The organism is Nonomuraea sp. SYSU D8015 (assembly GCF_008065375.1).
GTDB lineage: Bacteria > Actinomycetota > Actinomycetes > Streptosporangiales > Streptosporangiaceae > Nonomuraea.
Window position 1 is genome coordinate 56,784 of record NZ_VJYI01000010.1, and the last position, 225,466, is coordinate 282,249.

A 225,466-nucleotide genomic window follows, 5' to 3' on the forward strand; every position below is an offset into this window, starting at 1 on the left:
CGGCGGAGGCGATCGGCCTGTCCTGACCATGCTCATCTCGATGATCGTGAGCCATTAACATGGGCCAGGTGCGGCGTCCGACGATGACTGACGTGGCCCGCGAGGTCGGTGTCACGGCGAAGACCGTCTCGCGGGTGCTCAACGACGACGGCCCGGTCGCCGTCGAGACGCGCGAGCGGGTCATGGCGGCCGTCAGGAAGCTGGGCTACCAGCCCAACCTGATGGCGCGCAACATGCGGGTCGGCGCGCGGGACGCCGCGATCGGCCTGGTCATCCCCGAGATGGGCAACCCGTTCTTCGGCATGGTCGCGGGCGGCATCGAGAGCGTCGTCCGCGCCCGCGGCCTCACCCTCATCGTCGGCTCGTCCAGCGAGACGGCCGACCTGGAGCAGTCGCTGATCGCGACGTTCCTGGCCCGCAGGGTGAGCGCTCTCATGGTGGTCCCGTCGGCCACCAGCGACCACCGCCACCTGCGCAGCGAACGCGTGGCGGGCCTGCCGATCGTCTTCCTCGACCGCCCCGCCGTCGGCCTGACCGCCGACTGCGTGGTCAGCGCCAACCGGGAGGGCGCCCGCGCCGGGGTCGCCCACCTCATCGGGCACGGCCACCGCAGGATCGGCTTCATCGGCGACGTGCCCGCCGCCCTCTACACCCGCCGCGAACGCTTCCAGGGCTACCGCGACGCCCTCGACCATGCGGGCCTCTCCTTCGACCGCGCTTTAGTCGAGACCGGCCACGACCAGGAGGCCGCCGAGGCCGCCGCCCTCCGCCTCCTGTCCCTCCCCGACCCCCCGACCGCCCTGTTCGCGGCCAACAACCTGGCCTCGATGGGCGCGGTGCTGGCCCTGTCACACGCCGGCCGCCGAGACGTGGCCCTGGTCGGCTTCGACGACGTCCCCCTGGCCGAATGCCTCGACCCGCCGCTGACGGTCGTGGCGCAGGACCCCGTGGGGGTGGGGGTGGCGGCGGCCGAGCAGGTCCTGGCCCGGCTGGACGGTGACCGCTCGAAGGCCCGCCGATCGGTGGTCCCCACCCGCCTGATCATCCGGGGCTCCGGCGAGTTGCCGGCGCCCCGGTAGGCCGCCCTGGGCGGAGTGTCCGTCCCCGGGGGCGCTCCTCTCTCCTGATGATCAGGTCCGCCGCGACGCGGGATCTGCGTACTTCGACACGTTGCGGAACTGCCGTACGCCGTGGAAGCGAACAGCTGCGTGAAAGCCCCACGGACCTTACCCAGGACTCGGCGCTCGGGCGCCGGGCGCCGGTCCGCGGGGATCACGTCAAGCATCGAGGAGCACCACTGTGACCATGTCGAGCAGAACCCGCGCGCGCCGAGCCATCCGTCTGTCCCTGCTCGCGGCCGCGTCGGCGGCGACTCCATCAGGGTCGACACCCCGCTGAAGGGGCACGTCTTCGGCGGCAACGGCGCCGACGCCTACTTCGCCGGAACCGCCGCCGGGCCCACCGAGATCTCCTACAACGGCGGCAACGGAAGCGACTACGTCGTCTACTCCGAGAGCACGCAGCCGGTGCGCGTCAGTCTGGACGATTCGGAGCCGGGCGGCGGCCCCGACGGCCGTCTCGCCTTCGGGGATCGGGACGACATCCGCTCCGATGTGGAGAACATCACCGGCAGCGACTTCGACGACAATCTCGCGGGAAGCGAGGTCGCCAACCTCATCGAGGGGGGCCTTGGGAAGGACCAGATGTTCGGCTTCGGAGGAGCCGACACCCTCCGTGCCAAGGAAGGCGCGAAGGACGGCGTGATCGCCTGTGGCACCGGCACCGACGCGGCCATCGTCGACTCGGTCGACCCCACGACGTTGAGCTGCGAGAACGTGACCAAGTAACCCTCAGCTCATCCTTCCCCGAGCCGGGCCGAGACTCTCGGTCCGGCTCTCGCATGGTCAACGGCGATTCCTGGGACGAAGCGGGTCCTGCGAGGCGGCGGGAGCCGCGTGACAGCGCAGTGACAGAGCCGTTGTCCAGTCTCGACACGGATCAAGGGAGAGGCACCGATGTCGACATCTCACTTACACGAAGACGACCAGACCCTGCGCCTGCGGTTCCAGGCGGGCGACGACACGGCCTTGCGGCAGGTGTGGGAGCGGTACGGCGGGGCGCTGTTCGCGACCGCCTTGAATCTGCTGGGCGATCCCGGCCTGGCCGAGGAGGCGGTCCAGGACGCCCTCGTACGCATGTGGCGCAGCGCGGGGAACTTCGACGCCTCGCGCGAGCTGGCGCCATGGCTGTACCAGATCGTGCGCCGCTGCGCGGTGGACGTGCACAGGCGGCACAACAGGCGCCCGGCGACGGCGCCGCTGCCCGAGCTGCCCATCGAGGCGGAGCCGGCGGACGACCGGCTGTGGCTGGTCCGTGCCGCCGTACGGGAGCTCGAGCCCGCGCAGCGGGAGGTCGTCGAGCTGATGTACTTCCAGGGACTGGGCCACCAGGCCGTCGCCGACCGGCTGGGCATCCCCGTCGGCACGGTCAAGTCACGCGCGTCCCGAGCGTGCCGGCGGCTGGCCGATCAGCTGACCTGAGCCGGAGATCGCGTCGAGTGCCTTGAACCTCCGGCCGATCTGTGGTTGCGTGATCCGGTTTTCTGATACCGGAGGTAACGCTCATGCCGCACTACAGCAGGCTCTGCACGATCGTGATCGACGTCCCCGAGGCGGCCCACGACAGGGAACTCGACTTCTGGCAGGGCGCCATCGGACGGCAGCTGACCAGGAACGAGCGCTTTCCCGAATACCACGGCGTGGCGCTCGTGGACCAGACCATCAGCCTCATGGTGCAACGCCTCGGGGAGGGGCCGAGCCGGGTCCATCTCGACATCCACACCGACGACCTCGAGGCGGAGGTCGCGCGGCTGGAACGCCTTGGCGCCAGGCGCGTCCAGCAGGCGCACAGGTGGTGGATCATGGAAGACCCGGCGGGCCTGCCCTTCTGCGTCCTCCCCGACGCCCCCGGCACCCTGAACGACGACAACGCCCAGCGCTGGGACGATTAGCCGGTCGCACATGGACCTGCCGCCCGTGTCAGACTCCGAGGTATGACCCACGCTCATCTTCATGACGAAGACCCGGCGTGTGAGGTGGCCCACAGCGAGGCTCCGGCCGCGGAAAGCGGCCGGACGCTGGTCGCCGTCTTCGCCTCGCCGGTGGCCGGCTTCCTGCTGAGGTTCGGCGCCGAGCTCGGCTTCCGCCCGATCCTGCTCGAGCCCGATCCCGCGCGCCGCCTGGAGGGTTTCGCGGCGGAGACCGAGATCGGCGGCTACGTCGACGCCACGGCCGATGTGGTGCTCACCGACCATCATCGCGAGGAGATCGGGCCCATCCTGCGCGACCTGCTCAAGTCCCCGGCCCGGTGGATCGGCATCATGGGCAGCGCCCGCCACACCGCGCCGCACGTGCGGGCGCTGACCGACCTCGGCGTGCCGCCGGAGGAGGTCGCCCGCGTGCACCGGCCCATCGGGCTCAACATCGGCTCGCGCACCCCTCCCGAGATCGCCGTCGCCACCCTGGCCGGCCTGCTCGCCGACCGGAACGCCCGCCCCGGCGGCTTCGCCTTCTGACCCGCCGGGGCGTTCGGTGACGGTCGTCAAGCTCCTCCTCGTACCGGTCGGCGACCTGAGAGCGCGTTAGTACCGGACGGTGATGCCGCCGGTGATGGCGTCGACCGTGACCGTGCCGCCGTACGGAATGACCAGCTGGGGGTCGGTGTGCCCGATGTCGACGTTCAAGACGAGCGGGATATCCGGGTTGTACTCGGCGAAAGCCCTCAGCACGGCATCCCGCTGGGCGGTCACATACTCGGCTTTCCGATCCGGAGGGAGCGGGTTGTCCAGCGACCAGGCCTTGGGCCGCCCGATGATCGCGGCGCCGAACCGCTGAAGCAGGCCGCGTTCCCCCATGCACATCAGCACCCGATACACATAGGTGGCGTCGGGGAGTGCTTCGGAGGTCTCCAGGAACAGCACGCAGCCGTCGTAGGCGGAGGGGGCCTGGATGTGGGTGCCGACGCGCAGGTTCCAGTCGACGATCTCCAGACAGCCGCCCCAGGACGGGCCGGTCACGGTGCGGCGCGGGCCGTGCCACTGCCACCCCTCGCCGGGAAGCAGGTCCGGCTCGCTCTCCAGGAACGCCGGGTTGTTCCAGTCTCGGTCGACGTCCGTGTAGAGCTCGGCGGGGCGCAGGTCGTACGCGTCATGGGTGAACAGGGCGGCCCGCACCGCCGCGGCGGCCTGCGGGTTCATCCGGCCGCCACGGCCGAAGACCGTCATGATCGTGCCGCCGTAGTACGACACGACGCCGAGATTCCACAGGTAGTTGCACAGGTTGGTGTTGTCGCTGATGCCGAAGAACGGCTTGGGATCGGCGCGGAGGACGTCCGCGTCGAGGTGACGCAGCACCTTGATCTGGTCCTCGCCGCCGATGGAGGTGAGGACGGCTCTGATCTCCGGATCGGCGAACGCGGCGTTGACGTCGGCGGCCCGCGCGGCCGGCGACGACCCCAGCTCACGGGTGGTCGGGTATTCGACCGGGACGAGCCCGAAGTCCTCCCGGAGGCGGGTGAGGCCCAGCTCGTACGGCCCAGGGAAGATCGCGGGCAGCGCGGCGCCCGGCGACAGGATCGCCACCTTCTCGCCGGGCTTCGGCTTGTCAGGGTACGCCGGCATGCGGAGCAAGCTACCGGTGGCCGCTGTCGGCGGCCACGCCTTTTCGCGCCGAGGCGGACGTGGGTGGATGCCGGCCCTTCCTCCGGGAACGCCATGCGGGCATGAGAGGAGGCCCGCCGCTCACCGCAGGCCGGCGAACAGGTCGTCCTCGTGGGCGGGGGCGTCGACCTTGCACAGCACCCGCTCGAACGCCTCGTGCGAGAACGCCTGCTGCTGCGCCTCCTCCGGCATGCGCAGCAGGAAGATGCTGTCGCCCTGGCTCTGGTGGGCCTTGAGGGCCTTGAGCTTGCGCTCGGTGTAGGGGGCGACGTCGACGACGCTCGTGACGCGCTCGTCGGGGGTGCCGAAGTCGTCGGAGGGCTCGAAGTCGCCGAGGTCGACCCCGTGCTCGCGCATCAGCTCGAACATCTGCTTGATCGCGGCCCGGGGGATGGCCGTGTAGTAGAACTTGTCCGGAATGCCGGTCGACTCGACCGCCGCCGCCGTGATGCGGTGAGCCTGGACGTGGTCAGGGTGGCCGTAACCGCCGCCGCCCGTCTCGTCGTACGTCACCACGACCTGCGGGCGGTAGTGCTCCATCAACGCGGCCAGCTTGCCTGCGGCCACCTCGACGGGCACGTTGGCGAACGCGTCAGGGTGGCTGTTCGCCTCCCAGCCCTCCATGCCCGAGTCGCGGTAGCCGAGCAGCTCCAGGTGGTCGAGGCCCAGGTGGGCGACCGACTCGCGCAGCTCGGCGAGCCGGCGCTCGGCCACGGCCGCGTCGTCGTGACCCGGCTCGCCCGGCTTGGCGCCGCCTTCGCCGTCACCCTGCTCGCCGTTGGTGCAGGTGACCAGGACGGTGCGGATGCCCTCCTCGGTGTAGCGGGCCAGGATGCCTCCGGTGCTCAGGCACTCGTCGTCGGGGTGGGCGTGCACGACCATGAGGGTGAGTTGCCGATCCATGTGCCGAGACATTACCCGCCACCACCGACAGCCCCGCCCCGCCCCGGCGCGGCAGCCGGCTCACGGGGCCCGCCCCGGCGCGGCAGCCGGCTCACCGGGCCCGCCCCGACGGCGCAGCCGGCTCACCGGGATCGGAGTCGCGCGACGTCGGGGCCGGGTCGTCGGCGTGAGCCCGCGTGATCCCCGCCAATCGATCGGGTGGTCGCGCTGAGACTCGGGGATCATCTTCGGGGTGTCTCCGGCGCTTCCCGTATCTGACGGGGCTGGTGGGCGCGGGCATGTCGGCCCTGCCGATGGCGGTGCGACAGGGCCGGTGGCGGCCTCGAGCAGCGGGTGGCCGGCGCGGTCATGAGCCGGGGATGCCCGCGTCGTGCAGGAGATCGGTGACGGTGGCGGCGCGCAGCATGTTCGGGTGCAGGTGCCGCGCCCGATGCTCGGGGATGCCGCCGGCCAGGGCGGCGTCGGCGAGCGCCCCCTTGAGCCAGTCCTGGTCCAGCGGGCGGCCGTCGGGCCGCCTGATCAGCGGCTCGCCGGCCGGGCGGCTGGCGCACAGCAGGCGGAGCAGCGGGCGGACCAGAGGCGGGACGCGGAAGGCGGCCACGTCGTCGCGCCCGCGGTAGAGGGTCACGACGACGGGCTGGCTGCCGGTCCCGTCGGGCACGCCGTGGACGTTCTGCCGGGTCAGGCCCGCCAGCGCGTCCGCGGAGGCGCCGGTGGATTCCAGCAGCGCGACCGCGGTGGCCTCGGCCGTCCGGCCGTCGGCGGCCAGGCGGGCGACGCCCTGGCGCAGCAGCCGTCGTTCTTCCCGGGTGAGCGTCCGCGCGGCGTCGGCGCGGCGGACCCTGACCCCCCGCGGGCCCGGGACGGGGTTGTGCCGCACCACGCCGCATTGCCAGGCGAAGGCGTAGAAGGACAGCAGGGCCGAGCGCTTGCGCGCCACCGTCTTGTCCGCCAGGGGCCTGGCGGGGGTGCGGGGGAGTGCGCCGATGCGGGCGGCCTCGCAGTAGGCGTCCAGGTGGGATCCGGTGACGGCGAGCAGCTCCAGCGCGGGCTCCTTGCTCCGCAGCCAGCGCAGGAACGACGCGAGGACCTGCAGCCCGACCTGCCGCGTGGCCGCGGACGGCTTGCCGTGCAGCCAGGCGGCCACCGTGCGCCAGGTCAGCGGGTCCAGCGCGTCCAGCAGGTCGACGTCGGCCCCGGTCACCTCGCCCCCGTCACGCGGCCGGCGTCGCGGCCGCAGCCCGGCCAGCTGCCCGACGCTGGTCACGCCGCGAGGAGGCGGCGGAACCTGCCCGGCGCTGCTCACGCCGGCGGCCGACGGCGGAGCCTGCCCGGCGCCGCTGCCATGCCCGGCCGGGGTCCCCTGTCCCGCCGCGCTCACCGGCCCGGCCCCGGTCGATTCCCCGGTCGCGGCCACGCGCCCTGCCCAGCTCACGGCCCCGCTGGACGTGGACGACGGTAAACGGCGGGCGCCGGCCATGTCCGCGGCATCACCGGTGTCCGCCGTGCTCGGGACAGCCGCCGGCGGGGCATGGCCGGTGCCCGTCGGCTCTGTGACAGGCGGTGCGTCCTGACCGAGGGCGGGCAGGTCCTCTGGGGGAAGGGCGCCGGTGTGGAGGGGGTCGGGGGTCGGGTCGGTGCGGTCCCCTTGGTGCATGGTCAGCATGCGATCGGGGTCGTGCCCGCGCGCGTGGCCCCGAGGCGACCGCACGCGCCGATCCGGATGCGCGCTCCTGGGCCGGGCATGAGATTGGCGCGGAAGGAGCTCGTCGGCACGACAATCGCGGGGGTGACCGTCGCGAGGGCATGAACACCGCGACGGCCGGAGCCTGACAGACCGATCATGATTTCGATCTTCTCACGGAACGCGCCTCGCCCGTTACCCCCAGATGCAGGACCACCCCGGGATCAGGCATCGCGTACGAGCTCACCGGCCCGAACCCGGGCGGCGGCCGCGGCGGCCCGGTCGCCGAGCGCGTCGGCCAGCGCCGCCTGCTTGAGCCAGTTGTACGGGCTGCACGGCCGCACGCTGACCCGCTCGCTCACCAGCACCCGCGCCACGTCCCCCGCCCCTGCCCGCAACGCCGCCTCCAGCAGCGTCTTCTGCACGGCGTCCCGCTGCGCGTGGCTGCCGCCGAACTCGTTGACCCGGTGCCGGATCGGATAGAGCAGATCCACCACGGACGCGTAGTCGCCCCGTCCGAACGCCACGATCGCCCGGCACACCGGCAGCCCGACCCGCAGCGTCATGTCGCGGTTGGTCACGCGGGGATGCGGCTCCAGCACGTACGCCTCCCGCGAAGCGATCAGCTTCTCCGCGTCCCCGATCCGCCCCGCGCCCACGTACGACATGACCGCGTGCATGTCGTTGAACGCGTAGAACGGCTCGGCCACCCGCACCGGCCACGCGTCGGCCAGCGCCCGCCACCGCTCGTCGAGCTCCGGCCGGCCGGAGCCCTCCAGGTGGAGCCGCCAGAGCAGGGCTGCCGCGTCGAGCAGCTCCATGCACGACTGCCCGCCGGCCAGCACCGAGTCGTAGACCGCCAGCACCCGCGCCAGGTCCCCCGCCTCCAGCGCGTACAGGCAGTAGTGCCACCAGGTGTGGACGTTGAAGAACGTCCCGGTGGACCAGTCGGGCGTCCGCGCGTCGAGGTAACGGAGGCCGTCGCCGAAGCGCCCCTGCATCTCGTACGTGTGCACCACTGCGTGGATGCCCCACACGTCGCGCGCGTTGAGCTCGACCGCCCGCAGCCCGATGTCCTCGGACCGGTCGTAGTGCCCGGCCTCCTCCAGCCCGAAGGCGTACATGCCGAGCACGTGCCCGAAATGCGGGTCGTCCTCGCGCCAGGCGTTGAGCGCACCCCCGATCCGGTCGCGCAGCGAGCGGGCGTCGCCGGTGAAGAAGTCGATCTGGTGCCCGGCGGCCAGCGCGAGCGCGTCGCGCGGATGCGCCACCGAGATCTCGCCCAGCAGCGCCCCGCACGTCAGGAAGTCGCCGTCGAGCAGGGCCTGCACGGCCGCCACGTGCGCGCGCTCTCGCGGCAGCAGCGACGACTCGTCGATCCTGCGGCGGAAGGCGCCGAACCGGGCCCGCGCCGTCCGCGCGTCCTCCACCTCGGTGGTCAGCAGCCCGAGGTACGCCGCCAGGACGTTGCCCATCGGGAAGTCGGGCGACTCGGCCAGCGCCGCGCCGGCCTCGGCCTCGACCTCGGCACGGAAGTGCAGCAACTCGTCGATCGCACGGTCGTAGTGTCGTGCCGCGGCGGCGCTCGCCCCGCTCATCGCCAGGCCGTGCTGGTCGGTGGTCACCGATCCACTCTAGCCAGCGCGCGTAAAGGGCCGTTTTCCGGGCACTGCGGAGTTCCGGACCTCTGGAGGAGCTGTGAGCACTGCGGAACGGGCGGGACGCGAGATCAAGGGCGCCGCGCGGCAGGCGGCACGCAGCCGGGCACTGGACGCGGCCACACGCGTCGGCCTGGCGTGCCGCGGCGTGCTGTACGCGCTGATCGGTGCGGTGGCGGTGCAGATCGGTCTCGGCGACGGTTCGCAGGAGGCCGACAAGGCGGGCGCGATCGCCACGGTCGCGGCGCTGCCGTTCGGCGCCGTGCTCCTGTGGGTCATGACGGCCGGGTTCGTGGCGCTGGCGCTGTGGCAGGCGTCGGAGGCCGTGTTCGGCGGCGGGAAGGCCATCGAGCGGGTGGAGGCGGTGGCGCGGGCGGCGGTGTACGTCCTCGTCGTCGCCACCCTGCTCAGCATGCTGACGTCGGGGAAGTCGCCCTCGGACGACGAGAAGTCGCGGGACCTGACCGGCACGCTGCTCGGCCTGCCGGGCGGGCCGGTGATCGTGGGCGCGATCGGGCTCGGGCTGATCGCGCTCGGCGTCTACTGGGTGCGCCAGGGCATCACGAAGGGTTTCAGGGAAGAGCTCGACCGCGGGCGCATGTCCCCGCGCGCCCGTACCGTGATGGACCGCCTCGGGACCGGCGGGTACGTCGCCCGGGGCGCGATCGCCGCGCTGGCCGGGGTCCTCGTGGGCCAGGCGGCGATCACATACGACCCGGACCGGGCGGGCGGCATCGACGCGACGCTCAGGCGCTTCGCCGACACGCCCGCCGGGCCGTGGCTGCTCGTGGTGGTGGCGCTGGGGCTGCTGCTGTTCGCCGTCTACTGCTTCGGCGAATCCCGCTGGCGCCGAACCTGACGGCTACAGGGACTGCCTGGCCACCACGGCCCGGCCCATGCCCGGATCGTCGCAGAAGGCGCCGTCGATGCCCAGCTCGACGAGCTTGGACAGCCAGCCCATCACGTCGCCGGTCGCCCGCGCGTACACGGGGCTGGCCGGGTTGCCCAGCCGGTAGTCGGCCGGGAGCTGGGAGTTCTCGTTGCGGATCGTCCAGACGTGCACGTCGAGCCCCTTGCGGTGGGCGTCGGTGACGATCGTCGTGGCCGGCAGCGTCTTGCCGGCGGCGTCCACGGGCACGACGCGCCGCGTGTCCACGCCGATGCCGTCGGCGTACTTGGCCACCTCGCGCAGCCCCTCCGGCTTGACCATGTCGTCGTAGGTGCGGGGGTCGCCGGCGGCCACCCAGTCGTACGGGGCGCCGGTGGCCGTGATCAGCTGGATCAGCGGCAGCCGCGTCTTGCCGCTCAGCTCGCGCAGGTTCGCGGTCTCGAAGGACTGGATGTACGCCTTGCGCACCCGGTGCCGGTTCAGCACCTCCAGCAGCGGCTCCTCCAGCGACAGGCCGATGGAGTCGAAGTAGGTGGGGTGCTTGGTCTCCGGGTAGACGCCGACGCCGTGCTTGAGCGCGAGCTGCACGACCTCCTCGAACGTCGGGATCTCCGCGAGACCGTCGAACGCCGTGTTGTCCGGCCGCAGGTCGGGCACGCGTTCCTTGGCGCGCAGCGTCTTCAGCTCGGCCAGCGTGAAGTCCTCGGTGAACCAGCCGGTGACCGGCCGGCCGTCGATGGTCTTGGTGGTGCGCCGGTCGGCGAACTCCGGCCGCGCGGCCACGTCGGTGGTGCCGGAGATCTCGTTCTCGTGCCTGGCCACCAGCACGCGGTCCTTGGTGGAGACGAGATCGGGCTCGATGTAGTCGGCGCCCATCGCGATGGCCGCCTCGTACGCCAGGAGGGTGTGCTCGGGCCGGTGAGCGCTGGCGCCCCGGTGCCCGATCACGATCGGGGCTCTGCCGCGGCGGTCCGCCGTGGCGGGTGGTGTCTGGATCAGCACGACGGCGAACGTACCCCCGGCGAGGACGCCGGCGAGCATGCTCGCGATCAACCTGCGCATCGTCATGCGCGCACCGTAGTCCGGCGAGGTGGACCGTGAGTTACGTCTGAGCACACGGTGAAAGGCGCGTTCACGATGCAGGATGGGGTGAAGAGCGATTCAACGGGCGAGTGGCGCTGCTGACGGGTGCGTCGGGCGGCATCGGCCGGGCGCTCGGGGTGGAAGCGGTGGCGCTGCCCGGGGACCTGGCCGCCCAGGCCGACCCAGCGGCGAGCGGATGATGTCCGGGCGCACGGGGGCGGGCGGGTTGAGCCGGTGGCGGTGCGACGCATTCCACCGCGTCGCACCGCCACCGCCACCGGTCGTCCCAGGGGCGTCAGCCGCCGTTGGAGAGGGTGAAGCCCTGCTCGGTGCCGAAGGTGGTGATCCGGTCCTGCCAGGTCTTCAGCGCGGCGGCCAGGTCCCCGCCGCCGTCGATGGCCTGGCCCACCGTGTCCTTGAAGATGCTGTTGGCGTACACCTGGAACGGCAGGTACTGCCAGCCGGGCGCGACCGCGGCCGAGGCGTCGCTCAGGACCTGGTTTATCTTCTGCCCGCCGAAGAACTCCACCGACGCGTCACGGAAGGCCGGGTCGTCGAGCAGCACCTTGGTGGCGGGGAACAGCCCGGCCTCCTCGTTCAGCGACTTGACGGCCTCCGGGTCGGAGTTGAGCCATTCGGCGAAGGCGACGGCGGCCGGGATGTTCTTGCTCTGCGGGATGACCGCCACCGAGGAGCCGCCGTTCTCGGCGTTCATCGGCTTGGCCGCGTCGTACTGCGGCATCGGGGCGACCGCCCACTTGCCCTTCGTCTTGGGGATGGAGTTCATGATGCCGTTCGGGGCCCAGGCGCCGGTCATCCAGACCGCGTACTTGCCGGCGTCCATGGCCTTCCACCACTCGTCCGTCCAGCCGGGCTGCGGATCGACCAGCTTCTCGGAGAGCAGCGTGTTGAAGGTGCCGACCCACTGCTTGACCCCGGGGTCGGAGTCGAGCGTGACGCTGACGTTGCTGTCTCCGGAGGTCTTGAACGGCTTGCCGCCCGCCTGCCAGATCAGGCTGTCCACGCCGCCGGCGTCACCGGGGTCGATGGAGGTGATGAAGTTGTCCGGGTTGTCGGCCTTGATCTTCTTGGCCGCCTCGGTGAACTCCGCCCAGGTCTTCGGCGGCTCGAGCTTGAGCTTGTCGAAGATGTCCTTGCGGTAGAACATCGCCATCGGGCCGGTGTCCTGCGGGATGCCGTAGACGCCGCCGTTGACGGCGACCTGGTTCCACGCCGAGGCGGCGAACTTGTCCTTCAGCGCGGCGGCGCCGTACTCGGACAGGTTGACGACCTGCTTGGAGAGCGCGAACTGCGGCAGGGCGAAGTATTCGATCTGCGCCACGTCGGGCGCGCCGGAGCCGGCCTTGATCGCGGTCTGCAGCTTGGTGTACTGGTCGGCGGACTGTCCCGCGTTCACGACGTTGATCTTGATGTTCGGGTATTTCGCCTGGAAGCGGGCGACGGTCTTCTCGATGCCCGTGACCCACGTCCAGAACGTCAGCTCGGCCGGCTTGCTCAGCGCGTCCTGCACCGCCGCCGACTTGCTCGGCTCGGCGGAGGCGGCGGGGGCGGAGGTGGCGCCCCCTCCGGACCCGCCGCCGCACGCGGCGAGTGCCAGGGACAGTGCCGCGGCGACGCCGGCGGTCATGGCACCGCGCCGCGATGGAAGTGATTTCATGGCGTTTCCTTATTCATAGTCACTGCTTGACGCTTCCGGTGGCGAGGCCGGACTGCCAGAACCGCTGGAGCACCAGGAAGGCGATGATCAACGGCACGATCGAGAGCAGGCTGCCGGTGAGGATGAGCGAGTAGGTGGCGTCACCGGCGCCGGAGGTGCCGCTGTTGGCCTGAGCGTTCCACTGGTTGAGCCCGACGGTGAGCGGGAACCAGTCGGGCGTGTTGAGCACGATCAGCGGCAGGAAATAGTTGTTCCACGTCGCGACCAGCGAGAAGAGCAGGACCGTGACGAAACCCGGGGCCAGCAGCCGCAGCGCGATGGTCCGGAAGATCCGGAACTCGCCCGCGCCGTCGATGCGGGCCGACTCCAGGATCGAGTCGGGCACGGCGTCGGCCGCGTAGACGCGCATGAGATAGAGCCCGAACGGGCTGCACAGCGACGGGATGAGCACCGCCCACGGCGTGTCGACGATGCCGATCTGGCTGAACAGCAGGTACGTCGGCACCGCGAGAGCCGTGCCGGGGATGGAGATCGCGCCGAGCACCACCGCGAACAGCAGCTTGCGGCCCGGGAAGTCGTATTTGGCCAGGGCGTAGCCGCCGATGGTGGCCAGCAGGGCGGCCCCGCCCGCGCCCACCACGGAGTAGAGCACGGTGTTGCCGAACCAGCGGACGAAGATGCCGTTGTTGTAGCTCAGGGTCTCGCCGATGTTGGCGAACAGGTGGAAGTCCCCGCCGAACCAGAGCCCGAAGGTCGAGAACAGGTCGCCGCTGGTCTTGCTGGCGTTGGCCAGGAGCCAGAACAGCGGCAGGACCGCGTACGCGAACATCACCAGCATGATCACGGTGAGGGTGGGGCTCTTGCCCCTGCGCCTGACCTGGGGGGATCGGTGCGCGGGCCGGCGGCGTGCGGCGGCGCCCGCCTCGGCGACGGCCGTCACAGCGTCTTCTCCCTTCTCGCCGTGATGATCTGCACGACGTACGCCACCACGACTGTGACCAGGCCGAGGACCACGGCGACGGCGGCGGAGTAGTTGATCTGCTGGCCGTTGAAGGCCAGGTTGTAGGCGTACATGTTGGGCGTGTAGCTCGTCGTGATCACCGCGGGTGCGATCTTCTGGAGGATGTTCGGCTCGTTGAAGAGCTGGAAGCTGCCGATGACCGAGAAGACCGTGGCCACGATCAGCGCGGGGCGCAGGGCGGGCAGCTTGATGCTCCAGGCGATGCGGATGGCGCCCGCGCCGTCCATCTCTGCGGCCTCGTAGAGCTCTTCCGGGATGGCCCGCAGCGCGGCGTACAGGATGATCATGTTGTAGCCGACGTACTCCCAGGTCACCATGTTGGCGATGGAGGTGAGCATCCAGGAGTGCGACAGAGGGTCGGGGGCCGTGACGCCGAGGGCGTCGCCGATCTGTCCGACCAGGCCGAACTGGTCGCCGTACATGTAGCCCCACATGAGGGCGGCCACCACGGCCGGCACCGCGTACGGCATGAAGATCGTGATGCGGAACAGCGACGGCCAGCGCAGCCTGCCGCTGTCGATCGCGAGCGCGCACCCGAGGGCGAGCAGCAGCATGATCGGCACCTGCACGACCAGGAAGAGCGCGACGCGGGCCAGGCCGGCGCCGAACAGCGCGTCGCCGATGGCGCGGGTGTAGTTGGCCAGGCCGGCGAAGACCGTGCCGCCGATCATGCGCTCCTGGAAGAAGCTGAGATAGATCGCGTACGCCAGCGGCGCGACCACCGCGACCAGGAAGACCACGAAGAACGGCAGGAAGAAGGCGTAGCCGGCGACGCGCAGGCGCAGGAACGGCCGGGCGAGACCGGCACGCGCGGGTGCGGTCATCCCGTGCTCCTGCGCCGTGTTCGCGCTGCCATGGGGACTGGCACTGGAACTCTCCTTGTCGGGGCATCGGCGGCCGATGAACCGCACTGCGACCTGCGCGGCCGTGTCCTGCTCGATGCGGCGGCCGGCTCGATCGCCTTTGATCGCGTGTTTACGTAAACATGATGAAGGTGTCTCGTAGTCTTGTCCTGTCCGGGAAATCCTGTCAATAGGTAACCCACGGTTAACCTGAATGTCCGTTTTATTACTGTCTGTCGTGTCTCATTCCCGCTGGTGACGTGTCCGTTGACGGGAAGGGTGTGTTTACGTAAACATCGTGCGAGAGTTTGCACCGACGGCAGACCATCGGACGATCAGAGGTGACAGTGGACGGGGCGACCCAGGGAACGGCGGCGGGCCGGCGCGCGCGCAGACGGCCGTCCATGGCCGACGTCGCCGCGATGGCCGGCGTCTCCAGCCAGACGGTCTCCCGGGTGGCCAACAACCGCAGCAACGTGGAGGAGGAGACCCGCCAGCGCGTCCTGTCCGCCATGCGGGTCCTCGGCTACCGACCCAACACCGCCGCGCGCGCCCTGGTCACCGGCCAGTTCCGCACCCTGGGCCTGATCAGCTTCGGACTCGGCAGCTTCGGCAACGCCCGCACCGTCGACGCCGTCACGAAGACGGCGCAGCGGGCGGGCTACACCGTCAACATGATCGCCGTCGAGTCCCAGACCGAGCGGGCCGTGCACGAGGCGTTCGACCAGCTCACCATGCAGGCGGTGGACGGCATCGTGATCGTCGAGGCGCAGATCCTCGACACGCCCGCGCTCCGCCTGCCGCCGGGCGTGCCGGTCGTGATGGCCGACGGAGACGCCAGCCACCGCCACCCCATGGTCGACACCGACCAGTCCCTCGGCGCCCGGCTCGTCACCCGTCACCTGCTCGACCTCGGCCACGAGACGGTCTGGCACGTCGCCGGCCCCGAAGACTCCTATGCCGCGCGCCGCCGGGCCGAGGCGTGGCACGCGACGCTCAAGGAGGCGGGCGCCCCGGTGCCCCAGGTGCTGTTCGGCGACTGGAGCGCGGCGAGCGGATACGCCGCCGGCCGCGTCCTGGCCCAGCGCCCCGGCGTGACGGCCGTCTTCGCCGCCAACGACCAGATGGCCCTCGGGGTGATGCGCGCGATGATCCAGGCGGGACGCCGGATCCCCGAGGACGTCAGCATCGCCGGCTTCGACGACCTCGACGAGTCGGCCTACCTCTCCCCGCCGCTCACCACCGTCCGCCAGGACTTCGACGTGGTGGCCGAGCGCATCGTGTCCCTCATGATCGGCCAGATCGAGACCGGCGCCGCCCCGTCGGCCACCACGTACGTCGCCCCTGAGCTGATCGTGAGAGAGAGCACCGGCGCGCCGCCCTCGGGCTGAGCCGCCGGCCCCCTCACCAGCGGCGCCGTCCGCCGATCCGACCCGCTCCACTCCACCACGCCCGCACCGCAGAAGGGAGGAGCGGCGGCCTCCCCCGTCGAGGCCGCCGCGCCGACACATGAACGCCGCACCTGACGAAGTCACGCCGGACTCCGGCATCGCCGGCGCCCTCCCCCCGGGCGAGCGGTTCTGGCGCCGGCTCGGCGGCGTGGCCTTCGGCGGCGACTACAACCCCGAGCAGTGGCCGGCCGAGACCAGGGCGGAGGACCTCCGCCTCATGGCCGAGGCCCGGGTCAACCTCGTCACCGTCGGCGTGTTCGCCTGGGCCCGGGTGGAGCCCGCGCGCGGGGCGTACGACTTCTCCTTCTTCGACCGGGTCCTGGACGACCTGCACGCGCACGGCATCACCGCCGACCTCGCCACCATGACGGCCTCGCCGCCGCCGTGGCTCGTCCACGAGCATCCCGAGATCCTGCCCGTCACCGCCGACGGGACCGTGCTCGGCCCGGGCGGCCGGCAGCACTTCTGCCCCTCCAGCCCGGTCTACCGGGAGCGCGCCGGGCTGCTGGCCGAGCGGCTGGCCACGCACTACCGCGGTCACCCGGCGCTCGGGCTGTGGCACGTCGGCAACGAGTACGGCTGCCACATCGCCGCCTGCTACTGCGCGGAGTCGGCGGCCGGCTTCCGCCGCTGGCTGCGGGAGCGGTACGGCGACGACGTCGAGGCGCTGAACGACGCCTGGTCGACGGACTTCTGGTCGCAGCGGTTCGCGTCGTTCGACCACGTCCAGCCGCCCCGCGCGGCCCCGACGTACCCCAATCCGGCCCAGCAGCTCGACTACATGCGCTTCAGCAGCGAGGCGCTGCGCGAGTGCTTCGAGCTGGAGGCGGGCATCCTGCGGCGGATCACCCCGGAGGTGCCGATCACCACGAACTTCCTGGGCGGCCTGAAGTCCGTGGACGTCTTCGACTGGGCGCCGAGGCTCGACGTCGTGGCGGTCGACTCCTATCCCGACCCCCTCGACGAGCGCCCGCATCTGGCTCCCGGCCTGGTGTACGACACGATGCGCGGCGCCGGGGGCGGCGCTCCGTGGATCCTCATGGAGCAGGCGCCGAGCGCGGTGAACTGGCGCGCCAGGAACGCGATCAAGCAGCCGGGCCAGATGCGGCTGTGGAGCTGGCAGGCGGTCGCGCACGGCGCCGACGCGGTCCTGTTCTTCCAGTGGCGGCAGTCACGGGGCGGTGCCGAGAAGTTCCACTCGGGCATGGTGCCGCACGCGGGGGCCGACAGCAGGGTCTACCGCGAGATCGCGGCGCTCGGCCAGGAGCTGGCGTCGGTGCCCGGCCTGCTCGGCACCCGCGTCCGCAACGACGTGGCGATCCTGCTCGACTGGAACAGCTGGTGGGCGCTGGAGCTCGACTCCCACCCCTCTGACGGCGTGCGCCAGCAGGAGCGCCTGCTCGAGCACTACACGCCCCTGTTCGACCTCGGCGTGGGCGTGGACGTGGTGCCGCCCTCCGCCGACCTGACCGGCTACGCCCTCGTCGTCGTGCCGAACCTGTACCTCCTGCCGAGCCGGGACGCGGCGCGCCTCTCGGCCTACGTCCAGGGCGGCGGCGCGCTGGTCGTCTCCTTCTTCAGCGGGATCGTCGACGAGCACGACCGGGTGCACCTGGGCGGATACCCCGCCCCGCTCCGCGAGGTCCTCGGGGTGCGGGTGGAGGAGTTCTGCCCGGCGGCCGAGCACGAGACGTTCCCCGTCCGGGGCTGCGAGGCGCTCGCGGACCACGAGGGGGTCGCCGGCCTGTGGCGGGAGGACCTGCGGCTCACCGGCGCCCGGCCCGAGCTCGTCTTCGACGCCCCGGGCTGGGCCGGCCGCCCGGTGGCGACCAGGCACGAGTACGGCGCGGGGACGGCCCGCTACCTCTCGGCCCGCCTCGACGAGGCCACCATGCGGGCGATCCTCGGCCGGGCGGCCGCCGAAGCGGGGGTGAAGCCCGTGGTCGAGGGACTGCCGTCCGGGGTGCAGGCGAGCGTCCGCGCCGGGGACGGCCGCCGCTTCCTCATCCTGCTGAACCACACCGGCGACAAGCACGACGTCGCCCTGACGGGCGAGTGGGCGGACGGCCTCGCCGGGCTCGACGAGCCCGTCGGGACGGTCACCCTTCCGCCGCTGGGCGTCGCCGTCCTCCGGGCCACCGGCTGACGGGCCGTTCGTCGACAAGATCTGACCGCTCGTCGTAAAGATCGGACCAGTCCGAAATACTGCATACCGTATGTGGTACCCGTGGGGCGTGGCAGGTTTCCTCAGTCGCTCCCGTACCGTCGCCGATCCCACCTGGAGCCGCTGGCTCGTGCCGCCCGCGGCGCTCTCCGTGCACCTGGCCATCGGGCAGGCGTACGCGTGGAGCGTGTTCAAGCCCCCACTCGAGTCCGCGCTCCAGCTCTCCGGCACGCAGAGCGCGCTGCCCTTCCAGCTCGGCATCGTCATGCTCGGCCTGTCGGCGGCCTTCGGCGGCACGCTCGTCGAGCGCAACGGGCCGCGGTGGGCGATGTTCGTGTCGATGTCCTGTTTCTCGTCCGGCTTCCTGCTGTCCGCGTTGGGCGTGGCCACGCGACAGTACTGGCTGGTCGTCCTCGGCTACGGGGTCGTGGGCGGGATCGGGCTCGGCATCGGCTACATCTCACCCGTCTCCACGCTGATCAAATGGTTCCCCGACCGGCCGGGCATGGCCACCGGGATCGCGATCATGGGGTTCGGCGGGGGAGCCCTCATCGCCTCGCCCTGGTCGGCGCAGATGCTCGACTCCTTCGGCGCCACCACCGGCGGCATCGCCACGACGTTCCTCGTGCACGGCGTGGTCTACGCCGTCTTCATGTCGATGGGCGTGCTGCTCGTACGGGTGCCGCCGGACGGCTGGAGGCCCAAGGGCTGGACGCCGCCCGCGGTCGCGAGCCGGGCGCTGATCACCACGGCCGACGTCTCGGCCCGCAACGCCATCCGCACCCCCCAGTTCTACTGTCTCTGGGTGGTGCTGTGCTGCAACGTCACCGCGGGCATCGGCATCCTGGAGAAGGCCGCGCCCATGATCATCGACTTCTTCGCGGGCACGCCGACGGCGGTCGCCGCCGGGGCGGCGGCCGGCTTCGTGGCCCTGCTGTCGCTGGCCAACATGGCGGGCCGGATCGTCTGGTCGTCCACCTCCGACCTGATCGGGCGCAAGAACATGTACCGCGTCTACCTCGGCGTCGGGGCGCTGCTGTACCTGGCGATCGCGCTGGCCGGCGCCGCGTCGAAGCCGCTGTTCATCGTGTGCGCGCTCGGCATCCTGTCCTTCTACGGCGGCGGCTTCGCGACCATCCCGGCGTACCTGAAGGACCTCTTCGGCACCTACCAGGTCGGCGCCATCCATGGCCGCCTGCTCACGGCCTGGTCGACGGCGGGCGTGCTGGGCCCGCTCATCGTCAACGCGATCGCCGACGCGCAGAAGGCGGCGGGCAACAGCGGGCCCGCCCTCTACACCACGTCGTTGTACATCATGATCGGGCTGCTCGCGGTGGGCTTCCTCGCCAACGAGCTGGTCCGCCCGGTGCACGACAGGTACCACGAGCGGTCCGCGACGGGCCTGGTGACGGAGAAGGAGCAGACGGTATGAGATCGCGCACCGGCCTGATGGCGCTGGCGTGGGCGTGGGTGGGGCTGCCGTTCGCGTACGGCGTGTACGGCCTGCTCATGAAGCTCACCCAGCTGTTCGCCGGCTGACCGCTCAGCCCTTCTCGACGCCCTCGTTGGCGCCCCGCACGAAGAAGCGCTGGAACACCACGAACACCACCGCCACCGGGATCGTGGCCAGCAGCGCCGCGCCCAGCTTGAGCGGGTACTGCGTGCCCTTGCCCAGAGACCCGCTCACCAGGTCGGCCAGCCCGCGCGGCAGCGTGAACAGCTCGGGGCTCTGCACCGCGACCAGGGTGTGCGGGAACTCGTTCCAGGAGCCCTGGAACGAGATGATGGTGAGCGTGATCAGCGCGGGCCGGGCCATCGGCAGCACCACCGACCAGAACGTGCGGAACACCCCGGCCCCGTCCACCCGGGCGGCCTCCTCCACGGTGGGCGGGATCGACTCGAAGAACTGCTTCATGATGAAGACGCCGGCGGCGTCCGCGATCACGGGCAGGATGAGCGCGGTGTAGCTGTCGTACATGCCGAGCTGGTTCAGCACCAGGAACTTCGGGATGAACAACACCACGCCCGGCACCGCCATGATCGCCACGATCGCCGAGAACAGCGCCCGCCGCCCGCCGAAGCGCAGCCGGGCCAGCGCGTACCCGGCCATGGAGTCCAGCAGCACCCGCCCGGCGGTGACCGCCAGCGTCACCAGCACCGAGTTGCCCAGCCACAGCGGCAGATCGGTGCCGGCGAACACCCGCTCGTAGCCGGCCAGGGACACCGGGTCCGGGACGGGGGACAGGGGGTGGGCCGCGGCGTCCGGCTCGGTCTTGAAGGACGTCGCGATCTGGATGACGAACGGATAGAGGAAGACGAGCGCGAAGAAGACCAGGACGAAGTAGCCGGCGAAGGTGGAGGCCAGCGTGCGCGGCCCGCGGTTCATGATCGCCTCTCTCTCAGGACCCACCGCTGGACCAGCGTCAGCGCCACGATGATGGCGAACAGCACGAACGAGATCGCGGTCCCGGTCCCGTACTCGAAGCCGCCGAACGCGGTCTCGTACGACAGGTACGCCGGCGTGAGCGTGGTCTTGGCGGGATTGCCCTGGCTCATCACGTAGATCTGGTCGAACACCTGCCAGGTCGCGATCAGCCCCAGCGTCACCACCAGGAACAGCGTGGGCCTCAGCAGCGGCAGCGTCACGTGCCGGAACACGCCCCACCGCCCGGCCCCGTCCAGCATGGCGGCCTCCTCCAGCGACACGGGGATGTCCTGCAGGGCGGCCAGGAACATGAGCATGAACGTCCCGGACGTGGTCCACACGACGAGCATGATGATCGTCGTCATGGCCATGCTCGGGCCGGACAGCCACTCCCACCACGACAGCCCGAACGGCCCGCCGGTCGTCAGCGCCTGCGGCGGCGCCGCGGGATCGACCAGCCCGGCCGCACCCAGCAGCAGGTGGAGCACGCCCCGCGAGTCGGCGAACCACTGCGGCCCGTCCACGCCCAGCAGCGCCAGCAGCCCGTTGACCGCCCCGGAGTTGGCGAACACGAACAGGAAGACGACGCTGATCGCGACCGAGCTGGTCACCGACGGGAAGAAGAAGGCCGCGCGGAAGAACGTCTTGCCCCTCAGCAGCCGGGCGTTGACGATCAGCGCCAGGCCGAGCGCCAGCACGGTCTGGGCCGGCACCACGATGGCCACGTAGTAGACGTTGTTGCGCACGCTCGTCATGAAGTCCTGCCGGGCCAGCCCCTCCTCGGTGAACAGGCGGCTGTAGTTGTCCAGGCCCACGAACGGGACGCCGGAGCGGAACGGGCTGCCCTGCCCGTTCCAGTCGGTCAGGCTCACCCACATCGCCATGAGGATCGGCGCCAGCATGAACAGGCCCAGGACGATCACGACCGGGGCCACGAAGAGCCAGCCCGCGAGGTTCTCCCGCGCGGCGCCGGGCCGGCGCGGCCTCATGACGTGCCGAGCGCGGCCTGGGTGTTCTTCTGCACCCGCTGCAGCAGCGTCTTGGGTGCGACGGAGGTCAGCTGCTGCAGCCCGGTGTCGAAGTCGGCCAGGACGCTGTCCATCTTGGGCGCGTTGACCGGCCCCTGCGCGTAGGCGGCGCCGTCGACGAACGGCGCGTCGGCGGGGAACTCGGCGGTGTACGCGCTCTTGGCCGACTGCCGCGAGGGCATGACGCCGAACGCCCTGGCGAAGGCCATCTGCTGGTCGGCCTTGGTCATCGCCTCGACGAACGAGATGGCCTGCTGCTTGTACGGGCTCTTGGCCGAGATGCCCCAGCACGTCGTGAACGACAGGGTGCCCTTGCCCTCAGGCCCGGCGGGCAGCTCGTGGACGGTGTACTTCACGTCCGGGAAGTCCGCCTTGAGCGCCCCCTTGATCCAGTTGCCCTCGATGGTCATCGCGGCCTTGCCCTTGCCGAAGGCCTCGCCGCCCCAGCCCGCGTCGAGCTGGCTGGGGTAGCGGGCCAGCCGGTCGGCCAGCAGCGTGCGCACGTACTCGAGGGCCTGGAGGTTCTGCGGGCTGTCGGCGGTGGCCCGCTTGCCGTCCGGGCTGGTGAGCCAGCCGCCGGCCTGGACCATGAACGCGCCGATGCGGTCGCGCGTGTCACCGAGCGCCAGCGGGGTGATCCCCGCGGCCTGCAGCTTCTCGCCCACCGAGGTGAGCTGCTCCCACGTGGTGGGCACGTCGGCGGCGGTCAGCCCGGCCTTGGACCACAGGTCCTGGTTGACGATCAGGGCGAGCGTGGAGAAGTCTTTGGGGGCGCAGTAGAAGGTCCCGTTGTAGGTGAACGCGGCCCGCAGGGTGGGGTAGAAGTCGTCCGGTCGGCTGATCTTGCCGGCGTACGGCTCGAGCGCGCCGACGCTGGCGTAGTCGGCGAAGCGGACGGCGTCCACATAGAAAACGTCCGGCGGGTCGTCGCCGGCGAAGGCCTGGCCGAGCTGCTGCTGCAGGTCCTGGGCAGGCGTCACGGTGGCCGTGGCGCCGGCCGCGGCGGCCCAGGCCTGGGCGGCCTGCTTGACGGCGGCGGTCTCGGCCTCGCCCGAGGAGCCGATGAGGATGTCCAGGCCGGCGGGTCCCGAGGTCTGCTGGGCGGTCTGACCGGGGGCGTCGTCGAAGCCGCGGCCGCAGGCGGCGGTCAGGAGCAGGCAGGCGCAGGCGACGCTGCAGAGCGCCGCGGTCCGGCGGGTTCTTGGCATCATCGGGACTCCTGTTCTCGCGTGGGGGTCAGGGGGTCACGCCGACCGCCTGAGGGTCAGGGAGGGCTCCAGCAGGACGTGCTCGACCGGCGGGCCGGCGCTTCCCAGGGCGCGGGTGAGGAGGGCGACGCAGGCGGCCGCGGCCTCGCCGAGCGGCTGGCGCACGCTGGTCAGGCCGACCGCCCTGGCCACCGGCGTGTCGTCGAAGCCGATCACCGCGACCGGCCGCCGGCCAGGGGAGACGGCGCCCGGCATGCCGGACGCCGTCTCGGGCCCGGTCTGGGGCGTGGTCTCGGGCCCGGTCTGGGGCGTGGTCTCGGGTCCGGTCTGCGGCGTCGTCTCGGACGCCGTCGTGGGGAGTGGCGTCCCTGGGGCCGGCCGGCCGGTGAGGTGTCCCGTCTCGGAGGCGAGCGCGTCGGCGACGTTCAGGGCGCCGAGCGCGAGGGAGTCGCTCGCGCACACCAGCGCCGTCACCTCGCCGCCGGCCGCCAGCAGGTCGCGGGCCGCCCGCGCCCCGGACTCGACGCCGTCCTCGACCGCCCGGCTCAGGCCGTCGGCGGGCAGGCCGTGCTCCGCGAGCGTGCGCGCCCAGCCTGCCCGCCGGTCGTCGCCCACGCCGGAGCCGGGCGGCCAGCCGAGGAAGCCGATGCGCCGGTGCCCGGCGGCCAGCAGGTGGCGGGTGGCGGCCGCGGTGCCCGCGGCGCCGTCCACGTCCACCCACGAATGGCGGGCGCCCGGCAGGTCGCTCCACGGCCGGCCGAAGGCCACGAACGGCAGCCGCCGCTCCAGCAGCCACGAGGTGCGGAGGTCGTCGTGGTGGGTGGCCGTCAGCACGAACGCGTCCGGCTCGTACGAGCCGAGCAGGTCCTCGAAGGTGGCGATCTCGGAGCGGTCGTCGGCGGCGGTGTAGAGCAGGATCCGGTAGCCGGCCCGGGCCGCCGACTCGGTCAGGCCGTGCAGGAACGTGTCGAGCACCGAGCCGCTGATGCCGTCGCCGCCGGGGTCGATGCGGATGGCGATCAGGCGGGAGCGGCCGGTGCGCATCTGGCGGGCGGCCTGGTTGGCGCGGTAACCCAGCCGCTGGATGACCTCCAGGACGTGGCGGCGGGTCTCCTCGCGGACGACCTGCGGGCTGTTGAGCGTGTTCGACACCGTCTGCCGGGACACGCCCGCCGCCCGCGCCACGTCCATGATCGTCACCTTTTCCGCCATGGCGCGCCTTTCGGGGGGTTGAACGTTCAAAGTGCTGTGAGGCATGATTTGATCGTTCAAAATGGCCGAATGTAACGAAATCTGCACCGCTGACACGCTTCTGTCAAGAGGGGGAGTCGTCGTGCTCCAGCCGCTGCTGCACGATCTTGTCAGTACGGTCCTGGCGCCCGCCAGCGCACTCAGCGGATCCGACGGACAGATCCGCCAGACCGGCGTGCAAGGGCTCTTCCGGGCCGACCGCCGGGTGTTGTCGCTGGCCCGGCTCCTGGTGGACGGGAGGGAGCCGGAGGCCGTCGGGCACGCGGCGGCCGGGACCGGGCGGGCCAGGTTCGTGTCGCTGGCCCGCTGGCTCGGCGACCGCACGGCCGATCCCACGGTGCGGCTGGACCGGGTGCGTGAGCTCACGCCGTACGGGATGGAGGAGCACGTGGAGATCATCTCCACGGCCGCCGAGCCCGTCACGGCCACCGTCACCGTTGAGCTGGCCTGCGACTTCGCCGCCATCGAGACGGTCAAGTCGGGCGCCGCGGCCCTCTCCGCCTGGTCCGGCGCCGCACCCTTCCCCGCCGGGTCCGCCTCCGCACCCTTCTCCGCCGGGTCCGCCTCCGCCGCCCCCGCCGTCTCCTCTGTGTCCGGCGACGGGCGGCTGACGTGGCGCTCGGAGGGCACCCGCGGCACCGTCGTCGTCACCGTCACGGGCCGGGGCGCGAAGGCTAAGGCATCGTCCCCCGCGGCCCTGCTGAGCTGGGAGATCACGCTGCCGCCGCGCGGTCGCACCACCCTGAGCTGGAGCCTGTCCGTCCACGACCCCGCCGCCGTCGTCGTGCCCGCCGCCGGGCCGCCCGAGTGGAGCGTGCCGCGGGTCGCCGCGGACGACCGGCGCATCGTCCGGCTGCTCGACCAGGCGCTGGCGGACCTGTGCTCCCTGCGCCTGGCCGAGCCGGGCGCGCCCGGCGACACCTTCCTCGGCGCGGGCGTGCCCTGGTTCCTGACGTTGTTCGGCAGGGACAGCATCTGGGCGGCCCGGATGCTGCTCCCGCTCGGCACCCGGCTCGCCGCGGGCACCCTGCGCGTGCTGGCCCGCCGCCAGGGGGAGCGGCTCGACCCGCTGACGGGCGAGGCCCCCGGCAAGATCATGCACGAGCTCCGGCGGGAGGAGTTCCCGTTAGGGGAGGACGACCGGCGGCTGCCCGCCGCCTACTACGGCACCATCGACGCCACGCCGCTGTGGATCAGCCTCCTCCACGACGCCTGGCGCTGGGGCATGCCGCCGGCAGAGGTCGAGGCGCTGCTGCCGCACCTGGAGGCCGCGCTGGGCTGGCTCGCCGACCATGCCGACCCCGATCGCGACGGCTTCATCGAGTACGTCGACACCAGCGGTCACGGCCTGGCGAACCAGGGCTGGAAGGACTCCGGCGACTCGGTGCGCTTCCACGACGGCGGCCAGGCCGAGCCCCCCATCGCGCTGGCCGAGGTGCAGGGCTACGCCTGCCGTGCCGCCCTCGACGGGGCCGCCCTCCTGGACGCCTTCGGCCGCCCCGGCGCCGCCAGGTGGCGCGAATACGCCGACGCCCTGGCAGGCCGCTTCCGCGCGGCCTTCTGGGTGGAGGGCGCCCACGGCCGGTTCCCCGCCCTCGCCCTGGACCGGGACAAGCGACCGGTGGACTCCCTCACCAGCAACATCGGCCACCTCCTCGGCACCGGGCTGCTGTCCAGGGAGGAGTCGGCCCAGGTCGCGGACCTGCTGGCGGGGCCCGGCATGGCGGAGGGCTTCGGGCTGCGCACCATGTCCTCGGCGGACCGCGGCTTCGGCCCGCTGTCGTATCACTGCGGGTCGATCTGGCCGCACGACACGGCCATCGTGATCGCCGCCCTGGCCCGCGAGGGCTTCGACGCGCAGGCCGCGGCGCTGGCCGAGGGGCTGCTCGCCGCAGCCGAGTCCTTCGGCTATCGGCTGCCCGAACTGTACGGGGGCGACGCCCGCGACCTGGTGGGCCGCCCCGTCGCGTACCCGGCCGCCTGCCACCCCCAGGCCTGGTCGGCCGCCGCGGCGCTCACCATCGCCCACGCGGCGCTCGGGCTGTACCCGGATGTGCCGTCGGGCCGCGCCGTCCTACGTCCGCTGGCCGGCGCCGCGCTGGGAGCCCTGACGGTCAGCGGGCTCCGGGTGGCCGGCCATGAGGTGGAGGTGAGCGTCGCCCATGACGCAACGGCCACCGTCACGGGCCTCCCCACCGGCCTGCGCCTCGAACGTCTCGGCACGCCGAGCCACGTGTGACCGGTGGCAGCCGGTGGCAGGGGGCTCATCACCCGATCATCGGCTCGGCAGTCGAGGGCTGGGCGTGGCCGTGCGACATCGGACGATGCCCTACAGGGTGTGGGCGAAGCATCCCGAGGCGCGGCCGATGGTGACGGTGATGCGGACGTGCCCGTCGGCCGGCAGCAGGATCGAGCCGGGGTAGATGGTGTCCCCCGAAGGGGTGCCGTCGTCGTTGAGCACGGTGGAGGTCGCCGCCGCATCGCGGACGTAATAGGCGACGGTGCGCGATTCGACGTGCTCGACCCGGATCAGCGCGTCCGCCCGCTCCTTGCCGGAATCCCGCGCGACCCACAGTTTGGCCACACCGCCGTGTTGTTCGCGCATGGCGGCGCCGAACGGGCCGGCCCGCACGCCGCCCGCCGAGGCGCCTTTGTCGCCGGCCTTGTCGGCGTCGATGCACGGCACGCCGCCGGGCGGGGTCGCGGGCGGTGAGGCCGGAGCCGTCCAGCCCACGATGCTCGGCGTCTGTTCCACCTCCGCCTGACCCGCCGAACACGCCGTTTGGCCCGCTGATAGGAGGAGTAACGCCGAGAACGAAAAAATTGTGGATCTCCTCATTGATCAAAGTATCGCCGCGATTTACGATCACGTCCATGGACCTCGCCGATTTAGCGGGTGCGGGCTGCGGCCTTCTCGCCGCTCTTTTCGTCGCCAGCGGTGTTCCCAAAATCAGACGGCCGTTCGGGCTCGCGCTCGCGCTGGTGCGCTTCGGCGTCGTCGGACGCGTACGGCCCGGCCTGGGCCGGCTCCTCGGCGTCCTGGAGGTCGCGGCCGGCCTCGCCGTGGCGGTGAGCCCGGTCCTGCTCCCGGCCGCGACCTGCGCCCTTGTGCTCCTCGTGGCCTTCACCGCGGTGGTCGTACGGTCGCTCCTGGCCGGGCAGAGCGTGGAGTGCGCCTGCTTCGGCACGGGGGAGACGACCTCCTGGGCGACCGTGGCGAGGAACCTCGTCCTGATCGGCGTCGCGGCGTTCGTCGCCGCGGCGCCCGTGGCACCCACCATCGATCAGCGCATTTCAGGACTGCTCATCGGCACGGTGGTCACCTGCGGATATCTGCTCATTTCCACAATGGCCGTGCTCAAGCCTTTCAGCGTCCGGCTCGACGGATGAATGAGGTGTCATGGGCTACACCGCGTTATTAGTCGTGTCCTCCGTCTGGTTACTTCTTCTCACTCTCGGACTTCTGGTCGTACGCCGTGAACTGTCGATTCTCCAGGACCGCGTGGCGGTGAGCGGAGCCGCGCCGGCCGACGGGCTCGCCGTGGGCGCGCTCGCCCCGCAGTTCCCCGGCATGAGGCCGGACGACGTGGTCCTGTTCTTCTTCGGCGACTGCGAGCCCTGCCACGAGGTGGCGACGGAGGTGGCGCGGTCGGCCGACCCGGGCGGGTTCGCCTGCGTGGTCAGCGACGGCACCATGGCCGGGTCGTCGGCCGGTTTCCGGCGGATCCTGCCGCAGGACGCGCGCGTGCTCACGGGGGACGAGGCCGGCGCCGTGCGAGAGCGGTACAAAGTACACTCCGGTCCCTTCGGCGTGGCGGTCTCCGGCGGCCTGGTGGTGGCCAAGGGCGTCTTGCGGTACGCCGACGACCTGGAGCACCTTCATCGTTCCGCCTACGGCGCGGCCCCGGCCGGCAGGTGAAGGAGACACCGATGGGCGGCGTCCTGACCAGCCCCCGGATCCGGCCGGCGCTGGCGGTGCCTGTCGCCGCGCTCGGTGTGCTCGCCGGCCATCTCGCGGGCTTGCAACCCTGGGCGCTGCTCGTCATGGCCGCGCTCATCGTGGGGATCGCGCAGCAGACCCTCCCTTGAGGCCCCAACGTGATCATCATGATCACGCGCGCCCGCGTGTCCGGGTGCTTCGGTTCCTCCATGGTGGCCGGCGCCGTCCTGATGCTGTCGGCCCTGGCGGGGGCGGCGCTCACCGGGGCCTTCGCCGGCCTTCTCGGCGCGGCCGTGGAGCCCTCGACGCGTGCTCTGCTCGCGGCGGCGGCGGTGTCGGCCGTCATCGTGGGAGCGGCGCTCAGGCCGGTCCCGTGGCAGCTGGACCGCGAGACCGATCCCCGCTGGCTCGGGTACGACGACTGGCGCACCGCCGCGTACAACGGCTTCGCGCTCGGCCTCGGTTTCACCACGCGCATCGGTTTCTGGCTCTGGTACGTGGTCCCGCTGGCCGCCTTCGTCGCCGCCGACCCCGTCGTGGGAGCGGCCGGTCACGCCGTCTTCGCGCTGACCCGGGTGGGCCTGTCCGTGCTGCTCACCTCGGCGGACGTCTACATCGCCGGCGGCATCACGCGAGCCCGCACGATGGCCGACCCGCTGGCGCTCGCCGCGCTCGGCGCCCTGTACCCCGTTCTCGCGCCGTTGTTGTAATCAACAGAGAGGAAGCAGCAATGAGGGAGGAAACCACCAGACGCGGGTTGTTCGCCGGAGTCCTGCGGGACAAGGCGGGCAACGCGCCGCTGCCCCCGTCCGACGCCCCCCTTGGCGTCCTGGTCGGCGGTTCGGGCCAGAACGTGACCGTGCGCCGCTACGGCGGACCGGCCGGCCTCACGGCCGCCGCGCCCGTCGCCGCCAAGGCGGAGGAACTGCCCTACGGTTGGACGCTCAGGCCCGGCGACCTCGTCGTGATCGACGAATCCACCCCCGGTGCGCCCGTCGCGGTGACCCTGCACCGCAACGTCCACGGGACGGTGACGGAGGTCACCCCCGACCGCATCACGGTGAACGGCCAGGTCTGCCTGCTCGACCCGCGGACGCTGCACTACGAGGGCACGGCGGGCGAGCCGTCCGCCAAGCCGCTGGCCCAGCCGCTGAAAGCCGGGGACACCGTCGTCCTGGAGTGCTTCGACAACCGCGTGGACGGCACCCTGACCGTTCACTTCATGCGGCGGATCAGGCAGGCCGCCTGATGGAACGCGTCCTCGCCGTCGTGCTGGTGGTGGCGTGCGTCGTCCTCACCGTGGCCTTCCTGGCCTGCCTGCGGGGCATCGCGGAGCTTCGCCTGCGCCTCACCGGGCGCGGCATGGACCCCAGCGCCCAGCTGATCATCGGCAGGAAGCTGCCGGACAGCGTGGTCCGGCTGATCCCCGACGCGACGCGGGACACGCTGGTGCTGTTCATGTCCGGCACCTGCGGCACCTGTCACGGCCTCGCGGCCGATCTCGACGGATTCGCGGATCGCCCGCTGGTGGCGATCGTCACCGGCGACTCCGCCCCCGAGCTGCTCGCGATGCTCCCGCCGCACGTCAAGGCCGTCGACGGCGAACAGGCCAAGGCCGTCGACGCCGACCTGCCCATGCCGATGTGGCCCGCCGCCGTCCTGCAGCGGGACGGCTTCATGATCGCCTACGCGCTCGGCGGCGACGCCGACAGCGCGGCGGACCTCGAAGTGCTGTGGGAACAGCGCGTGGACGTACCAGAGGGGATGACAGCATGATCGTCGAGCACGTGAAGAAGACGCGGCTGACGCGGAACAGGTTCCTCGCCGTCGCGGGCGCGACCCTCGTCGGGGCGGCCACCCACGCGTGGTTCCCCGGACGAGCCGAGGCGGCGCCGGACGGCTGCTACGGCAATCCCGGCTGCAGCTGCTGCTCGGCCACGAGTTGCTGCGGCAGCGGCTGCTCCAGGCGCTACGCCTGCGGCGGCAAGCAGTGCTGGACGACGTGCGCCTACTTGGGGAGCACGCTGTACCGGTTCGACTGCTGCGACTACTACAAGAACGGCACCGCGTGCATCTGCCGGGTGAACCACCGGCCCTGCACCTGAGCGACGTCACGGTGCGGCGGGCCCCGGGCCGCCGCACCATGATCTATCCCGGGACCCTCAGCGTGCGGGCGACCTCGAACAGCAAGGGCTCGCAGCCGGGGCGGCAGACCAGCTGCAGGCCGACGGGCAGGCCGTCCACCGTTCCCGCCGGCACGGTCAGGGCGGGCAGGGCGAGGACGTTCCATGGGCTGGTCAGCGCCAGCAGCGCGGCACGCACGGCGGCGGGTTTCCCGTCGATCTCCGTCTCCCGCTGACCGAGTGGCGGGGCGACGATCGGCACGGTCGGCAGCGCCAGCACGTCATGGCCGTCGGACACCACTCCCACGGCCTCGGCCAGCTCCGCGCGGGCCTCCACGGCGCGAACGTAGCGCCAGCCGGGCGTCTCGGCGGCGGCCCGCAACCGGTCCAGCACCTCGGGGTCGAACAGCTCGGGGGCCTCCTCGAGGCGGCCGGCGTGCACGGCCGCCGCCTCACAACTCTGGATCGTCGTGTACGTCTCCCGCAGCGCCTCGCCTGCGCCCGCGGGCAGCCGCACCTCCTCCAGCGCCCCCGCCACCGCCCGCACCGCCCGTACGACCCTCGGGTCGCAGGGGAAGAGGCCACCGGGATCGAGCCAGGCCACCCGGACCCGCCCGGAGTCGCCGGGACCGTGGGGGTGAGGCCGGTGCTCCTCATCGGCCCGGCCCGGCTCACGCGGCCAGGCGGGCCCGGCGCCACCGTGGCCGACCGGCTCGGTGGGGGCGGTGCCGCCCGGGGGGACCGCCCATGCGGCGTCGCCTGTACGGCCGCCGGGCCGAGCAGGCCGCGCCGGGGCGTCTCGTCCGCTTGGGCCGGTCAGGCAGTGGTAGGCGGTGAGGCAGTCCGCCGGGCCGGCCGCCAGGACGCCGACGTGGTCGAACGTGCGCGACAGCGGGAACACGCCGTCCGCCGGGATCGCGCCGTACGCGGGCTTGAAGCCCGCCACCCCGCACAAAGCGGCCGGGATGCGGACGGAGCCGCCGGTGTCGGTGCCGAGCGCGAGCGGGACCAGGCCCGCCGCCACGGCCGCCGCGCTCCCGCCGCTGGACCCGCCCGACATGCGCGAAGGATCCCACGGGTTGCGGGCGGGGCCGGTGGCGGAGCGGTCGCCCGTGGGGCCGTAGGCGAACTCGTGCGTCGTGGTCGTCCCCACGATGACGGCCCCGGCCCGGCGGAGCCGCGCCACGCACTCCGCGTCAGCGGAGGGGACGTGCCCGGCGAAATGCCGCGAGCCCATGGTCACCGGCAGCCCGGCGACCATGATCAGGTCTTTCACCGCGACCGGCACACCGTGCAACGGCCCCCGGTCCGTCCCGCCGGCCAGCTCCTCTCCGGCCCGCTGCGCCGCGTCGAGCGCCCCCTCGGCGTCCACGGTGACGAACGCGTTCAGCCGGGGGTTGAGCGCGGCGATCGCGTCGAGGGCCAGCCGGGTGAGCTCGGCCGACGTGGTCCGCCCCTGGCGGAGGTCGGCGGCGAGGCCGGCGAGGGTACGGCCGGTGAAGGGACCGGGGGAGCGCGTCATGGGATCATTGTCCACGCGCCGCGCCCAGCCGGTGGGCCAGCCGGTCCAGGGCCAGGTTGATGAGGATGAAGATGGCCGCGATGAGGATCGCCGCCGGGATGACGTTGGAGAAGTTGGCCGCGATGCCGTTCAGCCCCCGGTCCACCAGCTCGTCGTAGCCGACGATGAGGCCGAGCGCCGAGTCCTTCAGCAAGACGATGAACTGGCTGACCAGCGCGGGCAGCATCGCCCGCAGCGCCTGCGGCAGCAGTACCAGCCGCATCACCTGGTTCTTGCGCATGCCCATCGCGTACGCCGCCTCACGCTGCCCCTTGGGCAGGCTCCGCACCCCGGCCCGGACGATCTCCGCGATCACGGAGCCGTTGTAGAGCGTGAGCCCGAAGACGACCGCGGCGAACGCCGAGACGTGGAACCCCGTGAGCACGTACGCGCCGAAGAAGGCGAAGAAGATCAGCAGCAGCAGCGGCACGGACCTGAAGAACTCCACGACCATGGCCGCGGGTACCCGGATCCACCGGTGGTCCGACATGCGGGCGGTGGCGAACACCAGCCCGAACAGCCCGGCGAGCACCACCCCCGCCACCGCCGCGCCCAGCGTTCCCGCGAGGCCGGGCAGGATGAACGTGGCCCACACGTCGCCCCGCAGCAGCGGCGTCCACTTCTCCGCCGCCCACTGCTCCTTCTCGTCGAAGCGCACGTACACCACGTACGCCAGGGCCAGCAGCACGAGTGCGACGGCCGCCGCCAGCACCCGGTTGCGGCGCACACCGCGCGGCCCCGGCGCCTCGTACAGGTTCGCGTAGCTCATCGCGCCACCGCCATCCGCCGTGACAGCCAGCCGAAGACCAGCCCCATCGGCAGGCACAGCAGCACGAATCCGGCGGCGAAGCCCAGGAAGATCTCGATGACCTGGTCGCCGTACGTCTCGATCATCTCCCGCATCCGCACGGACGCCTCGCTCACGCCCACCACCAGCGCGATCGTGGTGTTCTTGGTGAGCGCGATGAGGATGCTGCCCAGCGGCGCCACGACCGCGCGGAACGCCTGCGGCAACGTGATCAGCCGCAGCGTCTTGACGAACCCCAGCCCCAGCGACCGCGCCGCCTCCGCCTGGCCGACCGGCACCGTGTTGAGCCCCGAGCGCAGCGCCTCGCAGACGAAGGCCGAGGTGTAGGCGGTCAGGCCGATGACGGCCAGCCAGAAGTTGTTGGTCGCGATGTCGTCCGACAGCTCCACGCCCAGGTTGGCGCCGACGCCGAGGCCGGTGAACAGCAGCACGAGCGTGAGCGGAGTGTTGCGGGCCACCGACACGTAGACGCCCGCGGCCCCGCGCAGGGAGGCCAGCGGGGCGACCCGCATGGCGGTCAGCAGCGTCCCCAGGACGAGGGAGCCGAGCGCGCTGACCGCCGTCAGCCGCACCGTCATCCAGAACGCGGCCAGGACGGTGTCGCGTTCGAAGAGCAACGCCTCCATGGATCAGTACCGCTCCAGCTGCGGGGCCTGCGGCAGGGCGAAGCCGGAGGCGCCGACGCTGGCCTGCAGCGCCTTGGTCCAGCTGCCGTCGGAGAACATCTTCTGCAGCGCGTCGTTGACCGCCTTGCGGCCCGCCGTGTCGTCCTTCCTCAGCCCGATGCCGTACTTCTCGGTGCTGAACGGCTTGCCGACCACTTTCAGCTTGCCCGCGTGCTGCGCGGCGTAGCCGGCCAGGATGACGTTGTCGGTGGTGAGGGCGTCGAGCTGGCCGCCGAGCACCCGGTCCACGCACGCCGAGTACGTCCGCTCCTCCTGCAACTGCACCTCCTTGGCGTACTCCGACTTGACCTTCTGCGCCGGGGTCGAGCCGGCGACGGAGCACAGCTTCTTGCCGTTGAGCGCCTCGGGCCCGGTCAGCGCGCTCTCGTCCGCCCGGACGAGGAGGTCCTGCCCGGCCACGAAGTACGGCCCGGCGAACGACACCTTCTGCTTGCGCGCGTCGGTGATCGAGTACGTCGCCACGACCATGTCCACCTGGCCCTGCTCCAGGAACGCCTCCCGGTTGGCCGACACGGTCTCCTTGAACGTGATGTTCGCCGGCTCGACGCCCAGCTCCTTGGCCACGTACCGGGCGACCTCGATGTCGAAGCCGGCGAACGCGCCGTCGGGCGTGCGCAGCCCGAGCCCCGGCTGGTCCGCCTTCACCCCGATGACCAGCTTCTTGTCGTTCTTGGCCTTGTCCACGATGGAGGCGTACGTCTCCTGCCCGCCGCCGCACGCGGTGGCCAGGACCAGAACGGCGAACAACGCATAACGGGATTTCATGGCAGCGCTCCTTCAGTGAGTGAGGATCTTGGCGAGGAAGGACTGGGCGCGCTCGGTGCTCGGCGCGCCGAAGAAGCCGTCAGGGCTGTCCTGTTCGACGATCTCGCCGTCGGCCATGAAGACCACCCGGTCGGCGGCCCGCCGGGCGAAGCCCATCTCATGGGTGACGACGACCATCGTCATGCCGTCCCGGGCGAGCCCGGTCATCACCTCGAGCACCTCGTTGACCATCTCCGGGTCGAGCGCCGAGGTGGGCTCGTCGAACAGGATCACCTTCGGCTCCATGGCCAGCGCGCGGGCGATCGCCACCCGCTGCTGCTGCCCGCCGGACAGCTGGGCGGGGTACTTTTCCGCCTGCGCGCCGATGCCGACCCGGTCCAGCAGCTCGCGGGCCTTGGCCACGGCGGCGCCCTTCGGCCGCTTCAGCACGTGGACCTGCCCCAGGACGACGTTGTCCAGGACGGTCTTGTGCGCGAAGAGGTTGAAGGACTGGAAGACCATGCCGACCTCGGCCCGCAGCCGGGCCAGTGCCCGGCCCTCGGCGGGCAGCGGCGTGCCGTCCACGCTGATCGTGCCGGAGTCGATGGTCTCCAGCCGGTTGATCGCGCGGCACAGGGTCGACTTGCCCGCCCCGGAGGGGCCGATGATCACGACGACCTCGCCCCGCCGGACCCTCAGGTTCACGTCCCTCAGCACATGGTGATCGCCGTAGCGCTTGTTGACCTGGTCCAGGACGATCAGGTCCGCCTGGGTCATGCGTCACGCTCCTCGTCTCGGTCAGCGTTGGCGTAACCGTAAGGAGGTGCATGATCCGTGAAAGGACTTGTGTGCTTTCTGCTCAGAAATCGAGAGGTTTGATCAGCTATGGGCGGGCTTGGGCGGCTCGGACGTCGTTCCCGTTCAAGCCAATGGTGTCCCGGTAGGCGCGGTCCCACTCGCCGTCACGCAGCCAGCGCGCGATCAACCCGTTGAGGTAGTCACGGAAGACCGTGTCCCCCTTGCGGATCCCCATTCCGTACGGCTCCCGCCCGAACGGCTCGCCGACCAGCCGCAACGCCTTCGCCTCCGGATGCTGGGCCTGCAGGCCGAGCAGGATGGTGTCGTCGGTGCTGATCGCGTCCACCCGCCCGCGCAGCAGCGCCGGCACGCACACGCTGTAGGCGTCCACGACCTCCAGGTCGACGCCGGCCACCTCTTTGCTCAGCCGGTCGACGGAGGTGGACCCCTTGGCCGTGCACACGGTCTTGCCGCCGAGGTCCCTCACGCCGGTGATGCGGGTGTCGGCGGCCCTGACCAGCAGGTCCTGCCCGGCGTAGTAGTAGGGGTCCGTGAACGTCACCTGCTGGGCGCGCGCCGGGGTGATCGAGTACGTCGCGATGACGAGGTCCACGACCTGCTGGGCGATGAAGTTCTCCCGCTCGCGTGAGACGGTCTCCACGAAGCGGATGTTGCGCTCGCTGCCGGTCAGGTCTCTCGCCACCAGCCGCGCGATCTCGGCGTCGAACCCCGTGATCCGCCCGCCGCGGTCCTTGTAGCCGAACAACGGCTGGTCGAACTTGATGCCCACGACCAGCACCCCACGGTCCCTGATGCGGTCCATGGTCGAGCCCTCGGGGAACGGCTCGGACTCGCCGCAGCCCGCGCTCACCAGGCACAGCAGCGCGGCGAGCAGGACCCTCAGCCTGTTCACCGCGCCCGGTACCGGTGCTGCGGGCGGCCGGTCCTCCCGTACTGGAGATGGGCCTCGATCAGGCCCCGTTCGGCCAGATGCTCCAGGTAGCGGCGGGCGGTGGCGCGGCTGACGCCGATCACCGGGGCCAGCTCGTGCGCCGACATGTCCTCCTCGGACGCCGACAGCGCGTCGAGCACCTTCTGCTCGGTCGCCGCGGAGATGTTCTTCGGCCTGGCGCCCTGGCCGAGGTGGAGCAGACCGAAGATCCGGTCGATCTCCTTCTGCTCGGCGAAGCGGCCGCCCGACTCCAGCTCCCGCGCCGTGGTCGCGTACCGCAGCAGCGCCTGCTCCAGCGTCCCTGCGCGGGTCGGCTTGACCAGGTAGTTGACGGCGCCGCGCTGGATGGCCGCGTGGAGCGTCGCCGATTCCTTGCGCCCGGAGATCACGATGATGTCGGCCGGCGGCTGGTCGGGCCGGCGCAGCCGGGTCGCCACCTCCAGACCGGGAAGATCCGGCAGATGCAGGTCGAGCAGGATGAGCCGGGGCGCGAACTTCCTGGCGGCCGCCAGCGCCGCGTGCCCGCTGTGCGCGATCCCCACCACTCTGAACCCGAGCACCCGGTTCACCTGTGCGTGCAGGGCGGCCGTCACGACCGGGTCGTCGTCCACGATGAGAACGGTGATGTCCCTGGACTCAGGCACCGCGCCCTCCTCGCTTCATTTGACAGAGGTTCATGCAGCTTAGGTGGCTTATGTCAAATAAGATCGACTTTAGCGCATTCTGCTCACCGGGAACCTCCCGTCCGCGCGTGATGCCTCCTAGTCTGTACCCGGGTGACGGGTCTGAGCGACAGGGAGACGGACGCCGGTGAGATGGCTGCTCGCGGTGACGGCCCTGTGGGTTCTGCTCGGGCTGCTGCCTCTGGCGCTGCTGACCTCCTCCAGCATCTCCCTGGCCGAGGGGGCGATGCAGGACGAGGTCGTCGACCGGGTCAAGACCACCGCGTCGGTGAGCCAGGTCGTGGTGCAGCAGCAGATGGACTCGCTCAAGCAGCTCGTCACCGCGTTCGCGCCGCGCGTGCGCGACTCGGTCGCGCACCCCACGCCCGAGGCCCTGCGCGACCACCTCGGTGAGCTGAAGCGGATGCGCGACGGCATCAGCGGGGTCATGCTGGTCTCGCCGGAAGGCGACATGCTCGTCGCCGAGCCACGCAGCGCGCTGCCCCCGGACATCCGCAACACCGACTGGTTCGACGCGGTCCGCGACGGGCGGCAGACCCACGTCTCCCAGGCCTACACCCCCACGATGCAGGACGTCTCCAGGGCCGTCGCCGTGGCCGCGCCGATCCCGAGCGCCGACGGCACGCGCATGCTCGGCATCCTCACCGTCGTCTACAGCCTGGACGCCATCCAGAAGTTCGCCCAGGAGGCCGCCGACGCCCAGGACATCCAGCTACTGATCACCGACCAGGCCGGCGTGCTCGTCGCCGACCCCAGCAGGAAGCTGTACGCCCTCACCTCGCTGCGCGAGGACCCGCGCGTGGACGCGGCGCTCGCCGGCCGCACCTGGAGCGGCTCCTTCCGCGGCATCGACGGCAACGTCGTGTCGGCGTCGGAGCCCATCCGCGGCATCGGCTGGACGGTCACCGCCGAGGTCTCCGCCGCCGAGGCCCTCGCCTCCGCCGAGAAACTCCGCGGCAACGTGCTGACCATCGCCGCCCTGCTCGCCGTGCTCATCCTCGCCGGCCTGGGCATACAGATCCACACCACGCGCGGCCGCCGCCGGGCGCAGGCCACCCTGGCCACCTACGCCGACGAGCTGGCCGCCGCCAGGGACGAGGCCGTCAACGCCTCCAGCGCCAAGTCCGAGTTCCTGGCCAAGATCAGCCACGAGATCCGCACCCCGATCGCCGGCGTGCTCGGCATGAACTCCCTGCTCATGGGCACCCGGCTGGACGACGAGCAGCGCCACTACGCCACCACCGCCCAGGAGTCGGCCCAGAACGTGCTGCGCCTGCTCGACGACTTCCTCGACCTGTCCAGGATCGAGGCGGGCCACCTGCAGGTCGAGGACACCCCGTTCGACCTGCCCCGGCTCTGCGACGAGGTGGTGGCGCCGCTCGCGCCGCTCGCCTACGCGCAGGGCCTCTGGCTCACGCTGCGGCTCGACGAGCACGTGCCCCGGCAGGTGTCGGGCGATCCGGCGCGGCTGCGGCAGATCCTCACGAACCTGGTCGGCAACGCGCTGAAGTTCACCGTCCAGGGCGGCGTCGACCTGCACGTCGCCCTCGACGAGGGGGCGGCGGGCGACTCGCGGGTGACGCTCAGGTTCGCCGTCTCCGACACCGGCATCGGCGTCGGCCCCGACGACCGGGAGCGGGTCTTCGGCGTCTTCCGGCAGGTCGACTCGCCGATCACGCGCCGGACCGGCGGCAGCGGCCTGGGCCTGGCCATCGCCAGGCAGCTCACCGAGCTCATGGGCGGGGACATCGGGCTCGACAGCGTCGAGGGGGTGGGCAGCCGGTTCTGGGTCCGGCTGCCGGTCGACGTCCTGACGTGGTCCGAGCCGGGGGCCGGGGCACTGGAGGGGCGGCGCGCGCTCGTCGCCGACCCGCGTCCCGAGGACCTGGCGCTGGCCGGGCGGTTCCTGTCCGACGCGGGGCTCGCCGTGGAGGAGACCAGGGACGCCCGGTCCGCGCTGGCCCGGCTGCGCGACGCCGCGGCGGGCGGCGACCCGTACGAGCTGGCGGTCGTCGCCCTCGACCTCGGCTCCGAGCAGCTCGGCCCGGAGGAGCCCGCCCACGACGGCCAGGCCGTGTCGCTGGCGCACGCGATACTCAGCGATCCGCTGCTCCAGGCCACCAGCGTCGTCGTGGTCGTCACGCCCGGGCGGGCGCGCTTCGCCTGGCCGGGCGCCGCCGGCGACCGCGCCGTGCAGTCGATCACCCGGCCGCTGAGCCGCCGGCGCCTGCTCGCGGCCGTCGAGAACGCGCTCGGCACCGGCGAGAGCCCTGGGGAGCCGCGCGAGGGCGCGGCGGACGCCGCGGGCGCGTCCGGGGGAGCACGGATCCTGGTCGCCGAGGACGACGAGGTCAGCCGCCAGGTGGCGATGCTCGTCCTGCGGCAGGCCGGGCACGAGGTCGACACCGTCGACGACGGCGAGCAGGCCGTGCGCGCCGTGCTGGACGGCTGCTACGACCTGGTGTTCATGGACTGCCAGCTGCCCGTGCTCGACGGCCTGGCCGCGACCGCCGAGATCAGGAGCCGCGAGGAGACGCACACCCCGATCATCGCCATGACGGCCGCCGCGATGCCGGACGACCGGATCAGGTGCCTGTCGGCGGGCATGGACGACCACCTGGCCAAGCCGGTGGACTGGCCGCGGGTGCTCGCCCGGATCCCCGAGTGGGCGGCGTACGCCGACCTCCCGCCCGAGCTGGCGGGCCTGTCGCCGGAGGCTGTCGCGGACGTCGCGCAGGCGTACCTGGCGACCGCCCGGCGGACGTTCGAGGACCTGCGCCGGGCGGCGCGGGAGGGGGACCTGCCGGAGGTGGCCGCTCTCGCGCACCGGCTCAAGGGCAGCTGCGCCACTGTGGGCGCGGGCCGTGAGGCCGAGCTGTGCCGGGACATCGAGGATCTGGCGCGTGCGGGGGCCGTGGATCAGGAACTCGTCGAGGAACTGGACGAGTTGCTCAAGGTCACCCCGGCATGGATGAACAACTGATAACGGCTGACGGTCAGTCGACGACGACGTCCAGGAAGATCGGTTTCTTGGCGGCGAGCAGCTCGTGCCCGTCCGCGTTCGTCATCTTCCAATAGATTTTGCAGCGGCCGGGGGAGTCGGCGGCGCGGACGCGTACCGAGATGTCGACGGACTCGCCCGGCCGGGCCTGGGAGATGCGCACCCGATCGGGGGCCCGGCACGGGGTGTCGTTGAGGCGGGTGAGATAGCGCCCCTCCCACAGGACGGTGCCGGTGTTCCTGATCCGCCAGGTCTTGGTGAACTCCGTGCCCCTCTCCACCACCGTGCCGTCCGGGAAGGTGACGTCCCCCTCGAACGCGGAGTCGTCGCGCGGGGAGACGGCCTGCGGCGGGGCGCTGGGCTGCTCCTTCTCCGAGAGCAGCGGGGCGAGCCAGGCGAAGAGGGCGGCGGCGACGCCGGCCGAGCCGATCGCGACGGCCGCGATCATGGTCGGTTTCATGGCAGGGGATCGGGGCTCTGGTCGCGCCGCCACGGGGGCCTCGGTCTCGGGGGTCTGGGTCTCGGTGTGCACGGTGCCCGCCGCCTGCTCCCAGCGGGCCCGCCACTCGCGCCTGGCCTCCTCGGCGTCCTGGCCCAGCCGGTCGACCGCGAGGACCCGGACGAACTCCCAGGTCGTCTCCCAGGTGGGCAGCACCTGTCCGCGCGCGGCGGCCGCCAGGGACGACTTCGAGGCCGCCGCGCCCAGGCGGGACGACATCTCCGCGAACGACGGATCGCCCGCCTCCGCCTTGAGCTCCCACAGCCGGTACGCGAGCGCCTCCACGGGGCCGGCGGCCGGATCAGGCCGGACCGGCCGTCGCCCGGGCCGTGCCCCACGCTCCGTCCACCGCTGGCCGGGCTCCTGCCGGGGGCCTGACGCCTCCGGTAATTCCGGCATCGTCACCTCCCCTGTCCGGCGCCGTCACCCGGCTGTGCCGACGACTCGGCACAGCCGGGTGTTGCATCTGAGAGGGGATAAGATTACCGGAATTGTCCAGATAATTCCGAAATTCGCGGTCTACCTGGACGCTGCCGTCACTCGCCGGCGCACGCCCGGAACCCGTACTCGGCTGCGAAGGACCGCAGCGCCTTCTCGTTCTCGTCCGGTTCCAGGGACAGGTCCACCGCCTGCTTCGCCTCGGCGTCCCGGCCCCCGCGCAGGGCGGCCTCCGCGTGTCCGCTGAGTTCGCGCAGGCTCGCGGCCAGCGCCCTGGCGGGCGCGTGGAACATCTCCCGCACCCGCGCGGCGTCGTCGCGGGGCGGCGCGATCGCCTCGATGGCGGCGACGGTCCCGGTCAGCGTCTCGGCCGCGCGGCGCAGCTCGTCCACCTCCTCGCGGAGGTTCGCGGGCGGCTCCTCGTGGAGATCCGACCGCCGGGTCGCCTGCTCGCACACGGCGTCCACGGCGGCGATGTACCGCCTCTTGACGTCCGCGTACGGCTCCTGCTCCGCCACCGAGACCGCCGCCCACAGGACGAGGGCCAGAACCGTCACGACGGCGCCGACGATCAGGCTCCACGTCGGAACGGCTCTCTTCTTCGGGGTCAACACCGGATCCGGCGCTCCTCCGACCGCTTGTACAGGGTGGCCGTCTTGCTGCCGCGCAGGACGGAGTAAAGATGCACCTTCGTCTGGTTGCGGTAGAGCTGGCTGCCGCCCGAGCACTTCCACGTGGCGGTCGTCGTCACCGTGAACGCCTCCCGCCCCTTCTTCTCCTCGTCGGTGGCCTTCGTCCGCCAGAAGCCGAGCCCGCGGTACTGCTGCAGGCTCGTCTTGACCACGGACTGGCGGCCCCACTCGCCCTTCTCGCAGTGGACCTGCCGGCTGGTCGTGATGTACCTGCCGGTCCGGTACGGGGTCTTGATGCGATGCCAGCCCTTGCAGCGGTCGTGGTAGCCGATCCGCAGCTTCGACTTCGCCGACCAGCCCGGCGCCAGAGCGGCCGAAGCCGCGCCGTCCGCGGTCTCGGCGCTCGCCGCGGACCCCGCCATGAGCTGGGTCGCGGTCAGCCCGACGACGAGAACCGCGCCTGCGATCCCTTTTCGTCCGATCACCGGATCTCCTTTCCAAGAAATCCTCTGTGCTTTCCGACTCGGGAATCCCCGATGAATCGCGCACGGCCGTTCAGTGCTTTATCCGCACACCGGCGCCGGGGAACGGCACAACTGTGACCGCCGCTGCCGGGAATCGGCAAGCGATCTGCCCCGTCCAACCGTCCAGACAATGTCCAGAGCGATCAGGACAACCAAAACCGCAGGTCAGGTCAGCATGAGCAATCGCAGCAAGGGGAGCAGCCGGAGCAGTCTCCGCAATCCAGATGGCCCCGGCAATTGCAGCGCTCGTCGCCCGGGCGGCCGGCTCGCCTGCTCCATCTCGGCCGCCGATTTTCTGATCCAGCCGGGATTCTCATAGGAGGCGGTGAATGCCCGGTGGCAGCGTATCGTCTGACGAACCGCCGCGATGTCGGACGGCACAGCAGGGACCGGTATTTCTGCGCGGTCACCCGCCCGCCCCGCGGGCTACGGTTCCGGCAGCAGGCCGGAGGTGTCCCCCGTTCGCCTCCGGCCTGAACCACTTCCGGTTTCCCGCCATAGAGGTCGGCGGCCCGCCCCCATGGCGGGCCGGGCCGCCGCTGCCTAGCGTGGGCCGACGTGATCAGTTTGAAGGGCTTGAGCAAGCGGTACGGCGACCGGCTGGTCGTCGACGACCTGTCGCTGGAGCTGAAGCCGGGCACGGTGACCGGCTTCCTCGGGCCGAACGGGGCGGGCAAATCAACGACGATGCGGCTTGTCCTGGGGCTCGACCACCCGACGTCGGGCACGGCGCTGATCGGTGGCGTGCCGTACCACGAGATCAGGAACCCGCTGCGCACGGTGGGCGCGCTGCTCGACGCGCGGGCCCTGCACCCCGGCCGCAGCGGGTACGCGCACCTGGTGGCGCTCGCGCGCAGCAACGGCATCCCCCGGCGGCGCGTGACCGAGGTGCTGGAGACCGTCGGCCTGGCGGGCGCGGCCCGCAAGCGCGCCGGGACGCTGTCGCTGGGCATGAGCCAGCGGCTCGGCATCGCGGCGGCCCTGCTGGGGGATCCCGAGGTGCTGATGTTCGACGAACCCGTCAACGGCCTGGACCCTGACGGGGTGCGGTGGGTGCGGGGCCTCATGAGGTCGCTGGCCGGAGAGGGCCGCACCGTGTTCGTCTCCAGCCACCTCATGAGCGAGATGCAGCTGACCGCCGACCACCTGGTGGCGATCGGGAAGGGGCGGCTCATCATGGACGCGCCGCTGGCGGAGGTCATCGCCGGGAGCTCGCTGACGGCCGTGGTCGTGCGTACCCCGCACGCCAGGGAGCTGGCCGTGCGGCTGCGCGCCGCCGGCGCCGAGGTGACGCGCTCCGGCGAGAACGAGCTGGTCGCCACCGGAACGCCCATCGAGCGGGTGGGCGACCTGGCCCACGAGGCCGGGATCAGGCTCCACGAGCTGCGCACCCGGGAGGCGTCGCTGGAGCAGGCGTATCAGGAGCTGACCGAGCAGAGCGTCGAGTACGGCGCGGGAAGGGCGGGGGCGTGAGCACGTTGTGGCAGGCGGCCGGGGCCGAATGGGCGAAGCTGTGGTCGGTGCGGTCCACGTGGTGGTGCCTGGCCGCCGCAGCGGGCCTGATGGTGCTCGCCGCCGTGACGCTGGGCGGCGCGACCGCGACGGAGGCCCTGCGCGGGGAGGGCCCGGCCGTGCCGGTCGTGGCGAGCGAGCCGGTGGTCTCGGCCACGTCGTTCGCCCAGTTCGCGCTGGTGGCGGCGGCGATGCTGGCGATCACCGCCGAGTACGCCTCCGGCTCCATCCGCGTCACGCTGCAGGCCGTCCCCGTCCGCGGCGTGATGCTGGCGGCGAAGGCGCTGGTGGTGGCACCGGTGATGGCGGCGGCGGGCGTGCTGTCGGGCGCGGTGGCGACGGCGGCGGTCTACCTGCTGCTGTCGCTGGACGCCTTCCGCGGGCTCGTCGTGCTGCCGATCGGGGAAGTCGTGCCCGATCTGCTGGGCGTGGGCGGGTTCTTCGCGTTCGTGTCGGTGATGACCCTGGGGGTGGGCGCCGCCGTCCGCAGTGCGGCAGGGACGCTGACGGTGGTGTTCATGCTGCTCCTGGGGCTGCCGCTGATGATGCTGATGACCGGCAGCCAGGTGGCGCTGGACGCGTCGCTGCGCATGCCGACGTTCGCCGGGCTGGCCTTCATGGGCAGCACCGACAACATGACCGGCGGGCCGATGCCGTACTCGGCGGGGGAGGGCCTGGCCTGGCTGGCCGCCTGGACGGCGGCGGCGCTGGCAGCGGGCCACGCCGTGCTGCGCCGCCGCGACGCCTAGACTCGGCCCGTGTCAGTCGACCAGGCGTCCGTGTCCGAACACGGCCGGCGGATCGCGCGGGCCCTGACCGGCGTCCTCCTGGGCATGGCGCTCGCCGCCGCCGAGCTGGCCTTCCTCTGCGTGGCGTGGCCCGCGTCCCTGCTCCCCGCGGCGCGCCCGGCCGTCGCCCGCGGCCTGGCCCGGCTCACGGCCGCGGAACGCGCCCGGCTCTCCCGATGGCTCGGCCACGAGACGGGCGGCGGCGCGGGCGGGCACGCCTTCCTCGCCGCCCGCGCCGCGCTCGGCCTGCTCGGCGGCTACGTGTGCGCGGCCGCCCTGTTCCTCACCGGCCTGCTGCTGCTCGGCGGGCTGTGGGACCTGACCTGGGGCGACCAGGAGCCGGTGCCCGTGGACCTGCCCGGAGTCAAGATCGTCACCTCCAGCGGCGTGCTCGGCCTGACCGGCGGCCTGGTGCTGCTGGCGGTGACCGTCCTGCTGTTCCTGGCCGTCGGGTCGCTCGAACGGCGGCTGGCCGCCCGCTTCCTCGGCCCCGACCGCCAGGAGCGGCTGCGCAGGCGCGTCGCCGAGCTGACCGCCACCCGCTCCGGCATCGTCAAGGCCGTGGACGACGAGCGCCGCAGGATCGAACGCGACCTGCACGACGGCGTCCAGCAGCGCGGCGTGGCCCTGGCCATGCTGCTCGGCCGCGCCCGGCACACCCGCGACCAGGACAGGACCGCCGAACTCGTCGCCCAGGCGTACACCGAGTCGCGCCGCCTCCTCGACGAGCTGCGCAGCGTGGCCTGGCGGATCTACCCGACGGCACTCGACGAGCTGGGGCTGCGCGCCGCGCTGGCCGGCGTCGCCGAGCGGGCGGGCGTGCCGGTCACCGTCCATTTCGGGCTCGCCGAACGGCCCGTCTCCGAGGTCGAGACCGCGCTCTACTTCGTGGCCCGCGAGGCCATCACCAACGCCGTCAAGCACGCCGGGGCACGTGACATCCTGGTCGTGTTGAGCGAGGACGAGCGGACGGTGAGCGTGGCGATCTCCGACGGCGGCAAGGGCGGCGCCGACCCCGCGGGCGGCGGCCTGTCCGGGCTGGCCAGGCGCGTGCTGGCGCTGGACGGCGAGCTCACCGTGGACAGCCCGCCCGGCGGCCCCACCAAGATCGTTGCCCGGCTGCCGAAGGCGGCCCCGTGCGGGTGATCCTGGCCGACGACTCCGTCCTGCTGAGGGAAGGGCTGACGCGACTGCTCGACGACGCCGGGCACGAGGTCGTCGCCGCCGTCGGAGACGCCCCCGCCCTTCTCGACGCCGTCGAACGGCACCGCCCCGACGTCGCCGTCATCGACGTGCGCATGCCGCCCACCCACAAGGACGAGGGGCTGCGGGCCGCGCTGGAGATCCGAGCACGCCGCCCGGAGGTCGGCGTGCTCGTCCTGTCGCAGTACGTCGAGCAGCACTACGCGGCCAGGCTGCTGGCCGGCCCCACCGAGGGCCTCGGCTACCTGCTCAAGGACCGGGTCTCGGAGGTGGCCGAGTTCCTGGAGTCCCTCGACCGGGTGCGCGCGGGCGGCACGGCGCTGGACCCCGAGGTCGTCCGCCAGCTCCTCGCCCGCACCACCCACACCGACCCGCTGACGAGGCTGAGCCCGCGCGAGGCGGAGGTGCTGCGCCACCTCGCCCAGGGCCTGACCAACGCCGCCGTCGCCGAGCGCCTGCACGTCTCGCTGAGCACGATCGAGAAGCACGTCAACGCCGTCATGGACAAGCTCGACCTGCCCCGCGACCCCGGCTACAGCCGCCGCGTGCTGGCCATCCTGCGCTACCTCGAGAGCTGAGCGGGCAGCCCGAACGCCTCGAAGACCTCCGGCGACTGGAACACGACGTTCCGCGCGATCCCCGTCCGCCTCACCTCCAGCACCGGTCCACCGCGCGCGAGCCCTTCAGCGGACCGGCGAACGCCGCAGCCATGTGGTCGCGCACGGCCGCCTTCCCGCGGCGGAACGTGCCGGGCATCACCACGGTCGCGTCGTCCAGGTAGAGCTCGGCGAACGCGTCGGCGTCGCCCGCGTCCCAGGCCTCGTAGACCTTCCGCAGGACGTCCTGGACAGCGCTGGTGTCGATGGTCATTTTCAGCTTTTCCTCCGTGCCGAGTTCGATCGGTCGGAGGGATATACCGGCCGGCCGCCGCCGGCTCATCGCTCCCGCGCGAAAAAGTGTCGAATGCCGCGGGTCCCCGATCGTCTCCCCTATAAAGAGGCTGAAGGGGAAGGAGCAAGGCGACATGAAGTACGTGCTGATGTTCGTCGACACCGAGGAATACGCCAAGGAGCTGGCCGCCATGACCGACGAGGAGCGGGCGGAGGCCGTGCGCCAGGTGGAGCGGTGGTTCGCCGACCACGCCGGCAAGGTGAGCATGGGCGGCAGCAAGCTCCAGCCCGGTCACACCGCCACCACCGTCAGGCTCCAGCGCGGCGCCGAGCCCGTGATCACCGACGGGCCTTTCGTCGAGGGGAAGGAGGTGGTCAGCGGGTTCTGCGAGATCGAGGTCGAGGACCTCGACGAGGCGCTGCGCATGGTCCGCACCTGGCCGGCCTGCCCCACCGTCGAGATCCGCCCCGTCCAGGACATGCACGCCGGACGATGACGGACGAAGTCCCGCGCCGGGCGGCGCACGACCGGGCGGCGCACGACCGCGCGGCGCGCGAGGAAGTGGCGCGCGCCGTGCGAGAGCACGCGGGCCGGCTGGCCGCCTCGCTGGTGTCGCTGCTCGGCGACTTCTCCGCCGCCGAGGACCTGGTGCAGGACGCGGTGGAGACGGCGCTGGTGCGCTGGCCGGTCGACGGCGTGCCGGAGCGGCCCGAGGCGTGGCTGTACACCGTGGCCCGCCGCCGCGGCCTGGACCTGCTGCGACGCGAGTCCAACTACCGCGACAAGCTCGCCCTCCTGCGTCAGCCGGAGCCCGGCGAGCCGGACGACCGGCTCAGGCTGGTCTTCACCTGCTGCCACCCCGCACTGACGCGCCAGGCGCAGGTCGCCCTCACCCTGCGCGTGGTGTGCGGGCTGACGACCGCGCAGATCGCGGCCGCGTTCCTGACCCAGGAGAGCACGGTGGCGCAGCGCATCACCCGCGCCAAGAAGAAGATCGCAAGTGCGGGCATCCCGTACCGGGTGCCCTCGGGCGAGGAGATGTCCGGCCGGCTGCGCGAGGTGCTGACCGTCATCTACCTGCTGTTCAACGAGGGCTACCTGTCCAGCACGCTGGATCGGGCGCAAGCCCGCGATCTGGTGGACGACGCCGAGTGGCTGGCCTCGCTGCTGACCGGGCTCATGCCCGACGAGCCCGAGGCGGCCGGGCTGCTGGCGCTGATCCGGCTGCACCGCGCCCGCGGCGCGGCCAGGTTCGGCCCCGACGGCCGGCTCGTGCTGCTGGCCGACCAGGACCGTTCGCTGTGGGACCGCGCCGCCATCGACCAGGCGATCCAGCTCCTCACCCGGACCGCGCGCCGGCACCGCAGCCCCGGCCCGTACCAGCTGCAGGCCGCCATCGCGGCCTGCCACGCCGAGGCCCAGCGGTGGGAGGACACCGACTGGCCGCAGATCGCCGTGCTGTACGACATGCTGCTGCACCTCGCCCCGTCACCGGTAGCCCGGCTCAACAGGGCCATCGCCGTGCGGTACGTGGACGGCGCCGAGGCCGCGCTGGCCGCGTTGAAGGACCTCGGCGACACCCTCGACCACTACCCGCTCTACCACGCCACCCGCGCCGAGCTGCTGCGCGACCTCGGCCGCCGGCAGGAGGCCAGGGAGTCCGACGAGCGCGCCCTCGCCCTGACCGCCAACCCGGCCCAGCAGGCGCTGCTGGAAGAGCGGATCAGCTGGGCCTAGAACGCCATGCGGGCCAGCCAGTGCTCCAGCAGCGCCCGGTCACCGGTCACCTCCACCCGCTCGTCGTCGAGGGGGAGGCGGCGCGAGCAGACCAGCATGAGATCCGCCACCTCGCCCGACACGACCGCGTCGGCCTCCACCGGCCCGCGCTCGTAACGCAGCCCGCCGGGCGTCCTGACGACCACCCAGCCCGCCATGTCAGGGGGCCGCACCCCGAGCCGCTCGCCCCGGCCGCGTAGCCCGGCGAGATCGGGCTTGAGCGTCTCCGCGCCGGGCGCGGTCAGCATGTCCATGCCCTCGGTGACCACGTCGGCCGCGAGGTCGCCGGCGATCTCGAACGCCGTGCCCGTCGTGACCGCCGCGTCGTAGGAGTGGATGGCCGTGTCGGCCATCATCCGGCGCACCCAAAACCGCGCCGGCGCGGGCCCCAGGAACGTCCACCGCTCGGTGTCCGCCCCGGTCTCCCGGAGCGCGCCGATCAGGTCCTCGGCGCTCTCGCGCAGCCACTCCTCCCACCCGGCCGGTGCCCCCGGCTCGGCCTCCCACGGGTCGGGCACCGGCGGGATCTCGCCCTTGCGCAGGATGCCGGCCGCGTACGCGTACGCCTGCCCGATGTGCCCCACGAGCACCCGCAGCGGCCATTCCGGGCACGTCGGCACCACAGCCGCCGGGTCCCCTCCCGCGACCGCGCGGGCGAATCCCGCGGTCACCTCCCGCAGCCCTTCCTCCAGCCGCCCGTCGTCCAGCGTCACCGCCATGAAGATCTCCTTTCGAAGGTCACGCGGGTACCGTAGGAACTCCAGTCAGGTGGAGGTTCAAGTGCCTTTACTCCATGACACGCTCGGAATCGGGGACCTGTCCCGGCTGACCGGGGTGCCGGTGCGGACGATCCGGTTCTACTGCGACGAGGGGCTCCTCGACTCGGTACGCAGCACCGGCGGCCACCGCAGGTTCGACCGGGCGGCCGTGGACCGGCTCGGGCTGGTCAGGCGGCTGCGGGGGCTCGGGCTCGGGCTGACCTCCGTCCGGCGCGTGCTCGACGGGGAGCGGTCCGTGGGCGAGGTCGTCGCGGCCGAGCGGGCGGCGCTCGACGTCCAGCTGGCGGACCTGGCCTGGCGGCGGGCGGCGCTGCGGGCGGTCGAGGAGGCGGGGCCGGCCGAGCGGGCGGCCCGTCTGGAGCTGCTGGCCGCCGCGGACTCCGGGCCCGCCGCCCGCGACGCGGTGATCGACTTCTGGCGGCGGGCGATGCTGGCGCCGATCTCCGAGGGCATGTTCGCCGCGTTCGTGGCCATGGCCGTGCCCGAGCCGCCGGTCGACCCGACGCCGCCGCAGGTGGTCGCCTACGCCGAGCTGGCCGCCCTGGCCGGCGACCGGTCGCTGACCCGCCGCCTGCTGGAGCGGGCCCGCGTCAACGTCGAGCTGATCTCCGACGAGGACGCGCTCATGACCGGGGTCGGCGAGGCGTGCACGCTGGCCGAGCCCCTGGTGCTGGCAGGCGCGCCGCCCCGCGGGGGCCCCGAGCTGGACCGGTACGTCGCGGCGCATGCCGGCGTGCGCGGCGGCCGCGACACCCCGGAGTTCCGCCGGCGGCTGCTGGCGGACGTGGCCGCCGACCGCGAGCCGTGGATGCGCCGCTACTGGCGGCTGGTGACGGAGATCAGCGGCGAGGCGGTCACGCTCGGCTCCACCCATTTGTGGCTGACCGATTCACTGGAGCACTCCGTCAGGACTGACCGCTTGTAACATGCGACGCCATCGGACGAAACAAAGATTTCCTAAATTCCGGTCATGGCGGACATCTTCGATTCATATGTCATGGCCGGAGCGTGGGACGAGATGTTCGAGCGGCCGGGCGTCCCCCGCCGCCAGTACCAGGCGCTGTTCGCGGCACTCCAGCCGCTCGGCGCCCACGAGCTGCGGACCAGGGCCGAGCAGCTCGCCAGGATGTTCACCGATCGCGGGGTCACCTTCGACTACGCGGGCGTCGAGCGGCCCTTCCCGCTCGACCTGATCCCGCGGGTCATCGACGCCGCCGAGTGGGACCTCGTGACGCGGGGCGTGCGGCAACGCATCCGCGCCCTGGAGGCGTTCCTCGACGACGTGTACAGCGCACGCCAGGTGTTCCACGACGGCGTGGTCCCCTGGCGGCTCCTGCACTCCAGCCCCCACTACCACCGGGTGGCCCACGGCTGGCGCCCGCCCAACGGCGTGCGCGTCCACGTCGGCGGCACGGACCTCATCCGCGACGAGGACGGCGTGCTGCACGTGCTGGAGGACAACGTCCGCACCCCCAGCGGGGTCAGCTACGTGCTGGAGAACCGGCTCGCCATGACCCGCACCCTCCCCACGCTGTTCTCGGAGCAGTACGTGCGCCCGGTCGAGGAGTACCCCGCCAGGCTCCTGGCCGCCCTCCGCGGCGCCGCCCCGGCGGGGGTCGCCGACCCCACCGTGGTCCTGCTCACGCCCGGCGTCTACAACGCCGCCTACTTCGAGCACGCGCTGCTGGCCCGCCTCATGGGCGTGGAGCTGGTCGAGGGCCGTGACCTGGTCTGCGAGAACAACCGCCTCTACATGATCACCACGTACGGCCGCCGCCCCGTCCACGTCGTCTACCGCCGCGTCGACGACGACTTCCTCGACCCCCTGCACTTCCGCGGCGACTCCGTGCTCGGCTGTCCGGGGATCGTGAACGCCGCCCGTGCCGGCAACGTCACGATCGCCAACGGCGTGGGCAACGGTGTCGCCGACGACAAGCTCGTCTACACGTACGTGCCCGACCTGATCGACTACTACCTGGGGGAGGCACCGCTGCTGCCCAACGTGGAGACCTACCGGCTGGACGATCCCGACATATGCGACCACGTGCTCGCCGCCGCCGCCGAGCTGGTGCTGAAACCGGTGGACGGCGCGGGCGGCAAGGGCATCGTGATCGGGCCCGTCGCCACGCCGGAGCAGCTGGCCGCCGTACGGGAGGCCGTACGCGAGGACCCGCGCGGCTGGATCGCCCAGCGGCCGGTGCTGCTGTCCACCTCGCCCACCCTGGTCGGCGAGCGGCCCGCGCCGCGCCACATCGACCTGCGGCCCTTCGCCGTCAACGACGGCGACGACGTGTGGCTGCTGCCCGGCGGGCTGACCCGCGTCGCGCTGCCGGAGGGTGAGCTGGTGGTCAACTCCAGCAGGGGAGGCGGCTCCAAGGACACCTGGGTGCTGGGCGAGCCCGGCGCCCCCGCGTCCATTTCCGCGGCCGCTGCCGCCGTGCCCGCCACGGCGGGCGCCGCCCAGTGGAGCCCCAGCAGGACCGCGGCCTGGGAAGGAGAGCAATGACCCGCCCGCTGCTCAGCCGCATCGCCGAGACGCTCTACTGGATCGGCAGGTACGTCGAACGCGCCGACGACACCGCCCGGCTCCTCGACGTGTCCGTGCACCGCATGCTCGACGAGCCGGAGACCTCCGGCTCCCTCTATGCCGTGCTCGGCCTGAGCCCGGCCGCCCCCGCCAGCCCTCAGGCCGTGATCCGGCGGCTGGCCTACGACGTGGACGAGCCCGCCTCCATCGCCTCCTCCATCACGTCCGCCAGGGACAGCGCGCGCGGCGTGCGCGAGGTGCTGTCCAGCGAGGTGTGGGAATGCCTCAACGTCACCTGGCACCACCTGTCCGGCCTGGAGTCGCGGCCCCCGCACGCGTACCTGGCGTTCGTCCGCGAGCGCGCCGCCCTGTTCTTCGGCCTCGCCGACGCCACCATGAGCAGGGACGACTGCTGGCGCTTCATCGTGCTCGGCCGCAGCCTGGAACGCGTCGACATGACCACCCGGCTGCTCGCCGTCCACCTGGCCGGCGACCGGCGGCTGCTGCTGCAGGCCAGCGGGGCCGACGAGTCGTTCACCAGGACACACGGCGCCAGGGACGGCGAGGTGCTGGAGTTCCTGCTGCTCGACCGGCTCTTCCCGCGCTCGGTCGTCTACTCGCTGCTGACAGCGGAGAAGTGCCTGCGGGCCCTGGCGCCCGACACGACCAGGGCCGGGGTGGCCGACGAGGCGCAGGCCGCGATCGGGCGGGTGCGCGCCGGTCTGGAGTACGCCGACCTGAACGAGCTCCGCGACCGGCTGCCGGAGCTGCTCGGCGCGCTTCAGGAGGCGTGCGCGGCCGCCGGAGAGGCGATCACGAAGCGGTTCTTCCAGCGCAGGGAGGCGATGGCATGGGTTGGCGCGTGAAGGTCTCCCACGTGACGCACGTGGAATACGACGGGGAGGCGCACTCCTCCTACAACGAGGTCAGGATGACGCCCGCGCACAACGTGCTGTCCAGCCGCGTCACGGTGACCCCGTCCGTGCCGGTCTACCAGTACGAGGACTACTGGGGGACCACGGTGAAGGCGTTCGACGTGATGGAGCCGCACGCGTCCCTGACCGTCGAGTCCGTCAGCAGCGTCGAGACCAGCGGGCCGCGCCGGCCCAGGACGGGCGTCCACGACCCGGACCCGTCGATGGAGGAGCTGCTGCGGCGCACCCCGATGACGGCCGTGAACGCCGAGCTGGAGGAGCTGGCCAGGATGCAGGCGCTCGGCCGCGACCCGCACGAGACGGCCGAGGCGATCTGCGAGCTGGTGGCGGCGCGGGTGGAGTACATGCCGGGCTCGACCGGCGTGCAGACCTCCGCCCAGGAGGCGTGGGACCTGGGGAAGGGCGTCTGCCAGGACATGGCGCACCTGACCGCGGGGCTGCTGCGGGCCGCCGGGATGCCCGCCCGCTACGTCTCCGGCTACCTGCATCCGCGGCCGAGCGCCGAGATCGGCGAGCCCGTCGTGGGGCAGAGCCACGCGTGGGTGGAGTACTGGGCGGGGGAGTGGCTGCCGCTCGACCCGACCAACCGGACGTACGTGGGGGAGGCGCACGTGGTGGTGGCCCGCGGCCGGGACTATGCGGACGTTCCACCGCTCAAGGGCATCTACCAGGGACCGCCCGGCAGCCGCCAGGAGATCACGGTGACCGTCACCCGCCTGGGCCCGGCCTCGCTCCACACCATGCCCGGCTAGCACCCGTCACACGCGCAGAACGGTGACATGGCGGCCGGAGGGTGTAGTCGCCTGCTCGAAGCCACCTCGTTCCTTCCAGGGCGCGGCCTCTGGGCGCCGGTCGAAGATCACCAGCACGCCGGTGGGGAGGCTGAGCCGGTCCAGGTAGCGGTCGAGCTGGGTGAGGCCGTCGGGCAGGGGGTCGGCCTCACCCGCCCGCCAGACCTTCAGCTCCATCGCCTCCCGCTGCATCAGCCGTTCGCCTTCCGGGCCGGTGTAGGGCCAGCGGACCAGCACGTCCAGGCGCTTGGTGCCCGCGGCGTACTCCCGATCGAGGTAGCCTCCGCCGTTCACCAGCCGGTGCAGGAAGGCCATGAGGATGATCTGGCAGGCGGCCTCGTGGTAGCCCTCCTGCCGGATGAGCACCTCGCCGTGCTCGCGCCAGAACACGACGAACTCATCCAGCAGCCGCCCCAGGGCGAAACGGCCGTCCGGCAGCACGAAGCTACGCGGATCGGCCATCACGTAGTTTTCCGTCGGGTCTCCCAGCACCCGCAGGATGATCTCCCGATAGATCGGGTTCGCCACCTCCAGCGGGGGTTTCTCCTTGACCAGACCCAGATCGCAGACGTAGGACAGGTCGTCGGAGAAGGTGGGGTCGGCGTCGGGGAGCGACCCGGCCACCACGGGCTCCATCACCCGCTTGACCCGCGGCTCGTGCAGCCGCCTCACCAGCGTGTCCAGATGGGTGGCGCGCGCCCGGATCAACCGTTCCTTGGCCTCATCTACCTGCCCGGCGGTGATGGTGCCGGTCACCTTCATCCACGTGGTGATCTCTAGGGCGAGGGCGTTGACCAGCCATGGTTGTCCCTGCGTCAGCTCGAAGACCCGATCCACCGCGTCCTCGGCGAACTCCTGGCCGGTCGCCTGTGTGTGCTGGTCGTACAGCTCGGCGATCTGGTCGGCGGTGAAGTCGCCCAGGCGCAGTGACTTGGCGATGATGTTGAACGGGCTGGCCGGGTTGGACCGACCGGGGTCGCCGCCGGAGGCGGTCTTGTAGTCACGCAGGTCGCGCAAGCCGCACAGGACCACGGAGGTGGGGAACGGTTGGCCCCCCGGCCGCGCGTTGTGGCCGTCGCGGAGCTGGCTGAGGATGCTGATCATGCTGGTGCCCTGCAGGGCGTCGATCTCGTCGAGGAACAGCACCACCCGGCGCGGGCAACGGTGGCACCACTCGCTCAGTGCCGCACCGAACCGGGTGCCCGGGGGTGACTGCGGCCAGGGATCCGGTGGCAGCAGTTCGTCCGGCCATCCCGACCACTCGGTGGCCTGCCGGATGGACTTCAGCAGAATCGACTCCGCGGCGGCGTAGTCGTCACCGGCCGCCTTGGCACGCTCGCAGGAGAACAGCAGGGCGACAATGTCTCCCTCGGCGGTGAGCTCGGAGGCCAGGGTGCGCAGCGCGGTCGTCTTCCCGGTCTGGCGGGGCGCGTGCAGCACGAAGTAACGGTCCATGTCGATGAGCTCTCGCGCCTCCGGGAGCCGCGGCGTGGGGGGCAGCATGTAGTGGCGCCGCGGGTCGCAGGGTCCGGTGGTGTTGAAGTACTTCGCTCCGGGTGGCCGCATGGTCACATTCTGCCACCGCCTGCTGTGTCGAGGTCAGCTCATCGGAAGAGAACCTCAAAGTGATGAATCATAGGCTCGAGACACGGCCGGGTTGCGGGTGAGGAGCACGGCGAGCGCCGCCAGGAGGAGCCAGGCCGAGGTGAGGGCGATCAGCCAGGGCCAGCCCGCGTGGCCGTACACGACGGTGCCTGCCGTGCCGCCGGCGCCGCTGCCCAGGTAGTAGCAGAGGGTGTAGAGCCCGGCGGCCCGGCCGCGGGCCCGCGGGGACGCCTGGGCGGCGACCCAGGCGTTGGCGATCGCGTGGGCCGCGAAGAACCCCGCGGTCAGCACGGCGAAGCCGAGCGCGATCACGGGCAGCGAGGCGTGCAGGGTGAGCGCCGCGCCCGCCGTCGTGACGAGCAGCGACGTGACCAGGGCCCCCGTACGGCCCAGGCGCGCCGTCAGCCGGCCGGCGGCGGAGGAGGAGACGGTGCCCGTGGCGTAGGAGAGGAAGACCAGAGAGGCGGCGGCCGGGGCCAGCGAGAGGGGAGGCGCGGCCAGGCGGAACCCCGCGGCGTTGTAGAGCGCGACGAACGCCCCCATGGCGAGCGCGGCGACTGCACAGGGCACCAGCATCCCCACCCCGTGCCCGCCCGATGCGCCGCCCCCGGCCCGTCTGGTCCGCGCCGGGTCTCCGTCCGGGGCCAGATCTCCGTCCGGAGGCTGGGAGGGCGGGCGGCCGGGGTGCGCGCCTCCCGAGCGGGGCAGAGTCAGGGCGGCGAAGAGGGCGCATGCGAGAGCGACCGCGGCCACCACCGCCAGGGAGCCGTGCCAGCCCAGGGGGCCGGCGGCGAAGCCGGTGCCGAGGCGGCCGAGCATGCCGCCGACCGAGTTGCCCGCGATCATCGCGCCCACCGCTCCGGCCAGACGCCCGGCCCCCACCTGATCGGCCAGATACGCTGCCGCCACCCCGGCGAACCCGGCGATCGCCACTCCCTGCACCGCCCGCATGACGAGCAGCGCCGGGAAGGACGGCGCCAGCGGCAGCAGCAGCCCGATCACCGCCGAGACCGGCACCGACCAGATGATCATCCGCCGCCGTCCCACCGCCTCGGCCAGCGCGGCCACCGGCAGCACCGCCACCGCGAGCGCGGACGTGGCCACTCCGATGGCCAGCGACGCGCTCCCCGGATCCAGCCGGTACGCGGCCGCCAGCTGCGGCAGCACCGGCTGAGGCGCGTACAACAGCGCGAACGACGACAGCCCGGCCGCCGCCACGGCCGCGCTCACCCGCCGGGTGCCGGTCGCCTCGGGAGCCTGCTGAGCTTGGATGACCACCCACCCAACGCTAAGCAAGGCTAATAAATGCGTCCAATGCAGATATAGCCGACAATTAATACTGTGACGTATGAATCGGACGAGCAGCTGGCCGCCCGCCTCGCCCCCGCCCTGGCACTCCTGGCCGCCGTCGGGGAGACCGGCCACGTGACGCGCGCCGCCGAGCTCCTCGGCATTCCCCAGCCCACCGCCAGCCGCCGCCTCGCCGCCCTCTCCGACCTGGTCGGCGCCCCGCTGCTGCTGCCGTCCGGCCGCGGCGTCCGCCTGACCAGGGCGGGCCGCACGCTGGCCGCCGCCTCCGCCCGCGCGCTGAGCACGGTCGCCGGCGCCGCCCGCGAGGTGCGCGAGGAGATCGATCCGGCCAGCGGCCGCGTCGTCCTCGGCTTCCTGCACCTGCTCGGCCGCACGCTCGTCCCGTCGCTCATCCGCGCCTTCCGTGAGCGCAACCCGCACGTCCGCTTCAGCCTCGCGCAGGGGTCGCGCCAGGACATGCTCCGGGCGCTGCGCGAGGGTGAGATCGACCTGGTGTTCGTGGCTCCCATGCCGCTGGACGACCCTGACCTGGACGGCCGGCCGCTGGCCGAGCAGGAGTTGGTGCTGTCCGTGCCGTCGTCCCACCGCCTGGCGGGGCGCGGGCGGGTGCGGGCCGGAGAGCTGGCGGGGGAGGGGCTGGTGACGATGGAGCACGGGTACGGACTGCGCCAGATCACCGACGAGTTGTGCGCGGCGGCCGGGTTCGAGCCGCGGATCGCGTTCGAGGGCCAGGAGTCGGAGACGGTGCGGGGGCTCGTGGCCGCCGGACTCGGGGTCGCGATCCTGCCCCGTTCGGAGTCCGGACCCGGCTCGGCCGTCGTGGAGATCCCGCTGTCGCCACCGGTGTTCCGGACGATCGGCGTGAGCTGGCTCGCGGGGGAGCGGCTGACGCCGGCGGCGCGGGCGTTCCGCGACCATGTGTGCTCGGAGACCGTGGATCTCGGACCCGGATTCCGCCCGCCGTCCGGGCAACCCGGGGTCGCGGTCGATGCGTCGTTACCGATGGTCCGCAGAAAGCCTCGACCTCCGGCTTTCAGGCCGGGGATGAATGCGGTCCCCGGCATGGGATGACCCGGCGGAGCAGGGACAGGCCGGAGCGCGTAGCGCGCACTCAAGGTGAGCGAACACGCCCGTCCCGAGCGGCATGCCGGGGTGGACCGAGGGGTGGCCACCGCTGCGGTCACCAGTGATGGGGAGTTCTTCGACCGCCGTCACGCCGGTGAAAGCAGCGTGTCGTCGATGGCGCCGCCGGCCGAGACCGATGGCGATGCAGGCGGTACGGGGTTCCTCACGGCGGGCGAGGCAAGACGGTACCTGCGGCTCCAACGTCGGCTCGCCCGATCGAAGAAGGGGTCGAACCGGCGTCGGCGGGTCGTTCGGGCGATGGGTGATCTGATGCGGCGGGCGCGGTGGCGGCGGGCGGACTTCAACGCCCAGGCCGCGCACCGGCTCACCCGCGACTATGCGATCGTGACGCTGGAGAGGCTGAACGTCCGGGCGATGACCGCCTGCGTCGCGCCGAGACCCGACCCCGGCGCGCCGGGGGCCTACCTGCCCAACGGGCGCGCGGCCAAAGCCGGGCTGAACCGATCGATCTTGGATAAGGGCTGGTACGGGCTGGAGGCCGCGCTGCGGTCCAAGGCCCGCTACACCGGCACCGACATCCGGGTCGTTGATCCCGCGTACACGTCACAAACCTGGTTCCAACCCGGCCTGCGGGGCGGTGGACGCGAAGAGCCGCGAGAGCCAAAGCGGCCTTCCGGTGCACCTCCTGCAGGCATGTCGAGCACGCTGATGTGAACGCTGCCAAGAACATCAGGACGAGAGGTCAGGCGGCCGGGCTGGTCGTGTCAGGGCGTGGAGACCCCATCGGGTCGGTGAAGCGTCAAGCACCCCGTACCACAGTTCCCGGCGCGGGTGACGCGCCGCGAACTGCCGCGTGAGCGGCACGGGAATCCCCCGACTTCACTTCAGGCCGGGGAGCAAGTCAACGTCGGCAAGCTCTGACGGCCGGCTATCAGAGCCGGCTCCCAGGAAGGGCATATCTACGAGGGCCCGCCCGTGGCGGAGGTGGCCGAGCTGGTGGTGAAGAGCCCCAGCGGGAAGGTCTCCTTGGAGCAGATCTGCACGGGTGAGGGCGCCTCGCGGATATGGTTCACCTACAAGATCGGCGGCGTGGAAACCCATGTGACCGGCCTCTGCGACGTTTGGGAGAAGGGCCCGTACCAGTTGGGGCCGACTGTGCTCGCCGTCCCAAGGGCAAGCCGGTGCGAATCAGCGGCAGACTGGCCACGTGGGGCGAGTCCACGAACCGCCGGGTCCGCTGGAAGGCGGCCGTGTACATAAGGTAGATCACGTGACGGGACGCGCCGCGATCGAGGGCAGGCTGGTGGACGCCGACGTGCGCTTCGCGCTGGAGGCCCGCTACGGGCACTTCACGGCCATGCAGATCAGAGACCGGCGCGTCCGCGGGCTGGAGCTGCACTTCGAACGGCTGGAGAGCGCCAACCTGGAGCTGTTCGGACTCGCCCTCGACCGGGAGATCGTGCTGGACTCGATCCGGACGGTCCTCGGCGACGACGCGCGGGACGCGAGCGTGCGCGTGTACGTCGTCGAGGCCGGCCGGCGGCCGCGCGTCATGGCGACGTCCGCGCCCCCGTTCCACCTGTCCGGCCGCCCTCAGAGCGTCAAACCGGTCGTCTTCCAGCGGTTCCTGCCGCACATCAAGAAGGCGGCCGGGTTCGCGCAGGCGCACCTCATCCGGCAGGTCGCCCGCGAGGGCTTCGACGAGGCGCTGCTGACCACCGGCGACGGCCTGATCAGCGAGGGCGCGATCACGAACCTGGGCGGCTTCGCGGGCGGCGGGCTCGTCTGGCCGGACGCGCCGATGCTGCACGGGATCACGATGAGGCTGCTGGAGGGGATGGACGTGCCGCAGGAGCGGCGCCCGCTGAAGGTCTCCGCCCTGCCGGACCTCGACCAGGTCTTCCTGTGCAACTCGCGCGGCGTGGTGCCGGTGGGCCGGGTGGGCGACGTCGAGCTCCGGCAGGATCGCGAGCTGATGGCGAGCGTGATCGGGTTCTACGACCGGGTGGCGTGGGATCCGCTGGATTGATCCGGTGATCGCGGGTGTTGCACACGTACGTGACCGCCTACTCGATCCTCGACCGCTCCCTCGTCCGCCAGGGCTCCGACCCGGCCGCCGCGCTGCGTGACACCGTGCGGTTCGCGCGGCAGGCGGAGGAGCTGGGATACCACCGGTTCTGGGTGTCGGAGCACCACAGCGTGCCCGGGGTGGCGGGGTCGGCGCCGACGGTGCTGGCGGCGGCCGTGGCCGCGGCGACCGAGGAGATCCGGGTGGGCACGGGCGGCGTGATGCTGCCCAATCACCGGCCGCTGGTGGTGGCCGAGCAGTTCGGCGTGCTGGAGTCGCTGTATCCCGGCCGCGTCGACATGGGCCTGGGGCGCTCTGTGGGTTTCACGGGAGGCATCCGCAGGGCGCTCGGGCACGGCAAGGAGGACGCGGACGGGTTCGGTGACGCGCTCGGCGAGTTGCTCGGCTATTTCACCGGCACGCAGACCGCCCACCCCGGGGTGCACGCGCTGCCTGCCGAGGGGCTCCGGCCCCAGGTGTTCGTGCTGGCCATGGGGTCGGGCGCGGACCTGGCGGCGGCACACGGGCTGCCGATGGTGATCGGAGCCGGGCCCCGGATGGTGGACGCCGTGGCCCGCTACCGGGCCGGGTTCCGGGCGTCGGCGTGGGCGGCGGAGCCGTACGTGGTGGTCGCGGCGGACGTCGCGATCGGCGGGACGGCCGAGGAGGCGGCGCTGCTGCAGCTGCCGGAGGCGTGGTCCATGGCCAGGTCGCGGACCGGCGGGGCGTTCCCGCCGCTGGTCCCCGCGGAGGAGGTCCTGGCCCTGGAGATGAGCCCGCGCGAGCGCGCCCACCTGGAGGAGTCGCTCAAGGGACGGATCCACGGGACCGAGCGGGAGGTCGCGGTCGCCCTGGACTCGCTGGTCGAGGCCAGCGGCGCCGACGAGGTGCTCGTCACGATGAACACCTACGACCTCGACCGGCGCCTCGACTCCTACCGGCGGCTGGCGGGCATCGTACGGGCGCGCTAGGCGCGGTGCTTGCCCAGCAGGTCGGCGGCGAGCTGCCGGACCACCACGCGCTGGATCTTGCCGGTGGCCGTCTTCGGCAACTCGTCCACGACCAGCACCTCGCGCGGGCGCTTGAAGGCGGCCAGGCCGTCGCGGCAGAAGGCGACGAGCTCGGCGGCGTCGACCGTGCGGCCCGGGGCGGGCACCACGCAGGCGACCGGCTTCTCCAGCCCGGCGGCGTCGATGTGGGCCACCACGGCGCACTCGCCCACCGACGCGTGCTCCAGGAGCCTGGCCTCGACCTCCATGGGCGACACCCAGATGCCGCCCGCCTTGATCATGTCGTTGGAGCGGCCCAGGCACCGGTAGAAGCCGTCCTCGTCGCGGACATAGGTGTCGCCGGTCCGCAGCCACTCGCCCTGGAACACCTGGCGGGTGGTGGCGGTACGGCACCAGTAGCCGGTGGCGATCGAGTCGCCGCGGACGTACAGGTGGCCGGGCTGACCGTCCGCTGCCGGGTTGCCGGCGTCGTCGAGCAGCCTGGCCTCGTACCCGGGCACGACCGTGCCGGAGCTGCCCGGCCGGACCTGTCCCGGCCGGTTGGAGATGAAGATGTGCAGGGCCTCGGTGGAGCCGAGGCCGTCGATGATGTCCACGCCGAACCGCTCGGTGAAGCGCCGGTAGATCTCGGCGGGCAAGGCCTCCCCCGCCGACACGGCGAGCCGTACGGACGCGAACGCGTCGGCGGGGGCGTCGGCGGCGAGCAGGGCCGCGAAGAAGGTGGGCCCGGCGAAGAACAGCGTCGGCCGCTCCTCCATCACCCGCGCGATCACGCCGGCGGGTGTCGGCCTGGCCGGGTCGAGGATCGCCGTCGCGCCCGCGGCCAGCGGGAAGAACATCGAGTTGCCGATGCCGTAGGCGAAGAACAGGCGGGCCACGGAGAGGCAGCGGTCGTCGGGCCGGACGCCGAGCACCTGGCGGCCGTAGGTCTCGTAGACGTCGCGGATCGCGCCGTGCCGGTGCATGGCGGCCTTCGGTGCGCCGGTGGTGCCGGAGGTGTAGAGCCAGAGAGCGGGGGAGTCCCGCCAGCTGTCGTACGCGGGCGCGGCCGCCCCTCCGGCGGCCCGTCCGGCGGCCAGGACGTCGGACCAGAGCCGGGCAGGCGCCTCGGCGCCTTCGGTGAGGATCAGCATGGTGACCTCGGGAGAGTTCCGCACCGCCTCGCGCACGGCGGGCGCGAACTCGGGTGTGGCCACCGCCACCCGTGCCCGCGAGTCCCGGAACAGCGTCGTCAGCTCGGCGGCGTTGTACATCGTCGAGACCGGCACGGCCACCGCGCCCATCCGCATGACCGCCAGAATGGTGATCACGGTCTCGGGGCGGTCCGACATCACGAGCAGCACCCGCTCCTCGGGCCGGACGCCCAGCTCCCGCAGCGCGGCGGCCAGCTCGGCGACGCGGGCGGCGAGCTCGGCGTACGTGAGGGCGCCCGCGGGGCCCGTCACCGCCAACCGATCGCCGCGGCCGGCCTCGACCTGGCGGTCCACGAGAAAGACGCTGGCGTTGAACGACTCGGGCATCATGGCCGTCCCCATCCCCAGGCGGACATTCGTCGGCGCATCCTCCACACAGCACCGATCTGCCGTCAACCGTCTGTAGCGTGAAAAATGGACGCGATCAGCTGCGGTGTGACGAAACGGAGAAGCTCCGGCTCATACCGTACACGTGCGTTCTGAAGCGGTACAGGCTCGTGCGGCCGGCCCTGGGCGCAGGCGTCGAGCCCTATGCGGTACGTGAGAAGTAGACGAGCATCGCGTTGCCGCCGAGCACCAGGCCGAGCGTGTCGTCGTCGAGGCCCAGGGCGGCCACGGCCCGGGCGTTGCGCGCCACGCCGGGCACGCCGGGCCAGTCGGTGGCGAAGATGAACTTGCGGGCCAGCCGCCGCAGGTCGAACCGCTGGTAGTAGTCGGGGAGCCGGGACGGCGGGAGGCCGGACAGCTCGATCCAGACGTTGTCGTGCATGAGCGCCAGGAAGGCGGCCTGGTCGTACCACCAGCCCCGGCCGCCGTGCGCGAGCACCAGCGTCAGGTCGGGGAAGTCGCGCAGCACCGGGTCGAGCAGCTCGGGCGCGGCCATGGAGTTCATCGAGCCGGGGAAGGTGCTGGTGCCGCAGTGCACGACCACCGGCACGTCCCGTTCGACGCACGCCTGGTACGCCGGATACAGCATCGGGTCGGCCGCCGAGAAGCCGCCGTGCACGGGGTGCAGCTTGAGCCCCACCGCGCCCAGGTCCACCTGCCTGTGCACCTCGGCGGCGACGGGATAGTGCAGGTGCGGGTTGACGTTGCCCAGGAACGCGAACCGGTCCGGGTTGTGCTTGACGATCGGCAGCAGATCCTCGACCGGCTGGATCCCGGTGGCCTTGGGGCTGTACTCGCACAGCAGGATCGCCCGGTCCACGCCCTCGGCCTCCAGCAGCTCGTCGAACGCCGCCGGGACGATCACCCCGTCGTCGTCGAACGCCGAGCGCCACCCGGGAGCGCCGTACTGCTCCGCCCAGCGCTTCCAGGCGGGCTTGAGCGTGGACAGCCGGGCCGGGTGCAGGTGGGCGTCGATGAGCAGTCGTCCGTCGAGCATGCCCCGACTGTATACAATCCGCTAGCGGATCATCAATGATCTGTAGACCAATCGTGCTCCGCGAACGGGACTCCTGCCACGATCTTCGCGATCGCCGCCTTCGGATAATCGACCATGTCGTCGGGCAGGGCGTCCATGGGCCACCAGGCGATCTCCGAGCACTTGTGCGGCTCGGCGTTGCACGGCTCCCCGATCCACTTCCCGGTGGTGAAGAAGAGGCCGACCCGTTCGGGGGCGCGGTGCATGACGTGGACGAACGTCAGGTCGGCCGGGTCGACCGTCACCCCGACCTCCTCGGCCGCCTCCCGCACCGCGGCGGCGGTGGCCGCCTCACCCTCCTCCAGGTGTCCCGACGGCAAGTGCCACAGGCCGTCGCCGTAGCCGGTGCCGGCGCGGCGGGCGAGGAGGATCTCGGCGCCGCGTACGAGCATGACGTGCACGTCCACGATCGCCCGGAAGCGGTCGCCCCGGGCAGCGGCCGGGGCCTCGCGGTGGCCGCCCGGGGCGGCGGCCGCGGCCTCGCGGCGGTCGCCCGGCGTCATAAGGCGATCGGCCGGCGCCGGGCGGCGGTCGAGGGACTGGATCCACTTGACGGCCACCGCGGCCACCTGGACCAGCTCGGCGCGCAACCGGTCCCGATCGGCCTCCGCGAACGCCTCCAGCACCTCCTCGGCCAGGATGTGCCGCCAGGTCAGCGTGCCGTCCCCGGCCGCCGTCTCCGTCTCCTGCCTGGCCCGGCCGGAGTCGGCCGCCGTACGCCCGCCGCCGGTGCCGTCGGGGAGCTCCTGCATGCCCCACATCTCGTCCTGCGCCGCCCGCTCGGCCGCCACGTCGCCGAGCACCCTCGCCAGCGAGCCCGGCACGCCCGCGTCCCCGTCCTGTGTCATGGACCCAGTCTTGCGTCAGGGGTGGGCCGGACGCACATGAGCCGCGCGTCAGGCGGCTCCCGCCCGTACGACCGTGAACGGCGCCAGCTCGCCCAGCCCGCGCACCGACAGCCGGTTGACCTCGCGCAGCCGGAAGGCCCGGTCGCCCTCCAGCTCCTCCGCCATCGCCGGATCGGCCAGGATCGTGCCGGGCAGCGCCAGCGCGGTGAGCCGGCTGGCCAGGTTGACGGTCGTGCCGAACACGTCGCCCATCCGCCAGATCACCGGCCCGGACGCCAGTCCCACCCGCAACTCCGGCATGCCCTTCACGCGGGTGTGCATCTCGACCAGGCGCAGCGCGATCTCGGCCGCCACGTGCGACTTGTCGGCCACGAACAGCACCGAGTCGCCCAGGGTCTTGACCACCCGGCCGCCGGTGGAGGTGACGATGTCGGCCGAGCGGCCCTCGAACCTGTCGACCAGGGTGGCCAGCTCGCTCCCCGTGATCTGCCGGCTCAGCCGGGTGAAGGCGACCAGGTCGGCGAAGCCGACGGCCAGGCGCACCGAGCTCATGTCCTGCTCGGCGATGCGGCCCGCGGCGGCGGCGAGCTGCCGCCGCCAGGCGTAGACCAGCAGCTTCTCCAGGTCGGGCACCACCCGCTCGGCCCGCCGGCGCCAGGCCCGCGGCCGGTCGGCCAGCGGGACGCCCGCCTGGTCCAGCACCTCCACGCCCAGCTCGGCCTGCGACTCGGCCAGCCGGGCCGTGGCCGCGCCCAGGGAGCGGGCCATCAGCAGCACGTGCTCCTCGTCGTAGACGCCGGAGCTCACCATGCCGAGCAGCGTCTTCAGCGCCTCGACGTCGGAGTCGGTGAACTCGACCGCGTCGTCGGCGACGTTCGCGAACCCGAGAGCACGCCAGAAACGCCGCGCGCGGTAGACCGGCACACCCGCCATCTCGGCGACCTGGTGGCTGGTATAGCGGCGCGGCTCGCGCAGAAAGGCCTCAGCCAGCCCGTCCCCATCAACGCGCGCCACGTGGGAAAACATAACACTCTGTGGGACAAATCACTCCAGCGGCTTGGCGTGCATCTCAGGGGCCGCCGATGTCCCCGTAGTCCAGCAGGGCCCGCAACGCGACCCGTTCCTCCGCGGGGATGTAGTCCGCGTAGTAGTCGTACATGGACTGGCGTGACAGGCGGGCCGCCAGAGGGCCGTCGCCGGCGCGGACCGCGGCCAGGACCTCCTCGTGATGGCCGATGCTCCGCCGCATCAGCGCCTCCCCGTCGGGAGCGGAGGCGATCTTGCCGGCGATCAGGTCCACCACGATCGAACGGACCACGTCGGTGCAGATCTGGATGAGCTTGTTGCCGCTGGCCCGCGCCACCGCGTCGTGGAACGCGACATCGGCGGCGCCGAAGGCCTCGCTGTCGGCCTCCTTCATGCGCTCCACGGCCGCCGCCATCTCGGCCAGCTGCTCCTCGGTGCGCAGCCGCGCGGCGAGGAGGATGGCCGCCGAGTCGAGCACCATCCTGAACTGCACCAGCTCGCCGAGCGACAGCTCCGACACGCGGGCGAGCGTGGTCATCGACTTGTGCAGCGCGGCAGGGGAGAACGGCAGCACCTCCGCGCCGTTCGGGTCGCCGGGCCGCGACCGCACCAGGCCGCGGGCCTGCAGCACGCGCAACGCCTCCCGCACGGTCGACCGGCTGACCGAGAACTGCACCATGAGCTCCCGCTCGCTCGGCAGCCGCTCGCCCGGGGACAGGGCCCCGCTCTCGATCGCCCCCTCGACCTGCTCGACGACGCGCTCATAGGCGCGCACGGCACGCACCGGTTCGAACCGTGGACCACTCACTGCACGCCCCCTTGACCAGAACCGCCGCCGGCTGGCAATGTGCGTAGCCTACTGGTCCGACCAGTGCACTAGCCAGGAGGCTGCAAGACATGAGGCGCATCGGGATCTGGATCGCCATGGGCGGTCTCCTGCTGAGCACGGCCGCCTGCGGCGGCGACTCCGGCGGCGGCACCTCGACCCCGGCCGCCCAATCCCTGTCCGTCGGGTTCGTGGCCGAGCCCGCGAACCTGGACTTCACCTCCACCGAGGGCGCCGCCATCCCGCAGGCGCTGCTCGTCAACGTCTACGAGGGCCTGGTCAAGCTCGACCAGGACGGCAAGATCATGCCGCTCCTCGCCGAGAAGTGGGAGGTCTCCGGCGACCGGAAGACCTACACGTTCACGCTGCGCAAGAACGTGAAGTTCAGCAGCGGCGCGCCGTTCACGGCCGACGACGTGGTGTTCTCGCTCGACCGGGTCAAGACGGACTGGAAGTTGAAGATCAAGTCGCAGCTCGACGTGGTGGACAAGGTGGAGAAGAAGGACGACTCCACCGCCGTCGTCACGCTCAAGCGGCCCAGCAACGGCTTCCTCTATTCGATGGCCACCAGGCTCGGCGCCATGTTCAGCCGCACCGGCGTCGCCGACCTGGCCAACAAGCCGGTCGGCACCGGCCCGTACGTGCTGGGCTCGTGGCGGCGCGGCGACTCCATCCAGCTCAACGCCAACCCCTCCTACTGGGGTGCGAAGCCGTCGCTGTCGTCGATCACGCTGAAGTACTTCAAGGACGCCACGGCCATGAACAACGCGCTGCTGACCGGCGGCATCGACGTCATCTCCAGCGTCCAGGCGCCCGAGTCGCTGCAGCAGTTCGCCGACCCCAACCGCTTCGAGACGATCGAGGGCACCACGAACGGCGAGGTGGTGCTGTCGATGAACAACGCCCGCCCGCCGTTCAACGACAAGAAGGCGCGCCAGGCCGTGCGCCACGCCATCGACCACAAGGCGCTGCTGGACACCGCCTGGGCCGGGCGCGGCCAGTTGATCGGCTCGATGGTCCCGCCGACCGACCCGTGGTACGAGGACCGCACGGGCGACTACCCGTACGACCCGGCCAAGGCCAAGGAGCTGCTCGGCGGCAACACGCTCACCGTCAAGATGCGCATCCCCAACCTGCCGTACGCGGTCAACAGCGCGCAGGTCGTCAAGTCGCAGCTGGCCCAGGTGGGCATCAACGCCGAGATCGAGCCCCTGGAGTTCCCGGCCCGCTGGCTGGACGTGGTGTTCAAGCAGGGCGACTACGACATGTCCATCATCAACCACGTCGAACCCCGCGACATGGGCATATTCGCTGACAAGTCGTACTACTTCCACTACGACAACCCCGAGTTCGGCAAGCTGCTCGCCTCCGCCGACGAGGGCACCGAGCAGCAGCAGACCGACGACCTCAAGAAGGCCGCCAAGCTGCTGTCCGACGACGCCGCGGCCGACTGGCTCTTCCTCTTCCCCAACCTGATCGTGGCGAAGAAGGGCGTCACCGGGCTGCCGAAGAACGCCATCGCGGAGTCCTTCGACTTCACCGCGCTCGCCAAGCAGTGACGCTCTACCTCGTCAAACGGCTGGCGGTGCTGCTCGCGAGCATCGCCGTGGCCGGTGTGGTGGTGTTCGCGTTCATGGCCCTGCTGCCCGGCGACCCGGCCGAGATCGCGCTCGGCGTCAACGCCACCCCGGACGCGGTCGCCCAGCTGCGCCGCCAGTTCGGCACCGACCGGCCGGCCGTCGTGCAGTTCTTCGACTGGTTCGGCGGGCTGGTGCAGGGCGACTTCGGCACCTCGTACGTGACCAGCTCGCCCGTCGGCCCGCAGATCAGCGACCGGCTCGGCGTCACGGCCGTGCTCGTGCTCGGCGGCATGGTGGTGGCGCTGGTCATCGCGGTGCCCCTGGGCACGTTCGCCGCCGTGCACCACCGCAACCCGCTGGGCGCGGTCATCAGCGCGGTGAGCCAGGCCGGCATCGCCGTCCCCGCGTTCCTGGCCGGCATCCTGCTGGTGTTCGTCTTCGCGGTGCAGGCCCAGGCGCTGCCCTCCGGCGGATACGTCCCGTTCGCCGAGAGCCCGGGGGAGTGGCTGCGGAGCCTGCTGCTCCCGTGGCTGTCGCTGGGCCTGGTCCAGGGCGCGGTCCTCACCCGCTACGTCCGCAGCGCGGTGCTCGACGTGATGCGCGAGGACTACCTGCGCACCGCCCGCGCCAAGGGCCGCGGCAGCACCGGCGCGCTGTGGCGGCACGGGCTGCCCAACGCCGCGATCCCGGTCGTCACCGTGCTCGGGCTGCAGCTGGCCACGCTGCTCGTCGGCGCGGTCGTGGTGGAGCGGGTCTTCGTCATCCCGGGGCTCGGCGACCTGCTGCTCAACGGGGTGGCGGGGCGTGACCTGCTGCTCGTCCAAGGTGTGGTGATGGTGTTGGTGGCGGCCGTGCTGCTGATCAACTTCGTGGTGGACGTGACCTACCACCTGCTCGACCCGAGGCTGCGATGAGAGGGCGGCTCAACGCGGGGCTGCTGGTCGGCGGCGCGCTCGTCGGGATCGTGGTGCTGGCCGCGCTGGCGTCGTTCTTCTGGACGCCGCACGACCCCACGTTCGTCGACGCCGCGCGCAAGCTCCGCGAGCCGGGCGGCGGCTACCTGCTCGGCGCCGACAAGTACGGCCGCGACACCTTCAGCCAGCTCATGGTCGGCGCCCGCACCACCCTCTACGTGGGCATCGTGGCCGTCGGCATCGCCGCCGTGATCGGAGCGCCGCTCGGCGTGATCGCCGGGATGACGCCGCGCGGCTGGCTGTCGGAGCTGATCATGCGGGTCAACGACCTCGTCTTCGCCTTCCCCGCGCTGCTGCTGGCCGTCATGCTCGGCGCGGTCTACGGGGCCGGCACGCTGACCGCGATGATCGCGATCGGGGTGGCCACCGTGCCCGCGTTCGCCCGCGTGGCCCGCGCCGCGACCCTCCAGGTCATGGTCACCGACTACATCCTGGCCGCCCGGGCCGCCGGGCGCCGCCGCCCGGCCATCGCGGTGCGGCACGTGCTGCCGAACATCTCCTCCGTGCTGATCGTGCAGGCGTCGGTGTCGTTCGCCATCGCGATCCTCGCCGAGGCGGCGCTGTCGTTCCTCGGCTTCGGCACCCGCCCGCCCACCCCGTCATGGGGGCGGATGCTGCAGGAGTCGCAGGAGCTGCTGTTCTCCACCCCGCGCCTGGCGCTCTGGCCCGGGCTGGCGATCGCGCTGGCCGTGCTCGGCTTCAACCTCCTCGGTGACGGCCTGCGCGACTTCCTCGACCCCAAGCTCAGGAGGATCCGTGCTGAAGGTTGAGGACCTGACCGTGCGCGCGGACGCCGTCGAGCTGGTGCGCGAGGTGTCCTTCGAGATCGCGCCGGGCGAGCGGGTCGGGCTCATCGGCGAGTCCGGATCCGGCAAGTCGCTGACCGCGCTGTCGCTCATGGGCCTGCTCCCCGAGGGCGTCACCGCCGCCGGACGGGCCACGCTGGACGGCCGCGACCTGGTCGGCGTCCCCGAGGGGCGGCTGAAGCGGCTGCGCGGCCGCGACCTGTCGATGGTCTTCCAGGAGCCGATGACCGCCCTCAACCCGCTCATGCGGATCGGAGCCCAGGTCGCCGAGGTCATGACCCTGCACGGCCGCGGCCGCCAGGAGGCCCGCGCCCGGGCGCTGGACCTCCTCGAGCGGGTCCGCCTGCCGGAGCCGGCGCACATCGCCCGCGCGTACCCCCACCAGCTGTCCGGCGGGCAGCGGCAGCGCGTCATGCTCGCCATCGCGCTCGCCAACGAGCCCGAGCTGCTCATCTGCGACGAGCCCACCACCGCGCTCGACGTCACCGTGCAGAAGCAGATGCTCGACTTGATCGCCGAGGTCGCGCCCGCGCTGCTGTTCATCACCCACGACCTCGCCGTCGTCGCGAGCGTCTGCGAGCGGGTCCTGGTCATGTACGGTGGCCGCGTCGTCGAGAGCGGCCCCATCCGTGAGGTCTTCACCCGGCCCCGCCACCGCTACACCGAGGGACTGCTGGCCGCCTCCAAGCTCACCCCGCGCGGCACCCGCCTGCCCACCATCAAGGGCAGCGTCCCGGCGGCCGGGCACTTCCCCGGCGGCTGCGTGTTCAGGAACCGCTGTCCGCACGCCACCCCCGAATGTGAGACGGCACCGGCGCTGACAGGAGACGGCCATGCCCACGCATGCTGGCACCCCGCTGATTGAGGCCCGCGGCCTGAACCGCGTCTACCGCCGCCCCCGCACCTCGCTGACCAAACCCGGCGCCGCCGTCCACGCGCTGCGCGACGTGTCGCTGACGATCGGGCGGGGCGAGCGGTACGGCATCGTCGGCGAGTCCGGGTCCGGCAAATCCACCCTGCTGCGCCTGCTGTGCGCGCTCGACCGGCCCACCAGCGGCACCATCGCGTTCGACGGGCAGGAGATCACCGGCAGGCCGGAGCGGAGCCTGCGCTTCCTCCGCGAGAACCTCCAGATCGTCTTCCAGGACCCGATGAGCTCGCTCGACCCCCGCATGCGCGTGCGCGACCTGGTCGCCGAGCCGCTCGTCGCCCTCGGCCTCCCGGTCGGCGACCGGGTCGCCGAGCTGCTCGACGAGGTCGGGCTGCCCGCCGCGGCCGCCGACCGGTACCCGCACCAGTTCTCCGGCGGGCAGCGGCAGCGCATCGCCATCGCCCGCGCGCTCGCGCCCCGCCCGAAGGTGCTGGTCGCCGACGAGCCCGTCAGCGCCCTGGACGTCTCGGTGCGCGGGCAGATACTCAACCTGCTGGCCGACCTCGTCGACGAGCTCGGGCTGACGCTCGTGTTCGTCTCGCACGACCTGTCCGTGGTGCGGCACGTGTGCGAGACGGTCGCGGTCATGAGCCGGGGCGAGATCGTCGAGACCGGCCCGGTGGACGAGGTGTGGGCCGCGCCCGCCCACCCCTACACCCGCACGCTGCTGCAGGCCGTACCGACATTGGAGGGGTTGCTGTGATCGACGTCGATGCCGATGGAGTGGTGGAGTTCACGCAGGCGCTGGTGCGGATCCCCAGCACCAACGACCCCGGGCGGCGCGAGCGGGCCGCGGCCGAGCTGGTGGCGGCCAAGATGCGGGAGTGGGGCTGGGAGCCGCGGGTCTACGAGGTGGCGCCCGACCGGCCGAACGTGGTGGCCGTGGTCGAGGGCGGCGGCGGGGACGGGCCGACGCTGATGTTCGAGGGGCACACGGACGTCGTCACCGAGGGCGACCTGTCCACGTGGACCGTGGACCCGTTCGGCGGCGAGATCCGCGACGGGAAGCTGTGGGGGCGCGGCAGCGCCGACATGAAGTCCGGCCTGGCCGCCACCCTCTACGCCACCCGCGCCCTCCAGCTGGCCGGGCCGTTCCCCGGGCGGATCAAGGTGTGTGCGCTGGCAGACGAGGAAGGCCTCATGCTCGGCGCGCACCACTTCGTCTCCGAGGGGCTGGCCGCCGGCGTGGACGGCGCGATCGTCGCCGAGCCGGAGGCCGGCGAGATCTGCGCGGTCGCCAAGGGCGCGCTGCGGCTGCGGGTCGACCTCACCGGCAAGATGGCGCACGGCGCGATGCCGCAGCACGGCCGCAACCCCATCCAGGCCGTGGGCCCGCTGCTGGTGGGGCTGCGGTCGCTGCAGGAGGAGCTGCAGCGGCGGCATCCGGCGCACGAGCACCTCGGCGAGGTGTACGTCACCCCGACCGTCCTCCAGGCCGGCTCCGAGCCGCAGGTCAACGTCATCCCGGCCGTCGCCTCCGTCTTCGTGGACGTGCGGACGATCCCCGGGGCCGAGCACAAGGAGATCGCCGACCGGGTGGCCGCCCTCGCCTCCTGCGACGGGATCGCCGCCGAGGTGTCGGTGCTGGTGGACCGGCCGCCGGTGGACGTGCCCGTGTCCGAGCCGGTGGTGGCCGCGCTGGCCGCCGCGCATCGGGCGGTCACGGGGGAGGAGCCGGTGTACGGCGGGGTGCCCGGCTCGACCGACGGGACCGTGCTGACGCACTGGGGCGGGATCCCGTCCGTCGTGTACGGGCCCGGCGGGAAGTGGATCGCGCACCAGGCCGACGAGTACGTGGAGGTCGCGGAGATCGTCCGCTGCACCCGGGTGTTCGCCGAGGCGGCGCGGCGCTTCCTCAACGGTGACCACTGATGATGCGTCCCGGCCCGACGAACTCGCTGGTGGACGTGGCGGGGCTGCGGGTGGGGCACGCCCACCGGGTGGGCGGCGGCCACCGCACCGGCACCACCGTCGTCCTGGCCGCGGCGGAGGGCGCCGTGGCCGGGGTGGACGTGCGGGGCGCCGCGCCGGGGACCCGTGAGACGGAGCTGCTCGATCCGCGCAATCTGGTCGAGCGCGTGCACGCCGTGGTGCTGACGGGCGGGAGCGCGTACGGGCTGGCGGCGGCCTGCGGGGTGATGGACAGGCTGGCGGACGCGGGCATCGGCTACCCGGTGAGCGGCGGCGTGGTGCCCATCGTCCCCGCGGCCGTCATCTTCGACCTGGGCCGCGGCGGCGCCTTCCGCGCCGTGCCGGACGCGGCGCTGGGCATGGCCGCCTACGACGCCGCCCTCCCCGCATCCCCGCCCGCCACGTCCCCGCCCGCCGCGTCCCCGCCCGCCGCGCTTGCGAGCGACGCGTCGGCGGGTGGCACGCCCGGGGACCGCTCCCCCTTCCTCGCATCGCCCACTCCTGCGCCTCCTCCACAAGGGACAGCGACCCCAGACGGCGGGAGCGCTGTCACGGCCGCTCGCCCTGAGGGGACCACACCCCCGGACGGCGGGGCCGCTTTCACGCCGCCTCGCCTCGACGGGACCGCACCCCCCGGCGGCGGAACCGTTCAAGGAACGGCGCCCCCGACGGCGAGCGGGTCGATCGGGGCCGGGACCGGGGCGGTGGCGGGCGGGCTGGCCGGAGGAGTCGGCACGGCCAGCGCCCTCCTGCCCGACGGCACCACGGTCGCCGCGCTGGCCGTGGTCAACCCCGTGGGCTCCGTCCTCGACCCCGTCGGCGGCACCCTCGCCGGCGCCCGTTACGGCCTCCCGGGCGAGTTCGATCATCTCCGCTCCCCAGCTCCCCACGAGGTCGAAGCCTGGAAACCCGTCAAGGCCCCGTCGTTCAACACCACCATCGGCGTGGTCGCCACCGACAGCACCCTGACCAAGGCCCGGTGCGGCAAGCTGGCCGCGGTCGCCCACGACGGCCTGGCCAGGGCGATCAGACCGGCCCACACCATGACCGACGGCGACACGATCTTCGGCCTGGCCACCTGCGCCCGCCCCGCCCCCGCCCAGGACGCGTTCCAGGACCTCCTGGCGGCTGCGGCGGACGTCTTCAGCCGCGCCGTGGCCCACGCGATCCTCGCCGCGACCGGCCGCGAGGACGCGCCCGCGTACCTCGACGTGTTCCCGAGCGCCACAGGGGGAGTCTCATGACCATCGGAACCGCATGGCCGGCCGGCCTGCCCATCGGGGACGGATGGGTGGAAACCGATCAGACCGCGGACGTGGTCTTCCCGTACGACGGCTCGATCGTGGCCACGGCGCCCTTGGGCACTCCCGCCCTCGCCGCCAGGGCTGTCGACGAGGCGCTGTCGGTGGCCCCCGCGATGGCCGCGCTGCCCTCGCACGCCCGCCGTGCCGCCCTCACCCGGGCCCACGACGCCCTGGCCGCCCGGCGCGAGGAGTTCGAGCGCCTGCTCGTCCTGGAGTCCGGCAAACCTCTGGCCGACTGCAAGGTGGAGGTGGCCAGGACGCTGCTCACCCTCGCCACAGCCGCCGAGGAGGTGGCCCGGCTGCACGGCGAGACCGTGCCGCTCGACCTGCTGCCCTCCGGGGAGGGCCTGATCGGGTTCTGGACGCGCCGTCCCATCGGCGTCGTCGTCGGGATCACGGGCTTCAACTATCCCCTGCTCCTGGCCGCCCACAAGATCGCGCCCGCCGTGGCCGCCGGCTGCCCCGTGATCGTCAAGCCCGCCCCCGCCACCCCGCTGGCCACGCTCTGGCTCGTCGACCTCCTGCGGTCCGCGGAGGCACTCCCGGGCGCGGCCGTGCAGCTCGTCACCGGCGACGTCGAGGTCGGCCGCACCTTGGTCGAGGACCGGCGGATCGGCGCGGTGTCCTTCACCGGCTCGGCCGCCGCCGGCCACGCCATCGCCCGCGCCGCCGCCCCCACCAAGGTCCTGCTGGAGCTCGGCTCGAACGCCGCCCTCATCGTCGCGGCGGACGCCGACCTGGAGGCCGCCGCGGACGCGGTCGTGCGCGGCGGCTACTACGCCTCCGGCCAGGCGTGCATCTCCGTCCAGCGGGTGCTGGTGGAGGAGCCGGTCGCAGAGGAGTTCGCGTCCCTGCTGGCCGGCCGGGTCAAGAACGTCACCGTCGGCGACCCCCGCCTGCCCGGGACCCGGGTGGCCCCGCTCATCGACGAGGCCGCCACCGACCGCGTGCTGGAGTGGATCGCCGCCTCCGGCGCGCAGGTCGTCACGGGCGGGCACCGCGACGGGAGGGCCATCGCGCCGACCGTGCTGGCCGGCGTGCCCGACGGGGCCGCCGCATGGGACGAGGAGATCTTCGGCCCGGTGGTGTGCGTCCGCCCGGTGCCCGACCTGGAGGCCGCCTTCGCCGCGCTCAACCGCTCGCGGTACGGCCTGCACGCGGCGGTCTTCACCAGGTCGCTGGCCACGGCGTTCGCCGCGATCGAGCGCATCGAGGCCGGGGGAGTGGTGGTCAACGACGTGCCGGGGTTCCGGGCGGACAACATGCCGTACGGCGGCGTCAAGGACTCCGGCATCGGTCGCGAAGGGCCGCGCTTCGCCATCGAGGAGCTGACCGTCACCAGGATGGCGATCATCCGGCCCTGACGGAATGCGCCACAGACGGCGGCGGAGGCCCGTTCACGGGCCTCCGCCGCCGTCATCCCAGTGCCGAATGACCACTACTTCTTGAAGACGTCCTTCACCTTCTCAACTGCCTGCCGGAGATTGGCCTTCGCCTTTTCCGCCTTGCCCCTGGCTTGCAGAGACCGGTCGCCGGTGGCCTCCCCGAAACGTTCTTTGGCTCTTCCTTTAGTCTCCTTGGCCTTTCCCCTGGCCTTGTCCTTCTCGGCCATGTCGGCCTCCCCACGTGCGGCACTTGCGCTTTCCACTGCCCGGACAGCGCGCGAATATGCGCCTCCCCCAGTCGGTCGTCGCCGGAGGAGGCGCGGCTTTTGTACCACTATCGTCAGGATCGCTCCAGTTAGTCCATGTATGAGTTTGTTTGTCCTGATCGGAGGGTAGGTGGGGGCGTGATTTCGGGGCCGGTGGCTCCCTTCCATAGCGGCATCCTTCGCGATCGCTTCTCTTGTACGGCACCCCGCTCCGGGCGGGCGATGGAGGCGACACGGGAGATCGAGGAGCGCTCATCATGAAAGACACAACCCGCGTGGCGCTGGCCATCGCGGCCGGGTACTACCTCGGCCGCCGGCACAAACTGCGCCTGGCGACCGCGCTGGTCGCGGCCGGAGTGGCCGGACGGCTGCGCCGGGGCGAGGGCGGCGGCCCGCTCGCGCAAGGACTACTCAAGGCGCTCGGCGCGTCCCCCGAGCTCGAGAGCGTCTTCGACCGCCTCCGCAGCGACCTGACGGAGGCCGGCAAAGCAGCCGCCGTGGCCGCCACCAGCAGGCAGATCGACACGCTGAGCTCGAAGATCCACGACCGCGCCGAGGCGCTGCGCACGCCCCAAGCGCCCAGGGCGGAAGGCCGCGAGGAGGAGTACGAGGAGGAGGAGCCCTTCGAGGAGGAGGAGCCCTTCGAAGAAGAGGAGCCGGAAGAGCCGGAGCCCAGGGAGAAGGTCTCCGCCAGGAGGCCGCGTGAAGAGGCGGCAGGGGCCAAGCGCGAACCGCGCCTGGCGGCCAGGGGCCGGAGGTGAGTCGGGTGGCCCAGGATACGAAGACGAAGCCGGTGCAGGAGGCCCTCAAGGAGGTGCCGACGGACCGGCTCAAGCACGAGCTGCGGAATCTGGCCGGGGCCGTGGCGGAGCGGTCGCTCGCCACGCTCGCGGACCGGCTCGAGGGAACGACAGGCAGGCTCACCGATTTCGCGGAGGGGACCGGATCGGGCCTGATGTCCGCGCTCAGCGGCAAGACCGGCGCCGGATCGGCCGTGAAGGGCGGCATCGCCAAGGGCGCCGTCAAAGGTGCACTCAAAGGAGCCGTCAAGGGAGTCGCCGAAGGGCTGTTCAAGAGGGGCAAGCGGAAAGGCACGAAGGTCAAGCTCACCAACATCGTCGAATCCGTCGACATCGGAGCCCCCGTACGGGTGGTCTACAACCAGTGGACGCAGTTCCAGGACTTCCCGAGCTTCATGAAGAAGGTCGAGATCGTTGAACAGACCTCCGACGAAAAGCTCATGTGGAAGGCGCAGGTCTTCTGGTCGCATCGGACGTGGGAGTCCCAGATCATCGAGCAGGTGCCCGACCACAGGATCATCTGGCGCTCCAAGGGCGCCAAGGGACATGTCGACGGCGCCGTCACGTTCCACGAGCTCGCGCCCGAACTGACCCGGGTCGTGCTCGTGCTCGAGTACCACCCGCACGGGCTGTTCGAGCGCATGGGCAACATGTGGCGGGCGCAGGGCAGGCGGGCACGCCTCGAGCTCAAGCACTTCGCGCGGCACGTGATGAAGGAGACGATGCTGCACCCCGACGAGATGGCGGCCGACGGCTGGCGCGGCGAGATCCACGACGGCAAGGTCGTCAAGGACCACGAGACCGCCCTCCGGGAGGAGCGGGGCGAGGAGCGTCCGCAGGAGGAGCCGGAGGCGGCCGCCGAGGCGGAGGAGCCGGAGGCCGAGGTGGAGAAGCCGAAGGCCGAGGCGGAGGCCGAGGAGGAAGCCGAAGAGGAAGAGGAGCCCGAAGAGGAGGAAGAGGAGGAGGAAGAAGAAGAGGAGGAGGAGCCCGAGGAAGAGGAGCCCGCCGAAGAGGAAGAAGAGGCCGAGGAGAAGGAGATCGCCCGGGAGCGTCCGGGGAGAGAGCGGGCCGAGCGCCGGGTGCCGAGGCCCCGCGTGGAGGAGCCGGCTCCGTCACCGGTTCGCCGCAGGGCGGCCTCCCGGCGGGCGTGACAACCGGGCGAGATCGGAGGAAACGGCATGACTGTCCAACCCGCGACCGGAGGGATAGGCCGAGGTCCATCTCCGTCAGGTCTGGCGGACGTCATCGACACGATCCTCGACAGAGGGCTCGTCATCGACGCGTACGTCAGGGTCTCGCTCATCGGCATCGAGATCCTGACCGTCGATGCGCGCGTCGTCGTCGCCAGCGTGGACACCTACCTGCGCTTCGCCGACGCCGTGAACCGGCTGGACCTCGCCGCGGCGGGACCGCCGGGACTGCCCGAGGTCGTGCAGGGCGTGAAGCAGGGAGCGATCGGCGACAAGAGCAAGGAGATCGCGCAAGGCGTGCTCGAAGCGGCCGGCGAGAAACTGCGCGACTACGTCGGCGAGCGTGCGGAGGAGCGCGAGGAGACGAGGCGGCGACGGAGAGAGGAGCGCTGACATGGGTGTCGGCACCGAACAGGGCGTCGGCGTGTACGTCTACGGCCTGGTCCCCGAGGACGTCGAGGTATCGGACGACGCTCTCGGCGTCGGCGACGAGCCGAAGGAGCTCGAGGTCATCCGGCACGGCAAGGTCGCCGCGCTGGTGAGCGAGGTCTCCCTCGACCGCCCGCTGGGCACGCCCGACGACCTCCTCCGGCACGAAGGGCTGCTGGACGCCACGGCGGCAGAGGTTCCCGTGCTGCCGCTCCGCTTCGGCGGGGTCCTGGCGAGCCGCGAAGCGGTCGTCGACGAGCTGCTGGCCCCTCATCACGACGAGTTCGCGGCCGCGCTGAAGGAGATGGAGGGACGGGCCCAGTACGTCGTCAAGGGCCGCTACGTCGAGCAGACCGTGCTCCGCGAGGTGCTGGAGGAGAACCCGCAGGCCGCGCGGCTGCGTGACCAGATCCGGGACATGGGCGAGGACGCGGCCCGTGACGCGCGGATCGCGCTCGGGGAGCTGGTCGAGCGCGCGATCACGGCCAAGCGCCAGACCGACACCCAGATGCTGCTCGAGGCCCTGACCCCCGTGAGCGCGCTGTCCGCCGTGCGGGAGCCGACCCATGAACTGGACGCCGTTCACCTGGCGCTCCTCGTGGAGAAGGAGCGGCAGGCCAAGCTCGAGGAGGTCGTGGGGGACTTCGCCGAGCGGTGGGCGGGACGGGTGGAGTTCCGTCTGCTGGGCCCGATGGCGGCGTACGACTTCGTCATGTCCTCCACGCCGGGTGGTGAGTGACGCGTGGGTCTGATGGGCCTGCTCTTCGGCTGGCCGCTCGCGCCCGTCAAGGGCGTGATCCGGCTGGGAGAGCTGATCCAGGAACAGGTCGAGCGGGAGATGCGCGACCCCGCCAGGATCCGGCGCCGGCTGGAGGAGATCGAGCGGCTCAAGGCCGCCGGAGCGATCTCGGAGGATGAGGCCGCCCGCGAGGTGGAGCTGGTCTTCCAGCGGATGACCGGCCGCTCCGGCGCCGGCGCGCCGGGCGGCGGCCGGGAGAGGGGATGATCTCGTGCCTGTCAGGCGCGGTGTCCAGGGCGACGACGAACCTGTCGACGTCGAGCCCAGGAAGCGCCGATCGCGCGCCCTGTCGGCGATGAGCGCCGGTGACAGCGCCATCGAGCACATCGCCGACCTGACCACCGCGGAGGTGGCGGGCGCCACGCGGGTGCAGCCCGTCGAAGACGGCTGGGTGGTGGACGTGGAGGTGGTCGAGGACCGCCGCATCCCCTCATCCGGCGACATGCTGGCGCTCTACGAGGCCGAGCTGGACGCGGAGGGAAACCTGATCTCTTACCGGAGGAAGCGGCGCTACAGGCGCGGTAGCAGCGACAACGGTTAGGCACGGTGACATGACCGACCCCATGGTGCGCCAGCCCTACTCCCCGGCGGGGAGGGAGCCGGCCAATCTCGCCGACATCCTGGAGCGGGTCCTCGACCGGGGGATCATCATCGCGGGGGACATCCGGGTGAACCTCCTGGACATCGAGTTGCTGACCATCAAACTGCGCCTGATCATCGCCTCCGTCGACACGGCGAGGGAGCTCGGCATCGACTGGTGGGAGCACGACCCGTGGCTCACCGGCAAGAACCAGGACCTGCTGGAGGAGAACCGCAGGCTGCGCGACCGGCTCGCCGTCGTGGAGGAATCCCTCGCGCCGCGCCAGGCGCTGGAGGCAGAGGCGGACCCGCCCCGCAGGCGGGCGCGGGAAGCGGAGGAGCCGGATGAGTGACGTGGGGACCTACCTCTACGCGGTCGCGCTGGACGAGGACGCCGCGCCGGCCGAGGGACTGACGGGGGTCGCCGGCGAGCCGGTGCGGGCGATAGCGCATGCGGGACTCGTGGCGTATGTGAGCGCCGTCCCGCTGTCGGAGTTCGGCGAGGAGCCGCTGCGCCAGTCGCTGGAGGACATGGATTGGCTCGGCGAGACCGCCCGCGCCCATCACCGGGTGGTGGAGGCGGTGGCGGCCAAGGCGCCCACCGCTCCGGTGCGGCTGGTCACGGTCTACAACGACGAAGCGCAGATCCGCGCCCTGCTGGAGCGGCGGCGTGACGATTTCGTGCGGCTGCTGTCCCGCGTCGCAGGCCGCCGGGAATGGGGTGTGAAGGTGTACGTCGCCCCGTCCGCGCCGCCTCCGGCGGCGGCAGAACCGGCCGCTCACAGCAGCCCGGGAACGGCGTACCTCAAGAAGCGCCAGGCCAGCCTCCACACGCGCGAGGAGGCGTGGCGGCAGGGGGTCGAACGGGCCGAGCGGATCCACGACGTGCTGAGCTCCGTCGCCGTGGCCGGCCACCGCCACCGCCCCCAGGACCCGCAGCTGTCGGGCCGGGAGGAGTGGATGGTGCTCAACGGCGCCTACCTGGTCGACGAGGGCCGCGCCGAGGAGTTCGGGCGGGTGGTCGAGGGGCTGCGCGGCGAGGGGATCGACGTGGAGCTGACCGGCCCGTGGGCGCCCTATTCGTTCACGACGCCCGTCGATACGAAGGAGAGCGAGGACCGAGATGCCCGATCCTGACACGCGCGGCGCCGTGCTGGCGCGCGAGGGCCGCCTGCCGGCCGAGCGGGTGGCGCTCGTGGACCTCCTCGACCGCCTGCTGGCGGGCGGGGTCGTCGTCAGCGGGGACCTCGTGCTCTCGATCGCGGACATCGATCTCGTCCGCATCTCCCTGCGCGCGTTGATCATGTCCGTGCGGGAGTCCGACACGATCGTGGGGACGCAACGTCATGGACCCGATGGATAGCCTCCACGGCGGCGCGGAGAGCGCCCGTGCCGCGGCAAGCGACAGCGACCGTGCCGCATCGAGCGACGACGCCCGCGTCGTGGGAAGCGACAAGGTCCATGTCGTGGGACGTGAGAACGTCCACGTCGTGGGAGGGGAAGACGTCCGTGCCGTGGGGCGGGAAGACGTCCGTGCCGTGGGACGGGGCGGCGTCCGCGACGAGGGAGGCCGGCCGTCGAGGCGGCTTCGGATCGAGGCGGACCGCGAGGCCGTGGAGCGTGACCTGTCCCGCCTCGTCCTCACGCTCGTGGAGCTCATCCGCCAGCTCGTGGAGCGCCAGTGCATCCGCCGGATGGAGCAGGGGGACCTGTCGGACGAGCAGGTGGAGGTGCTGGGCCTGACCCTGATGCGCCTGGAGGAGGCCATGACCGAGCTGTGCGAGCGGTTCGACCTGTCTCCGTCAGATCTCAACATCGATCTGGGGCCGCTCGGCCCGCTGCTTCCCCGGGAGTGACCGCCCGTCCCCCGCTCGTGACCGCCCTCCCCGGCCGGCGGCCGCGACCCGTGCCGGGCCGCGGCCGCCGGGGGCGCGACGTTACTGCTCGTCGCGGATCATGCGAAGGTGGTGCCGGATCACCGGTGCGCTGTCGCGCGCCAGGTCCTTCACCCACTCCGAACGGCCCAGGCGCAGCTCCGCCTGGCCCAGCCGGAGCGACCGGTAGTGGGCGTCGGCCTGCAGCCGCAGCCACGCGCGGTCGAAGCGGCGCCCCTCCCTGTCGGTCACGGCGCGCAGGGCGGCCCGCTGCTCGGCGCTCGGCGCGTCCGGCAGCCAGACGTCCAGCCGGTCCGCGACATGGCGCAGCCGCGCGTCCAGCCTGCGGTGATCGCGGATCAGCCGCCAGGCGATCTCGCGCACGCCGCGGTCGCGGGACTCACGCAGTGCGGCCTTGCCCGCCGCTATCTCGGCGAGGTGTCCGCGGTGCGCCTGCCGCAGGTACGCCCTGTCCTGCCTGGAGACGGGCGCCACCGTGCCGGACTCCGCGACGGAGGCGGTCACGGGGGCGGGGGCCGTCTGGGACTGGGCCTGCGCCGCCGGGGCGATGGTCAATGCCAGCACGGCCGCGAGGCTCGCGGGCGTTAACTTCCGTGCTGTACTCATATGTCAGGTCCCTCCTTCCTTGGATGGACCCGTGCCCGCTGCCCCGTTTGGGCGGGGATATTCGACTTAATTGGGTGGGTCGAAACGGCCGTCCACGGCGGTCCAGCCGCCGTCCACGTACAACACCGACCCGGTCACGAAGCTCGCCGCGTCTCCGGCCAGGTAGACCACGGCCCCGGCCATCTCCTCGGCGGACGCCCACCGGCCGAGCGCGCTCTTGGCGGCGTACGCGGCGTACCAGTCGGGATGATCTTTGATCTGCCGGGTCAGCGGGGTCTCCACGACGCCGGGCGCGATGGCGTTCACGCGCACCCCGTACGGGCCGAACTCGGCGGCGGCCGTCCGCAGCAACTGCACGAGGCCCGCCTTCGTGGCCGAGTAGACGCTCTGCCCCGGCTCGGTGACGGACGCCCGGATCGACGCGAACCCGATGATCGACCCGCGCCCGCGCTCCACCATGCCCGCCCCGAACGCCCGCACCACGTCGAACGAGGCCCGCAGGTTCAGCCCCACGACCCGGTCGAACTCCTCGCCGGAGTAGTCGAGCAGCCGCTTGCGCACGTTCGTGGCGGCGGTGAACACCAGCACGTCGGCGGGCTCCGCCGCGGCGGCGTCGCGCACGGCCGCGGGGTCGAGCACGTCCAGCAGCCGCGCCGTCCCCCCGCACGCCGCGGCCGTCTGCTCCGCCGCGGGCAGGTCGCGGTCGGCGCACACCACGGACGCCCCGTGCGCGGCCAGCGCCACCGCCGCCTCCCTGCCGATCCCGCTCCCGGCCCCGATCACCACGGCCCGCCGCCCGTCCAGGCGGAACAGTGCGTCATATCCCATGGAGGCACCCTAGCGACTGGTCTGACCAGTGCACCAGGCAGGCCTGCCGCAGAATTGTCGGCGGCCGTCGGCAGGATGTGGCCATGACGAACACCGCCGCGTTCTGGGATGCCGCCGCCGACACCTTCGACGAGGAGGCCGACCACGGGCTGCGCGACCCGCGGGTCCGGGCCGCCTGGGCCGGCCGGCTGGCCGCGTGGCTGCCGGAAGGGCCGCTCGACGTGCTCGACCTCGGATGCGGCACGGGGTCGCTGTCGCTGCTGCTGGCCGAGCGCGGCCATCGCGTCGTGGGCGTGGACCTGGCGCCCCGGATGGTGGCGCGGGCACGCGCGAAGCTGGCGGGCACGGATGCGGTGGTGTTGATCGGGGATGCCGCCCGCCCGCCGGTGGGGGAGCGGCGTTTCGACGTGGTGCTGGCCCGGCACGTGGTCTGGGCCATGCCGGAGCCGCAGGCCGCGCTGGCCCGCTGGGCCGCGCTCGTGCGGCCCGGCGGGCGGCTCCTCCTCGTGGAGGGACGCTGGGGTGCCGGGGAGGGCGGCGACGGCAATCTGCCGTGGGCAGGAGGAGTGCGCGCGGCCGACCTGGTGGAGGCGCTGCGGCCGATCGTCGCGGACCTGCGCGTCGATCACCTCACCGATCCGGTGCTGTGGGGCAAGGAGATCGACGACGAACGTTACGCGGTGCTGGCACGCACCTGACGGCGTCCGGGACGGGCCGGGTCACCTCCCGGAGCTGGACGGGGTCGACGGGCTGGACGGGGTCGACGGGCTGGACGGGGTCGACGGGCTGGACGGGGTCGACGGGCTGGACGGGGTCGACGGGCTGGACGGGGTCGACGGGCTCGCCGTCGCGAGCCATTGCTCCCGGGTGATCGCGTACTCGACCTCACCGAGCTCGCTGCCGGGGAGCGGGTCTTCCCAGTCCATGTGGAACGTGCGGATGTGCTGCATGCCGACCGCGGCCATCGTCGCGCGGGAGGCGGTGTTGACCGCCATGGTCTCGGCGAAGATGCGGGTCAGGCCAAGATCTTCGAATCCGTGCCGGATGAGCTCGCGGGCTCCCTCACTGGCCAGCCCCTGGCGCCAGTGGCGCCGCAGCAGCCGGTAGCCGAGTTCGGCCTGCCCTTCGACCGGGCCTTGGTCGGCGCGCTCCGGCGGCTCGAGAATCCACCAGCCGACGAACTCCCCGTCGACGAATCCGGCCCAGAAGCCGAGCCCCGCCACGCGGCTCGCGACCGCGAGCCGCAGGCGATGCTGGGCCTCGACCTCCTCACGAGTACGGGCGCGGCCGTTCCCGAGGTGACGCATGACCTCGGGGTCGGCGTCGAGTTCGATCTCGTGCTCGAGGTGCTCGTCGGACAACGGCACAAGCTCGATGCGGTCGGTTCGCAGCATCTCCTGAGGCATGTGACGCATTCTCGCGCCCGGACCACGTGCCGGTCATGCGCATTTCTCCCGAGCCCCGGAGCGGGGGCGCCCGCCCTGGACGCCCCGCCCGGCGGCGTCCGCGGGAACCTCGCGGACGTGACCCTCACCTCCAGGTCCGACTTCGGGTCCGGCGACCCGCAGGCGGCTTCCCTGGAGGGGAACGGTGAGGCAATGTGGGGAGGAACCTCAAAGTTGTCCGAGTCCAGCTGAGAGGAACAGAAACATGCAGGCGAACGTGGGTGACACCTTGCTCGTGCACGGTCACAACGTCGGCCACGGCGACAGGAAGGCCGTGATCGTGGAGGTCCGGGGCCCGGACGGCTCGCCGCCCTTCATCGTCCGCTTCGACGACGGGCACGAGTCGCTCGTCTACCCCGGCCCGGACGCGGTGGTCATGCCGGCCGCCGGTCAGTCCGGCTGACGCCACGGGGGCGGCTTGGCGAGGGAGCGCAGCGCCTCGAAGGCGTTGCGCCCCGCGCCGGCAGAGACCTCGGCGCCGTCGTGATCGCGGGCGACGGCCGCGACGAGCCCTTCCACGGGGTCGCGGGACAGCGTGATGGTGTGGCCGCCGACCAGCAGCGCGTCGGCGTCCGGATGAGCTGAGGCGGCCGCCCCGTCCAGCAGGACACGGGCCGAGACGAGGCCGGCGACCGGGGTGCGGTGGCGGCCCAGCAGCACGGGCTCCCCGTACGGGTCGGCGACTTGGCGGACGAGCTCGCCCAGCTTGGACCGCGCCTCCGACAGCGGCACGAGCGGCAGGCCGCTCCACACCCCGCCCACCTTCGACAGCGGCACCAGCGCGGCCCACTCCCAGCCCTCGCGGGTGATGACGACGGTGCCGCCGTTCCTGGCCTCCTCCACGAGCGCGCCCCAGCGGCCGCGGGCGTCCTCGACGGACAAAGGGACGCCGAGCAGCGTCACGAGTTCGTCGTACGACGGCCGTTCAGGGTTGATCATCCAGGGATCGTAAGGCGCCTTACAGAAATTTCGCAAGCCGCCTTACGAAATGCGCAGATATGGGGCCATTGACGCCTTCGGTATCGCTTCTTAAACTCATCATGTAGTGAATTACATGGTGAGGAGTGATCCCATGCGCAGGACTCCCGCAGCCGTCGTCAGCACCGTCTTCTTCGCCGTCGCGCCGGGCACCGTCGCCGTCCTCGTCCCGTACTGGATCACCGGCTGGCGGATGCTCGACCCCTTCCCCGGCCCGGTCATGATCCCGCTGAGGGCGCTGGGCGCGATCCTGGTGGTCGCCGGGGTGGCCGTGATCGTCAACGCGTTCGTCAGGTTCGTGGTGGAGGGGTTCGGGACGCCCATCCCGGTCGCGCCGCCGGACCGGCTGGTCGTCGGCGGCCTCTACCGTCACGTCCGCAACCCGATGTACGTGGCGATCTTCGCCGCCGTCATCGGCCAGGCCATGATCTTCGGGGAGGCGTGGCTGCTGGTCTACGCCGCCGTCCTGGCGATCCCGGTCTACTCGTTCGTCCGCTGGTACGAGGAGCCGCACCTGCGCGCGAGGTTCGGCGCCGACTACGACGACTACCGCTCGCACGTGCCCGGCTGGTGGCCGCGACTGCGCCCGTATCACCACTGAGGGCCCGGAGGTTGGAGTCCCACGTCCGGGACAGTTTGACTATCAGTGAGGAAATGTGGTCGTCTCGTGACCAATGTTTCTGAAGGTATGAATCAGACCGGCCCGGGGGAGAACAGTTCATGCCGCGCACCCTCCTGCGCGTGCTCGCTTCGACATCCATAGCAAGCACCGTCCTGGTCGCCGTGCCGCCCGCCGCCCAGGCGGCCCGGCCAGTCCCCGCGGCGGCCGTCCAGGCCCGGCCCGTGCCCGCCGTCGAAGAGCCGCCCGCCGCAGCCGTCACCGTCCCCACGCGGCCCTCCCTCGCCATGCGGCCGGCCGCGAACGAGCCGGTGGGACCGGACAAGCCCGAGGTGACCACGCCCGCCGGTCCCGGCCTCATCGACCAGGTCACCGCCGACGCCGCCGCCGTCCAGGAGGAGCAGGGCCTGGGCCGGCGGGCGCCCGACGCGGGCGAGGTCCTGCCGGACACGACCCAGGCCCGATCGCTGACGCTCATGAAGCCCCTGGCCGCGGTCACCAAGGTGCTCGACGACCTCGGCAAGGCCCTGCCCGGGCTGACGTACCGGCTCTGCGTCGAGAGCGCCGAGGTGCCGGTGTCCTGCTCGATCCGCCAGCCCGTCGCCGTGCCCGTGGCCGCCGACGTCACCGGCGACGGCAGCGCCGACCTGGCCGCGAACCTGGTCCCCGCCGCCAGGCCCGGCGAGGGCGCGGTCGGGCTCGGCTTCGCGGTCAAGCGGCTGGGCAAGGAGGACCTCAAGGCGCACGTCTGGGCCGAGTACGACGACAAGGTGTCGGTCGGGTTCGACGGGCTGCGGCGCGGCTCGTCGCTGTCGGGCTACGACAAGGGCACCTTCACCGTGGACATGGCCGGCAAGCGGGTCAAGGCGGAGCTGGAGCGCACAGATCCGGGCGAGACCGCGGCCGTGGTCGCGGGGCTGATCGGGCGCAGCGCCGTGAGCCTGCGCCAGTCGCCGGCCACCGGCAAGCTGACGGTCAACGCGGCGCTCGCGCCGCTGTCGCTCGACGTCGCCGCCTCCGCGCCGGCCAAGCTGGAGGCGCTGGCAGTGACCGGACGCCAGTTCACCCAGGCCGTGCTCGATCGGATGCCCACCCGCGCCGACGTGCGGCTGTCGAACGGCGAGATCCGCTTCTCCGGCCCGGCCCCGATCGCCCGCGCCCGGCTCGACCACTACACCTACAGCGACGGCCGGCTGGCCCGGGTGCTGAGCGCCCGGCTGCAGAAGGTGCCGCGGACCCTGTCCGCCAGGTACGGCTCCGAGAACGGCAGGCAGACCCTGGCCGTGGACTCGGGACGGCCCGGCGCCGGCGCCGCCGACCTGCTCTTCTTCGACAGGAACGCCGACAAGACCGTGCTGCGCGCCGAGCTCAGCGACGTGCCGGCGAAGGTTCGCCTGGTCAACGACCTGACCGAGCACCGCGTCACGCACAAGACCAGCTCGCCCATCGGCAGGTTCGCGGTCGTGCTGCAGCGCAACGAGGGTGCGATCTCCAGCCCGCGCGGCGGCCACGTCACCATGATCAAGGACGGCGCCGCGGTCGGGGTCTCGGGGCTGCTGACCGGGTTGTCCGGGTTCGACGTCACGTACGGGGCCGCGCCGCACGCCCACCTGGAGACGGACTCCAGCGGGCGGTCCTTCGTGGGCGCGGCCAGCATCGACGGCACCCACGTGGCCCGGCTGGAGATCTCGAACACGCCCTCCACCGTGGACGTCACCCTCGACCCCGCCGCCAGGAAGGCCGCCTACCAGGCCAGCGGCGTAATCGAGAAGCTGCGGGCCGCGTACGCGAACCTCAAGTCGGGCCCCACGCTCGACGGCACCCTCCGCGGCGTGCACGACGACGTCAAGGCCTCGTGGGAGCTGGGGGAGCGCACGACCGTCAAGGTCGACACGTCCAGCAAGATTGAGCAAATCCAGATTTATGCCAATAAAGCGCACGTGACGCAGCGCCCCGACAGCGGCACCGGCGACGACCTGCACGCCACCGTCGAAGGCGTGCGCAAGCACGCCGAGCTGGTCGCCGACGCCAAGGCCCAGACCCTCACCTGGACAGCGGACGCGCCCGTCGCCAAGGTCACGGCGCTGGCCCGAGCCAGGATCGGGGACCGCTACGCCCGGGCCGCGGCCGAGGTGACCGGCGTGCCGGCCCGCTTCGACGCCTCCTGGAACGCCGCCTCCTACCGCTTCCGCGGCCTGTCCGGGCCCGTCGGGTCGGCCGAGGTGGCCTTCACCAACCACGACGACGCCAAGTCGCCCACGGGACCGCACCTGTCGGCGCACTACGACCAGGCCTCCGGCGACCTGGACGCCAGCGTTCTGGTCAAGGGGCTCAAGCAGGTCGAGTTCAGCCCGGCCGCGCAGGGGTTCACCGCCGACTTCCGCTCGGCCCGGCAGACCCTCGCCGTGGACGCCGACGTCACCCAGGGCGACCTGCGCTTCGGCCTGATCGGCACCCTCGGTCCGGTGCCGGGCCGTCTCGCGGTCTCGGCCGCCGACGGCAAGCTCACCTACTCCGGCTCCCGCCTGGACGTGCGCGCCCGCGCCTGGCTGGGCAAGGCCGGGGCGCTGCGGCAGATGCGTGCCGCGCCCGCCGTGCCGGGCGGCGTGTCGCTCGTGGACGGCGGCTGCCCCGCCGGCAGCGCCGGCTGCGCCCAGGGGCCCTTCTGCACGCCCGACCGCGGCTGCTTCGGTCTCCAGGGGTATCTCGACGTGACCGGGCTGCCGGACCAGGTGTCGGTGGATCTCGCGGGCAAGACGTTCGCGTTCTCCGGATTCCGGCCGCGCAGCCGCAGCCTGGGCGTCTACCTCGCCAGCAGCGTCCTGTCACCGGTGTCCCTCAAGGCCCGGGCGACCCTGACCGGACTGCCCTCCAAAATCACCAGCATGTCGGTGGGGCCGTTCGGCATCGGCCAGGGCAACACCGTCCAGGCGGCGTACCGCATCGAGCCCGCCGCCACGCTCGGCTCGCTCGACGTGCGCGCCGAGGCCGGGGACGTGCGCGGTCACGTGGCCATCGACCCGGTGCCCGCCGCCCTGTCCGTCCAGGGCACGTACGGCGCCCAGACCCGCATCAGGGTGAACAACTCCGCCGCCGTCAAGCGCCTCACCGCCAAGGTCACGCTGGCCGGCAAGGGCACGGGCGAGCTGCGGTTCGGCGACGTGCCCGCCGTCTTCGGGGTGGACGCCGACGCCACGGCCGCCGGGCTCGGCGTGCCGGCCGTCACGTACAAGGCGGTGGGGAACGACGTCAGCACCCTGGACGGCCACCTCGGAGTGGAGGGCGGCCTCGTGGACCCGCAGGGGCGGCTCGGCAACGTGTCGTTGTCGGTCAAGGACCTGGCCGCCGACACCACGATAAGGCTCAACCCCGACCAGACGCTCGACCTCGTCTCCAAACCCGTCCCCACGGGGCGGATCGCGCTGCGCGGCGGGTTCAAGCTGGACCCCGTCGCCCGGCAGAACATCGGCGTGAGCCAGGAGGTGCCGCACACCAAGGGGTTCCTCACGTACCACGTCGGCGGGAGCTTCGGGCTCGGGGCCAGCTCCGTCAAGGAGCTCGGGCTGTCCGTGCGGCGCGTGTCGTGGCTGCGCGTCCGGCCGGGCAAGATCCCCTTCGGCCTGAAGGCGCCGCCCGCGCTCGGGTACGTCGCGCCCGGCTTCGAAGGCCACTACGACCGCCTCGACATCTCCGCCAAGGGCGTGGACCTGCGGCCCGACGTCGCCCTGGACGTCCGGCTGAGCAGGGAGATCGGCGACGACGTGTTCCACGAGTCCATGCGGCTCGGGCCCACCACCTCGCTCGCGCTGCGCCGCTACGACCAGCGGATGCGGCGGATCGGGGCCAAGCAGGAGATCGAGGCGGGCGGGATCAGCCTGGCCTGCGTGACCGTGGACGCCAAGCCCGGGTTCGCGGCCGGGAACGGCACCAACGCGATCACGCTGCGCGGCGCGGACGGGCCGCAGATGGTCTCCCTGCTGGACCCCGGGGGCCAGGCGCCCGACTACGCGGTGGACCTGCTGACCCACTTCATGAGCCCGTTCCCGGGCGCGGAGTGGAAGGTCGCCGGCGCCGAGGCCGGCTCCTGCACCACCACCCGCCCGTCCCCGAACCCCCGAGCCCACTCCTGAGCCTCCCGCGCCGCGCCGCACACCCCTTGCGGCGCGGCGCGCGCTGTGTGCGCCGGGCCGCAAACCCCGTGCGGCCCGGCGCACGCCGTTTGCCAGGCGGGCGCCATCGTCGGCATGGTGGGCTCGTCGGCGAGAATGCGACGTGGCGTCCCGGAGGCCTCCCCGGGTCCGAGACGGCGGCGTGCGCGCCCTGGGCGCTGCCTGCGTGCTTCGGCCGACCTGCTTTCACATCACTGGCTCGGCTGCCTGTTCCGGTCGGGCTGCGTGTTCCGGTCGGGCTGGCCGTTCCGAGTCGGCTGGTCCCTTCGGCGCTGCTCACCGGTTCGTCTCTCTCGGTCTGGGCTGCCGCGGTCCGTCCACATCCTCCGGCGGCGGAAGGACTCCTGGCCCTGTGCCGGCGCCTGGGATGCGTGTGCGCGTCGCGGTGGCGGGTCTTCGCCGCGTCTGAGGCGGCCTGTGCGGCTCTCGGGACGATACGTGACCCCCGGTCGGCGGCGCCCTCATAGGCCGGGAGGGTCAGGGCAGGGAGTGGCCGAGGCGGAGGTGGACGCGGTTGCCGTGGCGGGCGGCCTCCCGTACCGTCCACACACGCTCGTCGATGACCGTTCCCCGGGCCGTCATGTAGCCGCCCAGCCGGAGCACCGGCCGCCCCGTGTCGTCGCGCAGCAGCTTGGCCCGCGACTCCGAATCGTCGCCGAAGAGCACGAGGAAGTCGTCGGTGTCCGCGGGCGCGTCCAGGATCAGGCCGGGGTGGAGGTGGGAGTAGGGGACCTCGATGACGTGTTCGCTCACGTGATCACTCCTACCCAGGCGAGGTGCTTTAAGCGGGCCAGGCGTGAAGGCAGGGGGTGGGATAGCGCTTTCCGTGTCGATGGGGTGAAATATCACTGTCCTTCTACTGGTTTGGAGCGCCCGTGCCACTGTTCGACTTGCCGCTCGAGGAACTGCGCAGCTACCTCCCCGACCGCGACGAGCCCGCCGACTTCGACGACTTCTGGTCCCGCACCCTGTCCGAGGCCAGGCAGCACGACCTGGCCGCTGAGTTCGTCCCGTACGACCTGCCCTTCGCCACCGTGGACGTGTACGACGTCTCCTTCGCCGGCTGGGGCGGGCACCGGATCAGCGGCTGGGTCCTGCTCCCGCGCGGTGTGGAGGGCCCGGTGCCGTGCGTGATGCACTACATCGGCTACAGCGGCGGGCGCGGCTTCCCCAAGGACCACCTCATGTGGCCCGCGGCCGGGTACGCGGTGTTCGTGATGGAGACGCGCGGCCACGGCGGCGCCCACGTCGGCAGTCCCGGCGTCACCGGTGACCCGCACGGCAGCGCCAACCCGCAGGCGCCGGGCATGATGACCCGCGGCATCCTCGACCCCGAGGACTACTACTACCGGCGCGTGTTCACCGACGCCGTCAGAGCCGTGGACGCGGCGATGGAGCACCCCGCCGTGGACGAGACCCGCATCGTCGTCTCAGGCGGCAGCCAGGGCGGAGGCATCGCCCAGGCCACCGCCGCGCTGCACCCGGGCGTCCGGGCGGCGCTCATCGACGTGCCGTTCCTGACCCACTTCCGGCGGGCCGTCGAGATCACGGGGCGCGACCCCTACCAGGAGCTGGTCCGCTTCCTGGCAGCCCGGAGAGACACCGCCGACCAGGTGTTCCGCACCCTGTCGTACTTCGACGGCGTGAACTTCGCGGCCCGTGGCCGGGTGCCCGCGCTCTATTCGGTCGGGATGATGGACGACGTCTGCCCGCCGTCCACGGTGTTCGCCGCCTACAACCACTGGCAGGGCCCCAAGGAGATCACCGTCTGGCCCTGGAACAGCCACGAGGGCGGCGGCGGCTACCAGTCCGAGGAGCAGGTGCGCTACCTGCACAAGCTGCTCGCCGGCAACTGAGCGACGGCCCCCGCCGCGACCGGGCCACGGCGGCCCGGTCGCGGCGGGCGCCCGTCACGCCGTCTGGTCGGTGACCAGGAACGACACACTTCCCTGGTCATCGGCTCCGGCGTCGAGAGACTTGTCCTCCAGTACGGTCGCGGCCACGGGGTCGAGGTAGACGCGAGCGCCCTCCGATTCCACGATCGCGTCTGCCGGTTCCGGTGCGGTGGCCAAGGAAAGAGTCAGCGATGTCGCGCCCTCGCCCTGAGACGAGATGCGAATCCCGCTCTGGGCCGGCTCGGGCGCGGACGCGGTCAGATCGCGAATCGCCTGGGCTGCGTTGGCTGTCAGGGTGAGCACTACGGCTCCTCCTCACGGTCGACGTTCAGGAGTTGGCTGCCCTTCCCCCCTATTCTGCTCCCAACCCTTTTTGGCCCGTTCTTTACCAAGAATTCTCGCGCTCCCGGTGCGGCGGGCGGCGCCCGTGGGCATGCGTGGACAATGGGTTCATGGACTTCGCGACGGAGAGGGAAGCCATGGTGACGCTGCTGCGGCAGCGTCAGGACGTCAGCGAGCCCGTGGCGGAGGCGATGCGGGCGGTGCCGCGCCACCTCTTCGTGCCCGGCGTCGACCCCGGTGAGGCCTACCAGGACGGCCCCATCGTGACCAAGCGCGACGCCGACGGCCTGCCGATCAGCTCGTCGTCGCAGCCCGCGATCATGGCCATCATGCTCGACCAGCTCGGCGTGGAGCCCGGGCACCGGGTGCTGGAGATCGGCGCGGGCACCGGCTACAACGCCGCCCTGCTCGCCCGCCTGGCCGGGCCCGACGGGCGCGTCGTGAGCGTCGACATCGACGAGGACCTGGCCGCCCAGGCCCGGGAGCATCTGGCGGCCGCGGGGGAGTCCGGCGTCGAGGTGGTGTGCGCGGACGGCGCCGGGGGCCACCCCGGGCTGGCCCCGTACGACCGGCTGATCGCCACGGTCGGCGTGTGGGACCTGGCTCCCGCCTGGCTGGAGCAGCTGAAGCCGGACGGGCGGCTGGTGGTGCCGCTCGATCTGCGCGGCGTGCAGGTGTCGGTGGCCATGGAGCGCGAGGACGGCCACTGGGTCAGCCGGTCGGTGGCGCCGTGCGGATTCATGCGGATGCGGGGCCCGTACGCCGGGCCCGAGGTGCTCACCGTGCTGCGGCGGGATCCCGAGCTGATGCTGGGGCTGCCCGAGCGGCGCGAGCTCGGCGACGTGCTCGCCGCCCTCGACGCCGTGCCCACCGAGATCACCACCAAGGTGGAGGAGCCCGCGCCGGGGCCCGTGATCGGCATGGGCATGTCAATGTGGCTGGCTCTGCACGAGCCGCGCTGGTGCGTGCTGAGCGGGCAGACGCCCACCGGGCCGACCATGACCGTGGGCATCGCCGAGGATGACAGCATCGCCGTGCTGGCCGCGGAGGACTTCCTGGTCGCCCGCGGCCACGGGGCCGGCGGCGCCAGGCTCGCGGCCGAACTGGCCGGGCACGTCACGGCGTGGGACGAGGCGGGCCGCCCGCACGCGGGCGACCTGCGGGTGGTCGCCTACCCGGGACAGGCGGACGCCGGAGCGCCCGAGGGGATCGTGATCCGCAAGCGCCACACCACCCTGGTGGTGAGCCTCCGCCGGGGCCGCTAGGGCACCGTCCACTCACCGCCGACCATGAGGTCGCGGCCCTTCAGCTCATTGGATTCCCGCCACGCCTGCACCCGCTCCGGAGTGATCCGGAAATAGTGGTACGCGTTGCTCTCCTCACGCGGGTCGAAGCCCGCCTTCGCGGCGAAGGCGTCGCCGACCTCGGCGGGGATGTCGTCGGCGGGTGTGGCGTGCACCGTGCCCTCGACGAGCACGACGTCGCGCACCAGCCCGATGCCGACGCGGACCCGGCCGGTGGCCAGCAGGTTGCGGCCGGTCGGGGAGGCGGTGGCCGTCGCGATCAGCAGGGTCGCGCCGTCCCACAGGAAGGACAGCGGCACGAGGTAGGGCATCCCGCCGTCCTCGCCGGCCGTGGCCACCCAGGCGTCCACGTCGTGCTCGAGCCGGTGCAGCGTGTCCTGCTTGCGTTGTTCGGGGGTGCGAGGGGCGGGCCGGGTCATCTGGGTGCTGTCTCCTGACGTCGCATCGGTTCGGGCGGTTCGTCATTATCTCGGACGCCGCGCCCGGGCAGGCGGAATGCCGGGTCTCGTCGGACAGGTCGATTACTCTGCGTAGTGGATACGTGTCATCACGTCATAGGAATGCCCATGCGTACTCGTCCGATCCTCGTGCTGGCCGCCGCCGCGCTCGCCGGATGCGCCCATGTCTCGACGAACACCGCGGCCGTGCCGCCGACGACCGAGCCGCAGCCGTCCGAGCAGGACAGAGCCTGGCTGCGGACCATCCACCAGGGCAACCTGGCGGAGGTCCAGGCGGGACGTCTGGCGGAGGGCAAGGGCACGACGAAGCAGGTCAAGGCGATCGGCCGGATGCTCGTCCAGGATCACGCGAGAATGGACGTCCAGGTCGTCCAGACGGCCTCAGGACTCGGCATCCGGCTTCCCGGCTCCACCTCCGGCGAGCAGCGCGCCGAGTACCTCCGGCTGCGGGACGCCACGGGCAAGGCCTTCGACCAGGAGTTCCTCGCCAGCATGACGAACGCGCACACGGCCGCGATCGCCGCCACCCAGACGGAGATCTCCAAGGGATCGTCCCCGGCGGTCGTGTCCCTGGCCAAGACCGCGGCGCCCAAACTCCAGGAGCACCTGACCGCGCTGCGAAAGGCTCAGGGCGGCTGACGTCCGCATTTCAATTTTCACCTTTCCGAGAAGGGGAAATTCACCCGGCCGGTTGAAACGGCTCCACGCGATTTCCGGACGGATCCTCCGGAGGCGGATACGGCTCCCTTCGCGAGGCCTCGGCGCGCTGCTGAGTGGGGCTCCACCTGGGCCGGGAGGTGCGCTGAGCAGCAGTCGCAGGCGGCGTCTTCGACGACGGGCCGGGCGGTGGGCATGGCCATTGACGCCTCCGGCGATGGGCTGACACCTTCCGGCAGAAGGTCGTGCCGAATTTCGATGGACTCGAGGCCTGCTCACCGATATTTCCGGAAATCAGGGAATTGGTCCGGTCTCCTTGAGTAGGGCGCGCGTATCGCATATTTCCGATATTTCCGACGCTCCCGCAGGAGACGGGCGGCCGTCGCCGGGCCACTCGCCGCCGTGAGGCCTTGCTCCCGCGCGCCGGCGCGGCGGATGGCGATGAATCCGGTCTAGTGACGAATCACTATCGATCAGGTAAGGCACGGACGAGCGGGAGTGATCCAGTAGCACTCAGTAACCTCCTCCGGCCTGCGTCGCGCCGGGCGGTGCCGGCCGTCCGAAGGCGGGCGACAGGGCCCCGACCACGGCTCGGGGGTGCCGGGAGGGGCCGCTTCGCGGCCTCCCTCTCTCGATCGCCGGATCGGCCCGGCTACAGATCATGACGCCGCGTAACCCGGGATTCACCTGGGGGAAGCCGCCCGTTCGCACCGGCGCCCGCCCGGGCGGCAAGGGATCCATACCCTATCCGTTAAGTGTCAGTTGACAGAAAACCGCCCGCTGCCCACGATCAGAGCGGCAGTATTAAGTGTGAATTTACGAAGATCGAATACGGCCCACGGGTCAGGAGGTGGCCTCCGATGAGCATCGAGCCAAGGGCGAAAGTGGCCCCCGAGCGAGTGCTGCCTGTCTGGGAAGGCCCGGTGCCCGTGGCGCCGGAGACGGCGGCGCAGCAGCGCGTCGTCCAGCGGATCTGCGCCAGGGTCGCCCCCGAGGGCGTGGAGATCGGCGTCGGTGAGCTGCCACCCGGCGGTCTGCAGGTGTGGATCGACACCCCGTCGCCGCCCGCCGAGCAGGAGGGCTGGGTCCTCTACCACCGCATGGCCCGCGAGGTGTCCCTGGTCGGCTGGCACTGCGAGGCCGACAAGGACCGTCTGCTGGTGCTCGGCTGGAGCGCCGCCTGCCTGCACAACCGCGTACGGCTGCTGCAGAGCGGCCTGCGCCGGCTGGCCGGCTTCGAGCACACCGCCCAGCGGGCCGTGCAGCTCGAGGGACAGAGCCCCGACGACGGCCCCGCCTCCCAGATCGTGGCCGCCACGTGCGCCTCGATCGAGCGGCGGCTGCGCTGGCCCGAGCGGCTGGCCGAGGTCGAAGGCTTCGAGCGCAGCTCCGGCCTCCCCCACCTGCAGCTGCTGCTGGCCCAGGTCATCGGCCTGGAGTCAAAGGTCGCCGCGGCCTGCCAGGAGCACCTGGTCATGGCCCGGGTGCTCGCCCGAGCCGTCTGCGAGCAGTACGCGCGGCACGCCGACCTGCGCCGCGCCCAACGAGAAGTGCTGGCCGAGTCACGCCGATGGGTGCACGCCAGCTCCTTGATCCGTGGCTCGGCCACACGGCCGAGCTCCACCGGCGGCGGCCGCCCCCACATGGGGCTGGCGGAACGCCGGATCGCCGCGAGCGTCATCAACCACGGCGCGCCGAGGGCCACCCCCGCGGCCGCCGCTCCACGGGCCGGACACACCGGCTACGAGGAGGACACGCGCTGACCTGAAGCCGCTCAACGGCGAGTGGCCGTCCGGAAAACCCCATTCACATCCGGTAGGAGAGCTCCCGTCATGCGAACCCCCCCGCACCTGCCCGGCCGCGCCAGGCACGAGTCGACCGACACCGCCGTGCATTCGCGCCGTCCCCGGCGTCACCCGTACGGACTGCACGAGGTTCCCGTGCAGTCCCCGCCGCGCGCGGGCTCCGGCACGCTCGACCTCCCTGAACCCGCCCCCGTCCCCGAGCCGGACGTGTACGTCGAGCAGCGGCTGCTCGGCATCAGGGAGTTGTCCAACCAGGCCATCGGCTCCATCGACGACCTGCTCCAGCACACCGCCTGAGAAAGCCAGAGGAGAGCCATGCAGGAGCTCACGCGAGTGGAGCTGATGCCGCGCGACGTCGGGGGTCACCAGCCTCGCTCCATCGAGGGCACCGAGACGCCGCGCACCCTCGACGAAGTACGCGCCCTCGTCCGCCGCGCCATGACGACCAGGCGCCGCCTCTACCCGATCAGCACCGGCAGGAACTGGGGGATGGGCTCGGCCATGCCGGTCACCGATGACAACGTCGTCGTCGACCTCAGCGGCATGAACCGGATCCGCAGCCTCGACCTGGAGGCCGGATACGCCGTCATCGAACCCGGCGTGACGCAGGCCCAGCTCGCCGCGGTGCTGCGCGACACCCCGTGGATGCTCAACGTCACCAACTCCTGCGCCGACACCTCGGTCGTCGGCAACGCCCTCGACCGCGGCGACGGCACCTTCCGCTCCCGCGTCCACGACGTGGCCGGGCTGGAGGCCGTGCTGGCCGATGGCAGCGTGGTCACCACCGGCGGGCTGGACCCCGCGGGCCGCTATCACGGCCGGGTCGCCGGCCCCGACCTGACGCCCGCGTTCGTCCAGCACAACCTGGGCATCGTCACCGCCATGGCCGTCGCGCTCGTGCCGCGCCCGCAGACCGTCGGGTTCGTGCACGGCCGCATCCCCCGCCACCAGGTCGGCCTCGCGCTCGACGCGATCGCCGGCTTCCTGCGCCGCGGAAACCCCGCCGACGGGATGCTGCGCGTACGCGAGATGGCGCTCGTGCCCAGCCACGGCGACTGGCTGCTGCCCGCGGGCATGGACCCCGGCCTGTTCACGATCATGGGGCCGCTGCTCGGCACCGACGCCGCCGTCGAGCTGGCCGAGGAGCTGCTGCGCAAGGCGCTGGTCGAGGTCGAGGGCGCCGAGGCGCTGCGTGTGGTGAACGCCGCCGAGGTACTGCCCGGCGACCCGCTGTACGCCAGGGCGCTCATGGCCCAGGGCATCCCCACGTGCCTGGGCGTGCGCAACGCCCTCCGCGTGGCCTCCTGCGACCAGATCGACCAGGGCCCGACCGGCTTCCTGGCGCTGATGCCGCTGATGCCCACGAACGCCCGCAAGACCGAGCAGATCCTGGCCGCCCTGCAGGCGGCCGTGGAGGCGCACACCACCGCCCTGCTGGTCGAGTGGAACCTCGTCAGCAAGCACCTGGCCAACGGCGTCATCCAGATCTTCTTCGAGCGTGGCGTGCCGGACGCCGCCCACCGCGCGCACCAGCTCCGCAACGACGGCAACTGCCTGCTGCGCAGCCACGGCTGCGCGATCTACCGCTCCGACATCGACCACGCCGCGGCCGACGTCTGGTCCGAGACCAGCACCGCCAGCCTCGGCATGCTCCACCGGCTCAAGACCGCGCTCGACCCGGACGGCATGCTCTCGCCCGGCCGGTACGGCGCTTGACAACCCGACAGATCCATCTTCGCCGGTCGCACAGCCGGAGTGTGCCGGCCGGCGCGGACCACTCATAGCTTGGAGGTGACCACGTGCGTTCGTCACCAGCACGGGGGACGGGCACGGCCGGCGTAGACCGCCGCCAGGGAGTCATGCTGCGGCTGGTCGGCGCGGGCGTCATGTTCACGGTGATGGCCGACACCACGGCCACCACCCTGGCCGTCGGGGTGTTGCGCTACACCCCGGCCGGCGCCGGCATGCCCCTCGGCGACCTGGTCTGGCTGACCAGCGCGGCGTTCATCCCGATCGCGGCGCTGCTGGCCACGGCCGGCCGCTGGGCCGACCTGTTCGGCCGCCGCCGGGTGCTGGCCGTCGGACTGGTGATCTTCGTGCTGGGCGGCGTCGCCACCGTCACCGTCGAGTCCTGGCCGTTCGTGCTGGGCGCGCGGGCCGTCCAGGGCGTCGGCGCCGCGGCGATGATCCCCGCCAGCCTCGGGCTGCTGCTCGGCGAGCTGCCGGAGTCGCAGCGGCGCGGCGCGATCGCGCTGTGGAGCTCCGCCTCCGGGCTCGGCTGCCTGCTCATGCAGGCGGGAGGCGGCTGGCTGGCCGCCACCGTCGACTGGCGGGCGCTGTTCGTCCCCGACGTCGTGATCGGCGTCGCGCTCCTCATCGCCTGCCTCGCGCTTCCGCCGGGTAAGCGCGCGGGCGCCAGGGGCCTGCCCGACGTGCTCGGCGCGTGGCTGCTCGCCGCCGGGATCGCGGTCGTCGTCCTGGCCATCTCCAAGGCCATGGCCTGGGGCATGGACGTGGTGTGGCTGGCGCTGGCCGCGCTCCTCCTCATCGGCGGGGCGCTCGCCCAGGCCAGGCACCACCGGCTGCCCGCCATCGACCTGGCGCTGTGGCGCCGGCCCAAGTTCGTCTGGGGATGGCTGGCCACGTGGTGTTTCGGCGCCCTGTCCTACGGCCTGCTGACCGTGCAGCCGCTGTACCTCCTCCACCTGGGCTACCCCATGCTGGAGGTGGCCATGTGGCTGACGCCCACGTCGGTGGCCGTCGTGGTGACGAGCTTCCTGGCCGGAAAGATCGTCAAGCGGATCGGAGCCTACGGCCTGATCTACGCGGGCTCCCTGCTCTGCGGCGGCGCGTGCGTGCTCGTCCTCACGCAGGTCGGGCCCACCGTGTGGGGCCTGGTCGCCAGCGTCGTGGTCGGCGTCGGAGTGGGCGCGCTGGCGCCCGGCACCTCCGTGGCCACCACCCTGGCCGCCCGCCCCCACCAGTACGCCTCCGCCGTCGGCGCGGCCACGATGGCGCGCATGGTCGGCGGCGCGGTGGGCATCGCCGTGGTCTCCGTCGTCATCGACCACCCGTTCATGACCGGCCCCTTCGAGGGACTGGCGGGCGCGATCGCGATCTGCGTCGCCATCTCGGTGCTGATCGGCGCGCTGGCCCTCACCAAGATCACCCGGCTGCGGACCGACCCCGGCGACGTCATGATCAAGGTGCCGCGCCGGATGCTGCTGGAGTTGCGGATGACCCTCGCCACCGTCGCGGCGGAGGCCGACGCGTTGCTACCTGTCGAGACCCGCACACCCCCCATGGACCACATCCCGCGGCCGCGTACGGCCGACTCCGGCCCGCTCGCCGGGACCCGCGGGCCTACGAACTAGTTCACCACCGAAAGGGCTCTCGTCATGGCAACCACATCGTGCGACGTAGCCATCGTCGGCGCCGGGCTCGGCGGCTGCTTCCTGGCGTTACTCCTAAGCCGCCGCGGCCAGCGCGTCGTCGTCATCGAGCAGGGACCCTCCATCCCCAGCGCGGGCGCCGACTTCCTCAAGCCCCCCGGGCTGCGGGTGCTCGCCCGCCACGGGCTGGCGGACCTCGTCGGACGCCATGGCCTCAGACGCGACATCATCCGCTACTACCACGACGGCGACCCGATCAGGGAATGCCGCTTCCCCGACGGCGGCTTCCTCATCCGCCCCTACCGTGAGCTGGTCGAGCTCATCTACGCCAGCTGCGCGATGGAGGGCGTGGAGTTCTGGTTCGACGCCGAGATCGACGACATCGCCGTCGGTGACGGCCGGGTCGAGGAGCTGACGCTCGCCGACGGCCGCCGGCTGCGGGCCGACGTCGTCGTCGGCGCCGACGGCACCAAGTCCGCCGTACGGCAGGCACTCGGCATCGAGCAGGTCACGATGCCGTACGAGCGGCTGCTCATGCGGGTGGCCACGGTGCCGCTGACGACCAGTGTCGCCCAGCTCAACCGGCTCTACTTCAGCTCCGACGGCTGGCTCGCCTACCTGTACCCGCTCAACAGGGACCAGGCCAGGGTGTTCGTCGGCCTGCCGCCCGAGGACGACAAGGAGGTCTTCCAGGACGGTATCCCCACCCTGATCGACGAGCTCAAGAAGTTCGTCACCGAGAGCTCCGACGCCTTCGACTCCCTCCAGCCCGCCACCTGGCACCTGATCAAGGTCTCCTCGCTGCGCGTGTCGGCGTACCACCAGGGCAACGCCGCGCTGCTCGGCTCGGCCGCGTTCGCCTGCCACCCGATGACGGGCATGGGCATGAGCTACACGCTGCACGACGCGGAGATCCTGGCCGACGTCATCAGCGCGGCCGGAGGCGACACGGAGCTGCTCGACCGGTTGCTGTACGCCCGCTACGAGCCACGCAGGCACGCGCACCGGGAGCTGATCGACTACGGCGACGCCCTGGCCGCGACCTTCCGTGACCGGGACGCCTACCTGGCCGCCTTCCGCCCCGACCTGCACGTCTTCGGCACGGCCGCCGCGCCGGCCGAACCGCCGGTCCCGCAGCTCGTCTAGAGCCGCGCCCCCGCCGCCCGCCATTCCCGAACCGGTGAGGTCGTCCTCATTTCCCACGCTGAGTGCGGTACGCCGGCCCGATCACCCAGGCGGCGGGGGCGCGTTTTGCCTCCATGGTAGGGCCTGCCCTACCACAGGGACGGGTGACTGCCGGGGTTCGCATAGACTCCGCCGCAGCGATGCTGATGGGTATTCGCACACGACTCACCAGCATCGGAGATCAATGTGACCGTAGTCGACACGTCCCGCGCCAGGCCATCGGGGGAGCGGGGGAGCGACTTCGCGAAGCTGTCGCGCCGCATCGCCCAGGAGGGCCTGCTGAACAAGCGGCCCGGCTACTACACCGCCAGGATCGGCCTCGTGGCGGGTCTGTTCGCGGGCAGCTGGGCGTTGTTCGCCGCGGTCGGGGACTCCTGGTGGCAGGTGCCGGTCGCGGTGCTGCTCGCCGTCGCGTTCGCCCAGGTGACGCTGCTGGCCCACGACCTCGCGCATGGGCAGATCTCCCGGTCGCGCCGCACGTCCAGGACGGCCGGACTGCTGGTGGGCAACCTGGCCGTCGGGCTCAGCTACGGCTGGTGGATGGACAAGCACACGCGCCACCACGCCAATCCCAACCACGAGGACCACGACCCCGACGTCTCGCCGGACGCGCTGCTCTGGTCGGACAACCAGGCCGAGGCCGCCCGCGGGCTGCCCCGGTTCATCGGCCGCTGGCAGGCGTTCCTGTTCTTCCCCCTGCTCACCCTGGAGGGGCTGAACCTGAAGGTCGCCAGCTTCCGCGCGCTGCGCCGTGAGTCGCTCAAGAACCGGAAGGTCGAAGGGCTGCTGCTGGTCGCGCACAACCTGGCGTACCTGGGGGCCGTGTTCCTGGTGCTCTCACCCGGCAAGGCGCTGGTGTTCCTCGCCGTGCACCTCGGCTGCTACGGCGTCTACCTGGGGTGCACGTTCGCGCCCAACCACAAGGGCATGCCCGTGCTCACCGCGGAAGACGAGCTGGACTTCCTCCGCAAGCAGGTCCTGACCTCCAGGAACGTGCGCGGCGGGCGGCTGGTCACCACCGCTCTCGGCGGGCTCAACTACCAGATCGAGCACCACCTGTTCCCCAGCATGCCCACCGCCAACCTCCGCAAGGCGCGGCCCATCGTGCGCGAGTACTGCGCCTCGATCGGGGTCGACTACGCCGAGTGCGGCCTGTTCGAGTCGTGGGCGCAGGCCATGCGCCACCTGCACGCGGTGGGCCGGCCCCTGCGCCGGGTCAGGACGTGATGATCAGCTCCAGGCCGCCGAACTCCTCCTTGACCTGATGGCCGGCGCGGATCAGCACCGTGCGCAGCGCCAACCGGACCGCGGTGCGGACGGTCGCGTACTTCACCAGCCCTTCGGCCGAGGTGTTCCAGGTGACGATCACCCCGCGGGTGGGATCGTGCCAGACGCCGAGCCCGCCGTCGGCGGACACCAGCGACGGCTCGACGATGAAGCCCGCGTCCGTCAACTCCCGGCGGACCACCTGTTCCAGGTCCGGGCCGGCGCCCGAGGCGGTGTCCATCACAGTCCGCTGCCCCGGCGGCGGGGGCCGCGAACGCCGGGTGACGCATCTGTCTCGTGCGAGGATGTCGGTTGTGTCTTCGGCGTCATCAGCGCTCCGCCTCTCCCGGGCCGTCGTGTTCGCGACGGTCTGCGGCGCCGTGTCGGCGGGCGGGCACGCGCTGGCCGGCGGCGGGCCGGTGCCGTTGGAGGTCTACCTGGCCGGCGTGCTGGCGGTGCTGGCGTCGGCGCACCTGATCGACGGGCGCGAGCGCGGCCCCGTCGCCGTCCTGGCCGCCACGGTGAGCGCCCAGACGGTGCTGCACCAGCTGTTCGAGCGGCTCGCGCCGGCCGCTGACGCCGGCCCCGCGCACGGGCATCCCGCGCCCGCGGCGGGCATGGCGCTCGCGCACCTCACGGTGGCGGCGCTCACCGCGTGGTGGCTCTACCGGGGCGAGCGCGCCCTGTGGCTCGTGCTCCGCCTGTACGCCACGCCGCCGCCGGTGATCCGGCTGCTCGTCAGCGCCCCGGTCGGCGTCGCGGCGCCGTCGTGGCGGCCGGTGACCCCTCCGGAGATCCCCGCGTACGTGGGAAGGACCGTCTCCCAGACCGTCAGCAGGCGAGGACCGCCCGCGCGTTCGCGTTGAAGCCGTCCCGGCGCGCCGGCGTCCACCGGCGCGCGTCCCCGCCTGTTCTGGAGACTTGTCATGACCTTCTTCCTGCGGGCGGCGCTCGCCTGCGCCGCCTTCCTTGCCCTGTCCGTCTCGCTGTCCGGCTCGCCCGCCTACGCCCACGACGCGCTCAAGCGCAGCTCACCGGCCAAGGACGCGGAGGTTTCCGCGGCCTCCGTCGAGGAGATCGAGCTCGAGTACACCGCCAGCGTCAAGTTCCCGTTCGTCGTGCTGCGTGACGCGGCCGGCAAAGAAGTCCCGCTCAGCAAGCCGCGGCTTGCGGGCCCGAAGGTGTTCGCCGAGGTCGGCCGGCCGCTCGCGGCGGGCGCGTACGTGATCGCCTGGCGGGTCGTCTCGTCGGACGGACACCCCATCGAGGGGGAGATCCCCTTCCGGGTGAAAGGATCTGCTTCTCCGTCGGTTTCGTCCACGCCCGCCGGGGAGGGGGCCACGGAGGGCGGACCGTCCGCGGCGGCGAGCCCGTCGTCGGCCGGCGGCGGCGCGTCTTCCGGGACCTCGTCGGGCGTGCCCGGCTGGATCTGGGGCGGGCTGGCGGCGCTGGTCGCGCTGGGCGCGTTCGTCCTGATCAGGGCCGCGCGCCGAGGTCCGGACGGGGAGGAAGCGCATGCGGATTGAGCAGGCCAGACGGCTCGCGCGGCGGTGGGTGAACGAGGAGGGGGCTGCGCTGCCCGGGTTCGGCGGGGCGTTCCTGACCGGGTCCGCGCTGTGGGCGGACGGCGACGCCGAGCTGCCCGCGAGCTCCGACGTGGACGTGGTGGTGGTCGCCGACCCGCCCGTCAGGATCGGGAAGTTCCTCTATGAGGGCGTGCTGCTGGAGGTCTCCTCCATGCCCCGGCTCGGGTCCCCGCACGAGGTGCTCAGCGACTACCACCTGGCCGGCAGCTTCCACCTCCCGTGCGTGCTGGCCGACCCCACGGGTCGGCTCACCGAGCTCCAGCGGGTCGTGGCACGGGACTTCGCCGAGCGGCCGTGGATCCTGGCCCGCTGCACCCAGGCCATGGACCGGGTGCGCGGGTGGATCAACGGCATGGACGAGTCCGCGCCGCTGCACGACCAGGTGAGCGCGTGGCTGTTCGGCACCGGGGTGACCACGCACGTGCTGCTGGTCGCCGGGCTGCGCAACCCCACCATCCGCAGGCGGTACGCGGCCGTGCGGGAGCTGCTGGCCGAGCACGGGCGTCACGACTACCACGAGGTGCTGCTCGACCTGCTCGGATGCGCCGCGCTGAGCAGGGAACGGGTGGAGCGGCACCTGGCCGCGCTGGAGGTGGCCTTCGACGCGGCCGCCCACGTGCGGGCGCCCTCCTACCGGTTCGCCTCCGACATCAGCCCGATGGCGCGGCCGGTGGCCGTCGACGGCAGCCGGGAGCTCATCCGGGCGGGGCTGCACCGGGAGGCGGTCTTCTGGGTGGCGGCGACGTACGCGCGGTGCCTGGCCAAGCGGGCGGCGGCCGGTCTGTCCGGGTATGAGGACGGGTTCCTGGAGCTGCTGGAGGACCTGGGCGCGGCGACGTTCGCCGACCGGCGCTGCCGAGGGGACCGCGTCCTGGCCGCCCTCCCCGGGCTGTGGCAGACGGCCATGTCCCTCTGCTGACCCGGCGACGACCAGGTCCACGCCTCAGCTGGTCTTTCCCGGGCGGCGGGGCAGCAGGGCCACTGCCAGAGCCGGGAGGGCGGCCAGGACGACCCAGGGCACGGCGGCCGGGAGGCCCAGGTCGAGCAGGGAGCCGGTGGCCGAGCTGCCGATGAGGACGATCAGGCCGGAGACGGAGAACAGCGCGCCGGTGTAGAGGCCGAGCCGTCCGTCCTCGGCGAGGTCGGGCACCCAGGCGCGGGCGGCGGGCACGACGAGCATCTGGCCGAGGGTGAGCAGGACGACGTATCCCGCGGCGGGGAGCAGACCGGCGCCACCCGTCCAGTCGGCGGGGCGTGCGGCGGCCACCACCGCGAAGCCGGCCGCGACGAGCAGCAGCCCGATGGCCATGGAGCGGCGCAGGTCGAGCCGGTCGCCGACCCAGCGGGTGATCGGGAGCTGGGCGAACACGACGAGTAGGGAGGAGAGGGCGAACAGCCAGGACAGGGGCGTCTGGGAGCCGGTCGCGCGTTCCACCTCCTCCGGCAGGGCGAGGTAGAGCTGGTTGTAGGCGAGCAGATAGGCGCCGTACGCGCAGCACAGGGCGAGGAAGCGGCGGTTGCGCAGCAGCGCGCGTACCCCGCCTCGCTCCCGGTTCGGCGTCCGGCCGGGGATGTGCTGGGGCATCAGCCACACGTGCCCGGCGAGGACGAGCACGAAGACGGCGGCTCCCGCAAGGCAGGCGATGCGGAAGTCCACGGCGAGCAGCAGGCCGCCGAGCAGCGGGCCGACGAAGGCGCCGGCCTGGCCTGCCACGGTGAACAGGGCCAGCAGCCGGGTGCGGGGGCCGTGCCCTTCCTCTTCCCAGGTCACCGCCTGCCGGGCCACCTCGGATTCGACGGCGGGGGAGAACAGGGCGGCGGCGAAGCCGATCGACAGCACCGCGCCGATCACGGCCCAGGTCGCCTCGGCGTACCCCAGCCAGGCGAACCCGGCGATCCGCAGGGTGCAGCCGGTCAGGACGACGGGGCGTACGCCGTAGCGGTCCACGAGCCACCCGCCGACCACGAACAGCCCCTGTTGGCTGAAGGTGCGCAGGCCGAGGACGAAGCCCACCATCCAGCCGGCCATCCCGATGGCGGTGCCGAGGTGTTCGGCCAGGAACGGCAGTACGGCGTAGAAGCCGATGTTGAAGGCGAGTTGGGTGAGGATCAGCAGGCGCAGGAGCGGGGAGAGCTCCGTCCAGGTCCGCCGGCGTGGGGGTTTGGGGATCCGGGCGGCTCGGGTGAGGGTGCGGGAGATCAGGGAGGTCATGGGGGTCCGCTCAAGGGGTGTGGGTGGGTGGTGTGAGTGGACGGCGGCTGGGAGCCGAGGCCGAGGAAACCGAGGGCGGCCAGGCTTAGGGTGATGCCGGCGGCCGGAGCAGGGCGTGGCGGATCACGGGGGGCAGGACGGATGGGTCAAGTCTTCCGAGACGCCGAGCCGGGACAGGAGATAGGCGTCATCCCCGAACAGGGAGAAGTTCTCGGTGGGAGGGAAGGCGTGCGCCACGCGCAGCCGCCCGCCCTCCGAGGAGCCGGACGAGTTCGCGGACCACGAGCCGTCGGGGGAGGCGGAACAGCCGGAGAGGAGCGGGGCGAGGAGGAGGCAGGCCACACGTGTCCGGTGCCGAAGTCCCGGTAGACGGCGTCGAGCATCGCGGCCCGCGCCTCGTCGAGGTCGTCCCTGCTCGCCATACTGATGCAATACAAATGCATTTGCACATCATATGCAACAACACGTCGAGCCACCAGGGCCGTACTCCGCGTTGCGGAGCCTCTGGGTCATCGCCGTGCCGCCGCGCCCGCGGCCCCGTTGTCACCCGGCTCATCGCTGCTCACGGTGGGTGACACTGGTCGCTCATGCGGAGTCGGAGGTGCCGGCGCGCCTGCTCCACTACCAGATGCCAAGGCCCGCCAGCACCAGGATCACGCCGGCCCCCGCAGCCACGCGGGCATACCCAGTGCCGCTTCCTGTGCCGAAACGGGGGAAGCGGCAGGGCTGGAGGAGGCGGCGGGCGTCTGAGCAGCAGGCGACGATGCGGTCTCTGAGGTGGTGGGCTCGGTGTGGGGTGGAGGGAGCGGTCACGGGGAAAGGGGATCTCGTGTGGCTCGGTTCGTCAGGAAATGGGGTACCGTCGGCGGAAGCGGCCCGGACCTGTGTGAAACGTGGTGCCGTCCGGGAACCGGACCTGCGCCTCGGCGCCTCCGGGGACGTCGACCGAGATGGTCAGGTGATCGTCCTGGACGCGCCAAGCGACGGCGACCCGCCCCTGCGGGCTGTCGAACGTGCCCTCGGCCCAGGTGATCGTGTCGTTGAGCACGGACGCGACGAGGAAGGACTCCCATGCGACGGAGCCTGCGGCCTGGCGGAGGCCCAGGGTGTGGGTGTGCAGGAAGCGGATGACCGCGCCCTTGCTGTAGTGGTTGAGGGAGGCCGTGGCGGTGCCGTCCTCGGAGACGCCGTCCCAGTCTTCCCAGATGGTGGTGGCCGATCTGCAGGTCATGGGGCGATTGGCTCATCATCGTTTCCCAACTCGAGTGACATGGTCATCGGCTCGCCCGTTCGCGGGAAGCCAGGCACGGCGCCCCGCCGTACGGGAGCGCCGAGAGGAGGTGGACTACCGGACGGACTTGACCTTGAAGAGGATGAGCAGGCCGCCGACCAGAGCGAGAACGGCTCCGGCGAGGTAGAGCAGGGTGTAGTTCTTTTCCGCGCCGACCACGCCGATCGTGATGATGAACGGGGCGATGAGCGGGGCGATCGCGCTGGGAATCTTCTGCGCGAACGCGACCACCGCCATGTACCGGCCCGCCTGCGCCCGGTCCGGCAGAACCGCGAAGATGATCGCCTGGTCCACGGCTGCGAACACGGCGATGGCGAGCTGCATCAGCACCGCGCCCACGATCAGCGGCGGCAACGAATAGGCGAAGGCCTCGACGCAGGCGCCGGCGACGAACAGGAGCGCGCCGATGAAGGTGAACAGCTTCCGCCGGCCGAGCTTGTCGGACAGGAATCCACCGGCCAGAGCCCCTGCGGATGCCGCCACCACGCCCAGGATCCCGATGGAGGCCACGACCCCCGCGACTTCCCTGACGGGCAGGTCGAGGCGCTGGGCGTAGAAGAACGTTGGACCGAGCTCGCCGGCGAGGTTGCTCCGCCCGAGTACGGCGATCAGGGCTAAGGCCGGCCGATGGCGGCGTCCTCGAGGCGCTGCGCGGATCGGGCAGCGTGTCCAGGATCTCGATCGGCGCGGGCAGGTCATCCGGGTTGGTGAGGGGGTTGGTGGAGGTGACGTGCGCCCGTGGCGGGTGAGCACGTCGATAGGGGAAGGCGGCACGCGAACGCGACCCCCTGTTCTTGATCGGCTGGCTTCGACAACCGACGAGCACCGGGGGTCGCGTTCGCTGTCTGGGCGTCGGGGCACTATCCGCCCTGGTCCAGGCCCGATCTGCTGATCCGGGTATGTGGTGTCCGTGGACTGGGTCACCGCGGGTGCATCACGGACCGGTCGCCAGGCGTGCGTGACTCCGTGGCCAGGCCATGTGTTGTGAGGTTGGCCGAGATCGGAGTCAGCGGCCGGATGGCGGCGGTCTTCGATCAGCTGACCTGGTGGCTCCCATCAGCCGACATGCCGTTTGACCCAGTCGCGGGCCAGGCTCGACGATGCCGGTGCGCTGCGGTGGAGGGTGAGCACGTGGCCGGTGGCGGGGATCACCACGGCGTCGAGGGGCGCATTGGGGTACCAGCGCTTCTGCTGTGCCTGCAGCGCTGCCGAACTGGTGCAGTCGGTCGCACCCTCACCGCAGAGCAGCCGGTCGTGCTGGCCGATCATGATCAGGACGGGTATGCGGATGAGTCGGTTGTCGGAGATCGCCGGGAAGGTTTCCAGGAAGGTGTCGGATTCCTTCGTGGCCTCGTCGCGCGCGACGACGGCGCGCTGGGCTCCGGGCAGGTGGTAGAACCATTCCGCTCTGGCTCCGGGCCGGGTGGTGTAGTACGCATCGTCCAGTCGGCGGGCGGTGAAGCGTGGGTCCTGGCCGGCCGGATAGGTCGCCTGGGCGAACTGCTCGAACGCGGCCTCGTTCGGGGTGCTGGATTCGCCGGTCAAGATGATGCCGTCGAGCGTGTCCGGATGGCGGATCTGAACGCTGCGGATGATCGTGGAACCGATGGAGTTGCCCACCGCCACGACGTTCCGGTATCGCCGCCCGTCGAGTTTGCCCTGACGGGCTGCGAGCGCCACCTGGCGGAAGGACTCCTGGTGGCTGTCCGGTCGCAGCCGGGCTCCGGACGGCCACGAGCTACGCCCGGCCCCCAGACGGTCGATGGCCAGCACCGCGTATCCGGCGCGGACCATCGTGTCCGCGAACGTCGGGCCCTTTCCATTGCCGCGCATCCAGTAGGACCGGTCGTAGGTGCCTCCGGGGACCAGGATCTGGATCGTCCGGGCTTCGCCGCGCGGGCGGCACAGGGTTCCCGCTATCCGCTGGTCCACAGGCCCGCCTTCGGTGAGGGGTACGGCCACGGAGACCGGCGAGCAGCGTGTGGAGTCCGCCGTTGCCGTACTCGTTGCGGTTGCCAGGGCCGCGAGCAGGCTCGCGCTCACCACTGCGACCCGCCGTCTTGTTGCGCCAAGCCACTTACTGTCCACATGTATCCCTTCGTACGACGTACCGTACAGCATACGGTACATCACGATGAAGGTGCTTTGGTCAGGCGCGGGCTGGATGAAGTCGAAGGCGACGGCGAAGTGTAGCCAGGCGGGTCGGCCGGATGCACTGCGACGGACAGCGGCCGGGACGAGCGCGAGGGCCGCGTCGGCCGCCGCCGAAACGGTGCTCACCGCAGTGCGACCCGGCGACGTCGTCGAGCCGAACGCGGCCGTCTATCTGCACACCTGCTGGATGGGTTTACACCCAGCTCCGGCCGGCGTGGATCGCCGCCGCCGGCACGTTCGCGATCGTGCGGCTGTGCCACTGCTACGCGCTGGTCTCGGCGGCCATGGCGCTGGGCGTCGTCACCATCGAGACCGCCGCGATCGTACTGGCCGCCCAGAACCCCGAGCCGTACCTCGACGCTTTCCTGCTCCGCTTCCCGATGCCGGTCGCGATAGCCCTGTACGTGGACGGCCAGCCGTACGTGACGTTGTCCCGGATGGTGCGCCGCCACGTCGACGAGGTGATCTCGCCGCTGATGGCGCCGGCTCGCAGTCCGTCCTGGGCATCCTGGCCTCACTGATCGTCTACTCCTTGCAGCAGATCCTGTCCTGAGGCAGGTGCCGGCCGTTCCTGCCGATCGGACGGTACGGCCCTTTCCCGCAGCACCTGCGCGCACAGTGCGAGGGGCGTCATCTGGCGGTTCCGCACTGGCAGCCAATGGCGAGAGATGCCCGAAGAGCTCGGGGCCCGGCCACGCGCTACGACAAGAGGTGCCGGGCGAAGAACCGGACCGCGCTGTCGGCCTCGAACCTGGGCAGATCCTTGTGCTTGCCCGAGTTCGCGTGCAACGACTTCTCCCTCGAGGCAAAGGCGTCGAACAGCGCGAGACCCTCCTCGCGCGAGATGTGCTCGTCATCCCACTGCAGGTCGAACTCGATCGGGATGGTGATCTGCTTCGCCTTCTCGGCCAGGACATCAGGCCAGTGCTGACCGAAGACCGCGGCCGTGATCCTGGGTTCGATCGCCACAAGTGGCACCCCCATCGCGGTGCCCATGTCGATGCCCAGCGTCCCTGCGGGCGCCGTACCGGCGCGGAGCTGGCTTCGTTGCGGTTTGCGCACATTCAGTGCGGCATGCGTGGAGCAGGTAGATCATGGCGGCATGGCGACGCGGAAGAGCCCATGGCTGTGGATCTCGCTGCTGGCCGGTGGTCTGGTGGCCGGGGCGCTGGGTGTGATCTTCATCGTGCTGGATCTGGAGCAGGCCGATCAGCTGGCCGGCGTGGTCGGTGTGTTCGTCGCCCTGGCCGGGCTGGGCATCTCGGTGTACGGAGTTGTCCTGGCCCGCCGTGGCGAGGCTTCGAGCCCGGTCTGTTCCTCGGCAACCACCGCACGCTCGGGCGCAGACGCCGGGCCGACAATCATCACCGGGGCAGGCGACACAAACAACACGATCAAGGGCGGCACCTTCCACGCGCCCGTCACGATGGCCCGGGACATCACCGGCCTGCCCGTGCCTCCGCCGACCCGGCCTCCTGCCTCGCCCTCGGACGGCCCGGATGGCCCGGAGCAGCCCCGGTGAGTGAGCCGCGTATGGCTGACGATCAGGCCGGGAATGATGCCACCCGCAACGAGATCACCGGTGGGACGTTCTACGCGCCGGTGACCTTGGCCCGCGACGTCACCATGCAGGTCACCGGCCCTGCCCCGCAGGCCATGGCGGGTCTGCCCGCCGCGCCGTTCGGCTTCGTCGGCCGCGCCAAGGCCCTGCGTGAGGTGCTGGCGTTCTTGAACCCGGCAGGCGGGGGCGGATCGGGGGTGGTGGTGTCGGCGGTGGCGGGGATGGCCGGGGTCGGCAAGACCGCACTGGCGCTGATGGCCGCCCACCGGGCAATGACCGAGGGCTGGTTCGGCGGCGGGGTGTTCTTCATCGACCTGCGCGGCTACACCCGCGCCCTCGGCGAACGCGTATCGGCCGCAGCTGCGGCGGGGCAGTTGCTGCGTGCGATGGGCATCCGCGACGCCGACCTGCCGCCCACCGGCGAGGAACAGCTGGGCTTGTATCGGTCGGTGCTGGCCGACCGCGCGCGCCAAGGGCTGCCGGTGCTGGTGGTGGCCGATAATGCCGCCGTCACGGGCCAGGTCGAGCCGCTGCTGCCAGCTCAGTCCTGTCACCGTCTGCTGATCACCTCACGGCACACCCTGACCCTGCCGGCCCACCTGGTCGACCTCGGCATACTGCCCGCAGCAGAGGCCCTCGACCTGCTACGCACCGCCCTGCAGGCAGGCCGGTCCGATCCGCGCGTCGACGCCGAGCTCGAGTCCGCGGAGGAGATCGTCCGGCTGTGCGGGCGGTTACCGCTGGCGTTGCAGATCATCGCCGCCCTGCTGCGTGCCGAACCCGACCGCCCGCTGGCCGAGGCGGCGACCGAACTCACCGACACCCGCCAGCGGCTGGACGCCCTGGATGCCGGCGACCTCGACCCGCACGGCCGCCCGGTGGCTGTGCGAGCCGCTTTCGACCTGTCCTACCAGCGCCTGCTGGCCGACCAGCCCGAGCAGGCCCGATTGTTCCGGCTGCTGCCCCTCAACCCCGGCCCGGACATCTCCCTCCAGGCCGCCGCCGCCCTGACCAGCACGCCGGAGCCGACGGTACGCCGGCACCTGGCCGCGCTGACCCGGGCGCACCTGCTCACCACCCCGGCCCCCGGTCGATGGCGCATGCACGATCTGGTCCGCCTGTACGCCGACCAGCAGGGTTGCACGCAAGCAGCCGTGGACGGCCGCGATCAGGCGCTGGACCGACTGCTGAACTTCTACCGGCATACCGCCATCGCCGCCGACGCCCACCTGCGTGCCCTGCCCGGTCAGCCTGTCCCGGACCGCTTCACCGGACGAGATGACGCCATGGCCTGGTTCGACGCCGAACGCCCCAACCTGGTCACCGCCGTTGTCCTCGCCGAAGCCTCCGGCCGCCACCACATCGCCTACGACCTGCCGACCTACCTGAACATCTACCTGTCCTGGCGGCGTGCTCTCGACGATCGCGTCACCGTCGACACCCTCGCGGTGACGGCCAGCAAGCATCTCAGCGACAGGACAATGAAAGCGGATGCGCTCACCAGCCTCGGCAACGCTCTGAGCGAGGCGCGCCGCTTTGACGAGGCCATCGCCGCCCACCAGGACGCCGTCACCATCTTCCGCGATCTCGGCGACCGGCACGGCGAAGGCGCGGCGCTGACCAGCCTCGGCCTCGCTCTGGGCGAGGTGCGCCGCTTTGATGAGGCCATCGCCGCCCACCAGGACGCCGTGGCCATCTGCCGCGAGTTCGGTGACCGGCACGGCGAAGGCGCGGCGCTGAACAATCTTGGCCTCGCTCTGGGCGAGGTGCGCCGCTTTGATGAGGCCATCGCCGCCCACCAGGACGCCGTGGCCATCTGCCGCGAGTTCGGTGACCGGCACGGCGAAGGCGCGGCGCTGACCAGCCTTGGCCTCGCTCTGGGCGAGGTGCGCCGCTTTGATGAGGCCATCGCCGCCCACCAGCAAGACCTGGACATCTGCCGCGAGTTCGGCGACCGCTACCGGGAAGGCACGGCGCTGAACAATCTTGGCCTCGCCCTGCGCGAGGTGCGCCGCTTTGACGAGGCCATCGCCGCCCACCAGGACGCCGTGGCGATCTGCCGCGGCCTCGGCGACCGGCACGGCCAGGGCGAGGCCCTGAACAATCTTGGCCTCGCCCTGTATCAGGTGCGCCGCTTCGACGAGGCCATCGCCGCCCACCAGGACGCCGTGGCCATCTGCCGCGAGTTCGGCGACCGCCACCGCGAAGGCCGGGCGCTGAACAACCTCGGCCTTGCCCTGCGCGAGGTGCGCCGCTTTGACGAGGCCATCGCCGCCCAGCAGGACGCCGTGGCGATCTGCCGCGGCCTCGGCGACCGGCACGGCCAGGGCCGGGCGCTGAACAATCTCGGCAACGCCCTGTATCAGGTGCGCCGCTTTGATGAGGCCATCGCCGCCCAGCAGGACGCCGTGGCCATCTACCGCGATCTCGGCGACCGCCACCGCGAAGGCCAGGCGCTGAACAACCTCGGCCTTGCCCTGCGCGAGGTGCGCCGCTTTGACGAGGCCATCGCCGCCCACCAGGACGCCGTGGCCATCTGCCGCGAGTTCGGCGACCGGCACGGCCAGAGCCAGGCGCTGAACAACCTCGGCCTCGCCTTGCAACAGGTGCGCCGCTTCGACGAGGCCATCGCCGCCCATCAAGACGCCGTCACCATCTACCGCGGCCTCGGCGACCGGCACAGCGAGGGCACGGCCCTGAACAATCTCGGCGGCGCCCTGTATCAGGTGCGCCGCTGCGACGACGCCATTGCGGCATTCGAGCAGGCCACAACCATCTTCGAGGTCACGGGGGACGAACACAGCCGCCGCATGGCGCAGTTCAACCGCGAACAAGCCCTGCGACAGCAGGCCGACGAATAGACCTTCCGCGCTCGCCTCCGCTCGTTGCTGGCTGCGTGAATACGACACTGTGGAATACATCACGGTGCCGGTCCATCGGACGATCTTCTGCGGCGGTCCCGCTCTGTCGGTTGCAGTTGAACCTGTCGGTGTTCAGGTTGAGTTGTCCCTCGGGACGGAATTTCGCGGTCCGGTATATCGCTGCTGGCCCACCGTTTCCGTTCCAGAACAGGTCCGGGCAGGATGGGCGGCATGCAGGACTGGATGCTTGATTTCGCCGAGTACGTCCGGGAGCTGTTACCCGAGGAGCTCGCCGAGCCGTTCCTCGCCCTGACCCGTCCGGCCATCCGGCTGTCGATCGCCGAGAAGGGCGAGACCACGGTGGGCCGACTGGGCGGCCTGCCCCGGCTACCCGAAGGGATGCCGTGGCCGCGCGCCGGCGACGGTGGTCCTGCGATGCAGTTCCTCGCCGAACTGGACTGCGCGGCGCTAGCGGCCTATGAGTCGGACATCGACCTGCCCACCGAGGGCACGCTGTTGTTCTTCGCCACCTGGGAGAGCACGGCCGCGCAGGTGATCATGCCGCCTCCTGACGCCATACGTGTGCCCGAGCGCGAGCTGCCCGTATGGCCCCCGGAGGCGCGGGTGTTCCCCGAGGTCCCGCTCGCCGCCGAAACCGTGGCCACCTGGCCGACACGTGGCCATGACGACCTGGTCAAGCTGGGCGATGAGTTCTGGGACCGCGTCGTGGGGGACGACCCCTGGGAGGTGTTCGCCGACATGCTCGCCGACTTCGCCGACGCGGAGGGTGGCCGTGCGCACCAGGTCGGCGGCTACTCTGACGCCCTGCAGTCGCCCGTCGAAGCAGCGGCCGCGTACGCAGCCGGGCTGAACCCGAAGGATCCCGGCTTCGCGGCGGAGGCCTCCCAGTGGGTCAACCTGCTCCAGCTTGACGAGGACAACGGGATGATCTTCGGGGACGGAGGCATTCTGATCTTCGGCATCCGCCGGGACCGGCTCGCTGCCCGTGACTTCAGCCAGGTCTTCCCCTATGTCCAAGGGCACTGACATCTACTTGCCGGACGGTTGAGTTCCTCTCACCGACAGAGCGACTTGAACAAGTCCGCTCCGAAACCGTCCGAGTCGGGGTGTCGTGTCGCAGATCAGAACCTGCCCCGGCTGCTGTCAGTTGCGGTTGAAGCTGTCGATGTCCGCGTGTTGTTGTCGGTGCTCGTGCCGGTGTTCGGGATGAGTTGACGGATTCCGCCCGCAGTTCTGATCTCGGCGGGAGAATGCTCAGCCATGACGGCGGGTGATCGTCGCGGTGCGCTGCAGGAGCCCGCCGTAGGCGACCAGCGCGGGATTCTGCGCGAACGCGGACGAGGCCAGCACCATGGCCACCACGAACACCACCGCCACCGAGTAAACAGCCCCCTCTCCGCGCGAGCACCACGCACGCCAAGACGAGCGAGGCGAACCCCGGCAGTGAGAAGAGATCGTGGAGTGCGGCCTCCAGACTGCTGTGCTCCGGCAACATCGCGGGGCTGCCCGGGGGATACCGGCTCACCGGATCGCTGGTGAACACTCCGGCGCCGATGAGTCCGAGCGCCCGGCGCGGCCCGAAGGCGAAGGCCGGCGACAGCATGCCGGCGACGAAGAGGTCGGCCGCCTGGAGCCAGCCGTACTCGCCGAGCACGAGGGAGCTGCCCGGGTGACGCAGCGGGTCGTAGTCGGTCGTCACTGCCTGTCAGGCCCCGTCGGCGCTAAATCATTCCCTGCAGAGCGCCGTCCGGGTGAGAAGCCGTACCTTGGTGGTTCCCGAGGCGGGCGAGTCGATGGTCAGGTCGACGGCGCGGGACCGTACCTGCTGCTCGTCGACGACGTGCGCGCGGGCCGGCGCGGCGAGCGCGGCCGACCCGAACCCGGGGCGAGCAGCGGCGATCATCACAGCGCCGGGGAAGAGCATGGCGATGAGCCGCCAGGAATCGGCCCTGCCGAATGGGTGGGAGAGCCATGCACCTACGATCGCCACATGCTTGATCGAAGCCATCGCAGCGAAGAACTGCTGACCGCGCGACTGTCGCTGCGACGCCCGGTGCCGGATGACATCGACGCGATCTTCGCCATCCACAGCGATCCCGCCGCTTGCCTGCACAACCCCTCCGACGCGCTGTCCAAGCGTGAGGAGGCGATGGAGCTCTTCCAGCGTTGGGATGATCACTGGCGGCGCTTCGGCTACGGCTACTGGGTGGTGCGACGCCGAGACCCCGGCCGGACGCTGGGGTTCTGCGGGACCAAGGTCGTGGACCTCAACGGCATGAGCGTGCTCAATCTCTTCTACCGCTTCGAGGTCTCATCCTGGGGCCAAGGAGTGGCCAGCGAGGCCGCGACCGCGGTGGTTGAGTGGGTGACGGAACGCGTTCCCGATCTGCCCGTCATCGCCCGTGTGCGCCCGGCCAACACCGCCTCTCAACGGGTGGCTGTGCGCGCTGGCCTGGTACGGGCTGAACACCTCGACACCGCCGGCGAGGACGGCTTGGACTGGATCTTCGCGAAGAACCTGCTTGGCTGAACCGCGTCGTCACGATGCTCAGCTCGACTCCGCTGGGCGGCCCGTGGTGTGCGGCGTCGACTGGCGCCCGATCGGTGCTCATCGGTGCTCATGGATCGACTACCTCGGACATTTCGTCCTCTGGCCGACAGAAAGACCTGAACAACTCCGCTCGAAACCGTCCGGACCAGGGTGTTGTGCCGCTGGCCAGACCGTCCCGGCCGCCAACTTCATCCGGAAGGGACATTGCATACGCTCGGAAGGTCTGACCGTCGAGCGACAAGTTTCTGGGTCGGGGTCCGCGACAGGCCCATGTCACCCGTGTTGACTGATTCCTTACCAAGGATGATCTTTGAGGCGACTGTCGCACAACCGAACAGGTGGCGGCCGCGGCGGAAGGCCTATGCCAAGTTCGCGAACCGCCCGATCCGCGACTTCGTTCCCGTGCTGGTGGAACAGGACTGCCCAAAGACCTCCTGCGCGGCGACGCCGCCTGACCAGTACGGGGCGGCGGCGCAGCCGACGTTGATCGCTCGTTGGTGGCCGGGACGCCGCCGCCATGAACAAGATTCACTTAGCCGAGGAAGGACATGACGTGCGGGGCCAGTACGTCCCACGAGACGTTGTGGTCCTGTCCTTCGAGGACCGTGTGCTGAACGGAGGGCAGGGCGTCCACCAAGGCCCGGGCCGCCGCCACAGCCCACGGGCCGGTTTCCGAACCGGTCAGGACGAGGGTCTTGACCTTGACGTCGGCCAGGTCGGCCGGGGGGCGGCCATCGCCCATGACGGCGGCATCGTAGGCCAGTGTCGGGGCGATCGCCTCCATGGACGCCCACCCTGGTGACCGGCGGATCTGGTCGATCATTCCCGGCGGCAGGCCGATGGAGCCCATGAACAGGGCCATGGCCTCCCCGCGACGGCCCTCGTTCAGGTAGGCCGTCAGTTCGGTGACGTACGCCCGGGCGCGCTCGGGCGCGTCGCCGTCGAGCTGGAACGGCGGCTCCCAGAGCGCCAGCCCGGTGATCGGCAGGCCGGCGGCCGCCGCGCGCAGTGCCAGCACCGCTCCCGACGAGTTGCCGAACACGGCCGCCGCCTGCGCTCCTGCGGTCCAGAGCCGACGGCGATGCCCGAGCCGTCCACAGCGTCCTCCGTGCAGGCCGTGTTGCTGTACGCCGCGACCGCGGGGAGGTTCGTCATCGCCTTCCTGACCGGCGAGCGCACCACCGTGATCGACGCCTGGGGCAGACCTGGCATACCGGCGACATCTACGAAATGTCCGTACTGACCACGATCTACGGCATGATCTTCATCACCGTTCTCGCCGCACTCAACCTCACCGGGCGTAGCGCCGGCGCCCCGGCGAACGCGCCTGTCACCGACCCGGATGAAGCCCCAGCCACCCGGGGGTCGGGTCTCCCTTGACCTCGCCGAAGTACAGGGCGAAGGTCTGCTTCAGCTGCTCGGCCTTGGCGCGGTCCTCCATGAAACCGGGGGAGCCCGTCCACGCCGATGATCTTCTTCTTGGTGCCGACAGCGGAGCCGGGCGAGAGGGAGCCGCGGGCGAACCGCGGCTGCTGGGCGGCGAAACCGGCCACCCAGTCCCATCCGTAGGTCTCCGTGTAAAGGGCGAAGAGATAGAGCACCGCGTCGTCGTCGTGCGGATAGGACGAGGCGATGGACCCTTCCACCGCGGGTCGACAAGGTCCCGCGGCGTCCGCGGCGCATTGGCCCCAGGCAGCCGCCACGTCGTACAGATAGCCCACCGGGATCGGCGTGGACTGCCAGGCATTTGCTTGACGCGTCATGCACCGAACTCATCGTCGCCGGCGCCCACGAGGGCCTGGCCGCCGCCCGCACCGGCGGGCGGCCGAACTGCCCACCTCCCCGCAGGATCGCCCGGCGCCCGGGCCCGGCACATCGTGAGCGCGGTCCCCGTATGGTGGTCTAGTAGGGCAGAGATTTGGGACGGGCCGGCGTTTAGGCGGTTCCCGCTGGTCGGTGGCAGAGAGGGACATGAGCGCCTTCCAGCCAGGGCCGACAGATTCGTTGAGGACCCGAGGCCAGCCGGGGTTGGGTCAGAACCGGGCGGGAAGCGCTCATGTACGTCATCATCGTCAGGTGTTGAGCGGGTTGCGGGGATGCGGTCGGCGACTCCGCCGGCCACGGACTGCGCGGCGGTGCTGCCCGGCTTGCGCACCGCTTGCTCGTTGAAGCAGGCCATGAACGGCACGAGCCGGCGCAGGCGGCTTCCCGGGCGGCGCCGCTGGGGAAGCCGAGTAGCCGGAGTTGCTCTCGTAGGGTGGCTGCGTTGAGGGGTTCTCGGGCGCTCTGGCCGGGGAGAGCCGGCGGGCCTCGGGGTCGGCTGCGGTGACCTGGACACGTAGTGGCATCTGATCATCGGTAGTGGCCCGGCGGATCAGCTCCAGGCGACGGCGCTGGCTCAACGGGGCAGAGTTTCCCTGCGGCGGCACGGGCAGGTCGAGGCGGCGCATGTGGTTAGCCCGCCCGCGCTGTCGTAGATCAAGGTCCTGCTCGTCGAGCCCGGTCAGGAAGGCTTGGACATGGGCGAACTGGCCGCCAGCCCCTCCGAACCGGCGGACGCCGGCAGCAAGGGGCTGGCGGCGGCGCGACGGCCCGGAGCACGCCGCAGGCCAGCTTCAGGTCGCGCAGGCAGGCGGGGTTCGCCGGTTGGGGAGCTGGTGAAGCGCTTGGTGGGTCAGGGGGATGCGACCGCCGGCCAGGCTGGTGAGGAGGTCTTGGACGTGGGTGGTGCGCAGCCACATCCGCCCTTTCCAGGGGTCGCGCATCGCGATGAGCGCCTCGGCCGGCGGGGCGAGCGCGGGATTGATCCGGTCGGTGCCGTCGTCGAGGGCTGCGGTGACCTTGTCGGCCAGGGTGCAGCGCTCGCATGCGCGTACCTGACGGGGCTGCGCGCGGCGGGCCGGTCGTCCAACACCGGCGGGCCGGCCACGTCGAGCCGGTGCTCGCAAAAAGACGTCGACCGGCTGCCCTCGGCAGCGGTAGCGTCCTGGGTCTGTGTGGAGCGAAGTACGACCGCCGACGACGACTCAGGTCCGCGACGCCTTCGGTGTCGAGGTGGGCGAGCTGCGGCCGCATCCGGGCGGGTTCGAAGCGGATGCGTTCACCGACGGGCGCTGGTTCGTGAAACTTTGGCGTCAGCAGCCCGACAGCGACGCCAGTCTGGCGCTGACTGCTGAGTTGGCAGCTCGGGGCATCCCCGTTGCTGCGGCGGAGCGAGCACTTGACGGCTCGTACACCTCCGAGCACCATGGCCGGCGCTACGCGCTGTTCCCGTTCGTCGACGGCCGCCAGGGAACGTGGAACGACGCTGACGCGATCGCGCGGGCGATGCGCGCCGTGCACGAGATCACCGAGCTCGTCCTGCCCCGCACCGATATGGACGAGTGGTGCATCGAGGTGCTGCGCGACCGGCACGACCACCCTTGGATCGTCGACCGCCGCGACGAGGTCATGGCCAACGTTGACCGGCTCGAAGCGGTGATCGAACGGGCACGCGCGATCGACGTGCCCCACGTCGTGTGCCACCACGACCTGTTCCCTCACAACGTCCTCGTTGACCGCGACGGTCGCATCGCGACGCTGCTCGACTGGGGTCACGCGATGCTGGCGCCACGCGAGCACGATGTGTTCGCCGCCTTGTGCGGGCCCGACCCCGTGCGCTTCCTGCGCGCCTACGGCGCGGAGCGACTCGACCTCACCCACCTCGAGTACGCCCGGCTCGCCCGCTCGCTGCGCGACCTTGCAGTTCGCGTCTACAACGAGGTCGACCTGGAGGGCGTCAACACCTGGGGTTTCGACGGGTTGCGCCGAGTGGACGCCGATCTAGTTCTCTCCCGACCTTTTTGCGATCGTTGAGGTCGCCCGATGCGTCGATCGACGAGATTGCGGCGCGATCGACGCCAGATCACGGTTCTGGATCCGCTCATTCCGCTGGCGGGTGTTCGAGTTCGTCGCTGAGCAGGTGGGCCCGCCAGGTCAGTGCCATCCGCCTGGTCGGCGTCCCGACGCAGCAGATCAGGTTCACCACCGATCGCGCCCAGGCCATCGCCGAGCTCTGCGACGGCGCCGAGGCGGCCATCGCAGCCGTCCGGGACCCTGACCACCGGCTCCACCCTGGACGACGCGGCGCCGGCGGCATTCCTGGACGAGAACGGCGGGCTGCTGTGAGCCGGCGGCAGACATCCCCGGCGGACTTCACAGCGCGACGCGATGGGCTTCACGCAGGCCGAGTACGACGTCGCCGACGTGATGACCTGGCTGCGCTGCAACCATGGGCGCGAGGTTCATGCCCTCGACCGACCTGGCCCGGCGCCGGGTCTGGGTCACCCGCTACATGCGCGACGGACACGGCGACGAGTTCAGCGCCCGCGACGAGATGTCCACCGCACGAGCGGCGATGACGTCGGTGAAGGACATGCACCGCGCCACCACCTTCGAGGCCGGCAACCCCCACTCGATCGCCCGAAGGGGTTCGAAACGATGGCCCAAGCCGCCGACGAGTGCATCACCAAGGTCGTCGGCCTCGACAAACTCGGCCCCCCGACCCCGAGCGGCAGCTGAAGCCTGGGAAACGCCCGAAACCCTGGGGCCCCTGGCCTGAGGGCATCACTGCTCAAGGCGACCGGCCAAAGTGCCTTCTCCGAACTACGAAACGATCATGAATGCTGCTGGTTGTCAGGCCGTTGCCTGCGCGTCCCGAAGCGGGGCTCTCCTGAGAGGGTGAGGGTCTGGGCCAGGTCGCGATATAGGTGGGCATGCCCAGATCGACGGCGGCGTTGCGGCGGGCGATGAGCCCGTCGACTTGGGCGAGTTTGGCTTCGGTGGCGGCGAGGCTGACGTGGAGCCCTTCGGCTTCGCCGGTCCAGCCCGCACGTTCGGGCGGCTTCGGTGATGCGGGCGAGCAGGTTGTCGCGGATCTCCTGGAGCCGACGCTGCCGGGCAGGGTCGATGTGCAAGAGTGGGCACCGAATGCAGGACTCCCTCCACTATGGGGCCGTTCTTCCCAAAGCCTCTGATCTGCAGCTCCCTGAAACCGAATCGGTGATGCCAGAGGAGTCACAGCGAGATGTTCCGGAGAGCGAGAGCCGCTCCGCCTGCCGCCTCAGTACTGTGACTTCGCATGACCGACACCGAGATTGAGATCACCGCAGACCTGGTCCGCGACCTGCTGCAGGAGCAACATCCAGATCTTGCAGGGCTGGCCATCCGCGAGGTGGCGGGCGGCTGGGGCAACCAAATGTGGCGCCTCGGGGACGAGTTGGCCGTGCGCATGCAGCGCATGGACCCTACCCCGGAGCTCCAGCTCAAGGAGCGGCGGTGGCTACCTGTGCTCGCGCCGCGCCTGCCGCTCCCGGTGCCGACCCCGGTGCGGTTCGGCGAACCGTCCGAGCGCTTCCCCAAGCACTGGACCGTGATGACGTGGGTTCCCGGCGAGCCGCTGGACCACGGCTCGATCAGCCGCGGCGCCCACGCGGCCGACACGCTGGCGGGCTTCCTCAGGGCGCTCCATGTGAAGGCGCCCGCCGAGGCCCCGGCCAGTTCGGACTTCGGCGCTCACCCCAAGAGGTGCACGGGCGGCTTCGAGCAGTTCTTGCAGGCCATTGACCCCGACGCCGTCGGCGATGTCCGCGCCGTCCGGGCCGTCTGGGCCGATGCCGTCGCGGCCCCCGAGTGGGAGGGCCCGCCGATGTGGGTGCACGGTGACCTCCATCCCGCGAATGTCGTCGTCTCGGACGGGACGCTCTCGGGCGTGATCGATTTCGGTGCCTTGTTCGCCGGCGATCCGGCGTGGGACCTCGCCGCCGCGTGGGTGCTGCTCCCCGCGGGCACGGCCGCACGGTTCTTCGACGCGTACGGGCACGCGGACGAGGCGGCGATCCGGCGCGCCCGCGGGCTGGCCGCGATGAAGAGCCTCTTCCTGATGCTCATGGGGCAGAACGGAGATCGGGGCCTTCCCGGCGGCAAGCCGAACTGGGGACCTGCAGGCCGGGCGGCACTTGATCGTGTTCTGAAGGGCGTTTGATGTAGTCAGCCCGTCTTGTCCCGGTTCTCAGCTTCCCGAACCACGAGCCGGCCGATTGGTGGCATGCCGATGAGCACCGGCTAGTCCTTCCGTCGCTCCCTGGCGTCAATCTGGCTGATCTCGTCATCGGTGGCGGCGAGGCTGACGGTCAGTTGCTCGACGTCGCCTAGCCATCCTTCACGTTCGGCTTCGGCGATCCTGGCATGGAGGTTCTCACGGATCTCTTCCAGGCGGGGCCGTTCGCCTGTCCCCACGATCAGTACCGGGCATCGAACCAGGCGTGCTCGTGGACACAGCTGCTTCCGTATGCTCGGCCGCACTGCCCCAGGGCCAGCTTGCGCCTCTCGAAGTGTCCGAGGAACTCCTGCCAGGCTCGGTGGGCTTCGAGGGCGTCCGAGGGATAGATCGCCGCGTAGCCCATCGTGGTGTTGATGTTGGATCAGCTGGCTCAGCAACGTAGGTGAGTTCCGGCAACACCTTGGGGAGCTGGAGTCCTCAGTCTGTTCCAAGGTGAGAGTGCGGGTCCTGCGGCTGCGGTCTAGCTGCGGTCTAGCGGAGGCGGGGAAGCAGTTCTTGTCCCAGAAGCGCGATCTGTTCCTCGGTCAGGGGACCGGGCACTGAGAGTGCGACTGATTCGGCGCCGGCCTGGTGGAGTTCGCCGATGGTGGTGGCGCAGTCGTGCGCGGTGCCGCAGACCGTCAGCGTCTCGATCCACTCACGGGGGATCTGGTCAGCGAACTCCTCCAGCGATCCGCATCGGGTGCGAAGTTTGTCCACCTTGTTGGCCAGCCCGGCGGGCTCCAGGTGTGCTCGGCTGGATGGTGAGGCCAGTTCGGCGGCGACCAGCGGGCGCAGGCGTTCTGCGGCCGCGGCCCTGTTCTCGCCAAGGTTGATCGGAGTGCCCACCAGGAGCGTCGCCTGTCCCGAACGTGCGGCTGCGCGTCGCCCTTGGGTGATCAGGTCGGCGGCGTGCCTGATGTAGGCGGGGGTGACCGGCCAGGCCAGGATCACACCGTCGGCGCTGTGACCGGCCAATTCCAGGGACTTGTGGCCTCGAACTCCGGCCAGGACCGGCGGCGCCGCTGCGGGTGGGTGATCCAAGCGGACCGCGTCCAGGTGCACGTAGTCGCCACTGGTGGTCACGGTCTGCCCGGCCAGCAAGGCGCGTACTGCCTCCAACCGCTCGCGGAGCGCGGTCAGGGGGAATGCGGCGCTGCGCCGACCTGGCGCATCCAGTCGGGCATGCCGTGACCGAGCCCGGCCACGATGCGATGCGGGTAGAGGTCAGCGAGGGCAGCGAGTTCCATGGCGGCGAAGGCCGCGTTGCGGGCGGCAGCCGGCAGGATGCCCAGGACCACGGCGATGCGGTTGGTGGCGGCCAGGGCGGCCGACGCGGCGGCGACGCCGCCGGCGAAGAAGCAGTCCTCCGCAAGCCAGATCTCGTCGAACCCGGCGTCCTCGGCGTGCCGGGCGATCGCCGGAATCCGCGGGGGCGGCAACTGCGGCGGCAGGGACAACCCGACCCGGAATGATCTCATTCGAGCTATCAAACCAGGTCAGTGAGGCAGCCGGGAAGGCCCTGCCGGCGCATCAGTTGTCGCTATGCTGCTCGGCGCGGATCGCCCGCATACAGCTCGACCTCGGACTCGGGGGCACAGCCGACTCCTTCACCCGCCGCCCTCAGCATCCCACCGCAACCACCCAAGCGTTACCAAAACTCGCCAACACCGCCGAACCCGCCCTGCAGGCGTTCTCGGGACTGACTGTCCTGAGCCGTCAAGCCTTGAGCGTGTGACAGCGATGTACGTGGTCGTCAACGGCTGGCCCGTGGGCAGCCACCTGAACGAGGTGATGGCCACACGTGGGGGTGTGTGCGTCGGTCACTTCTGCACGTGAGGGGACGATCGCTGCTGGAAGAGAGCACCTGCGAGGCCGTGCCGAGGATGATGAGCTCCCGCGTCCGCCCATCGTAGCCGCGCGTCTTGACAGGCAGCCATACGGCTGCCTAAATTAAAGGCAGCCGAAAGGCTGCATATCGATACGGCAACCCGGGTACGAGGGTGGGCATGGACGAGGTGTTCAAGGCACTGGCCGATCCGAGCCGGCGCGCGCTGCTCGACTCGCTCAACGCCCGCAACGGGCAGACGCTGCGCGAGCTGTGCGCCGGACTTGACATGGCCAGGCAGTCCGTCAGCAAGCACCTCGCGGTGTTGGAGGAGGCCGGGCTCGTCGCCACCGTGCGGCGGGGCCGGGAGAAGCTGCACTACCTCAACGCCGCGCCCGTGCAAGAGATCGCCCACCGGTGGATCAGCCGCTACGACCGGGCCAGGGTCCAAGCCCTGGCGGACCTGAAACTCGCCCTGGAGGAGACCCCGATGGACGCGCCGACCTTCGTCTACACCACCTACATCCGCACCACCCCGCAGAAGCTCTGGCAGGCGCTGACCGAGCCCGCCTTCACCCGCCGCTACTGGGCCACGGAGTTCACTACGGACTGGTCCGTCGGCTCGCCGATGACCTGGGACAACCACGGCGTGCTGATCAGCGACCCGGAGCAGGTCGTGCTGGAGGCCGAACCCTACAGTCGGCTCTCCTACACCTGGCACGCCATCACCCCGGAGCTCGCCAAGCGCTTCGGCTGGGACGAGGAGTTGCTCGCCCGGCTGTCCGGCGAGGCCCGCTCGAAGGTCACCTTCATGATTGAGGAGGCCGGGCAGGTCGTGAAGCTCACCGTCGTGCACGACGGCTTCGAGCCCGGATCGAGCCTGGCCGAGATGGTCAGCCACGGCTGGCCGAACGTGGTGGCGAGCCTGAAGTCGCTGCTTGAGACCGGCGAACCGCTGCCGGCCGATGCGTGACCTCCCGGATCAGGGCTCGACGAGGTCGCGAGGTGCCGCCGGGCCGGCCCGCCTACTAGGCGACCGCTCAGAGGAAGGCGAGCAGCCCGAAGAGCACCGCGGTCGCGCCGAGCGTCATCCAGAAGCCGCCGTGCCTGCGGTAGGCGCGCACGGAGTTGCGCCGGTGCGCCTCCTCGCGGCCGCGCGCCACCCGGACCATATGTGTTAGAGGTTCTAAGTGAGGTGCTCGCTCGTCGGCGTGGTCACCTCAGCTAATCGTCCGAGCCCGCAGCCGACGGCGGTACCTCGACGACGAAGACCAGGAAGGCGAGCTTGTCCGCGAAGTCCTGGAAGTCGTCGGGGAACAGCTCACGGGCGGCCGGGTCGGCCTGCGGCTCGCTGATGACGGCAAGGCGGAAGCCGGCGGTGGTGAAGGCGTCGGTCATCGCGTGCAACGGCCTGGTCCAGAAGGTCATCGGGTAGGACTGTCCGTTGAACGTCCATGCGTCGGTATAGCTGGTGGTGGCGAAATAGCTGGGCCGAGGGTTCTGGGCCAGGTGCTCCACGAAGGGGTGGTTGACCGACGCGATCAGCCGGCCGCCGGGCCTGAGCACTCGCCGCATCTCGGCCAGGGCCGGTCCCCAGTCCTCCAGGTAGTGCAGCACCAGCGACGCGACCACGTCGTCGAACGCGCCGTCGGCGAACGGCAGCGGATCACGCAGGTCGACCACGTGCAGGTCCGCGTCGTCGCCGAGCCGCCGCCTGGCCAGCGCCAGCATCCCGGCGCTGGCGTCGATGCCGGTGACGACGGCACCGCGGTCGCGTAGGGCGGCGGACAGGGGGCCTGAGCCGCAGCCGGCGTCCAGGATCCGGCGGCCGGCCACGTCTCCGGCGAGGGTTATGATCGCGGGCCGCGCCCAGTACGCGTTCATGATGTTGTTCTCGGTCTCCGCCGAGTACGCCTCGGCGAAACCTTCGTAATCGTTCACCTGGTCCGGATCTGCAGCCTGGGTTGCGGTCGAAACCCAGGCAGGCTGCCCTGTGGCGATGTTCTCGGGCAGGTCGGTTGCGCGGTCCATCGTCGCAGCCTAGCGATCTTTGGTCGTGTTTCTGGACGTTCATGTCAAGTTTCCCGATGCACGAGCGCATCGGCGCCGTGAGCCACTCAAACTTCGAGGGCACACAGGTCCAATAGTTCGATGTCACAGGACAATGAGTTTGGACAGCGCGGGGGTCGGTGTTCGCGAGGAGGGCCGGGAGCGTCGGCGAGTCCGGTGAGTCGGCCAAGCCGGGCCTGGTGGTGCATGGCCAAGATCTGCCTGTGACCGTGGGCGCGGCGCTGCGGCCCCATCCGCTTACAACCGATGAGAGCCGACCACCGAGGAGAAGGCCAGTCGCGAGCATCACAGACTTCGTCGCCAGGATTCCGTGCCCGGGAGCCGCACTGGGCTACTGGTCCGTCCTCGATTCGCCGGTGTCCGCCGAGCGCATCGCGCGCCTCGGCTACGACTGCGTGTGCCTGGACGTCCAGCACGGACTGCTGGGCTACTCGGGGCTGCTGAGCGGTCTGACGGCGATCGACGCGGGCGGCGTGTCCGCGGGCTTGGTCAGGGTCGGGGCCAACGATCCTGCCCGCCGCCACCGTGCTGGTCCTCGCCATGATCGAGACCGCGCAGGGGCTGGCGAACATGGAGGCGATCTGCGCGACCCCAGCCACAGGCCCCGCGGGGTGGCGGCGACCTGGGCCAAGCCGGTGGCGGTGCGGGATCGCAGCGCGGCCAAGGCCGGTGTCCAGGCCTCGGAGGGGGTGGCGGGCAGACAGGCGGTCAGGTAGCCGGCGGCGGCTTGGGGGGTGATGGGTTTGGGGACGATGACCGCGGCGGCGGTCAGGGGCCGGCCGGTTTCGCGGATGGCGGTGGTGAACTCGGCGCGGCGGCTTGTCGCCCGGGTGATCGCGGCCAACCGGGGCGACCGCCTGGAAAGGTTCATGCCCTCGGCGGACCCTGCCCGGCGCCGGGTCTGGGCCCCCGTTACATGCGCCACGGACACGGGGATGAGTTCACCGCCCGCGACGCGATGGCCGCCGCACGAGCGGCGATGACGCCGGTCAAGGACATGCACCGCGCCACCACCTTCGAGGCCGGCGATCCCCGCTCGATCGCCCGCAAGGAGTTCGCCACGACGGCCCGAGCCACCGACGAGTGCATCACCAAGGTCGGCCGGCATCGCGCAGGAAGAAACCGACCCTGCCCGGCATCTGACGGCCTGGGAACGCCCGAACCCGTCGCCCTCCTGCACTGAGGGCACTACACATTACGATCCCGCCCGGAACGTCCAGCGGGGTCTTTTCACGCGGCTCATGCACCGCTCGACGGCCTCACTGACGCGACGGTCGCGGGCAGCCCACTTGCCTGGGCTCGCAGTCAGACGGTCTCACCCAACTGTTCGGCCAGCCGCTCCAGGCCACCCTTGATGAGCTGGCCGTACTCGTCGTCGCCAAGCGCGCCGATCCCGTCCCGCGCCTGCTGGAGGTGCTCACGGGCGCGGCCGAGATCGCCCAGCTTGCGATAGCACTCACTCAAGTTCAGGTGCAACGACGGATACAAGCCGGCCACCGAAAGCGGCACCCCGGCTTGGGCCACCCGCTCATCGGTGATCATGCCTGCGGCGGCAAGCGCTCGCAGGTCCCACATCAGCTCCTGGTGCACGTCGTCCTGCACATCGGCCATCGAGTGGGCAAGGACGCAAACATGCAGCGGGTCGCCTTGCTCGCCGCCGATGTCGTCCCAGATCTGCGCGAACAACTCGCGGGCGGCTTCACGCTGACCTTGATGGTGATGTAACTCCACCCCCTGGCCGATCCGGGCCATCGTGGGGTCGGCGGTCATGAGCGGCTCCTTCGCTGTCGCAGGCGATCATGGTCAGCCTACTTGCCTTACGTGGCTTGACGACCTTCAACCGGCTGATCAGCAGGTTCGCTCGACAACCCCAGATGACCATCGGAGGCGGCAGCGGCGAGCAGCCCGGTGTAGGAGCCGCATTTTGCTGTCGAAATCCGAATCTCCGTGTCAGTCGGCCGTCGGATTCGACTTGCCGAGCGGACCGGCAGGCTAGGGGTGCCACTCCACGGCTGGTCTACCTGCAGTTCAGCGACCGCTACACGCTTTTCGCGGAAGCCGCCGCCGACCTTGTCGGACGGCGTTCGTCGCCGCCGGGACCGGCGCCATCGTCCACGACTGGCTGATCAATGGCGCAGACCCTCTCGACCCGCAGGAACTGGCGCACCGCCTGCTCCGCCTCGCCGCGGTGTTGACCGACCGCCGCCCCTTCCGTCCCGAGCAAGGACACGATGAATGAAATCGAACCTGAGCAGCCGTCTCATCCGACGCATCCTGCGTCTTCCCGCCCCGTCGACCAGGGATCTCGCCGTCCAACGTGATATGCCGGTGCCGATGCGCGATGGGGCGGTCCTGCTGGCCGACCGCTGGGCCCCACGATCCGGGGAGGGCGATGGCTTGCCGACAGCGCTCGTCCGCATTCCGTACGGCCGGACCGGGGTGATCGCGACGATGGTGGCCAGGCCGCTGGCCGAGCGGGGGTTCCAGGTGCTGGTCCAAAGCACCCGCGGGACGTTCGGCTCCGGCGGCGCGTTCGATCCTCTGCGGTGCGAGCGTGAGGACGGGCTGGACACCCTGGAGTGGGGCCAGGCCGACGTCGCCGCCATCGGCCGCCACTCCGACTATTTCCAGGCTTGCCTGGCCCACGACGCGGAGTCGCCGTACTGGAAGGTGCTCGACCACAGCCATCGGGTGCCCGACATCAGCGTGCCGGTCAGCTCGGTCGGCGGTTGGTACGACATCTTCCTGCCCGGCCAGCTCCGTGACCACCAGGCGCTGCAGGCGGCCGGACGGCACGCCCGGATCACGATCGGCCCCTGGCCGCACGCCTCACTCCACGTGACCGCGACCGCAACCGCCGAGGCACTCGACTTCGGCCTGGCCCACGCGCGCGGCGAGAAGCCGGAAGACCGCGCCCCAGTGCGCCTGTTCGTCATGGGGGAGGAAGCCTGGCGCGACTTCTCCTCCTGGCCGCCGCCCGGATACCCATCGCAGCGCTTCCACCTTCAGCCCGGTGGCGCCCTGGCCGCCGACGTGCCCGGCGAGTCCGAGCCGGACGGATACCGCTACGACCCTGGCGACCCGACCCCGGCCGTCGGCGGCGTCCGCATGGCCATGGGCGTCCAGGCCGGCCGCGTCGACAACACCGAGCTCGAAGCCCGGCCCGACGTGCTGACCTCCACCACCGGAGAGCTGGCCCGGGACGCCGAGGTGATCGGAGAGATCAGCGCCGAGATCTGGTTCCGCTCCAGCCTGCCGTACGCCGATGTGTTCGTCCGGCTGCGCGACGTCGACGCGCAGGGCCGCTCGACCAACGTGTGCGACGGCCTGATCAGCCTCACCGGCGCCGACCAGACCTCGTGTGCGACGGTGCGGCTGTGGCCGACGGCCTATCGCTTCAAGCGCGGCCACCGCATCCGCGTGCAGGTGTCCAGCGGCGCCTTCCCGCGCTACGACCGCAACCCCGGTACCGGCGAACCACGGGCGACCGCTGCAACCCTCCGCGCCGCCGACCAGGAGGTCTTCCATGATCCCGCACACCCCTCGGCTGTGATCCTGCCGATCCGGCAGGACCGGACGGATCCTGAAGCGCCACCGGTCAGCCCATCACCCGATCGCTGACCGCCTACGACGACTGACCCACTGAGGATTATTCGTCTAGAGGGTGGCCAGGTTGACGATGATTTCACCCCTAAGCAGCCCACCAAGGCGATCATCCAGGTGCTCGCCAAGCTCTTCGCCCAGCCTGTGGAGAAGAGCATCCAGCCGATCATCGGGCTCATGGAGCATCCGCCCGCCGGGCGGCTGCTCGCCTACGACCGGCGCACCCCGGTCGACCCGTCACTGCCGACCCTCGACCCGGTCGGCGCCCGCTGCCTGTACGAGCAGACCCGCCACCTGCTCGGCTAGATCGAGACGACTTAAGACTTACTCGTCCGGTCTTACGGCGGGACGCCCGCCGGCGTGTCGAGCGCGCGGCTGAGCGCCATCCCGGTGAGCTGCAGCGGCCGGGTCAGCGACCAGGCGTGGCCGTCGTTGGGCACCACCAGCCCGAGTGCGTCGATCACCTGCCCGGCCACCCGCACCGGCACGGAGATCCCGGTCGGGTCCGGGTGGATGCGGCGGGGCAGAAGGCGAAACCGTGCCGGCGCACGTCGGCGAGTGCGGCGCGCAGCGTGCGCTGGTCGGTGATGGTGTGCTCGGTGAACGCCGGCAGCGGCGCGCTCAGGACGCGGTTCCTGACCTCGGGGGAAGCGTGCGCCAGGAGCACCAGCCCCGAGGAGGAGGCGTTCAGCGGCAGCGCGGCTCCTCGGCGCGACCGCCAACCCCACCGGCGCCTGGACGGCCCACCGCCGCGAACGCCGCGGGCGAACCGCTATGCCGAGCTGTGGGTGTCGTTCGGGGCAGATCGGATGTCCGCGGCACCCCCCTCCAGGAGTGCGCTGCTCGTCCAGGGGATTCAGCCCGGCGATCCCCGTCAGGCAGGGTCGGCGGCCGAGCGGGGGAACTGCTCGGCCAGCCCGTCGAGGCCGACGAGCGGCGCGGACAGCAGCTCGCGGACGCGGCGGTCGCGCAGGCGCAACGCCTCGTGCTGCGCGCCGGTGAGCGGGATCCACGGCTTCGGGTGCGGCGGGAGCCGCGGCGGCAGGGGCCGCCCGGCGATGTAGGTGACCTCGTTGACCAGCCGCCGGTCGGCGACGCGGCACCGCCGGTGCGCGTCCACCAGCTCGAATTCGCCTTCCTGGAGCGTGAACACGGCGAGGTCGGCGCGGGCGCCGACGGCCAGCGTGCCGATCCCGCCCGGCAGGTTCAGCGCCCGGGCCGGGCGCACGGTCGCCGCCGCGACCACGTCGTGCAGCGGCAGGCCGGCGGCCAGCAGCTTGGTCATCGTGGTGGGCAGGTCGAACACGGGCCCGTACAGGGAGCGGGCGTGCAGGTCGGAGGAGATCGTGTGCGGGGTCACGCCGGCCTTCAGCTGCGCTTCGAGCACGTCGAAGGCGAAGCCGCCGGAGCCGTGCCCGATGTCGAACAGCACGCCCGCGGTGTGCGCCTCGATCACGGCGGGCGTCACCGTCGTGCCGTCGACCATGCCGGAGGCCAGCCCGCTGGCGCAGTGCGTGACGATGTCGCCGGGGCGCAGCAGGCCGAGCACCTCGTCCACGGCGGGCGGGGCGACGCCGATGTGCACCATCACGGGGACGCCGCCGGTCTCGGCCACCGCGATCGCGCGGCGCAGCGGCTCCAGCCCGTTGTCGCCGACGGTCTTGCCGTCCATGCGGACCTTCACCCCGAAGATCATGTCACGGTTGGCGGCGAGGGTGGCGGCGGCCAGGTCGACGTCGCAGTTGGCCAGCTCCCGGCTCTCGCCGTCGGGCGCGGTCAGGCCGACGGCGGAGATGTTGAGCAGCGCTGCCACGCGCACCCGGACGTCGCCGATCGCCGCGCGCAGGGAGTCGATGGCGTACGCGCCGGCCGAGCCGGCGTCGACCCAGGTCGTGACCCCGGAGTACCAGGCGACGGCGTCGGGGTCGATCCCCCAGTAGGTGGCTCCCGGATGCACGTGCGTGTGCAGGTCCACCAGGCCGGGAGTGATCAGTTTGCCGCGGGCGTCGATCACCTCGCGGGCGGTGTGCCGGGGCAGGCCGGGGGCGACCGCGGCGATCCGGCCGCCGCGCACGCCGACGTCGAACCGGCCGACGTGGCCGCCGCCGACGTCGATGACCTCGCCGCCGGCCAGCAGCAGATCGTAGGACATGCTTCTCCTAGGGCTTGGCGGACGAGATCGGCTCAGCGGACGAGGTCGGCTCAGCGGACGAGGTCGGCTCAGCGGACGAGGTCGGCTCAGCGGACGAGGTCGGCTCAGCGGACGAGGTCGGTTCGGCGGGCGGGGTCTCGCCCATGAGCGCGCTGCCGATGCCGAGGCGGTAGAGCCTGGTCGGCCGGCCCTTGCGGTGCATCTGCTCGGTGCCTTCCTCCGTGACCAGGCCCGACTCGCTGAGCTTGCGGATCAGGCGGCGTCCGCTCGGATCCGTGATGCCGAGCGCGGCGGCGAGGTCGCTGGGCGAGACGAGGCGGCCTTCGAGGCTGCGTTCGAGCGCGGCCAGCCGGGACAGGGTCGCCGGGCTCAGGCCGGCTCGGCGGGCGAGCCCCTCGAGGTCGCCGCCGTGGTCGCGGTAGGTGAAGGCGAGCGGGGAGCCGGCGTCGCTCACGGGGCCGCTCATCGGGCCGATGATGACCCCGCTGTCCTCGACCAGGTACGCCGACGGCACGCTCTCCTGCTCGGCGCGCGAGGCCGCCCATTCGGCGAGCTGGACGCAGGTGCGGGCGGAGGCGCCCACGCCGAACCCGGCGGCCAGGCGGATGCCGAGCGAGTCCTGCGCCCGGGCGAGGATCGGCAGGGAGACCCAGTTGTGGGTGACGTGCTCGAACAGCGCCTTGTGGGCGAAGACCACGACACCCCTGCGGTCGCGGTCCTCGATCCACGCGTCGCTGAACTCGGGCGTGTTGACCAGCAGGTTCATCAGCCCGATCCGGGCCCGGTCGAGGTCGGCCTGGGAGTCCTGGGTGACGACGAGGAAGACGCCGGCGGCGAAGCGCTGCCCGCTGGCCTGCCGGGACTGGATGCGCAGCGCGAGCTCGTGCAGGTTGGCCCGGATCGTGGCCGGGCCGGGGAGCGCGTTGAGCACGGTGACGGAGCCGGCCAGCCGGGCGGTGACCGCGGTGCGCAGGCTGATGGCGTAGGCGGCGCCGGTGCGCTCGCGGAAGCGGCGGTGGAAGTCCACGATCTCCTCGACGCTCTGCCCCGGATCGTACGGCAGGCAGGCGACCTGGTCCCGGTCGAGCTCGAGCGCCTGGACGACCTCGTCGACCGTCTCGGGGTCGAAGGTGTCGACGCTGACCGGCGTGGCCGGCCGGCCACGCGCCAGGGCCCGGAAGAACGCGATCGACAGGTCGAGGCCGGCGGACTTGGTGACCGTGACCGACAGATCGGCGGGCAGCAGGTCGCGGGACCTGGTGAAGGGAACCTGCCCGAGCAGCAGCCCGTTCAGCTGCTCGCGGCCGAGGAGCTCCTGGACCCGCGGGCGTATCTCGTCCTCGTGCTCGTAGAGGACCCACTCCAGGCGCACGCCGGAGAGGGTGCGGGCCGCCTCCTCGAAGACGGCGCGGTGACTCGTGTGGGCGACGAGTCCGATCACGATCGCCATGATCCCCCTATACGACCTATGTCCGGAAATGGTTCGCAGGACACCCCTTTTTACGAACTGCACTGTTGACGCAGCGTCCCCAGGGGAGCATCCTGATCCCACCTTACTACGAACTACTTACGAACATGGTCCGTTAAGGAGGGGCAATGAAAGGAATGACCCGGCGCGCGCTGATCGCCGCGGCGGCCGGCGCGCTGCTCGCCACGACAGCGTGCAACGTCGACTCGGGCGCCACCACCGCGAGCAGCCCCGCGGCAGGCGGGACGGCGAGCGCCGCGCCCAAGGCGCTCAAGGTGGGCTGGTCCACGATCTACCTGGCGCCGTCGTGGATGCAGCAGACCCTGAAGATGCTCGAAGACGACGTCGCGCGGCTGAAGGGCGAGGGCAAGGTCGCCAGTTACGAGACCTTCAACGCCAACGGCGACACCTCCCAGCAGATCGCCCAGATCCAGGCGATGATCACCCAGAAGTACGACGTCATCCTCGTCGACGCCGGCTCCTCCACGGCGCTCAACCCCGTGATGGAGCAGGCGGTGGCGGCGGGCATCGTGGTGGCCAACTTCGACAGCCTGGTGACCAGCGACAAGGTCATCAGGGTCGGCACCGACCAGGTCGAGTGGGGCCGGATGACCGCCCAGTGGCTGGCCGACAAGCTCGGCGGCAAGGGCGAGATCATCGCGATGAACGGCCCGGCCGGCGTGTCGGTCAGCGAGGAGCGCTGGAAGGGGGCCGAGGAGGTCTTCAAGAAGTACCCGGACATCAAGATCGCGGCCAACGTGCACAGCGAGTACAACCTGGCGCCGGCGGCGCAGGCGTTCGCCTCGGCCTACTCCGCCAACCCGGACATCACCGGCGTGTTCTCCCAGGGCGGCGCACTGTCCGCGGCGGCCCTGCAGACCCTGGTGAAGCAGGACAGGAAGCTGGTCCCGATCACCGGCGAGAACTACAACGGCTTCCTCAAGATGTGGGCCGAGAAGCGCAGGGAGGGGTTCTCCTCCATCGCCACGGCGCAGCCGAACTACCTGTCGGTGATCGCCCTCCAGGCGGCCGTGGCCAAGGCCGGGGGCGCGAACGTCCCCATGAACATCACGGTCCCCCTCCCCGAGATCACAGACGAGAACCTCGACCAGTTCGTCAAGCCCGACCAGCCCGACGACTCGTACCCGATCCAGCCGCTCCCGCAGGGCGAGATCGACAAGCTGATCGCCGGCAAGTAGCGGAGGAAACCGCGGATGACCCTGCTGAACGTCGAGCGGGTGTCGAAGTCCTTCGCCGGGGTCACCGTCCTGCGCGAGGTCAGCTTCGACATACAACCCGGAGAGGTGCTCGCCCTCGTGGGCGAGAACGGCGCCGGGAAGAGCACCGTCCTGTCGTTGATCACCGGCCTGCTCGCCCCTGACTCCGGGACGATCAGGTACGCCGGCGAGCCGGTCCGCGCGTGGTCCCCGCACCGCGCCCGGGCCGCCGGCATCGCCTCGGTCCACCAGGAGCTGAGCCTCAATCCGCACCAGAGCGTGGCCCAGAACGTCTTCCTCGGCGCCTGGCCCGCCCGCCGCGGCCTGGTGCGCCACCGCGACCTGGCGGCCCGCGCCCGCCCGCTGCTGGAACGCGTGGGACTCGACGCCGACCCCAGGACGCCCGCCGGGCGGCTGCCGCTCGGCGCGCAGCAGCTGGTGGAGCTGGCCAAGGCGCTGGCCGCGGACCCGCGCCTGCTCATCCTCGACGAGGCCACGTCCGCGCTCGACGACGACCAGGTCCGCGCGGTCTTCCGGGTGGCCGGCGAGCTGCGCGAGCGGGGCGGCTCCGTGGTGATCGTCAGCCACCGGATGGGCGAGCTGCTGTCGATCAGCGACCGGCTGACCGTCCTCAAGGACGGCGAGGTGATGGCCACCCGCAGGCGCGCCGAGACCGACCACGACGACCTCGTCCGGCTGATGGTGGGGCGGGAGCTGTCGGACATGTTCCCGGCCAAGCCGGACTCCTCCCCGGTGGAGCCCGTGCTGCGTGTCAGCGGGCTCGCCGTCCCCGGCTCGCGCGCCGGGGTCGACCTGGAGCTGGCGCCCGGCCGGATCGTCGGGCTGGGCGGGCTGCAGGGCCAGGGGCAGCGGGAGGTGCTGCGGGCCCTGTTCGGGCTGCGTCCCCACGGCGGCCGGATCGAGCTGGACGGCCGGCCCTGCCGCCTCGCCTCGCCCCGGGAGGCCATCCGCCGGGGCGTCGGGTACGTGCCGGAAGACCGCAAGACCGAGGGGCTCCACGTGGTGCGCAGCGTCCGCGACAACCTCGCGCTGACCAGCCTGCGCACCCTCGCCCCGGCCCGCGCCCTGACGACCGTCTCCCGGCGGCGCGAGAGCGAGCTGGTAGGCGAGCTGATCAGGCGGATGCGGATCAAGGCGGCCTCGCCCGCCCAGGAGGCGCGTCGGCTGTCCGGCGGCAACCAGCAGAAGGTCGCCCTGGCCAAGTGGCTGCCCAACCGGCCACGGGTGCTGCTGCTGGCGGAGCCGACCCGGGGCATCGACGTCGGCACCAAGCGGGAGATCTACCACCTGCTGCGCGAGCTGGCCGCCGAGGGCATGGCGGTGCTCGTCACCTCGGGCGACACCATGGAGCTGGTCGGACTGTGCGACGAGGTCCTCGTGATGTACGAGGGCGCGGTCGTGGACCGGCTGGCCGGCGCGGAGCTGACCGAGGAACGCCTGGTCCACGCCTCGGTGGCGGGCCGGGCCGCGGCCGGGGAGGTGTCGCGTGCGTGATCGCCTGCGAGGGCGCGCCGTGCGCGGCGACCTCGATCTCGTCTGGCTCGGCGCGCTGCTCCTCGTCGCGCTGGCCGTCTACTGGCGGCTCGACCCCACGCTGCCCCGCCCGGCGACGATCACGATCCTGTCGGCGCAGTTCCTGCCGCTGATCCTGGCCGCGGCCGGCCAGACCGTCGTCATGCTCACCGGGGGCATCGACCTGTCACTGGGCGCCGTGCTGTCGCTCGGCATGGCGGTGTTCGTGACGAACCCCGCGGGGAACGTGGTGGCCTCCATGGCGCTCGCCCTGGCCGTCACCGTGCTGGCCGGCGCGGCGAACGGCGCTCTGGTCGCCTACGCCGGGCTGCCGCCGATCATCGTCACGCTGGCGGCGTCCTTCCTGTGGGCAGGGGTGACGCTGATCGTGCTGCCGCAGCCCGGCGGGCAGGTGCCGGCCGAGCTGGTGCGGGCGTACAACATGGGCTGGTACGGGCTCGCCCTCCCGGCGATCGCCATCGGCCTGGCCCTGGCGGTCTGGAAGCTGGTCAAGACCACGCGGTTCGGCCTGGCGCTGTACGCGGTGGGCGGCAACGAGCACGGGGCGTTCGCCAACGGCATCGACACCCGCCGCGTCAAGATCGCCGCGTACGGCTTCGCGGGCCTGTTCACCGGCCTGGCCGGCATCGGCCTGGCGATCCAGACCGGGTCGGGGGACCCGACGATCGGCACCCCGTACACGTTGAACTCCATCGCGGTCGCGGTGCTCGGCGGGATCAGCTTCTTCGGCGGCGTCGGGCGGATGCGGGGCACGCTGCTCGGCGCGCTGCTGTTCGGCCTGCTGTCCAACCTGCTGCTGTTCACCGGGATCTCGACCTTCTACCAGCTGATCCTGCAAGGTGTCGTGCTCGTCGTCGCCGTCGCGGTGAAGACGCTGGCGGCCAGAGAGAGGGTGGCATGATGGCGGCGCTCACGGCGCTGCGCGGCAACCGGCCGCTGTGGGCCTTCGGGGTGCTGGTGGTGACCTGGCTGGCGGCGATCCTGTTCGCCGGCGGGTTCGACAGCGTCGCGAGCGTGCGCTACCTGGTGCAGACGGCCTCGTTCCTCGGCATCGTGGCCGTGGGACAGACGCTCGTGGTGATGATGAGCGGGATCGACCTGTCGGTCTCGGCGGTCGTGGGGCTGTCGGCCGTCGTGTGCGCGCAGGTCGCCGCGGGGTCTGGCGGCACGGTCGCCGTCCTGGTGGCGCTGGCGGTCAGCGCGCTGGTCGGGCTGGTCAACGCCGCAGGGCTGATCTGGCTGCGCCTGCCGCCGATGGTCATGACGCTGGCGACCGGGACGGTGATCTCCGGCGCGCTGCTCATCTACACGGGCGGCTCGCCCCGCTCGGCCCGCATCCCGCTGCTGGACGCGCTCGCCAACGGCAGCGTGGCCGGGATCCCGCTGGCCACGATCCTGTGGCTGGCGATCACGGCCGTCGCCGTCTGGTTGCTGCACCTGTCGCGCCTGGGACGCTACGCCTTCGCGTTGGGCACCAGCGAGCCGGCCTCGCGGGCCTCGGGCGTGCCGGTCCCGGTGACCACGCTCGCGATGTACGCGGCCTGCGCGCTGCTGGCCGGCGTCGCCGGGCTGGTGCTGCTCGGCTTCACCGGCACCAGTTCGCTGACCATGGGGAATCCGTACCAGCTGCTGTCGATCGCCTCGGTCGTCCTGGGCGGCACGTCCATCCTGGGCGGGCGCGGGCACGTGCTCGGGACGGTGGCCGGGGCGCTGCTGCTGACGCTGCTGACGGCGCTGCTGGTGGCGTGGAACCTGGGGGAGGGGCCGCGCCAGGTCGCGCTGGGGCTGCTCATCATCGCGCTGCTGCTCGTCTACGCCCGTGAACGGCGGACGACGTGACGGCGCAGGCGGAGGCGCTGCTGCGGGAGCTGGTCCGCACGCCGAGCGTCAACCCGCGCGACGGATCGGGGCCGGGGGAGGCGATGCTGGCGGCGGTCGTCCAGCGGTGGCTCCTCTACCACGGGATCGCGGCGGAGACGCACGAGGTGCTGCCCGGCCGGCCCAACGTGGTGGCGGTGGTGCCCGGCCGCGACGCCCGCGCGATCCTGCTGGAGTCGCATCTGGACACCGTCGAGATCGACGGCATGACCGTGGACCCGTACGCGGGCGAGGTGCGCGACGGGCGGCTGTACGGCCGGGGCGCCTGCGACGCGAAGGGGCCGCTGGCCGCGTTCATGCTCGCCGCCGCGCAGCTGGCCGCCGGTCCGCTCCCGCCGCACACGGTGGTGCTGGCCGCCGTCGTGGACGAGGAGTACCGCTACCGGGGGGTGCTGGGCCTGCTCGACGACCTCCCCGTGCCGGAGGTGATCGGGGCGGTGGTCGGCGAGCCGACCGGGCTGGCGGCGGCGACCGCGCACAAGGGCGTGGTGCGGTACACGATGCGCACGCTGGGCCGGGCGGGCCACACCTCCCGGCCGGCGGAGGCGGTCAACGCGGTCTCGCTGATGGCCCGCGTGATCGGCCACCTCGACGCCGCCCCGCCGGAGATCCCCGCCCATCCGCTGCTCGGCCCCGCCACCAGGTGCGTCACGCGCATCCACGGCGGCAGCGGCCCGAACATCGTGCCCGGGCGCTGCGAGATCGACGTCGACCGGCGCACGCTCCCCGGCGAGGATCCGCTGGAGGTGTGGCGGCGCGAGGGGGAGGAGCTGGAGCGGCTGCTGCCCGGGCGGATCGAGCTCGACCCGCCGTTCAACGTGGACTACGCGCTGGACACCCCGGCCGGCAGCCCGATCGTCGCCGCGCTGTGCGGCGCGCTCGCCGATCGCGGGCGGGACGCGAGCGTGCGGGGCATGCCGTTCTGCACGGACGCCAGCAAGCTCGCGCGGGCCGGCATCCCGGCGGTGGTCTTCGGGCCGGGCTCGATCCTCGACGCGCACTCCGCCGACGAGTCGGTGGCCCTGGCCGACGTGGCATTCGCCGCCGAGGTGGTCACCGACCTGGCCCGCCGGGTGGAGGTGGGCGCGTGCGGCTGACCTGTCGCGCGCACCCGGTGCCGCGGGCGGGGGTGGGCGCGTGCGGCTGAGCGAGCACGTGGACCTGGTCGGCAGCGGGGCCGCCGGGTTCGATCTCACCGATCCGCTCGACTGCCACGTCTACCTCGTACGGGGCGAGCGGGCCTGCGCGCTGATCGACGCCGGGGCGGGGCGCGGGGCCGAGGCGATCCTGGCCAACGTGGGCGACGCGGTGCCGGAGTACCTGCTGCTCACCCACGGCCACGCCGACCACGCCGGCGGCGCCGCCGGGCTGGCGCGCCGGCTGCCGGGGCTGCGGGTGCTCGCCGGCCCGCCGGCGGACCGGTGGATCGCGGCCGGCGACGAGGCGATGATCAGCCTCGATCGGGCCAGGGCGGGCGGCACGTATCCCCGGGACTACGTGTTCCCCGCGTGCCCCCGGGCGGCGCCGATCGCCGACGGCACGCGCGTCGACCTGGGTGGCGGGGTGATGCTGCGCGCGATCGCGACGCCCGGCCACGCCGACGGCCACACCTGCTACCTGCTGGAGACCCCCGGGCACCGGGCGCTGTTCTCCGGCGACTGCGTCTTCACCGGCGGCCGGGTGTCGCTGCAGAACCTGCACGACTGCCGCGTCCCCGAGTACGCCGCCAGCCTGGCCCGCCTGGCGGAGCTGGACGTGGACGCCCTCTTCCCCGGGCACCACGAGATCTCGCTCAACCGGGCCCGCCGGCACCTGACCACCGCACGTGACCTCCTCGCCCGCGGGCTCCTCCCAGAAAGCACGACATGACCTTCACCGTTCCGGCAGAGCACATCGACTGGCGTACGAAGGGGCTGTGGCGGCCCGGCCCCGCGATCTCCCTGGAGGAGTTCGCCGCGAGCCGCCCCAGCCTGTTCGGCGGGGCGTTCACCTGGCCCGTCATGGTCGCCGACCGGGCCGCGATCGCGCACAACATCGACACGATGGCCCGCTTCTGCGCCCGGCACGGCCTGGAGTTCGCCCCGCACGGCAAGACCACCATGGCGCCGTCGCTCTTCGCCGCCCAGCTGCGCGCGGGAGCCACGGCGATCACCGTGGCCACGGCCAACCAGGCGCTCGCATGCCGCGCCATGGGGGTGCCGAGCGTCCTGCTGGCCAACGAGCTGCTCGACCCGGGGCCGCTGCGCTGGGCGGCCGAGCAGGTGGAGCAGGGCTTCGGGTTCCTGTGCTTCGCCGACTCGGTGGCCGGGGTGCGGGCGATGGACGACGCGGTCAGGTCCGTGCGAGGCGAGCGGCCCCTGCGGGTGCTCGCCGAGCTGGGCCACCCCGGCGGCCGCACCGGCTGCCGGAGCGTCGCCGAGCTGACCGAGGTCGCGCGGGCGGCGGCGAAGGCCTCCCGGCTCGAGCTGGCCGGCGTGGCCGCGTACGAGGGCGGGCTGCCCGACGTGGAGGCGGCCGGGCGGTACCTGGACGGCGTGCGGGCCGCCGTCCATGAGCTGGCGGCGCAGGGCCTGCTGGGCGAGGAGGTGATCGTCACCGCGGGCGGCAGCAAGTACTTCGACGCCGTCGCCGACCGGCTGTCCGGCGCGTGGCTGCCCGGACACCGGCTGCGAACGATCCTCCGCAGCGGCGCGTACGTCTCGCACGACGACGGCATCTATCGCGGGTGGACGCCGTTCGTGCGCATCCCCGAAGAGGGCTCGCTGGAGGCGGCGCTGGAGGTGTGGGCGCAGGTCATCTCGGCGCCGGAGCCGGGGCTGGCCATCGTCGGCCTGGGCAAGCGCGAGGTGTCCCACGACGAGGGCCTGCCGGTGCCACGCCGGGTCCGCGCCCTCGACGGCACGCCGCGTTCCCCGGCCGGCCTGCGCGTCAGGTCGGTCAACGACCACCATGCGTACGTCGAGGTGGACGCGGGGGCCGAGGTCGCGCCCGGCGAGCTGATCTGCTTCGGCATCTCGCACCCGTGCACCGCCTTCGACAAGTGGCAGGTGATCCCGGTGGTCACGGACGACTACACCGTCGTGGACCTGATCCGTACATATTTCTGAGTAGTTTGTTCGCATGGCCAACAGCAGACCCGCCTTCCCCATCGAGAAGACGATCGGCGCCGCGGACTGGGACACCCTGGAGATCTCGGGCGAGAGCTACCGGCGCGTCCTGTTCCAGGATGTGGACATGACCGAGCTGATCGACCGGGGCTCCACGTTCGAGGAGTGCACGTTCGGCAACGTGCGGTTCAACGTGTCCGAGCACGACGACGCGCAGTTCCTCAACTGCCTGTTCATCCGCTGCTCGCTCTTCGACGCGACCTTCAGGGGCTGCAAGCTGACCGGCAGCGTGTTCGACGGCTGCACGTACGGGCTGCTCAAGGTGGAGGGCGGCGACTGGTCGTACGTGGCCATGGCCGGCGCGGACCTGCGCGGCAGCACCGTCGACGGCGTCCGGCTGCGGGAGGCCGACCTCAACGGGGTCCGCCTCGAGGGTGCGACGCTGCGGCGGTCGGACCTGTCGGGGGCGTGGCTGCGCGGGGCCGACCTCACCAAGTGCGACCTGCGCGGCAGCGACCTGAGCACGCTGGACCCGCACGAGGTCACGCTCAAGGACGCGATCATCGACCCGTTCCAGGCGACGGTCGTGGCCGGCGCGCTCGGCCTGGTCGTCCGCGAATAGCCACTCGGCCTGGTCGTCCGCGAATAGCTACGCCGTCACCGCCCGCAGGGCGCCGGGGTGGCGGCCGGTGAGGCGGTCGAGTGCGGCCGACGTGGCGGCGTCGGCCGGCAGGTAGACGAGCATCCGCTCCTCGCAGCCCTCGAGGACGAGCACCTCGCGGGCCAGCCGGAGCTCGCCGGCCTCCGGGTGCGCCAGCCGCTCCACGGGGGCCGTCCGCGGCGGCACGGGCGGGCCGGACAGCCGCCCGGTGAAGGCGTCGCCCGCCGCGAACTCCAGCTCCGCGGCGAGCTCGGCGGCGTAGTCGTCGCCGTTGGTCAGCTCAAGCCGCAGCGCGGCGGCGTGCTCGTCGGCGACCCGATCCCAGTCCGGGTAGGCGATCCTGGACCGGACGTCGGTGAAGACGTACTTGATCGTGTTGGGCGGGTCCTCGTCCAGCAGGCCGACGGGGCCGTAGAGACGCTCGTAGCCGGTGGTGTGGGCGATCACTTCGCTCAGCCGGTTGAACACGGCGGCGGGCGCCGGCTCCAACCGGTCGAGCACCGCGCGCACGGTGGCCCGCACGGTGCGGGCGGGCCCCTCGTCGGCCGCGGGGCACAGCGAGACGGCGCCGCTGGTGACCTTGGCGAGATGGCGGAGGTGGAAGCGCTCCTCGGGCGTCATGCGGAGGGCGTCGGCGAGCGCGCCGAGCACCTGCATGGACGGGTTGCGATCGCGCCCCTGCTCCAGCCTGGTCAGGTATTCGACGCTCAGCCCGGCCACCGTGGCCAGCTCCGACCGGCGCAGCCCCGGCGTGCGCCGGCGGGCGCCGCCGGGCAGCCCGAGGTCGGCGGGCTTGACCGCCTCGCGGCGAGCGCGCAGGAACGCCCCCAGCTCGTTGTCGCTCACCGGGCCTCCTCCGTCGGCCCGGTGAGCAGGCTGCTGCGTCTAATGGCTCGCTCCCTCCGGTCGCTCACGTCCCGAGTTTACGGCGGGCCGCCCGGCCCTATCGTGGCCCTGCCGGGGCCAGTCTCGGCCCGGTCTCCCTCGGCTCCGCGAACCGCAGCAGCCTGGACGCCATGACGAACATGAAACTCTCGGTGATCACCGGCAGTGTCCGCGAGGGCCGGTTCGGCCCCACGGTCACGCGATGGTTCACCGGACAGGCGAACCTGCACGGACTCTTCGAGGTGGACGTGATCGATCTGGCGGAGACGCCGCTGCCGATCACGCTGCCTCCCACGTTCGAGGCGCTGGCCGACGTTGACCGCCGGCCCGAGGACCACAGGCGGCTGGCCACGCGGCTGGCCGAGGCGGACGCGTACGTGGTGGTGACGCCCGAGTACAACCACAGCTTCCCCGCCTCGCTCAAGAACGTCATCGACTGGCACCCCGTCCAGTGGCAGGCCAAGCCGGTGGCGCTGGTGTCGTACGGCGGCTACGGCGGCGGCCTGCGCGCGGCCGAGCACCTGCGGCAGGTCTTCGCCGAGCTGCACGCCGTCACCATCCGCAACTGGATCAGCCTCGACCAGCACTGGACCCGGTTCGACGCCGACGGCCGGCTGGTGGATCCTGAAGGACCGGAGGGGGCGGCCAAGGCCATGCTCGATCAACTCGGCTGGTGGAGCCGGGTGCTGCGCGACGCCCGCCTCGCCACGCCGTACCAGGCCTGAACTCTGCTGCCTGAATTCTGCTGAAGGAGACGAATGATGCGTTACCGCCTGCTCGGTCGTACCGGGCTGCGGGTGTCGGAGCTGTTCCTGGGCGCGATGACGTACTGGTCGCTGACGCCGGAGGTGCGGCGGATCTTCGACGTGTACGCCGACGCGGGCGGCAACGTCGTGGACACGGCCTCGATGTACGGCGAGAGCGAGAGCGTGGTCGGCGAGCTGCTGGAGGGCCGCCGGGATCGTTTCGTGCTGGCCACCAAGTACACCGGGACCCGGGACCGCACCGACCTCAACGCGGGCGGCAACCACCGCAAGAACCTGGTGAAGTCGCTGGAGCAGAGCCTGCGGCGGCTGCGAACCGACTACATCGACCTGTTCTGGGTGCACGTGTGGGACCGGCACACGCCGATCGAGGAGACGATGCGGGCGCTGGATGACGTGGTCCGGTCCGGGAAGGTGCTCTACGTCGGCATGTCGGACGCCCCGGCGTGGCTGGTCAGCCGGGCCAACACGCTGGCCGAGGAGCGCGGGTGGACGCCGTTCGCGGGGCTGCAGGTGCCCTACAGCCTCCTTCGGCGGGACGTGGAGCGGGAGCTGCTGCCGATGGCCGAGGCGCTCGGGGTGAGCGTGGCGGCGTGGGGGACGCTGGAGCGCGGCATCCTGTCCGGCCGCTACAACCAGCCGGGGGCGGCGGCCTCCCGGGTGTCGCCCGACTCGCTCACCGAGCGGGAGCTGACCATGGGGCGGGCGGTGGCGGAGGTCGCCGGCGAGCTGGGGGTCACGGCGTCGCAGGTGGCGCTGGCGTGGATGATGCGGCGGGGCGTGCACCCGATCGTCGGGGCGAGCAGCGTCGAGCAGCTCAAGGACAACCTGGGGGCGTCCGGGGTGACGTTGCCGGAGGAGGCGGTGCGGCGGCTGGAGTCGGCGGTGGAGTTCCAGCTCGGCTTCCCGCGCGACTTCATCGAGGAGGTCGACCGCAGCCCGGACATCTACGGCGACGCCATCCACCTCCTCGACGGCCGCTGATCCGAAGAGCCGGATCTCCGTGAGCTACGCGGAGACCTGGGCGAGAGCCGCGGGGATCCTGGACAGCACCGGCCACGGATACATGCCGTAGTTGTAGAAGTCGACCGCCCGCGCGCCGAGGAACGCGCAGACGGCCACCTTCTCCGCCAGGTTCGCCGCGTCGGCGGTGTCCGGGTGCCCCGGCCGCAGCACCACGCGCACGGGGCACCGTCCGGCCGCCTCGACGACCGAGGCGACGTCGGCGCGCAGGCGGTCCACGTCCCGCACGTACCCGAGGCACGCGTAGCCGTCGACGAGCGCCGCCAGGGCCGCGACGTCCACACCGGTCCGCCAGCCCTGCTCGGCCGCGACCGGCCCCTCCGGGGTGCCGCTGCCGTAGCCGAGCAGCGCGCCGGTCAGGTCGAGATAGATCAGCCGCCCGCCGTCCGCGTGCACCGCGCGGGCGACCCGGCGGGTGAGCTCGGTGACCACGCCCTGGCGGGCGGCGAGGAACTCGGCGAGGTCCTCGCCCACGGCCGCGCACAGCGCGGCCGGATCGTCCGGCGTGCCGGGCGCCTCGCCGGTAAGCGCGCGGCCGAGATGGGCGGCGACGGCGGCCCGCAGCCGCTCGACGTCCACGCCCGCCCTCGCGGCGGCCCGGCCGCAGTGCTGGCAGAAGCAGAGCCCGAGCAGCACCCGCTCGCCCGGCCCCAGCGGGACGAAGCTGCGCTCGTGGTGGTGGCCGTGGTCGAACGTGCCGTACGCGAGCGACTCGGCGACCACCGGACCCGCCGCCGCCGCGGTGCGCGCGAGCGCCACCGCGTAGTCCGCGACGTCCGGATGGGCCGGGCAGAGGTCGGCGAGCAGCCGGTCGCCGAAGCAGGTCTCGGCGCAGACGTCCGGGTGCGCGGCGCCCAGCGTCGTGTTGTGCAGGAACACCGTCCACGCCAGGACGCCGCCGGGCGCCGCCCGCTCGGCCAGCCGTTCCACGGCGGCGACCTCCGCCTCCTCCTGCACCGGCGGGCGCAGCCGCACCCCCGCCCAGACCTCGGGCGGCAGCGGCAGGAACACGCCGTCGCGCCGGTGCACCACCCTCCCGGCCGCTCCGTGCGGCATCACGTCCCGCGCCTGGTGGTAGGCCACGGCGACGGTCACGGCGCCGGCGCCGTACCCGCGCACGCGGGCCAGGACCTCGTCCACGCCCTCGGCGACGAGGTCGGACGGGAAGACGAACAAGCTGGAACCGTCGAGCATGGATAGATGGTGGCACGCGCCCCGCGACCGCCACCGGGCGGGATCGCGCCGCCGGGCCCGCTCGTCCCCGTGGTCAGGACGACAACGTGGCCGGCCAGGTCCACGTGCTGATCTCCGCGGGGTCCTCGCCGTGGTCGCGCGTGTGGGCGCGGGCGCGGAGCCGGGCGTCCGACATCCGCTGCCGCAGGTGCGCCGCCTTGGACTCGAGGCCGGGCACGCGGTCGATGACGTCCATGACCAGGTGGTAGCGGTCGATGTCGTTGAGCATCGCCATGTCGAACGGCGTCGTGGTGGTGCCCTCCTCCTTGTAGCCGCGCACGTGCAGATTGTGGTGCCCGTGCCGGCGGTAGGCGAGCTGGTGGATGAGCGACGGGTAGCCGTGGAAGTCGAAGATGATCGGCCTGTCCGTGGTGAAGAGCGTGTCGAACTCGGCGTCGGACATGCCGTGCGGATGCTCCGACGGCGGCTGCAGCCGCATGAGGTCCACCACGTTGACGACGCGGACCCGCAGCTCCGGCAGGTGCTCGCGCAGGAGGGCCGCCGCGGCCAGCGTCTCCATGGTCGGCACGTCCCCGGCGCAGGCCAGCACCACGTCCGGCTCGCTGCCCTCGTCCGTGGAGGCCCAGGGCAGGATGCCGAGCCCGCGCGTGTTGTGCGCGATGGCCTCGTCCATGGTGAACAGGTCGAGCACCGGCTGCTTGCCCGCCACGATCACGTTGACGTAGTCGCGGGAGCGCAGGCAGTGGTCGGCGACCGACAGCAGCGTGTTGGCGTCCGGCGGCAGGTAGACGCGCACCACGGACGCCTTCTTGTTGACCACGACGTCGATGAAGCCCGGGTCCTGGTGGCTGAACCCGTTGTGGTCCTGCCGCCACACGTGCGACGACAGCAGGTAGTTGAGCGAGGCGACCGGCCGCCGCCAGGAGATCTTCTTCGAGGACTCCAGCCACTTGGCGTGCTGGTTGAACATCGCGTCCACGATGTGGATGAACGCCTCGTAGCAGTTGAACAGCCCGTGCCGCCCGGTCAGCAGGTAGCCCTCCAGCCAGCCCTGGCACAGGTGCTCGCTCAGCACCTCCATCACGCGCCCGCCCGCGCCCAGGTGCTCGTCGGTCGGCAGCAGCTCGGCGTCCCACGCCCGGTCCGTGGCCTCGAAGACGGCCTGCAGCCGGTTGGACTCCGTCTCGTCAGGACCCATCAGCCGGAACGTGCGCGGGTTCGCCGCGATCAGGTCACGCAGGAACTCGCCGAGCACGCGGGTCGGCTCGCTCGACTGGGCGGCCGGCGACTTGACCTCCACGGCGTGCCTGCGGAAGTCCGGCAGCCGCAGCGGCTCCAGCAGCTCTCCGCCGTTGACGTGCGGGTTGGCGCTCATCCGGCGCGTGCCGCGCGGCACCGTGCGCAGGATGTCCTGGTTCGGCCGCCCGTCGGCGTCGAACAGCTCCTCGGGACGGTACGAGCGCATCCATTCCTCCAGCATGGCCAGATGCGCGGGGTTCTCGCGGACCTTGGCCAGCGGCACCTGATGGGAACGCCAGGTGCCCTCGACCGGCTTGCCGTCCACTTCGCGCGGCCCCGTCCAGCCCTTCGGCGTCCGCAGGATGATCATCGGGAGCCGGTCTGCGTCGCCGCTCTTGTAGGCGGCCATCTCGTCGAAGGCGGTGTCCAGGGCGGAGGCCATCTCCCGGTGGTCCGGGCCGACCAGGTGGGGGCGGTAGCCGTACCCCTCCATGAGCTTGGTCAGGTCGTCGATCGGGATGCGGGCGAGCACGGTCGGGTTGGCGATCTTGTAGCCGTTCAGGTGCAGGATCGGCAGGACGACGCCGTCGCGGCGGCGGTCCAGGAACTTATTGGAGTGCCAGGCGGCGGCGAGGGGGCCGGTCTCGGCCTCGCCGTCGCCGATGACGCACGCCACGACCAGGTCCGGGTTGTCGAACGCGGCGCCGTACGCGTGAGCCAGCGAATATCCCAGCTCGCCGCCCTCGTGGATCGAGCCCGGCGTCTCGGGCGCCACATGGCTCGGCACGCCGCCGGGGAAGGAGAACTGCCGGAACAGCCGCCGCATCCCCTCGACGTCCTGCGAGACGTCCGGGTAGCGCTCCGAGTACGACCCCTCCAGCCACGCGTGCGCCACCGCCGCGGGGCCGCCGTGCCCGGGACCGCAGATGTAGATCATGTCCTGGTCCCGCTCGCCGATCACCCGGTTGAGGTGCGCGAAGCAGAAGTTCAGGCCCGGCGTGGTGCCCCAGTGGCCGAGCAGGCGCGGCTTGACGTGCTCCGGGCGGAGCGGCTCGGCCAGCAGGGGATTGTCCAGCAGGTAGATCTGCCCGACGGACAGGTAGTTCGCCGCCCGCCAGTACGCGTCGATGTGCTCCATGACCCTGCCCCTTCCTCCGAAGAGGCCACTGAACCCCCGATAGGGTGTCAAACTATGGAATTGCGGAGTTCGCGCTGGTACTCGGGGAATGACAGGAACTCCTACATCCATCGGGCCTGGATGCGGCGCGGGTTGCCGCAGGAGGCGTTCGAGGGGGAGCGGCCGCACATCGCGATCGCCAACACCGCCTCCGACCTCACGCCCTGCAACTCCCACCTCGACGAGGTCGCCCAGAGTGTCATGCGTGGCGTGTGGGAGGCCGGCGGCGTGCCGCTCAACCTGCCCGTCGTCTCCCTCGGAGAGACGAACGTCCGCCCCACCGCGATGCTCTGGCGCAACCTGGCCGCCATGGCCACCGAGGAGATGCTGCGCGCCAACCCCATCGACGGCGTGGTGCTGCTCGGCGGCTGCGACAAGACCATCCCGTCGCTGCTCATGGCCGCCGCGTCCGTGGACCTGCCCGCCGTCGTGGTGCCCGGCGGCCCCATGCTGACCGGCCACTTCCGCGGGGCGCCGCTCGGCTGCGGCACCGACGTGTGGCGGCTCAGCGAGGAGGTGCGCGCAGGCACGCTCTCCCGCGAGGCGTTCCTGGAATCCGAGTCGTCCATGATCCGCAGCCGCGGCCACTGCAACACGATGGGCACCGCCTCCACCATGGCCTGCATGGCCGAGGCGCTCGGCATGACGCTGCCCGGCACCGCCGGCACCCCCGCCCCCGACAGCCGCCTGCTCGAACGCTCCCACGAGACCGGCCGCCTCGCCGTGGACCTCGTCAGGCGGGGGCGGCGGCCGAGCCAGGTCATGACCAGGGGATCGTTCCTCAACGCCATCGTGACGCTCGCCGCCGTCGGCGGGTCCACCAACGCCGTCGTCCACCTGCTGGCCATCGCCGGGCGGCTCGGCGTGGACCTCACCCTGGACGACTTCGACCGCACCGGCGCCGGCGTGCCGCTCCTGGTGGACCTCCAGCCCGCCGGGCGGCACCTCATGGACGACCTGTTCCGGGCGGGCGGGCTGGCCGCCGTCCTGAAGGAGGTCGAGGACCTCCTCGACCCGGACGCGATCACCGTCACCGGCCGTCCGCTGGTCGAGCACCTGGCCGGGGCGGAGATCTGGGACGAGGGCGTCATCAGGCGGCGCACCGATCCGCTGCTGCCCGACGCCGGCATCGCCGTCCTGCGCGGCAACCTCGCGCCCGCCGGCGCCGTGATCAAGCCCGCCGCCGCCTCGCCCGAGCTGCTGCGGCACCGCGGCCGGGCCGTCGTCTTCGACAGCGTCGAGGACGTCTACGCCCGCCTCGACTCGCCCGACCTTGACGTGGACGAGACGTCGGTGCTGGTGCTGCGCGGCTGCGGCCCCAAGGGCTATCCCGGCATGCCGGAGGTGGGCAACCTGCCGCTGCCGCAGAAGCTGCTGGCCAAGGGCGTACGCGACATGGTCCGCATCAGCGACGCCCGCATGAGCGGCACCGCGTACGGCACGGTCGTGCTGCACGCCGCGCCCGAGGCGGCGGCCGGCGGGCCGCTGGCGAAGGTGCGCACCGGCGACCCGATCGTGCTCGACGTGGCCGCGCGGCGGCTCGACGTGGACGTCCCCGACGCCGAGCTGGAGGCCAGGGCGCCCGCGCTGAACGGCCACGCCAGGCCCGTGCGCGGCTGGGAACGCCTCTACGTGGACCACGTCACCCAGGCCGACCGCGGCGCCGATCTCGACTTCCTCATCGGCTCCAGCGGCGACCACGTGGGACGCGAATCGCACTGACTCCGCCATGCGCGGAATCTCCCGCACGGGGTACGAGGTTACGGGACGATGGGCCCGATGATCGGCTGGGCCGTCTAAGGAGGAAAGAGCGTGAACGGCGATATCACCCAGAGCCAGGAGTGGGCGGCTCTCGGCAAGCACCACGAGGAGCTGGCGGGCAGGCACCTGCGCCAGCTGTTCGCGGAGGACCCGGGCCGGGCCGAGCGCATGACGGTGACCGCCGGCGACCTCTACCTCGACTACGCCAAGCACCGCGCCACGCAGGAGACCGTCGACCTGCTGGTCGCCCTGGCCGAGCGGGCGGGTCTGCGCGACCGGATCGAGGCGATGTTCTCCGGCGAGCACATCAACGTGAGCGAGGACCGGGCGGTGCTTCACGTCGCCCTGCGCCTGCCGCGTGACGCCGAGCTGGTCGTGGACGGCCAGGACGTCCCGGCCGACGTGCACGCCGTGCTCGACAAGATGAGCTCCTTCGCCGACCGGGTGCGGTCCAAGGAGTGGAAGGGCGCCACCGGGCGGCCCATCGAGACCGTCGTCAACATCGGCATCGGCGGCTCCGACCTGGGCCCCGCCATGGCCTACGAGGCGCTGCGCGACTACGCCGACGCCGGCATCGCCGCCCGCTTCGTCTCCAACATCGACCCGGCCGACATCACCGGCAACCTCGCCGGCCTCGACCCGGCGACCACGCTCTTCGTGGTCAGCTCCAAGACCTTCACCACGCTGGAGACCCTCACCAACGCCCGGGTCGCCCGCCGCTGGCTGGTCGAGGCGCTCGGCGACGAGGCGGTCTCCAAGCACTTCGTGGCCGTCTCCACCAACGCCGAGAAGGTCGCCGAGTTCGGCATCGACACCGACAACATGTTCGGCTTCTGGGACTGGGTCGGCGGCCGCTACTCCTACGACGGCGCCATCGGGCTGTCCCTGATGATCGCCATCGGGCCCGAGCGGTTCCGCGAGATGCTGGCCGGCTTCCACACCATGGACGAGCACTTCCGCACCGCGCCGTTCGAGGCCAACATGCCGGTGCTGATGGCTCTGCTCGGGGTGTGGTACACGGACTTCTTCGGTGCCGAGACCCGTGCCGTCCTGCCCTACAGCCAGCGGCTCCACCGCTTCCCGGCCTACCTGCAGCAGCTCACGATGGAGTCCAACGGCAAGTCCGTACGCGCCGACGGCTCCCCGGTCACGGTCAACACCGGCGAGATCTTCTGGGGCGAGCCGGGCACCAACGGCCAGCACGCCTTCTACCAGCTGCTCCACCAGGGCACCCGGCTCGTGCCCGCCGACTTCATCGGCTTCGCCGAGCCGTTCGAAGACCGCGAGGGCATGCACGACCAGCTCACGGCCAACCTCCTCGCCCAGACGTCGGCGCTGGCGTTCGGCAAGACGGCCGAGGAGATCGCGGCCGAGGGCACCCTGCCGGAGATCGTCCCCCACAAGGTGATGCCCGGCAACCGACCCACCTCGACGATCCTCGCGCCCAAGCTGACGCCGTCCACGCTGGGGCAGCTCGTGGCGCTCTACGAGCACGTCGTGTTCGTCGAGGGCACCATCTGGGGGGTCGACTCCTTCGACCAGTGGGGGGTGGAGCTGGGCAAGAAGATGGCCCTCGACCTGGCCCCCGCCCTGACGTCCGCCGAGCCGCCCACGACGTTCCCCGACCCGTCCACGGAGCGCCTGGTCCGCAAATACCGCGAGCTGCGCGGCCGCCGCATCTGACCCACCGCCCCCGCATCGCACGGCCACCTCGCGCGTCGCCCAGTCGGGCGGGGGGTGTGACCGGCGCAGGCTGTGCGTCCGCGTGGGCGCTCTTTCAGCGTGCCCGGCCAACCCCCGCCGACTCCGCCGTGCGCCGGACGCGGCCGCCGGATGCGCCGTGCGCCGGACGCGGCCGCCGGATGCGCCGTGCGCCGGACGCGGCCGCCGGATGCGCCGTGCGCCGGACGCGCCGCCGACTGCGCCGGACGCGCCGCCGGGTGCGGCCGGCGCGTGTGGTCCGGTGCTCACCGGCCGGGCGTCGGCTTGACCGGCGGTCCCGCGCGACATCGGTGCTGGCGTCCGCGATCAGGTGAGGGTGCGGTCGGCGCCGTGCGTCGGGATGTGCCGTGGCCGGAAGGCCGGTGCCGGACGCGCCGCACGCGCTTGACCCGCCGGCGTCGGGCCACGATCTCCTTGGCGGCCGGGCGGGCGCGACCTGGGCCGAGCGTCGAGTGGCCGGCGCCGGGCAGCCAGGGTGGGTAGGCCGGGCGGGAAGCCGCATGGCCCTGGGTGGTGGTGCGGTGGGCGATCAGGGGCGACGATGAGGCCATGGACATCATGGAGATGGTCGAACGGTCGAAGGATGCCGCGACGGTCAGGCGTGTCTTCGGCGAGCCGGTCCAGCACGGCGACGTCGTGGTCATCCCCGTCGCCCGGGTCGCCCAAGGGGGCGGCGGCGGTCAAGGGCAGGGCAAGGACGAGAAGGGGGACGAGAGCAAGGGCGCCGGTCTCGGGTTCGGATTCGGGGCGACGCCGGCCGGGGTGTTCGTGATCAAGGGCGGCGACGTGCAGTGGCGGCCCGCGGTGGACGTCAACCGCATCGTGCTCGGCGGCCAGATCGTCGCCATCGTGCTCCTACTGACGCTGCGCACCATCTTCAAGAAGCGGCGCCGCAGGCGCTGAGGGTTCGAGGGCTTTCCTCATAGGGTGAACGCCATGAGCTCTATGGCACAGTTCGTGGCTTTCGGTGGTGTTGTGATGCTCGGCGCCATGTCGCCCGGACCGGACTTCGCGGTCGTCGTACGCCGCTCCGCCGTCTCCGGCCGCGCGTACGGCATGGCAGCCGCGCTGGGGATCTCCGTGGGCGTGTTCGCCTGGGTGGTGGCGGCGGCCACCGGCGTCGCGGCGTTGCTGGCCGCCTCCGCGGTGGCGTTCACCGTGGTCAAGGTGGTCGGCGCGGCCTACCTGCTGTACCTCGGGGTCAAGGCGCTGCGCTCGGCCCTGCGCAAGGGGGGTGAGCTGAAGCTGGAGCTGCCGGATCCCGGGCGGCGCAGCGTGTGGGCGGCCTTCGCCGAGGGGCTGCTCACCAACGTGCTCAACCCCAAAGCGGCGCTGTTCTTCGTGGCGCTCGTGCCGCAGTTCGTCAGCTCGGGCGCGTCCCTGTCCGGCACGCTGGTGCTCTCGCTGATCGCTCTGGCCGGGACGGTCGCGTGGTTCCTGGTGGTGGCCAACATCGTCGGCACGCTCCGCAAGGTCTTCGCCAGGCCGGCCGTGCGCAGAGCCGTGGACGGACTGACCGGCGCCGCTCTCATCAGCCTCGGCGTCAAACTCGCCGCCACCAGCCGCCCGTAGGACTCACGGCGCCCATGAGCGCTACACCGCCCGTGAGCTCCGTGACGGCCGTATGGCTACGACGCGGCCGCATGCGCGCCGTATGCGCTACGACGCGGCCGTATGCGCTACGACACCGTGACGCCGAGCAGGCTTCCCAGGCCGAAGGTCACCGCGGCGGCGCCCACGCCCAGCGCGAGTTGCCGCAGGCCGCCGAGCCACCACGGCCGGGCCGTCATCACCGCCACCGCCGCGCCGAACCCGAACAGCCCCAGCACGCTCAGCACCACGGCCACCGCCATCCCCGACGCCCCGAACAGGAACGGCACCAGCGGCACCAGTGCCCCCGCCGCGAACGCGCCGAACGACGACGCGGCGGCCACGTACGGCGAGGGCAGGTCGTCGGGGTCCACACCGAGCTCCTCGCGCACGTGCACCCGCAGCGCCTGCTCAGGGTCGGCCGACAGCCCTTCGGCCACCCGCTGCGCCAGGTCGGCGTCGAGGCCGCGCGAGCGGTAGAGCGCGGCCAGCTCGGCCTGCTCGCCCTCCGGATTGCGGGCCAGCTCGCGCCGCTCCACCGCGATCTCCGCCCGCATCAGGTCCGTCTGCGACTTCACCGACGTGTACTCGCCGGCCGCCATCGAGAACGCCCCGGCGGCCAGCCCCGCGAAACCGGCCAGCACCGCGGCCCGCCCCGGGCCGGCGGCCCCCACCACCCCGGCGATCAGCGCGAAGTTGGACACGAGCCCGTCCATGGCCCCGAACACCGCCGGACGCAGCCAGCCGCCGGTGACGTCCCGGTGGCCGTGGTGCCGTTCGGGAGAGTACGGCCGATCGAGCTCGATGGTCATGCAATTCCTCCGCTTAAGGGGGTCCTTGTCCAGAATTTAGGCATATGTCGCCAAGATCCGCAACGAAGGAGAGGCTTGCCTGACCTGCGAAAAGGCCGAAATGGAAAGGGCCGATCGCTTACCGTGATCGAGGGGGCGCCCCAGCATGCGAAATCCCCCGCCTGGAGACGAGGCGGGGGATTTCGTTGGGCCGGTTCAGACGTGGGCCGGGGCGGTGACGGCCGTCGCGCTCTCCGTCTCCGGGCCGCGTATCAAGGCGGCGCAGTCGGCGATCGCCTCCTCCAGCAGCCGCCGCAGCAGCGCGTCCGGGTCGGGGATGCAGGCCTGGACGATGCCGACCACAGACAGCTGCACCGCGTTGGGCGCGGCGTACCTGCGGAACCCCTTCTCGGTGATCCTGGCCGCCCGGCTGAAGCGCCTGGCCTGCTCGGCCGCGTGCGGGACCTCCTCCATCGCCCGGCGGCTCGGCTCGCTCAGCCGCCCGGACGGGGCGCCGTCGAGCCTGGCCAGCATCTCCTCGGCGGCCAGCACCGACACCGCCAGCGCGAGCTGGCGCTCGGCCGCCGCCACCGGCAGGGCCGTCGTGGCGCAGCGCAGCGCGATCCGCGCGTCCACGCGCAGGTCGTCGCTCGCCAGGCCGATGATCGACGGGACGAGCCCGACCAGCTTGGCCCGGCTCTCGTCGCTGACGTTGTCGTTGACCAGGCGGGCGAGCGCGGCCAGCAGCGGATGCGTGCAGGCCGGATGGTCGCTCCACCGCTCCCCGGCTAGGTAGGAGGCCAGTTCCATGAAACAGGCACCGCGTTTCGGATTGCGATGCCTGCCGCGGGACAGGACCGGCATGTGATCAAGGTGATTGTCCACGGATGCTCCACTGCTCCACGCGATCGCGGTCTATCCAGTCTGCGCCCTCCTGCGCCACAACGCCAGGGATTAAACTCGCTGCCCGGATTCGCGGCCACGAAACGTCACGAGCCGACGAACACCGCCACCGTGCGGGCCGGCACGGTCAGCGCGCCGGTGGCGCGATCGAACGCCGACTCCCGCACGACCGGATCGGCGGAGGCGGCCTGCACGGGATGCAGCGCCACGTCCTGCCCCGCCAGCGCCGCCATCGGCTGCGCGCAGGCCGACGGGGTGGCGTTGAAGACGACGGTGACCGACCTCCAGCGCGGGTCGAGGCCGGTCGTGTCCACGTGCATGGTGATCACGCCGTCGTCCGCGGCCGGGAACGACAGGCGCCGCCGCACCTCGTCCGCCGACCCCAGGGCGAACGCCGGCGTCGAGGACCTGATCCGCAGCAGCTCGCCGCAGCGGGCCCGGCCGGCGTCGATCGCCTCGCAGCCGGGCCGCAGCGCCGGGTCGGCCAGCAGCGGCCGCGCGTACGGCCACCTGGCCTCGTTGTCCGCCCGGGGCGGCAGGCCGGCGCCGAACCCGTTGCCCGCCGAGCAGTCCCACAGCAGCCGGTTGAACCAGTCGCCGGAGTCGTAGGAGTTGCGGTCGAGGGACTTCGAGCGCAGCCGCTCGCTGCCCGCGTGCACGAACGCCGTCCCCTGCGACAGCAGGGCCGCGGCCAGCGACAGCACCTGCATGCGCACCCGGTCCGCCATCGGGGTGGCCTGCGGCAGCTTGTACGCCAGCGCGTCGAACAACGTCTCGTTGTCGTGCGCGTCCACGTACGTGACCGCCTCGCCCGGCGCGGCCGCGTACCCCGCCGCGGAGCCGTTGTGGCCGATCTCCGAGCTCTTCCGGCCGGAGGGCAGCACGTAGTCGCGCAGGCTCCCGGTCAGCCCGATCCTGATCAGGTCGCAGTAGGCGGCCAGCCGGGCCCGCTGCTCCTCGGCCGTGCCGTTGGCGGGGGAGCCGTTGGGCGCGCCCGCAAGGCCGGAGCCGAAGCCCTGCACGCGCGGATCGGCGTCGAACGGGCCGCCGCCGCGCACCGCGTCCCGCAGCCCGTCGGCGAACGTGCCGATGCCGGTCCCGGCCAGGTTCGCCGGCGTGGCCTGCTCGAACCTGGCGTCGCCGGCGACCTCGCCGAAGCTCCAGCCCTCGCCGTACAGGATGATCGACTTTCCGTCCACGCCGTGCTCCGCCACGGTCAGCGCGTCGAGGGCGGCCCGCACGGCGAGGATGTTGGCCTTCGGGTGGTGGCCCATCAGGTCGAAGCGGAAGCCGTCGATCTTGTAGTGCCGCGCCCACGTGACGACGGAGTCGACCACGAGCCTGCCCATCATCAGGTGCTCGGGTGCGGTGTTGGCGCAGCAGGTGGAGGTGGCCACGGAGCCGTCCTCGAGCAGCCGGTGGTAGTAGCCGGGCACGATCGGGTCGAGCACGCCGGTGGAGTGGGTGTGGTTGTAGACCACGTCCATCACCACGCGCAGCCCGGCCCGGTTGAGCGCGGCCACCATGGCGCGGAACTCCCTGATCCGGTCGTCCGGGTCGGTCGCGTACGAGCCCTCGGGCACGCTGTAGTGCAGCGGGTCGTAGCCCCAGTTGTAGGAGTCCGTCGCGGCCGTGCGCGCGACGCACTCCTGCTGGCGGTCGGAGTCGGCGGGCAGCGCGGCCAGGTCGCAGCCGGGCTCGGTCCGGTCGGCCCGGCGCTCGGGGACCGTGGCGAAGTCGAACACCGGCAGGAGGTGCACGTGCGTCACCCCGTCCGCGGCCAGCGCCCGCAGCTCCCGCGTCCCGGCGGTGTCCCCGGCGGTGCCGGCGTCGAAGGCCAGGTACGTGCCGCGCAGCTCCGCCGGGACGGTGGCGTCGGCGGCGGAGAAGTCGCGCACGTGCAGCTCGTAGATCGCCGCCCGGTGCTGCGGCACAGGAGGGGGCTTGGCCGGCCGGTCCCAGCCGGGCGGCTTGTGCGCGGCCGCGTCCAGGTCGGCGAGCCTGCTGCGCACGCCGTCCGGGGCCACGGCGAGGCTGTAGGGGTCGGTGACCTCGTTGGTGACGACCTCGCAGTGCGCGGGGGAGTAGACGGTGACGAGGAACGTGTAGTCGCGGCCCCGCCAGGACGGCCGCCCGCGCACCGACCAGATGCCGGTCCGGTCGTCGCGGCGCATCCGGCGCACGCTGCGGCGGCCGCGTGCGTGCAGCACCAGCTCGACCTTCTGCGCGGTCGGCGCCCACAGCGACAGCTTCGGCAGGAACCGGCCGGTGGGGCCGAGGGGCGCGGTGGCCGCCGCGGCGTACAGGTCGTCGAGCACGCCGGGGATCTGCACGCCCGTCACCGTGAGCACCGTGCCCGCGGCGTCCCGCGCCACGGCCGCGATCTGGCCGCGCAGCGCCTTCCTCACCAGCCCGGCGTCGCGCGGGTCCACCTTGAGCGCGGTGTACGCGGCCAGGTGCGGCCACGCCCGCCGCTGCCGTTCGGTGAGCGTGCCAGGGGTCAGGCGGATGAGCCGCAGGTCGTCGCCGGTGAGCTCGCCGTCGTCGAAGGCGAGTCCGCCTGTCGCGCTGCAGGCCAGGGAGTGGCTCAGCGACGGCTCGACCTGCCAGGCCACGGTGTCGCGGTCGATCCAGTGGGCTCTGGCGTTGGTCGGAAACACCCCGTCATGGTTCCCACCGGCGGGGAAGCCACGCGCGGAGCGCGATCATTGCAACTCTTTCGGGAAGTTTCTGAAAGGCGAGGTCCGAGGAATGTAACAACTTGCAGAATCCTTGCGTTCGCCTCTACCCCGGGCGCTGGACGGCGGCGTACCCTCCGGCTGACTCCACGTCCGATCGAGTTGTGAGGAGCGGACATGCCACGACTTTTACCCGCCGCGGCGGCCGTTGCGGCGTTCACCCTGGCGATCTCCGGCTGCGGCGGCGGCGGCGAACCGGCCGCCTCCGCCCCGCCGGTCACCGACCCGTCGAAGATCACCGGCGAGGTGACGTGGTGGGACACGACGCGGCCGGAGAGCGAAGGGCCGACGTTCCAGGCGTTGATCAAGGAGTTCCAGGCGGCGTACCCCGGCATCAAGGTCAACTATGTGAACGTGCCGTCGGACCAGGCCCAGAACAAGTTCCAGACGGCGGCGCAGGCCGGGACGGGCGCGCCGGACGTGATCCGCTCTGAGGTGGCCTGGACGTCGCAGTTCGCGTCCCTGGGATACCTGCAGCCCTTGGACGGCACGCGGGCGGTCGACCGGCAGGACGACTTCCTGGCGGGGCCGCTGAGCAGCACGAAGTACAACGGCAAGACGTACGCCGTGCCGCAGGTCACCGACACTCTGGCGTTGATCTACAACAAGCGGCTGCTGAAGGAGGCCGGCCACGAGGAGCCGCCCAAGACCGTGGCCGAGCTCAAACAGGCCGCGCTGGACGTCAAGGCCAAGACCGGCGCCGAGGGGCTCGCCCTCAACGTCGACTCCTACTTCCTCCTGCCGTTCATGTACGGCGAGGGCGGCGACCTCCTGGACGTGTCCAACAAGAAGATCGTGGTCAACTCGCCCGCGAACGTGAAGGCGATGGAGACCGTCGCCGACCTGATCAGCTCCGGCGCCGCCCCCAAGCCGGCCACGACCGAGAGCTACGCCAACGCGATGACGGCCTTGAAAGAGGGCAAGGCCGCGATGATCTACAACGGGCCCTGGGCGCTGTCGGAGATCTACCAGGGCAAGGAGTTCCAGGACAAGAAGAACCTGGGCATCGCCCCCGTCCCCGCCGGATCGGTCAAGGCCGCGGCGCCCACCGGCGGCTGGAACCTGGCCATCTACGCCGGCTCGAAGAACATCCCGGCCGCGTACGAGTTCGTCCGGTTCATGACCACCGTGGACGCCCAGGCGAAGATCGCCAAGGAGATCAGCCTGCTGCCGACCCGCACGTCGGCGTACGCGAACCCGGACGTCCAGGGCAACTCCGACGTGGCGGTGTTCAAGCCGATCATGGACACGGCGGTGCCGCGACCGTGGATCCCGGAGGGCGGCCAGCTGTTCCAGCCGCTGCTGGAGGGCTACCAGACGCTGGTCGGCGGCCAGTCAGGGCCCGCGGACATGCTCAAGAAGGTCGACGAGAAATACCGCGGGATCATGAAGGGCTGGAGCTGACCGGTGACGGTGTCGACCGGGCGGGTCACGGCCGCCGAGCGGGCCGCTCGCGGCCGTCGCCGGGAGAGGCCGTGGTCCGCCCACTGGTACGCGTGGGCGATGATCGCTCCGGTGGCCGTCGTCATGCTGGTGCTGATCGGCTGGCCGCTGGCGCGCGGGGTGTACCTGTCGCTGACGGACGCCACCGAGGCCAACATCGGCCGCACCATCGGCGTGAACGTCATCCCGGCCACGTACGAGTTCGTCGGCCTGGACAACTACGTCGCCATCCTGACCAGCGGCCTGTTCTGGGAGAAGCTGACCTGGACCGTGATCTGGACGGTGGCGTGCGTGGCCGCGCACTACGGCATCGGCCTCGGCCTGGCCGTCATGCTCAACCGCCGGCTGCGCTTCCGCTCCGTCTACCGGGTGCTGCTCATCCTGCCGTGGGCGGTGCCGGCGTTCGTGGCCGCGTTCATCTGGCGCTACCTCTACAACAGCGACTATGGCGTGATCAACGGGCTGCTGAGGATGGCCGGGCTGTCCGGGGTGGGCTGGCTGGACGATCCGACCACGGCGAAGATCGCCGTGATCACGGTCAACGTGTGGATCGGGGTGCCGTTCATGATGGTCGCGCTGCTGGGCGGCCTGCAGTCGATCCCGGCCGAGTTGTACGAGGCCGCCGAGGTGGACGGGGCGAGCCCCTGGCAGCGGTTCGTGGCGATCACGCTGCCCGGGCTGCGCCAGGTGTCGTCCACGGTCATCCTGCTCGGGACGATCTGGACGTTCAACATGTTCCCCATCATCTACCTGGTCACCCGCGGCGGGCCGGGCAGCGAGACGGAGATCCTGGTCACCTACGCCTTCCGTGAGGCGTTCTCCGGCGTCCGGAACTACTCCGGCTCGGCCGCCTGGGGCGTGATCATCCTGGCCATGCTGGTCGTGCTGGCCATCGGTTACCGCAGGACGTTGCGCGCGCAAGGAGACCCTTGGTGATGAAACGCGTGAGCTACCGACGACGTGGCGAGCGCGGGCCGCTGGCCTCCATCGGCCTGCACGCCGGCCTGCTGGTCGCGGTGGCGATCAGCCTGTTCCCTGTCGTGTGGCTGGTGCTGACGTCGCTCAAACCCCGCGACGGATGGCTGTCGACCGAGCTGCGGCTGTTCGACGACGCCTCGCTCGACAACTACGCGCGGGTGCTGACCGGGACGCAGTTCCCGCAGTGGCTGCTCAACAGCGTGCTGACCGCCGGGCTGACCATGGTGGCCGGGGTGTTCCTGGCCGCCACCACCGGCTACGCGGTCAGCCGCTTCCGCTTCCTCGGGCACCGGAGCGTGATGTGGCTGCTGCTGATCACCCAGATGTTCCCGGTGGCCATCCTCATCGTGCCGTTGTACAACCTGATGGCCGGGCTCGGGCTGCTCAACCAGATCCCGGGCCTGGTGATCGCGTACCTGACGATCGCGGTGCCGTTCTGCGCCTGGATGATGAAGAGCTACTTCGACACCGTCCCGGTGGAGATCGACCAGGCCGGGCTCGTCGACGGGCTGACCCCCTTCGGGGTGTTCTGGCGGGTGGCGCTGCCGCTGGCCCGGCCCGGCATCGCGGTGACCGCGTTCTACTGCTTCATGACCGCGTGGGGCGAGGTCGGCTACGCCACCGTGTTCATGTCGCAGGAGGACAGGCAGCCCCTGGGCGCCGGCCTGCAGCACTTCATCGGCCAGCACTGGTCGGACTGGGGGCTGATGACCGCCTCCGCGGTGCTGATCGCGATCCCCGCCGGCGTCGTCTTCCTGCTCGTCCAGCGCCACCTGATCACCGGCCTCACAGCGGGAGCCACCAAATCGTAATCGATTGACTACTGTACGTGACGATAGGGTCGGCGGGATCCTGGCGGCATGGACGGATTCCTCGACGAGACCCGCGGCGGCGTGACCGAGCTGCGCGTGCACGGCGTGTCCGGCACGCCGCCGGAGGACATGCTCAACCACCCTCACCCCCGGCGCGTCGCCGGCGACCGCGTCACCGGGTTCTACCGGCGCTGGTGGCCGGACGGGCGGCCGTCCGGCGGTGACGCGGACGTTCCCGGCGTGCGCCGCCGGGAGGCGTACGCGTGGGGCGGCCTCACCTCCGGCGGCCGCACGATCGCGCTCTGGCTGCCCCTGCTGCCGTTCTCCCTGGCGAATCTGTCCTACTTCATGCTCCCCAGGCCGCCACGCGGCGCCTGGCTGCGGCACGTCACCGAGGCGGCCCAGCGGCTGTTCGCGCTGCTGCTCACCGGCACGCTCGTCGGCGCCGTCACCGGGGCGGCCGTCGACCTCGTCGGCTGGCAGTGCACGGCCGCGGGACGGGCCTGCACCCACGACGGCGCTCCCTTCTGGGCGCGATGGCTGGGCACGGTGTGGGGCGACGAGCCGTCGAAGCGGCTGGCGGTCACCGCGCTCGCGCCGCTCCTGGTCGTCGTGCTGCTGTGGTGGCTGGGGCGGCGCACCTGGCGGCGCGACGAGCAGGCCGTCATCCCGCAGGAATGGGGCCCGCCGCCCGACAGGGCTCGTGCCCCGGCGAGCGGGGGTGCGCGTGCCGGTGTGCTCCTGGCCCGGCCGCGGTTGTGGCACGGCGGTGCGCCGGTGTGGCGGCTGAGGGTGGTGCACGTCGCCTTCGCCCTCGCCTCGATCGGGCTGGCCGTGTCCGCGCCGTTCGCGAGCATCCGGCAGGGGCTCGCGCTGACGGCCGCCAACGCCGGCGTCCAGTTCGCCGCCGCGGTGCTGGTCGTGCTGCCCTGGATCGCCAGGCGGCTGGACCCGCACTCCGGCGTGCGTCCGCCGGCGTGGCTGACGGGCTCGTGCCACGTCCTGCGGGTGGCCGCTCCGCTCGTCTTCGCGGCCACGATCGCGCTGGCCCTGGCCGGGATGGGGCCCGGGGCGCCCGGACGGCGACTGCCCGGCCCCGGTGTTGGAACGATCCATTCGGTGGTCATGGTCGGGCTCGGGCTGTTCATCCTGATCACCACGTCCGTGCTCGCCGTCATGGACCGGCCGCGCGGGCGGCGGGATCCGATCGAGCGGCGGGCGCTGGGCGGGCTCGCGGGCTGGTTCGTGCTCATGGCCGCCGCGGGCGCGGCGAACCTCATCGTGCTCGGCGTGCTGTTCTCGACCGCCTCCTACTTCGACGAGCCCAGCACCGCGGCCGGGCCTGGCATCGCGGCGGGGCCTGGTGCCGGGGCAGGGCCGGGCCCGCTCGGTGGCAAGCTCTTCCTCGACGACCATGTCTGGTGGACGGCCGCCCTGGTGCCCGTCCTGCTGCTCGGCGTCCTCGCCGTCGCAGCCGTCCTCCACCTGATCCGCGCCGCCGAGACTGCCAGGCTCGCGCCGCGGCTGACCCACTACTACGGCCACCGGCACTGCCGCGCGGTGGCGGCCCAGTGGGCGCTCGCCGCGCTCACCGACCGGGCAGGGCTCGTGCTGGCCGTGATCAGCGGCCTCGGGGTGACCGGCTTCGCCGCGGTGACCGTGATCCACCGGCTGCGGCTGCTCCCTCCGGCCGACGGCGTGGCCGGGCTGCTGGCCTCGGCGGGGAGCTGGGCCCTGATCGCGCTGGTCGCGGGCCTGGTGCTGCTCGGCCGCCGCACGTACAGCGACTCCCGGCTGCGCAGGACGATCGGCATCGTCTGGGACGTGTGCACGTTCTGGCCCCGCGCCGTCCACCCGCTCGCCCCGCCCTGCTACACCGAGCGCGTCGTCCCCGAGCTGGTCGCACGCGTCGGCCGGCTCGCCAGGACCGAGCGGGACCAGGTGATCGTCTCCGGGCACAGCCAGGGCAGCGTCATCGCCGCCGCCCTGGTGCTGCAGCTCAGGCCTGAGGTGCGGCGGCGCGTCGGCCTGCTCACCCACGGCTCGCCGCTGCGCCGCCTGTACGCGGCCTTCTTCCCCGCCTACTTCGGCACGCCCGGCCTCGCCGCCGTGCGCGACTCGGTGGCCTGGTACAACCTCTACCGGCTCAGCGACCCCATCGGCGGCCCCGTCTTCCGGCGCGTCGACCCCCTCGCCGGCGGGCCGGACGGCGGCGAGCCCGTGGACCGGTTCTGCTGGGATCCGCCCCGGCGGCCCGGATGGCCGCCGGAGGAGACGCGCGGGCACTCCGGCTACTGGCTCGACCCGCTCTACGAGGACGCGCTCGACGGGCTGATCAGGATCAAGACGGCGGCGTGATCCTGAAATTTTCTTTTGGTTCACCGTCAAGTCTTGAAAGTTATATCCACGAGCGATTGAGTTCGGTCGTGCAGACCCTCCGAATGGCGGCCGCCGCCGCGCTGCTGTTAGGCCCCCTGGCCCTCATCCCCGCGCCCGCGCAGGCCGACCCCGTACCACCCGCAGAGGACGCCCTCGAGGCGTCGTCCTATCCGCCGCCGTCGACGCTGCTGGCCCGGGCCGCCGCCGGGCAGCAGCGGCTGGAGACCGCCACGAGGACCCGGCCGGTGGCCCCCGGCATCTCGCTGACCTCGTTCGACACCTACGACGCGCTCGGCTGGCTGCGCGCGGACGCCATCACCGCCGACCTCGGCGGCGCCAAGGCGGACTACGTGTTCTCCGGCGAGGTGTCCAAGACCGAGCCGCTGTCCGGGCCCGCCAAGCGCTCCCGCGCCGTCGCGGCCGTCAACGGCGACTTCTTCGACATCAACCGCTCCGGCGCCGCCCAGGGCATCGGCGTGCAGAACGGCGATCTCGTCCAGTCGCCGGTCGCCGGGCACGAGAACGCGGTCGCGATCACCGGCGACGGCGTCGGGCGCGTGCTGAAGATGTACTTCGAGGGGACGGCCACGCCGGCCGGCGGCTCGCCGATCAAGCTCACCCAGTTCAACCAGATCGTGCAGGGCGGCGGCGTCGGGCTGTTCACGCCGCTGTGGGGCTCCTACAACAGGGCCCGCGCCGTCGAGGGCGCCACGTCCGTCGCCGAGGTCGTGCTGGTGAACGGCATGGTCACCGAGGTCCGCACCGCCGCCGGGAACGGGCCGATCCCCGCCGGGACCACGATCCTGCTCGGCCGCGACGCCGGCGCGGCGGCGCTGTCCGCGTTGAAGACCGGCGACCGCGTCGACGTGAAATACCAGCCCAAGTCGTCCGACGGCAGCACGGTCAAGGCGGCCGTGGGCGGCAACTGGGTGCTGGTCAAGGACGGCGTCGCCCAGAACTCCACCGACCCGGCCGCGCACCCCCGCACCGCCGTCGGCTTCTCCGCCGACGGCAGGAAGATGTACCTCCTCACCGTGGACGGCCGCCAGGCCGACAGCCGCGGCGTCACGCTCAACGAGCTCGCCGCCATGATGGTCGGCCTCGGCGCCGCGAACGCGCTCAACCTCGACGGCGGCGGCTCCTCCACGCTGCTGGCCCGCGAGCCCGGCGCCGCCGACGTGCAGGTCGAGAACAGCCCCTCCGACGGAGGCGAGCGTCCCGTCCCCAACGGCCTGGCGCTCTACGCGCCCGAGGGCAGCGGCAGGCTGAAGGGCTTCTGGGTGGAGACCGCCGGTGACCCGGCCAGGGCGCCCGGCGCCGCCCCCGTCGCGGGTGGCCGCCCCGACCGCGTCTTCCCCGGTCTCACCAGGCGGCTGACGGCAGCCGGGTACGACGAGACGTACGGCCCCGCCGCCGGCACCCCGTCGTGGCGGGCGAACCCGGCCGTCCACGGCGTGGTGCGGAACGGGAAATTTCATGCTTTGGTGCCCGGTCAGACCACCGTCACCGCCTCGCGCGGCGGCGCCAAGGGCACCATCGAGCTGACCGTGCTCCAGCCCCTCCAGCGGCTCGGCGTCACCGCGGACCGGCTCGGCATGGCGGGCGCCGGCGGCACCGCCAGGTTCGGCGTGGTCGGCTACGACCGCAACGGCAACTCCGCGCCCATCGAGCCGGCCGACCTCACGCTCGACTACGACAAGAACCTGTTCGAGGTCACCGCGGACGACCACGGCTCCTTCACCGTCAAGGCCAGGCAGGCCACCGGATCCGGGCTCATCACCGCCCGCGTCGGCAAGATCGGCACCGCCGTGCCGGTGACCGTCGGGTTCGAGGAGAAGCCGGTCGCCGACTTCGAGGACGCCGCGAAGTGGACGTTCGCCGCCGCCCGCGCCACCGGCTCCCTGTCGGCCGCGCCCGGCCAGAGCGGCGGCGGGCTCAAGCTGTCGTACGACTTCACCACCTCGACCGCCACGCGCGCCGCCTACGCCAGCCCGCCGCAGCAGATCGTGGTGGACGGGCAGCCGCAGGGGTTCGGGCTCTGGATCCACTCCACCGGCAAGGGTGAGTGGCCCAGCCTGGAGTTCTACGACGCGCTCGGGCAGTCGCAGATCCTGCGCGGGCCGTACATGACGTGGACCGGGTGGAGGTTCGTCGAGTTCACCGTGCCCCCGGGCGTCAACTACCCGCTCAAGCTGCGGCGCTTCTACGTGGCCGAGACCAAGGCGGAGGCGAGGTACACCAACGAGATCCTCATCGACGGCCTGGTCGCCAAGGTGCCCCCGGCGGTGTCCGCGCCCGCCGCGCCCAAGGTCGCCGACCCGGTGGTCAAGGACTCGGTGGCCGCGATGCCGTGGCGGTTCGCGGTCATGTCGGACGCGCAGTTCGTGGCCAGGGCTCCCGACAGCGACATCGTCAAGAACGCCCGCCGCACGCTGCGCGAGATCAAGGCGGCCCGGCCCGACTTCCTGGTCATCAACGGCGACCTGGTGGACGAGGCGTCGCCGGAGGACTTCGCGCTGGCCAAGCGGATCCTCGACGAGGAACTCGGCGGGGAGCTGAAATATCACTACATTCCCGGCAACCATGAGGTCATGGGCGGCAAGATCGACAACTTCAAGGCCGCCTTCGGCGACACGTATCGGACGTTCGACCACAAGGGCACCCGCTTCATCACCCTGGACACCTCGCGCCTGAACCTCAGGGGCGGCGGCTACGACCAGGTGGCGATGCTCCGTGCCGAGCTGGACAAGGCGGCTTCGGACGCCTCCGTGGGGTCGGTCGCGGTACTGTTCCACGTGCCGCCGCGCGACCCGACGCCCGGCAAGGGCAGCCAGCTCGGCGACCGCAAGGAGGCCGCGCTGGTGGAGGGCTGGCTCGCCGACTTCCAGCGTGACACCGGCAAGGGCGCGGCGTTCATCGGGGCGCACGTCGGGACGTTCCACGCGGCGCGCGTGGACGCGGTGCCGTACTTCATCAACGGCAACTCCGGCAAGAACCCCGCCACCGCGCCCGACGACGGCGGCTTCACCGGCTGGTCGCTGTGGGGCGTCGACCCGGTGAGCCGGGCCGAGGCCGAGCACGTCAGGCGCAACTGGTTCACGGACGCGCCCGACTGGATCGGCACGCAGGTCCGCCCGCACGTGGACGATCTCGTGCTCACCGCCCCGGCCACGGTCGCCGCCGGCACGCCCGCCCCGGTGACGGCCGCGGTCAAGCAGGGGAGCAGGACGGTGCCCGCCGCGTACCCGGTCTCGGCGACCTGGTCCGGCTCCCCGAACCTGCACGTCGGCACCCGCCGCTCGGCCAAGCCGTGGCACGTGGCCGTGCTCGACCCGGCCGCCGGCACCCTGACCGCCCTCCGCGAGGGACGGGTGACGGTCGCCGTCACGGTGAGCGGCGTGACACGCCAGGCCACGGTGGCGCTGAGCGCCAGGGCCGCCGCCTGACCTGCTTCGCCCGCCGCTGCCGCTCAGTACGTGAGCGGCCGCGGCAACGTCCCGCCCCAGAGGGCTGAGGCGTCCTCCGTCCGGTGTCACGGGCGGTCGCGGCTACGGCCCTCTTGGAGGCCGCGCCCAACCGTGAGGCGGCCACCCTCCGCGTGAGCATGGCAGGAGGAGGCGCAGGCACAGAGGGGCCGTTCCCCCAAGCCCTTGTCCGGCCGGTGGCGTGTGTGGGCGGGGCGGTGTGCGCCTGCCGGCCGGTGTGGTCAACCGGGGCGGCGGCGCGCCGGCTGGGGTCAGCCGGCGCCGAGGCAGAGGAACGACCATCCGGTGGCCGTCGTCACGGGGTCGTGGGCGGTGGCGCGGGCGGCCTCGTGCAGGGCGGCCGGCAGGCGCGCCCCGGCCCGCAGCCCCCGGTGGAGAGCGATCATGAGCGGGACGACCGCGACGTCGTTCACCGGGACCACGCTCGCCACGATGCCCGCCGTGCCGAGCTGCATGAGAGAAGCGGCCAGGCCCAGCAGCTCGTCCGCGCCCGCCGCACGGGCGCGGCCGGAGTCGCAGCTCGACAGCACGACGTGCCGGGGCGCCCGGCGGAGGCGTTCGAGGTCGTAGACGGTCAGCGGGCCGTCGTCGACCCGCAGCGAGGACAACAGCGGGTTGTCGGTGCGGAAGACGCCGTGGGCCGCGATGTGCGCCAGCCGCGCCCCGTCCATCGCCTCCAGGACGCGGGCGATGGTCGCGGTGCCTCCACCGAGCACGACCGGCGCCACCTCGGGGGAGACCGGGGCCCGCGCGGCGTCACGGAGGTCCCGGGCGATGTGCGCCACCTCGGCGCCCTCCGACGCCAGACCGGGGCCGCGGACGAGCGCCACCCCTGTGCCCGCGGTCGCCGTCCCGCGCGCCCGCAGCCAGAACGCCGCCGAGGGCGCCACGCTCACCACCCGATCCCGCAGGGCGGGCAGCAGCGCCCAGGGAACGGCCTGCAGGCGGCCGGGCGGCACGATGACCACCTCCCGGTCGCCGAGCAGCCGCACCGCCTCCCCGAGCAGCAGCCGTTCGAGCGCCCGCCCCGCGGCGTCGAGCTGGCCGAGGAGCTGCTCGGGCGTCAGCCTCGAACGCCCGTGCGCCAGCCGGGTCAGAGCGAACCTGACCAGGTCGACCTGCCGCCCCGCCTCCTCCGTACGGCCCGCGGCGACCATCCTGACGGGCCCCGCGCCTGCGCAGACCAGGACGTGCAGCTCACCGGCCACGTCGACGAGCTCCAGCAGCCGGCGCTCGCCCAGCTCCTCGCGAAGCCTCGGCAGGTCGAAGGAGAACGGCACGACCCGGTCACAGCCCTGGGCGCGCCGCGTCCTCGCCCTGGCCGCCCGCTCCAGGCGTACCTGCTCGCGCCGCAGCGCGGCGGTCGGGAGCCCCCGCGCCTGGGCCTCGTCCAGCCGGCTGGTCACCATGCGCATGGCGGCGAGGTCGGCCTGCAGGTCCTCGTCGTCGGGCGGCCGTACGGGCGGGAGGACGAGCGCGCCGGCCCGCCACCGTTCGCTCCAGGCCAGCAGCAGGCGGGGCCGGTTCAGGCGCAGCGCGTGCCGCTGCGCCAGCCCGGCCAGCTCGGCGCCGTGCGCGCCGGCCTGCGCCCGCAGCTCCGACGAGCCCAGCGTGGCCCGATGCTCGTTGATCAGCTCCAGGCCACGCCGGCACGCCCGCATGAGACGGCGATGGTCGCCGGCCGCCTCCGCCCGCAGCGCCTCCGCCAGCCACCCCGCCGTGCGGGAGAGCGCCGGCCCCCTGCGCCGCGCTTCGGCCGCGACGCCCAGGTGCTCTTCGGCCTCCTCCGTCCTGCCCAGCGCGAGCGCTATCTGTCCGGCCACCAGCCGGCTGAGCGGCAGGCGCGAGGAGGACAGCGCGGTCAGCTCGCGTGCGCATCCGGCGGCGTCCCTGAGCAGGGACTCGCTCGGCGGCCCCGCGGCGAACCCGGCCTGGGCCAGCACCAGCCGGGCGTGCACGCGCCACCAGGGCCGCCGCTGCCGCCCGAACAGCCGGGCGGCGGCGCGGGCCCGGTCGATCGCGGCCGCGGGCCGGCCGGCCGCCAGTGCGCACTCGGCCGCCGCCAGGAGCAGCTCGGCCCGCTTCAGCGGCGCCCCCCGGACGCGTTCCAGCCGGTCGATCTCGGCGTCGGCCTCGTCCAGGGCCTCCTCGGCCAGCCCGGCCGCGAGCAGCGCCGCGCACCGGTGGACGCTCAGGGCCGGGTCCGCCGTGCCGAGCCGGGCGTAGCGCTCGGCGGCGGCGTCGAAACAGGACAGCGCGGCCGGCAGGTCGCCGATGCGGTGCGCGAGCACCCCGCGGTGCACGATGGCGTCCACGGACTCCAGCTCCTGCCCGGTGCGGATGAACAGCTCCTCGGCCCGGCCCAGATCCGTGACCGCCGACCGCACCGAGCCGAGCGCGAGGGAGCAGAACGCCCGCTCGGTGCGGGCCCTGGCCTCCCACAGCAGGTCGCCCTCCGAACGCAGCACGGCGATCGCGGTGTTCAGATCCGGCAGCGCCGCGCGGTGCTCGCCGAGCGCCAGCAGGACGCCGCCGCGCCGCAGCAGGATCCGGCCGCGCAGCAGGCCGGTCGAGCGCTGCGCGGCGGCGTTGAGCGCGGCGCGGCCCGCGGCCGTGCGCCCCGCGAACACCAGCGCCACGCCGAGCGTCGCCAGGACGTCGGCCTCCCGCTCGGGCGATCCCGACGCACGCGCCAGGTCCCTGGCCGCCCGCAGCTCCTCCACGGCGGCGTCGATGTCGCCGAACTCGCGCAGGACGATGCCGACGGCCTGCCGCGCCACCGACGCCTCCAGGGCGGGAAGCCCCGCCTCCAGCAGGTCTCGCGCCCGCTCCAGCGCCTCGTAGGGACGGGAAAGCGCGAGGGAGAGCAGCTCCGTCGTCCCGGTCTCCGCGGGTTCGGCAGCCATGCCCACGACTTTCGACGACCTCTGTACCGAGTGCAAGCTCCAGGTCGATGAAAACAGTGGCAGGTGAGACCGACGAGAAAGGACCGGCATGGACGCCGTCTTCGCCGCGCAGTACCGCCTCCTGCAGAGGACGTTCGCCACGGAGGGCATCGAGATCGACGTCGCCCTCGCCCCCGGCGGCGCCGTCGACTACGTCTACCGCGCGCGGCGGCTGCTCACCAGGAACCGCGACCGCAACGTGGAGCGGATCAGCGAGCTGCTCCCCGGCGTCTTGCGCGTGGACGAACCGGCCTACGGCGACCTGGCCGTGCTGTCCATCGACGACGTCGAGCGGGGCTCGCTCACCGTTCCCGAGGCGCTGGACCTGCTGGACGAGCGGCTCGGCGACGACAACCCGGCGCGCCGCGGCGAGCCTCCCCTGGCCACCCCGGACCACGTGGTGACCATCGCCAGGCTCTGCCCCGCCACCGAGCCCGAGGTGCCCAGCGGGAGCCCGGCCGGCCCCTGGCCCGCCCAGAGGCCGCCCGCGCCCGGGGCGAATCCCGTCCTGATCGGGGTGGCCGACACGGGCCTGCTGGACGGCCCCCTGCCCGCCTGGCTGGCCGGCGTCCAGGGAGACCTCGACGCGCTGGGCCCGATCCTGCCCAGCGGCCTGGCGCGCATCCCGCCGTTCACGGGGCACGGGACGTTCGCCGCGGGCGTCGCGCGCTGCATGGCCCCGCAGGCCGACGTGTTCGTGGCCGACCACTTCTCGCTGTCGGGCGGCGAACTCGAAAGCGCGATCGCCGCCCGGCTGGAGGACCTGATCGAGCAGCAGGGGCCGGCCGTCGTGAACCTCTCCGCCGGCACGTACACGCGCGGGAACTGGACCCCGCTCGGCTTCGACGTCTTCCACGAGCGGCACCCGGACGTCGTGCTGGTCGCCGCCGCGGGCAACGACTCCACCGACCGCCCGTTCTATCCCGCGGCCTACCCGTGGGCCGTGTCCGTCGGCGCGCTGGGCCCCGACCAGGTGCACCGCGCCTGGTTCAGCAACTACGGCGACTGGGTGGACGTGTACGCCCTCGGCGAGGGCCTGGTCAACGCCTACGCGCACGGCGAGTACGTCTATCAGGAGCCGCCCAAGGAGCCCGCCGTCCAGGTCTTCCAGGGCATGAGCAGGTGGGACGGCACCTCGTTCGCCGCTCCTCTGGTGGCGGGCATGATCGCCGAGCACCTGGCCAGGAACGGAGGGCAGCCGGAGGACGCCAAGAACGCCGTGCTGAGCCAGGCGACCGCCCTGCCGGGCGTCGGGCAGGCGCTCATCCTGCCGTGACGTCCGGCGTATCAGCCGCGAGATCACCCGCTCCGAAGAAATGAGGACACAGAAGAGCCGCGCGGGCCGCTCCCGTAGGAGGATTGCCGGTGCGGGCAGGCCGCACGACGGGCCACCACGACGACGCGAACAGGATGAGTGACATGGCCACCTCACCGTGGGCCGGCGACGACCGGCTCCTGGCCGCGCTCCGGGACGCCGCCCGAGCCGCGGCCGCGGTGCCGCCCGAGCTCGTGGAGGCCGGCAAAGCGGTCTTCACCTGGCGCGATCCCGACGCCGAGCTCGCGGCCCTGGTCTACGACTCCGCCTACGACGACGACCTCGTGCCGGTCACCAGAGGCGGAGCGCGCACCTTGATCTTCGAGGCGGGCGGCGAGTTCACGATCGAGGTCGAGGTGGGCCCCGACGTGCTGGTCGGGCAGCTCGTGCCGCCGTGCCCCGGCACGGTCGAGCGTCAGCTGCCCGATGGCGACGTGATCAACGCGCCGATGGACGACGCCGGGGGCTTCGCGCTCAGACCGGCTCCCACAGGCGTCTTCCGCCTGCGCTGCATCTCCGGCGATCAGGTCCTCACGACCGCCTGGGTGCCGCCGGAGCCGGCCTGACTGCCCGGGCTCAATCCTCCTCGGCGCCGACGAACCCGCTGAGATACGGGCTGCGGCGCAACTTCGTCAGGCACCGGGCCCGCTGCGGGCCGATGCCGCCGATCGGCACCCCCAGCCGCTCGCTGATCTGCGCGTACGACAGCGGTGTCTCGCTCAGGAAGCAGGCGAGCAGCGTCCTGCAGTATTCGGGCAGGTGGGCCAGGGCCGTCCGGAGCGCGAGGTCCCGCTGGGCCCGCTCCACCTCCTCGTGCACCACGGCGGAGTCGTCCTTCAGGTCGATCTCCAGCGCCTGCTCCGCGTCCTGCCTGCGGCGCGTCAGGCGGTACTGGCGCAGGCACTCGCGCTGCGCGACCATCGCGATCCAGCCGGGGAGCGCCGCCGGCTCCCGGAGCTCGGCCAAGTGCTCGACCAGGCGCAGCCACACGGTCTGCGCCACGTCGAGCGCGTCGGCGTTGCTCAGGCGGTAGCGCAGGCAGACGGACCACAGCAGGGGGGAATACCGCTCGACGATGTCGTCCCACGCGTCCTGCTCGCCCTTGCGCGCCCTGACGACCAGTGCCACGACCTGCGGATCGTCTCGCATGCCGCCTCCCAGGCACCCTCACGCGCCGTGCTGTCCGCCTGACACACGCGTTCATCGTATGCATGGGACGCTCCGCGGGGCGGCATCGTTCCCGGAACGGGCCCGGCCCGGCCGTGTCGGGTCGCGCGCGCGGGGCCGGGTAGGAGACCGTGGCACCGGGGAGGAGACCATCGATGTCCACGGAACTCGACCTCGTGCCCGCCGGATTCGTCCAGGCCATCGAGGAGCTGCCGCTGGTGGACCACCACGTCCACGGGGCCTCGGCCCACGACCTGTCGCGCAAGGCGTTCGAGGAGATGATCACCGAGTCCGACCGTCCCGTGCCGGACTGGATGACGCCGTTCGACTCGCAGCTCGGCTTCGCCATCCTGCGCCACTGCGCGCCCGCGCTCGGGCTCACGGCGCACTGCACGCCCGAGGAGTACCTCGCGCGCCGGGCCAGGCTCGGCGCGGACGAGGTCAACCGGAGGCTGCTCACCGCCGCCGGCGTGGGGCACTTCCTCGTCGAGACCGGCTACCGGGGCGAGGAACTGCTCGGACCCTCCGGCATGGCGGAGGTCAGCGGGGTGCCGGCCGACGAGGTGGTGCGCCTGGAGACGGTGGCCGAGCAGGTGGCGGCGGGCGGGTGCGAGGCGGCCGCGTTCGCCGGCCGGTTCGCCGAGGCGCTGTGGGAGCGCACCCGTACGGCCCGCGGGCTCAAGACCATCGCCGCCTACCGGTGCGGCCTCGACTTCGACCCGGCCCCGCCGGACGGCGCCGAGGTCGCCGAGGCCGCCGGGCGGTGGCTGGCCGAGGGCGGCGGGCGGCTGACCGATCCCGTGCTGCTGCGGCACCTCATCTGGGCCGGGATCGAACGGGGGCTGCCCCTGCAGTTCCACATCGGCTACGGCGACCCCGACGTCGACCTGCGCCGCTCCGACCCGCTGCTGCTGCGCGGGCTGATCGAGCGGGCCGAGCCGTCCGGCACGCCCCTGGTGCTGCTGCACTGCTACCCCTATCAGCGGCACGCGGGGTTCCTCGCGCAGGCGTACCCGAACGTGTTCTTCGACGTGGGCCTGGCCGTGAACTACACGGGGGCGCGCAGCGCGGCCGTGGTGGCCGAGAGCCTGGAGGCGGCGCCGTTCGCCAAGATCCTCTACTCCTCCGACGCATGGGGGCCCGCCGAGCTGCACTACCTGGGGGCGGTGCTGTGGCGGCGGGCGATGGCCCGGGTGCTGGGCGGGTTCGTGGTGGAGGAGGAGTGGTCGCCCGAGCAGGCGATGAAGGTGGCGGCCATGGTCGGCGCCGACAACGCCCGCCGCCTCTACGGCCTGGGCCCCCGCTCCTGACCCCGGCCGGCCCGGTACGGACACGGAACCTCATCGCTGCACAAAACGCTCTCGAACCTCTAGGCTCGACGGCGATGGACCTCGTAACTTACGCCCCCGGTTCGGGCCTACTCGAACCCCGGGCAGCACTCCGCTCCGACGCGCCCACCGTGGATCTCAACGGGACCTGGCGCTTCCGCCTCTCACCCACCGCGAACGTCCCCGACGACTTCGCCCAGCCCGGCTACGACGACTCGGGCTGGGAGGACCTGCCGGTGCCGTCCCACTGGCCGCTGCACGGCCACGGCGCGCCCGCGTACACCAACGTCGACTACCCGTTCCCCGTCGACCCGCCGCACGTCCCCGACGAGAACCCGACCGGCGACTACCGCCGCGTGTTCGACCTGCCCGAGGGCTGGAGCGGCGGCCGGCTGCGGTTCGAGGGCGCCGACTCCTTCGCCCGGGTCTGGCTCAACGGGCACGAGCTCGGCTTCTGGACGGGAAGCCGGCTGCCCGCCGAGTTCGACGCGGGGCCGTGGCTGCGCCCCGGCCGCAACGTGCTGGCCGTGCGGGTGCACCAGTGGTCGGCCGCCAGCTACCTGGAAGACCAGGACATGTGGTGGCTGCCCGGCATCTTCCGCGACGTCACGCTCACCCGCTCGGCGGCCGACGTGTTCGTGCACGCCACCCACGACGGCAGGCTCAGCTTCGAGGGGGAGGGCGGCCGGCTCAGCATCCCCGAGCTCGGTGTCGCCGACCTTGAGCCCGGCGTCGAGGTCACGCTCGACGTGGAGCCGTGGACGGCGGAGACCCCGCGCCTGTACGACGCCGTGGTGACGTTCCCCGAGGAGACGGTGCGGCTGCGCGTCGGCTTCCGCACGATCTCCATCGAGAACGGCGTGCTGCTCGCCAACGGCCGCCCGCTGCTGCTCAAGGGCGTCAACCGGCACGAGTTCCACCCCGAGCACGGCCGCGCGGTCCCGTACGAGACCATGCGCGACGACGTGCTGCTGATGAAGCGGCACAACGTCAACGCCGTCAGGACCAGCCACTACCCGCCCCACCCGGCCTTCCTCGACCTGTGCGACGAGCTGGGCCTGTGGGTGATCGACGAGTGCGACCTGGAGACGCACGGCATGGGCGAGGTCGACTGGCGCGGCAACCCCACCGACGACCCGCGCTGGGCCGACGCGCTGCTCGACCGCATGCGTCGCATGGTCGAAAGGGACAAGAACCACCCGAGCATCATCATGTGGTCGCTCGGCAACGAGGCCGGCGTCGGCCGCAACCTGGCCGTCATGGCCGACTGGGCCCGCGAGCGCGACCCGTCCCGCCCTCTTCACTACGAGGGCGACTGGTCCTGTGCGAACACCGACGTGTACTCCCGCATGTACGCCTCCCACGCCGAGGTCGAGGCCATCGGCCGGCTGGCCGAGGATCCCCTGGACGATCCGGAGCTGGACGCGCGGCGGCGCGCGATGCCGTTCCTGCAGTGCGAGTACGCCCACGCCATGGGTAACGGGCCCGGCGGGCTGGCCGAGTACCAGGAGCTCTTCGAGCGGTACCCGCGGCTGGCCGGCGGGTTCATCTGGGAGTGGATCGACCACGGGATCGTCCATCCGGAGTTCGAGTACGCCTACGGCGGCGACTACGGCGAGCCGGTGCACGACGGGAACTTCGTGATCGACGGGCTCGTGTTCCCCGACCGGACGCCGTCGCCCGGGCTGATCGACCTGAAGAAGGTGTTCGAGCCGGTGAAGTTCGACTTCGCCGACGGCATCGTGCGGATCGTCAACGGCTACGACTTCCGCGACCTGTCCCACCTGGAGTTCGTCGCCACCGTGGAGGTGGAAGGGGAGACGGTCGCCGAGCACCGGCTGGAGGTGCCCGCGGGCGGCGGCGAGGTCAAGCTGCCCGAGGCGGCGCCGGAGCCTGCGGGCGAACGCTGGCTGACCGTCCGCGCCCTGCTCTCCGGCGACCAGCCGTGGGCCGAGGCGGGACACGAGGTCGCCTGGGGACAGACGCCCCTGTCCCCGCCCGCGCCCCGGCCCGCCGCCTCGCCGGCCGCCTTCACCCGGGACGGGAACGAGCTCGTCGCCGGCGGGTCGGCGTTCGACGCGGTCACCGGGCGGCTCGTGCGGCTGTTCGGCCTGGAGGTGGACGGCCCGCGGCTCGACCTGTGGCGGGCGCCGACCGACAACGACCGGCACGCCGGGCTCGAAGGCAAGTGGCGCGCCCTCGGCCTGCACCGGCTCACCCACCGGGTGGACGCCGTGGAGGCCGGCGACGGGCTGACCGTCCGCACCCGGGTCGCGCCCGCGGCGACCGACCTCGGGATGCGGGCGACCTACCGGTGGACGCCCGCCGGGGACGGGCTGCTGCTGAGCGTGGACATCGAGTCCGAAGGCGACTGGCAGGTCCCGATCCCGCGGCTCGGCCTCACCATGACGCTGCCCGGCACCGCCGTCGACCGGGTCACCTGGTTCGGACGCGGGCCCGGCGAGGCGTACCCGGACACGGGCATGGCGGCGCGCGTCGGCCGATGGACGGCGGCGATCGACGAGCTGCAGACGCCGTACGTCTACCCGCAGGAGAACGGCCACCGCGCCGACGTCCGGTGGGCCGACTTCGGCGCCTTCACGGTGTCCGGGCATCCCGTGTTCGGGATGACCGCGCGCCGCTGGAGCATCGACGAGCTGGCCGCCGCCGCCCACCGTCCCGACCTGGTGCCGGGAGACCGGCTGCACCTGCACCTGGACGCCGCCCACCAGGGCATCGGCACCGCCACCTGCGGCCCGGGGGCGCTGCCGAAGTACGAGCTGAGCGCCCCCCGTAAGGTGACGTTCACGCTGCGGTTCGACCCGGCCTGATCACAGCGAGAGCCGGGCCCCGCGGACAGCGGGACCCGGCCTGACCACGGCGGAAGCCGGGCCCCGCGGACAGCGGGACCCGGCTTGGGCGCCGAGACCGGTCGCGACCCGGCCTCATGAGGTCAAGCGGGCGGCACGGTGAGGATCGTGCCGGCGCCCACCGTCAGCCCGCCCTCGCGGATGGCGAAGCCGAGCCCCGGCTCGAGCGCGACCGGCTTGCCCAGCTCGACCTCCACCTCGACCGTGTCACCCGGCCGGGCGGTCTCGTCGAGCTTGAGCTCCCCGGGCACGTCCGTGGTCCGCAGGTAGAACTGCGGCCGGTACCCGGACGCGATCGGCCGCCGCCTTCCGCCCTCCTCCGGCGTCAGGAGGTAGACGCGGGCGGTGAACGACGTGCGGGCCCGCTGGCTGCCCGGCTCGGCCAGCACCATCCCCCGGCGCACCTGCTCGCGGCGCACCCCGCGCAGCAGCACGGCGGCGTTGTCGCCGGCCTCGCCCCGCTCCATCGTCTTGCCGAACGTCTCGACGCCCGTCACGACGGCGCTGAACCCCTCACCGACTCCACTGCCGAACCCGACCGCCTCGACCGTGTCGCCGACGCGGACCGTGCCGCGCTCGATGGCGCCGGTGACGACCGTGCCGCGGCCGGTGACCGTGAGCACGTTCTCGACCGGCATGAGGAACGGCGCGTCCACGTACCGCACCGGCACCGGGATGTGCTCGTCCACGGCCTGGAGCAGCGCCTCCACCGACGCCGTCCAGACCGGGTCGCCCTCCAGCGCCCGCAGCCCGGACACCCGGACCATCGGGACGCCGTGGTAGCCGTGCTCGGCCAGCAGCTCTTGCAGCTCCAGCTCGACCAGGTCGGTCAGCTCAGGGTCGGCGCCGTCGGCCTTGTTGACGGCCACGACCAGGTGCTCGACGCCGACCCGCTTGGCCAGCAGCACGTGCTCCCTGGTCTGCGGCATGATCCCGTCGTGCGCGGACACGACGAGGATCGCCCCGTCGAGCTGCGCCGCGCCCGTGATCATGTTCTTCACGTAGTCGGCGTGGCCCGGCATGTCGACGTGGGCGTAGTGCCTGGTGGCGGTCTCGTACTCGACGTGCGAGATGTTGATCGTGATGCCCCTGGAGGCCTCCTCCGGGGTCCGGTCGATCCGCTCGAACGGCGTGTACGTGGCCTGCCCGCGCTCCGCCAGCACCTTCGTGATCGCGGCGGTCAGCGTGGTCTTGCCGTGGTCGACGTGCCCCATCGTGCCGATGTTGAGATGCGGCTTGTTCCGTACGTAGGCCTGCTTGGCCATGGTTCCTTCCTTGAGACCTGGTTTCCGTGTGACCCGTGATCGGGGCCGGCTACCTCCCCCCGCCGGGTCACCTCAGGACTCACGGGAAGAGGTCAGCGCTCCAGGCCGTCGCAGGCACGCTCGAACACGCCCACCGGCAGGGCGGGTGTCGTGAGGCGAGCGCGCAGGAACATGACGAACATAGTGCGGTGCTCAGCGCAGGACGGCAACTGATTATTCCGCGCGACAAAAGGTCGCCGGTGGGGCGGCGGACCAACGGCCGCCCCACCGGCGATCGGGAGTTGCTACTTGTAGGTCACGTCAGACGCGGTGTACCGGCAGTGGGCCGGGTCCGGGCCCGAGCCGATCTGCGTGGGCTCACCGCTCGTGACGCCCTTGAACTTGGCGCAGACGACGGTCTTCTTGCCTGGGTCGTTCACGATCGTCATCCCGGAGAACGTGGCCGTGTCGCCGAAGTTGGTGTTGATGCCGGCGATCACCTTCGCGGAGGTGACGGTCACGTTCGAGATCACGACGTGGCGGGCGTACGACTTGGAGCAGTTGCCGCAGGCCCGGTAGAGCTTGCCGACGTTCTCCGCCCGGAAGTTCCTGATGACCGTCTTGCCGGGGCCGTTGTGCTGGAACGTCTTGTCGGAGGCCGCGCGGGCGCCGCCGCCGTCGATGGTCATGGTCTGCGTCGCCGACGTGCCCTTGAAGGTGGCGGCGTCCTCGCCGACGTCCTCCCACCAGACGTTCTTGAGCGTGCAGGTGCCCATGCAGTGGACGCCGTCGGCCGCCGGGGCGCCGATGATGACGTTCTGCAGCGTCGCGCCGTCGGCCAGCTTGAACATCGGGGGCTGGCCCTCGCTCTGGCTGCCGCTGCCCAGCGCGCCGGAGCCGTAGAAGCGCTTCATGCCGCCGTCGCGGACACCGGTGACGGTGATGGTCGCGGTGACCGGCTCCTTGCCGGCCGGGGTCGGCCACGACGCGGAGGGCGCGCCGGCCGGGCGGAGGGTCCAGCGCTTGCCTGCCGCCGAGTCGCACGAGTTCTGCTGGACGGGGGCGCCGGCCGTCTTGGCCGAGCCCTTGACGTTCAGGCACTTGCCGCTGCCCGTGTTCATGAGCAGCTGCGTGCCGCCCTTCGCCGCCTTCACCGTCCACGTCTGGAACGCGCCGGTCGCGCAGGACTGCTGCTGGACCGCCTTGCCCGCCGACGTGCTGTTGCCCTGGATCCCGATGCACTTGCCGCTGTGCGCGCCGCTCAGCTTGAAGTCGCCGCTCACGGCCGTGAACGTCCAGGCCTGGTTCGCGCCGCCCGTGCACGCCTGCTGGGTGAGCTGCACCGCCTCGCCCGTGGCTTTCGCGGGGGCGCTCAGGCACAGGCCGCTGCCGGCGTTGACGAGCTGGTACGGACCCGGATTCGACGCCGCCGCGGCGGACGTGCCCGTGATCCCGGCGAGCGCGGAGGCCGCCAGCAGCACGCCGCCGACCAGGGCGGACGTCTTGGTGGTCGATAAGAACAAAGTGGTTCCCCAGGGTCGGCCGGTGACATTTCACTCGGCTTGCCAAGCGAATGGATCCTAGTGGCCCCTTGGACGTGAGGGCCAGTCATGTTCAGGGCGCGCCGGGCCTGAAGGTGCTGTCGGCACGGAAGGCGGCGGTGTCCTGGGCCTTGTCCAGCCACAGCTGGTGGTGGCGGTGGCGGACGAAGCGGCCGGGGTAGTTCAGCGACTCCAGCCGGATCCGCCCGCTCGCCGAACCCGGCCGGGCGAGGAAGGTGACGTCCCGCTCGAACAGCTCGGTGCCGTTGTCGCTGTCGAAGCGCAGCCGGTAGTCCTTGTGCCGCAGGTAGCGCCCGTCCTCGTCCACGAACGAGTAGCCCTTGGCGTCGGCCAGGCCGGGGACGATCCGCAGCGGCGCCGCCTCCCCGAGCACGCCGAGCGCGCCCGAGGCGGCGATCCCCTCCTTGGGGAAGTTGATCGACTGCAGCACACGTGTCACACCGGTCGGCAGCAGGCCACCGGCGTTCCCGGAGCCGGCGGCGGCGCGGGTGAACAGCAGGGTCCCGAAGCCCAGCTGGTCGAATCCGCCGCTGTTGGGGCCGTAGTCGCCGCCCCCGCCCTCGGCCCGCACCCGCTCGGCGTACGCCTTCGTGTACGGCACCGCCAGCCCGCGCCGGTTGGCGTAGTGGTTGTAGAGCAGCTCCCACACCGGCCGGTCTTGGCCGCGCCCCCAGCTGGACACGACGGTCTGCTCCCGGGGTGCGCATTTCGTGCCGGTGCCCCACTTGTACGTGGTGAACGGCACGTCGTGGCCCAGGTTGTACTTGGCGACGTACTCGGCCGCCTTCATGATCCGGTTGTCGGCGTAGCCGTACAGGTCGAGCCCCTGGTTCCAGGCCATTTCCGCGATGGTGCCGATCAGCCCGATGCCCATGATGCTGTGGCCCTGGTCGCGCCCGCTCTCCTGCCACTGGGCGAGACCGCCCGGGTGGAGGAACGGGATGGCGTTCATGATGGACCCGTTGCCCTTGCCGTTCTTGAAGTAGTCGACGGCCCGCTCGAACTTGGCCTGGTCGTCACAGAAGACGCCGATCGCCATGATCCCGGCCATGTTGCACAGATCCCAGTTGGCCCAGTAGTTGGTGATGCAGGCGCCGTTGTGCCGTACCAGGAAGTCGTCGCTCAGCGGGTAGAAGACGGTCAGGAGCATCTTCTGGAACCGCTCCATGTCGAAGCCCGGGTAACCACGCATGAGCTCGGCGGCGTTGGCGAACTGGTAGCCGTAGATGCCCGCCGCCAGGAACCGGTCGGCGTTGCCCGTGACCGTCTTCAACGTGCCCGACCAGGCGTTGAGGATGTCGCGGGCGGTGTCGCCGTGCGCCTTCTCCCCGGAGATCCTCCAGCGCAGCGCGTTCTGGTAGGCGGCGTGGATGTCGTTGTAGAGCCGCGGGTAGTTCTGCCCGGTTCCGCCGCGTACCACCGTCTCCAGCGGGCGCGCCTTCCATGTGCTCCTGGAGCGCCCGTTGGCGACCAGCTTCTCCCATCCGGCCTTGTACGGCTGCGCCCCCGCCTGCACCGCGGCCGCGATGCGGTCGAAGTCGGCCTGGGTGTGCAGCAGCCCCGGGTGCTTGAACGCGGATGCCGCAGCGACGGAGGGGAGCGCGGGCAGCACGGCGACGCCCGCCGCGGCCTTCAGCAGGCTCCGCCGGCTGGTCTGGAGAACCATATGAGTCCTTTCGGGAGACGATCTCTCGTCCCTAGGGGACGGGCCGCGGACGCCCACATAACACTTTTCTCATGCGTCCCAAGTCGGGCATTTCGGTCGAAAGCGCAGAATAGTGCCGACATCATCAGCGCGTGGCGGCTTCGACGGCGATGTGACGTGACGCACACGGCTCGCCCGGCCGGACGGCCGCCGTGCGCATGGGTGGCACGTTCAGAGGGTGATCCACTCGGTGGACGTGGTCACCTCGTCCAGCACCGCCGGGATCGGCTCCACGCCGAGCCCCGGCCCGGCCGGCACCTTCAGGTGCCCGTCCACCAGCTCGAACGGCTCCGTCACGTCCGTCGCGTAGTAGCGGCGCGATCCCGACGTGTCGCCCGGCAGCGTGAAGCCCGGCAGCGCCGCCAGGGCCACGTTCGCCGCCCGGCCGAGGCCGGTCTCCAGCATGCCGCCGCACCACACCGCGACCCCGTTCGCCCGGCACAGGTCGTGGATGCGCCGGGCCTCCAGGTAGCCGCCGATCCGGCCCGGCTTGATGTTGACGATCGAGCATGAGCCGAGCGCGATCGCGGCGGCGGCGTGCTCGGCCGACTCGATCGACTCGTCCAGGCAGATCGGCGTGCGGAGCCGCTGCGCCAGCCTGGCGTGCTGGACGAGGTCGTCGTTCGCGAGGGGCTGCTCGATCAGCAGCAGGTCGAAGGCGTCCAGCTTGGCCAGGCGCGGGGCGTCGGCCAGGGTGTAGGCGGCGTTGGCGTCCACCTGGAGCAGCAGGTCGTCGCCGAACCGCTCGCGCGCGGCCCGGACCGGTTCGACGTCCCAGCCCGGCTCGATCTTCAGCTTGATCCGGACGTACCCCTCGTCCAGGTAGCCGGCCACGGCGTCGAGCAGCTGCGCGATCGAGTCCATGATGCCGACCGACACCCCGCACGGCACGCGGGTGCGGGACGCGCCGAGGAAGCGGGCGAACGACTCGCCCGCCGCCCGCAGCTGCGCGTCCAGCACGGCGGTCTCGAGGGCGGCCTTGGCCATGCGATGCCCCTTGATCGGCTCCAGGGCGCGGCCGACGTCGTGCACGTCGAGGTTGCGCGGCAGGGCGGGCAGCAGGAAGCGGCGGATCACGTCGGCGGCGCCGTCGACGTACTCGGAGGAGTAGAGCGGCTCGGCCATGGCCACGCACTCGCCCCAGCCCTCGGCGTCCGGCGTGACGACCCTGACCAGCAGGACGTCACGGGAGGTCTCGGTGCCGAAGGAGGTGCGGAACGGCGCCACCAGTGGCATCGCGATCCGCCGCAGCTCGACTCCAGTGATCTTCACGCTCACTCCACAACGTAGTAGGCCCGGTCGTCCCTCACAGGCGACGGTACGCCAGGAAGCCCGTGATCCGGCTAGCGGGTGCCCGCGCAGGGGGCGATGAGGACCCGGCTGGGCGCCTCCTGGCTGAGGCGCACCGACTCCAGCGGGACCGTGACCTCCGGGGTGTGGTAGCGGCCGCCGGAGAAGCGGTCGGCCAGGCGGGCGCGCACCGCCGCCGCCGTGACGTGCCCGTCGAGCGAGCTGCGGCCGTCGCGGCAGATCTCCACGGCGCACGGGCCCGGCTGGGCCGCCAGCGCCAGCCCCGCGACCGTCGCACCGGCCAGCGCGCCGAGGTCGCCGAGCGTCCAGCCGTAGTGCCACATGCCCGCCGCCACGACCGGCGCGGCCGGGCAGGAGCCCGGCTCGATCAGCACCACGTCCATGCCGCGGAACAGCTGCCCGGCGATCTCCTCGGCGCCCCTGGCGACCCTGGTGCCGGTCCGCAGCCCGGGGAAGTCCGGCACCCGGCCGTCGATCGCGAAAATGAGCTTGATGCCAGTCTCGAGATGTCCCGGGCCGCTGTCGCGCCATCCGCAGGCGACAAGGTCGACCGAGTCGGCAGACCTCCATGTGCCGATCCGCAGCATGTTCATTGACTACCCTTTGCCGCTGACCGTCACACGCCGTTAACTGACTTATGGTTCGTACCCGGATGACTCCTACCGGTCAAGGACGTGCAGGGCGGGCGGGCCGCCGCTCAGCACCAGCGGACCGGTCTCCGTGCAGGCCACGACGTCCGCCACCCGCGCCCCGAACAGGTCGGGCACGTAGATGGCCGGCTCCAGGCAGAACGTCATGCCCGGCGCGAGCGGCGTGTCCTCGGCCAGCCGCGGTCCCTCGTCCGGACCCAGGCCGACGCCCCGGCCGATGTGGGGAGAGGCGAACCGGCCGTACCCGCTGCCGTCGATCACGTCGCCGACCGCCCGCGCGACGTCCGACGCCGGCGCGGAGGGCCGCGCCGCGGCGAGGGCCGCGCCGTGGGCGGCCAGCACCACCGAGTACATCGCCTCGAAGTCCTCCGGCGGCTCGGCCACCGCGAAGACCCGCGCCACCTCCGCGCAGTAGCCGTCCCACCGCCCGCACAGCGACACCAGCAGCGCGTCGCCCGGATTGATCAGGCGGTCTCCGGGCACGTGCGCCGCCCTGGCCGTGTGCTCGCCGGCCGCCACCCGCAGCGACAGCACCTCCTCGCAGCCCGACTCCAGCGCCATCACCCGCAGCGCGGCCGCCATCGCCCGCTCCGTCGCGCCGTACCAGGCCAGCTCGCGGGCCTGCCGCAGCACCGCCTCGGCACACGCGGCCGCCCGCCCGACGGCGGCGACCTCGTACGGCTCCTTGCGCAGCCGCAGCGGCGCCAGCACGGCGGACGCGGGCACGAGCTCGGCCTCGATCGCGAGCCCGAACAGCTCTCGCACCCGCATCTCCGGATCCACCCCGACCCGCCGCGCCCCCTCCGGCACCAGTCCCGCCGGGTCGCCGGTCCCGGCGACCACGTCCCGCGTCACCACGAGGAAGGCGGCCCCGGGGAAGCCGTCCCCGCCGCCGAGGAACCGGAAGTCCGGGGACGGCCGCAACACCAGGGCGTCCACCCCGGCCTCCGCCATGGCCGCCCGTACGGCGTCCAGCCGCGCGGTCACGCCGGTTCGTGCAGCCAGCACGCCACGGGCCCGAACTCGGGCTCCTTCACCCGGCACACGTCCATCACGAACGGGCAGCGCGGGTGGAACCTGCACCCCTCGGGCGGACTCGCCGGATCCGGCACGTCACCGGGCAGCTCCGCGGGCAGCACCCCCATCCCGTCCGGGTGGGGGATGGCCTTCAGCAGCGCCTGCGTGTACGGATGCCGCGGCTGCGCCCACACCTCCTCCGTGCCTCCCACCTCGACGATCCGGCCCAGGTACATGACGGCGATCCGGTCCGCGATCAGCCGCACCACGGACAGGTCGTGGCTGATGAACAGCAGCCCCGCCCCCGACTCCACCGCCAGGTCCCGCATCAGCCTGGCCACCTGCGACTGCGCCGAGGCGTCCAGCGCCGAGATCGGCTCGTCGCCGATCAGCAGCCGCGGCCGGGCCGCCAGCGCCCGTGCGATCGCCACCCGCTGCCGCTGCCCGCCGGAGAGCTCGTGCGGGTGCCGCCCCGCGAAGTCGCGCGGCAACCCGACGCGTTCCAGCAGGTCGGCGGGCGAGGTGACGGTATCGCGCGCGGTACGCAGCCCGTCGGCGATCTGGTCGCCGACCCGGCGGCGCGGGTTCAGCGACGTGTACGGATCCTGGAACACCATCTGGATGCCGGTCAGCCGCCTGCGCCGCAGGCCCAGGGGCGTGACCGGCCGCCCCTCGAAGGTGATCGACCCTTCGGTGATCGGGTTCAGCCCGCAGACCGCGCGGGCCAGCGTCGACTTGCCGCACCCCGACTCGCCGACCAGCCCGACGACCTCGCCGGCGCCGACCTCCAGTGAGGCCCCCGCCACGGCCCGCACGGCGGGACGGCCGGGGGAGCGGTGCTCGACGGCCAGGTCCTCGATGCTCAGCATCGGCCCTCCAGGTCAGGCAGGGATTCCAGCAGGGAACGGGTGTAGGCGTGGGCCGGCTCCCGCAGCACCCGGCCGCGCGGCCCCGACTCGACGACGAGGCCGTCCTTCATCACGCTCACCTCGTCCGCGACCGCCGACATCACGCCGAGGTCGTGGGTGACCAGCAGCACCGCCAGCCCCATCTCGTCGCAGAGCCCGCGCAGCAGCCGCAGCACGCCCGCCTGCACGGTCACGTCCAGCGCGGTCGTCGGCTCGTCGGCGATCAGCACCTTCGGGGAGCAGGCCAGCGCGACGGCGATCGCGATGCGCTGCCGCATCCCGCCGGAGAACTGGTGCGGGAAGCGCCCGTACGCCTCCTCCGGGCCGGGAATGCGGACCTTGCCGAGCAGCTCCACCGCCCGCGCCCGCGCCTCGGCCCTGCCAAGCCCCAGGTGGTGGCGCATGTGCTCGGTGAGCTGCTTCCCGATCGTCAGCATCGGGTGCAGGCTCGTGGCGGGGTCCTGGAACACCATGGCGACCTCGCCGCCGCGCACCCGGTTCAGCTCCTTGGGCGGCAGCGTGAGCAGGTCGCGCCCGCCGAGCCGGATCGCACCGGAGGCGCGCGCGCCGTGCGGCAGCAGCCCCAGCACCGCCAGCCCGGTCATCGTCTTGCCCGACCCGCTCTCGCCGGCCAGGCCGTGCACCCGTCCGGGCTCCAGCCGCAGGTCGACGCCGCGCAGGATCTCCTTGCCCCGGAGAGACACCTTCAGATCGGCGATGTCCAACCTCGTCACAGGGCACGCTCCTTGATCGCGCGGGCCGTACGGGGATCGAGCGCGTCCCGCAGCGTGTCGCCGAGGAAGTTGAACGCCAGCACCACCGTCAGGATCGCCAGCCCCGGGAACGTCGCCACCCACCAGCTGTCGAACACCTCCACGCCCGAGGCCACCATCGCCCCCCACTCGGGCGACGGCGGCTTGGCCCCGAGGCCCAGGAACGACAGCCCCGACAGCAGCAGCAGGGCCGTGCCGATGTCCAGCGTCGCCAGCACCAGCACCGGGCCGGTCACGTTCGGCAGCACGTCCACCCGCAGCGACCGCCACACCGAAAAGCCCAGCAGCCGCCCGCTCAGCACGAACTCCCGCTCCCGCACCCCCAGCACCAGCCCCCGCGTGACCCGCGCGTACGCGGGCCAGGCCACGACCAGCACGGCCAGCACCGCGTTCGCCAGGCTCGCGCCCAGCGCCGCGGCCACCACCATGGCCAGGATCACGGTCGGGAACGCGAACACCAGGTCCGCCACCCGCATGATCGTCTCGTCGACCCAGCGGCCGAAGTACCCGGCGCACGCGCCCAGCAGGCCGCCGATCAGCACCGACAGCGCCACGAGCAGCAACGTCAGCGGGATCGACACCCGCGCCCCGTACATGACGCGGCTCAGGATGTCCCGGCCGAGCTGGTCCGTGCCGAACCAGTGCCCGGGCCCGGGCGCCGCCAGCCGCGGCAGCTCCTGGGCGAGGGGGTCGTGCGGCGCCAGCACCGGCGCGGCCAGCGCGATCACCAGCCAGGCCGCCGCGATGACGCCGCCCGCGACGGCCAGCGGCCGCCGCCACGCCTCCGGAAGCCTTCTCATTGGAGCCTCACTCGCGGGTCGATCACGCCGTACAGGACGTCCACGATCAGGTTGATGACCAGGTAGACGACGCCCACGACCAGGCCGACGCCCATGACGGCGGGCAGGTCGAGGGTGGTGGCGCTCTTGTACGCGTACTGGCCGATGCCGGGCCAGGCGAAGATCGCCTCGACCAGCACCGTGCCCGACAGCAGGCTGCCGAAGGCCAGGCCGGCCACGGTGATGACGGGGACAAGGGCCGAGCGGAGCACGTACCGGAAGAGGATCACCCGGCCGGGCAGGCCCTTGGCGCGGGCGGCGCGGACGTAGTCCTGCCCAAGCACCTCCAGCACCGCCGAGCGGGTGAAGCGGGTGAGCAGGCCGATCGTGTAGAGGGCCAGGACGAGGGCGGGTGTGATCAGGTGGCCGACGGCGGAGGAGAAGATGTCCCACCGGCCCGCCAGCAGCGCGTCCACCGTCTGCAGCCCGGTCACGGGCGGGGCCGGGCCGAGCGCCGCGTCCACCCGGCCGCTGCCCGGGGTGAGCTGCAGCCGGTAGAAGAACACGTAGAACGCCAGCAGCGCCAGCCAGAACGTCGGGACCGAGATGCCGATCAGGCTCAGCAGCCGAAGCACGTGATCGGACAGCCGGTCCCGGCGCAGCGCGGCGATCACGCCGAAGGCCACGCCCAGCACCAGCGACACCAGGATCGCCGCCCCGGCCAGCTCCAGCGTCGCCGGCACGAACTCGGCCAGGTCCTCGCTCACCGGCCGGTGGGACTGCTGGCTGGTCCCTAGATCGCCCTGGAGCAACCCCTGGAGGTGGAGGACGTACTGCTCCCAGAGCGGCTTGTCCAGCCCGTGCTCCGCCCGCCACTGCGCCACGATCGCCGGGTCGCCCAGCGCCCGCTGTCCCAGGTTGGCCGCCACCGGATCGCCCGGGACGAGGTTCGTGAGCACGAACGTCACCAGCGTGATGCCCCAGGCCATGAGCAGGGCGAGCAGGGTGCGGCGGACCAGGAAGCGCGCCAGCGGATGGGCCCGCCGCCGCCCGCCGTCCCGCTTCCCGGCGGCCGCCCCCTTGACCGCGCGCGTCGTGAACCCCACCCCGCCGCCACCGGCGACCGCCCCGTCGCCGGACGGGCCTGTGCCACCGCCGGGAGGGGTGTCGTCTCCGGCCGGGATGCGGCTCGGAGCGCGATCCTCGCCACCGGTGTCACCCGAGGCCGCGGTCTGGTCCGCGTGGGCGGGCGGGCGGTCATCGCCGCCCGCCGGGGGGAGGCCGGGTGCGTCCGGAGTGTCGGGCACCTGGGGAACCTCCTACTTCGCGCCGAGGTCGGCGATGTCGACCGTCCAGACCGGGTGGTACTCGAGCCCGGTCACCGACCCCGCCGTCACGATGTTCTGGCTCGGCTGGATCAGCGGGACGAACGGCCCGGAGGCGTTGAGCTTGGTCTGGACGTCGGCGTAGGCGGCCTTGCGGGCGTCGTCGCCGATCGCCGCCGCGGCCTTCTCGCCGGCGGCCTCGATGTCCTCGGCCGCCCCGGCCTTCCACCCGGCGCGCAGCCCCACCAGCTTCCCGGGCAGGAACGCCAGGTAGTCGCTCGGGTCGGGGTAGTCGGGCCCCCAGTACCAGAGCCCCATCTCCTCCTTGCCGTTGCGGTAGTTGTCCAGCGCCGTCGTGACCGGCGCCGGCTGGAGGTCCACCGTGATGCCGACCTCCTTGAGGTTCGCCTGGATCCGCTCGGCCAGCGGCTGGAACGACAGCCCGTTCACGGTCAGCTCACTCGGGTACTCCAGCTTCACCGTGGGATTCGACAGCCCGCTGGCGGCCAGTGCCGCCTTGGCGCCCTCGACATCCCGCTTGGCGCCCTGCTCGGGCGGCAGCGCGCCGAGGATCTGCGACGGGATGACGCCCGGCGCCTGCGTCGAGCCCTCCCCGGCCAGCTCCAGCAGCCCCGCGTAGTCCACGCCCTTGCGCACGGCCTCGACGAACTTGGCGTTCGGCGTGGTCTTGCTGATCGATGAGTCCTGGTTGGCCAGCAGGAAGATGACGTTCGCCGAGGCGGTCTTCTTGACCTGCAGGGTCGCGGGCATGCCGGCGACCTGGTCACCGGACAGGTTGAGCGCCACCTGGCTGTCGCCGCGCTGCACGTTCAGCTTCTGCGTGGCGGCCTCGACGTTGCGCAGCACGACCTTGTCGTAGGCGGGCTTCGTGCCGTAGTACTTGGGGTTGGCCTTGAGCGTGACCTGGCTGCTCACGTTGAACGACTCGATCGTGTACGGCCCCGACCCGGCGGAGGTGGAGTTCAGCCACTGCTCGGCCTTGTCCTGCGGGTTCGTGGTGGCGCCGTGCTGCTGGGCGAGCTTGCTGTTGATGATGCCGAGCGCCGGGTTCGGCAGGATGTACGGCAGCGCCGGGTTCGCCGCCTTCGACGTCAGCGTGATCGTCGTGTCGTCCGTCTTGGCCACCTCGACGCCGTCCAGGAGGAACGACGGGGTGCCCTTCATGTCGCGCACCCGGGTCAGGGAGAACACCACGTCGTCCGCGGTCACCGGTGAGCCGTCGGCGAACGTCGCGCCCTTCTTCAGCTTGAGGGTCAGCGTCTTGCCGTCCTCGCTCAGCTCGTACGACTCCGCGAGCGCCGGTACCGGCTTGGTCACGTCGGCCCCGTCGAAGGTGAGCAGCGTCTCGTAGACGGCCTTGCCGACGATCAGCCCGGTCGGCTCGTACGTGCGGCCGGGGTCGGCCGTCTTGAGGTCGAAGGACGTGTCGATGACGAGGGTCTTGCCTGCGCCGCCCGAGGCCGCGGGGGACTGGGACGAGCCGCCGCTTCCACAGGCGGCGAGGGTGAGCGCACCGGCGAGCAGCACAGCCGCCGTCTGCGAGCGGGTCGCCATGGTCAGTCCTCCAGGATTTGGACGTTCAGCAGAAAGATGTCGAGGATTGTGCGGCAGAACGTCCAGGCACCGTGCGGCCGGCGAGACGTATATAAAGGGCGATGAGGTAATGATGAGTGATATTTCCAGAAATGGTGTCGGCGGCAGCGGTCAGCCTGGACGGATCGGCATCGGTCTCGAACTGGACGACATCCACATGAAGATCCTCGAGGTCCTGCGCGAGAACGGCAGGATCTCGGTCGCCGCGCTGGCCGAGCGGGTGGGCATCTCCCGGGCGAACGCCTACACCCGCTTCGAGGCCCTGCGGGCGGACGGCGCGATCAAGGGGTTCACCGCCGAGATCGACCACATGCGGGCCGGACTCGGCATCACCGCGCTGATCTTCGTGACCGTGCGCCAGCAGATGTGGAAGCAGTTCAGGGCCGAGCTGGCCAGGATGCCGGAGGTGGAATACTGCGCGATCACCACCGGCCAGCACGACGCGATGATCCAGGTGCGGGTGGCGGACGTGGCCGCGGTGCACACCATGGTCACCGACCGGCTGGCCAACATCCCGGCCGTCAAGGCCACCGAGACGGTGTTCATCCTCGATGAGGTGCTCAAGCGGCCGTACGTGCTTCCCGGCGACGGCCGGCAGGCGTCCCGCCAGGCGCGGCGGCCGGCCCAGGAGACGCAGGGCGACGTGCCGCTCGGCAAGATGCGCTTCGTCGGCGCGGCCGAGGGCCGGGCCGCGCTGAAGAAGGACGGCTGATCGTGCCGTCTAATCCGGGACCTCGGCGCACACGCTCACATGCGGTGTGTCGTCACCGTCGAACGTGAACTCCTCCACCAGGCGCAGCAGCCCGTCCTTCCCGGTCTCGACGCGGCTGCTGCTCCGCCCGCCCGCCGTCCCGCCGGTCTTGAGCGCGTGCACGTACGAGATCGCGACCCGGTCGCCGTCGCGGGTGCCGACGAAGCGCCCGTGGGTCACGGTGTCGCCCGCGTAGCTGCCCCACACCACCCCGTCGGCCTCCCAGTACAGGAACTCGGTGGGGCTGTCGTGGTTCACCGCGCTCGCCGTCGAGCTCACCATCACGAATTTGCGGCCGTTGAGATTCACGCTGCCATGGTCCACATTTTTCACGAACGTCACCGCGCGGCTGGACGAATGGTCAGAACGGCCGGTCACCGCCACCAATCCGTCCAACCGTCAGCCCTTTACGGCGGTCGTCCCGCTCATGATCGTGAGTCTTGAACGAGCGTAGAGAGGGCTCCAGGGGCGGAGGCCAAGGGAAATCCCCTGGCCGTCCCCGGTCGTTCCGGGCCGTTCCGGGCCGGGCCGTCCCAGGCCGTCCCGGGCCGTCCCCGGCCGTCCACGGACGCGCCGGACGCGCCGGACGCGCCGGACGGCGGGTGGCCGGATCATGTGAGGGCCCCCGCGGGGAGAAGGGCGCAACCGGAGATCCCATGGTCGTTCGCGGAGGGACGGCCAGGTGCCCCGGCTGTTACGGGCGGGCCTGCCGCGGGCCCTCGTGGAGCAGCTGCCACGACAGCGGCGCCGGCATTCGCCGGCCGGTGCCGGGCCCGGCGGTCCACCCGGGGTGGTCGCGCGCGTAGCCATGTGACGGCCGCCCCGGGGCGTGGCCATGGGTGTCGGCCGCCCGGGTCGCGTGTCTTGCCGGAGCTTTACCTTTCCGGGCCTGACGCCATCATTGCACAGTGTGATAGTAATGTTACGCTGCGTATCCGATACTTTCGGGAGATCTCGATGGTGGCGTACACGCTCTCGATCCTGGCGGCGGTGGGCGTGGTGATGCTCACCGCGCTGGTGTTCAGGCTCGTCAAGCGGGCCGACGAAGACCGCGATCCGGGAGGGCCGTCCGCCTCCCACACCGGGGCGATGTTGTCGGCGCTGTTCCTGCTGGTGTTCGCCATCGCGATCATCGTGCCCTGGACGAAGGCCGACGCCGCCCGGCAGAACACCCACGTCGAGAGCCAGGCCGCCGTCGACGCCTACTGGGCGGCCGAGGGCCTGCCGGGAGACGCGGCCCGGCAGGTGCGCGCGGCGCTGCGTGACTACGTCACGTTCGTCGTCAGGGACGAGTGGCCGCTCATGGCCCAGGGACGCATGGACCCGGTCGGGGCCGCCCGGATGGACGCGCTCCGCGGCCGGGTCACCGACCTCGAGGTCAGCGGCGAGGACGCGGAGGAGAGCAAGTCCGAGGTGCTGGAGCACCTCGCCGCGATCTCCACCGCCCGCGCCCAGCGCACCGCCGACGCCGCCGCGACGCCGCCCGAGGGGCTGCTCTTCCTCACGATCTTCACGGGCGTGGTGGTCGTCGTCTTCCCGTTCCTGGCGGGCGCCCGGCCGCGTGGGCTGACCATTCTGCCGATGGTGGCGATGGCGGGGCTGCTCGGCTTCGGCGTCTACCTGACGTGGGACATCTCCCGCGCCTTCGACGGGCCGCTGGCGGTCGGACCGGAAGCCTTCCAAGGGGCGCTGCAGGAGTTCACGCGCGTCGGCGGGGGAATGTGAGCATGGGCGCCGGACGCGCACGTCAGAGCACACCGGCCGAGGCCGGGCGCATGCGGTGGGCAGTGCGTGCCGTGGCCGGGCGGATGCGGCGGAAGCCGCCTGCACGAGCCGGGCTCGTGCAGTGGAGGACGCGTGCCGAGGCAGGGCGGGTGCCATTGCTGATCGCGGCCGGTCTGGTCGTGATCGGCGTTGCCGGGCCCGCGGCCGCCGACCCGGAGCCCTGGCCGCGCGGTGTGCCCTCGGCGTCGTCCGTCGTCCCCGAGCCCGTGGTCCGCAAGCCCGCGGTCCCTGACAAGCTGAGCGTGCGGCCGCCGGCGGCGCCGAAGAAGGTCTCCCCGGACGGGTCCGTGCCGGGGGTGCGGGTGTGGCGGTCGCCGGTCCCGGGGGTGTCGATCGCGGGGCGGCCGGGGAAGCGGCGTCCGGTCCCCAAGGTGACGGTGCCCGGGATGACGATCTTCCGTGACGCGGTGTGCGGGATCCGGGTGCAGGTGGGGAGGTGCCCGCGCGGGAAGGCACGCTTGTCGCCCTGGCCCGTGAGCCCGGTACGCGTCCCGTCCCCATCCCCGTCACCGTCGCCGACCCCCACACCGTCGCCGAAGGCGACGCCTCGGGTGCACGCCAAGGAGGTGGCGCCGCCGCCGCGCCGCAAGAACCCGCTCGCCACCGTCCTGGTCATGGTCGTCCTGGTGACGGCGATCGCCTCCACGACGGCCGTCGCCTTCGGCTCCCGCCGCTGACGGGCCGCGTCGTCCGACGGGCCGCGTCGTCCGACGGGCCGCGTCGTCCGACGGGCCGCGCCGTCTGACCGGGGCGGGGTTTATTGGCGCGCGACCGGTCCGGGGGCCGTGGCACACTGGCCGCCGGGCGATGATCGCCCCGGAAGATGCGCGACCAGGAGGCCCCGGAGCGTGGAAGGCACATCAGCCGGGGGACCGGACGCGGAGGTGTTGGCCGGTGGGGGCGTCAACCACGTCGTCAAGGTCGGCGCCACGGTGCGGCGGCCCACCGGCCCGTGGACGCCCGCCGTACACGCCGTGCTCGACCACCTGGAGGCACGCGGCTTCACCGGCGCGCCGAGGAGCCACGGGATCGACGGCGAGGGCCGGGAGGTCCTCGACTTCGTGCCGGGCGAGGTGCCCGGCCACCCGCTCCCCGAGTGGGTGCTGTCGGACGGCGCGCTGGCCGCCGTCGGCAGGCTGCTGCGGGACTTCCACGACGCCACCACCGATTTCCCGAAAAATCGGGACATGGCCTGGTACTTCCCGCCGAGGGCCCCGGCCGAGGTCGTCTGCCATGGCGACGTGGCACCGTACAACTGCGTGTTCCGCGATGGGAAGCCGGTCGCGTTCATCGACTTCGACACGGCGCATCCCGGGCCGCGGGTCTGGGACGTGGCCTACGCCGCCTACCGGTTCGTGCCGCTGACCGACCCGCGCCACCTGGCGACGTTCCCGGTGGCGGAGCAGGCCCGCAGGCTACGCCGGTTCGCCGACGCGTACGGGCTCGACACCGCCGGGCGCAGCGTGCTGACCGACACCGCGCGGGAGCGGCTCGACCACCTGGTGCGGCACATGCACGAGCAGGCAGCCGCCGGTCACGAGGGCTTCGCGAGCCACGTGACCAGGGGAGACGACCGCCTCTACCGCGTCGACATCGAGCACATCGCCCGCCACCGGGCCGCGTTCCAGTCCGCCCTGATGTCCTGACACCTGCGGCGCACCCAGGCGCCCACGCGCCCAGGCCCCCGGATCGACGCCCGCGGCGAGCCCCGCCCCGGGCTCCGCCACCCCCAGGGGGACATGCTCCTCGTACGCAGCCGCGCAGGGGTGGGAAGACCTCGGAGGCGGCGGCGGTTGCATCTGATCGTGGAGGAGAGCGAGGTCGTGGTGATCGGCGCCGGGCAGGCGGGCCTGTCCAGCGCGTACTTCCTGGACCGGTTCGGGCTCGAGCCGGTCGTGCTCGACGCCGCCCTCGGGCCCGGCGGGGCGTGGCGGCACCGCTCGCCGTCGCTGACCATGGACAAGGTGCACGGCGTGTTCGACCTGCCGGGCGTACGCCGCACGCAGGGCGTGGACGGTGGGCGGCCCGCCGCCGAGGTCGTCCCCGCCTACTACGGCGAGTACGAGCACGCGGTCGGCATGGACGTCGTGCGGCCGGTCACGGTGAGCGCGGTCCGGCACGGCGAGGGCGGCCGGCTGGTGATCGGGACGGGTGTGGGGGAGTGGGCGGCCCGCGCCGTGGTCAACGCGACCGGCACCTGGACCCGCCCGTACTGGCCCTACTACCCGGGCGCGGCCTCCTTCGAGGGCCGGCAGCTGCACTACGCCGATTATCGGGGGCCGGCGGAGTTCGCGGGGCGGCGTGTGGTCGTGGTCGGCGGCGGGGCCTCCGCGATGCACGTGCTGTCCGAGATCGCCGGGGTCGCGGCCGCGACGGCGTGGGTGACGCGGCGTCCGCCCGTCTTCCGCGACGACGACTTCGGCGAGGACGCCAGGCGCGAGGCCGTCGCCAGGGTGGAGGAACGCGTGCGCGCCGGCCTCCCGCCGGGGAGCGTCGTCGGCGTCACCGGGCTCGGCTACACCCCTGTCGTCACGGCCGCCCTGGAGAAGGGCGCGCTGGACCGGCTCCCGATGTTCGAGCGCATCACCGCGGACGGCGTGAGCTGGGCCGGCGGGCGTCATCTGGCCGCCGACACGATCATCTGGGCCACCGGCTTCCGCTCCGCGCTCGACCACCTCGCCCCGCTGCGGCTGAGGGAGCCGGGCGGCGGCATCAAGGTGGACGGCACTCAGGTGGTCAAGGAGCCCGCGCTCCAGCTCGTCGGGTACGGCCCGTCCGCGAGCACGATCGGCGCCAACCGCGCGGGGCGCGAGGCCGCCCGCAACGTGCGCGCCTACCTCGCCGCCCACCCGGCCCGCCCCGCCGCTTGAACCGTTCCTCCTATGGCGCATAGTGAAAATACCGATTGCCGCAGGGGACGCGGTCACTCCTGCGGAAGGGGTCGACACGAGATGTGACCTCCGTTAGCTTTCCTGACAGAAGGATCTTTATCCGGTCAGGAGGTCCCCGCATGGATGTTCCCGGCTACACCGAGATCCGGGAACTCGGCCACGGCGGGACGGGCAGGGTGATGCTCGCCGTACGCGACTCCGACGGCCTCGCGGTCGCGATCAAGCACTTATCCGGATCGCTGCGCCAGGACGAGGAGTTCGTCGAGAGGTTCAGAGCCGAGGCCCTGCTCATCCAGGAGATCGACAGCCCGCACACCGCCCGCCTGCTCGACTACGTCGAATCGCCCGGCGACGCCGTCATCGTGATGGAGCTCGTGGACGGCATCACGCTGCGGCGGCTGCTGGAGCACGAGGGCAGGACGGGCGCCGAGGCCGCGCTCGTGCTGCTGAAGGGGGCGCTGCTGGGGCTCGCCGAGGCCCACCGGCGCGGCGTGGTGCACCGCGACTTCAAGCCGGAGAACGTGCTGGTCACCCAGGACGGTGAGAGCAAGCTCGTCGACTTCGGCGTGGCCGCCCGCTTCGGGGAGAAGGCCGCGCTCGTCGGCACGCCGTCGTACATGGCGCCGGAGCAGTGGGACGACGCCCCGGCCGGCCCGGCCACCGACGTGTACGCCGCGACGGTGGTGTTCTTCGAGTGCCTGACCGGCCACCGGCCCTTCCACGGGGAGAACATCGCCGCGCTGGCGTACCAGCACCAGAACGCCGCGCCGCCGCTGGAGGACGTCGAGGAGCCGCTGCGGCCGCTCGTCGCGCACGGCCTGGCCAAGGACCCCGGCGCGCGGCCCGAGTCGGCCGAGGCGTTCCTGGCCGAGCTGGAGGGCGTGGCGCTGGCCGCGTACGGGGACGGATGGGAGCAACGCGGACGGACCGGGCTGGGCATCCTGACCGTGCCGCTCGCCGCGATGCTGCCGAGGGTCCAGGAGGCCGCGAGCGGCAACGCCACCACGAGCATGTTCCAGAGCACGCTCTCGCCGGTCGGCAAGTTCGCGGTCACCGGCGGGCTGGTGCTGGCGACCGCGGCGGCGGTCGTGTCGGCGTTCGTGATGCTGCGCGAGCCGCCCGCCCTCGAGAGCGGCACCGCGCTCCCGCCCGCCACGTCCGCGCCGCCGCGGACGGCCGGCCCCGCCTCGCCCACGTCCGGGCCGCCGACGCCCTCCGATTCCCTCACGGAGACGCCGCCGGTCACGCTGTCCGGCGACCCGACCGCGGGCCCGAGCGGGTTCCCCACGGCCCCGCCCACGAGGGGCCCGATGCCGACCACGAGCGGACCCCGCCCGGAGCCGCCCCCGGGGACGCGCGAGCCGACCGGCCGGCCCGATCCCGAGGATCCCACGCGTTCGGAGGAGCCGCGGCCCAGCACGCGCCCGCCCACCAGCGCGCCGCCCGACGACAATCCGCCGTCCAACCCCCCACCCTCTGACGACGACCCCGCGCCCCCGCCCCCGACCAGCGCCCCCGAGCCGACCGCGCCGCCTCCCGCCGAAGGTCCGGGGCCGCTGATCTCCGTCTCCGTCGGCGTGTCGCTGAACGTGCCGCTGCTCGGCGACGACGGCGACGGGCTGCTGGACGCCGACGTCGGCGTGCGCCTGGACTCCAGCCTCCTCGGAATGCTGGTGGTGCCCGGATCGGTGCTGCTCGGACGGCACATCGTGGCCCGCAGCACCCGCCGCCCGCGCGACGGCGGAAGGCGCTGAACTGCATGCCGTGGCACCCCGCGCCGAGGAGCTCGACCGGACGGCCGGCGAGCTGGAGGAGCGCAAGAGGAGGCCGAGCGGCAGATCGAGCGGATCAGGATCCCGGTCCCTTGCGGCGGGCGGCGGCGTCCCTCACTTCGGCAGCGCGGTGGCCGCGGCCTCGGCGACGGCGTGCGCCCTGTTCAGGGCGGCGGCCTGGACGTGGGGGCCGCCGGCCGGATGTTGCAGGGACACCGTGATCATGACGTTGCGGACCGTGAACATGACCTCGCCCCGCCCGACGCCGTCGCCGTCCTGGTAGGTGGCCATGGCCTTCTCACCCGGGCTCCGCAGGGCGTGGAAGGCGGCGACGGACGTGCGCTTGTCGTGGTAGAGCTCGGCGAACTCCCTGCTCGCCGCCGCGGCTCCGCTGCGGAGCCTGCTCTCCGGAAACGAGGAGACGGACACCCGCAGGGTGGTGTTCTCGGCCGCGCCGGAGGCCCACCGGCAACCCTGCGTGGGGTTGCCGTGCGGGGCGACCGCCTTCGAGGAGCGGCGTGAGGAGGGGACGACTCCGGCGGCGCGCAGGGCCGCCTCGCCGACCAGCTCGCACGGGTCCGGCGTGGGAAGGGCGTCCGCGGTTCCGGACGCCGGCGTCGCCACCTTCGGGCCCTCCACCTCGGCGCCTATGGCTGAGGCGGCCCTGGCGCCAGCCCGGAGGACGCCGTTCACGGCAGGTCTCCTCGCGAGCGGCCGAGCGTCGGCGCCCTTGACACGGGTGATCCTGTACAGGACCGCCGCGGTCACCGTGCCGCTCCTGAAGCGCAGCTCGGCTCGGCCGTCGCTGTAGCGGACGGCCGCCTCTTCGCCGAGCCCGGTGACCCTCTGCCATCCGCTCCGGCCGGACGGCCTGGCAGGGCCTTGGCCGGTCGCGAGGTCGTAGGACTTCATGGCATCGGCCAGGGTGCCCGCCTTGAGGCTCACCCGGAGCACGCCCCGCAGCCCTGACCCGGCACTGCCGGGGGTGATCGTGAAGGAGCAGCCCGTTTTCCCGCTGACCTCGGTGGCGGCGGGCGCCAGCCTCCGGAGGGTCGCGGCGTCCAGGCCGCACCGCCGAGGGAACGACCTGGCCGTGCGGGGCGGGTAGAGATCCGCGGTCGTGGGGATGGCGAGCGCCTCGGCTTCCGCGGCTGCGGGGCTGGCGCCGGGCGCCGGGCGGCTCACGTACCGGTCGATGGACATCACGAGGCCGGTGACGAGGAGGAGTGCCAGCGCGACGTCCATCGAGACGACGACGACCGGGTTGCGCACTTCCATGGAGTCCCTCCGCCGGCTCGCCCCGAAACGATCATTGGCCGCATATTTTAGGACTCATCACAGTCGTACCGCTTCCTGCTCGGCCGCCTCCACGTACTGCCGGACGATCCGCGGCGGCAGCGGCCGGCTCAGCGCGAAGGCGTAGATCGCCAGCGCGAGGACGGCGACCGCGGCCATGTCCCAGCCGAACGGCAGGACGCCGCGGCCGTCGAACGACCCGAGGTACGACAGCGCCGCCAGGCCGGCGAAGTACGGCCACATCCACACCGACCAGCGCCAGTCGAGCCACGGCCGGACCGTGGCCGGGAGCAGCGCCTGCGAGAGCGCCAGCACCACGGCCCCGACGGCGACCGCGGCCAGCAGGTGCCAGACGGTCGTCCACCCGGCCCAGAAGATGAGCAGGCTCGCCATGACGAACCCGAGCGGCGCCAGGACGCCCGCCGCCGGAAGGCGGTACGGCCGCGGGCGCCCCGGGTCGCTGCGCCGCAGGGCGGCCAGCGCGATGGGAGCCGGCGCATACATCAGCACGGCCGCCGAGGTGACGAAGCCGACGAGCTGCTTCCAGCTGGGGAACGGCAGGAAGATCAGCATGCCGATGACGAAGCCGCAGACGATGCCGCCCAGCGGGACCCCGCGGTCCGACAGCCGCCCGAACGACGGCGGCACGTAGCGGTCTCGGCCCATGGCGTAGAGCAGGCGCGCCTGGGTGCCGGTGTAGATGAGGCCGGTGCCGGCGGGTGAGACGACCGCGTCGGCGTACAGCACGAAGGCCAGCCAGCCGAGCCCGAGCGCGGTGGCGAGGCCGGCGAACGGGCCGAACTCCCCGGCGAAGCTCAGGTGGGCCCAGCCGTGGCGTAGCGCGGCCGAGTCGAGGGCCCCCAGGAACGTCACCTGGAGGAGCACGTACACGCCGACGCCGATGAGGGTGGACCCGATGACCGCGAGCGGCACGTCACGGCGGGGGTTGCGGCTCTCTCCCGCCATCTGGATGGCCGACTCGAAGCCCAGCAGCGCGAAGACCACGCCGCTCGAGGCCGTCACCGACAGGATGCCCTTGAGCCCTTCGGGGGCGAAGCCGCCGCCGGCGGTGAAGTTGCCCGGCTTGAACGCGATGAGGAGGAACACGATGATCGTCAGGATCGGCACCGCGGTCTTCCACCAGACCGTCCAGGTGTTGGTCTCGGCGAACAGCCGCACGCCCGTGGCGTTGATCGCCGAGAAGACCAGCATGAGGACGGTCGCCACGGCGTAGCCTCCGGCGCTCAGCACCGCGGTGCCGCCCGAGGTGTGCATGAGCCAGGGCATGTAGTTGGCCGCGTACTGCAGTGCCGCCTCCACCTCGATCGGCGCGAGCGCGACCGAGTAGATCCAGCTCACCCAGCCGATCGTGTAGCCGCCGAGGCCGCCGAAGGCGAAGTGCGAGAAGCGCGCGGTGCCGCCGGCGGTGGGGTAGGCGCCGCCGAGCTCGGCGTGGATGAGGGCCAGCAGGACGATCCCGGCGCCCGCCACGATCCAGGAGATCACGGACGCGGGGCCGGCGCCCTGCGCGGCGTAGAGGGCGCCGAAGAGCCAGCCGGAGCCGATGATCGACCCGAGGGAGAAGAACATCAGTGGGATGAGCCCGACCTCACGCCGGAGCCCGCCCCCGCCCGTCCGGCGGAGCTGCTGCACCATGTCGTCCTCCTTCGCCGCCAGGTGGTGATCCCGATCCGAGGGGCCGGGTCCACTGTGCGGCGGGCACGATGAGACGACGATGAGAGCGGGCTCGCGCCCGAGGAGGTCCGGAAGGTCGGCTCCCGGGGCGTCAGTTCGGCGAGGCCAAGTCCGCCGGGACGATGAGCCGCTCCCTCCGGTAGTCGACCGTCACCTGGCCGAAGTCCCGCAGGACGTCCGAGCCGAGCAGCCCCGACACGCCCCGCTGGTCCTGGCGGAGGTCGAGGGCGGCCATCCGGCCCGGGTCGAGCGCCACGGTCCCCATCTTCCACCGCTCCACCCGGATGAGCTCGACGTTCGCCCGGCCGCCGATCCCCAGGACGTCGGCGGTTTGGCCGGTGAACTCCAGGCCCAGGTCCTTGGCGAGTTGCTCGTCGATGGTGGAGATGGAGGCGCCGGTGTCGAGGAGGAACTGGTAGGGGCCCTTCCCCTTGATGTGCACGGGCACCAGGGCCAGGGCGGTGCCCTGCGCCTCGATCACCCTCAGCTTGACCGATGCGCCGTCCTCGGCCGGCGGCGGCTGCTCGCCCACCACCGTGCATCCGGCGGCGGCCGTCACGGCGGCGACGAGCGTGACGAGGAGCTTGCGCATGACGATGCCTCTCCCCAGGGTCGGAGAACTCCGCGCCTACCCGGCGGGGCCGCCGAGTAACGCCGGCTCTGCGGCGCCCGGTGGCAGGGCTTATCGGTCGGGCCAGCCGAGGGGGTAGCGCAGGTTCGCCGGCGGTTCGCCGCCTGCCTGGTTGAAGGCGTTCATGGCCGAGATGAGGGCCCGGCACTGGTCGGGCGTCATGCGGGAGACGATGGCCGCGATCTCCTCGCGGCGGCGGGCCATGACGTCGTCCACGAGGCGCAGCCCTTCGGGGGTCAGGCGCATCAAGCTCTCGCGGCGGTTGAGCGGGTTGACCTCGCGGACGATCAGTCCGCCCGCGACCAGGCGGTCGGCCATGCGCATGGCGGTCGAGCTGTTGACCCCGAGCAGGTCGGCCATGGTGACGAGCTTGGTCTCACCGTGGGCCGACAGCACGACGAGCATGCGGAACTGCGGGAGCGTCACCCGGTCCTGGACCGCGGCCAGGGAGCGGGCGGCGATGGCGACCAGCAGTCGCGATCCGGTGAGGACGGCCGAAATGACCGCGCCGAGATCCTCGGCGTTCACGTCGCCCGAAGCGCGCTCTTCCATGGTGACTGTTGTACACGTTCGCGGAGGCGCCGGTGGGCGCGGGGAACTCGAGGCGCGGCGGGGCGCCGGCACTTCGCCGTGCGGCTGCGCGAGTCGGAGGCGTCCTGACCGCGCAGCCGGGTCAGGCGGACGGCGTGGGGAAGCTCTCGGGCGTGGTCAGGCCGGTGCTCTCCAGCAGGCGCTGGTGGTTGAGCACGAAGGAGTTGCACTGTTCGGCGAAGCGCCGGACCAGGGTGTTCTGCGTGCTGCCGCGCACGGTGCCGATCAGGGCGAAGACCTTGCCGTGGGCCAGGCGCAGCCATTTGACGTAGGTCTTGTCATAGGCGGTCCCGGTCTTGCTGGAGACGTCGTTCATCCACTGCTGCTGCTCGTCGGTGGGCTTCACGGGGAGCTTGACCTGCAGCTTGGCGGCGACGTCGCGGGTCAGTTTGTCGAGGGTGTGGTGCTGTTGGGCGATCTCCCTGCTGATCTGGCGGACCTTCGCGGTGCCGGCCCGTTGCACCGCGTCCTGGGCGAGGGGCATCTCCCAGAGGCCCGCGAGCCGGACTCCGGTGATGAGCTTGCGGTCGGTCTCTGTCAGCGGTCCCCATTTGGTCTGCACGGTGCCGGTGTCGGCGTCCTGTGCGGCTTCAGGCGTGGCGTCCGCCGTGGGGGAGTCGCCGGCGTCGGGTGCGGCGTCCGGCGTGGCGTCCGCGGTGGCGTCGGGTGCGGCTTCAGGGGTGGCGTCCGCGGCGGCGCCGGCCGGTTCGGGCTCCGGCTCGGCGTCGGCGGAGCCCGCGGGGTCGGGTTCGGGCGCGGCCTCCGCGGCGGCGGCGTCGGTGGGTTCCACGTCCACGGGGGCCGGGTCGGTGCTCAGATCGGATGCGTTGGCGACGGGCGTCGGCGTATAGCCGGCGCAGGCGGTGAGCGAGCAGAGGGCGGCGATGCCGAAGATGGCGAGAGCCCGGCGGCTCTGGGGGAGTCGCATGTGCCGTCATCCCCTTCCGGTTCGTTCCTTGGCGCGGCCACGATTGGGTGGCGCCGGTCAGTAAGGGATACGCGGAGGAGGAGACATGTGTTCATGGCAGTGTGCAAGGATCGCGGGGCGCAAGGACGCCGTCAGTCCTTGGCGAGAGCCGCCAGCAGGCCGTCCTCGGTGACCTCGGGGCCGACGAGGTGATCGGTGATCGCGCCGTCCCTCAGCACCACCACGCTGTCGCAGTTCTCCACCAGCTCGGCCACGTCCGACGAGATCAGCAGGATGGCCAGCCCGGCCACGGCCAGCTCGTCCAGCAGCGCCTGCATCTCCAGCTTGGTGGTCACGTCCACACCCCTGGTCGGCTCGTCCAGCAGCAGCACCTTGGGATGCATGGCCAGCCATCGGGCCAGCAGCACCTTCTGCTGGTTGCCGCCCGAAAGCTCGCCGGCGGGCTGCCGGGGTGAGACGGCCTTGATGCCCAGCCGCTTCATGAACGTGGCCACGATGCCGTCCACCTGCGCGTCCGACACGATCCCCGCCCGCGACAGGCGGGGAAGCGCGGCCAGGGCGATGTTGTCGCGCACCGACAGCGTCGGCACGATGCCCTCGGTCTTCCTGTTCTCGGGCACCAGGCCGACGCCGGCGCGCACGGCCCTCCTGACCGACCACTTGCCGGTCACCGCGCCCGCCACCGTCACCTGCCCGGCGTCCACCGGCATCGCGCCCGCGATCGCCCGGGCGGTCTCACTGCGCCCGGCCCCGAGCAGCCCGCCCAGGCCGACCACCTCGCCGGCCCGCATCGCCAGCGACACCCCGTCCAGCACGTGGTGGCGGGTGAGGCCTTTGGCCTCGAGAACCGGCAGGTCGGCGGGCACGTCCGGCTCGCCCGCCCGCGGCGCGGGCGCCACCGGATGGAACGGCCGGCCCAGCATCAGCGAGACCAGCCGCAGCCGGTCGAGCCCGGCCAGCGGCCCCGTGTGCACCACCCGGCCGTCACGCAGCACGGTGACCCGGTCGCAGATCCCGTAGAGCTCTTCCATCCGGTGGGTGACGTAGACGACCGAGCGGCCCTCCTCCCGCAGCCGCGTCACGGCCGCGAACAGCGTCTCCATCTCGGCCTGCTCCAGCGCCGACGCGGGCTCGTCCATGATCACCACGCGGGCGTCCGCCGAGGCGGCCCTGGCCAGCGCCACGAGCTGGCGGGCGCCCTCGCCGAGCGAGCCGAGCGGGCGGCGCACGTCCACCCGCAGCCCGTACGCGGCCAGCACCTCCTCGGCGCGGGCGTGCACGGCCGCGTTGTCGATCAGCCCGAGCCGCCCCCTGGGCTCCCTGCCGAGCAGCAGGTTGCGGGCCACGCTCATGGTCGGTACGAGGTTCGTCTCCTGATGGATCGTGGCGATCCCCGCCCGCCTTGCGTCGGCCGGCCCGGCGAACCTGACCGGCTCCCCGAGGAGCCGCAGCTCGCCCGCGTCCGGCTGGTGGACGCCCGAGAGCACCTTCACCAGCGTCGACTTGCCGGCCCCGTTGCCGCCGATCAGCGCGTGCACCTCGCCGGGGCGCACGGACAGGGTGACGTGGTCGAGGGCGGTGACGCCCTGGAAGGTCTTGAGAACGCCTGCCACCTGTAGCACGGTTGCCTCCGCCTCGATCATCGGGGAGGAAGAGCCGAGAGAGGAAACATTCCAGTAACGGAATTGTCACATTCGATCAGAACTGGGCGACGTGGAGGCGCACGCCCCGGCCGCTCAGCTCGTCGAGCACGTCGCGGGGCGCGGCGTCGTCGGTGACGAGGTGGTCGATCCGGTCGGGCGGGACCGTCTGCACCATCGTGTCCACGCCGATCTTGGTGTGGTCGGCCAGCACCACGACCTCCTCGGCCGCCGCGGCCAGCGCCCGGTCGACGCCGGCGACCTGCATGTTGGGCGTCGAGAGCCCGCGCTCGGCGGACAGGCCGTTGCCCGAGATGAACGCCCTGCGCACCCGCAGCCCGGCCAGCGAGTGCTCGGCGGCGCTGCCGACCAGGGCGAGGATGGAGCCGCGCAGCGTGCCGCCGGTCAGCATCACCTCGACCCGCGGCGAGCCGGCCAGCACCTGGGCCACCAGCAGCGAGTTGGTCACCACGGCCAGCTCGGAATGCCTGGTGAGGCGGCGGGCGAACTCCTGCGTGGTGGTGCCGGGGCCGATCACGATCGCGTCGCCGTCCTCGACGAGCGCGGCGGCCAGGTCGGCGATGGCGGCCTTCTCGGCCGACTCCAGGGAGACCTTGTGGGCGTAGCCGGCCTCGCGGGACAGCTCGCCGGGCAGCGTGGCGCCGCCGTGGTGGCGGTTGAGCAGGCCCTCGGACTCGAGCGCGCGCAGGTCGCGGCGGACGGTGACCTCGGAGGAGTGGACGGCCTGGGCGAGCTCGCGCAGCGACACGGCGCCGTTGGCACGCACCAGCTCCAGGATGCGCTGCCGGCGCTCCGCGGCGAACACGGGCCTGCGCGCGTCGCTCTGCGTGTCGCTCACGGCACGATCATAGTCGAACCAGAGAAGTGGGTTCAGCTCTGACCGAACGCGAACGAATCTGATCGGGAATCTTGACCACATCGCTCCGGTGGTGCTTATTTGGGAGCAAGTCAGGGTCAAAGGCTGTTCGAACCTGATCGGCCGCGTTGCGAAAGGACCCCCCGTGCGTAAGCCCCTAGCGTTGCTCCTGGCCGTACTGATGTCGCTGTTATGGCAGACGCCGTCCCCCGCCTCCGCCGCCCCGGCGGAGCGCAACGGGCTGCGCGGCGACTACTACCTCGCCTCAGGGGCGGGGAGATTCGACTTCGCCGAGCTGAAGGCGAGCATCATCGATCCCAACCTGGAGCTGACCGACCTCAACCCGGTGTTCAGGCTGCTGACCGGCAGGGAGGACGACGTCACCGTCCGGTGGACCGGGCAGATCCAGGCGAAGTACTCCGAGACCTACACGTTCTCCATGATCGGCGACAACGGCTTCCGCCTCTGGATCGACGGCAGGCCGATCATCGACCACTGGGTGGACGACTGGGACCGCGAGCAGGTCGGCACCCCGATCACCCTCGAGGCGGGCCGCGAGTACGACGTCAAGGTCGAGTACTTCGAGCACTTCGGCGGCGCCCACCTGCGGCTGCGCTGGCAGAGCCCGAGCCAGCCGAAGGCCGTCGTGCCCATGGAGGCGTTCACGCCGCCCGCGGGCTTCGAGCCGCACGGGCCGGCCGACGCCCGGCTGAACCAGGCCGGTGACGTGGCGACGCTGACGTTCGCCGAGCCGCTCAACCCGCTCCCGGCGGACGCCGCCGGCAAGCTCGCCCTCACGGTCGGCGGCGCCCGGTGGCCCGTGGCCGCCGCGACCCTGAAGACCCCGCAGACGGTCGAGCTCAAGCTCAAGCACCCGGTCCCGGCCAAGGCCGGCAACACCGTCCGCGCCGCCTACGACGGCTCCGGCGGCATCACGCACACCGACGGGAGCGCGCTGGCCGCCTACCCGTACGCGTACGTGGTCAACGCCTCGGCCTACGTGCTGCGCAGCACGTTCGCCGACGACATGGACCCGGCCAACCCGCTGCCCGAGTACCCGCGCCCGCAGCTCGTCAGGGACCGCTGGCGCAGCCTCAACGGCACCTGGCAGTTCGCCCCGGCCAAGGCGGGCGAGGCCGCGCCGGTCGGCCGCGACCTGCCCGAGCGCATCGTCGTGCCGTACCCGGTCGAGTCGCAGCTGTCCGGCATCGGCCGGCACGAGGAGCGCATGTGGTACCGCCGTACGTTCGAGGTGCCGCTCACCTGGCGGTCCCAGCGGACGCTGCTGCACCTGGACGCGGTCGACTGGGAGGCCGTGATCTACGTCAACGGCAAGCAGGTCGGCACGCACAAGGGCGGCTACGACCGCATCACCGTGGACGTCACCGACGCGCTCAAGCCCACCGGCAGGCAGGAGCTCATCGTCGGCGTCGCCGACCCCACCGACAACGGCGCGCAGCCCATCGGCAAGCAGCGGCTCGACCCGAGCGGCATCTGGTACACCTCCGTGTCCGGCATCTGGCAGACGGTCTGGATGGAGCCCGTGCCCAGGGAGCGGATCGACCGCGTCGACACCGAGCCCGACGTGCGGGGCCAGGCCCTGTACGTGACCGTCCACGGCTCGCCCGGCCTGACCACCGTCGTCGCCAAAGACGGCCACCGCGTGGTCGGCATGGTCACCGGACAGGTCGGCAAGGAGCTCAGGCTCCCGGTGCGCAACCCCAAGCTGTGGTCGCCCGACAATCCGTTCCTCTACGACCTGACCGTCCTGCGCGGGCTGGACCGGGTCGAGTCGTACTTCGGGATGCGCTCCGTCTCGGTCGCCGCCAACCGGATCCTGCTCAACGGCAAGCCCGTCTTCCAGCTCGGCCCCCTCGACCAGGGCTTCTGGCCGGACGGCATCTACACCCCGCCGACCGACGAGGCCCTGCGCTACGACCTGGAGCAGACCAAGGCGCTCGGCTTCAACACCGTGCGCAAGCACGTCAAGGTCGAATCCGACCGCTGGTACCACCACGCCGACAAGCTCGGCCTGCTCGTCTGGCAGGACATGCCGTCGGCCTTCCGCACCACCGACCGGCCGCAGTTCGAGGCCGAGCTGCGCGAGATGGTCGACCAGCACCGCAGCAGCCCGTCGATCGTCATGTGGGTGCCGTTCAACGAGGGCTGGGGCCAGTACGACCAGGCCCGCATCGCCGACCTCGTCAAGAGCTGGGACCCCTCGCGCCTGGTGAACAACATGAGCGGGATCAACTGCTGCGGCGCCGTGGACGGCGGCAACGGCGACGTCAAGGACTTCCACATCTACCCGGGGCCCGGCAACCCCGGCAAGCCCACCGGCACCCGCGCCAACGTGATCGGCGAGTACGGCGGCCTCGGCCTGCCCGTCGTCGGCCACACCTGGTCGGGCGGCGGCTGGGGCTACGCGGTCGAGCCCGACCCCGAGGCGCTGACCACCCGGTACGTCGCGATGATCGACCAGCTGAAGCGGCTGCACGCCTGCGACCAGCTCAGCGCGGCCATCTACACCCAGACCACCGACGTGGAGACCGAGCTCAACGGCCTGCTCACGTACGACCGGGCGATCACGAAGCCGGAAGTGAAGCGCGTCCGCGACGCGAACACCTCCCTCACCTCCGCCATCAACCCGACCTGCTCCTGAATGCCGCGCGCCCGGGCCCCTGCGGCCCGGGCGCGCACCTGGTAGGAAAGGAACCGCCATGACCCCCCAGATCCGGACGGCCGCATTGGCGCTGGCCGTCCTCCTGACCGCCGCGGCCTGCGCCAAGGCGGAGGAGCCGCAGAGCGCGCCCGCGGCCACGAGCACCGCCGGTCAGCAGGTCGTCCAGAGCCCGTCGGGCAGCGCCGGGCCGACGTGCACGCTCCAGCAGTTCGGCGGCGCGAAGTTCGACCTCAAGACCGCCACGGTCGGCTTCTCCCAGTCGGAGAAGGAGGCCAACCCGTTCCGCATCGCGGAGACCAAGTCCATCAAGGACGAGGCCGCCAAGCTCGGCATCGCCAACCTCAAGGTCACCAACGCGCAGTCGCAGTTCTCCAAGCAGATCACCGACGTCCAGCAGCTCATCGCCCAAGGCGCGCAGCTGCTCGTCATCGCCCCGCTCAACTCCGACGGCTGGGAGCCGGTCCTGCAGCAGGCGGCCGCCAAGAAGATCCCGATCATCACGGTCGACCGGAAGATCAACGCCAAGGCGTGCAGCGACTACCTGACGTTCATCGGCTCCGACTTCTACGAGCAGGGCAAGCGCGCCGCCGACCGGATGATCGAGGCCCTCGGCGGCAAGGGCAAGGTCGCCATCCTGCTCGGCGCGCCCGGCAACAACGTCACCACCGAGCGCACGAACGGCTTCAAGGACCGCGTCAAGGAGAAGGCGCCGGGCATCACGATCTCGTTCGAGCAGACCGGTGAGTTCGCCCGCGAGAAGGGACAGCAGGTCACCGAGCAGCTCATCCAGTCCAACCCCGACATCAACGGCATCTACGCCGAGAACGACGAGATGGCGCTCGGCGCGGTCACCGCGTTGAAGGGCGCAGGCAAGGAGCCGGGCGACATCAAGATCGTGTCCGTGGACGGGACCCGCAGCGCCGTGCAGGGCATCGTGGACGGCTGGCTGCACGCGGTCATCGAGTCCAACCCGCGCTTCGGGCCGCTCGCCTTCGAGACCGCCCAGAAGTTCCTGGACGGACAGCCCATCCCGGACAAGGTGATCATCTCCGACCGCGACTACGACACGAGCAACGCCAAGGACTCCCTCGGTGAGGCGTACTGACGTGGAGCCGATGCTGGAGGCCCGGGGGATCAGCAAGCGCTTCCCCGGCGTACTCGCCCTCGACGGCGTGTCCCTCGCTCTGCGCCCGGGCGAGGTGCACGCCCTCGTGGGGGAGAACGGCGCCGGCAAATCCACGCTGATCAAGGTCTTCACCGGGGTGTACCGGCCGGACGGCGGCGAGCTGCGCTACCGGGGCGCCCCCGCCGCCTTCGCCACGCCCATGGACGCGCAGCGCGCCGGCATCTCCACCATCTACCAGGAGGTCAACCTCGTCCCGATGATGAGCGTGGCCCGCAACCTGCTGCTCGGGCGCGAGCCGCGCGGACGCCTCGGCGTGATCGACACGGCCGCGATGTACGAGGAGGCCTCGCGCGTGCTGGCGGGGTACGGCGTGGCGGCCGACGTCCGGCGGCCGCTGCGCACGCTCGGCGTGGGCGCCCAGCAGATGGTCGCCCTGGCGCGGGCCGTGTCCGTGGAGGCCCGGGTGGTCGTCATGGACGAGCCGACGTCGTCGCTGGAGCCGCGCGAGGTCGAGACGCTGTTCGGGGTGATCAGGCGGCTGCGGGACGCGGGGATCGCCGTCCTGTACGTCAGCCACCGGCTGGACGAGCTGTACCAGGTGTGCGACCAGGTGACCGTTCTCCGTGACGGCCGCCTGGCCCACACGGGCCGGCTCGCCGAGCTCGACCGGCTCCGGCTCATCTCGCTCATGCTCGGCCGCGACCTGTCCGACGTCCGCACCCGCGGCCTCACCCGCTTCTCCCGCATCCGCCACCGCCCCACGGACGGCGCGGCGGCGGCTGCGCGGGTCGGCGCACAGGGGCTCGGCATCCACCGGGGTGATGCACCGGAGGCGAACACCCCCACCCCGAGCGGCGGCGCCTCCTCCCGCGGCGGCACATTGGGGGCCGTGGACGGCGGTGGCGAGCGGGATGACGCCGTCTCCGCGGTCGCACCGGCTCGCGTCGCCCTGGGCGGCGAGCCGGGTGAGGGCGCCGCGGGTGTGTCCGATGGCACGGTGGTCGCGCCGGGCGGCGGCGCTGCGGCGGCCCGTCCCCGCGGCGGCGTCAGCACCGAGGCGGGCGTCGCGGTCGCATCACCTGGTGGCGAGGCGGGCGGCGGTGCCGGGGCCGGTGAGCATGGTGCCGGTCCCCTCGGGGGGGCTTCAACAGACGCCTCCACGACCGGGGCCGTCGAGGCTGGGGGTGGGGCGGCGGAGCACGGCGCCGTCGAGGGCCGGGCGCCCGTTGTCCAGGCGCGAGGGCTCACCCGGCGGCACGTGCTCAGTGCCGTGGACGTGGACATCCGGCCCGGCGAGGTGGTCGGGCTGGGCGGGCTGCTGGGGGCGGGGCGTACCGAGACGGCCAAGGCCATCGTCGGCGCGTTGCCGCTGGACGGCGGGCAGGTGCTGGTGGCCGGGGCGCCCCTCCCCAAGGGCTCCACCGCGGCGGCGATCAGGGCGGGGGTCAGCCTGCTGCCCGAGGACCGCAAGGCCGAGGGCATCATCCCGGCCCTGTCCGTACGCGAGAACATCGCCCTCGCCGCCCTCCCGTCCCTCGGCAGGGCAGGCGTCGTGTCGGACACGAAGATCGACCGGGTGGTGGAGATCTTCATGCGGAGGCTGAGGATCAAGGCCGCGTCCCCGCACCAGCCGGTGTCCGAGCTGTCCGGCGGCAACCAGCAGAAGGTGCTGCTGGCCCGCTGGCTGGCCGTGCGCCCCAGGGCGCTGCTGCTGGACGAGCCCACCCGAGGCATCGACGTCGGCGCCAAGGCGGAGGTGCAGGCGCTGATCGACGAGTTGGCGGAGGAGGGCCTGGGCGTGCTGCTGATCTCCTCCGACCTGGAGGAGCTCGTCGAGGGCGCCGACAGGATCCTGGTGCTGCGCGAGGGCGCGGTCGTCGGGGAGCTGTCGGGCGACGAGGTGACCGAGGAGAGGATCATGGCGACGATCGCGGAGCAGTCCGATGGCTGAGCTGACCGCACGGACCCAGGCCCGCGTCGCGGTGCTCAAACCGCGCGTGTTCGCCTGGGTGCAGGACTACGGCGTATACGCGGCCGTGCTGGTGCTGCTGCTGTTCAACGTGCTGTTCACGCCGCACTTCCTGGACGCGGCCAACTTCCGCACCCAGCTCGTCCAGGTCACCCCCATCGTGATCGTCGCGCTCGGGATGGCGCTGGTGATCGGCACCCAGGGCATCGACCTGTCGGTCGGCTCGGTGATGGCGCTGGCCGCCGCCCTAGTGGTGATGTACCTGGGATACGGCTGGCTGCCCGCGCTGATCGTGGCCGTGCTCGGCGGGGCGGTCGTCGGCGCGGCGGGCGGGGCGCTGGTCGCGTACGTCGGGGTGCAGCCCATCGTGGCCACCCTGGCGCTGCTGGTCGGCGTGCGCGGGCTGGCGAACGTGCTGGTGCCCCAGCTCGTCGAGTTCCGCAACCCCGACCTGATCGCGCTGGGCAGCAGTTCGGTGGCCGGGATCCCGGTGATCGTGCTCATCGCTGCGGCGCTGACGGTGATCGTGCTGTTCGTGGTGCGGCGGACCACGTTCGGACGGCAGGTGGTGGCGATCGGCGGCAACCGGACGGCCAGTGAGCTGTCCGGCCTGCCGGTCAAACGCGTGCTCCTGACCGTCTACGTGATCTCCGGCCTGCTGGCGGCGCTGGCCGGGGTGCTGGCCACGGCCCGCCTGCAGGCCAGCGACCCGACCTCGCTCGGCCTGTTCATCGAGCTGTCGGCGATCACCGCCGTCGTGGTCGGCGGCACCCCGCTGACCGGCGGCCGCATCCGGGTCCTCAGCACGGTCATGGGGGCGCTGCTCATGCAGTTGCTCTCGGCCACGCTGATCAAGCACAACCTGCCGCAGTCGTGGACCCAGATGGTCCAGGCGGTCATCATCCTGGCCGCCGTCTACGCCACCAGGGAGCGCCGATGAACCGCGAACAGGTGAGCCGGGTGCTCCAGCAGCACGGCGCGCTCATGGTGCTGGGCGTGCTGGTGATCGTCGGCAGCCTGGCGTTCGACTCCTTCGCCACGCCGGGGAACGCGGCCAGCGTCGTGGTGTCCTCGTCGTTCCTGGCGATCATCGCGATCGGGATGACGTTCGTCATCATCAGCGGCGGGATCGACCTGTCGGTGGGGTCGCTGTTCGTGCTGGGCGGCGTGCTGGCGGCCTACGGCTCCCAGTACGGCCTCGCCGTGGCGCTGCTGCTGCCGCTGGCGGTGTGCGGGGCGGTCGGCCTGCTCCAGGGGCTGGTGATCGCCAGGACGGGGATGGCGCCGTTCATCGTCACCCTGGCCGGCCTGCTCGGCGTCCGGGGGCTGATGCTGGCGATCTCGGACGAGGGCGCGACCACGTACCTCGTGAAGGACCCCGCCTTCGCCGTGCTGGGCCAGGGCGCGGTGTTCGGCCTGTCCTACCCCGTGTACGTCACCGCCGCCCTGGCGGTGGCCGCGATGGTGCTGCTGCAACGGACCGGTTTCGGCCAGAACGTCTACGCCGTCGGCGGGAACGAGCAGGCCGCCGCCCTCATGGGCGTGCCGGTCGCCCGGACGAAGGTGTACGTGTACGTCATGTCCGGGCTGCTGGCCGGGCTGGCTGGGGCCCTGAACGCGGCCCGCCTGTCATCCGGCGTGACGATCCTGGGCATCGGGCTCGAACTGGACGCCATCGCCGCCGTGGTGATCGGCGGCACCCTGCTGACCGGGGGAGCGGGCGGGATCACCGGCACGGTCGCCGGGGTGCTGCTGCTCGGCGTCATCCAGAGCCTCATCAACCAGGTGGGCAGCCTGACGTCGGCGTTCCAGCAAGTCGTGAGCGGGGTGTTCCTGGCGCTCGTCGTGGTGGCGCAGCGGCTGCTGAGCAAGGCGCAACGGCTGACCTGACGCGCGATGTGTCCTCCCGGAGGGCACATCGATCATGAAACATGAAAGCGATTTGCAAGATTACGCGCTCATAATCCCGCTATGCCGTCGATAGGTGAACTCAGGCCAGGAGATCCCCCGGCACTCGGAGGTTTCGAGATCTGGGGACGACTGGGAGAAGGCGGGCAGGGCGTGGTCTACCTGGGCGCCGACGGCCAGGGGCGACAGGTGGCCGTCAAGTGGCTGCACCCGCACCTGGCGGGCGACGCGGTGGCGGCGGAGCGCTTCGCCCGCGAGGCGGCGGCCTCCCAGCGGGTGGCGCCGTTCTGCACCGCGAGGGTGCTGGCCACCGGCGTGCACGAGGACCGTCCCTTCATCGTCAGCGAGTACGTGGACGGGCCGTCCCTGCACCAGGCGGTCTCCCGGGAGGGGCCGCGCTCGGAGACGGCGCTGTACCGGCTGGCCATCGGCACCGCCACCGCGCTCGCCGCGATCCACCAGGCAGGGATCGTGCACCGCGACTTCAGCCCCACCAACGTGCTGCTCGGCGGCGAGGGCCCGCGCGTGATCGACTTCGGCATCGCCAGGGCGCTCGACGCCACCTCGACGATCACCACCTCGCCGGTGGGCACCCCGGCGTTCATGGCGCCCGAGCAGATCCTCGGCCACCCGGCCGGCCCGGCGTCCGACATGTTCGCGTGGGCGAGCACGATGGCGTTCGCGGCCTGCGGCACAGGGCCGTTCGAGGCCGGCAACGTGCCGGCGATCATTCAGCGCGTCCTCCACACCGAGCCCGACCTGGCCGGGGTGAGCGGGCCGATGCGCGAGGTCGTGGCCGCGTGCCTCGCCAAGGATCCGGCGCGGCGCCCGACCGCCGAACAGGTGATCCTGCGCCTCCTCGAGCACCCGGCCACCTCGAATCCGGATGAACTCCAGCAGGCGGCCGCCATCGCGGGCGGGGGCGCACAGGCCCCGTGGCAGCCGCCCGGATCCCCGCCACCCGCTTCGCCCCTGCCGCCCGGCCCCGGGCCGGCGGCCTGGTCGCCTCCGGGGGCCGCGCCCCAGGGCTCGCCGTCGCACTCGGGGCCCCAGCCGTTCACCGGTCAGCCCGCCTTCGCGCCGGCCGCGTACCAGCAGGTCGGGCCGTATGGCGTACCGCAACAGCCGCCCCGCAAGAAGCGGGGCTGGGTGATCGGGGCGAGCGTGGCCGCCGTGGCCCTGGTCGCCGCCATCGCCATCGTCGTCGTCTCGGTCCTCAACCTGCCCATCAAGCCGCAGGCCCGGCCCACGGGCACGCCGGCCACCCAGGCCGCCACGCCGTCGCCCACGCCCTCCCCGGTCCCGACCGCGAACCTGAGCACGGTGAAGCTTCCCGACACCGACGCCACCCTGCACGAGAGCCCGGCCGACCCGATCAGGATCACCACGTTCATGGTCAGGGACCCCAAGACCAAGGACTGGGTGTACTACTCGCGCGACTCCCTCACCGGACCGTTCAGGAAATATCCGGACATGTTCGAGAGCATCGTCTCGCCCGACGGCCGCTACCTGGCCCAGCGCGGCAAGAACTTCACCGACGGCTACGACACCGTGGAAATCACCGACAGGACGACGGGCGAGCGCTTCTCGGTGCGGACCTCGAAGGAGCCGCTCATCGGGTCCGTGGAGGCCTGGTCGCGCGACAGCACCCGCCTGCTGGTCGACATCGGCAACTCCGTCAAAGACGACTGGCAGTCCACCGGTTTCGCCATCGTGGACGTCGCCGCGCGCACCGCCGACGTCGTCTCGCTCAGAGAGGGCTCGCTCAAGAACGTCAGGTACGGCTTCGACCAGGACGACAGCGGCGTGGTCGTCCTGTCGACCGAAGCCTTCCAGCAAGCCCTGCGCTTCTTCGACACCGACGGCAGGCGCGTGCGCCGCATCCCCAACGTGGGCACCGGTTACGCCAACTACCTGTTCTCACCGAGCGGCGAGAAGTTCGTCACCGACTGCCCGGGGCTGGACAGCGGCAACAGCTGCGTCTACGACTCCCGGTCCGGCGCCGAGCTGAGGCGCGTCGCATCGAGCTGCTCGGGGCCGGCGACCTGGTTCGACGACGACCACCTGGTCTGCTGGGTGCAGAACGCGCCCGGCAAGAGCCAGATGCAGGTCATCGACTTCACCGGCAAGGTCGTGCGCCTGCTGGTGGACATTCCCTCCGACGCCGCCAACTTCGACATCGTCTACACCTACACGCACCGCAACTGACGAAGCCCGAACCCGAGATCCGGCGGCACCGCGTCATCGCCATCGACGGCGATCTCCGCGCCCTCCCGCAGGGGACGGGCGGCGGTGGCGGGCGTGGACCCCGCCGAGCGACTCCATGACGAGGGCGGGCGCGTGACCGAGGCCCTCCAGCGGCGGCAGAGAGGGCTGCGGGGTCAAGCGCGTGCAAGGCCGCGCCAGGGCCGAAGAGACGTTGCCTGCGCGCCCGGGCGAGTCGCTCGCCCTGATCGCGTTCGGCATGCGTCACGCCGAACGCATCGACCAGGCGCTCAGGGAGGCGCTGGCTGAGCATCCCGAACTGGAGGACTTCTTCGCCGTCTTCGTCAAGAACGCGTCCAGGGCGACGAGCGCGACGCGATCATCCTCACCATCGGGTACGGCGAGCACCGCGACGGGCGCATGCGCTACCCAGATCGTCCGCAGTGCTCCGGCCTTGAGATCGGAGGTGAAGCGGACTTTCCCGCGTAGCGGGGCAAGGAAAGCTGATGCGACGCCAGGCGGACCGGCGTCTTGGCGGCTCAGACCGACCGGTTCTGCTGTTCGATGTACTGGCGCAGGACGCTGATGGGGGCGCCGCCGACCGAGCCGGCGAAGTAGGAGCCGGACCACAGCTTGTTCGCCCGGTAGTAGTGGCGGGCCAACTCCGGGAATTCCTGGCGCATCCTGCGGGAGGACACGCCCTTGAGGCTGTTGACGAGCCGGGACAGGGCGATCTTGGGCGGGAAGTTCACCAGCAGGTGGACGTGGTTGGCCCCGCCGTTGAACTCGGCCAGTTCGGTCTCGAAATCGGCGCACACATCACGCATGATCTGCTCCAGGCGTTCCAGATGGGTTCCGCTGAAAACGGGATGCCGGAACTTGGTCACGAAAACCAAGTGGGCGTGTAGCACGAAAACGCAGTGCCTGCCGGTTCTGATATCTCCATAATCGGCCATAGACCAATGCTAGAATGATCGTGTGCAGCCTCGTTGCTCCTACCGGATCGACCCGACACCTGCCCAGCGGATCGCGCCGGCCAAGGCGTTCGGGTGTGCCCGGGTGGTGTTCAACGACGCCCTCGCCCTCCGCAACCAGGCGCACCAGAACGGCGAACCGTTCATCACCGACACCGACCTGTCCGTCCGGGTCATCACGGCAGCGAAGAAGACCCCGGAGCGGGCCTGGCTGGCCGAGGTGTCCGCGGTCGTGCTGCAACAGGCCCTGGCCGACTGGACCACCGCGTTCCGCAACTTCTTCGACTCCCTCGCAGGCCGGCGCAAGGGGCCCAAGCTGGGGCCGCCGCGTTTCCGGTCCCGCAAGGACACCAGGCAGGCGATCCGGTTCACCAAGGACGCCCGCTTCGCCATCACCCCGGGCGGGCGGCTGCGGTTGCCGAAGATCAGGGATGTCGCGGTGCGCTGGTCGCGGAACCTGCCCGCCGAACCCTCCTCGGTCACGGTGATCAAGGACGCTGCGGGCCGATACTTCGCCTCGCTGGTGGTCGAGGTAAAGTCCGAGCCGCTGCCCGACACTGGCGGCGAGGTGGGGATCGATCTGGGGCTCGGTCACTTCGCGGTGCTGTCCGATGGCCGGAAGATCGACTCGCCCCGGTTCCTGCGCCGGGCGGAGAAGAAGCTCAAGCGCCTGAACAAGGCGCTGTCGAGGAAGGAGAAGGGCTCGGCGAACCGGGCCAAGGCCCGCCTGAAGGTCGCCCGGCAGCATGCGAAGGTCGCCGACGCGCGTCGCGAGTTCCACCACCAGCTCTCCACGGAGATCATCCGCGAGAATCAAGCGGTGTACGTGGAGGACCTGGCGGTGAAGGGGCTGGCGCGCACTCGGCAGGCCAGGAGCGTGCACGATGCCGGGTGGTCGGCGTTCACCGACATGCTGGAGTACAAGGCCAAGCGGTATGGCAGGACGTTCGCACGCGTCGACCGGTTCTTCCCGTCGTCAAAGCTGTGCTCGGTCTGCGGGGCGGTCGCCGACAGCATGCCGCTGCGGGTGCGGGAATGGGCGTGCCCGTGTGGGGCGGTCCACGACCGCGACATCAACGCCGCGATCAACGTCCGCAACGAAGGACGTCGCATCGTCGCCGCTGGACGGAAACCCGCGCCTGAGATGGGCGGGAAGCGGAGACGTAAAACGCCTGTGGAGACCGGTAAGACCAAGCCGCCCGCGCGTCCGCGCCGGCGGAAGGGCGCGGTCGGCGAAGCAGGAAGCCACGGGAGTGCCGCCGCATGAGTACGCGGGAGCGCAGGCCGAATCCCCGGGCCTTCAGCCTGGGGAGCGCGTCAACAATGGGGCCCGCTGCGGCGAGCGAGCGGCGGCTGAACGTGGCCGCCACCCGCCCCAGCACCGGCTCACCCTGGTCAGTTCGTTCTCCAGCCACGACGTAGACCCCGCCCGCGTCACCAAGGCGGGCGTCCGGCTGCTGGCCGACTACCTGGAGTACGCCGGGGCGGCGCCCCGGCGCGACGCCTCCGGCGGGACGGCGCTCAACCCGTTCGAGGCCGACGTACGCGACCGCCTGCCAGGTACGGCTTCCGCGTCGACTTCGCCGCCACCCACCCGAAGGATCCACGCGGCGGGAGCTGGCCCGCCGCGGGATCAGGCCAAGGTCTGCCGCGGGATCAGGCCAAGGTCTGCGGCGGCATCAGCCCAGGGTCCGCTCCGGGATCAAGCTAGGGTCTCCCACCAGCCCTCGACCGCCGGAGCGGCGGTGGTGTCCACGGCCTCGCCGGGACGCGGCACGACGATCTTGACGTCCCGGGCCTTGGCCTCGCGCCACAGTCGCTCCACCGGCTCCGCCCACGGGTGCAGGGCCAGCGTGAACGTCGCCCAGTGCACCGGCAGCAGCAGCGAGCCCCCGAGGTCGAGATGGGCGTTGACGGCCTCCTCCGGGTTCATGTGGATGTCCGGCCAGGCAGGGCTGTACGCGCCGATCGGCATCAGCGTCAGGTCGAACGGCCCGTGCGCCGACCCGATGCCCCGGTATCCCTCGAAGTAGCCGGAGTCGCCCGCGTAGAACACCCGCTTGCCGGCCCCGGCCACCACCCAGGACCCCCACAGCGTGTCGTTGCGGGTGAGCGCCCGCCCTGAGAAGTGCCGGGCCGCCGTGGCGACGAACCGCAGCCCCGCCACCTCGGCCTCCTCCTCCCAGTCGAGCTCGATGATCCGGAACGCGGGAACGCCCCACCGCTCCAGGTGCGCCCCGATGCCCAGCGGCACCAGGAACGGCGCCCTCTGCGTCCCGGTCAGCGACCGCACGGTCGCCATGTCGAGGTGGTCGTAGTGGTCGTGGGAGATCACGATCGCGTCGACCGGCGGCAGCTCGCGAAGCTCCACGGGCACCGGGTGGTGCCGCTTGGGGCCGACGAGCTGCGAGGGCGAGGGGCGCCTGCTCCACACCGGGTCGAACAGCACGCGCTTGCCCTCGATCTCCACCAGCGTGGAGGCGTGACCGTACCAGACGGCCCGCACGCCGTCGGCGGGCGGCGGATCGGACGGCGGCACGCGCAGCGGCACGGGGCCGGCGGGGCGGCGCTGCTCCTTGTTCTTGGTCAGCTCGCCGAGCAGGCCCACGGGCGGCGCGGTCATCAACGTGGTCGGCTCGGGCATGGGGTTGAAGAAGGTGCCGTCCTTGAACTGCGGCGAGCGGCGCATCCGCGCCACCCGGTCCGGGCCCGAGCGCAGAGGCCGCACGCCCAGCTCGGCCGGCACCTCGCGCAGCGCCCAGCCGGCCGCGGCGAGGGCCACGCCGCCCGCGAGGATCCGCCGTGCCGTCCGCATTCCTGCCATCGCCCACACTCCCCTGAAAGTCTGTCCACTCCGCTCAACCGGGCGAAGAGCCCCCGGTGTTCCAGTGCCTACGATATATCGCGATAGGTCAAACTGCTTTGATGGCGCCGCCGTCGACGACGAAGTCGGCGCCCATGACGCTCGCGGCGTGCGGCGAGGCCAGCCAGGTCACCAGCGAGGCGATCTCTTCCGGTTCGATGAGCCTGCCGGTCGTCATGCCGGAGGCGGCCGGCAGAGCCTCGAGGAATCGCTCGTGATCCATGCCGTGCGCGGCCGCGACCGCGGCGCCGTAGCTGCCAGGGCCCACCCACAGCGAGGTGCGGACGACGCCGGGCGAGATCGTGTTGACGCGCACCCCCTGAGGGCCGAACTCCTCCGCCAGCGCCTTGCCGAAGGCGGTCAGCGCCGCCTTGGCCGTCGTGTACGGCGTCGGGCCGCCGTGCGGCATCCGGGCGCCGATGGAGGAGATGTTGATCACCGTGCCGCGGCGCCGGACGAGGCTGGGCAGGGCGGCCCTGGTGACGCGCACGGCGCTGAAGAGGTTGAGGTCGTACGTCTGGCGCCACAGGTCGTCGTCGAAGCCGAGGAACCCCCCGACCTGGCCCTCACCCCCGTCGCCGCCGCCGGCGTTGTTGACCAGCAGGTCGATCTCCCCGAGCTCGGCCAGCGCCCGATCGATCACCTCGCCGGGGCCGTGCGCGGTGGACAGGTCGGCCGCCACCGCGATGGCCCCGGTCTCCTTCAGCGCGGGCGGGGTCGTCCGCGAGGCGGCGACCACCCGCATCCCCTCGCCGGTCAGCGCCTGGACGATCGCCAGGCCCAGGCCCCTGCTCGCGCCGGTGACCACGGCCGTCTTGCCGCTGAGCCGCATGTCCATGGGTCCTCCTGAAATGAGTTGCGTCAGCCGAGATGCCATAACCCTAGAACTTGCAACAATGATGATGCAAGTAGAAAGAGAACCGCGACTTTGCCGTACCCTGTGAGGGTGAGTGAGACGACACGGGCCATGCGGGCCGATGCGGCGCGGACGGTGCGGACGATCCTGGAGGCGGCCGAGCGCGTGCTGAGCAGGAATCCGGCGGCCAGCATGGAGCAGATCGCCGAGGCCGCAGGCGTGGCGCGCACGACCGTGCACCGGCGCTTCGCCTCCCGGGAGGCGCTGGTGGACGCGATGGCGGCGTGGGCCACCCGCCGCTTCGCCGAGGCCGTCGACTCCGCCAATCCCGACACCACGCCGCCGTTGGTCGCGCTCTACCAGGTCACGGCCAGTGTGCTGCGGGTCAAGCTCGACTGGGGGTTCGCCATGAGCCTGGCGCTGTCGTCCGACCCCGAGGTGGCCAGGGTGCACGCGGACGTGCGGGAGCGCTGCGACCGGCTCTTCAGCCGGGCGCAGGCGACGGGGGTGCTGCGCGCGGACGTGGATCCCGGCTGGGCCAGGCAGGTCTACTACGCGCTGATCCACGAGGCGGCCCAGAGCCGCGACGGCGACCCCGACGCCCTCGCCGCGCGCGTGGTCGACACACTGCTGCGCGGCGTCGGCACCGGTCAGGGTCTCTGATCGGGTTCGGCGCGATGGGGGTGGGGCCAGGGGTTCGGGCGGCAGGGCCCCAGTGACTTCGACTGCTGCATCATGACCGGGGCGAGCCGCCCGGGGGCGGGGCAGTGCCGGTGGCGGTGGCCCAGGCCGTGACCGACCTCGTGGCCGATCAGGTAGCCCCGGTACGCGGCCAGGTCGCCGTCGAAATGCGGCACGCCCCGCGACCAGCGCAGGGCGTTGATGACCGAGCGCCGGCCGTTCCAGCACGACAGCCGGCCGCGGGTGTGCAGCGGGCGGCACTGGCGGACGGTCAGGCGGGGACTCGACAGGGCGACGCGCACCGGCACCGGCCCGCGGTCCACGCGCCGGAACCGCGCCCAGCCGCGCACGTCGTTGAGTATGCGGTGCACCTCGGCCGCGAACGCGCGCGGGTCGAACGGCAGGCCGCGCTCCACCTCCACCACATACCGGACCACGGGACCCCGGCCGCGCCTGGCGGGGGAGGAGCCGCGCACGACCGCGTACTTGCCCGAGGCCGCGCGAGGGACCCGCGCCCGCGGCCGGTCCGGCTCGGGCGCGACGGGCGGGTCGGGCACGACCGACGAGGGCGGCGACTGTTGCGACTGCGGCGGCGCGGGCGGTTCCGCGGCGCATCCCGCGGCGATCATGACCAGCATGAGCAGCAGTGCGAGCTTTGGCAACGCGTCCTCCCCACGAGATCTCGGTGGGGAGGTATCTGACTATACGTTCCTGCTCGTCACGCTTTTCCACTGGGGTGGCCCGAAGCCAGGCGCTCGTCCAGCAGGTCGGCCACACACGCCAGATAGAGGGCCTGCGTGCGCTCGCGCAGGCCGGGCACCTTGGCCAGCCGGTAGACCAGCGTGTTGCGGTGCACGTGCAGCGCCTCGGCCGCCCTGACCAGGCTGGCGCCGTGCTCGCACCAGGCGATGATCGACTCGCGCAGCACCGGCCAGTCGCGCTCCTCGCGCAGGCCGCCCAGCGCGGCGTCGCGCAGGCGCGCCCGCGCCCGGCCGCCCGCCGCCGCCAGCGTCTGGTGCACCCGCAGGTCGTCGATGAGGTGCACCCGCGCCCCCGGATGGACCAGCCGGCCGAGCCGGAGAGCGTCGGCCGCGTCGTGGTAGGAGTCGCGCAACTCCGGCACGGACCGCGCGACCCCGCCCACGCCGAGCACGGCCCCGTCCACCTCCGGCACGGTGCCGCCCGCCTTCGGCGCGGTGCCGTCCACCTCCGGCACGGTGCCGCCCGCCTTCGGCGCGGTGCCGCCCGCCTTCGGCGCGGTCGCGTCCGCGGACCCGCTCGTCACGCGCAGGATCGCGAACCTGCCCGAGCCGAGCGCGGCCACGATGTCCTGCGCGTCGCCGAACATCTCCTGCAACGTCCGCACCCGCGCCCCCGGCGCGTCCGCGAGCACCGCCGTCCGCGGGATCCGCAGGTCGTAGCCGAGCTCGCGGGCCCGCGACAGCAGGTGGTCGGCCTCGACCACGCCGGGGTCGAAGGCGGCCAGGTCGCGGCAGAGGTCCTCGACCGCCCGCTCGCGCAGCAGCCCCGAACGCAGCGCCACGGACTCCTTGAGCAGGATCTCGATCTGCCGGCGCACCACCAGCCCGAACCTGCGCACGCGCGACGGCGACCCGGTGATGCCGACCGTGCCGACCGCCTCGCCGTCGACCACCAGCGGCAGCGTGATGCCCGGCCGCACCCCGCGCAGCTCGTGCGCCTGCGCCGAGCCGTGCCAGGCCGGGCGCCGCGTCCGCACCACCTCGACCGACGCCTCGTGGAAGGTGCCCACGCGCCGGGTGTCGCCGCTGCCGATGACGACGCCGTGCTCGTCGGTGATGAGCACGTTGAAACCGATGACCGCGCTGGTGTCGCTCGCGATCTCCTGCGCCAGCGATGGGGCGAGCATGTACGAATCAGACAACATAGCCCTGGCATCGGGCAAGAGTCTCGTACGGTTCGTACGGTGACGCCCCGCGTCCGGATCCTTACCGTGGCGGGCAACATTCTCCTCGAGGAGGCGGCCCATGACGGCACTCGACTGGGCGATGCTCGCGCTGTACTTCGCAGCCCTGATCATCATCGGGATCCAGACCATGCGGCGCATCAAGACGCCCGACGACTTTGCGGTGGCGGGGAACCGGATCATCTGGCCGGTCTTCTTCGGCAGCCTGGCCGCGTCGTTCCTCGGCGGCGGCGCGTCGCTCGGTAACGCGGCCACGGTGTTCAAAGAGGGCTACGTGTACATGTTCGCGTTCTTCGCCTTCGCCATCCAGACGCTGCTGGTGGGGGCGTTCGTGGCGCCGCGGCTGAAACGCTACCCCGGGGCGCACACCGTCGGCGACGTCATGGAGCACCACTACGGCCGCGCCGCCCGGCTGCTGACCGGCGTGCTGTCGCTGGCGCTGTGCGCCGGCATCCTCGGGGCGCAGGCCCTGGCCATCGGCACCGTCGTGAACGCCACCATCGACCTGCCCACCGTGCCGTCCATCCTCATCGGGATGGGGGTGGTGATCCTCTACTCCACGTTCGGCGGCGCGTGGGCCGTGATCCAGACGGACATGCTGCAGTTCGTCTTCCTCGGCGTGTTCCTGCCCGTGACGCTCATCATCGGGGTGTACAAGGCGGGCGGCGCGGACGCCATGCTCGCCCGGCTGCCGGACCTGCACACGAGCGTCCTCGGCGACTACGGGCTGGTCGCGTTCCTCGGCGTCTTCCTGGCGTTCCTGCTGGGGGAGACGCTGGTGCCGCCCTACACCCAGCGCACCTTCTCCACGCCCGACTCCGCGCACGCCCGCAAGGGGTTCGTGATCTCCGGGGTCTTCGCGTTCGGATTCTTCTTCGTGACCGCCAGCATCGGGCTCGTGGCGCTGGTCCTGTTCCCCGGCATCGCGCCCGACCAGGCGCTCCCGACGGTCGTGATGAGGCTCGTGCCGGTCGGGGTCGTCGGGCTCGTCGTCGCCGCCCTGCTCGCCGTGGTGATGTCCACCGCCAGCTCGTACCTCAACTCGACGGCCGTCGTCTTCGTCAAGGACATCTACCAGCCCTTCATCGAGCCGTCCCTGACCGCCCGGCGACGGCTCTGGCTGGAACGCGCGCTCAGCCTGGTCGTCGGGGCGGCCGCCACGGTGTTCGCGGTCAGCGTGCCGTCGATCGTGGACGCGCTCCTGTACAGCTACGCGCTCTGGGCGCCGACGGTGATCATCCCGCTGCTCGCGGCCGTGTTGTTCGGTGTGCGCAACAAACCGGCCGCGCTCGCCGCGATCGTCGGGGGCGGGCTCGTCACGGCCGTGTGGACGTGGGTGCTCGGCGAGCCGTACGGGGTCACGGGCCTCATGGCCGGCGTCGCGGCCAACGCGTTGATCTTCACTCTCGTCGTCGCGGTCCGCAAACCCGCCGAACCCAAGTTTGCCGAGGTGGCCTGACATGTACGGACTTCTCCTCTACGGTGTGCCGATCATCCTGATCATCACCACGCTCTACGTGGGCTGGCTGGGCTTCCGCTTCTACGTCACCGAGGTCGTGCGAGCCCCCTCCGAGGATCGGGAGGAGGCGTAGTGCGGATCGTCGTCGCGGGCGGCGGGGTCGTCGGGCTGTGGATCGCGATGGAGCTCGCCGCGGCCGGGGCCGAGGTGGTGGTGGCCGACCGCGGGACGCCGGCCGGCGTCGCCGCGCCGGTCAGCGCGGGCTGGGTCGTGCCGCTGCTGTCGGCGCCGCTGTCCGGGCCCGGCGTCCTGCTCCGCGCGGCCGAGAGGCTGGCGCGCGGCCGGGCCTCGTTCGCGGTACGCCCCGCGCTCTCGCCCGCGTTGCCCCGCTGGGCGCTGGCCTTCCTGCGCAGCGGCTCCGCCCGCGCCCACCGGGACGGCTCGCGGGCGCTGCTGGAGCTGGGAGTGCCCGCGGTGGCCGGGTTCGAGAAGCTGTGCCGTACGCATCCGTTCGAGCTGCACAGGACCGGGCTGCTGATCGCGGCCCGATCCCCGCACGGCGTGGCGGAGGCGGCCGAGCTCGTCGAGGACGCGCGGGCGGCCGGCTACACCGGGCCGGTCACGACCCTCGACGGCGCGCGGGCGCGGGCGCTGGAGCCCGCGCTGGGGGAGCGGGTCGCCGGAGCCGTGCACGCGGGCGACGAGCTGCACGTCCGCCCCGAGCAGCTGCTCGACGCCCTCGCGACGGCCGCGGGCGAACGGGGCGTCGAGATCAGGCGGGACGCGCCCGTGCTCGGCGTCGAACGCTCGGGCCACGGCCGCTGGCGGGTCGCGACCGCGCGCGGGGCCCTGGAGGCCGACCGGGTCGTGATCACGGCCGGGGTGTGGAGCGCGGATCTGCTCGCCGGCCTCGGCGTGCCGGTGCCGCTGCTGCCCGGGGCGGGCTACAGCCTCACCTCGGCCGGGACGGGCACGCGGCCGCGGCACGCGCTCAAGCTGCTGGAGGACAACGTGGCGATCTCGCCGTTCGACGGCGAGGTGCGGGTGGCCGGCATGTTCGAGCTGGCCGCGGGTCCCCGGCCGCCGGTCCCCCGCCGCATGCGGCACGTGGTGCGGATGGCGCTCCCGTACCTGCGCGACTGGCGTCCCTCCCGGGCCCGGGTCGGTTACGGGCTGCGCCCCGCCACGCCCGACAGCCTGCCGCTGATCGGGCCGGTACCAGGGCGCGAGGGGGTGTACGCGGCGACCGGGCACGGCATGCTGGGCCTGACCCTCGCCCCGGGCACGGCCGAGCACCTCGCCCCGCTGGTGCTGGGCGGGCCGGTTCCGCCCGTCCTGGAGCCCTTCTCGCTCACGCGCCGGTCGGCGGCGCGTAGGGGGTGATGTCGAGGGGCGGCTCCTCGCCGAGCGCGAGCGCGGCGGCGATCTCGCCGGTGAACGGGCCCGCGGTCAGGCCGTACGCGCTCAGGCCCGTCGCCACGACGACGCGGTCGGTCACCGGGCCGATGAGCGCGTGACCGGGGGCGTAGACCGGGCGCAGGCCCACCCGCGCCTCCGTCACCGTCGCCCCGAACAGGCCCGGCGCGATCCGCAGCCCCGCCTCGATCACCTCCGCCAGGCCGCCCATGGTGACGCGCGGCGCGAACCCCACGTCCTCGACGGTCGCGCCGATCACCACCCGCGAGTCGGGGAAGCCCAGCAGGTACGGGCCGGCGCTGGGCAGTACGATCGGCCACCACGCCGTGTCCACGCCCTCCAGGGTGGCGTGCACGATCTGACCCCGCCTCGGGAACACCGGCAACTCCACCCCCAGCGGCCGGCACACCTCACCCGTCCACGCCCCGGCCGCGACGATCACCATGTCGGCGTCGATCCGAACCCCCTCACGGTCGAACCGCCGCGCCGCCCCGGTCGCCGGCGGCGGGGCGATGGCAGGGGGTGGTGTGGTGGCGTTGGACGATGTGACGTCCGCCGGTGGCGTGGGGCCCTGCGGCGATGCTGTGGCGCCCTGCGGCAGTGGCGTGGGGCTTGTGGGAAGCGGTGGTGCGCCCTCCCGCGGTGCGCCGGCGGTCGGCGGTGTGGTTCCGGTGGGGGGTGGGGGGGATGTGGGCGGGAGGGGAGTGGCCTGGCGCCAGGACGTGGTCGCGCCGCTCACCCCGCGCTCGCCCTGGGACGGAGCCGCCGGGCGCGACCGCTCACCCTCCGCCGCCTGAGCGGGTGAGGTGCCGGATCCGGCTTGAGCGGGTGATGTGCCGGCGTCGGCCTGAGGCGGCGTTTCGGCTGGTGCGTTCTGCGAGCGTGGCGGGTCGGCCAGGGCGTACACGTACACCTGCCCGTCCGCAGTGAGCGTTGCGGCGCCCGTACGGACCTCGGCGCCCCGGGCGACGGCGGCGCGCAGCAGCGCGTCGCGCACCGAGCAGCCGTCCACGCGCGCCGCGCCCGGCACCAGGAGCGCGCTCAGCGTGTCGGACAGCGGCGGGAACAACTCGGCCGGAGCCGCCACGTCCGTGACGTCGCCCATCTCCGGCGCGCCGGGGTAGCGGCGGCGCAGCAGGGCGCGCACCGGCTCCAGGTCGGCCGGGTCCTCGGCCACCAGCAGCGCGCCGACCTTGGCGTACCCGATGTCCTCGCCCAGCTCCTCCACCAGCTCCGGGTAGTGGCGGGCGCCTTCGCGGGTGAGCCGGTACCAGGCGTCGTCCTCGGGATGGTCGACCCACGGGCACACGATGCCCGCCCCCGCCTGCGTCGCCTCGCCGTGATACCCGCCGTCCACCACGGTCACGGCCGCGCCCCGGCCGCTCAGGTAGTAGGCCGCGCTCGCTCCGACGATGCCGCTTCCGATCACCACAACACGCATGAGGTCAATGATCCCAGGCCGGGTGACCTGGGCCGATGACCGGGACCCACCCACGGGCGCGTTTCCCGCGGCGCCCCGCCCCGGGCCTGCGGCGGAAGGGTGTCACACGGGTCGGCGGGCCGCGATGCCGTCGAGGACGATGGCGAGCTTGCGCCACAGGTGCTCTCTCGGCGCGTCCACGATCCGCTCGACGGCGGCGCGCACGGCAGGGGAGCAGTGCCCGAGGGAGACGGCGATCGCGGCCGAGGACGGAGCCGGGTCGTCGGGATCGTGCAGCCGGCCATGCATGGATCGCGGATGCGTGAGGCCGTCCTGGAAGGCCGGCTACCGGCCGACGGCCCAGCCGTGCGACTTCATGAGCCGGGCCGCCACCCGGGCGAAGCGGTCGGCGTCCAGCACCGCGCCCTCCCGCCGGATGTCGTCCTCGTCCAGCACGAAGACCCGATCCAGCCGTACGTACGACACCCGGCCGTCCTGTCCCCACGCGCCGAGCCGCAGCCAGTCGGGCCCGTCGTCGCCCTTGCTGGACAACATCATGCCCAGCAGCCTGCGCCCTGTGCGGCCCACGACCAGCAGGGGGCGGTCCTTGCCCCGGGAAGGGTCCTCCTCGTACGGCACCCAGGCCCAGACGATCTCCCCCGGGTCGGCCAGGCCGTCGAGGTCGGGGGAGTAGGCCAGGGTGGCGGGCCCGTTGAGGCGATGGATCTCGCGTACCGCACCCCGGACCGGCCGGGGGTCCTCACCTAGATCGCGCATTGCTGGAGCTTACGGCCGGCCTCGGCCGGAAATCCAGGACTTCGATCCCATCCCGCATCTTCCCAGAGCGTGCTGCAGGCGCCGCGGGACCCGCGGCCCGGGCACTGCCCCGCCGCGCTTACCGCGCCGGACCTTGACCCCCGGGCGCGCCTACCGGGCCGACCTTGACCGGCCGTGCCCAACGGCGGCGTGCGGGCCGGCGTGCGGGCCATGGTGCCGGTCCAGGGGCGCGGGGTCACGGATCTCGGGGGCGAGCAGGCGGCGCAGGGCCGTGGGCGTGTGGCCGACG

The 225,466-nt window shown here is 72.0% G+C and carries 222 protein-coding genes and 2 pseudogenes (2 of these 224 only partly in view); 124 read left to right on the forward strand and 100 right to left on the reverse strand.

Features of this window, described 5'->3' with window-relative positions; genetic code table 11:
* The 6 genes from ID574_RS34515 to ID574_RS34540 form a co-directional block, all read left to right on the forward strand.
* On the forward strand, window positions 1-26 hold the 3' portion of the coding sequence (locus ID574_RS34515; RefSeq protein ID WP_188193202.1) for an ATP-binding cassette domain-containing protein. Its footprint begins 787 nt before the window's first position; only the last 26 of its 813 coding nucleotides appear in the window; its start codon lies beyond the left edge, outside the window; it ends in the stop codon at window positions 24-26.
* Window positions 27-83: 57 nt separating this feature from the next.
* On the forward strand, window positions 84-1,079 hold the full coding sequence (locus ID574_RS34520; RefSeq protein WP_223167357.1) for a LacI family DNA-binding transcriptional regulator: 996 nt from the start codon (window positions 84-86) through the stop codon (window positions 1,077-1,079).
* 129 nt (window positions 1,080-1,208) lie between these two features.
* Entirely contained in the window at window positions 1,209-1,847 is a 639-nt protein-coding gene (locus tag ID574_RS34525) for a calcium-binding protein (RefSeq protein WP_188193204.1), read from the forward strand.
* 168 nt (window positions 1,848-2,015) lie between these two features.
* Window positions 2,016-2,540 carry an RNA polymerase sigma factor gene (locus tag ID574_RS34530; RefSeq protein ID WP_188193205.1) on the forward strand — a complete coding sequence of 175 codons (525 nt, stop codon included), beginning with the start codon at window positions 2,016-2,018 and terminating at the stop codon, window positions 2,538-2,540.
* Window positions 2,541-2,623: 83 nt separating this feature from the next.
* A complete protein-coding gene (locus ID574_RS34535; RefSeq protein ID WP_188193206.1) occupies window positions 2,624-3,010 on the forward strand; it encodes a VOC family protein in 387 nt (128 codons plus the stop codon).
* 42 nt (window positions 3,011-3,052) lie between these two features.
* On the forward strand, window positions 3,053-3,574 hold the full coding sequence (locus ID574_RS34540; protein WP_188193207.1) for an XdhC family protein: 522 nt from the start codon (window positions 3,053-3,055) through the stop codon (window positions 3,572-3,574).
* Between the two features lie 66 nt (window positions 3,575-3,640).
* On the opposite strand, the gene ID574_RS34545 is transcribed toward ID574_RS34540, so the two are convergent.
* From ID574_RS34545 to ID574_RS34560, 4 genes are all read right to left on the reverse strand, one after another.
* Window positions 3,641-4,678 (reverse strand): LD-carboxypeptidase, encoded by a 1,038-nt coding sequence (locus tag ID574_RS34545; RefSeq protein ID WP_188193208.1) that lies wholly within the window; start codon window positions 4,676-4,678, stop codon window positions 3,641-3,643.
* A 120-nt stretch (window positions 4,679-4,798) separates the two neighbouring features.
* A complete protein-coding gene (locus tag ID574_RS34550; RefSeq protein ID WP_188193209.1) occupies window positions 4,799-5,620 on the reverse strand; it encodes a PIG-L family deacetylase in 822 nt (273 codons plus the stop codon).
* Between the two features lie 346 nt (window positions 5,621-5,966).
* Complete coding sequence (locus tag ID574_RS34555) at window positions 5,967-7,286, reverse strand: hypothetical protein (RefSeq protein WP_188193210.1); 1,320 nt, start codon at window positions 7,284-7,286, stop codon at window positions 5,967-5,969.
* Between the two features lie 242 nt (window positions 7,287-7,528).
* Window positions 7,529-8,929: a tetratricopeptide repeat protein gene (locus ID574_RS34560; RefSeq protein WP_188193211.1), complete on the reverse strand. Its 1,401-nt coding sequence runs from the start codon at window positions 8,927-8,929 to the stop codon at window positions 7,529-7,531.
* Window positions 8,930-9,002: 73 nt separating this feature from the next.
* On the opposite strand from ID574_RS34560, the gene ID574_RS34565 reads away from it, so the two are divergent.
* Window positions 9,003-9,821, forward strand: a complete 819-nt coding sequence (locus ID574_RS34565) for a DUF1206 domain-containing protein (RefSeq protein ID WP_223167358.1) — start codon at window positions 9,003-9,005, stop codon at window positions 9,819-9,821.
* Window positions 9,822-9,824: 3 nt separating this feature from the next.
* Here the strand turns inward: ID574_RS34565 and ID574_RS34570 are convergent, their stop codons facing one another.
* The 4 genes from ID574_RS34570 to ID574_RS34585 all read right to left on the reverse strand — a co-directional run bounded on the left by ID574_RS34570 (window position 9,825) and on the right by ID574_RS34585 (window position 14,457).
* Window positions 9,825-10,919 carry a glycerophosphodiester phosphodiesterase gene (locus tag ID574_RS34570; RefSeq protein WP_223167359.1) on the reverse strand — a complete coding sequence of 365 codons (1,095 nt, stop codon included), beginning with the start codon at window positions 10,917-10,919 and terminating at the stop codon, window positions 9,825-9,827.
* A gap of 310 nt (window positions 10,920-11,229) precedes the next feature.
* Complete coding sequence (locus ID574_RS34575; protein WP_223167360.1) at window positions 11,230-12,612, reverse strand: extracellular solute-binding protein; 1,383 nt, start codon at window positions 12,610-12,612, stop codon at window positions 11,230-11,232.
* A 19-nt stretch (window positions 12,613-12,631) separates the two neighbouring features.
* Window positions 12,632-13,552 (reverse strand): carbohydrate ABC transporter permease, encoded by a 921-nt coding sequence (locus ID574_RS34580; RefSeq protein ID WP_223167361.1) that lies wholly within the window; start codon window positions 13,550-13,552, stop codon window positions 12,632-12,634.
* The gene (locus ID574_RS34585) at window positions 13,549-14,457 is read right to left on the reverse strand and encodes a carbohydrate ABC transporter permease (RefSeq protein ID WP_188193212.1); all 909 of its coding nucleotides are present in this window, start codon (window positions 14,455-14,457) and stop codon (window positions 13,549-13,551) included. The genes ID574_RS34580 and ID574_RS34585 overlap by 4 nt, the downstream gene beginning before the upstream one ends.
* A gap of 422 nt (window positions 14,458-14,879) precedes the next feature.
* Between ID574_RS34585 and ID574_RS34590 the strand changes: the two genes are divergently transcribed.
* From ID574_RS34590 to ID574_RS62985, 4 genes are all read left to right on the forward strand, one after another.
* Window positions 14,880-15,866 carry a LacI family DNA-binding transcriptional regulator gene (locus ID574_RS34590; RefSeq protein ID WP_188193213.1) on the forward strand — a complete coding sequence of 329 codons (987 nt, stop codon included), beginning with the start codon at window positions 14,880-14,882 and terminating at the stop codon, window positions 15,864-15,866.
* A gap of 118 nt (window positions 15,867-15,984) precedes the next feature.
* On the forward strand, window positions 15,985-18,072 hold the full coding sequence (locus ID574_RS34595) for a beta-galactosidase (RefSeq protein ID WP_188193214.1): 2,088 nt from the start codon (window positions 15,985-15,987) through the stop codon (window positions 18,070-18,072).
* An 88-nt stretch (window positions 18,073-18,160) separates the two neighbouring features.
* Complete coding sequence (locus tag ID574_RS34600; RefSeq protein ID WP_223167362.1) at window positions 18,161-19,522, forward strand: L-lactate MFS transporter; 1,362 nt, start codon at window positions 18,161-18,163, stop codon at window positions 19,520-19,522.
* Window positions 19,519-19,629 (forward strand): MFS transporter small subunit, encoded by a 111-nt coding sequence (locus ID574_RS62985; RefSeq protein ID WP_442939353.1) that lies wholly within the window; start codon window positions 19,519-19,521, stop codon window positions 19,627-19,629. The genes ID574_RS34600 and ID574_RS62985 overlap by 4 nt, the downstream gene beginning before the upstream one ends.
* A 4-nt stretch (window positions 19,630-19,633) precedes the next feature.
* Here ID574_RS62985 and ID574_RS34605 read toward each other — a convergent pair whose 3' ends face one another.
* Genes ID574_RS34605 through ID574_RS34620 form a run of 4 tightly spaced genes read right to left on the reverse strand, consistent with a single transcriptional unit; the run spans window position 19,634 to window position 23,963 of the window.
* Window positions 19,634-20,476: a carbohydrate ABC transporter permease gene (locus tag ID574_RS34605; protein ID WP_188193216.1), complete on the reverse strand. Its 843-nt coding sequence runs from the start codon at window positions 20,474-20,476 to the stop codon at window positions 19,634-19,636.
* Window positions 20,473-21,504, reverse strand: coding sequence for a carbohydrate ABC transporter permease (locus tag ID574_RS34610; RefSeq protein WP_188193217.1), 1,032 nt, complete (start codon window positions 21,502-21,504; stop codon window positions 20,473-20,475). The genes ID574_RS34605 and ID574_RS34610 overlap by 4 nt, the downstream gene beginning before the upstream one ends.
* Window positions 21,501-22,754: a sugar ABC transporter substrate-binding protein gene (locus ID574_RS34615; protein ID WP_188193218.1), complete on the reverse strand. Its 1,254-nt coding sequence runs from the start codon at window positions 22,752-22,754 to the stop codon at window positions 21,501-21,503. The genes ID574_RS34610 and ID574_RS34615 overlap by 4 nt, the downstream gene beginning before the upstream one ends.
* Before the next feature lie 33 nt (window positions 22,755-22,787).
* Window positions 22,788-23,963, reverse strand: a complete 1,176-nt coding sequence (locus tag ID574_RS34620; RefSeq protein WP_188193219.1) for a LacI family DNA-binding transcriptional regulator — start codon at window positions 23,961-23,963, stop codon at window positions 22,788-22,790.
* A 121-nt stretch (window positions 23,964-24,084) separates the two neighbouring features.
* Here ID574_RS34620 and ID574_RS34625 point away from each other — a divergent pair, with 121 nt between their 5' ends.
* The gene (locus ID574_RS34625) at window positions 24,085-26,241 is read left to right on the forward strand and encodes a glycogen debranching N-terminal domain-containing protein (RefSeq protein ID WP_223167363.1); all 2,157 of its coding nucleotides are present in this window, start codon (window positions 24,085-24,087) and stop codon (window positions 26,239-26,241) included.
* Between the two features lie 90 nt (window positions 26,242-26,331).
* Here the strand turns inward: ID574_RS34625 and ID574_RS34630 are convergent, their stop codons facing one another.
* A complete protein-coding gene (locus ID574_RS34630) occupies window positions 26,332-26,757 on the reverse strand; it encodes a hypothetical protein (protein ID WP_188193221.1) in 426 nt (141 codons plus the stop codon).
* 119 nt (window positions 26,758-26,876) lie between these two features.
* Here ID574_RS34630 and ID574_RS34635 point away from each other — a divergent pair, with 119 nt between their 5' ends.
* Genes ID574_RS34635 through ID574_RS34665 form a run of 7 tightly spaced genes read left to right on the forward strand, consistent with a single transcriptional unit; the run spans window position 26,877 to window position 30,047 of the window.
* Window positions 26,877-27,392 (forward strand): MauE/DoxX family redox-associated membrane protein, encoded by a 516-nt coding sequence (locus ID574_RS34635; protein ID WP_188193222.1) that lies wholly within the window; start codon window positions 26,877-26,879, stop codon window positions 27,390-27,392.
* A 10-nt stretch (window positions 27,393-27,402) separates the two neighbouring features.
* On the forward strand, window positions 27,403-27,921 hold the full coding sequence (locus ID574_RS34640) for a hypothetical protein (protein ID WP_188193223.1): 519 nt from the start codon (window positions 27,403-27,405) through the stop codon (window positions 27,919-27,921).
* An 11-nt stretch (window positions 27,922-27,932) separates the two neighbouring features.
* The gene (locus ID574_RS34645) at window positions 27,933-28,091 is read left to right on the forward strand and encodes a hypothetical protein (protein ID WP_188193224.1); all 159 of its coding nucleotides are present in this window, start codon (window positions 27,933-27,935) and stop codon (window positions 28,089-28,091) included.
* An 18-nt stretch (window positions 28,092-28,109) separates the two neighbouring features.
* On the forward strand, window positions 28,110-28,652 hold the full coding sequence (locus ID574_RS34650; protein ID WP_188193225.1) for a hypothetical protein: 543 nt from the start codon (window positions 28,110-28,112) through the stop codon (window positions 28,650-28,652).
* 20 nt (window positions 28,653-28,672) lie between these two features.
* The gene (locus tag ID574_RS34655) at window positions 28,673-29,191 is read left to right on the forward strand and encodes a DUF5666 domain-containing protein (RefSeq protein WP_188193226.1); all 519 of its coding nucleotides are present in this window, start codon (window positions 28,673-28,675) and stop codon (window positions 29,189-29,191) included.
* Window positions 29,191-29,718, forward strand: a complete 528-nt coding sequence (locus tag ID574_RS34660; protein ID WP_188193227.1) for a hypothetical protein — start codon at window positions 29,191-29,193, stop codon at window positions 29,716-29,718. The genes ID574_RS34655 and ID574_RS34660 overlap by 1 nt, the downstream gene beginning before the upstream one ends.
* Window positions 29,715-30,047 (forward strand): hypothetical protein, encoded by a 333-nt coding sequence (locus ID574_RS34665; protein ID WP_188193228.1) that lies wholly within the window; start codon window positions 29,715-29,717, stop codon window positions 30,045-30,047. The genes ID574_RS34660 and ID574_RS34665 overlap by 4 nt, the downstream gene beginning before the upstream one ends.
* A 43-nt stretch (window positions 30,048-30,090) precedes the next feature.
* On the opposite strand, the gene ID574_RS60380 is transcribed toward ID574_RS34665, so the two are convergent.
* The 7 genes from ID574_RS60380 to ID574_RS34700 form a co-directional block, all read right to left on the reverse strand.
* Window positions 30,091-31,587, reverse strand: coding sequence for an amidase (locus ID574_RS60380; RefSeq protein WP_223167364.1), 1,497 nt, complete (start codon window positions 31,585-31,587; stop codon window positions 30,091-30,093).
* Window positions 31,588-31,591: 4 nt separating this feature from the next.
* On the reverse strand, window positions 31,592-32,395 hold the full coding sequence (locus tag ID574_RS34675; RefSeq protein WP_188193229.1) for an amino acid ABC transporter permease: 804 nt from the start codon (window positions 32,393-32,395) through the stop codon (window positions 31,592-31,594).
* Complete coding sequence (locus tag ID574_RS34680) at window positions 32,392-33,060, reverse strand: amino acid ABC transporter permease (protein ID WP_188193230.1); 669 nt, start codon at window positions 33,058-33,060, stop codon at window positions 32,392-32,394. The genes ID574_RS34675 and ID574_RS34680 overlap by 4 nt, the downstream gene beginning before the upstream one ends.
* 3 nt (window positions 33,061-33,063) lie before the next feature.
* Window positions 33,064-33,885 carry a glutamate ABC transporter substrate-binding protein gene (locus ID574_RS34685; protein ID WP_188193231.1) on the reverse strand — a complete coding sequence of 274 codons (822 nt, stop codon included), beginning with the start codon at window positions 33,883-33,885 and terminating at the stop codon, window positions 33,064-33,066.
* 12 nt (window positions 33,886-33,897) lie between these two features.
* Window positions 33,898-34,641, reverse strand: a complete 744-nt coding sequence (locus tag ID574_RS34690) for an amino acid ABC transporter ATP-binding protein (RefSeq protein WP_188193232.1) — start codon at window positions 34,639-34,641, stop codon at window positions 33,898-33,900.
* 106 nt (window positions 34,642-34,747) lie between these two features.
* On the reverse strand, window positions 34,748-35,575 hold the full coding sequence (locus tag ID574_RS34695) for a glutamate ABC transporter substrate-binding protein (protein ID WP_223167365.1): 828 nt from the start codon (window positions 35,573-35,575) through the stop codon (window positions 34,748-34,750).
* Window positions 35,572-36,258, reverse strand: coding sequence for a response regulator (locus ID574_RS34700; RefSeq protein WP_188193233.1), 687 nt, complete (start codon window positions 36,256-36,258; stop codon window positions 35,572-35,574). Before ID574_RS34700 ends, ID574_RS34695 begins: the two co-directional genes overlap by 4 nt.
* Window positions 36,259-36,424: 166 nt before the next feature.
* Here ID574_RS34700 and ID574_RS34705 point away from each other — a divergent pair, with 166 nt between their 5' ends.
* Window positions 36,425-39,280, forward strand: a complete 2,856-nt coding sequence (locus tag ID574_RS34705) for a hybrid sensor histidine kinase/response regulator (RefSeq protein WP_188193234.1) — start codon at window positions 36,425-36,427, stop codon at window positions 39,278-39,280.
* A gap of 13 nt (window positions 39,281-39,293) precedes the next feature.
* On the opposite strand, the gene ID574_RS34710 is transcribed toward ID574_RS34705, so the two are convergent.
* The 3 genes from ID574_RS34710 to ID574_RS34720 form a co-directional block, all read right to left on the reverse strand.
* Window positions 39,294-40,196 carry an NBR1-Ig-like domain-containing protein gene (locus ID574_RS34710; RefSeq protein WP_188193235.1) on the reverse strand — a complete coding sequence of 301 codons (903 nt, stop codon included), beginning with the start codon at window positions 40,194-40,196 and terminating at the stop codon, window positions 39,294-39,296.
* A 137-nt stretch (window positions 40,197-40,333) separates the two neighbouring features.
* Window positions 40,334-40,849, reverse strand: a complete 516-nt coding sequence (locus ID574_RS34715; RefSeq protein WP_188193236.1) for a hypothetical protein — start codon at window positions 40,847-40,849, stop codon at window positions 40,334-40,336.
* Entirely contained in the window at window positions 40,843-41,352 is a 510-nt protein-coding gene (locus ID574_RS34720) for a hypothetical protein (protein WP_188193237.1), read from the reverse strand. Before ID574_RS34720 ends, ID574_RS34715 begins: the two co-directional genes overlap by 7 nt.
* 597 nt (window positions 41,353-41,949) lie before the next feature.
* Between ID574_RS34720 and ID574_RS34725 the strand changes: the two genes are divergently transcribed.
* Genes ID574_RS34725 through ID574_RS34740 form a run of 4 tightly spaced genes read left to right on the forward strand, consistent with a single transcriptional unit; the run spans window position 41,950 to window position 45,472 of the window.
* Complete coding sequence (locus ID574_RS34725; protein WP_188193238.1) at window positions 41,950-42,864, forward strand: ATP-binding cassette domain-containing protein; 915 nt, start codon at window positions 41,950-41,952, stop codon at window positions 42,862-42,864.
* Entirely contained in the window at window positions 42,861-43,652 is a 792-nt protein-coding gene (locus ID574_RS34730) for an ABC transporter permease (RefSeq protein WP_188193239.1), read from the forward strand. Before ID574_RS34725 ends, ID574_RS34730 begins: the two co-directional genes overlap by 4 nt.
* Window positions 43,653-43,661: 9 nt before the next feature.
* Window positions 43,662-44,837 (forward strand): sensor histidine kinase, encoded by a 1,176-nt coding sequence (locus ID574_RS34735; protein WP_223167366.1) that lies wholly within the window; start codon window positions 43,662-43,664, stop codon window positions 44,835-44,837.
* Window positions 44,828-45,472: a response regulator gene (locus ID574_RS34740; protein ID WP_188193240.1), complete on the forward strand. Its 645-nt coding sequence runs from the start codon at window positions 44,828-44,830 to the stop codon at window positions 45,470-45,472. Before ID574_RS34735 ends, ID574_RS34740 begins: the two co-directional genes overlap by 10 nt.
* Window positions 45,473-45,542: 70 nt before the next feature.
* On the opposite strand, the gene ID574_RS34745 is transcribed toward ID574_RS34740, so the two are convergent.
* Window positions 45,543-45,764, reverse strand: coding sequence for an SgcJ/EcaC family oxidoreductase (locus ID574_RS34745; protein ID WP_188193241.1), 222 nt, complete (start codon window positions 45,762-45,764; stop codon window positions 45,543-45,545).
* A gap of 154 nt (window positions 45,765-45,918) precedes the next feature.
* On the opposite strand from ID574_RS34745, the gene ID574_RS34750 reads away from it, so the two are divergent.
* Both ID574_RS34750 and ID574_RS34755 read left to right on the forward strand, forming a co-directional pair.
* Window positions 45,919-46,281 (forward strand): YciI family protein, encoded by a 363-nt coding sequence (locus tag ID574_RS34750; protein ID WP_188193242.1) that lies wholly within the window; start codon window positions 45,919-45,921, stop codon window positions 46,279-46,281.
* Complete coding sequence (locus tag ID574_RS34755) at window positions 46,278-47,522, forward strand: RNA polymerase sigma factor (RefSeq protein ID WP_188193243.1); 1,245 nt, start codon at window positions 46,278-46,280, stop codon at window positions 47,520-47,522. Before ID574_RS34750 ends, ID574_RS34755 begins: the two co-directional genes overlap by 4 nt.
* Here ID574_RS34755 and ID574_RS34760 read toward each other — a convergent pair.
* Window positions 47,519-48,280 (reverse strand): maleylpyruvate isomerase family mycothiol-dependent enzyme, encoded by a 762-nt coding sequence (locus ID574_RS34760; RefSeq protein WP_223167367.1) that lies wholly within the window; start codon window positions 48,278-48,280, stop codon window positions 47,519-47,521. The genes ID574_RS34755 and ID574_RS34760 overlap by 4 nt on opposite strands.
* A gap of 61 nt (window positions 48,281-48,341) precedes the next feature.
* On the opposite strand from ID574_RS34760, the gene ID574_RS34765 reads away from it, so the two are divergent.
* Genes ID574_RS34765 through ID574_RS34780 form a run of 4 tightly spaced genes read left to right on the forward strand, consistent with a single transcriptional unit; the run spans window position 48,342 to window position 52,554 of the window.
* Entirely contained in the window at window positions 48,342-49,265 is a 924-nt protein-coding gene (locus ID574_RS34765) for a MerR family transcriptional regulator (RefSeq protein WP_223167368.1), read from the forward strand.
* A 45-nt stretch (window positions 49,266-49,310) separates the two neighbouring features.
* Window positions 49,311-50,846 (forward strand): circularly permuted type 2 ATP-grasp protein, encoded by a 1,536-nt coding sequence (locus ID574_RS34770; protein ID WP_188193245.1) that lies wholly within the window; start codon window positions 49,311-49,313, stop codon window positions 50,844-50,846.
* A complete protein-coding gene (locus tag ID574_RS34775) occupies window positions 50,843-51,733 on the forward strand; it encodes an alpha-E domain-containing protein (protein WP_188193246.1) in 891 nt (296 codons plus the stop codon). The genes ID574_RS34770 and ID574_RS34775 overlap by 4 nt, the downstream gene beginning before the upstream one ends.
* Window positions 51,718-52,554: a transglutaminase family protein gene (locus ID574_RS34780; RefSeq protein ID WP_188193247.1), complete on the forward strand. Its 837-nt coding sequence runs from the start codon at window positions 51,718-51,720 to the stop codon at window positions 52,552-52,554. The genes ID574_RS34775 and ID574_RS34780 overlap by 16 nt, the downstream gene beginning before the upstream one ends.
* 6 nt (window positions 52,555-52,560) lie before the next feature.
* Here ID574_RS34780 and ID574_RS34785 read toward each other — a convergent pair whose 3' ends face one another.
* Both ID574_RS34785 and ID574_RS34790 read right to left on the reverse strand, forming a co-directional pair.
* Entirely contained in the window at window positions 52,561-54,159 is a 1,599-nt protein-coding gene (locus ID574_RS34785; protein WP_223167369.1) for an AAA family ATPase, read from the reverse strand.
* Between the two features lie 54 nt (window positions 54,160-54,213).
* A complete protein-coding gene (locus ID574_RS34790) occupies window positions 54,214-55,476 on the reverse strand; it encodes an MFS transporter (protein ID WP_223167370.1) in 1,263 nt (420 codons plus the stop codon).
* 63 nt (window positions 55,477-55,539) lie between these two features.
* Between ID574_RS34790 and ID574_RS34795 the strand changes: the two genes are divergently transcribed.
* From ID574_RS34795 to ID574_RS34810, 5 genes are all read left to right on the forward strand, one after another.
* Complete coding sequence (locus ID574_RS34795; protein ID WP_188193248.1) at window positions 55,540-56,580, forward strand: LysR family transcriptional regulator; 1,041 nt, start codon at window positions 55,540-55,542, stop codon at window positions 56,578-56,580.
* A 93-nt stretch (window positions 56,581-56,673) separates the two neighbouring features.
* The gene (locus ID574_RS34800; RefSeq protein ID WP_223167371.1) at window positions 56,674-57,309 is read left to right on the forward strand and encodes a hypothetical protein; all 636 of its coding nucleotides are present in this window, start codon (window positions 56,674-56,676) and stop codon (window positions 57,307-57,309) included.
* On the forward strand, window positions 57,207-57,452 hold the full coding sequence (locus tag ID574_RS60385) for a zinc ribbon domain-containing protein (RefSeq protein ID WP_223167425.1): 246 nt from the start codon (window positions 57,207-57,209) through the stop codon (window positions 57,450-57,452). The genes ID574_RS34800 and ID574_RS60385 overlap by 103 nt, the downstream gene beginning before the upstream one ends.
* 413 nt (window positions 57,453-57,865) lie before the next feature.
* Window positions 57,866-58,624, forward strand: coding sequence for an aminotransferase class IV (locus ID574_RS34805; RefSeq protein WP_188193249.1), 759 nt, complete (start codon window positions 57,866-57,868; stop codon window positions 58,622-58,624).
* A 14-nt stretch (window positions 58,625-58,638) separates the two neighbouring features.
* Window positions 58,639-59,634, forward strand: coding sequence for an LLM class flavin-dependent oxidoreductase (locus ID574_RS34810; protein WP_223167372.1), 996 nt, complete (start codon window positions 58,639-58,641; stop codon window positions 59,632-59,634).
* On the opposite strand, the gene ID574_RS34815 is transcribed toward ID574_RS34810, so the two are convergent.
* The 5 genes from ID574_RS34815 to ID574_RS34835 form a co-directional block, all read right to left on the reverse strand.
* The gene (locus ID574_RS34815) at window positions 59,631-61,196 is read right to left on the reverse strand and encodes a benzoate-CoA ligase family protein (RefSeq protein WP_223167373.1); all 1,566 of its coding nucleotides are present in this window, start codon (window positions 61,194-61,196) and stop codon (window positions 59,631-59,633) included. The two genes, ID574_RS34810 and ID574_RS34815, sit on opposite strands and share 4 nt — an antisense overlap.
* A 199-nt stretch (window positions 61,197-61,395) precedes the next feature.
* Window positions 61,396-62,250: an amidohydrolase family protein gene (locus tag ID574_RS34820; protein ID WP_188193250.1), complete on the reverse strand. Its 855-nt coding sequence runs from the start codon at window positions 62,248-62,250 to the stop codon at window positions 61,396-61,398.
* Window positions 62,251-62,282: 32 nt separating this feature from the next.
* Window positions 62,283-63,137, reverse strand: coding sequence for an NUDIX hydrolase (locus ID574_RS60390; RefSeq protein WP_223167374.1), 855 nt, complete (start codon window positions 63,135-63,137; stop codon window positions 62,283-62,285).
* Between the two features lie 48 nt (window positions 63,138-63,185).
* A complete protein-coding gene (locus ID574_RS34830) occupies window positions 63,186-64,151 on the reverse strand; it encodes an adenylate/guanylate cyclase domain-containing protein (protein WP_188193251.1) in 966 nt (321 codons plus the stop codon).
* Window positions 64,152-64,206: 55 nt separating this feature from the next.
* Window positions 64,207-64,947, reverse strand: a complete 741-nt coding sequence (locus tag ID574_RS34835; RefSeq protein ID WP_223167375.1) for a FadR/GntR family transcriptional regulator — start codon at window positions 64,945-64,947, stop codon at window positions 64,207-64,209.
* Between the two features lie 113 nt (window positions 64,948-65,060).
* Between ID574_RS34835 and ID574_RS34840 the strand changes: the two genes are divergently transcribed.
* Genes ID574_RS34840 through ID574_RS34875 form a run of 8 tightly spaced genes read left to right on the forward strand, consistent with a single transcriptional unit; the run spans window position 65,061 to window position 73,859 of the window.
* Window positions 65,061-66,548 carry an ABC transporter substrate-binding protein gene (locus ID574_RS34840; protein ID WP_188193253.1) on the forward strand — a complete coding sequence of 496 codons (1,488 nt, stop codon included), beginning with the start codon at window positions 65,061-65,063 and terminating at the stop codon, window positions 66,546-66,548.
* Window positions 66,545-67,483, forward strand: a complete 939-nt coding sequence (locus ID574_RS34845) for an ABC transporter permease (protein WP_188193254.1) — start codon at window positions 66,545-66,547, stop codon at window positions 67,481-67,483. Before ID574_RS34840 ends, ID574_RS34845 begins: the two co-directional genes overlap by 4 nt.
* Window positions 67,480-68,313, forward strand: a complete 834-nt coding sequence (locus ID574_RS34850) for an ABC transporter permease (RefSeq protein ID WP_188193255.1) — start codon at window positions 67,480-67,482, stop codon at window positions 68,311-68,313. The genes ID574_RS34845 and ID574_RS34850 overlap by 4 nt, the downstream gene beginning before the upstream one ends.
* Entirely contained in the window at window positions 68,300-69,214 is a 915-nt protein-coding gene (locus ID574_RS34855; protein WP_188193256.1) for an ABC transporter ATP-binding protein, read from the forward strand. Before ID574_RS34850 ends, ID574_RS34855 begins: the two co-directional genes overlap by 14 nt.
* Window positions 69,183-69,983, forward strand: coding sequence for an ATP-binding cassette domain-containing protein (locus tag ID574_RS34860; RefSeq protein WP_188193257.1), 801 nt, complete (start codon window positions 69,183-69,185; stop codon window positions 69,981-69,983). Before ID574_RS34855 ends, ID574_RS34860 begins: the two co-directional genes overlap by 32 nt.
* Complete coding sequence (locus ID574_RS34865) at window positions 69,980-71,152, forward strand: M20 family metallopeptidase (protein WP_223167376.1); 1,173 nt, start codon at window positions 69,980-69,982, stop codon at window positions 71,150-71,152. The genes ID574_RS34860 and ID574_RS34865 overlap by 4 nt, the downstream gene beginning before the upstream one ends.
* Window positions 71,152-72,435, forward strand: a complete 1,284-nt coding sequence (locus ID574_RS34870; RefSeq protein WP_188193258.1) for a P1 family peptidase — start codon at window positions 71,152-71,154, stop codon at window positions 72,433-72,435. The genes ID574_RS34865 and ID574_RS34870 overlap by 1 nt, the downstream gene beginning before the upstream one ends.
* Window positions 72,432-73,859, forward strand: a complete 1,428-nt coding sequence (locus ID574_RS34875; RefSeq protein ID WP_188193259.1) for an aldehyde dehydrogenase family protein — start codon at window positions 72,432-72,434, stop codon at window positions 73,857-73,859. Before ID574_RS34870 ends, ID574_RS34875 begins: the two co-directional genes overlap by 4 nt.
* A gap of 74 nt (window positions 73,860-73,933) precedes the next feature.
* Here ID574_RS34875 and ID574_RS34880 read toward each other — a convergent pair whose 3' ends face one another.
* Window positions 73,934-74,107 (reverse strand): CsbD family protein, encoded by a 174-nt coding sequence (locus ID574_RS34880; RefSeq protein WP_188193260.1) that lies wholly within the window; start codon window positions 74,105-74,107, stop codon window positions 73,934-73,936.
* 296 nt (window positions 74,108-74,403) lie between these two features.
* Between ID574_RS34880 and ID574_RS34885 the strand changes: the two genes are divergently transcribed.
* From ID574_RS34885 to ID574_RS60395, 10 genes are read left to right on the forward strand one after another with little or no spacing between them, the layout of a single operon-like run.
* On the forward strand, window positions 74,404-74,907 hold the full coding sequence (locus ID574_RS34885; protein ID WP_188193261.1) for a hypothetical protein: 504 nt from the start codon (window positions 74,404-74,406) through the stop codon (window positions 74,905-74,907).
* A gap of 5 nt (window positions 74,908-74,912) precedes the next feature.
* Window positions 74,913-76,097: an SRPBCC family protein gene (locus ID574_RS34890; RefSeq protein ID WP_188193262.1), complete on the forward strand. Its 1,185-nt coding sequence runs from the start codon at window positions 74,913-74,915 to the stop codon at window positions 76,095-76,097.
* A gap of 27 nt (window positions 76,098-76,124) precedes the next feature.
* Window positions 76,125-76,529, forward strand: coding sequence for a gas vesicle protein GvpJ (gene gvpJ, locus ID574_RS34895; protein WP_188193263.1), 405 nt, complete (start codon window positions 76,125-76,127; stop codon window positions 76,527-76,529).
* Window position 76,530: 1 nt separating this feature from the next.
* The gene (locus ID574_RS34900) at window positions 76,531-77,304 is read left to right on the forward strand and encodes a GvpL/GvpF family gas vesicle protein (protein WP_188193264.1); all 774 of its coding nucleotides are present in this window, start codon (window positions 76,531-76,533) and stop codon (window positions 77,302-77,304) included.
* 12 nt (window positions 77,305-77,316) lie between these two features.
* Window positions 77,317-77,571, forward strand: coding sequence for a gas vesicle protein GvpG (locus ID574_RS34905; protein WP_223167426.1), 255 nt, complete (start codon window positions 77,317-77,319; stop codon window positions 77,569-77,571).
* Between the two features lie 4 nt (window positions 77,572-77,575).
* Entirely contained in the window at window positions 77,576-77,905 is a 330-nt protein-coding gene (gene gvpO / locus ID574_RS34910) for a gas vesicle protein GvpO (RefSeq protein WP_223167377.1), read from the forward strand.
* A gap of 10 nt (window positions 77,906-77,915) precedes the next feature.
* Entirely contained in the window at window positions 77,916-78,296 is a 381-nt protein-coding gene (gvpJ, locus tag ID574_RS34915) for a gas vesicle protein GvpJ (protein WP_188193266.1), read from the forward strand.
* Entirely contained in the window at window positions 78,289-79,080 is a 792-nt protein-coding gene (locus ID574_RS34920; RefSeq protein ID WP_188193267.1) for a GvpL/GvpF family gas vesicle protein, read from the forward strand. Before gvpJ (ID574_RS34915) ends, ID574_RS34920 begins: the two co-directional genes overlap by 8 nt.
* Complete coding sequence (locus ID574_RS34925; RefSeq protein ID WP_188193268.1) at window positions 79,067-79,306, forward strand: gas vesicle protein; 240 nt, start codon at window positions 79,067-79,069, stop codon at window positions 79,304-79,306. The genes ID574_RS34920 and ID574_RS34925 overlap by 14 nt, the downstream gene beginning before the upstream one ends.
* Window positions 79,299-79,799, forward strand: coding sequence for a gas vesicle protein K (locus ID574_RS60395; RefSeq protein ID WP_223167378.1), 501 nt, complete (start codon window positions 79,299-79,301; stop codon window positions 79,797-79,799). Before ID574_RS34925 ends, ID574_RS60395 begins: the two co-directional genes overlap by 8 nt.
* Window positions 79,800-79,880: 81 nt before the next feature.
* Here the strand turns inward: ID574_RS60395 and ID574_RS34935 are convergent, their stop codons facing one another.
* Window positions 79,881-80,402 (reverse strand): DUF4142 domain-containing protein, encoded by a 522-nt coding sequence (locus tag ID574_RS34935; protein ID WP_188193269.1) that lies wholly within the window; start codon window positions 80,400-80,402, stop codon window positions 79,881-79,883.
* Window positions 80,403-80,510: 108 nt separating this feature from the next.
* Window positions 80,511-81,272 carry an SDR family NAD(P)-dependent oxidoreductase gene (locus ID574_RS34940; RefSeq protein WP_188193270.1) on the reverse strand — a complete coding sequence of 254 codons (762 nt, stop codon included), beginning with the start codon at window positions 81,270-81,272 and terminating at the stop codon, window positions 80,511-80,513.
* Window positions 81,273-81,355: 83 nt separating this feature from the next.
* Between ID574_RS34940 and ID574_RS34945 the strand changes: the two genes are divergently transcribed.
* Window positions 81,356-81,970 carry a class I SAM-dependent methyltransferase gene (locus ID574_RS34945; protein ID WP_188193271.1) on the forward strand — a complete coding sequence of 205 codons (615 nt, stop codon included), beginning with the start codon at window positions 81,356-81,358 and terminating at the stop codon, window positions 81,968-81,970.
* Window positions 81,971-81,991: 21 nt separating this feature from the next.
* Here the strand turns inward: ID574_RS34945 and ID574_RS34950 are convergent, their stop codons facing one another.
* A complete protein-coding gene (locus tag ID574_RS34950; protein ID WP_223167379.1) occupies window positions 81,992-82,678 on the reverse strand; it encodes a GNAT family N-acetyltransferase in 687 nt (228 codons plus the stop codon).
* A 244-nt stretch (window positions 82,679-82,922) separates the two neighbouring features.
* Between ID574_RS34950 and ID574_RS34955 the strand changes: the two genes are divergently transcribed.
* A complete protein-coding gene (locus tag ID574_RS34955) occupies window positions 82,923-83,120 on the forward strand; it encodes a DUF1918 domain-containing protein (RefSeq protein WP_188193273.1) in 198 nt (65 codons plus the stop codon).
* Here ID574_RS34955 and ID574_RS34960 read toward each other — a convergent pair.
* A complete protein-coding gene (locus ID574_RS34960; protein ID WP_188193274.1) occupies window positions 83,108-83,656 on the reverse strand; it encodes a type II toxin-antitoxin system Phd/YefM family antitoxin in 549 nt (182 codons plus the stop codon). The two genes, ID574_RS34955 and ID574_RS34960, sit on opposite strands and share 13 nt — an antisense overlap.
* A gap of 133 nt (window positions 83,657-83,789) precedes the next feature.
* Here ID574_RS34960 and ID574_RS34965 point away from each other — a divergent pair, with 133 nt between their 5' ends.
* Together ID574_RS34965 and ID574_RS34970 are read left to right on the forward strand one after the other, a co-directional pair.
* Window positions 83,790-84,296, forward strand: a complete 507-nt coding sequence (locus ID574_RS34965) for a methyltransferase family protein (RefSeq protein WP_188193275.1) — start codon at window positions 83,790-83,792, stop codon at window positions 84,294-84,296.
* Between the two features lie 119 nt (window positions 84,297-84,415).
* On the forward strand, window positions 84,416-88,444 hold the full coding sequence (locus ID574_RS34970; protein ID WP_188193276.1) for a hypothetical protein: 4,029 nt from the start codon (window positions 84,416-84,418) through the stop codon (window positions 88,442-88,444).
* Between the two features lie 516 nt (window positions 88,445-88,960).
* Here ID574_RS34970 and ID574_RS34975 read toward each other — a convergent pair.
* Window positions 88,961-89,236 (reverse strand): hypothetical protein, encoded by a 276-nt coding sequence (locus ID574_RS34975; protein WP_188193277.1) that lies wholly within the window; start codon window positions 89,234-89,236, stop codon window positions 88,961-88,963.
* A 122-nt stretch (window positions 89,237-89,358) separates the two neighbouring features.
* Between ID574_RS34975 and ID574_RS34980 the strand changes: the two genes are divergently transcribed.
* Window positions 89,359-90,339 carry an acetylxylan esterase gene (locus tag ID574_RS34980; RefSeq protein ID WP_188193278.1) on the forward strand — a complete coding sequence of 327 codons (981 nt, stop codon included), beginning with the start codon at window positions 89,359-89,361 and terminating at the stop codon, window positions 90,337-90,339.
* 54 nt (window positions 90,340-90,393) lie between these two features.
* On the opposite strand, the gene ID574_RS34985 is transcribed toward ID574_RS34980, so the two are convergent.
* The gene (locus ID574_RS34985; protein WP_188193279.1) at window positions 90,394-90,681 is read right to left on the reverse strand and encodes a HesB/IscA family protein; all 288 of its coding nucleotides are present in this window, start codon (window positions 90,679-90,681) and stop codon (window positions 90,394-90,396) included.
* Between the two features lie 149 nt (window positions 90,682-90,830).
* On the opposite strand from ID574_RS34985, the gene fxlM reads away from it, so the two are divergent.
* Window positions 90,831-91,985 carry a methyltransferase, FxLD system gene (gene fxlM, locus ID574_RS34990; RefSeq protein ID WP_188193280.1) on the forward strand — a complete coding sequence of 385 codons (1,155 nt, stop codon included), beginning with the start codon at window positions 90,831-90,833 and terminating at the stop codon, window positions 91,983-91,985.
* Here the strand turns inward: fxlM and ID574_RS34995 are convergent.
* The gene (locus ID574_RS34995; RefSeq protein WP_188193281.1) at window positions 91,982-92,443 is read right to left on the reverse strand and encodes a pyridoxamine 5'-phosphate oxidase family protein; all 462 of its coding nucleotides are present in this window, start codon (window positions 92,441-92,443) and stop codon (window positions 91,982-91,984) included. The two genes, fxlM and ID574_RS34995, sit on opposite strands and share 4 nt — an antisense overlap.
* Before the next feature lie 147 nt (window positions 92,444-92,590).
* Here ID574_RS34995 and ID574_RS35000 point away from each other — a divergent pair, with 147 nt between their 5' ends.
* From ID574_RS35000 to ID574_RS35030, 7 genes are all read left to right on the forward strand, one after another.
* Window positions 92,591-93,121 carry a DUF4142 domain-containing protein gene (locus tag ID574_RS35000; protein ID WP_188193282.1) on the forward strand — a complete coding sequence of 177 codons (531 nt, stop codon included), beginning with the start codon at window positions 92,591-92,593 and terminating at the stop codon, window positions 93,119-93,121.
* Window positions 93,122-93,999: 878 nt separating this feature from the next.
* Window positions 94,000-94,902 carry a hypothetical protein gene (locus ID574_RS35005; protein WP_188193283.1) on the forward strand — a complete coding sequence of 301 codons (903 nt, stop codon included), beginning with the start codon at window positions 94,000-94,002 and terminating at the stop codon, window positions 94,900-94,902.
* Between the two features lie 69 nt (window positions 94,903-94,971).
* Complete coding sequence (locus ID574_RS35010; protein ID WP_188193284.1) at window positions 94,972-95,241, forward strand: hypothetical protein; 270 nt, start codon at window positions 94,972-94,974, stop codon at window positions 95,239-95,241.
* 18 nt (window positions 95,242-95,259) lie between these two features.
* The gene (locus ID574_RS35015) at window positions 95,260-96,660 is read left to right on the forward strand and encodes an FAD-binding oxidoreductase (protein WP_188193285.1); all 1,401 of its coding nucleotides are present in this window, start codon (window positions 95,260-95,262) and stop codon (window positions 96,658-96,660) included.
* 143 nt (window positions 96,661-96,803) lie between these two features.
* On the forward strand, window positions 96,804-98,318 hold the full coding sequence (locus ID574_RS35020; protein ID WP_188193286.1) for an MFS transporter: 1,515 nt from the start codon (window positions 96,804-96,806) through the stop codon (window positions 98,316-98,318).
* 24 nt (window positions 98,319-98,342) lie between these two features.
* Window positions 98,343-99,482 (forward strand): FAD-dependent oxidoreductase, encoded by a 1,140-nt coding sequence (locus ID574_RS35025; RefSeq protein WP_188193287.1) that lies wholly within the window; start codon window positions 98,343-98,345, stop codon window positions 99,480-99,482.
* A 225-nt stretch (window positions 99,483-99,707) separates the two neighbouring features.
* Window positions 99,708-100,748 (forward strand): fatty acid desaturase family protein, encoded by a 1,041-nt coding sequence (locus tag ID574_RS35030; protein WP_188193288.1) that lies wholly within the window; start codon window positions 99,708-99,710, stop codon window positions 100,746-100,748.
* Here the strand turns inward: ID574_RS35030 and ID574_RS35035 are convergent.
* Entirely contained in the window at window positions 100,738-101,028 is a 291-nt protein-coding gene (locus ID574_RS35035) for a hypothetical protein (protein ID WP_223167380.1), read from the reverse strand. The two genes, ID574_RS35030 and ID574_RS35035, sit on opposite strands and share 11 nt — an antisense overlap.
* A gap of 64 nt (window positions 101,029-101,092) precedes the next feature.
* Between ID574_RS35035 and ID574_RS35040 the strand changes: the two genes are divergently transcribed.
* From ID574_RS35040 to ID574_RS35050, 3 genes are read left to right on the forward strand one after another with little or no spacing between them, the layout of a single operon-like run.
* Window positions 101,093-101,653 carry a hypothetical protein gene (locus ID574_RS35040; protein ID WP_188193290.1) on the forward strand — a complete coding sequence of 187 codons (561 nt, stop codon included), beginning with the start codon at window positions 101,093-101,095 and terminating at the stop codon, window positions 101,651-101,653.
* 60 nt (window positions 101,654-101,713) lie between these two features.
* Window positions 101,714-102,313 carry a copper resistance CopC family protein gene (locus ID574_RS35045; protein WP_188193291.1) on the forward strand — a complete coding sequence of 200 codons (600 nt, stop codon included), beginning with the start codon at window positions 101,714-101,716 and terminating at the stop codon, window positions 102,311-102,313.
* Window positions 102,303-103,292, forward strand: a complete 990-nt coding sequence (locus ID574_RS35050; RefSeq protein WP_188193292.1) for a hypothetical protein — start codon at window positions 102,303-102,305, stop codon at window positions 103,290-103,292. The genes ID574_RS35045 and ID574_RS35050 overlap by 11 nt, the downstream gene beginning before the upstream one ends.
* A 24-nt stretch (window positions 103,293-103,316) precedes the next feature.
* On the opposite strand, the gene ID574_RS35055 is transcribed toward ID574_RS35050, so the two are convergent.
* From ID574_RS35055 to ID574_RS35075, 5 genes are all read right to left on the reverse strand, one after another.
* Complete coding sequence (locus ID574_RS35055; protein ID WP_188193293.1) at window positions 103,317-104,585, reverse strand: MDR family MFS transporter; 1,269 nt, start codon at window positions 104,583-104,585, stop codon at window positions 103,317-103,319.
* Between the two features lie 123 nt (window positions 104,586-104,708).
* Window positions 104,709-104,927, reverse strand: coding sequence for a hypothetical protein (locus tag ID574_RS35060; protein ID WP_188193294.1), 219 nt, complete (start codon window positions 104,925-104,927; stop codon window positions 104,709-104,711).
* A 502-nt stretch (window positions 104,928-105,429) separates the two neighbouring features.
* Window positions 105,430-105,816, reverse strand: coding sequence for an alpha-L-rhamnosidase C-terminal domain-containing protein (locus ID574_RS35065; protein WP_188193295.1), 387 nt, complete (start codon window positions 105,814-105,816; stop codon window positions 105,430-105,432).
* Window positions 105,817-105,930: 114 nt separating this feature from the next.
* Window positions 105,931-106,575: an MFS transporter gene (locus tag ID574_RS35070; RefSeq protein WP_223167381.1), complete on the reverse strand. Its 645-nt coding sequence runs from the start codon at window positions 106,573-106,575 to the stop codon at window positions 105,931-105,933.
* Window positions 106,576-106,932: 357 nt separating this feature from the next.
* Window positions 106,933-108,156, reverse strand: a complete 1,224-nt coding sequence (locus ID574_RS35075) for an alpha/beta hydrolase (protein ID WP_223167382.1) — start codon at window positions 108,154-108,156, stop codon at window positions 106,933-106,935.
* Window positions 108,157-108,275: 119 nt separating this feature from the next.
* Here ID574_RS35075 and ID574_RS35080 point away from each other — a divergent pair, with 119 nt between their 5' ends.
* Together ID574_RS35080 and ID574_RS62990 are read left to right on the forward strand one after the other, a co-directional pair.
* Window positions 108,276-108,551: a hypothetical protein gene (locus tag ID574_RS35080; protein WP_188193296.1), complete on the forward strand. Its 276-nt coding sequence runs from the start codon at window positions 108,276-108,278 to the stop codon at window positions 108,549-108,551.
* Window positions 108,552-108,601: 50 nt separating this feature from the next.
* Window positions 108,602-108,791: pseudogene (locus tag ID574_RS62990) on the forward strand (hypothetical protein); the annotation flags it as partial.
* Here the strand turns inward: ID574_RS62990 and ID574_RS35085 are convergent.
* The gene (locus ID574_RS35085; RefSeq protein WP_223167383.1) at window positions 108,730-109,092 is read right to left on the reverse strand and encodes a hypothetical protein; all 363 of its coding nucleotides are present in this window, start codon (window positions 109,090-109,092) and stop codon (window positions 108,730-108,732) included. The pseudogene ID574_RS62990 and the gene ID574_RS35085 sit on opposite strands and share 62 nt — an antisense overlap.
* A 40-nt stretch (window positions 109,093-109,132) precedes the next feature.
* Here ID574_RS35085 and ID574_RS35090 point away from each other — a divergent pair, with 40 nt between their 5' ends.
* Window positions 109,133-109,552 carry a hypothetical protein gene (locus tag ID574_RS35090; protein WP_188193297.1) on the forward strand — a complete coding sequence of 140 codons (420 nt, stop codon included), beginning with the start codon at window positions 109,133-109,135 and terminating at the stop codon, window positions 109,550-109,552.
* A gap of 70 nt (window positions 109,553-109,622) precedes the next feature.
* On the opposite strand, the gene ID574_RS35095 is transcribed toward ID574_RS35090, so the two are convergent.
* Window positions 109,623-109,829: a hypothetical protein gene (locus tag ID574_RS35095; protein WP_188193298.1), complete on the reverse strand. Its 207-nt coding sequence runs from the start codon at window positions 109,827-109,829 to the stop codon at window positions 109,623-109,625.
* On the opposite strand from ID574_RS35095, the gene ID574_RS35100 reads away from it, so the two are divergent.
* Both ID574_RS35100 and ID574_RS35105 read left to right on the forward strand, forming a co-directional pair.
* A complete protein-coding gene (locus ID574_RS35100) occupies window positions 109,813-112,452 on the forward strand; it encodes a tetratricopeptide repeat protein (RefSeq protein WP_188193299.1) in 2,640 nt (879 codons plus the stop codon). The two genes, ID574_RS35095 and ID574_RS35100, sit on opposite strands and share 17 nt — an antisense overlap.
* Before the next feature lie 231 nt (window positions 112,453-112,683).
* Window positions 112,684-113,499 carry a YwqG family protein gene (locus ID574_RS35105; RefSeq protein WP_188193300.1) on the forward strand — a complete coding sequence of 272 codons (816 nt, stop codon included), beginning with the start codon at window positions 112,684-112,686 and terminating at the stop codon, window positions 113,497-113,499.
* A gap of 228 nt (window positions 113,500-113,727) precedes the next feature.
* On the opposite strand, the gene ID574_RS61870 is transcribed toward ID574_RS35105, so the two are convergent.
* From ID574_RS61870 to ID574_RS35115, 3 genes and pseudogenes are all read right to left on the reverse strand, one after another.
* Window positions 113,728-113,850 carry a hypothetical protein gene (locus ID574_RS61870; protein ID WP_262496083.1) on the reverse strand — a complete coding sequence of 41 codons (123 nt, stop codon included), beginning with the start codon at window positions 113,848-113,850 and terminating at the stop codon, window positions 113,728-113,730.
* A gap of 25 nt (window positions 113,851-113,875) precedes the next feature.
* Window positions 113,876-114,172, reverse strand: a pseudogene (locus ID574_RS62995) (DUF998 domain-containing protein); the annotation flags it as partial.
* Window positions 114,173-114,199: 27 nt separating this feature from the next.
* Window positions 114,200-114,463, reverse strand: a complete 264-nt coding sequence (locus ID574_RS35115; RefSeq protein WP_188193302.1) for a hypothetical protein — start codon at window positions 114,461-114,463, stop codon at window positions 114,200-114,202.
* Here ID574_RS35115 and ID574_RS35120 point away from each other — a divergent pair, their 5' ends adjacent.
* On the forward strand, window positions 114,464-115,003 hold the full coding sequence (locus tag ID574_RS35120) for a GNAT family N-acetyltransferase (protein WP_188193303.1): 540 nt from the start codon (window positions 114,464-114,466) through the stop codon (window positions 115,001-115,003). It begins immediately after the preceding gene.
* Window positions 115,004-115,327: 324 nt separating this feature from the next.
* Complete coding sequence (locus tag ID574_RS63000) at window positions 115,328-115,576, forward strand: three-helix bundle dimerization domain-containing protein (RefSeq protein WP_442939354.1); 249 nt, start codon at window positions 115,328-115,330, stop codon at window positions 115,574-115,576.
* On the opposite strand, the gene ID574_RS35125 is transcribed toward ID574_RS63000, so the two are convergent.
* Complete coding sequence (locus ID574_RS35125) at window positions 115,557-116,066, reverse strand: alpha/beta fold hydrolase (protein WP_188193304.1); 510 nt, start codon at window positions 116,064-116,066, stop codon at window positions 115,557-115,559. The two genes, ID574_RS63000 and ID574_RS35125, sit on opposite strands and share 20 nt — an antisense overlap.
* A 66-nt stretch (window positions 116,067-116,132) precedes the next feature.
* Between ID574_RS35125 and ID574_RS61875 the strand changes: the two genes are divergently transcribed.
* Window positions 116,133-116,267: a hypothetical protein gene (locus ID574_RS61875; RefSeq protein ID WP_262496084.1), complete on the forward strand. Its 135-nt coding sequence runs from the start codon at window positions 116,133-116,135 to the stop codon at window positions 116,265-116,267.
* Window positions 116,268-117,639: 1,372 nt separating this feature from the next.
* Here ID574_RS61875 and ID574_RS35135 read toward each other — a convergent pair.
* A complete protein-coding gene (locus tag ID574_RS35135) occupies window positions 117,640-117,972 on the reverse strand; it encodes a hypothetical protein (RefSeq protein WP_188193305.1) in 333 nt (110 codons plus the stop codon).
* A 46-nt stretch (window positions 117,973-118,018) separates the two neighbouring features.
* Between ID574_RS35135 and ID574_RS35140 the strand changes: the two genes are divergently transcribed.
* A complete protein-coding gene (locus ID574_RS35140) occupies window positions 118,019-118,879 on the forward strand; it encodes a phosphotransferase enzyme family protein (protein ID WP_188193306.1) in 861 nt (286 codons plus the stop codon).
* 1,264 nt (window positions 118,880-120,143) lie between these two features.
* Window positions 120,144-121,046 carry an aminoglycoside phosphotransferase family protein gene (locus tag ID574_RS35145; RefSeq protein ID WP_188193307.1) on the forward strand — a complete coding sequence of 301 codons (903 nt, stop codon included), beginning with the start codon at window positions 120,144-120,146 and terminating at the stop codon, window positions 121,044-121,046.
* An 80-nt stretch (window positions 121,047-121,126) separates the two neighbouring features.
* On the opposite strand, the gene ID574_RS35150 is transcribed toward ID574_RS35145, so the two are convergent.
* The 3 genes from ID574_RS35150 to ID574_RS63010 all read right to left on the reverse strand — a co-directional run bounded on the left by ID574_RS35150 (window position 121,127) and on the right by ID574_RS63010 (window position 122,584).
* Entirely contained in the window at window positions 121,127-121,300 is a 174-nt protein-coding gene (locus ID574_RS35150; RefSeq protein WP_188193308.1) for a hypothetical protein, read from the reverse strand.
* Window positions 121,301-121,595: 295 nt separating this feature from the next.
* Window positions 121,596-122,207, reverse strand: coding sequence for an LLM class flavin-dependent oxidoreductase (locus tag ID574_RS63005; RefSeq protein ID WP_262496085.1), 612 nt, complete (start codon window positions 122,205-122,207; stop codon window positions 121,596-121,598).
* Window positions 122,208-122,242: 35 nt separating this feature from the next.
* Window positions 122,243-122,584: an LLM class flavin-dependent oxidoreductase gene (locus ID574_RS63010; RefSeq protein WP_188193309.1), complete on the reverse strand. Its 342-nt coding sequence runs from the start codon at window positions 122,582-122,584 to the stop codon at window positions 122,243-122,245.
* Window positions 122,585-123,112: 528 nt separating this feature from the next.
* Between ID574_RS63010 and ID574_RS35165 the strand changes: the two genes are divergently transcribed.
* Window positions 123,113-123,904, forward strand: coding sequence for an ArsR/SmtB family transcription factor (locus tag ID574_RS35165; RefSeq protein WP_188193310.1), 792 nt, complete (start codon window positions 123,113-123,115; stop codon window positions 123,902-123,904).
* 67 nt (window positions 123,905-123,971) lie between these two features.
* Here the strand turns inward: ID574_RS35165 and ID574_RS61890 are convergent, their stop codons facing one another.
* Window positions 123,972-124,094: a hypothetical protein gene (locus tag ID574_RS61890; protein WP_262496086.1), complete on the reverse strand. Its 123-nt coding sequence runs from the start codon at window positions 124,092-124,094 to the stop codon at window positions 123,972-123,974.
* Between the two features lie 61 nt (window positions 124,095-124,155).
* Window positions 124,156-124,962 (reverse strand): class I SAM-dependent methyltransferase, encoded by an 807-nt coding sequence (locus tag ID574_RS35170; protein WP_188193311.1) that lies wholly within the window; start codon window positions 124,960-124,962, stop codon window positions 124,156-124,158.
* 395 nt (window positions 124,963-125,357) lie between these two features.
* On the opposite strand from ID574_RS35170, the gene ID574_RS60405 reads away from it, so the two are divergent.
* Both ID574_RS60405 and ID574_RS35180 read left to right on the forward strand, forming a co-directional pair.
* Window positions 125,358-125,717 (forward strand): HpcH/HpaI aldolase family protein, encoded by a 360-nt coding sequence (locus tag ID574_RS60405; protein WP_223167384.1) that lies wholly within the window; start codon window positions 125,358-125,360, stop codon window positions 125,715-125,717.
* Between the two features lie 200 nt (window positions 125,718-125,917).
* Window positions 125,918-126,184, forward strand: a complete 267-nt coding sequence (locus ID574_RS35180) for a hypothetical protein (protein ID WP_188193312.1) — start codon at window positions 125,918-125,920, stop codon at window positions 126,182-126,184.
* Window positions 126,185-126,306: 122 nt separating this feature from the next.
* Here the strand turns inward: ID574_RS35180 and ID574_RS35185 are convergent, their stop codons facing one another.
* Window positions 126,307-126,771 carry a hypothetical protein gene (locus ID574_RS35185; protein WP_188193313.1) on the reverse strand — a complete coding sequence of 155 codons (465 nt, stop codon included), beginning with the start codon at window positions 126,769-126,771 and terminating at the stop codon, window positions 126,307-126,309.
* A gap of 465 nt (window positions 126,772-127,236) precedes the next feature.
* Here ID574_RS35185 and ID574_RS35190 point away from each other — a divergent pair, with 465 nt between their 5' ends.
* Entirely contained in the window at window positions 127,237-128,622 is a 1,386-nt protein-coding gene (locus ID574_RS35190) for a CocE/NonD family hydrolase (RefSeq protein WP_188193314.1), read from the forward strand.
* A gap of 99 nt (window positions 128,623-128,721) precedes the next feature.
* A complete protein-coding gene (locus ID574_RS35195) occupies window positions 128,722-128,910 on the forward strand; it encodes a hypothetical protein (protein WP_188193315.1) in 189 nt (62 codons plus the stop codon).
* Between the two features lie 32 nt (window positions 128,911-128,942).
* Here the strand turns inward: ID574_RS35195 and ID574_RS60410 are convergent, their stop codons facing one another.
* From ID574_RS60410 to ID574_RS35210, 4 genes are all read right to left on the reverse strand, one after another.
* Complete coding sequence (locus tag ID574_RS60410) at window positions 128,943-129,092, reverse strand: hypothetical protein (RefSeq protein WP_223167385.1); 150 nt, start codon at window positions 129,090-129,092, stop codon at window positions 128,943-128,945.
* On the reverse strand, window positions 129,065-129,271 hold the full coding sequence (locus tag ID574_RS35200) for an IclR family transcriptional regulator C-terminal domain-containing protein (RefSeq protein WP_262496087.1): 207 nt from the start codon (window positions 129,269-129,271) through the stop codon (window positions 129,065-129,067). The genes ID574_RS60410 and ID574_RS35200 overlap by 28 nt, the downstream gene beginning before the upstream one ends.
* 207 nt (window positions 129,272-129,478) lie before the next feature.
* Window positions 129,479-130,756 carry an amidohydrolase/deacetylase family metallohydrolase gene (locus tag ID574_RS35205; RefSeq protein ID WP_188193316.1) on the reverse strand — a complete coding sequence of 426 codons (1,278 nt, stop codon included), beginning with the start codon at window positions 130,754-130,756 and terminating at the stop codon, window positions 129,479-129,481.
* Window positions 130,757-130,763: 7 nt separating this feature from the next.
* Window positions 130,764-132,206, reverse strand: coding sequence for a helix-turn-helix domain-containing protein (locus ID574_RS35210; protein WP_223167386.1), 1,443 nt, complete (start codon window positions 132,204-132,206; stop codon window positions 130,764-130,766).
* A gap of 146 nt (window positions 132,207-132,352) precedes the next feature.
* Here ID574_RS35210 and ID574_RS35215 point away from each other — a divergent pair, with 146 nt between their 5' ends.
* Genes ID574_RS35215 through ID574_RS35250 form a run of 8 tightly spaced genes read left to right on the forward strand, consistent with a single transcriptional unit; the run spans window position 132,353 to window position 140,602 of the window.
* Window positions 132,353-133,423, forward strand: a complete 1,071-nt coding sequence (locus ID574_RS35215; RefSeq protein ID WP_188193317.1) for an ABC transporter substrate-binding protein — start codon at window positions 132,353-132,355, stop codon at window positions 133,421-133,423.
* 15 nt (window positions 133,424-133,438) lie between these two features.
* Window positions 133,439-134,956 carry a sugar ABC transporter ATP-binding protein gene (locus tag ID574_RS35220; RefSeq protein WP_188193318.1) on the forward strand — a complete coding sequence of 506 codons (1,518 nt, stop codon included), beginning with the start codon at window positions 133,439-133,441 and terminating at the stop codon, window positions 134,954-134,956.
* Complete coding sequence (locus ID574_RS35225) at window positions 134,949-135,896, forward strand: ABC transporter permease (protein WP_188193319.1); 948 nt, start codon at window positions 134,949-134,951, stop codon at window positions 135,894-135,896. Before ID574_RS35220 ends, ID574_RS35225 begins: the two co-directional genes overlap by 8 nt.
* Complete coding sequence (locus tag ID574_RS35230) at window positions 135,893-136,834, forward strand: ABC transporter permease (RefSeq protein ID WP_188193320.1); 942 nt, start codon at window positions 135,893-135,895, stop codon at window positions 136,832-136,834. Before ID574_RS35225 ends, ID574_RS35230 begins: the two co-directional genes overlap by 4 nt.
* Complete coding sequence (locus ID574_RS35235; RefSeq protein ID WP_188193321.1) at window positions 136,831-137,970, forward strand: M20 family metallopeptidase; 1,140 nt, start codon at window positions 136,831-136,833, stop codon at window positions 137,968-137,970. The genes ID574_RS35230 and ID574_RS35235 overlap by 4 nt, the downstream gene beginning before the upstream one ends.
* 40 nt (window positions 137,971-138,010) lie before the next feature.
* Window positions 138,011-138,742: an MBL fold metallo-hydrolase gene (locus tag ID574_RS35240; protein WP_188193322.1), complete on the forward strand. Its 732-nt coding sequence runs from the start codon at window positions 138,011-138,013 to the stop codon at window positions 138,740-138,742.
* Complete coding sequence (locus ID574_RS35245) at window positions 138,739-139,980, forward strand: alanine racemase (protein ID WP_188193323.1); 1,242 nt, start codon at window positions 138,739-138,741, stop codon at window positions 139,978-139,980. Before ID574_RS35240 ends, ID574_RS35245 begins: the two co-directional genes overlap by 4 nt.
* Before the next feature lie 13 nt (window positions 139,981-139,993).
* The gene (locus ID574_RS35250) at window positions 139,994-140,602 is read left to right on the forward strand and encodes a pentapeptide repeat-containing protein (RefSeq protein ID WP_188193324.1); all 609 of its coding nucleotides are present in this window, start codon (window positions 139,994-139,996) and stop codon (window positions 140,600-140,602) included.
* Between the two features lie 27 nt (window positions 140,603-140,629).
* Here the strand turns inward: ID574_RS35250 and ID574_RS35255 are convergent, their stop codons facing one another.
* Window positions 140,630-141,487, reverse strand: a complete 858-nt coding sequence (locus ID574_RS35255; RefSeq protein ID WP_188193325.1) for a helix-turn-helix domain-containing protein — start codon at window positions 141,485-141,487, stop codon at window positions 140,630-140,632.
* 170 nt (window positions 141,488-141,657) lie between these two features.
* On the opposite strand from ID574_RS35255, the gene ID574_RS35260 reads away from it, so the two are divergent.
* Window positions 141,658-142,251, forward strand: a complete 594-nt coding sequence (locus ID574_RS35260; RefSeq protein ID WP_188193326.1) for an NADPH-dependent FMN reductase — start codon at window positions 141,658-141,660, stop codon at window positions 142,249-142,251.
* A gap of 33 nt (window positions 142,252-142,284) precedes the next feature.
* Window positions 142,285-143,274, forward strand: coding sequence for an aldo/keto reductase (locus ID574_RS35265; RefSeq protein ID WP_442939355.1), 990 nt, complete (start codon window positions 142,285-142,287; stop codon window positions 143,272-143,274).
* A 24-nt stretch (window positions 143,275-143,298) separates the two neighbouring features.
* Here ID574_RS35265 and ID574_RS35270 read toward each other — a convergent pair whose 3' ends face one another.
* Together ID574_RS35270 and ID574_RS35275 are read right to left on the reverse strand one after the other, a co-directional pair.
* A complete protein-coding gene (locus ID574_RS35270; RefSeq protein ID WP_188193327.1) occupies window positions 143,299-144,507 on the reverse strand; it encodes a hypothetical protein in 1,209 nt (402 codons plus the stop codon).
* 73 nt (window positions 144,508-144,580) lie between these two features.
* Window positions 144,581-146,884, reverse strand: a complete 2,304-nt coding sequence (locus tag ID574_RS35275) for a phosphoketolase family protein (RefSeq protein WP_188193328.1) — start codon at window positions 146,882-146,884, stop codon at window positions 144,581-144,583.
* Between the two features lie 54 nt (window positions 146,885-146,938).
* On the opposite strand from ID574_RS35275, the gene ID574_RS35280 reads away from it, so the two are divergent.
* From ID574_RS35280 to ID574_RS35295, 4 genes are all read left to right on the forward strand, one after another.
* Window positions 146,939-148,645 carry an IlvD/Edd family dehydratase gene (locus tag ID574_RS35280; RefSeq protein WP_188193329.1) on the forward strand — a complete coding sequence of 569 codons (1,707 nt, stop codon included), beginning with the start codon at window positions 146,939-146,941 and terminating at the stop codon, window positions 148,643-148,645.
* 90 nt (window positions 148,646-148,735) lie between these two features.
* Window positions 148,736-150,367 (forward strand): glucose-6-phosphate isomerase, encoded by a 1,632-nt coding sequence (pgi, locus tag ID574_RS35285; protein WP_188193330.1) that lies wholly within the window; start codon window positions 148,736-148,738, stop codon window positions 150,365-150,367.
* A 588-nt stretch (window positions 150,368-150,955) separates the two neighbouring features.
* Window positions 150,956-151,309: a spore germination protein GerW family protein gene (locus tag ID574_RS35290; protein ID WP_188193331.1), complete on the forward strand. Its 354-nt coding sequence runs from the start codon at window positions 150,956-150,958 to the stop codon at window positions 151,307-151,309.
* 33 nt (window positions 151,310-151,342) lie between these two features.
* On the forward strand, window positions 151,343-151,978 hold the full coding sequence (locus tag ID574_RS35295; protein WP_188193332.1) for a LysE family translocator: 636 nt from the start codon (window positions 151,343-151,345) through the stop codon (window positions 151,976-151,978).
* A 107-nt stretch (window positions 151,979-152,085) separates the two neighbouring features.
* Here ID574_RS35295 and ID574_RS35300 read toward each other — a convergent pair whose 3' ends face one another.
* The 3 genes from ID574_RS35300 to pulA form a co-directional block, all read right to left on the reverse strand.
* Window positions 152,086-152,808: a VIT1/CCC1 transporter family protein gene (locus tag ID574_RS35300; protein ID WP_188193333.1), complete on the reverse strand. Its 723-nt coding sequence runs from the start codon at window positions 152,806-152,808 to the stop codon at window positions 152,086-152,088.
* A 195-nt stretch (window positions 152,809-153,003) separates the two neighbouring features.
* Window positions 153,004-153,672, reverse strand: a complete 669-nt coding sequence (locus ID574_RS35305) for a hypothetical protein (RefSeq protein ID WP_223167387.1) — start codon at window positions 153,670-153,672, stop codon at window positions 153,004-153,006.
* 104 nt (window positions 153,673-153,776) lie between these two features.
* Window positions 153,777-156,350: a pullulanase-type alpha-1,6-glucosidase gene (gene pulA, locus ID574_RS35310; protein ID WP_188193334.1), complete on the reverse strand. Its 2,574-nt coding sequence runs from the start codon at window positions 156,348-156,350 to the stop codon at window positions 153,777-153,779.
* 195 nt (window positions 156,351-156,545) lie between these two features.
* Between pulA and ID574_RS35315 the strand changes: the two genes are divergently transcribed.
* The 5 genes from ID574_RS35315 to ID574_RS35335 all read left to right on the forward strand — a co-directional run bounded on the left by ID574_RS35315 (window position 156,546) and on the right by ID574_RS35335 (window position 165,486).
* Window positions 156,546-157,832 carry an extracellular solute-binding protein gene (locus ID574_RS35315; RefSeq protein WP_188193335.1) on the forward strand — a complete coding sequence of 429 codons (1,287 nt, stop codon included), beginning with the start codon at window positions 156,546-156,548 and terminating at the stop codon, window positions 157,830-157,832.
* A 3-nt stretch (window positions 157,833-157,835) separates the two neighbouring features.
* Complete coding sequence (locus ID574_RS35320; RefSeq protein ID WP_223167388.1) at window positions 157,836-158,807, forward strand: carbohydrate ABC transporter permease; 972 nt, start codon at window positions 157,836-157,838, stop codon at window positions 158,805-158,807.
* Complete coding sequence (locus ID574_RS35325; protein ID WP_188193520.1) at window positions 158,807-159,661, forward strand: sugar ABC transporter permease; 855 nt, start codon at window positions 158,807-158,809, stop codon at window positions 159,659-159,661. Before ID574_RS35320 ends, ID574_RS35325 begins: the two co-directional genes overlap by 1 nt.
* 48 nt (window positions 159,662-159,709) lie before the next feature.
* Entirely contained in the window at window positions 159,710-162,019 is a 2,310-nt protein-coding gene (locus ID574_RS35330; protein ID WP_188193336.1) for a hypothetical protein, read from the forward strand.
* Between the two features lie 68 nt (window positions 162,020-162,087).
* Window positions 162,088-165,486, forward strand: coding sequence for a phosphodiester glycosidase family protein (locus tag ID574_RS35335; RefSeq protein WP_223167389.1), 3,399 nt, complete (start codon window positions 162,088-162,090; stop codon window positions 165,484-165,486).
* Between the two features lie 290 nt (window positions 165,487-165,776).
* On the opposite strand, the gene ID574_RS35340 is transcribed toward ID574_RS35335, so the two are convergent.
* On the reverse strand, window positions 165,777-168,431 hold the full coding sequence (locus tag ID574_RS35340) for a CHAT domain-containing protein (RefSeq protein ID WP_188193337.1): 2,655 nt from the start codon (window positions 168,429-168,431) through the stop codon (window positions 165,777-165,779).
* An 88-nt stretch (window positions 168,432-168,519) separates the two neighbouring features.
* On the opposite strand from ID574_RS35340, the gene ID574_RS35345 reads away from it, so the two are divergent.
* On the forward strand, window positions 168,520-169,746 hold the full coding sequence (locus ID574_RS35345; protein WP_188193338.1) for a S8 family peptidase: 1,227 nt from the start codon (window positions 168,520-168,522) through the stop codon (window positions 169,744-169,746).
* A 143-nt stretch (window positions 169,747-169,889) separates the two neighbouring features.
* Entirely contained in the window at window positions 169,890-170,351 is a 462-nt protein-coding gene (locus ID574_RS35350; RefSeq protein ID WP_188193339.1) for a hypothetical protein, read from the forward strand.
* Window positions 170,352-170,361: 10 nt separating this feature from the next.
* On the opposite strand, the gene ID574_RS35355 is transcribed toward ID574_RS35350, so the two are convergent.
* Window positions 170,362-170,934, reverse strand: coding sequence for an RNA polymerase sigma factor (locus tag ID574_RS35355; RefSeq protein ID WP_188193340.1), 573 nt, complete (start codon window positions 170,932-170,934; stop codon window positions 170,362-170,364).
* Window positions 170,935-171,107: 173 nt separating this feature from the next.
* Between ID574_RS35355 and ID574_RS35360 the strand changes: the two genes are divergently transcribed.
* Both ID574_RS35360 and ID574_RS35365 read left to right on the forward strand, forming a co-directional pair.
* Window positions 171,108-172,262, forward strand: coding sequence for an amidohydrolase family protein (locus ID574_RS35360; protein ID WP_188193341.1), 1,155 nt, complete (start codon window positions 171,108-171,110; stop codon window positions 172,260-172,262).
* Window positions 172,263-172,336: 74 nt separating this feature from the next.
* A complete protein-coding gene (locus ID574_RS35365; protein WP_188193342.1) occupies window positions 172,337-175,111 on the forward strand; it encodes a glycoside hydrolase family 2 TIM barrel-domain containing protein in 2,775 nt (924 codons plus the stop codon).
* Window positions 175,112-175,233: 122 nt separating this feature from the next.
* Here ID574_RS35365 and tuf read toward each other — a convergent pair whose 3' ends face one another.
* The 12 genes from tuf to ID574_RS35425 all read right to left on the reverse strand — a co-directional run bounded on the left by tuf (window position 175,234) and on the right by ID574_RS35425 (window position 188,195).
* Window positions 175,234-176,415, reverse strand: coding sequence for an elongation factor Tu (tuf, locus tag ID574_RS35370; protein ID WP_188193343.1), 1,182 nt, complete (start codon window positions 176,413-176,415; stop codon window positions 175,234-175,236).
* A gap of 284 nt (window positions 176,416-176,699) precedes the next feature.
* On the reverse strand, window positions 176,700-177,917 hold the full coding sequence (locus ID574_RS35375) for a pectate lyase (RefSeq protein ID WP_188193344.1): 1,218 nt from the start codon (window positions 177,915-177,917) through the stop codon (window positions 176,700-176,702).
* A 91-nt stretch (window positions 177,918-178,008) separates the two neighbouring features.
* On the reverse strand, window positions 178,009-179,622 hold the full coding sequence (locus ID574_RS35380; protein WP_188193345.1) for an AbfB domain-containing protein: 1,614 nt from the start codon (window positions 179,620-179,622) through the stop codon (window positions 178,009-178,011).
* Window positions 179,623-179,832: 210 nt separating this feature from the next.
* Complete coding sequence (menC, locus tag ID574_RS35385) at window positions 179,833-180,933, reverse strand: o-succinylbenzoate synthase (protein WP_188193346.1); 1,101 nt, start codon at window positions 180,931-180,933, stop codon at window positions 179,833-179,835.
* Window positions 180,934-181,004: 71 nt separating this feature from the next.
* Window positions 181,005-181,565: an acyclic terpene utilization AtuA family protein gene (locus ID574_RS35390; protein ID WP_188193347.1), complete on the reverse strand. Its 561-nt coding sequence runs from the start codon at window positions 181,563-181,565 to the stop codon at window positions 181,005-181,007.
* 66 nt (window positions 181,566-181,631) lie between these two features.
* Window positions 181,632-182,630 carry a M24 family metallopeptidase gene (locus ID574_RS35395; RefSeq protein WP_223167390.1) on the reverse strand — a complete coding sequence of 333 codons (999 nt, stop codon included), beginning with the start codon at window positions 182,628-182,630 and terminating at the stop codon, window positions 181,632-181,634.
* Window positions 182,606-183,508 carry an ABC transporter ATP-binding protein gene (locus tag ID574_RS35400; protein ID WP_188193348.1) on the reverse strand — a complete coding sequence of 301 codons (903 nt, stop codon included), beginning with the start codon at window positions 183,506-183,508 and terminating at the stop codon, window positions 182,606-182,608. The genes ID574_RS35395 and ID574_RS35400 overlap by 25 nt, the downstream gene beginning before the upstream one ends.
* Window positions 183,502-184,281, reverse strand: a complete 780-nt coding sequence (locus ID574_RS35405) for an ABC transporter ATP-binding protein (RefSeq protein WP_188193349.1) — start codon at window positions 184,279-184,281, stop codon at window positions 183,502-183,504. The genes ID574_RS35400 and ID574_RS35405 overlap by 7 nt, the downstream gene beginning before the upstream one ends.
* Window positions 184,278-185,120, reverse strand: a complete 843-nt coding sequence (locus ID574_RS35410; protein WP_188193350.1) for an ABC transporter permease — start codon at window positions 185,118-185,120, stop codon at window positions 184,278-184,280. The genes ID574_RS35405 and ID574_RS35410 overlap by 4 nt, the downstream gene beginning before the upstream one ends.
* Entirely contained in the window at window positions 185,117-186,406 is a 1,290-nt protein-coding gene (locus tag ID574_RS35415) for an ABC transporter permease (RefSeq protein ID WP_223167391.1), read from the reverse strand. Before ID574_RS35415 ends, ID574_RS35410 begins: the two co-directional genes overlap by 4 nt.
* Before the next feature lie 12 nt (window positions 186,407-186,418).
* Complete coding sequence (locus tag ID574_RS35420) at window positions 186,419-187,999, reverse strand: ABC transporter substrate-binding protein (protein WP_188193351.1); 1,581 nt, start codon at window positions 187,997-187,999, stop codon at window positions 186,419-186,421.
* A 25-nt stretch (window positions 188,000-188,024) separates the two neighbouring features.
* Window positions 188,025-188,195 (reverse strand): hypothetical protein, encoded by a 171-nt coding sequence (locus ID574_RS35425; RefSeq protein ID WP_188193547.1) that lies wholly within the window; start codon window positions 188,193-188,195, stop codon window positions 188,025-188,027.
* Here ID574_RS35425 and ID574_RS35430 point away from each other — a divergent pair, their 5' ends adjacent.
* Window positions 188,196-188,750, forward strand: a complete 555-nt coding sequence (locus tag ID574_RS35430; RefSeq protein WP_223167392.1) for an Lrp/AsnC family transcriptional regulator — start codon at window positions 188,196-188,198, stop codon at window positions 188,748-188,750.
* A gap of 9 nt (window positions 188,751-188,759) precedes the next feature.
* On the opposite strand, the gene ID574_RS35435 is transcribed toward ID574_RS35430, so the two are convergent.
* Window positions 188,760-189,098: an avidin-fold protein gene (locus ID574_RS35435; protein WP_223167393.1), complete on the reverse strand. Its 339-nt coding sequence runs from the start codon at window positions 189,096-189,098 to the stop codon at window positions 188,760-188,762.
* A gap of 648 nt (window positions 189,099-189,746) precedes the next feature.
* On the opposite strand from ID574_RS35435, the gene ID574_RS35440 reads away from it, so the two are divergent.
* From ID574_RS35440 to ID574_RS35460, 5 genes are all read left to right on the forward strand, one after another.
* Complete coding sequence (locus ID574_RS35440; protein WP_188193353.1) at window positions 189,747-190,514, forward strand: bestrophin-like domain; 768 nt, start codon at window positions 189,747-189,749, stop codon at window positions 190,512-190,514.
* Window positions 190,515-190,663: 149 nt separating this feature from the next.
* Window positions 190,664-191,251 (forward strand): hypothetical protein, encoded by a 588-nt coding sequence (locus tag ID574_RS35445; RefSeq protein WP_188193354.1) that lies wholly within the window; start codon window positions 190,664-190,666, stop codon window positions 191,249-191,251.
* Between the two features lie 171 nt (window positions 191,252-191,422).
* Window positions 191,423-192,220: a phosphotransferase enzyme family protein gene (locus ID574_RS35450; RefSeq protein WP_188193355.1), complete on the forward strand. Its 798-nt coding sequence runs from the start codon at window positions 191,423-191,425 to the stop codon at window positions 192,218-192,220.
* A gap of 147 nt (window positions 192,221-192,367) precedes the next feature.
* Complete coding sequence (locus tag ID574_RS35455) at window positions 192,368-193,444, forward strand: NAD(P)-binding domain-containing protein (protein ID WP_223167394.1); 1,077 nt, start codon at window positions 192,368-192,370, stop codon at window positions 193,442-193,444.
* Between the two features lie 140 nt (window positions 193,445-193,584).
* Window positions 193,585-195,219, forward strand: a complete 1,635-nt coding sequence (locus ID574_RS35460) for a serine/threonine-protein kinase (RefSeq protein ID WP_188193357.1) — start codon at window positions 193,585-193,587, stop codon at window positions 195,217-195,219.
* Window positions 195,220-195,351: 132 nt separating this feature from the next.
* Here the strand turns inward: ID574_RS35460 and ID574_RS35465 are convergent, their stop codons facing one another.
* From ID574_RS35465 to ID574_RS35495, 7 genes are all read right to left on the reverse strand, one after another.
* Entirely contained in the window at window positions 195,352-196,515 is a 1,164-nt protein-coding gene (locus ID574_RS35465) for a hypothetical protein (RefSeq protein WP_188193358.1), read from the reverse strand.
* 57 nt (window positions 196,516-196,572) lie between these two features.
* A complete protein-coding gene (locus ID574_RS35470; protein WP_188193359.1) occupies window positions 196,573-198,189 on the reverse strand; it encodes an APC family permease in 1,617 nt (538 codons plus the stop codon).
* 130 nt (window positions 198,190-198,319) lie between these two features.
* The gene (locus ID574_RS35475; RefSeq protein ID WP_188193360.1) at window positions 198,320-198,820 is read right to left on the reverse strand and encodes a retropepsin-like aspartic protease; all 501 of its coding nucleotides are present in this window, start codon (window positions 198,818-198,820) and stop codon (window positions 198,320-198,322) included.
* 90 nt (window positions 198,821-198,910) lie between these two features.
* Window positions 198,911-199,411, reverse strand: a complete 501-nt coding sequence (locus ID574_RS35480) for a MarR family winged helix-turn-helix transcriptional regulator (protein ID WP_188193361.1) — start codon at window positions 199,409-199,411, stop codon at window positions 198,911-198,913.
* Window positions 199,412-199,532: 121 nt separating this feature from the next.
* Window positions 199,533-200,378, reverse strand: a complete 846-nt coding sequence (locus ID574_RS35485; RefSeq protein ID WP_188193362.1) for a DUF4142 domain-containing protein — start codon at window positions 200,376-200,378, stop codon at window positions 199,533-199,535.
* Window positions 200,379-200,509: 131 nt separating this feature from the next.
* Window positions 200,510-201,991: a sugar ABC transporter ATP-binding protein gene (locus tag ID574_RS35490; protein WP_223167395.1), complete on the reverse strand. Its 1,482-nt coding sequence runs from the start codon at window positions 201,989-201,991 to the stop codon at window positions 200,510-200,512.
* A gap of 85 nt (window positions 201,992-202,076) precedes the next feature.
* Complete coding sequence (locus ID574_RS35495; RefSeq protein ID WP_223167396.1) at window positions 202,077-202,877, reverse strand: DeoR/GlpR family DNA-binding transcription regulator; 801 nt, start codon at window positions 202,875-202,877, stop codon at window positions 202,077-202,079.
* Between the two features lie 163 nt (window positions 202,878-203,040).
* Here ID574_RS35495 and ID574_RS35500 point away from each other — a divergent pair, with 163 nt between their 5' ends.
* The 6 genes from ID574_RS35500 (at window position 203,041) to ID574_RS35530 (ending at window position 212,789) form a co-directional block, all read left to right on the forward strand.
* Complete coding sequence (locus ID574_RS35500; protein WP_223167397.1) at window positions 203,041-205,557, forward strand: PA14 domain-containing protein; 2,517 nt, start codon at window positions 203,041-203,043, stop codon at window positions 205,555-205,557.
* A 58-nt stretch (window positions 205,558-205,615) separates the two neighbouring features.
* A complete protein-coding gene (locus ID574_RS35505) occupies window positions 205,616-206,683 on the forward strand; it encodes an ABC transporter substrate-binding protein (protein ID WP_188193364.1) in 1,068 nt (355 codons plus the stop codon).
* Complete coding sequence (locus tag ID574_RS60415) at window positions 206,670-208,655, forward strand: sugar ABC transporter ATP-binding protein (protein WP_223167398.1); 1,986 nt, start codon at window positions 206,670-206,672, stop codon at window positions 208,653-208,655. Before ID574_RS35505 ends, ID574_RS60415 begins: the two co-directional genes overlap by 14 nt.
* The gene (locus tag ID574_RS35520; RefSeq protein WP_188193365.1) at window positions 208,648-209,613 is read left to right on the forward strand and encodes an ABC transporter permease; all 966 of its coding nucleotides are present in this window, start codon (window positions 208,648-208,650) and stop codon (window positions 209,611-209,613) included. The genes ID574_RS60415 and ID574_RS35520 overlap by 8 nt, the downstream gene beginning before the upstream one ends.
* Window positions 209,610-210,563 carry an ABC transporter permease gene (locus ID574_RS35525; protein ID WP_188193366.1) on the forward strand — a complete coding sequence of 318 codons (954 nt, stop codon included), beginning with the start codon at window positions 209,610-209,612 and terminating at the stop codon, window positions 210,561-210,563. The genes ID574_RS35520 and ID574_RS35525 overlap by 4 nt, the downstream gene beginning before the upstream one ends.
* A gap of 81 nt (window positions 210,564-210,644) precedes the next feature.
* Window positions 210,645-212,789, forward strand: a complete 2,145-nt coding sequence (locus ID574_RS35530) for a serine/threonine-protein kinase (protein ID WP_188193367.1) — start codon at window positions 210,645-210,647, stop codon at window positions 212,787-212,789.
* 536 nt (window positions 212,790-213,325) lie between these two features.
* Here the strand turns inward: ID574_RS35530 and tnpA are convergent.
* Window positions 213,326-213,742 (reverse strand): IS200/IS605 family transposase, encoded by a 417-nt coding sequence (tnpA, locus tag ID574_RS35535; protein WP_188193368.1) that lies wholly within the window; start codon window positions 213,740-213,742, stop codon window positions 213,326-213,328.
* Window positions 213,743-213,764: 22 nt separating this feature from the next.
* Here tnpA and ID574_RS35540 point away from each other — a divergent pair, with 22 nt between their 5' ends.
* The gene (locus ID574_RS35540; protein ID WP_223167399.1) at window positions 213,765-215,027 is read left to right on the forward strand and encodes an RNA-guided endonuclease InsQ/TnpB family protein; all 1,263 of its coding nucleotides are present in this window, start codon (window positions 213,765-213,767) and stop codon (window positions 215,025-215,027) included.
* A 435-nt stretch (window positions 215,028-215,462) separates the two neighbouring features.
* Here ID574_RS35540 and ID574_RS35545 read toward each other — a convergent pair whose 3' ends face one another.
* On the reverse strand, window positions 215,463-216,584 hold the full coding sequence (locus ID574_RS35545; protein WP_188193369.1) for an MBL fold metallo-hydrolase: 1,122 nt from the start codon (window positions 216,582-216,584) through the stop codon (window positions 215,463-215,465).
* An 88-nt stretch (window positions 216,585-216,672) separates the two neighbouring features.
* Window positions 216,673-217,461: an oxidoreductase gene (locus tag ID574_RS35550; RefSeq protein ID WP_188193370.1), complete on the reverse strand. Its 789-nt coding sequence runs from the start codon at window positions 217,459-217,461 to the stop codon at window positions 216,673-216,675.
* Between the two features lie 108 nt (window positions 217,462-217,569).
* Between ID574_RS35550 and ID574_RS35555 the strand changes: the two genes are divergently transcribed.
* Window positions 217,570-218,142, forward strand: a complete 573-nt coding sequence (locus ID574_RS35555; protein WP_223167400.1) for a TetR/AcrR family transcriptional regulator — start codon at window positions 217,570-217,572, stop codon at window positions 218,140-218,142.
* On the opposite strand, the gene ID574_RS35560 is transcribed toward ID574_RS35555, so the two are convergent.
* Together ID574_RS35560 and ID574_RS35565 are read right to left on the reverse strand one after the other, a co-directional pair.
* The gene (locus tag ID574_RS35560) at window positions 218,130-218,822 is read right to left on the reverse strand and encodes a DUF3152 domain-containing protein (protein WP_223167401.1); all 693 of its coding nucleotides are present in this window, start codon (window positions 218,820-218,822) and stop codon (window positions 218,130-218,132) included. The genes ID574_RS35555 and ID574_RS35560 overlap by 13 nt on opposite strands.
* 56 nt (window positions 218,823-218,878) lie before the next feature.
* Window positions 218,879-220,048, reverse strand: a complete 1,170-nt coding sequence (locus ID574_RS35565) for a CdaR family transcriptional regulator (protein ID WP_188193371.1) — start codon at window positions 220,046-220,048, stop codon at window positions 218,879-218,881.
* A 118-nt stretch (window positions 220,049-220,166) separates the two neighbouring features.
* Here ID574_RS35565 and ID574_RS35570 point away from each other — a divergent pair, with 118 nt between their 5' ends.
* From ID574_RS35570 to ID574_RS35575, 3 genes are read left to right on the forward strand one after another with little or no spacing between them, the layout of a single operon-like run.
* Window positions 220,167-221,564, forward strand: coding sequence for a sodium:solute symporter family protein (locus ID574_RS35570; protein ID WP_188193372.1), 1,398 nt, complete (start codon window positions 220,167-220,169; stop codon window positions 221,562-221,564).
* A 1-nt stretch (window position 221,565) separates the two neighbouring features.
* Window positions 221,566-221,697: a hypothetical protein gene (locus tag ID574_RS61895; RefSeq protein ID WP_262496088.1), complete on the forward strand. Its 132-nt coding sequence runs from the start codon at window positions 221,566-221,568 to the stop codon at window positions 221,695-221,697.
* Window positions 221,697-222,947 (forward strand): NAD(P)/FAD-dependent oxidoreductase, encoded by a 1,251-nt coding sequence (locus tag ID574_RS35575; protein ID WP_188193373.1) that lies wholly within the window; start codon window positions 221,697-221,699, stop codon window positions 222,945-222,947. Before ID574_RS61895 ends, ID574_RS35575 begins: the two co-directional genes overlap by 1 nt.
* On the opposite strand, the gene ID574_RS35580 is transcribed toward ID574_RS35575, so the two are convergent.
* The 4 genes from ID574_RS35580 to ID574_RS35595 form a co-directional block, all read right to left on the reverse strand.
* A complete protein-coding gene (locus ID574_RS35580; protein ID WP_188193374.1) occupies window positions 222,916-224,421 on the reverse strand; it encodes an NAD(P)/FAD-dependent oxidoreductase in 1,506 nt (501 codons plus the stop codon). The genes ID574_RS35575 and ID574_RS35580 overlap by 32 nt on opposite strands.
* A 102-nt stretch (window positions 224,422-224,523) precedes the next feature.
* Window positions 224,524-224,709: a hypothetical protein gene (locus ID574_RS35585; protein WP_188193375.1), complete on the reverse strand. Its 186-nt coding sequence runs from the start codon at window positions 224,707-224,709 to the stop codon at window positions 224,524-224,526.
* Window positions 224,710-224,745: 36 nt separating this feature from the next.
* Window positions 224,746-225,177: a type II toxin-antitoxin system PemK/MazF family toxin gene (locus tag ID574_RS35590; RefSeq protein ID WP_188193376.1), complete on the reverse strand. Its 432-nt coding sequence runs from the start codon at window positions 225,175-225,177 to the stop codon at window positions 224,746-224,748.
* A 150-nt stretch (window positions 225,178-225,327) separates the two neighbouring features.
* Window positions 225,328-225,466, reverse strand: partial view of a helix-turn-helix domain-containing protein gene (locus tag ID574_RS35595; protein ID WP_188193377.1) — the final stretch only. The gene runs 764 nt beyond the window's last position; only the last 139 of its 903 coding nucleotides appear in the window; its start codon lies beyond the right edge, outside the window; the stop codon is at window positions 225,328-225,330.

Coding starts and splice junctions, on each gene's coding strand:
- ID574_RS34520 (WP_223167357.1), top strand. CDS start 84: ATGACTGACGTGGCCCGCGAGGTCGGTGTCACGGCGAAGACCGTCTCG.
- ID574_RS34530 (WP_188193205.1), top strand. CDS start 2,016: ATGTCGACATCTCACTTACACGAAGACGACCAGACCCTGCGCCTGCGG.
- ID574_RS34535 (WP_188193206.1), top strand. CDS start 2,624: ATGCCGCACTACAGCAGGCTCTGCACGATCGTGATCGACGTCCCCGAG.
- ID574_RS34540 (WP_188193207.1), top strand. CDS start 3,053: ATGACCCACGCTCATCTTCATGACGAAGACCCGGCGTGTGAGGTGGCC.
- ID574_RS34545 (WP_188193208.1), bottom strand. CDS start 4,678: ATGCCGGCGTACCCTGACAAGCCGAAGCCCGGCGAGAAGGTGGCGATC.
- ID574_RS34550 (WP_188193209.1), bottom strand. CDS start 5,620: ATGGATCGGCAACTCACCCTCATGGTCGTGCACGCCCACCCCGACGAC.
- ID574_RS34555 (WP_188193210.1), bottom strand. CDS start 7,286: ATGCTGACCATGCACCAAGGGGACCGCACCGACCCGACCCCCGACCCC.
- ID574_RS34570 (WP_223167359.1), bottom strand. CDS start 10,919: ATGACGATGCGCAGGTTGATCGCGAGCATGCTCGCCGGCGTCCTCGCC.
- ID574_RS34575 (WP_223167360.1), bottom strand. CDS start 12,612: ATGAAATCACTTCCATCGCGGCGCGGTGCCATGACCGCCGGCGTCGCC.
- ID574_RS34585 (WP_188193212.1), bottom strand. CDS start 14,457: ATGACCGCACCCGCGCGTGCCGGTCTCGCCCGGCCGTTCCTGCGCCTG.
- ID574_RS34590 (WP_188193213.1), top strand. CDS start 14,880: ATGGCCGACGTCGCCGCGATGGCCGGCGTCTCCAGCCAGACGGTCTCC.
- ID574_RS34595 (WP_188193214.1), top strand. CDS start 15,985: ATGAACGCCGCACCTGACGAAGTCACGCCGGACTCCGGCATCGCCGGC.
- ID574_RS62985 (WP_442939353.1), top strand. CDS start 19,519: ATGAGATCGCGCACCGGCCTGATGGCGCTGGCGTGGGCGTGGGTGGGG.
- ID574_RS34605 (WP_188193216.1), bottom strand. CDS start 20,476: ATGAACCGCGGGCCGCGCACGCTGGCCTCCACCTTCGCCGGCTACTTC.
- ID574_RS34610 (WP_188193217.1), bottom strand. CDS start 21,504: ATGAGGCCGCGCCGGCCCGGCGCCGCGCGGGAGAACCTCGCGGGCTGG.
- ID574_RS34615 (WP_188193218.1), bottom strand. CDS start 22,754: ATGATGCCAAGAACCCGCCGGACCGCGGCGCTCTGCAGCGTCGCCTGC.
- ID574_RS34620 (WP_188193219.1), bottom strand. CDS start 23,963: ATGGCGGAAAAGGTGACGATCATGGACGTGGCGCGGGCGGCGGGCGTG.
- ID574_RS34635 (WP_188193222.1), top strand. CDS start 26,877: ATGGACCTCGCCGATTTAGCGGGTGCGGGCTGCGGCCTTCTCGCCGCT.
- ID574_RS34640 (WP_188193223.1), top strand. CDS start 27,403: ATGGGCTACACCGCGTTATTAGTCGTGTCCTCCGTCTGGTTACTTCTT.
- ID574_RS34645 (WP_188193224.1), top strand. CDS start 27,933: ATGGGCGGCGTCCTGACCAGCCCCCGGATCCGGCCGGCGCTGGCGGTG.
- ID574_RS34650 (WP_188193225.1), top strand. CDS start 28,110: ATGATCACGCGCGCCCGCGTGTCCGGGTGCTTCGGTTCCTCCATGGTG.
- ID574_RS34655 (WP_188193226.1), top strand. CDS start 28,673: ATGAGGGAGGAAACCACCAGACGCGGGTTGTTCGCCGGAGTCCTGCGG.
- ID574_RS34660 (WP_188193227.1), top strand. CDS start 29,191: ATGGAACGCGTCCTCGCCGTCGTGCTGGTGGTGGCGTGCGTCGTCCTC.
- ID574_RS34665 (WP_188193228.1), top strand. CDS start 29,715: ATGATCGTCGAGCACGTGAAGAAGACGCGGCTGACGCGGAACAGGTTC.
- ID574_RS60380 (WP_223167364.1), bottom strand. CDS start 31,587: ATGACGCGCTCCCCCGGTCCCTTCACCGGCCGTACCCTCGCCGGCCTC.
- ID574_RS34675 (WP_188193229.1), bottom strand. CDS start 32,395: ATGAGCTACGCGAACCTGTACGAGGCGCCGGGGCCGCGCGGTGTGCGC.
- ID574_RS34680 (WP_188193230.1), bottom strand. CDS start 33,060: ATGGAGGCGTTGCTCTTCGAACGCGACACCGTCCTGGCCGCGTTCTGG.
- ID574_RS34685 (WP_188193231.1), bottom strand. CDS start 33,885: ATGAAATCCCGTTATGCGTTGTTCGCCGTTCTGGTCCTGGCCACCGCG.
- ID574_RS34690 (WP_188193232.1), bottom strand. CDS start 34,641: ATGACCCAGGCGGACCTGATCGTCCTGGACCAGGTCAACAAGCGCTAC.
- ID574_RS34710 (WP_188193235.1), bottom strand. CDS start 40,196: ATGCCGGAATTACCGGAGGCGTCAGGCCCCCGGCAGGAGCCCGGCCAG.
- ID574_RS34745 (WP_188193241.1), bottom strand. CDS start 45,764: ATGACCATCGACACCAGCGCTGTCCAGGACGTCCTGCGGAAGGTCTAC.
- ID574_RS34750 (WP_188193242.1), top strand. CDS start 45,919: ATGAAGTACGTGCTGATGTTCGTCGACACCGAGGAATACGCCAAGGAG.
- ID574_RS34755 (WP_188193243.1), top strand. CDS start 46,278: ATGACGGACGAAGTCCCGCGCCGGGCGGCGCACGACCGGGCGGCGCAC.
- ID574_RS34760 (WP_223167367.1), bottom strand. CDS start 48,280: ATGGCGGTGACGCTGGACGACGGGCGGCTGGAGGAAGGGCTGCGGGAG.
- ID574_RS34770 (WP_188193245.1), top strand. CDS start 49,311: ATGGCGGACATCTTCGATTCATATGTCATGGCCGGAGCGTGGGACGAG.
- ID574_RS34775 (WP_188193246.1), top strand. CDS start 50,843: ATGACCCGCCCGCTGCTCAGCCGCATCGCCGAGACGCTCTACTGGATC.
- ID574_RS34780 (WP_188193247.1), top strand. CDS start 51,718: ATGGGTTGGCGCGTGAAGGTCTCCCACGTGACGCACGTGGAATACGAC.
- ID574_RS34785 (WP_223167369.1), bottom strand. CDS start 54,159: ATGCGGCCACCCGGAGCGAAGTACTTCAACACCACCGGACCCTGCGAC.
- ID574_RS34815 (WP_223167373.1), bottom strand. CDS start 61,196: ATGATGCCCGAGTCGTTCAACGCCAGCGTCTTTCTCGTGGACCGCCAG.
- ID574_RS34820 (WP_188193250.1), bottom strand. CDS start 62,250: ATGCTCGACGGACGACTGCTCATCGACGCCCACCTGCACCCGGCCCGG.
- ID574_RS60390 (WP_223167374.1), bottom strand. CDS start 63,137: ATGACACAGGACGGGGACGCGGGCGTGCCGGGCTCGCTGGCGAGGGTG.
- ID574_RS34840 (WP_188193253.1), top strand. CDS start 65,061: ATGAGGCGCATCGGGATCTGGATCGCCATGGGCGGTCTCCTGCTGAGC.
- ID574_RS34850 (WP_188193255.1), top strand. CDS start 67,480: ATGAGAGGGCGGCTCAACGCGGGGCTGCTGGTCGGCGGCGCGCTCGTC.
- ID574_RS34860 (WP_188193257.1), top strand. CDS start 69,183: ATGCCCACGCATGCTGGCACCCCGCTGATTGAGGCCCGCGGCCTGAAC.
- ID574_RS34870 (WP_188193258.1), top strand. CDS start 71,152: ATGATGCGTCCCGGCCCGACGAACTCGCTGGTGGACGTGGCGGGGCTG.
- ID574_RS34875 (WP_188193259.1), top strand. CDS start 72,432: ATGACCATCGGAACCGCATGGCCGGCCGGCCTGCCCATCGGGGACGGA.
- ID574_RS34880 (WP_188193260.1), bottom strand. CDS start 74,107: ATGGCCGAGAAGGACAAGGCCAGGGGAAAGGCCAAGGAGACTAAAGGA.
- ID574_RS34885 (WP_188193261.1), top strand. CDS start 74,404: ATGAAAGACACAACCCGCGTGGCGCTGGCCATCGCGGCCGGGTACTAC.
- gvpJ (WP_188193263.1), top strand. CDS start 76,125: ATGACTGTCCAACCCGCGACCGGAGGGATAGGCCGAGGTCCATCTCCG.
- ID574_RS34900 (WP_188193264.1), top strand. CDS start 76,531: ATGGGTGTCGGCACCGAACAGGGCGTCGGCGTGTACGTCTACGGCCTG.
- ID574_RS34905 (WP_223167426.1), top strand. CDS start 77,317: ATGGGCCTGCTCTTCGGCTGGCCGCTCGCGCCCGTCAAGGGCGTGATC.
- gvpJ (WP_188193266.1), top strand. CDS start 77,916: ATGACCGACCCCATGGTGCGCCAGCCCTACTCCCCGGCGGGGAGGGAG.
- ID574_RS34920 (WP_188193267.1), top strand. CDS start 78,289: ATGAGTGACGTGGGGACCTACCTCTACGCGGTCGCGCTGGACGAGGAC.
- ID574_RS34925 (WP_188193268.1), top strand. CDS start 79,067: ATGCCCGATCCTGACACGCGCGGCGCCGTGCTGGCGCGCGAGGGCCGC.
- ID574_RS60395 (WP_223167378.1), top strand. CDS start 79,299: ATGGATAGCCTCCACGGCGGCGCGGAGAGCGCCCGTGCCGCGGCAAGC.
- ID574_RS34940 (WP_188193270.1), bottom strand. CDS start 81,272: ATGGGATATGACGCACTGTTCCGCCTGGACGGGCGGCGGGCCGTGGTG.
- ID574_RS34945 (WP_188193271.1), top strand. CDS start 81,356: ATGACGAACACCGCCGCGTTCTGGGATGCCGCCGCCGACACCTTCGAC.
- ID574_RS34950 (WP_223167379.1), bottom strand. CDS start 82,678: ATGCCTCAGGAGATGCTGCGAACCGACCGCATCGAGCTTGTGCCGTTG.
- ID574_RS34955 (WP_188193273.1), top strand. CDS start 82,923: ATGCAGGCGAACGTGGGTGACACCTTGCTCGTGCACGGTCACAACGTC.
- ID574_RS34960 (WP_188193274.1), bottom strand. CDS start 83,656: ATGATCAACCCTGAACGGCCGTCGTACGACGAACTCGTGACGCTGCTC.
- ID574_RS34965 (WP_188193275.1), top strand. CDS start 83,790: ATGCGCAGGACTCCCGCAGCCGTCGTCAGCACCGTCTTCTTCGCCGTC.
- ID574_RS34970 (WP_188193276.1), top strand. CDS start 84,416: ATGCCGCGCACCCTCCTGCGCGTGCTCGCTTCGACATCCATAGCAAGC.
- fxlM (WP_188193280.1), top strand. CDS start 90,831: ATGGACTTCGCGACGGAGAGGGAAGCCATGGTGACGCTGCTGCGGCAG.
- ID574_RS34995 (WP_188193281.1), bottom strand. CDS start 92,443: ATGACCCGGCCCGCCCCTCGCACCCCCGAACAACGCAAGCAGGACACG.
- ID574_RS35000 (WP_188193282.1), top strand. CDS start 92,591: ATGCGTACTCGTCCGATCCTCGTGCTGGCCGCCGCCGCGCTCGCCGGA.
- ID574_RS35005 (WP_188193283.1), top strand. CDS start 94,000: ATGAGCATCGAGCCAAGGGCGAAAGTGGCCCCCGAGCGAGTGCTGCCT.
- ID574_RS35010 (WP_188193284.1), top strand. CDS start 94,972: ATGCGAACCCCCCCGCACCTGCCCGGCCGCGCCAGGCACGAGTCGACC.
- ID574_RS35015 (WP_188193285.1), top strand. CDS start 95,260: ATGCAGGAGCTCACGCGAGTGGAGCTGATGCCGCGCGACGTCGGGGGT.
- ID574_RS35020 (WP_188193286.1), top strand. CDS start 96,804: ATGCTGCGGCTGGTCGGCGCGGGCGTCATGTTCACGGTGATGGCCGAC.
- ID574_RS35025 (WP_188193287.1), top strand. CDS start 98,343: ATGGCAACCACATCGTGCGACGTAGCCATCGTCGGCGCCGGGCTCGGC.
- ID574_RS35035 (WP_223167380.1), bottom strand. CDS start 101,028: ATGGACACCGCCTCGGGCGCCGGCCCGGACCTGGAACAGGTGGTCCGC.
- ID574_RS35040 (WP_188193290.1), top strand. CDS start 101,093: ATGTCGGTTGTGTCTTCGGCGTCATCAGCGCTCCGCCTCTCCCGGGCC.
- ID574_RS35045 (WP_188193291.1), top strand. CDS start 101,714: ATGACCTTCTTCCTGCGGGCGGCGCTCGCCTGCGCCGCCTTCCTTGCC.
- ID574_RS35050 (WP_188193292.1), top strand. CDS start 102,303: ATGCGGATTGAGCAGGCCAGACGGCTCGCGCGGCGGTGGGTGAACGAG.
- ID574_RS35055 (WP_188193293.1), bottom strand. CDS start 104,585: ATGACCTCCCTGATCTCCCGCACCCTCACCCGAGCCGCCCGGATCCCC.
- ID574_RS35065 (WP_188193295.1), bottom strand. CDS start 105,816: ATGACCTGCAGATCGGCCACCACCATCTGGGAAGACTGGGACGGCGTC.
- ID574_RS35070 (WP_223167381.1), bottom strand. CDS start 106,575: ATGACCTGCCCGCGCCGATCGAGATCCTGGACACGCTGCCCGATCCGC.
- ID574_RS35090 (WP_188193297.1), top strand. CDS start 109,133: ATGGCGACGCGGAAGAGCCCATGGCTGTGGATCTCGCTGCTGGCCGGT.
- ID574_RS35100 (WP_188193299.1), top strand. CDS start 109,813: ATGGCCGGGGTCGGCAAGACCGCACTGGCGCTGATGGCCGCCCACCGG.
- ID574_RS35105 (WP_188193300.1), top strand. CDS start 112,684: ATGCAGGACTGGATGCTTGATTTCGCCGAGTACGTCCGGGAGCTGTTA.
- ID574_RS35120 (WP_188193303.1), top strand. CDS start 114,464: ATGCTTGATCGAAGCCATCGCAGCGAAGAACTGCTGACCGCGCGACTG.
- ID574_RS63000 (WP_442939354.1), top strand. CDS start 115,328: ATGATCTTTGAGGCGACTGTCGCACAACCGAACAGGTGGCGGCCGCGG.
- ID574_RS35145 (WP_188193307.1), top strand. CDS start 120,144: ATGACCGACACCGAGATTGAGATCACCGCAGACCTGGTCCGCGACCTG.
- ID574_RS63010 (WP_188193309.1), bottom strand. CDS start 122,584: ATGAGATCATTCCGGGTCGGGTTGTCCCTGCCGCCGCAGTTGCCGCCC.
- ID574_RS35165 (WP_188193310.1), top strand. CDS start 123,113: ATGGACGAGGTGTTCAAGGCACTGGCCGATCCGAGCCGGCGCGCGCTG.
- ID574_RS35170 (WP_188193311.1), bottom strand. CDS start 124,962: ATGGACCGCGCAACCGACCTGCCCGAGAACATCGCCACAGGGCAGCCT.
- ID574_RS35180 (WP_188193312.1), top strand. CDS start 125,918: ATGCGCCACGGACACGGGGATGAGTTCACCGCCCGCGACGCGATGGCC.
- ID574_RS35185 (WP_188193313.1), bottom strand. CDS start 126,771: ATGACCGCCGACCCCACGATGGCCCGGATCGGCCAGGGGGTGGAGTTA.
- ID574_RS35190 (WP_188193314.1), top strand. CDS start 127,237: ATGAAATCGAACCTGAGCAGCCGTCTCATCCGACGCATCCTGCGTCTT.
- ID574_RS35205 (WP_188193316.1), bottom strand. CDS start 130,756: ATGTCCTACGATCTGCTGCTGGCCGGCGGCGAGGTCATCGACGTCGGC.
- ID574_RS35210 (WP_223167386.1), bottom strand. CDS start 132,206: ATGGCGATCGTGATCGGACTCGTCGCCCACACGAGTCACCGCGCCGTC.
- ID574_RS35215 (WP_188193317.1), top strand. CDS start 132,353: ATGAAAGGAATGACCCGGCGCGCGCTGATCGCCGCGGCGGCCGGCGCG.
- ID574_RS35220 (WP_188193318.1), top strand. CDS start 133,439: ATGACCCTGCTGAACGTCGAGCGGGTGTCGAAGTCCTTCGCCGGGGTC.
- ID574_RS35230 (WP_188193320.1), top strand. CDS start 135,893: ATGATGGCGGCGCTCACGGCGCTGCGCGGCAACCGGCCGCTGTGGGCC.
- ID574_RS35245 (WP_188193323.1), top strand. CDS start 138,739: ATGACCTTCACCGTTCCGGCAGAGCACATCGACTGGCGTACGAAGGGG.
- ID574_RS35250 (WP_188193324.1), top strand. CDS start 139,994: ATGGCCAACAGCAGACCCGCCTTCCCCATCGAGAAGACGATCGGCGCC.
- ID574_RS35260 (WP_188193326.1), top strand. CDS start 141,658: ATGACGAACATGAAACTCTCGGTGATCACCGGCAGTGTCCGCGAGGGC.
- ID574_RS35265 (WP_442939355.1), top strand. CDS start 142,285: ATGATGCGTTACCGCCTGCTCGGTCGTACCGGGCTGCGGGTGTCGGAG.
- ID574_RS35270 (WP_188193327.1), bottom strand. CDS start 144,507: ATGCTCGACGGTTCCAGCTTGTTCGTCTTCCCGTCCGACCTCGTCGCC.
- ID574_RS35275 (WP_188193328.1), bottom strand. CDS start 146,884: ATGGAGCACATCGACGCGTACTGGCGGGCGGCGAACTACCTGTCCGTC.
- ID574_RS35280 (WP_188193329.1), top strand. CDS start 146,939: ATGGAATTGCGGAGTTCGCGCTGGTACTCGGGGAATGACAGGAACTCC.
- ID574_RS35290 (WP_188193331.1), top strand. CDS start 150,956: ATGGACATCATGGAGATGGTCGAACGGTCGAAGGATGCCGCGACGGTC.
- ID574_RS35295 (WP_188193332.1), top strand. CDS start 151,343: ATGAGCTCTATGGCACAGTTCGTGGCTTTCGGTGGTGTTGTGATGCTC.
- ID574_RS35300 (WP_188193333.1), bottom strand. CDS start 152,808: ATGACCATCGAGCTCGATCGGCCGTACTCTCCCGAACGGCACCACGGC.
- ID574_RS35315 (WP_188193335.1), top strand. CDS start 156,546: ATGCCACGACTTTTACCCGCCGCGGCGGCCGTTGCGGCGTTCACCCTG.
- ID574_RS35325 (WP_188193520.1), top strand. CDS start 158,807: ATGAAACGCGTGAGCTACCGACGACGTGGCGAGCGCGGGCCGCTGGCC.
- ID574_RS35330 (WP_188193336.1), top strand. CDS start 159,710: ATGGACGGATTCCTCGACGAGACCCGCGGCGGCGTGACCGAGCTGCGC.
- ID574_RS35340 (WP_188193337.1), bottom strand. CDS start 168,431: ATGGCTGCCGAACCCGCGGAGACCGGGACGACGGAGCTGCTCTCCCTC.
- ID574_RS35345 (WP_188193338.1), top strand. CDS start 168,520: ATGGACGCCGTCTTCGCCGCGCAGTACCGCCTCCTGCAGAGGACGTTC.
- ID574_RS35350 (WP_188193339.1), top strand. CDS start 169,890: ATGGCCACCTCACCGTGGGCCGGCGACGACCGGCTCCTGGCCGCGCTC.
- ID574_RS35355 (WP_188193340.1), bottom strand. CDS start 170,934: ATGCGAGACGATCCGCAGGTCGTGGCACTGGTCGTCAGGGCGCGCAAG.
- ID574_RS35360 (WP_188193341.1), top strand. CDS start 171,108: ATGTCCACGGAACTCGACCTCGTGCCCGCCGGATTCGTCCAGGCCATC.
- ID574_RS35365 (WP_188193342.1), top strand. CDS start 172,337: ATGGACCTCGTAACTTACGCCCCCGGTTCGGGCCTACTCGAACCCCGG.
- tuf (WP_188193343.1), bottom strand. CDS start 176,415: ATGGCCAAGCAGGCCTACGTACGGAACAAGCCGCATCTCAACATCGGC.
- ID574_RS35380 (WP_188193345.1), bottom strand. CDS start 179,622: ATGGTTCTCCAGACCAGCCGGCGGAGCCTGCTGAAGGCCGCGGCGGGC.
- ID574_RS35390 (WP_188193347.1), bottom strand. CDS start 181,565: ATGAACATGCTGCGGATCGGCACATGGAGGTCTGCCGACTCGGTCGAC.
- ID574_RS35400 (WP_188193348.1), bottom strand. CDS start 183,508: ATGCTGAGCATCGAGGACCTGGCCGTCGAGCACCGCTCCCCCGGCCGT.
- ID574_RS35410 (WP_188193350.1), bottom strand. CDS start 185,120: ATGAGAAGGCTTCCGGAGGCGTGGCGGCGGCCGCTGGCCGTCGCGGGC.
- ID574_RS35420 (WP_188193351.1), bottom strand. CDS start 187,999: ATGGCGACCCGCTCGCAGACGGCGGCTGTGCTGCTCGCCGGTGCGCTC.
- ID574_RS35430 (WP_223167392.1), top strand. CDS start 188,196: ATGAAGATCCTCGAGGTCCTGCGCGAGAACGGCAGGATCTCGGTCGCC.
- ID574_RS35440 (WP_188193353.1), top strand. CDS start 189,747: ATGGTGGCGTACACGCTCTCGATCCTGGCGGCGGTGGGCGTGGTGATG.
- ID574_RS35460 (WP_188193357.1), top strand. CDS start 193,585: ATGGATGTTCCCGGCTACACCGAGATCCGGGAACTCGGCCACGGCGGG.
- ID574_RS35465 (WP_188193358.1), bottom strand. CDS start 196,515: ATGGAAGTGCGCAACCCGGTCGTCGTCGTCTCGATGGACGTCGCGCTG.
- ID574_RS35470 (WP_188193359.1), bottom strand. CDS start 198,189: ATGGTGCAGCAGCTCCGCCGGACGGGCGGGGGCGGGCTCCGGCGTGAG.
- ID574_RS35475 (WP_188193360.1), bottom strand. CDS start 198,820: ATGCGCAAGCTCCTCGTCACGCTCGTCGCCGCCGTGACGGCCGCCGCC.
- ID574_RS35480 (WP_188193361.1), bottom strand. CDS start 199,411: ATGGAAGAGCGCGCTTCGGGCGACGTGAACGCCGAGGATCTCGGCGCG.
- ID574_RS35485 (WP_188193362.1), bottom strand. CDS start 200,378: ATGCGACTCCCCCAGAGCCGCCGGGCTCTCGCCATCTTCGGCATCGCC.
- ID574_RS35505 (WP_188193364.1), top strand. CDS start 205,616: ATGACCCCCCAGATCCGGACGGCCGCATTGGCGCTGGCCGTCCTCCTG.
- ID574_RS35520 (WP_188193365.1), top strand. CDS start 208,648: ATGGCTGAGCTGACCGCACGGACCCAGGCCCGCGTCGCGGTGCTCAAA.
- ID574_RS35525 (WP_188193366.1), top strand. CDS start 209,610: ATGAACCGCGAACAGGTGAGCCGGGTGCTCCAGCAGCACGGCGCGCTC.
- ID574_RS35530 (WP_188193367.1), top strand. CDS start 210,645: ATGCCGTCGATAGGTGAACTCAGGCCAGGAGATCCCCCGGCACTCGGA.
- tnpA (WP_188193368.1), bottom strand. CDS start 213,742: ATGGCCGATTATGGAGATATCAGAACCGGCAGGCACTGCGTTTTCGTG.
- ID574_RS35545 (WP_188193369.1), bottom strand. CDS start 216,584: ATGGCAGGAATGCGGACGGCACGGCGGATCCTCGCGGGCGGCGTGGCC.
- ID574_RS35550 (WP_188193370.1), bottom strand. CDS start 217,461: ATGGACATGCGGCTCAGCGGCAAGACGGCCGTGGTCACCGGCGCGAGC.
- ID574_RS35565 (WP_188193371.1), bottom strand. CDS start 220,048: ATGCTCGCCCCATCGCTGGCGCAGGAGATCGCGAGCGACACCAGCGCG.
- ID574_RS35570 (WP_188193372.1), top strand. CDS start 220,167: ATGACGGCACTCGACTGGGCGATGCTCGCGCTGTACTTCGCAGCCCTG.
- ID574_RS61895 (WP_262496088.1), top strand. CDS start 221,566: ATGTACGGACTTCTCCTCTACGGTGTGCCGATCATCCTGATCATCACC.
- ID574_RS35580 (WP_188193374.1), bottom strand. CDS start 224,421: ATGCGTGTTGTGGTGATCGGAAGCGGCATCGTCGGAGCGAGCGCGGCC.
- ID574_RS35585 (WP_188193375.1), bottom strand. CDS start 224,709: ATGCATGGCCGGCTGCACGATCCCGACGACCCGGCTCCGTCCTCGGCC.
- ID574_RS35590 (WP_188193376.1), bottom strand. CDS start 225,177: ATGCGCGATCTAGGTGAGGACCCCCGGCCGGTCCGGGGTGCGGTACGC.